Origin of the sequence: Paenibacillus harenae DSM 16969, assembly GCF_000422465.1 — a bacterium.
GTDB lineage: Bacteria > Bacillota > Bacilli > Paenibacillales > Paenibacillaceae > Pristimantibacillus > Pristimantibacillus harenae.
Genome location: NZ_AULV01000015.1, coordinates 1 through 230686, shown reverse-complemented (window position 1 = coordinate 230686; position 230686 = coordinate 1). Strand labels below are relative to the sequence as shown.

Below are 230686 nucleotides of genomic sequence, written 5' to 3'. Positions count from 1 at the left end.
GCTCCGTTGAAGCTTGCACATATGGGGGAATATAGGAAACGCGCTCAAGAGACAGGCCATTCGCCTGCTCTTTTTTTTGCTGCGCGCGGCAGAAACGGAATATTCTCCCCCCTACCCGAAAGATGTCTCCTACTGCCGAAGCCGGAAGACGATTATGATAGAACGATAAGAAAGAGATAATCAAGTGGTGAGGGGGGAACTGCGATGGCCGAATTTGTTCTTGAACTTAACGGCATCACCAAAATATTCCCGGGCGTTAAAGCGCTCGACAATGTGTACTTCAAGCTGAAACCGGGAGAGGTTCACGCGCTCATGGGCGAGAACGGCGCGGGAAAATCGACCTTTATCAAGGTCATCACCGGTGTCTACCAGCCTGATGAGGGTGAAATATATCTCGATGGCCGGAAGGTGGAGTTCAAAACCCCGAATGAATCGAAGAAAGCGGGGATCGCCGCTATTTATCAGCATGTTACCTGCTATCCGGATCTTAGCGTTACGGAAAATATTTTTATGGGTCATGAGAAAATCGGGCGCTTAACGAAACGGATCCTGTGGAACAACATGCACGCGGAAGCCGGAAGCCTCTTGCGGGAGCTCGGCGCTTCCTTCAGTCCAAAGACGCAAATGGGCGCGCTTAGCGTAGCGGAGCAGCAAATCGTCGAAATCGCGAAAGCGCTTTCTCTTGATGCGAAAATTATCATTATGGATGAGCCGACGGCCGCGTTGACCAAAAACGAAAGCGAAGAATTGTACCGGATTGTCGATAAGCTGAGGGAGCAAGGGAAATCCGTTATTTTTATATCGCACCGTTTCGAGGACATGTACCGACTGGCAAGCAAGGTGACGGTGTTCAGAGATTCCAAATATATCGGCACATGGGATGTGGATGAAATAGCGAACCCTGACCTGATCGTAGCGATGGTCGGACGCGAAATTACGCAGCTGTTCCCGAAGAAGGAATCGGTTGTCGGCGAAGAGCTGCTGGCGGTGGAGGGGCTCGGGCAAACGGGATATTTCGCGGATGTCACCTTCACGCTCCGGCGCGGCGAAATTATGGGGCTGACCGGATTGGTCGGAGCCGGCCGCACGGAGGTATGCCAAGCTTTGTTCGGCATTTCGGCTTACGATAAAGGCAGAGTGCTGCTTAAAGGGAAAGTATTGCGCGTGAAGAGCCCGCTCGACGCGATGAAGCATGGCATTGGATATTTGCCGGAAGACCGGCAAAAGCAAGGCCTCGTGCTGCAGTGGGGGATCGGCCGTAATATTACGCTTCCTTCTTTGCGGAAATGGTCCAAAAGAGGAATGCTGAATCCGGCGGCAGAAGCGGAAACGACCAAGCGGCTGGCGGAGAAAGTGAATGTAAAAGCAGGCAGCATATTCGATCTGGTAAGTTCTCTTTCCGGCGGAAACCAGCAAAAGGTCGTATTCGCCAAGCTGTTGACCGCCGATCTTGACATTCTCATTCTCGACGAACCGACCAAAGGCGTGGATGTGGGAGCGAAATCGGCGATTTATGAAATGATCAGCGAGCTCGCCTGCAGCGGTTACGGTATTATTATGGTCTCCTCCGAAATGCCGGAAATCATCGGGATGTGCGACCGGGTTGCCGTGATGCGGGAAGGCAGGGTGGCGGCTACGCTGGAGCGGGACGAAATTACGCAGGAGGCCATTCTTCAGGCATCCATGGTCGATGAAGCGCCGCTGGCGGAACAACTTTAAAGGTGGGCAACGATATGAACGAGAGAGGCTTGGCGAACGCTGCTTTGGAACCTGCGCCGCATAATGCCGGATTTCCCAAAAAATCGTTTAGTGCAAACATAGGAAAATTCAGAGAGCTGGGACTGCTTGGGTTTATCGTCTTGCTTTCCTTAGGCGTACAGCTTCGCAATCCGAGCTTCCTGTCATGGGAGAACATCAATGACATTGCGACGAATACGGCCATCTTAAGTATACTGACGATCGGAATGATGCTCGTTATCGTCACCCGCGGGATCGATCTGTCGATCGGCGCAACCTTGGCTTTGTCGGGGATGATTGCGGCCTTAACGGTATATGAATACCCGGATTTGAATCCTATGATAGCCCTGCTGCTGGGCGTGGCGGTCGGTCTTGTATGCGGAATGGCGCTTGGCTTTCTCGTCTCCAGGATGGGAATACTGCCGATTATCGCTACGCTCGGCATGATGAACGTGTTTCGCGGATTAACTTATCAGGCAAGCGGAGGGAAATGGGTCAGCGCCCATCAAATGCCGGACAGCTTCAAACAAATCGCCACGGGCTCCGTTCTGGGCATCAATAACCTGGTTTTTATCGCCATCGTCATTTATGTCGCCGCGTATTTCTTTGTCAATCATACCCGGACAGGGAGACAAATCTACGCGGTTGGGAGCAATCCCGATTCGGCTCAAATCAGCGGGATCAAAACAGGGAAAATATTATGGCTCGTATACAGCATCATGGGCGGCCTTTCCGGTCTGGCCGGCGTATTGTGGGTTTCCAAATTCGCATCCGCCCAAGGCGATACCGCAGCGGGCTATGAGCTGAACGTCATTGCGGCCTGCGTGCTCGGAGGCGTCAGCATCGCCGGAGGATCGGGCAAGATATCCGGCATTATTCTGGGCACCGTGCTGCTTGGCATTCTGAACAATGCGCTGCCGATGATCAATGTCTCGCCGTTCTGGCAAATGTGGATTCAAGGGACGATTATTCTTGTCGCCGTCATCATCAATGCCGTGGTGAAGCGCGGAATCGACCGGAACAATCTGATGAGGAGGAAAATATAAGCGATGGAACCGAGAATGATTGCAAACAAGAAACCTTTCTCTCTTAAAGGCTTTTTCCTCCAATGGGAATGGATGCTGGTCGTTTTGTTTATTGCCGTCACCGTGATGAATATCAATCTGTCGGAGTACTACTGGAATTACGACAGCCTGCGCGATGCCACGATGAGCTTTTTGGATAAGGCGTTTATCGTACTGCCGATGGTATTCGTCATTATTTTGGCGGATATCGATATTTCCGTAGGCTCCATTGTCGCCTTGTCTTCGGTTGTCATGGCGGATCTGTACAGTCAAGGCGTCCCGATGCCGCTTGCTATGGCGATCTGCCTTGCGGTCGGTCTGCTGAGCGGATTGATCAACGGCATTCTGATTGTGAAGTTCAAGGAGCTTTCGTCCGTTATCGTGACGCTCGCTACCATGATCATATACCGCGGCATCGCCTATATCATTCTGGAGGATCAGGCCGCGGGGAAGTTTCCGGAATGGTTCAGCTACTTGGGTTGGGGTTATGTCGGAGACATTCCGTTTATATTAATCGTCTTTGCGGTATTCGCCGTCTTGTTCGGTCTGCTTCTCCATAAGACGACGTTCGGAAGAAGAGTGTATGCCATGGGCAGCAATCCGACGGCAAGCCGGTACTCCGGCGTGCAGGTGGATAAAATCAAGATTATCATCTTCATGCTCGCAGGCTTGATGGCCGCCGTAACCGCTTTGTTCCTGACTTCAAGAATGGGCAGCACAAGGCCAAATATCGCAACAGGCTATGAGCTGGATGTGATTGCGATGGCCGTTCTCGGCGGAGTGAGCACAGCCGGAGGAAAAGGAAGAATGATCGGCGCCGTACTTGCCGTCTTCCTGATCGGATATCTCCGCTACGGTTTAGGTCTTATTAATGTATCCGCCCAAACGCTGCTCATTATTATCGGCTTGCTGCTAATCTTTGCCGTGATGATTCCGAATTTGAAACGGAAGCGGGCAAGCAGCCGAAACGCCTGATTCCCATTGCCGCATCGCAGGGATACGGTCCTGAATTCCGTGCAAAACAGCCTTATCGCTGTCTTGTATATAGACCATTCTTTCTCACACAAAAAGGGAGGAAATAAGAAAATGAAAAAGAAGATGCTTGCGTTAGGCCTAACCGCGGTTATGTCCATCTCCATACTGGCCGGCTGCGGAGGAACCGGCGGGAACAAGGCTTCCGAAGGCGGAAGCAGCAATCCGGCAGCAACCGAGAATACGGGCTCAAGCTCGGACAAGAAGAAATTCGCCATTATTTTCAAAAGCACGGGCAATCCGTACGGCGAGAAGGAAATGGAAGGCTTCAAAAATGCGATTGAAGAAAACGGCCACGAGGCGATTCTGAAAGCGCCGGATCAACCGACCGCGGAAGCGCAAATTCAAATGGTCGAAGAACTGATTTCCCAGAAGGTTGATTCGATTGCCGTTGTCGGCAACGATCCGGACGCGCTTCAGCCCGCTTTGAAAAAAGCGATGAACGCCGGGATCAAAATAATATCGCTCGACTCCGCGGTTAACGCTCAAAGCCGATCAACGCACGTGAACCAGGCGGATCCGGAGCGGATTGGGCGCACGCTGATTCAAGGTGCTTACGATATGATCGGCGGCGAAGGGGAAATCGCGATTCTGAGCGCCACCTCTCAAGCGACGAACCAGAACACCTGGATCGAATGGATGAAGAAAGAGCTGGAAGATCCGAAGTACGCGAATGTGAAGCTCGTCAAAGTGGCTTACGGCGACGACCTGCGCGATAAGAGCGTATCCGAAACCGAAGCGCTGCTCAAATCGTACCCGAACCTGAAAGCGATCATCTCCCCGACAACGGTGGGCATCGCGGCAGCGGGGAAAGTACTGACGGACAAAGGTCTTAAAGGCAAAGTGCAATTGACCGGTCTCGGTCTTCCAAGCGAAATGGCCGAATATATTGAAAGCGGCATCTGCCAATGGATGTATCTGTGGAACCCGCTTGATGTCGGCTATCTGGCTGGTTATACGGCGGAAGCGCTGGTTAAAGGCGATATTACCGGGGCGGTCGGCGAGAAATTCACGGCAGGAACGCTGGGTGAAAAGGAAATTATCGCGGATGGCGACGGAACGCAGATCATGCTGGGCGATCCGTTCAAATTCGACGCAAGCAACATTGCGGAGTGGAAATCGGTTTATTAATTCACGGGCTAGGAGGACAGAGGCTTTGAGCACCAAGTTTGCGTGGTCATGGCGTGTCAAGGAAGAGTGCCTGGCGGAATACGTTCAGATGCATGCGGATCCTTGGCCGGAAGTATTGGAGGAGCACCGTAAAGCGGGCATTCGCAATTATTCCATATTCCAGGAAGGAACCACGTTCTTTTACTGCTTCGAATGCGACGACGTTGAAGGCGCCTTCGCTTATATCGCGCAGAGCGAGGTTTGCGGCCGGTGGAATGCGCTGACTTCGGGAATGATGCAGGTCTCTTTCGATATGGCTGAAGCAGAGCCTATCCGCCCGATGCGTGAAATCTTTTATTTGCGGTAATGCTAATTAAAAACAAGGAGTCCCGCAGCTTTCCGGCTGCGGGGCTCTTTGTCGTTGCCTATGAGCAAAGAAATAAAGAAGAACCACCTATTGCCGGTGGTTTTTCGTTGAAGCAGCAAACAGGCATTTTGTTTTAAAAATGGTAAACTGTCGGAATTTTCAACATTCAGCACTGTTTTTTCTATTTAATGCCGCATCAAAAATGCATAAGGTGGAATTAGGTGGGCGCTTATGCCATCCATTTGTGACGATATCGTTGAAAGGAGGAAGAGATAAATAATAAATGATGGATGGACACATGAATTTTGAAATGGGAGGAATTAATCGTGAATAAAGGCCGATGGACGAAACCGATAAGCGCGATCCTGTTCGCCGCTCTTTTAATCGGATTCATGCCAAGTTTGAAAGCGGAAGCGGTAAATGACGAGCTCAAATTCGATTTTGGCGCTGGCAGCGTTGAGTCCGGCTATATTGGTCTGAGCGCTTCCGACGGCTACAGCGCGGAAAAAGGTTATGGCTTCCATACTCCGGGGAACATGCGGAATGTTTCAGCTTCCGGCATCGGTGCGGCAAGCGACGCTGTCCAGTTCCTTGCTTACGGCACGAAAAGCACCAATACGTTTAACATCGATCTTGCAAACGGACTTTACGAGATTAAGGTCGTACTGGGTAACACGACAAGATCGAGCGTGGCGGCGGAAGGGGTTTATCAAATCATCAACATGACGGGAAACTCCGCAACGGACAAATTTCAAATTCCGGTCACAGACGGGCAGCTAAACCTGCTCGTAACCGAAGGTAAAGCGGGGGCGGCATTTACGTTAAGCGCCTTGAAAATCAGGAAGCTGTCGAACGTTCCGGTTACGAATCGCACGATATATATAGGCGGAGACTCGACGGTGTGTAATTATTATCCGTTGGATAGCAGTACGCAGGCGGGATGGGGACAAATGCTGCCTCCATATGTAAATACGAAAACATTCCAGGTGAGAAATATGGCCTCAGGCGGACAAATTGCAAGAGGCTTCAGAGGTGACGGTCAACTCGAAGCCATTCTGAAGTACATTAAGCCGGGCGACTATTTTATCCTGCAGTTAGGCATTAACGATACCAATCCGAAAAATAACACGACCGAAGCCGAGTTTAAGGAGATTATGCGCGATATGGTGCGCCAAGTAAAGGCTACCGGTGCCACCGTTATTCTATCTACGCCGCAAGGCAGAGCGACCGACTTTAATGCTCAAGGCGTACACTCTTCCGTTAACAGGTGGTACAGACACTCAACTGTGGCTTTGGCGCAGGAAGAAAACGTACCCTTAGTCGACCTGAATGTTTTAAGCTCGGCCTATTTCACGTCAATCGGGCCTGAGGCGACGCTTGCGCTTTATATGCCTGGGGACACCTTGCATCCCAATCGCACAGGGGCTGCGGAACTTGCCCGAATATTGTTCGAGGATTTAGTGAGACAAGGTTTGGATGGCTTCGCATTCGACGATTAAGCCAGTCCGCTCATGAGAGCGTCATGGTTTAAGGAGCCGAATTTCTCCGTCTAATATGTAGTGACATAGCAATATCGATCATCTAACGGGATTGTCTCCCGTAGTTTCAGCTAGTTTTCTTCTTTCGAATAAATTTGTGACGGCCCCTTTATTGTTTGTGAACTGAAAATTCAGGAACACATCGAGCGGTATACGATCTGTTTTTGACTCTACCCTCTTCCTTATATTACCATAGAGTGGAAGGGAGTGATTATATCCATGGGAAAAGTACTGTTTATTAACTTCCCCGCTGAGGGACATGTGAATCCGACGGTAGGCCTGGTGAAGGAGCTGACGAGCAGAGGTGAAGAAGTCACTTATTATTGTGTGGAAAAGTTCAGAGAGCGATTGGAAGGAGTCGGAGCTGAGGTAAGGACTTACGAAGATTTTGTGGAAGAGGAACTTATGAAGAGAGTGGGCACGGGGGGACCAGGACCGAACATGAATATCTTCATGTTCATGGAAATCATGCTGCGGAAATCGTATGAGCTGTACCTGAAGATCCTGCCTGAAGTTCAAAATGAGAAGTACGATTATGTGATCAATGACCACATGTGTCTGGCGGGTTGGATGGTCGCGGAAAAGCTAGGGCTGCCGAAAATCGCCTCGTGCACATCGTTCGCCTTACATCCCGATTTCGAATTCCCGATCAAAAAAATGATTTCCCCGGATGCCGAAGTAACCCGCAAGATGGAAGAATGGATCGGGCTCATGAAATCGGAGCATGATCTTGACTTAAGCTTCCTGAAGAAGCCGGCTGGTTTCTTCTGTCACCCTGTCGACATGACCGTCGTCTACACCTCGGCACATTTCCAACCGAATTCTGAGTCCTTCGACGGATCGTATCATTTCGTCGGCCCCTCCATTGCGCCGCGTAAAGATGCTCCCGAGTTTCCTGTAGAGGATTTGAAAGGGCGGAAAGTCGTTTATATCTCCATGGGCACGGTATTTAATCAGCAGAAACATTTCTATGATATGTGTTTTGAAGCGTTCAGAGACTTCGACGCGACCATCGTCATGTCGGTCGGAAAAAATACGAATTTGAGTGAGTTCTCATACATTCCTGATAACTTCATCGTGAAAAACTATGTGCCGCAACTGGAAGTACTCCAGCATGCTGACGTATTCTTTACCCACGGGGGAATGAACAGTACAAGCGAAGGGCTTTATTACGGCACGCCGCTTGCTGTCATCCCGGTCTCCGCGGACCAGCCTATGGTAGCCCGGAGAGTATCCGAGCTGAGGGCGGGATTAGCGCTCGATCTCGGCGAACTTTCTCCGGTCCTTCTGCACGAAACGGCCGAAACGCTGCTTGCCGTTCCTTCCTTCAAGCAGCAGGCCGAGGCGATCGGTACATCCTTCCGCGAAGCGGGCGGAGCCTCCAAAGCGGCGGAAGTGATTTTACAATGGAGACACGCTTCAGTCTGATAAATACTAAGTTTACACCTCGGAATTATAAGTATATACTGATCACATCAGCACCAACAATTTAAAGGACGACCGGATATGCGGAGGTCTCCACCATTTCCGATAACACGGAACAGTGGAAGGCCTCATTTTTTTTTTTTTTTTTGAAAGAGGCGATCACACGAATCCAATCACAGTAGGCGAAGTTAAGAAATGACAAGCAACCAAGAGTTTATTAGCTGCGGTATTCATGATCATTCTTGCGGCAAAGCAACATTAGGAAATGGAGGATCCTTCAGTAGGAAAGCGAATATTTTACAGGGAAGCCATATTAGGCTAAAGCGATTGACCCTTACTCTCGCCAACAAATTGAAACGGACATCCACAAAGCTTTTGTGATATTACCGGAAGGAGAGAAATATGCCTCCAAAAATCCTGTACATTGAAGATGACTTGGAGATTGGTTCCTGGCTCACGGATTATCTGTCCCAGAACGGTTATCTTGTTGAATGGCTAAAATCAGAGCATGAGCTTACAGATGACCTGCCACGGGTTGATCTTGTGATTCTTGACGTTATGCTACCCGGATTGGATGGCTATTCGGTCGGTCTTCGTATCAAGAAGAGGCATCCGAGTACGCCGATATTAATGCTGACGGCCAGAACGTCCATCGAGGATAAGCTTCAAGGACTGGCATTCGCTGACGACTATATGACCAAACCGTTTCATCCAGATGAGTTATGTGCTCGCATCAAAATATTAATACGCCGCAAGGGAGACGCCTCGACGGATCGCATCCAATTGGGCCATATCCAAATCGACAAAGAGTCAAACCGAATTATGAATTCCCAGACGGGAACCGATATCGTCCTGACCGGGAAACAATACCATATTTTCATGGAGCTGTTCCAGAATGCCAACCGCATTCTCACCAAGAAGAGGCTGTATGAATCGGTCTGGGGAGAACCTTATATGGAAGGCGACAAAACACTGATGGTGCATATTCGCCACCTTCGAGAGAAACTTGAGATCGATCCCGGCCATCCGATCCTTATTGAAACGATACGTGGCGTTGGCTACCGGGTCAAGTTATGATGAAGGGGAGATCATTACTTGTTCGATATCTGCTTCTGATTTTGCTTGCATTGATTATTTTTCCGCTTATACCTGCTTTATTTTATTTGCCGAATTATATTTCAAATAGTAATAGCTTGCTCGATCCTGTTGAAATTGAACGCGAGTGGCGACTCGAAGCCGGATTATTAAAGGATGTGCCCCCCGAACGCGTGAAAGCGCGATTGCAAATTCTTGTCGATCGGTACCCCGGAACGGAGGCATTCTGGGTAGACAGTGATCGATTGACCTGGTCGATTGGCGAACATCCAGTCGATATACCTGAGCGATGGACATATTCCGACGTAATTGCTTTCGCGAGCCAGACGGGACAGAAGGATCAACTGACGTTCACGGCTCTGCTTAGCGGCGACGTGCGAAACGGATTTATGACGATTCGTTTTCCACGTGCGCTAACTTCCATAGCCGATATTCCACCCTATCGGAATGCCGCATTGATTTCCTTGATGATAGCGGTATATGCGCTGCTATTGCTTGTCTCATTCTTATTCTTCTATCGTATCCGTATAAGACTGGTCCGGTTGGAAGCGGCAATGACCGTGAAAGGGGAAAGCGGCATCCCTAGTGGTATTATCCCCGGTAAGAATGATGAAATCGGAAGGTTGGAACTAGCCTTCAACACGATGAGCAGTCAACTGAAGTCGATGAGGGAGAGCGAAAAACAGGAGGAGGAGTTGCGCAAGCAGCTGGTTGCTAATTTGTCTCATGATCTGCGAACGCCGTTAACGGTAATAAGGCAGCATGTGCATACCCTCCTCAAAAGGCCTTCTGATCCGTCTCACGGTTCGTTACGTATCATAAATAGAAAACTGGACGATATCGGAAAGCTGATGGACAATCTTCTGTCGTACACTTTATTATCCGCAGGTAAATATCCGATGGAAATAAAGGACACCGACATACTGGAAGAGCTTCGCAATGCGGCCGCCGACTGGTATCCGGTCTTTGAAGAGGAAGGTCTGGAAGTCGAAATTGATCTGCCGGAGCAACCCGTAACATGGCGCATTGACCCATTCTGGTTCCGCGTCATAGTCGATAATTTGTTTCAGAATGTGATCAGACACGCCAAGACGGGGCGATATATCGGCATCTTCTGCTGCGAGCAGGAGGGTGAAATGGTAGTAGCAATCCGAGACCATGGTCCCGGCATTGCGTACCGCTCAGGTGCGAAAGGAGCGGAAATCGGTCTGTCCATTGTGTCATTAATGATTAAAGATATGAATTTGCAGTGGAAGATCGACTCCGAGAACATCGGAACGACTGTATATATCCGTACTTAAAATTAAACAAAGCTTAAACTTGAGGTCACCTAAAAGCCAATCTTAGGATGTTAAGATAGCTGCTGAGGTGATGAGAATGAACGTTAAGAAAAGAAATTGGGCAGGCTATATTGCGTGCATATGCGGGCTGTTATATGCGCTTCCGCACTTTTGGTGGGGCTTGGGGTTTTCATTCGGTTTCCCGGGAGACTTTGCAAAGGTGCCAGACGAATTATTATCGCGAGTAATCGGTTATTGGTTTATGGGAGCGATGGCCGTGCTTGCCGCCCTATTCAGCCTGTCGTTCGTGTATAAGTGGGGAGATAAGCTGCCGAGGAGGTTGAAGATCATTCCCGCATGGATCGGATGTATTGGATTATCCGCATGGGGCTTTAGCTACTTTGTTCTGAAGTTTCAATTTGCAATCGGACGTGTCGTGTCCGCTCCCTCTTTCGTAGAACAAGATGCAAGCCCGATGGCAGCATGGGGATACGTATGGTATGCACTGTTCCTTGGCTGGGGAATCTCGCTTGGCTTTGCTGCATTTTTCGAACATCGCAAAGGGGAATGAGATTGAGGTCTGAACCCAACTTGGTTACAACTGAATTAGGAGATGTATTGAACGGAATTTGGCTTGGTATGACTACGGGTGAACAATTAGGAACGCTTTCTAAGAGTGATAAGAAAATTCTGCATCATTTGTATTCTAAATTAAACCAATATCCTAATAACGATTTGTATAGTTTCGTTGTTTTAACCGAAGCGGATAAAATGAATTTTGAAGAGCTGCGAGAAATACTTCGTGGCGCAGGATTAGGGTTAAATATTTCAATAAGTGTAAGTATGGATTCTTTTATGAAGCAAGCAGATGAATTAGCTAATAAATTAGAATCGCGGTCTGGTCAATGAAGCGAATGAAGGAATGATAAATCCCCTCGGTACGATATCGGTATCTTTTTCCAAAATGGTTACCGTTTTCTCGGCATTTAACGAATTTTTTTAAAAAATTTGTGAAAAAATATATCAGAATAGTAGGTCTTACAACGAGGGAGGGCTAAATATGATGATTGAAAACGGTGAAGTTCTCACGTTGGTGGACGATGAGGGAGCTGAACAAGAGGTCGAGGTGTTGGGTTCTCTGGATTTGGAGAACCAACATTATGTAGCAGTTGCATACTTGGATGAGCTTGAGGAAGGGGAGAATGAAAAAGAGGATCTAGATGTATTCTTTCTGCAGGTCAACGAGAATGAGGAGCTTTCGGTGATCGAGAATGATGAGGTATTTGAAAAAGTTTCATCGGCTTTTGAAGCAGCTTTAGAGGAAAGATAAGGGGAAGAATTTTTTCTGATATCAATCCCAATAAACAGCGCCATCAACTGTTGTGGGCTTTAAATGCATTGTTTTTACCAACGATTGACAGGTAACAAAAACCTGTGCTAAGATACGATTAATTCATTTTGGACGGAGGGTTGCGTGTGGCAAACTAATTTTTCGATCTACATTTGCACAGTTAGAAGAGTAATTCTGATTGGCTATATTGTGCGCATAGTAATCGAAGAATGGTCTGCCTCCACGGTACCCGGTTTAAAGATGATCGCTTACATTCCCAATTAGTGATCGACTGAGATCAAGATACATGTTGTTTGTTTTTTGACATGTATTCGGTTCGTCAACGAGGTATTCGTAACACCATCACTCCATTCTTTTTCGATTACTTGAACACAGGCAGCCGGCCTGTGTTTTTTATTTTTATAACAGTGGGGAGAGATCTTGCAATGAGCGAACAATTATTTGAAGTAAATGGAATCGAACTTTGTGCCGAAAGCTTCGGCAACCCGGAACACCCGGCTATATTACTGATCATGGGTGCTCAAGCGTCCATGGTTTGGTGGGAAGAAGACTTCTGCCGGCGCCTAGCCGCCAAAGGATACTTTAACATTCGCTACGATAATCGTGACGTCGGTCGGTCCGTCACCTATGAACCCGGCAATCCCGAATACACCTTTGAAGATATGGCTGACGATGCGACCCGTATCCTCGATCATTTTGGAATCGCACAAGCCCATATTGTAGGCATCTCTATGGGCGGCATGCTGACTCAAATTCTGGCTTTGCGTCATCCAGAAAGAGTTTTGACCGTTTCGCTGCTCTCTACTTCGAATTTCGCCCCAGGCCTCCCGCCGATGGAAGATAAGATAATGGATTATTTCTCCAAGGCGGCGGCCACAGATTGGAGGAATGTTGCAGCGGTCATTACTTTTACGGTAGGCAAATGGGAAATTCTCGCGGGTTCTAAGCATCCGTTCGATGAGAAAAGAATATATGATTTAGCTGCAGAAGAAGTCAAAAGAAGCCGCAATATGGCGAGCATGAACAATCACGGCATGGTGACGGGGGGAGAAACCTATTTGGTACGAACAGGCGACATCGATGTCCCCGCTCTGGTTATTCACGGCACGGAGGATCCGATTATACCTTATGAACATGGAGTCGCTCTTGCCCGCGCTATTCCCAAAGCGGTTTTACTGACTCTGGAGGGGACCGGTCATGAGCTTCACCATAAAGACTGGGATACGATCATAGACGCGATTTCCAATCATACCACGTTATCTTATCGTACCCGCTAACAAAGGAACTAATTATTCATTCGGAGTGAGAGCGCGCTGGACTTATCCAAAAGAAACGCAGAGCCAATAACGGTTCTGCGTTTTTCCGCTGTTCCTCTGAAACCTTTGCCGCTTATGCTGCGTCTTACCCTTCAAAGGAGCTGAGATGCATGGGGAAACGGAAGGGGTCGCTTTTACTCGTTTTGCTTTGTATGGCGTCGTTATTGGCGGCATGCGGGCAGGGCAACGGTTCAGCTAATCCGGGGGAGGAGCCGACTGCGGTCAAGATCATTGACAAGGGGCGCCTGATACAGAAAGAAGCGGGCAGCTGGTTAATTACGGCTTACGTCGAGAAGGAAGAGAATGCATATATCGATGCGTATTGGTTCACGATGAACGAACAAACGGTGCTGGAGAACAGCAGCGGTCAAAGCGTGTCTCCCGACAATATTCCGGTCGGCGCGCAGCTGGATGCATGGCATACCGGAGAAGTCCGGGAATCGTATCCTGCGCAAACCGATGCCGCTAAAATCGTCGTATTTGAAGAAACGCAGGCTGTGCAAGACGATATGATTAGCGAATCGGAAGCGGTGCAGGCCGCTTTGCATTCGAGCAGCGGATCCACGTTCGCGAGGGCGGTCAAGAATGCCGCGCTGGATGCGGATAAAGGGATTTGGAGCGTGGAGCTCGCGGAGCACGAGACCGCCGATCAGCCTGCGGTCGTACAGATTGACGCCCGCACCGGCAAGCTTATCACGGCTCCTGTTGCAGTGAACGAAGCGTTTCGCGTATTCTCACCTGAGCCTGGGACAGAGTCCGGCCCTTCCTTCACGGTCGAAGGCGAGGCGCGTGTATTCGAAGCCGCTTTTAGCTGGACGCTTGAAGACGGGCATAACATCTTGGCCGAAGGGCATGAAATGGCCGATATGGGCGCGCCCGAATGGGGCCGTTTTCAATTTGAAGTCAGCTACGAGAAGGCTTCACAGCCCAATATGATGCTCATTCTGTTCGTTCACAGCGCCAAGGACGGAAGCACCGAGAATGAGCTGATCATTCCGCTGAAAGTGCCCGAGGAGCTTATTCAATATTCGACGGACACAGTCTTACAGTGAATCCCAGCCTAATCCGACCTAATGTCTCACAGACGCTGCTAGATAAAAAATGTGCTGAAGAACGAGCGGAAAGTCTCTGTAAATTTGCTGTAATGGGACAAATATACGATTTCTTAACGAAATTGACATTTTTTCAAGGTAAGAAGGTATTGCCCTCGCTTATGGATAATAGTAGAATGTTCCTATTCGTTGTAAAAGTTTACTAATTATAATCGCCTACTCTTCAAAACTTCATATCGCAAACCCACCGAAAGGTGGTGACGCAAAGCTATAGGGACTACTTCTTGTCAAAGAAATGTCAGCCAGTTGCAAAGAGTAATGCAAAGGTATGCCTGTGGTCGCAAATAGGTATGCCTTTTTTGCTCTAATTTTGTTTGTCTAAAAAAGAGAGAAAGAGAAATCTATGGTGGAGAGAGGAATATAATTGAACAATAACCGAACTGATGTTAGTGCTTTATTCCCAAGTGATGACGGCAACGCAGAGCAAAGAAACCATTTCATTGATTTAATTGGACAGATTGTTACAGGCGTAGACGAGCTGAAGGACCCAGAGTCCGTGTATTTGAAGGGTCACAAAGAAAGAGGGCCCCACTTTTATCAAGAACTTGCGGGCAATAGCCGAATTCCCGTCAGCGGCAGCCCTTTGCATGAAGTGAACGAGGAGCTTCTCCAATTGCTTCAAGCCCATCCCTATCACACGAAGTACTTTTTGACGAATATTTTGCCAATGGCCAGTATTCCCGGCGTACTTGGCATGATTGCCGCCTTTATGGTGAACGGCAATAATCTATGGGATGTCTACGGTCCAGCCGGTGCGGAGGCCGAAGTGAAAGTGGTTGCCATGATGTCGGATCTCGTGGGCTACAATCCTGCCGAAAGCGGCGGTTATACGACTTGGGGCGGCCAGGGAGCGATCTTTACGGGATTGCGGTTAGCAATCAATAAAATCGATGGATCTGCAGCCAAGAAAGGCGTTCCGCATAATTTGTATGCCTTTTGCTCGGAAGCCGCCCATTACAGCCTGTATAAATCGATGGAGGCCGCGGGAATAGGCAGCAATAACTTGATCAAAATCAGGACCTACGAAGACAGCTCGATGGATGTCGACGATCTGAGGGAACAAATGGAGAACGTCATTGCAAACGGAGGCGTTCCGGTTTACATCGTAGCGACGACAGGCACTACGGATGCGATGGGAATCGATAATCTTGAACACATACATAAGATGGCCGAGTCCCTATCGCAAAAGCATGGCATTCATAGACCTCATATTCATGCAGATTCAGCGTTAGGCGGATTTTTTGCGTTTTTCAACAACTATAATTTTGCGAGCAACCCGTTAGACATCGAGTCCGATGCATTAACAGGTCTTCAGGCGATTCAGGACAAAATCAGGCATCTTCATTTTGCCGATTCGTTATGCTTCGATTTTCAAAAGCTGGGACAAACCCCTTATTCCACAAGCTTATTTCTGGTGAAGCGAGCTTCCGATCTTAAGCTAGTCGATCTAGACCCGGATGAAACGCCTTACGTTGGGCATCGCGGGTACGGTCAGTATCATACCAGCTATACGCTTGAATGCTCGAGAATGGCAAGCTCGATCAGCATTTACAGCGCGTTATTGGCGTTCGGGATCGAAGGTTATCAAAGGCTGCTCGCGCAATTCGTAGAGGTGAATACGGCGATCAGAGCTCTCTTGATCAAAGAGATTCCTGAGGCTGTCATCGTGAACCGGCTTAATCCGGGCATTATTACGCTGTTTCGGTTATATTCCGATCGCCGCAACGGCTTTCCGGACGAATATGAAGGCTCGAGGACGCTTGCCGAAATCGAAGCGGACAATAAGCTGAACGAATTGCTTTTCGAAATATTGGGAAGAGATCGCGGGAAAATGTTTTTCGGCGATACGAAGAAGCATCTGTACGTACCTACGGCCGACGGCAAACGAATCGCGCTTTATGCGAGCAAGCTGTTCGTCATATCGCCCCATACGAAAGTGACGGCTGCCGGCGAGATCGTCGGTTACTTAAAGCAAAAGATTGCGGAAACATACGAGGAGTACAATCGAATAATAGCAGAGGAGTCCAGTCATGAAAAAATCTATATTTAATCTTAACTGGTATAAAGAGCATTTATCCGTCAAAATTGCGATCAGCATCTTGCTCTTGCAGGTCGTTACTTGCGCTGCCTTCGCAGCTTCAGGATACTGGTCCCAACAAAATCTATCGGAGAAGCTGATCGAGCAATTCGATAAACGGCTAACGACCGACATCCAGATCGCGAGCAATACGCTGGAGACCATTCCGGGGAGCGGCAAAGAGTTAACGGGTACCGACGATCCTAACTACGCCCTAATCAAATCTGAGCTCGAAAAAGTACAACAGATTCACAGTCTGGAGAATATTTATATTCTGTCGAACTCGCAGAACAACGAACGCATATTAATTCTTTCTGGCGTTGCGGACGACTTTGGTACGCCCTACCCGTTTACGGAAGAGATGAAAGAAGCCGTTACGGCAAAGAAAATGGTCATCAGCCCTATTTATGATGACGAGTATGGCACGCATAAATCGATTTTTGTTCCACTGACCAATGAGTCCGGCGAGGCTTACGGTATTCTCGGCATTGATTTGGACGCTTCCGTTGTCCCGGACACTGCTGCAAGCTCCAATACGACCACGATCATTATTTCACTGATCGTGTTTGCCGTCGGCAGCGCAGTTGCGGTTATTATCGGTAGAGTTGTTACGAATCCGCTTCGCAATTTAATGGTGGCTGCCGATAAAATCGCCGCGGGTGATATGAAGACGACGATCGCTATAAGAAGCAAAGACGAAATCGGCAAGCTTGCCGTTTCTTTCGAATCCATGATCTTCAGTCTGAAGGGTTTAATACAGCAGGTGACGGCTTCGTCGGCACTCATATCGAATACAAGCCTGCATCTGAAGCAGTCCGTGGATGAGTCGACGAGCAGTGCGCAGCAGGTAGCCGATTCGACGAGCCGGATGGCGGACGGCATTAACGAAATCGTTCAAAGTGTCTCGTATAGCCATACGACTATGCATCACATCGATACCGAAATTAAGGAAGTTTCAAGCGGGATGAATGAAATTCAAAGCATAGCAACAGAGGTGCATGCGCAATCCGAGCAGGGCCAAAGTCTCGTTGACCGCACGCTGGAGCAGATGAACGTGATTAAGCAGGCGATGCGGCAATCGCAAGAAGCCGCTGCCGCGCTTGGTGAACGTTCGAATGAAATCAGTGAAATCATCAGCATTATTTCGGAAATCTCCAATCAAACGAATTTGCTCGCGTTGAACGCGTCAATCGAAGCGGCTCGCGTAGGCGAGCTCGGCAGAGGTTTTGCAGTTGTCGCAGGGGAAGTCAAGAAGCTTGCTTCGCAATCGGCCCAAGCCGCGTTATCCGTAACAGAGCTTGTATCCAGTACGCAATTGAACACCGAGTTAGTCATGAAAAGCATCGAAGAAGGAAGCAAGGCGGTTGAACAAGGGCATTCTTGGATTATCGGTACGCATGCGAACTTCAAACAAATTTACGGAGGCGTATCGGAGTTTACCGAGCATACGAATCATATGTTCGGCGCTTTGGATAAAGTAGACCAATCGTTCGGTCAAATCTCGGGGGCGATGGAATCCATCTCCGCTATAACCCAAGAGCAAGCAGCCGGGACGGTAGAGGTTGCCGCATCGGCGCAACAGCAGAGCTCATCCATGCAGGAAATATCTGCGGTTAGCACACAGCTGTCAGCATTATCTGTCGATTTGAACGACTCGGTTAAGCAATTTAAGATTTAGTTGCTGCGGGTCGCTCAAGTAAAAATGAAATTTTTATTGGATACCGACTGCCATTCAAACAAAAAACCATCCCGCCGCGGTTCGCGTTTAAGGATGGTTGTTTGTTTTTTTTTTGGAATCGGAGTAGCGGGATTCGAACCCACGGCCTCACCCACCCCAAGGGTGCGCGCTACCAGACTGCGCCATACCCCGACGAAGAAAAAACATGCTGTTAGCCCATATTATAAGGAGGGCCCGGCATCTTGTAAAGGCTTTTACAACGGTTAAAATCAAGTTCCTCCGTCTTCCGGCGTAGGCTCCCCAAGCCTTATGTACGGGAGGCGAATAGACGTCAGTCGGTGTCGCTCCCTCGTTAGGCCGCCTACAATAAGATTAGTGAAAAATGGAAGAAAGCGGCTGCGCGGCTTCTGTCTTCCTATTCGGCAGGACAAACATGGGGAGGGCATGGAATCATGTGGGCTGGGACTCGTAAGACGATCATAAGATCGCTTTGGATGACGTGGGAGAAGGGCTTCGGCTATGCGCTGCGCTGGCGCAGCCCCTGCACCTTGCAGTATGGCATTTGCAAATTGATGCTGAAGAGGCACAGCGGAGACCGTATCGAATGCCAAGACGGCACTCGAATCCGCAGCGGGGATTGGGTCGGGGAGCTCCATCTGGATAACGGGAAGGTGCTGCAGCTGCTCCAATCCGGCGGATCGGACCGCGCGGCGCTCCACGTGGCGCGGATGGCGCGCGATTCGCTGCGGCAGATAAGCGATGCGCTCGAAACAAAGCCGGAGCTCTCGCAGGTGAAAGCGTTGATCGGCGTTACGCTGCTTCACCGCGGAATTACGCATGGGCTCGGCTTTGAACGCCATCCGCTGCGGCCGGGAGCCTTCAGGCGGTTGTCCACTTCTTACCTCCGGCTGCTGCTGTCGGCCATGCATCCGGACGGCACGCGGCGCATAGGCCTGCGTAAAGAGCAGTTAGTGCCGATAATGCTGGTTCATACGCGGGCTTCTCTTAAGGAGCGTTTTGCCCCGGCTCCGGGGTGAAGGGTATAATAGACAAGGTAAGCCGAAACGGACTTGAGAGGAGTGTTCATGGTGAAGTACAGGAGACTGGGCAGCACGGAATTACACGTATCGGTCATCGGGATCGGAACCTGGCAATTTGGAGGCGAATGGGGCAGGGAGTACGCGCAAGAGGAAGCGGATGCGATTCTCGACAAGGGGCAGGAGCTTGGCATTAATCTAATGGATACCGCGGAATGCTACGGCGATCATCTCTCCGAATCTCTCATTGGCGATTACATAAGCCGCCGCAAACGCGAGGATTGGATCATAGCGACGAAATTCGGCCATCATTTTCATGAGCGCTTCACTCGAACGGACGCTTTTGACGCGAAGGGGGTAATCGCTCAACTGGATGCTTCCCTGCGGGCGCTGAAGACGGATTACATTGATTTGTACCAATTTCATTCCGGTCCGGATCAGGCGTTCGATAACGACGAACTGTGGACCGCGCTGGATAAGCAGATCGAAGCGGGCAAAATCCGCTTTCTAGGCACTTCCATCGGGAGCAATGATAATTTGCACCAGACGGATGCATCCGCGAGAGTAAACTCCCGGGCCATTCAAGTGGTATACAACAGGCTCGACCGCATGCCGGAGGAACGGGTATTCCCTTCCTGCGAGCGTCAGGACCTGGGCGTGCTCGCCCGCGTGCCGTTAGCCAGCGGCTACTTGAGCGGTAAATACAAGCCGGGCGCAGTGTTCGGCAGTACGGATGTGCGTCACCGCCATGATGCCGAGAATACCCGGCTGAAGCTATTGGAGGTCGAGCGGATTCAACGCGAAGAGGTGCCGCAAGGCGTCGAAATGGCAAGCTGGGCGCTTGCCTGGTGTCTCAAGCACCCTGCCGTAACTGCAGTCATACCCGGCTGCAAGGACCCTGAGCAGGTTGCGGCAAACGCAAGGGCGGCCGGGCTTGTTACGGGGCCTCATCCGCAGGATGTTCGGCTGTAGTGTTACCAATATATCTCGCAAAATCCTGACCTTTAGCGGTCGGGTTTTTGTTTTTTTCATGTTAAATTCTGGTTATATAGTTTGGGGAATGATTTAGAGGGCGGATTTCCGGAATAAAAAAAGGCAGCGGTCTTCGTTAAAAGCAGGTTGGAACATGTTGAATGCATTGACCCCCCCGGTGCCGGGAAGTAAGATTAAGGTAACGATGAATCCACTGGAGGAGATCAACACATGATTTCATTCATAAGACCCCCCTGCTAAGATGTAAAAACCCGGGCACCAAGAGCGCCCCCCTGATCCGATTGAGCCATGTCAGCCCAATTCGATCATGGAAGGGAGCTCCTTATGAATTTCACAGTCAACCTGAGGGTGCTTTATGTTTTTCGATTCTTTTCCAGCCTCATCCCGGCTTACGTCATTGAAAGGCTTTACTGGGAGGAGAGAGGCATGACCATCCAAATGGTCGTGTATGCGGAGATTATATATGCGGTAACGATCGTCCTCCTGGAGGTTCCGACAGGCATGATCGCAGACAGATGGAGCCGGAAAAGAATGCTGGTCATAAGCGCCCTGCTCGGATGCGCCGAATTTCTGATTCTGCTGTTCGCGACGGAATTTTGGCATTTTGCGCTCGTTGTCTTCCTGGCCGGAATCAGCCGTTCAGCGAGCAGCGGCTCGGAGAACGCCTTGCTCTACGATACTTTAATGCTGCAAGGGAAGGCTTCTTTTTTCGAGAAGCAGCTCGGCCGTCTGAACGCCGTTGATTTGGCAGGCGCTATCTTGGCTGCGCTAAGCGGCAGCTTGCTTGCCAACCGGTTCGGCCTTGAGCTGAACTACGCGCTGTCGCTCTGCAGCGCGCTGATCGCGCTGCTCCTCACGTTCCTGCTTGTTGATCCGCCTGCCGCCGCCGGAGGCGCTCCGGAAGAGGAAGCGGTTCCGGTTAGGCAATATGTAACGGAATCCTTGCGCTTTTTCCGGAGGAATCCGGGAGTCTGCCTTGTCGTTTTATCGGGTATGGTGACGGGTACGGCGATCGGGTTTGTGGACGAATTTTGGCAGCTGCATGTTGACCGGTTGGGAGTGCCAATTATTTACTTTGGCCTCATGTCCTCGGTGATCATGCTTCTGAGGCTTCCAGGCAGCCTGTTGGCTCACGCGCTTCTTGGCCGCTTCAGCTACAGGTCGCTGATCTTGAGCATAACGGCGATATTCGCGATCGGCTTCGCCATTGCCGCAGCTAGCAGGAGCTATGCCGGTCTATCGGCGATCCTGCTCGTCTGTTTGTTTTCCGGCGTAATGGAGCCTCTCGTCACCGGCTATCTGCACCGCCGAATCGACTCTGCGATACGGGCGACAATCGATTCCTTTCAGTCGTTAGGCTTGAACTTGGTGCATATTCTGGGAGGTTTGGGCTTCGGCTACTTTGCGTCCCGGTATGACGTGTTCGGCGGTTACGGCTTTATCGCGGTTCTATGCTTTGCTTTCCTCGTCTGGTTTTTCGCCGCATCGCGAATCATTGAACGATAGGAATGGCACAGCTTCATGTAACGTCTATCTGAGGCCTGCAGATTAATAGTCAGCAGGCTTTTTTCTATTGAGTAATTATCTTCGCCGCACGTGAATAACTAAGATTTCGTCTGGCCTTCGAACTGAGGCTCAGGGATTTTCACGGAAATAAACCCCATTAAGCCTTCACGCATATCATCGCCGCGAAACATAATGATAGTATCAAAATTTGAAATTATTACTGACTAAAAAGGAGCATGCAGTTAATGAGTTTCGTGAACTGAAATTAATTACTCCATACTCTTGAAAAATCTCCGGATTTCGTTCATAAGTTTCAAAATTTGAAATTAAACTCTAATTTTGCGCAAACTCCAACTGTTTAGTTTCAAATTTGGCAACTACGCAGGCTTTCGTAAGTTCATACAACAATCTGTGCTGATGAGAGGCAGGTTTTTTAAGAATTTTCATTTGATTTTCATATTGACAACCCATCTTGAACACGGTATATTATTGTCACAAAGCTGAAATCGCTTACAGATCAATGATGCTTTTTTTATTTTCATCGAACTGGGAACGTTCCCAAAATCATGCGATGAGGCTGGTAAATAACATAAAGCACAACAAAGTTGGTAACTGGCTCTACCAATAAGGCCGACTAAAAACGCACAAAAGGCTGTCAACGTCACACAAAAGGCTACTTGCATTGGACCAAAGGCTGCCAACATGCAAATAATACCAACATCGAAAATAAGTATAAGCCGTTTATCGACGCTTCTTTTTTAGCCAACAATGGGAACGTTCCCAAAATTGCAAAAGGAGCATGAGCGTTCAAACAGCCCGTCGTTCAATTCATTTTTGGGAACGTTCCCGAAATTGGATGATATCGTATATAATAGGTCATAAAATCATCCGATTTTGGAAAGGCAGTGAGAGAGATGGGACCAACGATACATGATGTCGCCAAATTAGCAAATACTTCTAAAAGCACGGTGTCCAGGTACTTGAACGGGCAGCAAGTAAAGAAAGCAACGCAGGAGGCGCTGGAGAAAGCGATCAAGGAATTGAACTTTCACCGCAACGCGAACGCCCGCCGGCTCGTGATGGATAAAACCTACACGATTGGCATTGTCATCGACGATATTTCCAACATCTTCTATTCCGGCATTATTAAAGGGATTGAAGAGATTGCGGGAATGAACGGATATAACTGTATCTTTCTCAGTTGGACATCCAATTATGACAATGAAATTTCTTTCTTGAACTTGTTATACGAGGGGCAGGTCGACGGCGTTATTATGGTCAGCTTCCGCAAGAGAAACCGGGAGGATCTGGTTCAGATTAGGGAAGCCGGTTATCCGATTGCGCTGATTGGGGATCACGGAGAAATGGAGGGGATTTTTTCAGTAGATGTCGATAATGCCGCCGGGATTGCTGACGTCGTCACTTATTTAAATCAAATCGGGCATCGCAATATCGCGTACATCTCCGGTCCCGATACCGTCTCGGCCAGCAAGTACCGGTTTAAAGGCTATAGGCAGACGCTGAATGCTTTGCAACTGGAATACAATCCGGATTGGGTCGTTTCTTCGGATTGGACGAATCAGGGCGGTTATGCCGCTATCGAGAAAATCCTTGATAAGCCCGAAGTGACAGCGGTCGTCGCATCAAGCGACGAGGCGGCGATCGGGGCGCTCCGGCGAATTCAAGAATCCGGGAGGAACGTTCCGAAGGATATGTCGATTGTCGGATTTGACGATATAACGGTATCGAGCTGGGTTTATCCTTCCTTGACGACGGTCCGCCAGCCGTTTCGCGAGATTGGAAAAATGGCTGCTGAAGGACTGTTCCGGAAAATCGCCGGCGAAGAAGAAGCACCTGGAAGCCACTTGTTGAAGCCTGAGCTGATTATTCGCGATTCCTGCGGAAAACTCTTCTGAAAAGGGTTGTGTGAAATGAATAGCAAAATTAACAAATCGTATTTCGGTTACCTTTTTATCGCTCCGTTTTTTATCGGATTTGCCGTATTCGGCCTCACTCCGATCCTGTATACGTTCTACTTAAGCCTGACGAAGTGGGACGGATTCAGCGATCCGGTGTTTACCGGCTGGGATAACTACGTCAGAATCGTGCAGGATGCCTTCTTCTACCAAGCGGTTCTGAACACGCTTATCATATGGGTCATTTCGATTGTTCCGCAGCTGATAATTGCGCTGGTGCTCGCATTGATTCTGAATGAGAAGTTTATTAAGGGAAAGCACTTTTTCCGGGCGGTCTATTACTTCCCGCATATTATTACTCCCATTACGCTCGGCGTTATGTTCAGTCTGATGTTCGATTGGCAGACCGGCAGCGTCAATAAGCTCCTGATGGAATTTGGCTGGGTATCGGAGCCGATCAACTGGTTTAACAGTCCTTGGTGGTCAAGGGCAATCGTAGGTCTGGTCATCTGCTGGCAGTATTTCGGATTCAATCTGATCGTCTTTATCGCCGGCCTGCAATCCATTCCGAGCGAAGTATACGAGGCCGCTGAGGTAGACGGCGCTTCCAAGCTGCAGACGGCATGGTGGATTACGCTGCCGATGCTCCGTCCGGTATTCCTGTTCACCTTCATAACATCCGTTATCGGCGGATTGCAGCTGTTCGATGCTCCGCTAATGCTCGGCAACGGACCGGACAATGCAACAAGAACGATGGTTATGTATTTGTATGAAACTGCTTTCAAAAACTTTGATTACAGCTACGGATCTGCGATCGCCTACGCCATATTCATTGTAGTGATGTTCTTTACGCTCGTCACGGCGAAAGCTTCTAAGCTGAAGGAATAGGAGGCCTATCGACATGAACGAAGCGAGGAAAGAGCCGATGCGCCTGGGATTGATCGTTTCAAAAACGGTGTTATATCTATTTCTGATTTTGGTTGCGGTCACATGTCTTGTTCCTTTCTACAGCATGTTTATCACATCGACGCATGCGAATTCGGATATTGCCCGCAGCCTGCTGTTCTGGCCGGGCGACCAATTCATGGTGAACTACAACCGGCTTATCTCGACGGTTAATATTTGGCGTGGATTTCTGAACACCATCTTCATTACGGTGACGTTCACGGCTCTCAATCTTTATTTCGCCGCGCTTGCGGGTTACGGATTCTCGAAATACAACTTCAAGTACCGGAACGGACTGTTCCTGTTTGTACTGGGCACGATGATGATTCCCGGTCAGCTTGGCATCATCGGCTTCTATAAGCTGATGAATGTCTTCCACATGCTGAATACGTACTGGCCGCTAATTCTGACGGGGATCCGTGATGCTTTCGGAATCTTCCTGATGAAGCAAATTGCGGATTCCTCCGTGCCGAATGAAATTATTGAATCGGGAAGAATCGACGGCTGCGGGGAGCTGAACATCTTTCACAAGCTCGTTCTTCCGTTAATGGCGCCGGGACTTGCGACGCTCGGCATCTTCTCGTTTATCGGGAAGTGGAACGACTTCCTGACGCCGATGATTATTTTGTTCAACAACGACCTTCAGACGCTTCCCGTCATGATCGCCAGCGTCAAATCGCAGTTCTCATCGGATTTCGGCGCGCAGTACGTAGGGATTGTCATCTCGGTTGTGCCGATTCTGATCTTCTTCTCCATTATGTCCAAACGCATAATCAGCGGTGTTGCCGCCGGTGCCGTGAAGGGCTGATTCGAATAACGGACTCTATTGAAAGAGGTGATGCTCGGACCGTAAGCGTGCCAGTAATGCTGCAATAGGACGATGGGTTACAACGGTATTCATAACGATTGAAGGGGAGATTAGCTTGAAAAAGTCAAAATGGTTTTCCATGATGTTAGCACTTGTAATGGTACTTACCATTGCGGCAGGATGCGGTAACAATTCCGGCAGCAATACGGGCAACGAGCCGTCTCCGGCAGGGAACGATCCGGCACAAACAGATACGCCGGCAGGTGAACCGAAGGCGCTTGAAGGAAAGCTGGTTGTATGGACATTCTTTGATCAAGTGAAGGAAATGGGTCTGAAATTTGAGGAGAAAAACCCGGGCGTCGAGGTTGAAGTTAATATTTTCCCCGGCGACCAATACCAGACGAAGCTGCTCTCCGCTATGCAATCCGGAGATAATGTGCCGGACGTATTCGACCTGGAAAGAGGATATATCGGCAAGTTCATCGACGCCAACTTCATTGCGGATCTGTCGGCAATGGGGATCGAAGACCTCTTGAAGGACTACATTCCTTATGTTCGCGAGCTGGGCAGAGCGGCAGACGGTACGATCCGCGCCGTATCCGACCACTCGTCCCCTGGAGCGTTCTGGTATTTGCGCGAGAATGCGAAGAAATACCTGGGTACGGACGATCCGGAGAAAATCGGCGAAATGGTAAACAGCTGGGACAAAATCATCGAGCTAGGCAAGAAAGTAAACGCAGACAGCGGCGGCAAAGTATTTTTGATGCAAAATGCCGGCGACCTGTTCGATATCGGAGCTTACAATACCGAGCCTTGGGTGAAGGAAGGCAAGCTGAACATTGATCCGAAATGGAAAACGTATTATGAGACACAGCAGCAGATCCGCGCGAACAACGTCGATGCGAAGCTGGGCTTCATGTCCGCAGGCTGGGGCAATGCTCTGAACGACGGTACGGCCATTCTTAGCGCGATGCCTGCTTGGGCAACGTTCATGATCGACAACAAGGATGACAAAGCGGTAGGCAAATTCGGCATGGCGAAATCGCCGGAAGGCTTCTACACAGGCGGAACTTATCGCGGCATTTACGAGAAGTCGCCGAACAAAGAGCTTGCCTATGAATTTATCAAGTATATCGCAAGTCCGGAATGGCAGGAGTACAACCTTGGCAAAACCGGAAATATGCCGGGCAGCGGCAAGGTGTACCAGGACAATATGGATACGTTCAAAGTAAATCTTCTTGGCGACCAAAATCCGATGAAGGTATACTACGAGCTGGTTAACGCCATGCCGGGCATTGCGCCGGACAAGTACGGCGAAGAAGTGCTCAGCAAATGGAGAAAAGTCGCGGGCCAAGGCATTACGAACAATACGAGCTACGACGATGTGGTAGCCGATTTCAAGAAAGAAGTGAAAAACGCGTTCCCTGACATTCAAGTCGATTAGTCGATTAATAGAGAGAAGCGGCTGCTTCCCATCCGGAAGCAGTCGCGATTTATAAATAAGAAGTTCTGAATTTTATTGCGAGCTTTTTAAAGCGAAACGGTCTCGCCGCAAAAGATGGGGAGAGACAGCCGTTTACGCTTGCCCTGGAAGGAGTAGGCCGATGAGCAGCATTCGTGATTACATTAGAGATCTTCGCGTTATAGACGGACATGAGCATCTGGCGACAAGGCAGATGAGGGAGAAGGACCGGACGGACCTATTCGGACTTCTGCATTATTTGGATTCGGATATGATTACCGCCGGCATGCCGCGAGGTATCTTATCCAAGCAAAGCGGCCTGAACATCGAACAGAAAGCAGCCGTATTCCAGAAGTATTGGGAGAGTTCCAGAAACACGACATATGCAAGAATGTTCCGAACGGCGATGGAAGACTTGTACGGCATGAAGGATTGGAGCCTAAAGGGCTTATTGGATTTGAACGAGAAGGTTGCATCCGCTTCATTGGATAAGGATTGGTACCGGAAAGTGATGACGGAGAAATCCCGAATCGATCTCGCTTTTACGCTGATTCAAACGACGAAAGTTGATTTCGAGATGTTCCGCCCGATCATGTTTTTGGATTTCACCTTTAAACTGCGAACGCTTAAAGATATTCAAGCCGTTGAACGAGCCTCGGAGCACCATGTCAATTCGCTTCAGCATTATTTGACGGCTGTGGATGCTTTATTAAATAAATATGTCAATGAAGGCATGGTGGCCACCAAGCTCGGACATGCGTACTGGCGCACGTTAGCGTGCGAGAAACCGACCTTTCACGAGGCGGAGCTTGTTTTTAACCGCTTGATGGCCTGCTCGCTGGAAGAAGGCTTGTCGCAAGCCGAAACCCGGCCGCTTCAGGATTACTTAATTCATTTCATCATTCAGCGCTCAACGGCTTACAAGCTGCCGATCCAAATTCATACCGGCCATCATGAAACGAGCGTTTCCGGCAACGGCAACATCATTACGAATTCCAAGGTATCTTCGCTGCTGCCGCTCTTATTGGAATATTCGAGAACGAAATTCGTCCTGCTGCACTGCGGTTTTCCATACAGTCATGAGTACTTGACGATCGCCAAAAATTTTCCGAACGTTTATACGGATTTCACATGGGTGTATATCATGTCTCCGACGGCGGCCAAGCATATCCTTCATCAAATGATCGAAATGGTGCCGCAATCGAAGATTCACGGCTTCGGAGGCGATTATAACTTTATCGAAGGAACCTATGCGCACCTGAAGCTTGCCAAAAAAATCGTCGGCGACGTGCTGATGGAGAAGGTCGAGGACGGCGCGCTGGATGAATCCGAAGCGATCGACTTTGCGAAAGCCGTCTTCCGGAACAACTTGATCGATTTTTACGGCTTGGATGAAAAGCCGGTGTAACGGACTTGAGAGGAGAATCGGAGGAGGAATGACGGATGAATTCAGAATGGTCGCTCGTACCGCGGCATGAAGCGGATGATGAGGGATTTAATATTCGGATCTATCGCGGCGGTGACCGGCGGAATGACTCTTCCTGCTTGCGATTCGCGTCACTGCTGCAGGCCATGAACCGGGAAGGCGGGAAGGAAACGGTATCGATAGATGCCGCCGTATCCGGCGAGGACGGATTCCGTGCCTCGGGAAAGTCGGAGAGCTTCCGGGCCGAGACGAGCTGGACGCGGGTGGACGATGAATGCTCGTATTACGATGTAACGGTCGATTTGGCCTATATCGGCGAACAACCGTCTGCATGGAATTTACAGATCGAAGCGGATCTGCTGGGGAAAGGCAAGCCGGATTGGATGATTCCGGGCGCATTTTATAAGGAAAACCGGTTCGAAAGCAATCTCAGGCAGTATCCCCGCTACGATTTCAAGGGAGGAGATCCCTCTCGGATGGTGTCGGACTATTGGTCTTTCCGCACGGACAGGGCGGCGCTTCCCGTCGTATTCGCATGGAATGACGAGATGTGCGGAGCGCTATGTACGGATGAAATGTCCGCGGCCGGACTTAACGGCCTCGGCTTTCGCGGAAATTCCGCGGGTACCCGGATCTGGCTGAACTTCCCTTACCGCGAGGAGCCGGTGACTTTCGTCGGCAGTGCCGTTCCGGCTCCTGCGGACATTTCAACGTACCATTTTCAGCCGGGAGAACGAATGACGCTGCATTTTAAAGTGTATGCCGCTTCGTCTGACCCGCATGCGTACGACCCGTTCGTCCGGCAAATGTATAAGCTTCACAAGAGCTCGCATGGCTTGAATCCATGGATGGGACTTGATGAAGCCGCGGAGCTTACGGCTCACGGCTTGTATACGTGGCATTATCATCCGGAGCATCGCATCCTGTACGAAACGGCGGCGTTCGACCGCGAGTTCAACAACAACGTGAAGGGAATGGGAGACCGTCCGCATATGCACGTCGGCTGGGTCAGCGGCGCTCCTTATGCCTATAGCCTTCTGACCTACGGGGTGAAGCGGCAGAATAAGGATTATATAAATGCGGGAACGGCAGTGCTCGATAAGATCGCTTCGGGTCTTGCGCCAAGCGGGACGTTCTGGGCCTCCTGGATTGTCGGTAAAGGCTGGACATCCGGCTGGAATCCGCGTAAGGACTGGCTGCAGGCAAGGACGATATCGGAAGCTACTCTCTTCATGACCAGAGCCCTGAAATTCGAGAAGGAGCGCGGGGTTTATCATCCGGAATGGGAGAAAGCGGTGCGGTCCAATTTAAATTTTGCGGCGAGCCGCCAGCGAGAAGACGGGAATTTCGGTTCCTACTACAACAGCGATAGCGGCGTAGTCGAGGAATGGGACGGCGCCGGAGGCTTGCTCTGGATCGCCGCTTTATTGGAGGGCGCGAACGTATTCAATGAATCTTCATTCTCGAACGCCGCGGTTCGAGCGGGAAGCTACTACGAGAAGTTTGTGAGAAACGAATACATTTACGGAGCGCCGGAGGACGTGCACCTGACGCCTACCTCCGAGGATGCTTACAACGCGGTCGCGGCTTATGTGGCGCTGTATGAGTTTGACCGGAAGGACGAATGGCTTGCCCTTGCGTCAAGCGCGGCCGATTGGATGATGACCTTCCGCTGGAGCTATAATCTGGAGTTCCCGCGCCATTCTCTGCTGAAGCAGTATGATTTCCGGTCACGCGGCGCTGATCAGGCATCCACCTCGAACCAGCATCTGCATAATTACGGTCTGTTCTGCGTGCCGGAGATGCTGCGGCTGTGGAAGTATACGGGCGACGACTATTATCTGGACCGCACAAGAGACCATATTTCTTGTTTCCTGCAGTTTATTGCGCGGGAGGACGGCGATTTTAATGCTTACAAAGGGATGGTGACGGAACGGTTCTATAATACGAACTGCTTCCAGCCGAAGGGCATGATGCTCACCTTGTCCCACTCCTGGTGCATCGGGCTGATCTTGTACGCTTCGCAGGAAGCGATGGCGTATGCGGCTGATTTGGATTTGCTTGACCGAGTTCAATAAGAGGGGGCGGACTTATATGTATGCTGCGGGTATCGATATCGGAACGACTTCGATTTGCTGCGTCATTGCGGATACGAACACCGGCGCCAAGGTAAATGTTCTGGAAAAGCCGAATGATGCTGCATTGCCGTCCCTGAACGGCTGGGACCGTACGCAGGACACGGACCGGATTGTCGAAGTGGTCGAAGGCATTATCGGCGAGCTGGCTGCCGGTTGGGGCAGCGTCGGCGCAATCGGCATTTCCTGCCAGATGCACGGCATGCTGTACGTTGACGTCCATGGCCGCGCTGTCAGCCCGCTCTTTACTTGGCAGGACCGGAGAGGAGACTTGTTATTCAACGAGTCCATGACATACGCCGCCTATATGCAGGAGAAGACGGGGTACGCTCTTGCTTCGGGATACGGCCTGGTCACGCATTTTTATCATATGCATCATCAGCTGGTTCCGCCGGAAGCGGTCTACCTGTGTACGATAGGGGATTACGTGGCGATGAGGCTGTGCGGTCTGAGCGTACCGCAAATCGATGCTTCGAACGCCGCAAGTTTCGGGCTGTTTGATCTGGCGGCCGGGCAGTTCGATTTGGCGAAGATCGAAGAGCTGGGGATGAATCCCGGGATGCTTCCTCCAGTTGCGGGAGCGGAAGCCGCTGCCGGAATGACGAAGGACGGCAAGCTTGTGGCTTGCGCCATCGGCGATAATCAGGCGAGTTTCCTCGGAAGCGTCCCGTCCCTTGAGCAATCCATGCTCGTGAATATCGGCACGGGAGCGCAAATTTCCGTCTATTCCGAAACGCCGGAAGCGGACCCGGGCGCAGAGATCAGGCCTTTCCCGGGCGGCGGTTATTTATTGGTCGGCGCGTCGCTGGGCGGCGGCAAGACCTATGCGCTGCTCGAAGCTTTGTTTAGAGAGATATGCGAATCATTCGCGGATGCCCCTCCTGCCTCCCGGTCCTTCTATGAGAGGATGAACGAGCTGGCGGAAGAAGCGCTGCGGGAAGACGAACCGCCGTTGCGGGTTTCTGCCCATTTCTTCGGATCGCGGCAAAATCCGGACTTAACGGGCGCCATTTCCGGCATCAATGATCGCAACTTCACGGCCAGGCAGCTTATTCTTGGTTTTCTTGCGGGAATGGCCGATGAGCTGCTGGGTTTCGCGGAATCGTTCCCGGAACGGCTGCGAAGCCGGATTACAACGGTTGCGGCCTCGGGCAACGGCGTCCGGAAAAACCGCGTCATGCAGCAGCTGCTGCATGCGAAGCTTGGGCATCCGGTTTACTTATCGGCTATAGAAGAGGAGGCGGCGCTTGGAGCCGCCCTATTCGCCGGCGTGATGGGCAGGCTGTTCCCTGACCGCAGCGCGGCGATTTCATGTTTCCAGAGGAGTGAAGCTAATGACGCGTAAATTGGCCATTATTCATACGACGCCTGTCACGATTGAACCTTTAAAGGCACTTGCCGCCGAGCTGATCCCGGGCTGCACGATCATCAATATCGTAGACGATTCGATCCTGCCGGAGCTGAATGCGAATGGCGGACAGATCGCAGTGGTACGGGACCGCTGGAGGCAGTACGCGGTGATTGCGGAGCGGCAGGGAGCGCACGGTATTCTGAATGCCTGCTCCTCCATCGGCGAGCTGGTCGGGCTGGTACAGCCTGACATTTCCATCCCTATTGTACGAATCGATCAGGCGATGGCCGAGCATGCGGTCCGTTCCGCTTCGGTTATCGGGGTTGCCGCGACACTCGCGACCACGCTGCAGCCGACGGAAAAGCTGCTTCGGGAGACGGCCGAGCAAGAAGAGCGGGAGGTTCGTCTGGTTCCTGCGCTTGTGTCCGCGGCCTATCAGAAGCTGCTGGCAGGGGATAAAGAAGGCCATGACAAGGAATTGGCTGTCGCGCTTCGGAAGCTTGCCGAAGAGACGGACATTGTCGTGCTGGCCCAAGCCTCCATGGCACGGGTTCTCGAAAGCTTCAGTGAAGAAGAACGGAACAAGTTCATCAGCAGTCCGCGGCTTGGCATGCAGAAGGCGGCGGCCGCGCTGTCTAACATAAAGGAGATTATATAGATGGTTAACCATACACGCTGCGAAAATGTAATCACATTAAAAAAAGCGCTGGAGGTCGCGGAAGCAAATCACTTTGCGATCGGTTCCTTCTCGCCGAGATATACCCCGATGATCAAGGCCGTGCTTCAAGCGGGGCAACAGGCATCGTCACCGTTAATCGTCCAGATCTCCCATAAGGAATTAGTCCGGTACGGCATAACGCCGGGCGAGTTCGCGGAGGAATTCTACCGCCAGATCACGGATTCCGGGATTACGGTGCCGGCCGTATTGCACTTGGATCATACGAAAGAGATGGGCACGATTCAGGAAGCGATCGACGCCGGCTTTACTTCCGTCATGATCGATGCTTCGGAGAAGCCGTTCGCGGAAAATGCGGCGATCAGCCGGGAGGTTGCGGAGTACGCGCATGCGAAAGGGGTATCGGTCGAGGCCGAGCTTGGCATGATCGGAACAACCGATTTCGTCGAGACGGATACGGATGAGGAGTTGTTCACGAATCCGGATGAAGCAGCCGAATTCGTTCGGATTACGGGAGTAGACGCGCTCGCCGTGTCATGCGGTACCGCCCATGGCGTATATAACGTCCGCAAGGCGCGGATCGAATACGACCGTTTGTCAGCGATTCGCGCTTTGACGCCGGTTCATCTCGTGCTGCACGGCGGCTCGGGCGTACCTTCCGAAATGATGCGGAAGGCGTTCCAGCTGCCGGAAGGCGGAGTCAGCAAGGTGAATATCGCCACGGATCTGGAATTATCCCTGCTGGCGGCGCTTGGAAGAGAAGAGCGGATGAGCAATGCGGAATGCAAATCGCTCTCTGCGGATAGGCTCCAAATCGGACGTCAAGCGGTAACGGATACGGTAATCGAGAAAATGAACCAATTTCTGCTGAGCAGCGGCAAAGCATCGTGCTTTCAATAACAATAACGGCAAGAGGAGGGTATGAACAATGAAGGATAAGCAGCTATATATGATCGGCAACGCGCATTTGGATCCCGTCTGGCTATGGCAGTGGCAGGAAGGCTTTCAGGAGACGAAAGCGACTTTCCGCTCCGCGCTGGACCGGATGGGCGAATCGGAGGATTTTATATTTACGTCGAGCTCGGCGGCTATGTATGAGTGGGTGGAAAATAACGACCCCGGCATGTTCGAGGAAATCAAGCAGCGCGTAAAGGAAGGCCGCTGGCACATTGTCGGCGGCTGGTGGATTCAACCGGACTGCAACATTCCGAGCGGGGAATCGTTCGTCCGCCAAGGCTTGTACGGACAGCGCTATTTCAAGGAAAAGCTGGGCGTAACGGCCAAGGTCGGCTATAACGTGGACAGCTTCGGCCATAACTCGATGCTGCCGCAGATATTGAAGAAAAGCGGCATGGACTACTACATCATGATGAGGCCGATGCCGAACGAGAAGGCGCTGCCCGGAAGGCTGTTCTGGTGGCAATCCGACGACGGCTCGAAGGTGCTTACGTTCCGGATCATGTATGAGTATTTGTCATGGGGCAAGGATCTGGAGAAGCACGTGAGAAGATGCCTCGGCGAGTTCAAGGAGCCGGTCAACGATCTGATGCTGTTCTACGGCGTGGGCAATCACGGCGGCGGACCGACGAAGGAGAACATCTCCAGCATCCGCAGGCTGAACGGCGAGCCGGATCTGCCGAAGCTCGTATTCGCCACGCCTGACCGGTATTTTCACGACATGGAGAACAAGGGCCTGGAATTCCCGGTTGTGCACGATGATCTTCAGCATCACGCGAGCGGCTGTTACGCCGCGCATTCCGGGGTGAAGCAGTGGAACCGCCAAGCGGAGAATAAACTGGCAGCCGCGGAGAAATATTCGGCGCTCGCCTCGTGGGTGACCGGTCAGCCTTATCCGAAGGAATTCGACCGCGCCTGGAAAAACGTGCTGTTCAACCAATTCCACGACATCTTGGCGGGCACAAGCCTGGAGCCGGCATATCAGGATGCGGCTTATCTGTACGGGGAAGCGATGGCGATTGCCGACCGTTCCTTGAACTACGCCGTCCAATCGATCTCGTGGAACATCGGCATCGAGCAGGATGAGCGGACGACGCCGATCGTCGTATTCAACCCGCATGCGTGGCAAAGCCGCGTCAACGTGGAGCTTGAAGTTGGCGGCATCAAGCCGAGCGCGGTGCTGCTGGATGATCAGGGCAATGCCATACCGTTCCAGACGGTGAAGTCGCAGGCGGCCGCAAGAGGCCGTTTCCGCTTAAGCATCATGGCCGATCTGCCTTCGATGGGCTACCGGGTATATAAGCTGCTGAAGGAATCGGATTCGGTGAAGGCGGTGGGCGAGCCGGTCAAGGCAGGCGACCATACGCTTGAGAACAGCCGCTTCCGGCTGAAATTTGATCCGGCTACCGGCTGTATCAAGAGCCTGTATGACAAAAAAGCGGAGCATGAGGTTTTCAAAGGCGAGGGCGCCCGTCCTGTCGTGCTGGAGGATACTTCGGACACCTGGAGCCATGATGTGCTTCATTTCAATAAAGCGGTCGGAAGCTTCCGCGCGAAGAAGGTTCACCGCGTCGAGCACGGGCCAGTGAAATCCGTCATCCGCGTTGTGAGCGAATACGGCAGCTCGAAGCTGATTCAGGATTTTGCCATGTACCCGGATAAGGATCAGATCGACGTGCAGGTGACCGTAGATTGGCGCGAAGAATTCAAGATGCTGAAGCTGGTATTCCCGATGAACGTCGTGTTCAGCAAGCAAACCTATGAGATCCCATACGGCACGATCGAGCGCGAACATAACGGCGAGGAAGAGCCGGGGCAGAGCTGGGTCGATTTTACAGGGCTGATTCCGGACAAAAACACGATCCACGGATTGAGCTTAATGAACGACGCGAAATACAGCTACAGCATTCATAACAAGGAGCTGGCGCTTACCGTGCTGCGCAGCCCGATTTACGCGCATCATGTTCCTTACGAGCCGGATCCGGACGGTCATTATTCGTTCATCGATCAAGGCATCCAGCGCTTCCAATATACGCTGCTGCCGCATGAAGGCACATGGGAGGACGCGGGGGTTGTCAGATGCGCCGCTGAAATCAACTGCAAGCCGACGGCGATCATCGAGTCGTACCATGAAGGGAAGCTGCCGCAATCGGATTCTTATGTGAACGTAGACAAGGACAATATCGTCATCAGCGCGATCAAGAAGGCGGAGGATAACGATGATCTGATCATCCGCTGCTACGAGACGTCCAAGAAAGCGACGACAGCTGAAATTCAGCTTCCGAAATGGGCGCGGTCGGTTCGGGCTTCATTCAAGCCTTCGGAAATCAAAACGTTCCGGATTCCGAGAAACGCGGATTTGCCGGTTAAAGAAACGAATATGCTCGAATGGGATGAGTCTTAATGATGAAGCCGAATCCGGAACAAGCGTTGTGGATGCAGCTGCGGGACACCGGCAGGTACATGCAAGGCAACGGTCTGGCATGGGGGAATGCAGGCAATATAAGCGCGCGGGTGGATGAGGATAACTATTTGATTACGGCAAGCGGGACGGACATGGGCGAGCTCGCCGAGAACGACTTCGCCCTTTGCTCCGTCGCAAGCGGAAGCGCCGTTCAGCCGGGCGGGCCTAAGCCGTCCAAGGAGGTGCCGATGCACCAGGCGGTCTACGAGCTTCGTCCGGAGATCAATGCCGTGCTGCACGCGTCGCCCTTCTACAGCACGATGGCGGCTTGCAGCGGCGAGCCGATTCCGGCGGATTGGTTCGTGGAAGCGATGTATTATTTGGAGAAAGTGGAGCGCGTTCCTTATTGCCACCCGGGCTCTCGCGAGCTCGGCGATGCGGTGAAGGCAAAGGTGAGCTCGGCGAACATTCTGCTGCTTCAGAACCACGGCGTGCTTGTGTACGACACCAGCTTGCGTGAGGCAAGAATGGCGCTGCATACGCTGGAAATGGTGTGCAGAATGATGGCGGCGGCGGGGAGTGCGGGGACGGAGATGCGTCCGCTCCCGCAGCCGACGGTCGCCAGCTTCCTGAATGAATCCGGCTACCGCCCGAGAAGGAAGTGGAGCGAATGATCGGCGTTGTTGCAGATGATATAACCGGAGCGGGCGATATCGGCATCATGTTTGCCAAAGCCCGATTGGAGACGCACGTCTACCCGCTGCAGGACTGGGAGGATTCGGGGCGCGCGGGCGCGCGCCCCGATGTGCTTATTATAGACACAAACTCCAGGCTGAATCGTCCGGAGGACGCCTACGAGAAGGTGTTTAGGGCGACAAAAGCTTTGCTCGGGGCGGGCTGCGGCACCTTTTACAACAAAACCTGCTCCGTGTTCAGGGGGAACATCGGTGCGGAGTTCGATGCGATGCTGGATGCGCTGGGCGCCTCTTTCGCCCTTGTCGCGCTCGGTTTCCCGAAGACGGGAAGAACGACGCTGGGGGGCATTCATTATGTTCGCGGCACAAGGCTGGAGGAATCGGAGTTCCGGCATGATCCGGTGCATCCCATGACCCGTTCGGATCTGGTGCAGATTCTGCAGGCGCAGACCAGCCGCAAAGTGGACCGCGTGGACATTCGTACGGTAGACGCGGGAAGCGAGCGGCTTCGCGAGGAAATCGCGCGGAAGAAGAAGGACTGCTGCTACTTGATCGTCGATGTTCGCGATCAAGCGTCGCTGCGCATCATTGCCGAAGCGGCAAAGGATGAGCCCGTGCTGTGCGGAAGCTCTGCGCTGGCGGAGGAATTAGCGTTGCTGGACAGATACGCTTCCTCTTCAACTCGTAGCGCAGGACAAGAGGAGAACGCTGTTACGCAACTGCCGGCAGAGCAAGCAAAGCGCTGCAATGTGCTGTGCGTCGCCGGGAGCTTAATGCCGCAAACCGCGGCCCAGACGCAATATATCCGGGAGAAGGGCATCCGCTCGGCGGAGCTGGATTCCCTGCTGCTGATCGATCCTCAGCTTAGCGGCGGGCATATGCGCATGGTTGCTTCTTACGCCGTGCAGCAGCTGGAAGCGGGGGAAGACGTCCTCGTCTACGCCTCCAACCAGAAGGAGAAGGTAGCGGAAACGAAACGGCGGGCGCTTCAGCAAGGGATGGACAACACGGAAGTCTCGCGGATCGTTTCGGATGCGCTCTCGGAAGTGGTTAAGGACATTTGCGGGAGAACCGGCCAGCGGCAGATCGTCGTGGCAGGCGGTGAAACCTCGGCGGCCGTCTGCGGCAAATTAGGCATCACAGGCTTTCGGATTTGGAAGGAGATCGAGCCCGGCCTGCCATCCTGCGAATCGCTTGAGCCGAGGCGCCGGTTATTTGTGCTTAAATCCGGCAGCTTCGGCGGCGAGGATTTTCTCTGGAAGGCTATAGAACACCTAAAAGCAGAAGGAGGGCGGACTTAAGATGAGTCATGCGCTTGAGAGATTAATTCTGAAATATCCGGAGCTGGAAAGCTGCCGCCCGGAGATAATGAAAGCATTTGAAGTGTTGAAATCTGCTTATGAGCAAGAAGGAAAGCTGCTGCTGGCCGGCAACGGCGGCAGCGCAGCCGATTGCGAGCATGTGGTCGGAGAGCTGATGAAAGGTTTTATGTCGAAGCGTCCGCTGCCCCAGGCAGCCAGAGAGAAGCTGCTTATCCACGGCGAGGAAGAGGGCGCTTATTTGGCGGACCATCTGCAGGGCGCGCTGCCGGCCATCTCGCTGGTCAGCCATTCCGCTCTCATGACGGCATTCATAAACGACGTGGCCGCCGATATGGTCTTCGCCCAGCAGGTGTACGGCTATGGACGGAAAGAGGATGCGCTTGCCGTATTCAGCACTTCCGGCAATTCTGCTAACGTCGTTCATGCCGTTCAAGTCGCGAAGTCGCTCGGCATGAAGACGATCGGCTTGACGGGCCGGAGCGGCGGCCGGCTCTATTCGTTATGCGATGTGACGATTCGCGTGCCCTTCGAGTCGACTCCCGATATCCAGGAGCGTCATCTGCCGGTTTATCATACGCTCTGCATCATGCTGGAGGAGGCATTCTTCGGATGACGATGCTGCTTGGCGGTGTAGATATCGGGGGGACCAAATGCGCGGTCGTCATCGGCAAGGAATCCGGAAATCAGATTGAAATATTGGCAAAGCGCAGCTTTCCGACTCCGGACAGTCCGCAGGAGACGATCGAAGCCTTATGCTCCGCCATGGAGCAATTAATGCTGGAGCATCATATTCCTGCTCTACAGGCCATTGGGATCAGCTGCGGCGGCCCGCTGGACAGCGCGGCGGGGCTTATCCTGTCGCCTCCGAATCTTCCGGGCTGGGACCGCATCGATGCGGTGACGCCCCTGAAGGAGCGCTTCGGCGTGCCGGTCGGTCTGCAGAACGATGCCAACGCCTGCGCTCTCGCCGAATGGAAGTGGGGAGCCGGAAAGGGAACCCGGAACATGATATTCCTGACCTTCGGAACGGGGATGGGAGCCGGACTGATCCTGGACGGCCGCTTGTATTCGGGAACGAACGACATGGCAGGCGAGGTCGGGCATATCCGGCTGGATCCGGACGGGCCGGAGGGCTATGGAAAGCCGGGCTCGTTCGAAGGTTATTGCAGCGGCGGAGGCATAGCGAAGCTGGCCCGTTCGATGGCGCGGCAATGGCTTCAGGAAGGACGTACAACCCTGCTCGGCGAGAATCCGGAGCAGCTGGAGCGGATTACCGCAAAGCTTGTAGGCGAGGCCGCGGGCGCAGGCGATGAGCTTGCCTTGGAAGTCATGAGGACGGTAGGCAGGCAGCTTGGCAGAGGTCTGTCGGTATTGGTCGATGTGCTGAATCCGGAGCGGATTGTCATCGGCAGCATCTATGCGCGCCAGCAAGCGCTGCTGGAGCCGTATATGCTGGAGCGGCTGCATGCCGAAGCATTGGCTCTATCGCTCAAGGCTTGCGCCGTTGTGCCGGCGGGGCTGGGCGAGCAGGTAGGCGATGCGGCGAGTCTGTCGGTCGCGCAATACGCGCTGTCTCGAGAACAAGAATAAGGGAGGCGAGGCCATTATGTTTATTTATAACGATTCATCTTCCCCGGCTATATTCGATGGCGAGCGCGCCGTCCTAAGCGGCTTCAACCTTACGGCTGCGCTGGACAGCGGAGAGAAGCGGCTTGACTTTATTTCCCTGGAGCAGAGGCAGGATGCCGACGGCTTGGGCGATTACCGGGAATACGCGCGCTTGTATCAGGATCGGGCGGAGCAGCCGGAGGTCGTCGTCAAGCTGAAGCTTCGCTTCTACAGCCGGTTCGTTCTAGCCTTCGTCGAAGGGGAAATCATCAGCGAGAACGATTTTGGGAATCACCGGGCTTTCGCCCCTGACAACGGGATTACCCTAAAGCTGGGCAAGCCGGAGCGGATCGAAGGCCTGCTGGCGAACTACCAGCATAAGGATTGGTGGACGCGTCCCCATTTCGACACGGATCTCAAGACGCTGCCAAGCCGGACGCTGTCGCTGTTATGGCGGACGGACGCGGCCTATTACCACTTGCTCCCGGTGTGCGGTCCCCAATACCGGACGGATCTCGAGGGCGGCAAGTCGGATGAAGAGGCTTTATCCGTTCGTATCTCTTCCCATCAAGGCGGTCTGACGCGGTGCGACACGTTAGCTTTTATCATCAGCTCCGGAGACGATCCGTATGAGCTGGCGGAAAATAACACGGAAACGGCGCTCCGCCAGCTTGGCTATCCCGTGCTCCCGCGCAGAAGGAAAGCTTACCCGGAAACATTGGATTATTTGGGCTGGTGCAGCTGGGATGCATTCTATCATCAGGTGGATGAGGAAGGGCTCCTCGCGAAGGCAAGTGAATTGCATCAAAGCGGTTTGCCGGTGAAATGGGTCATGATCGATGACGGATGGTCGGAAATCGTCGACCGCCAGCTGCAGGCCTTCGATGCGGATCCGGTCAAGTTCCCTCAAGGTCTCGCGAATACGGTTACCGCCTTGAAGGAGCGGTACGGAATCAACCGGGTTGGCGTCTGGCATACAATCGCCGGATATTGGAACGGGATACATCCGGAGAGCAAGCTTGCGGCGGAGTACGCCGATTATTTGTTCACGACGAACCGGGGCAATGTGATTCCTTATCCGGATGCGGCGAAGGGCTTCGGCTTCTGGCATGCGTGGCATGGCTATTTGAAGCGTCAAGGCGTCGATTTCGTGAAGGTGGACAGCCAGAGCGCCGTGAACAACTTCCTCCGCCACCACCGTCCGGTCGGCGCATCGGCAGCGGCAGCGCATACGGCGCTGGAAGCATCGGTTTCGTTGCATTTCGACAATACCATTATTAACTGCATGGGAATGTCATCGGAGAACATTTGGCACAGGCCCGTATCCGCCGTCTCCCGCAACAGCGACGACTTCGTCCCTCAGGAGAGGAACGGCTTCAAGGAGCATGCCCTGCAGAATGCGTACAACTCGTATTTTCACGGGCCTTTCTATTGGGGCGACTGGGATATGTTCTGGACAAAAAATCACGACGATGTCCAAAATGCGGTTCTGCGCGCGATCAGCGGAGGGCCGGTCTACTTCAGCGACGCCCTCGGCAAGACGGACCCCGCGAAGCTGTGGCCGCTCATCTATAAGGACGGCAGGGTCATCCGCTGCGACCGGACGGCGAATCCGACGCCGGATTGCTTAACCGCGCCTCCTGCCGCCGCACCGCTCAAGCTATGGAATACGTCGGCGGGAGCGGGCATCGTTGCGGCCTTCCATATCGGCGAGGGGACCGCGGCCGTGAAAGGAACGGTCTCGGCGGCGGATGTGCCGGGGCTTGCAGCCGGACCGGCGCTTCTGTACGATTTCTTCGGGCGGACCGTCCGGACGCTTCAAGCGGAGGAGAAGGCGGAGTTCGAGCTTCAGGAGGAGCAGTGCAAGCTGTATGTGCTAATTCCGGTAACCGGCGGCGTGACGCCGATCGGCCTTACGGACAAATATATAACGTCCCATGCCGTACGGGAGCATCGGACAACGGACGGAACAACGGTTGTGAAGCTGATCGAAGGCGGCGCTTTTGCCTTTGTTTCCGAACGCAAGCCTTCCTTCGTGCGGGTGAACGGAGCGTTAGCTCTATGTGAAGAGAAGGCGGGCGGTTTCTACGAGATAGATTGCGGCGCCATCGCCGGAGAGATCACAATTGAAATCGTCCAAGCGTAAGCTTGGGCGTTTTCCGCGTAATGGAGGGAGATTCGCCAAATGAATGCAATGCTTAAGGGTGGGGATAAAATGAATGGTATATTGCCGGCGGACAGTCTGCCTGTTCTTTATGAGGCCGACGCTGCTGTGATTGGAGGCTCCTTCGCCGGAATTGCTTGCGCGGTCCGGCTGGCGAAGCAGGGGATGAAAGTCGTCGTCCTCGAGCAGAGGACCTATCTTGGCCGTGAAATGACCGCTACGCTCCGGCCATGGCTTGCGCTTCCTGCCGGACTGGACATGGATCGGCTGCCTGCTCCGGTCCGCCAAGTCCTTAAGGATCAGGCGGTGGGAAATGGCGCGGCAACCGACCGCTATATTCCGCTGCATCCCGACAGGCTGAAGCGCAGTCTGGAGGATTTGCTTACCGACAATCAAATCGATTTGCTGTACGCGACGCTTCCGATCGCAATCCTTCGCGAGTCCGGGCATGCGGCGGGACTGGTCGTTGCCAATAAATCGGGCCGGCAGGCTATTCGTTGTTCTTGGATTATCGATGCGACCGAAACGGCGCTGACAGCCGGCTTATGCGGAGAGGATGTGTCGGCTTACGACGCGGGCGCCGAAGCCGTCTATACGAGGTCATTGGAGTTCACCGGCGTCGGTCCGGCCTTGGAAGAGCTGCTGGAGGTGCCGGAGGATTTCGGCATCTCCCGGCACAAGATCAAGCTTCGTCAAGGCTGCCTGGGGGATGGTCACCGGTTGGCGGAGTTTAGCTTCACGGCTGCCAGCGGCAACCACATCCATGCGGACAGAGACCGCGAGGTGGAGGCGCGGCACCTGGGGCTGCGGCTGGCGTCGTATTTGATCCGGCATGTCCCGGCCTTCCATCAAGCGACGTTCGTCGCTTCGTCGCATGAGCTGCTGGGTCCGTTTCCGGTTGCGGCAGCGAACGCGGCAGACCTTAGAGGCGGGCACGGACTTGACCGTATGGCTGCCTCCTTGTCCGGCGTCTATGCGCTAAGCAAAATGATATTCCGGCATGGCGATACGGCGCTGCTGGATCCGCTGCAAGCCGCTGTTATAGGGGAGCAGCTGGCAGCGGAATTGGGGAAAATGCCTGCGCGCGCCATAGAAACTTCCAGCGGAGAGTATGACGTGCTTCCGGCTTCAAGCATCGGAGCTTCCGGCCTGGATGAGCTGGAGCTTGCCGTTCCGGCTTTGGCCGGAAATGACGGGAACAGGCGAACCATTCGGGTGAAAGCCCAGCCGATCCCCGTGGTAAAGCAAGCGGATGTGGTGGTAGCCGGCGGCGGCACCAGCGGAGCTTGCGCTTCGATTACGGCGGCACAGGAAGGAATGAATACCCTGCTGCTTGACCTCAATCCCGGATTAGGCGGTACGGGCACTTTCGGCGGAGTCGACAGCTATTGGTTCGGCAAGAGAGGCGGCTACGCGGCGAAAATCACGGAGGATGTGCTCTCCGTACAGCGCGAGATCCGTTATAAAGGGCATAAATGGAACATAGAAGCAAAGATGTACGCCCTGCTGAAGCAGGCGGATCGAGCCGGCGTCGAAATGATATTTAACGCGATCACCTTCGGCGCGGTCAAAAACGGGAACCGCGTATGCGGCGCTGTTGCGGCAACGCGATGGGGGGCCTTCGCCTTCACGGGGCAGGCTGTTATCGATGCGACCGGAGACGGGGATATTGCGGCGATGGCCGGCGCGGAGTTTGTGTACGGCTCCGAGAAGGATCATACGGTCATGTGGTATTCGCTTGCCCAGTTTCAGACGCCGGGCAAGCTGCAAAATAATTTTACGAGCATGGTCGACGTATCGAATGTGCTGGACTATACCCGGGCCATTCTCGCAGGCCGCCGCCGCGGGAAGGATTGCCACGACCACGGCATCTATATCGCGACCAGGGAAAGCCGTCATATTATAGGCGATGTCGTGATGAGGCTTACCGATCAGCTGCTTCACCGCCGCTGGCCGGATGTCATCAACATTCATTTCAGCAATCATGACGTGAAGGGCGTCAGCGGCGCCGAATGGGTCAATGTCGGCTTGATTCCGCCGAATCTGGAGATCGAAATCCCTTACCGCATGCTGCTGCCGAGAGGGCTCGACGGTATTCTCGTCGTCGGCAAGGCGATATCGGCGACGCATGACGCCCTGCCTGCGATCCGGATGCAATCCGATCTGGAGAACCTGGGGGCCGCTGCCGCATTGGCTGCGGCGATGGCAGTCAGGACGAAGTCGGTGCCTAGGCGCATCGATGTTCGCGCCATGCAGAAGAGACTTGCTGAGGAGCGGCTCATTCCCGAGTCGGCCTTAACGAGAGAGCTTTCGCCGATTCGCTACAGCGACGGGGAGCTTCGCCAATTAGTCGACAACATCGAGGCGGAGCAGCCGCTTTACGATTATTCCAATATGCGGATGAATGAAATTTACCGCGCGGCGATGCCGTTCGTGGAAATTTGCTCGGCAGGCCCGAGAATGATTCCGTTCGCCGAGCAAGCTTTGGAGCGGGCGGACGGCGTGAAGAAGGTCCGGTTGGCGCAAGCGCTTGCTATGCTCGGCTCCAAGGCCGGCGTTCCCGTTCTAATCGAGGCGATTATGGCCGATCTGGGCGGCGAGGATCTGCCGGTCCGAACCGCCGATATTATGTACGTCCAGCTTCCGCCCGATCACGGGGCGATGCCGGACACCGCTTATCTGCTGTATTCGCTGGCGCAGACGGCGGATCCTCGCTCGATTCCGGTATGGCAGCGGGTGGCCGATTTGCTCCGCCCGAGCGAAGAGGATTTCAAGGATACGTGGAAAGGCGTCTTCTATTACGTCGATGCGGTATGCCGAGGCGCCGAGAGGCTCGGCGACAGGCGGATGATCCCGGTAATCGAGCAGCTTCATGCCATACCTTTGTTCCAGGGGCAGCAATGCTTAACCGGCCCGCAAGCCGATTATTTTCCGGAGCGGCGGTCGATGCTGGAATTAGCGATGGGAAGGGCGCTTGCGAGATGCGGAAGTCCGTCAGGGTACGCTATTCTAATCGGCTATCTCGATGACGTCAGGTCTCTGCTCGGGAAGAATGCTCTGCTAGAGCTGCAGAGATTAAGCGGCAGGAGCTATGGCAAGGAAGCGCAGCGCTGGCGGGAATGGCTGGAAGAGGCGAAGCCTTACGACGTGACGCATCCGCTGAAGCTGCAATTAGATATCGAACGGGACAGCGAATCGCTGCTGCGCCGGATCGAATAAAGAGGTGAGGCTGGAATGATGACGAATCCGATTAAGGTGAGATTGACCGGGGCGGACGATGAGCTGCTTAAGGGAGCCGCGGCAGTTGCCGAGCAGCTGGATGTGGAATTAACCGGGGACGGCGGGATTGAGATCATGGTCGTTCATGCGGAGGGGCCGCTTGAAGCGAGTTTGGCTGACGGAGCCGGCGTTATCCGGTATGACCGGAAAATTCATTTTTTCCGCGCGTTCGGGCTATGGGTGCAGTCGTACCGTTCGCGTTCGGGCCAATCCTTCCGTCAAATCGAGCAACCGAAGTTCGATTCGAACGGCGTTATGATCGATGCCTCGCGTGGCGCCGTCCCTACGGTGGAATCGATTCGCCGCACGCTGCGGATGATGGCCGTCATGGGCTTGAACACGCTTATGCTGTATACGGAGGATACGTTCGCCATAGAAGAGTACCCCTATTTCGGCTATATGAGGGGACGTTACACGCAGGAGGAACTGAAGCTCTGCGACGACTATGCCGATCAGTTCGGCATTGAAATCATTCCATGCATTCAGACGCTTGCCCATCTGACCGAGGCGCTCAAGTGGAACTACGCGGGCGGAATTCGCGATACGGAAGACATTCTGCTTGTCGGCAGCGAGGAAACGTATACGTTCATTGAACGGATGATCCGAGCGGCATCGGCGCCGTTCCGCAGCCGAAAAATCCATATCGGGATGGATGAAGCGCACCGGCTCGGACTGGGCAAATATTTGGAGCGGCACGGGTACCGCCAGCGCTTCGATATCATGAACGAGCATTTGCAGCGGGTCGTCGGCATCGCGGAATCGATGGGTCTCGCGCCGATGATCTGGAGCGACATGTATTTCCGGCTGGGCTCGAAGACAGGCGGTTATTACGATTTGGAAGCGGAAATTCCGGATCAGGTTATAAGCGGCATGCCGCAAAAATTGCAGTTCGTCTACTGGGATTATTACCATGAGGATCCGTCGTTCTACCGCGCGTTCATCCGGAAGCACAAAGCGTTCGGCTCTACGCCTGTATTCGCCGGCGGCATATGGACATGGAACGGAATTGTGCCCAATTACGGCAAAACATGGGTGACGACGAATGCGGCGCTCGGAGCCTGCAAGACCGAGGGCGTGCGCGAGGTTTTCGCCACGATGTGGGGGGACAACGGCGCGGAAACGAGCTTTTTCAGCGGGTTGGCGGGCCTGCAGCTATTTGCGGAGCACGGATATGCGGATGAAGTGGATCAGGCCGCGCTCGGGGAGCGCTTTGGCTTCTGCACGGGCGGCCGGATCGAGGATTTCCTGGCGCTGAGCGGGTTTGACGAAACGCTCGGCATAGCTCCGGGTAACCCGTATGAATCGAATCCGTCCAAGTTCCTGCTGTGGCAGGACGTATTGATCGGTTTGTACGACGATAACGTGAAGGGCTTGCCGATGAGCGGGCACTATTCGCAGCTGGCGAACACGATGAAGCAGGCTGCCGAACGGAACGGGGATTGGAATCGCCTGTTTGAATTTTACGAGCAGCTGGCCTGCGTGCTGAGCGGGAAGAGCGAGCTGGGCATTCGCCTCAAGGCGGCGTATGACCAAGGAGATAAGGATACGCTGCTGCAAATAAACGGCGAACTGGAAAATCTTCTGGAAGGGGCATCCGATCTGCGCAAGCTTCACCGTTCCAATTGGCATACGGAGAATAAGCCGTTCGGATGGGAAGCGATCGATATCCGCTACGGCGGCGTTCTCGCCAGACTGGATACAGCCCGGCAGCGCATCGGCGATTACGCTGCGGGCGTGATCCCCGCGCTGGAAGAGCTGGAAGCGGAACGGCTCTATTACGACGCGCCTTGGGTGATGTCCAAGGGGACGCTGGGGCGCGGCAGGTATGACCGGATTGTGACGGCCGGGGTCTTCTCGGGGTAGATGGAGGTGAGCGAAGGTGATTGTCAGCCTGGATATCGGAACGACCAACATAAAAGCCGGCTTCTATGATGAGAGCGGCAGCTTGCTCGCCGAGGCGCATCGGCCTAATGAAAGCCGAATGCATCCGGACGGGTTTGTTTATTACGAGCCAGAACTGCTGTGGGGACAGATCGCGGCGATGATGATCCAGCTTTCATCCGCCGCTGGAAAGCAATCGGCGGTACATGCGATAGGCATCACCAGCATGGCGGAGAGCGGTCTTCTCGTAGACAGGTCGACGGGCATGCCGAGGTCGCCGATCATCCCGTGGTTCGAGCAGTGCTCGCTCGGGCAGGCGAAGCGCATCGAGGATGAAACCGATGTATTCGAGCAATTCCGGGCTACCGGCCTGCGTCCGTCCTTCAAATACGGGCTGGCCAAATTGCTGTGGCTGAAAAGCCGGGACGAGGAGGCGCATCGCTCCTCCGTATGGCTGTCCGTCTCCTCATACGCCGCCTACCGCTTAACGGGGCATATGGCGGAGGACTATACGCTGGCGGCCAGAACCTATGCTTTCCGCATTACGGATAAGAACTGGGACGTCCCGTTGATCCGGCATTTCGGCTTGGAGGAGAGCTTGTTTCCTCCCGTTATTCCCGCAGGCATACCGGTTGGAACCGTGCCGCCTTCTACCGCGAAAGCGCTGGCGCTTCCCGCAGGCGCCTCCGTGTATCTTGCCGGTCATGATCACGTCTGCGCTTCGCTTGCCGTCGGCAGCGTACATGCCGGAGGGATTTATAACTCCATGGGGACGGCGGAGACGGTCGTCGGAGCTTTTGCCGCCAGAGAATTGACGCAGAATGACTTTTCTTCGGGACTGACGTACAGCTTGCATCCGTTCCCAGACCATTTGTTCTGGATGGGAGGGCATTCGTCCTCGGGAGGCTCCGTGGAATGGCTGAGGGGGCTGATCGGAGACGAGAAGGCCAGCTATGCAAGGATCATGGAGTTGTTGAATGAGGTTCCCCGCGAGCCGGGCGGCATCTTGTTCCTGCCCTATTTGTCCGGCAGCGGGGCTCCTTCCCCGGATCCGTATGCGAAAGCGGCGTTTATCGGCCTGACGGGCCGGCATGGCAAAGGAGATCTCTTAAGGTCGGTGCTCGAGGGCAATGCCTATCAAATAGAAGCGATCCGGAGATGCGCCGAAACGGTGTCCGGCAGCCGGATCGGACGGATGCGCGTCGTAGGAGGAGGCATTCGGAATCATCACTGGCTCCAAATCAAGGCGGATGTTTCCGGCATTACGCTGGAGGTTCCGGACGTTCCGGAGGCGGCCCTCGCGGGCGCGGCAATGACGGCCGGAGTCGGCTCGGGCTTATATGCGTCCTTCGAAGAGGCGGCATCCCTCGCTGCGGTTCGATTGCAGGCCGTATTTACGCCGGATCCGGAGCGTCATTTGGCGTACAGAAAGCTTTATGAAGAGCAGTTTTTAAGGTTTTGCCATACGCTGTCGCAAGTTTGAATTTAGGCTTTTAAATAACTATGAGTTGAAATGCAATTAGCTCTCATCTTGGTGACAAGGCGAGGGCTGTTTGCCGCTATTTCTCCCTATGCGACGTTTTCAAATCAATGCTTTAACGACTTGGCTCAGCGAACAAATCTCCAATAGAATGTGTGCCGTAGTCTCAGAAATCCTAAAATGTTATACTTCAATAATCTACTATGATGCTCTGCATTTTTAGCAACCAAAGGAGAGATCGGCATGCTGGTAGCTGAGCGGTATCTGACTTTATACGACCGTTTCGGAGGCGAAAGCTCGAATGGCGAACCTGTGGAAGCATCGCTGGAGGAACTTGCAGATGCGCTGCACTGCACGCCGAGGAACGCGAAGCTTGTGTTGAAGAAATTGGAGGAAGACGGTCTTGTAACCTGGCAACCGGGCCGCGGTCGTGGTAATCGCTCACACATCTCTTTCAAGGAGCATAAAGAAAGCTTCCTGCTCAACCTGGCTACATCCAAAGCCGCTCAGGGCGATTACCGTACCTCGTTCGAAGTGCTCAGCAGTTATGGTGAAGGGACCGAAGCCAAAATCAAGTTCATCGAATGGTTGAAAGGCAGATTCGGCTATCAGAGGGAAGTGAGAGATCATACCGAATGCGATACGCTCCGTTTTCCCGTCTACCGGAGCGTCCAAACGCTCGATCCTGCTAAAGTGAATTATGCCTTCGATTCAGAGATCATTCGGCAAATCTTCGATCGTCTCGTCACTTATGACGAGAAAGTCAATCGGATAGTTCCCGGAATTGCTCATGCTTGGAACGCGGATTCGAAGGCAATGGAATGGACTTTTCATTTGCGCAAAGGAGTCTTCTTCCATTCAGGGCGTGAACTGACCGCTCCGGATGTGGTCTATACCTTCGAACGGCTTCGCGATCAAAACATGCCGAACCGCTGGATGATGAGAAGGCTTTCGATTGTGGAAGCATTGGGACCGTATACTGTACGTTTTGTTCTCTCGCAACCGAATTGGATTTTTGATCGTTTTTTATGCGCGCCCGCTACTTCCATCTTGCCTCTGGATTTGAACGGACGCAATGAAGAAGACTATTGGCAACTTCCGACGGGTACAGGACCGTTCCAATTGATTTCCTTTTCTCCAAATCGCATTGAGTTAAAGGTCAATACCTCCTTTTATGCGGGAAGACCCTACCTGGATAGCGTCGATATCATCATCATGCCCGAGGATTGCCGACAGATGTCTACAATTGGCATGCCATCCGTGATGAAAACTCATGATGGGGGTAAGTCGGAGCAGGAAGAGAATCCGGAAGAAAAATGGCAAGCCCTCGTCCGATTGTACAATGGCAGCACGATGTTGACATGGAACGGGAATAAACAGGGGTGGACACAGAACGAGACCTTCCGTAAAGCCGTACGGCTCTTGATCGATCCCGCGGCCATGCAAGCTGAACTAGGTGGAGAACGCGTGCTGCCTGCTTATTCTTTACGCCCGGAAGACAGCCTTCAATATGAGCGCATAAACGCAACCGTTCCGGAAATCTATCATGCACTGTCCCAATCCGGTTACGACGGGACCGAGCTTCGGCTTGTCGTACACGAAAAGTATGAACGGGACGGACGATGGATCGCGGCGCGCATGAATAGCTTTGGCATTGCTGTCGACCTGTTTTTGGCGGATTGGTCGCAAGTATTAGATCCTGATGTTATATCCAGCGCCGATTTCACCATCTCAGGCATGATTCTGGCCGAAGATGAAGTCTGCGAGATCGATTTGTATGAGCATGAGGAATACATCACCAGTACGTATCTGGCGCCTTCACTCAAGAGCTGGATTCTTGCGCATATAGACTTGGCTCTGGGCTCCGACAGCGTTCAAGCCCGCAGAAGCTACATGCGGGGTATCGAGACACGGCTCCGGGAAGAGTGCCATATCATTTTTCTGCATCATCGGCAGCTGAATACTTATGTGCATCCTTCGGTTAAAGGCGCTTCATTCAACTCTAACGGCTGGATTGATTTTAAACAAATTTGGCTGGAAAAATGATCAAAAGAAGAATAACCGGCAGCGTCCTTAGATAAGGACGCCGATAGGCGTTTCTGCTTGATCATTTTTTGTCATTCATTTTTCTCATGAGCGGTACTTTGGTATACTGGGAACAAATCAACCAGGAATGGGTGTCGAGTAATGAAAAATGAAGCTATGCTTGCGATGCTGAAGGCTCTGTCTAATGAGACCCGTCTGAACATCCTTTGCTGGCTGCGGGAGCCGGAACAGATGATCGAGAGCCTGCCGAACCCCGTCAATGAAGAGTTTCCGGGCGGTGTATGCGTGGGAACTATTCAGGAAAAATCCGGTCTGGCGCAGTCGGTTATCTCCTCCTATCTGTCCTCCATGCAGAAGGCAGGACTGCTGGAGTCCCGCCGCTATGGCCAATGGACTTACTACAGGCGCAACGAGGAAGCGATCGCCGCCTTTTTGGAGGAACTGGCATCCGGGCTTCAGGCCAAGACGAAGTAACCCCAAAATATTAGCCAAAGGGTTTGCTTGCATTTTTGTCAGTTAATCTATATATTTAGATTTATAGATAAATAACTGTTTTTTATACGGGAGGAGAGAATAAGATGACCCTATCCAAAACAACTGCCCCGCTGTTCAGACCTTTTGAGGGCGGCCGGCTGAAGCTTGACAATCGTATTGTCATGGCTCCGATGACCCGATCCTATTCGCCAAACGGCGTTCCGGGTCCAGACGTGGCCGGTTATTACCGCAGAAGAGCGGAGAACGGCGTCGGCCTTATTATCACCGAAGGTACGGTCATTAACCATCCGGCTTCGGCTGCCGACCATAACGTGCCTCATTTCTACGGGGAGGAAGCGCTGGAAGGATGGGCGCGCGTCGTCCGCGAAGTTCATGAAGCCGGCGGCAAAATCGCTCCGCAGATCTGGCATACCGGCACTGCCCGCGAGAGAAAGAAATTCCCGGATTCGAACGCCGATCCGATCGGGCCTTCCGGCCTCAGCTTGACCGGCGAGCCGGTATCGGAGCCTATGACGGCCCTGGAAATTCGCGGAATCGTGCAGGCTTATGCCCAGGCAGCTGCCGACGCGAAGCGCATCGGCTTTGACGCGGTGGAGATCCACGGCGCGCACGGCTACCTGATCGACCAGTTCTTCTGGGACGTTACCAACAAGCGCACGGATGAATACGGAGGCGACCTGATTGGCCGCACCCGATTCGCGGTGGAGGTTATCGAAGCGGTGCGGGCCGCGGTCGGACCGGATTTCCCGGTTATCTTCCGCTACTCCCAGTGGAAGTCGGTTAATTACGATGCCAAGCTGGCAGCGAATCCGGAGGAGCTGGAGCGCTTCCTCAGCCGGTTGTCTGCGGCAGGCGTCGATATCTTCCATGCCTCCACAAGACGCTTCTGGGAGCCGGAGTTCGAGGGCTCGGACCTTAATCTGGCGGGCTGGACGCGCAAGTTGACCGGCAAGCCGGCTATAACCGTCGGCTCCGTCGGCCTGGACTCCGATGTCACCAGCCTGTTCACCGAGGGCAAGGGCGGGCAGCCTGCAAGCATCGACAGCCTGATCGAGCGTCTGGAGCGCGGAGAGTTCGACCTCGTCGCCGTCGGTCGTGCGCTTCTTAGCGACCCGGCCTGGGCAGCCAAAATCCGCGAAGACCGCTCCGAGGAGCTGAAGCCGTTCACGCGGGAAGCTCTTGCCACGCTAAGCTGATCTAACGAGGAGAACCAGGCAGTGCCGGCTTAACTCCGAAGCCTTATCATATCCAATCCATAAAACGTTTTCCGTCAAAAAAATCGGCTCTGTCTGTGTCATGCAGGCGGAGCCGATTTTTGAATGGATCAACTTCTATCGGATAGGCGAGGTGAAATCAATGAGCAACAATAACGACAATAATGAAAAGGAGCTGGCCTTCTTGCTAAGGGAGCTGGGGATCGTTAATCCTTCTCCGGATCAGCTGAAAAAAGCCTTGAAGGAACTGGCCTCCCGCAAGGTTATCTCGAAATTTTCCATAAAAAGTGATAAAGTTTAGCTTATTGTCGTTTTTTTTGAAATACAAGACCGTATAAGATCAGTACTTATAAATGGTCTTATATTTCACCGCGAAACGGTTGCGTCCTCAGACAAGGACACCGATGGGCGTTTCTGCTTGTATAAAACGACTCGTTTCCAATTTTGATAAAGTCTGTTATTCTACTGAAGGACGCACAATTAGGGGCGAGGAGTGAGCAACAATGAAACCGGTTACTGTATATGATATCGCAAGGGAAGCCAACGTCTCCGTTGCTACGGTATCGCGCGTTATTAACAACACGGCGCCGGTCAAGAAGTCGACGAGGGAAAAGGTGCTGGAGCTCATTCAGAAATATCAGTTTCAGCCGAATGCGCTTGCCAGAAGCTTGTTCAAGAAGGAGACCGGAATGATCGGCGTTATTTTGCCGGATATTACGAATCCGTTCTTCCCTGAGGTGCTGGCGGGACTCGATCAGGAGGCAAGAAGCAAAGGCTACACGTTCTTTCTTTGCGATACGGTATCGACGAACGGCAATTCTTACGAGCAATACGTCCGCGAATCGCAATATTTAAACATTCTCATCGAGAAGCAGGCGGACGGCATCATTATGATCGGCGGCCGGATCAATCTGGCGAGGCCGGGCAGCGACCTGGTGAATGAGGTTGTGGAGGCCGGCAAGCGCGTGCCGCTGCTGCTCATTAACGGTAATCTTCCAGGCGAGGGCCTGACGCGCATTTATGCGGATGAGCGCGAGGGAGCGGAGCTGGCTACGCAGCATCTAATCGACTTGGGACATCGGAACATTGCTTTCGTGGGCGGCTTCAGGAAAATGTCGAATACGCTGCAGCGCATCCAGGGCTTTGTCAGGACGATGGAGAAAAACGGCTTGCAAGCGAGGAAGGAATGGGTGCTCGACGGCGGTTTTTCCGTTGAAACGGGCAAATCATTCTTGAACCGGCTGCTGGATTTGCCCGAGCGTCCGACGGCGATTTTCTGCGCGAACGATCTGGTCGCGATCGGCGTGATGAAAGCGGCGAATAAAGCGGGCCTTCAAGTGCCGCAAGACCTGTCGTTAGTCGGTTTTGACGATATTCCTTATGCCTCCAACAGCATTCCCGAGCTGACGACGGTTTCGTTGAAATGCTATGACGTGGGCCGCGGGGCGGCTGAACTGCTGCATCAGATGATTACGAAGAATAAAGTCGGCAAAAATACGAAAATAAGACCCGAGCTGATTGTCCGGGAGTCCACAGCCCCACCCAAGTAAGAAGGGGAACCGGTAGAGGGGTCATAAATAATGGTTGACAACGCTTTCATTGTTGAATAAAATCAAATTGTCTAAACATTGCGTGTTGGCGGCGAACCAAATGTAACCCGTTTCATGAATGTAATATTTTACCGTATCCGTTATCCCACCATACGGATCTAAGTCCTAAATACACATCAATTTACCGTAAATAAAGCAAATGCTGTTTGCATCGGTCAATGAGTGTATTTATTTTTTTGCCAAAATGTAACGGGTTTCATGAAACGGGTTACAGTATTCGAGCTTATATGTCATTATTCGGAGGTTGCGGCATGAGCATGGAAACAAAACCTATGGCGACAGTGCAATTCGAATCGGATGCAGTACGAATAAACGGGAAGCCTCACATTCTGTTGTGCGCCTCGCTGTTCTATTTCCGGATTCCAAGAGCGGCGTGGAAGGAGCGGATGATTCAGCTTAAAGCGTTCGGCTACAACAGCATCGACGCGTACTTTCCTTGGAACTACCATGAACGGAAGGAAGGGGAATGGGATTTCAGCGGGGAGCGCGACGTTGCGGCCTTCCTGGCAGCGGCGGCGGAGACGGGACTTTGGGTAGTTGCAAGACCCGGCCCCTATATTTGCTCCGAGTGGGACGGAGGGGCGCTGCCGGCCTACCTGCTCGCCAAGGAAGGGATGAAGCTTCGCGATAACGACGAGCAATTTCTGAGCAGCGTCGAAGGCTGGTTTAACCGGATCATGCCGCTTCTGAAGGCGAATCAGGCAGGACAGGGCGGAACGGTAGTTGCCGTTCAGCTCGATAACGAGCTTGACTTCTACGGCTGCGAGGATCCGAAGGGGTATATGGCTGCGCTTCGCGACATGGCGCTGGGTCACGGGATTACCGTTCCGTTATTTGCATGCGCGGGTCAGGGCGGATTGCCGCAAGCCTCGGGACTTACGGACAACGTTGTGCCGACCTGCAACTTCTACCCGGATAACCGGGACCCGGAGTTCGAGGAGAAGGTGCTGCATTACCGGAAGACGACGGCGGAGCTTGGTTATCCGCTGCTTGTAACGGAGACGAACCGGTCGCATTATTTGCTGCGGAGGCTCTTATCCTGCGGAGCCAAGCTGCTGGGCCCTTACCTGCAAGTATCGGGAACGGATTTCGGATTTACGAACGCTACGAACAATTGGGGGAAACCGCTGGCGTTCATGACTTCCGATTATGATTTTGGCGGCATGATCTCGCCGGAGGGTCATATTCGGCAGGAAGCCTATGAAGGACGGCTGCTTGGGAGGCTTATCGGGGCTTACGGCGCTTCGCTTGCGGAATCCGCCCGGGCGGACGCTCCGCCCCAGGCATGGTCTCTAACCGGAGACAGCGCAAGGGTGGCCGGTCCGCATGTCCTGCAGCTGAAGGGAGGCGGGAGCCTCGTGTTCCTGACGAACCTGGACGATCGGGATAAAGTGCTGTCGATTGCTCAGGCCTCACAATCGGAGAACCCGAAGAGCGCTTTTACGCTGAAGGCAGGACGATCCCTTTCGCTTCCATTTCATGTGCCGCTCGGCCATTGGGGACTCGAGGGGATGCTTGAAAGCTCTACCGCCGAGCTTTATATGGCCGAGGCACAGGCAGACGGGGCTGCGTTCGCGCTGCATACCGAAGGCAAAGGCGAAATCGTTTTGCAAATCGGCACGCCGCTTGACGCGAGAACCGAGCATGCGACTGCCGACCTGAAGGGCGAGAGACTCATCATCTCATTTGATGGTGATAGCGATGCAAGATGTACGATCCAGCTTCCAGACGGACGATTGATGAAGCTTTTTATCCACGACCGAATGAAAGCGCTTCATATGGAGGGATTTGACGAGAATGGCGAAGCCCGATTCGGGGAGGCGCTTCGTTATTCGGATCAACCGGAGGAAGCGGCAGCCGAATGGAAGCTTAACCGCTTCGACGCCTCTGCGCCTATACCGGGTCCGGATAGGCGGACCAGACGGGATGACGCGGATTACCTCGAGCGATACGGCATCTACAGAGGCTACGCCTGGTACGAAGCAACCGCTCGAGTCCCGGCAGGCCAAGAGGTGAAAGGACTGTTGGTTCGTCAGGGCAGCGATGTCATATCGCTGTATGCAGGCGGCCAATATGCCGGGACGGTCACGCCTGGAGGCGCAAGCGCCTTCGTGCCGCTCAGCGCCTTCGTGCCGCTCAGCGGCGGCTTAGCCGATGACAGGCTGGTCGCGCGAACGGAAATATGGGGCCATTCGAATTTCGATGACATTCGTCTCCCCGGTCTGCGCCTGAATGCTATGAAAGGGTTAAAAGGGATAGCGGCGGTAACGGAGGTACGCGAGCTCAGCCGGAATTGGAGCGTCTGTCGCGCACCGGATCGGACGCTTAGAATGGAGCTTATTTCTCCAGAGGATGACGGTATGTGGCCCGTTATCGATTTTGGCGGATGGATGACATCGGATCATCCCGCTCTGGAGTATTACCGGAAATCGTTCACGGCATCGGATGAGGCCAGCTCTTGGACATTGCATTTTGAAGGCATTCAGTCACTTGCCAGGCTGTTCGTGGATGGTACGGAAATCGGAGCGGTCAACCCGTTTGATCCATACATCGATCTGTCGCCGTACATTACCGCCGGTCAAAAGGTGCAACTGACCGTATTCCTCGAGAGGGCGCTTGGCCTCCCGGCAGGAAAGGTGCTCTTGTACGAAGGAGTGGAAGCGGGAGGCTGGACGGTGAGCGCCGCCGAGGAAGAGGAACTGCATGAGCATGCCGAGACGATGAGGATGGAAGCGTCGCTGACAGCATTCCCCGTAAGTTTGGAACCGGGAGAGACGGCTTGGCTGCATGCCGCCGCCGTGAATTCGGCATCGGGAGCGGGCTGGCGCGCTAAGGTTGCCGGCACAGGTCTGAAGCTGACCGTGTTTCTGGAGGGGCGGATCGTCGGGCGGTTATGGCTGCCATGCGAATCGGACCGTCCCGTGCTGACGGGCGGCAGTCCGGATTCCTTCTACTTGCCGGGAAGCTGGTATACGGAAGGAAAGGGCAGTATCTCGATTCTCCTGGAATCGGTTGAACGGGGCAAGCCTGGACGGCTGGAATCCATTCAATTCATATCGGTCTAACACTTCATGACAAGGAGGGATGAGGGTGGCAGCCATTGTCGAACGAAAGCTTGAAAGTAAACCGGAGCGAGTCATTTCCGGCAGGAGCAGAAGATTTTGGAACAACAAGACGCTTCTGCTCATGTGTTTGCCGGCTATTGCGTTTTTTATCGTATTCGCCTATTTGCCAATGCCCGGGCTTTATTTAGCCTTCATTAATTACAATTATTCGGACGGTATCTTCAAAAGCGCGTTTGTAGCCTTCGATAATTTTCGTTTTCTCGTTATCAACGGTGATTTGTGGCGGCTTTCCTTTAATACCGTCGCTTATAATCTGGTCTTCATCGTATTAGGGAATGTGCTGCAAATCTTTGTCGCTATTCTGCTCAACGAAATCCGCAAGAAGTGGTTTAAAAAAGTGTCGCAGACGATTATGTTCCTGCCTCATTTTATATCCGCGGTGCTGATCGGTTTGATTGCCTACAATATATTGAGCTACGATTACGGATTTTTGAACGGCGTTCTCCAATCGCTTGGCATGGAACCGGTCAAAGCGTACTCCAACCCGAGCGTCTGGCCGTTCATTATCGTGCTGACTTATTTGTGGCAATCGACGGGCTACGGCTCGATCGTTTATTTTGCAGCGATTATGGGGCTCGACAATGAAATCATTGAAGCGTCGGAAATTGACGGGGCCAATGCCTTCCAGCGCATTATCTACATCATTATCCCTTGGCTGAAACCGACCTTCATTATTCTGATGCTCTTCTCGCTCGGTGGTATTCTGAAGGGGAATTTCGGGCTATTCTTCAACTTGGTAGGCGCCAATAATACCGCGTTATACGCGACAACGGACATTATCGAAACCTATGTGTTCCGCTCGCTGATGACGAATTTCAACTTCTCGCTCGGCAGCGCCGTGAGCCTTTACCAGTCGGTCTTCGGTTTTATCATCGTCATAACGGCGAACTGGCTTGTGAGAAAAGCTTCGCCTGAGAATTCGTTATTCTAGGAGGTGACAACACATGGAAAATACAGGAGAATCCCGCAGTATCCGGACGGATGTGAGCGGTATTGCGGTTAAAGCCATCGGTTATCTTTTTATTTCCGTTTTTGCGCTTTGCTGCCTGCTGCCCTTCCTGCTCATCCTCGGCACCTCGTTTACGGCGGAAGGGGCGATCAAGAAGTTCGGGTTTAATTTCTGGCCGCGCGAATTCAGTACCTTTGCTTATAAAATCGTATTTGAAAATCCGGATCTTATCATCGGTTCTTATATCGTTACCATGGGGATCACGATTGTCGGAACGGCTGCCGGGCTGTTCATTGTCGCCATGACCGGCTACGCGCTCCAGCGCCCGGATTTCGGTTACCGCAACGGCATTTCGTTCTTCATTTACTTCACTACTCTGTTCTCCGGCGGGCTTGTGCCGTTCTACCTGCTGATGACACAGTATTTGAGCCTAAAGGACAATTATTTGGCGGTATTGCTGCCGGGCTTGCTCAGTCCTTTTCTCATCATTATGATGAAAAGCTTCGTTCGCTCCATCCCGCATGCGATTACCGAATCCGCCAAAATTGACGGCGCAGGCGACTTCACGATCTTCATGAGGCTCATTCTCCCGATGACGACGCCTGCGCTTGCGACAATCGGACTGTTCATCGCACTTGGGTATTGGAACGAATGGTATAACTCGATGCTGTTCCTTTCCCCGGATATGGACTACCGGCCGCTGCAGCTGTTCTTGTATAACGTCGTAACCAGCGCCGATTTTGTCCGCAATTCCGCGGCCGCCTCAAACGTGGAGCTGAGAGACGTGCCGCTCGAATCGATGAAGATGGCCACAGCGGTTGTCGCCACAGGACCGGTCATTCTCTTCTACCCATTCGTGCAGCGGTATTTCATTAAGGGAATTACGGTGGGTGCCGTCAAAGGCTGATGTGCCGGAGGCTGCAGGATGGCCTCTTCACATAACGGGCAATGCCCGATTTATAAAACAAAGGGGAGACGCGCAAATGTCAACATTCAAACGGATTTCATCATTGCTGGTTGCGATCATCATGGTCATTGCATTAGCCGCTTGTTCAGGCAGTAATGGAGGGAACAACGGGAATGGCGGAACCGCCTCGAATGACGGGGGCGGCAATACGGGCGGCACGAATACGGAAGGAGACGGCGCGAAGGCGGATACGTCCAAGTTCGTCAAAATCAGCTATGTCGTGCTCGGCAACAAACCGACAAACGGCCAATTCGAGGCGGTATTGGCCGAAGTAAACAAAAAAATGAAAGAAAAAATCAATGCCGAGCTGGAATGGAAATGGGTGGAATGGGCGGATTGGACGACAAAATATAACCTCCTGCTGGCTTCCGGCGAACCGGTCGATCTGATCACGATCGGTACGGACTGGCTTGACACTTGGGGCAATGCGCAGCGCGGGGCTTTCATGCCGCTTGACGAGCTGCTGCCGAAATACGCGCCTCAGACGTGGGATTCGATTGCGGAAGAGGACTGGGCGGAAAGTAAATACAAAGGCGAAATTGTCCTCATTCCGGAAAATGACTATACGCAATGGGTTAACCACGGCTTCTTCTACCGCGGCGACTGGGCGAAGGAAGCGGGCATTACCGAGCCGATCAAGGACTGGGAAGGTATCGGCGCGTACCTCCAATATGTAAAAGACAATAAACCGGATGTCGTTCCATGGGATGCCGTTGCTCAAACGAGCACGTTCGGCGGCTTCGTGCAATCGTACACCGATAACCTGGAGCTTCCGATTTCGACCGGCTACCTGCCCGTATTCACGACCAAATCGTATGATGAGAAATATACGGTCACAAGCCAGGTATTCGAAGATACGTTCATTAAATTCGCAACGATGATGAAGGATTGGGCGGACAAAGGCTACTGGCGCGAGGACGTGCTGAACAATAAGAACGACAACCGCGCTTCGCTGCGCGCTGGCCTGTCGGGTCTCGACCAGCATCATACGCAGACGTTCGGCGGCCTTCGCGTAACGATGGACAAAGACCAGCCGGGCTCCGAGCTGCAAATGTTCCCGTTTAACCGCACCGGCGGCAACAACCTGCTGGAGCTGTCCATTACGCATGGCGGAACGTCCCTCGGCGCGCACAGCAAAAATCCGGAGCGCGCCCTGATGGCTTATGATTTGATCCGCAACGACGAAGAAATTTACCATCTGATCAATTACGGCATCGAAGGCGTTCAATACGAAATCAAAGACGGCAAGCGCGTACAGCCGGAAGGCTATGACGACGCGAAACACGCCTTCTACGCCGATTTCTGGGGCGGCCGCGTCGACAAATTCGAAATTCCGAGCGCGACGACATGGGATCAGCTTGAAGAGACGCTGTATGCCGAATACGATCAAATCAAAAAATCGTATCCGTACGGCCAGTTCGTATTCGACAAAACGCCGGTTGAGGCGGAGCTTACCGCCATTTCACAGGTTTCGGGCGAGATGGGCCCGGCGATCACGTTCGGCAAAGCAGGCGATCCGGCCGCGGCGGTCGAGGAATTCCGCAGCAAGCTGAAGAAGGCGGGCTATGACAAGGTGCTTGCCGAGCTGCAGCGCCAGATGGATGAGTATAAGAAGCTGATCGAGGGCTAAATCCGGCGATCGGATTAACGGGGCTGCCCCTAAGCCATGTTTTATGGCTTAGGGGCAGTTGTTGTTTGTTTATCAACTCCTGCGGGAGCCCGATCATAGGAAGGAACGTACCTTCCTCCACGTCAGAAAGCGCGGAATTAGGTGCAGAAATGCACCATAAATAGCCGCGGTCAGCGGAACGTGCGCGGAATAAGGGTGGGCTATCTAACGCATCTTAATAATCCAGAAGGCGTCCATTATCATGCCAGAGACCGTACATTTTATTTTCTTTCGTGTTTGTTATAAATTTGTCTAATCTACTCTTAAATAATTCCGGCTGATTTTTATTGCTTTGTATCGTGTCGATCCGAACTCTTTTATAAAGAGCTGGAAACGCCAAAAAATTCTCATATACTTGCCTTTCCTCTTTTAGCGTTTGCTCTATAACCCTATCTATTTTAAAAGAATCGTGGTCCATATCTATGGAGAGTATAGGAAGAAGGCCGATTTCTCTGTTCACAGAAATATCGACCTTTTGGACGAAATGGATTGCGTTGCAAGAGATTAAATGGATTCCGAAGGTTCCTGATACCAAAAAAGCGAGTAGTCGTTCATGGTGGATGCGTGACCGAGCTGACGCAGCATTGTTGAAACATTACCCCTGTGATAGGTCCCGTGATTGACCACTTGCAGCACAATTTCCGATAAGCGTGTTTGGCGGATTCCGGCGAACGGATTGTCAAGCAGAATAGTTTGCTCCAAATCGGCTTGGCTTCGGAACCATTCACTGTATTGTTCCGCTGACTGGGCAAAGAGACTAGCGTATTCATCCACAGAGTCCAAAATGCTCTCATTTAGCGGTATGCATGCTTGCAGCGCCTCTCGCATACCAGTGCCTGTTAAAACCAGATACCACATCTTATCAACCGCATAGATATGACTAAGAGCATGGGCGATGGTGGGAAACGAGCTTTTCACTTCTTGACTCAGCACAGAGGATGGGAGTTCCTTGATTCTCCCCAGGATCGTTTGGCCCGCCCATGTGTGGTATTTAAACATTTCTACCGGATAATTCGTCATTCGTATCGTCGTCTCCTTTTGACTTGTCGCGGATTTGTTTTTGCATCTGTTGTTCATTATAAAAAAACAAGTATGACAACAGTCTGTCATACTTGTTCATAAACTTTTAGAGCAGCCTGCTTCCTTTTGTTGAGGCGTGGGTTATTTGTCGCTTACGTCCAATCTCAATCAAATGCCCGGCCTATGTTCGATAATCTGAGTAAAGCAGCGCTTTCATTTCAGGTGCTACAATAGAAGCATAACAAGCATTACTTCTACTCATGCATTGAAATTTAGAACGAAGGCGGCGGGAACATGAATATATCCAATATTGCGGCGCAGCTTTATACGCTGCGGGACTTTTGCAGGAATGAAGCGGATTTGAGACAATCCCTGGGCAAGGTGAAGAACATCGGCTATCAGGCCGTTCAGGTGTCGGGAGTAGGCCCGATTGCGCCGGAAATCATTAAAAGCGCCGCTGATGAAGCGGGACTGCGGATTTGCGCGACCCATGTAGGCTTCGAGTCCTTGGAGAATAACTTCGAGGCAGAGGTTCAGAAGCATAAGCTGTGGGATTGCAAGTACGTCGGCGTAGGCTCCTTGCCTGGGGAATACCGTACCAGCGCGGAAGGTTACGCGAGCTTCGCAAAGAAGGCATCCGAGATTGGCCGGCGCCTGAAAGAGCATGGGCTGCAGTTCATCTATCACAATCATCAGTTCGAGTTCGAGAAGTTTGACGGCAGAACCGGCATGCAGATTCTTCAGGAAGAAAGCGACTCCGATTCCTTCGGCTTTGAGCTGGATACGTATTGGGTTCATGTGGGCGGAGTAAATCCGGTTGAAATGATTCATCGCGTGAACGGGTTGATGGGCGTCGTTCATTTGAAGGACCTTGCGATCGTGGACCAGAAACAGATGTTCGCGGAAATCGGGGAAGGCAATTTGAACTTCGAGGAGATCATCGGCGCTTGCCGGAAGACGGGAGTCGAGTGGTACGTCGTCGAGCAGGACGTCTGCCAGCGCGATCCGTTCGAAAGCTTGGCGATCAGCTTCAATTACTTGAAATCATTAGCCGAATAGGATGTTGCGGTTCCGGATAGAAGCCTTACCTCACGCTGTCATGGCGGGAGTAGGGCTTCTTTTTTGAGGCTGCACAGCTTTATTTCAATAGACGCATGCTGTGGTATGCCGCTGCTTTGATTATGGTGAATAAAGGTTATTCCCATTTTATACGGCAGACTTTAAAATAAGGGGTAGCTCTTTCAGTCAATGAGCAATAAATTTGAAGCGATCAGAGTCGCTTTGGGAGGTAAACAAATGCCGTTAGTGGATATGTCGTTGGAACAATTAAAGCAGTACGAGGGGAAAAGTCCCCGTCCGTCCGACTTCGATGCGTATTGGGAGCGGGCCGTTGCAGAAATGAAAGCCGTCGATCCGCAAATCGAGCTTGTGCCTAGCGCCTTTCAGGTGCCGTATGCGGAGTGCTTCGACTTGTATTTTACCGGCGTGCGCGGAGCCCGCATTCATGCGAAATACATAAAACCAAAAAATATATCGGAGCCTCATCCGGCTGTGCTGCAGTTTCACGGTTATACGGGCCACTCGGGCAGCTGGCACGATAAGCTTGGTTATGCCGCGCTCGGCTATTCCGTCTTCTCGCTGGATTGCCGGGGACAGGGCGGGCAGTCGGAGGATACGGGCGGCGTGAAAGGAAATACGCATCACGGCCATATTATCCGGGGGCTTGACGATCATCCGGATCAATTGCTGTTCCGGCATATCTTCCTGGACACGGCCCAGCTTGCGGGAATCGCCATGCAGATGCCGGAGGTCGACCCCGATCGGGTGATGGCCATGGGAGGCTCGCAGGGCGGCGCCTTGACGATTGCCTGCGCGGCGCTTGAGCCGCGAGTGAAGAAGCTTGCGCCGGTCTTCCCGTTTCTGAGCGATTACAAACGTGTATGGCAAATGGATTTGGCCAAGGATGCCTATGCGGAGCTGCGCGCCTTCTTCCGTCACTTCGATCCTCAGCATAAACGGGAAGAGGAGATTTTCACGAAGCTGGGCTATATTGACATTCAATTTCTGGCTCCCCGCATCCGGGGCGAGGTTCTCTTCGGAACCGGCCTGATGGACACGGTTTGTCCGCCATCCTCCCAGTTTGCCGCCTATAATAAAATTACGGCTCCGAAGCGGCTGGAAATTTATCCGGACTTCGGGCATGAGGATTTGCCCGGGTTTAACGATAAGACGATGCAATTTTTCCTGCAGATATAAGAAGGCACGACCGGGAGAGCTGTAGAGGATCTGATGCTCCCGGTGGATGATTTTCTTACAAAATATGTTTATAATAACTATGAATCTATCTATGAGATATTTGAAGGAGGCAGTGTAAAATGGGAACAGATCTTTCAAGAGTAACGGTAGAAGCAACAATTCAAGCACCCGTTGAAAAAGTATGGGAGTATTGGACAGAGCCGGAGCATATTAAAAAATGGAACAGTGCTTCAGATGAGTGGCACACGCCCATTGCCGAAAATGATCTGCGTGTTGGCGGGAAGTTTCTTTCCAGAATGGAAGCAAAAGACGGCAGCTTTGGATTTGATTTTGGCGGAGTGTATGACGAAGTAAAAATGAATGAGAGTATCGCTTATACGTTAGGCGATGAAAGAAAGGTTCATATTTCTTTTGTTAGCCAAGGTAACGCGACGAAGGTAATTGAAACATTTGATCCGGAAAGTTCGAATCCGGTTGAGATGCAAAAAGGCGGATGGCAGGCGATTTTGGACAACTTCAAAAAATATGCGGAAACCAACTGAAGACTTGGTTTCCAGGCAGGACAGGGATGGTGTCGCCAAGGCATCATCTCTTTTATTTTTGATAGGGTTTTAATAGAAGAGCCGCTATTTTCCTAACGGAAGATAGCGGTCTCTTTTTGTCTTTTAACGGTGTCGGAATATGGGGTATGGCCGGTTGTCTTCACGTAATCTCAACATGAGGATGACATGGGGATGACACAACCTCTTTATATTGATAGTGAACAAAAGAAAGCATACCCAAACAAAACTGAGCATATATGAACAGAAAAGGCGGGTAAACGGTTTCAAAACTGTACGATATGGAAGGCTGTGAAGGAAATTGACGGCACGAAGCCTGGATAGCAAAGAAAGCAAAACAAGCATAGAAGGATTCATTATTGATCTGGATGGAACGGTGTACAAAGGAAAGCAAGCCATTGAGGGAGCGGTCGAGGCCATTGCCGATTTGAAGCGGCTGGGCAAGCGGACCGTGTTCTTGAGCAATAGGGGGAATATCTCGCGCAAAATGTGTCAAGCCAAGCTCAGCGGTATGGGGCTCGATGTGCCGGAAGAGGAAATTCTGCTCAGCTCCACGGTGACGGCGAATTTCTTGCGCGCTTATTACAGACACTCGCCCGTTTGGGCGCTTGGCGATGCGGGTCTTAGGGAGGAGCTGCTCGCGGCAGGCTTAACGCTGGCGAGCAAGCCGGAGTCCGCGGAATGGCTCGTCATTACGCTGCATGAAACGCTCACCTATAAGGAGCTGAATGATGCCTTTCGCGCCGTGAGAAGCGGAGCCCGGATCATCGCGACGAATGCCGATAAGACGTTTCCCGGCGATGACGGCGACTCGATCGACGTGGCGGGAATGATCGGCGCGATCGTGGCGGCGACGGGCAAGGAGGTGGAGCTGGTCATTGGCAAGCCTTCCTCCCTTATGGCCGATGCGGCGCTACAAGCCCTGCGGCTGCCGCCGGAGAGATGCCTGATTATCGGCGACAGCCTGGCTTCGGATATTCAGCTGGGCAAGAAGGCCGGGATAAGGACGGCGCTCGTATTAACCGGTTCCGTGAGCCGTGAAGAAGCGGAGGCCAGCGAATTGCGGCCGGATTGGGTATGGAACACGCTGGAGGATGTCGTGCAGCTGCACACAGGCGCAGAAGATATCGAAACGGAGGCGGGGGAATGACAGGAATGGCAACGGTAGAAGACCGTATCAAGCAAGCGGCAGGGAAGCTCGATGAGCGGGCGCTTGAACGGATAGCCATGGACCGGATCGCGATTCGGCCGGGGGCAATCGATGAAATACCGGCTTACCTCGAGCGGAAGGGATACCGCAGAGTTGCTGTAGCGGCAGATGCGATAACGTACGAGGCGGCGGGAAAAAGGCTGCAAGCCGCGCTGGAAAACGCCGGAGCCGCCGTGCATGTCACGAGGTTGAAGCCGAATGCCGCAGGCGACGTCATAGCCGACGAGGCCTCGCTCATTCAGCTTATTCTGGACCTTCAGAAGCATGCCTCGGAGGCGGTTATCGCGGTAGGCGGAGGCACGATTCATGATATTGCCCGGTTCTCTGCTTATACGGCCGGCCTTCCGTTTATATCCGTACCGACGGCGCCCTCCGTTGACGGCTTTAATTCGAAGGGAGCACCGATCATTGTTCGGGGGGAGAAAAAAACGATTCTCTCGATCGGGCCGGATGCGGTCTTCGCGGATTTGGATGTGCTGATGCAGGCGCCCCCCGGGCTGGCGGCTGCCGGGTTCGGTGATATGCTCGGCAAGTATACGTCGCTGTTCGACTGGAAGTTTGGTTTCTTGACTGCCGGTGAGCCCTATATGCAGGCCGCTGAGGACGTGACGAGATCCGCCCTTCAGCGGTGCGTCGATCATGCCGGGCTTATTGCCGGCGGAGAGGAAGAAGGGATTCACACGCTGACCAGCTCCTTGATCGAGTCCGGGCTTGCGATGCTGCTGTTCGGACAATCGCACCCGGCATCCGGCGCGGAGCATCATTTGTCGCATTACTGGGAGATGGAGTATATCCGTCTCGGCCGGAGGCAGCTGCTTCATGGCGCGAAGGTAGGCGCAGCCTGCATCGAAATCAGCAGGCTTTATCATCGGCTTGCCAATGAGGATTTCGGCGTGCGGAACGGGGCCAGGCCGCAGGTCGCCGCGAATTGGGAGGCCGTCACGCGGGAGATCGGGCGGATTCCTTCCGAGGAGGAGCTCCGGGAGCTGCTTCGGACCGTCGGAGGACCATTGTCGGCAGCGGAGCTTGGCGTTGACGGGGAGCTGCTGGAGCGAAGCCTGCGCGAGGCGCATCTCATTCGGCCGGAGCGCAGAACGCTGCTGCATGCCCGCAATGAAATGATAGACGGCTTCCTATAATCGGAGTTGAACGGAATCGAGCAGATATGAAAAAAATAACAAGCAAAATTGTGCGATTTTGCGTGAATGGAGTGAATGCTTTTGCTACCAGCCGAAAGAAAGCGCCGGATCATGGATTATGTCAGGCAGCATCATACAGCTTCGATCAGCGTGCTTGCCCGGGAATTTCATGTGCATGAAGCGACGATCCGGCGGGACCTGTCAGAGATCGAGCAGGAAGGCATATTGAAGAGAACGCATGGCGGCGTCATTGTAGAGGCGTGGACGAACGACGAGCCCCCTTTCAACGAAAGGTCAAGTCAGAACCTGGATCAGAAAATGAGAATCGGGAGAATGGCTGCCAGCCTGGTGGAAGACGGGGACCATATCATTATAGACTCCGGCACGACGACGCTTCACATCGCCAAAAATTTGGTGCACCGCTCCAATATTACCGTTGTCACGAACGACATCAACGTCGCGGCGGAGCTGCGGGATGCGCCGAAGGTGAAGGTCATCCTGACGGGAGGGGAGCTGTATCCTTCCAGCTATATGTTAAACGGCATGCTGACGGATCACGCGCTGAAGTCGCTGCATGTCATCAAAGCCTTTATCGGAACGCCTGCCCTGCATCCCCAGCATGGCCTGATGCATCCGGAAGCGCAGCTCGTGCCGGCGAAGCAGGGCATGATCCGGGCGGCGCGCGAGATTATCGTCGTCACGGACGACCGGAAAATCGGGAAGCTTTCCCTGCATACGGTAGCGCCCAACAGCGACATTCATACGCTTATAACCGGCAGCGAAGCGGCGGAAGAGCTGTTGAAGCCGTTCCGGGACAGCGGCATCACGGTTTATACGGTATAGCGGCGCGTCAATCTGCACTAGAGGAGGAACAGCACATGGCATCCATCGAATTCGTGCGTGTGACGAAATCATTCGATAAACAAGAGGTCATTAAAGATTTGGATTTGAAAATCGAAGACGGCAAATTTACGGTTCTTGTCGGCCCGTCCGGCTGCGGGAAAACGACGCTGCTCCGCATGATTGCCGGGCTGGATCCCCAAACCTCGGGCTCCGTGCTGATAAACGGCAAGGATGTATCGCGAATTGCGCCCGGCCAGCGGGGAGTCGCGATGGTGTTCCAGAACTATGCGATCTATCCGACGATGTCGGTCAGGGAGAACATCGAGTTCGGCTTGAAAAACAACAAGGTAGGCAAGGCAGAGAGGACCGAGCTGGTGGAGAGCATCAGCAGGGCGGTCGGGCTCTACGACTATCTTGACCGGAAGCCGTCTACGTTATCCGGCGGCCAACGGCAGCGCGTCGCATTGGCCAGGGCAATGGTGAAGAAGCCGTCCGTCTTCCTGATGGATGAGCCGCTGTCCAACCTGGACGCCAAGCTTAGAGTGCAAATGCGCATTGAATTGATTGAGCTTCACAAGAAGCTTGGCACCACCTTTGTCTATGTGACTCACGACCAGGTGGAGGCGATGTCGATGGCCGATACGATCGTGCTCATGAACAAAGGGGTCATTCAACAGGAGGCTCCGCCCGACCGGATGTACCGGCAGCCCAGCAACTGCTTCACAGCCCAGTTCATCGGCGTGCCTCCGATGAATATCGCCGAGCTCGGTGCGAACGGAGTCAAATACGGTTTTCGTCCGGAGAGCGCCAACCTGTCGGCCGAACCGGGAGACGAGCTTTTCTCCTTACGGGGCAGGATCGCGACGCGCGAGATGCTGGGCTCGGAGACGATCTATCAGGTCAGAAGCGGCAGCGGTGCTTTTATGATCAAATGCAGGGAGGATTTATTCGCGGTCGATCAAGAGGCGTATGTCGGCGTTCCTGCGGATAAGCTGAATTTCTTTGGTCCGGACGAGCGCCGAATCGAAGCGCGGGACAGCTCCTACCGTGATTATCTCGAGGCGCTGAGAGGTCAACGCCATGGATAAAAAAAGACTGGGAGAGCTGTTTCGTCCCTATTTGATGATTGCTCCCGCGATGGCCGGCATATGCCTGTTTGTCTTATACCCGATTATTTTTCTGGGCTATCTGAGCTTATACGATTATAACCTGATGAACAAAGCGAAGAGCAAATTTATCGGCTTTGAGAATTTCGCGGAAATCTTCTCGCGTGGGGATTTCTATAAGTCGCTGTCGAACACGGTCATCTATACGGCCGGCGTTGTTGTGCTGACGCTGCTGCTGTCGCTCGTAATCGCGGTCTGGTTAAGCAAGAAGAGCAAGTTTAACGTGTTCGTGCAGGCCGGTATTTTCACCCCGCATGTCGTGTCGATCGTATCGATCGCGCTCGTATGGCTGTGGATGATGGAACCGAATCTGGGCTTCCTCAACTATGTGCTGAAGGCGCTCGGCCTGCCGCCCTCCCAGTGGCTGCAAAGCTCGGAATCGGCGCTCATGTCGGTCATTCTCGTCTCGGTCTGGCAGGGCATCGGATATTACGTGCTTATCATTGTTGCGGCGCTTCAGAGCATATCGCCAAGCATTTATGAAGCGGCGGCCTTGGACAACGCAAGCAAACTGAAGGTGTTCTGGAAAATTACGCTGCCGATGATATCGCCTCAGCTGTTCTTCATCCTCGTCATCATGACGATCGGCTCGTTCAAGGTATTCGATACGGTGAAGGTGATGACGGGAGGCGGACCGAATAACGCGACGAACACGCTGGTTTACTACATTTTCGAGAATCGGACGACAAATATCGGCTATGCGTCGGCTACGGGCGTCGTGCTGATGATGATCATCGCGCTGCTGACCTTCGTCTATTTCAGGCTGCTGTCGAGAAGGGTTCACTATCAATAAGGAGGCCAATATGTCCAAAGCATTTCAATACACGGGGTTGACATTGAGCTATCTATTGAAGACGGCCATTCTCATTATATTTGTATTCCCGTTCTTGTGGATGATTTCAACCTCTCTGCAGACGTACCGCGAGACGCTGTCGTATCCGCCGACGCTCATTCCGGCTCTGCCGCAATGGATCAACTTTGTCGACGCGATGAGTGCGGGTCCGTTCCCGACCTATGCCAAAAACTCGATTACGATCACGCTCTCGATTATCGCAATCCAGCTGCTTGTCATGATTCCTGCGGCGTATGCCTTCGCCAAGTATCGGTTTGCGGGCAAAAACGTGCTGTTCAGCCTGGTGCTGCTGGCATTTATGATACCGGGCCAGGTGACGTTCATTCCCGTCTACCTGATGATGGCGGACTGGGGCATCGCGAAGACGCTGCTGCCGCAGATTATTCCGTTCATGTCGAACGCATTCGGAATATTCCTGCTGCGCCAATATTTTATGCAAATTCCGGAGGAAATCGTGGAAGCGGCAAGGCTGGACAATGCCAGCGAATTCACCATCATGCGGAAGATCATGGTTCCGATGTCCATGCCGGCGCTCGCGACGATTGCGTTGTTCAGCTTCGTGAGCCACTGGAACGATTATTTCTGGCCGCTGATCATGACCGATTCCGCCGCGATCCGTCCGCTCACGCTCGGCATCGCGATGCTGAGGGAGACGGAGGGCATCAGCAACTGGCATATCATCATGGCCGGCAACGTCGTGCTGGTTATCCCGATTCTCGTCGTCTATCTGTTCTGCTCGAAGCAAATCGTAAAAGCATTTGTCTATTCAGGGATTAAATAAAGGTTTAATTCCTTTCAAATAAAATGAAAAAAAACGGAGGGTTTTGAAATGAAAAAGAAGCTTACGATGTTTTTAATGCTGACATTATTGATTGGGCTGCTGGCTGCATGCGGTAATTCGAATACCGGATCAACAGGCAACAACACGAGTGAGACGGATGCGGCATCGAATCAACCGTCAGCGCCGGCAGAGAAGGTCACGCTGCAATTCTGGCATTCGATGGGCGGCACGAACGGCGAACGTATCGATGCGATGATTAAGCGTTTTAACGAATCCCATGAAAATATTGAAGTCATCGGCACTTTCCAAGGCGGCTACGACGATACGGTGACAAAACTGCAGCAGGCGGTCGCTTCCGGCTCCGCTCCCGATGTCAGCATGCTGGAGCGCGCTTATGTAGAGATGTTCGCGGATTCCGAGGTGCTGGAGGATATGAAGCCGTATCTTGAACAATCGGGAATAAGCGAGGACGAGTTCACGGAAGGCCTGATGGGACATTCGTACTTCAACGATCAATTGGTATCCCTGCCCTTAAACCGTTCGACGCCGATCCTGCACGTGAACAAAACGCTGCTTGACGAGATGGGACTGACGATTCCTAAGACTTGGGAAGAGCTGGAGCAGACCGCCAATGCGCTGGTCGTCAAAGAGAACGGCGAGATTACGCGTTACGGTTTTTCCATGCCCTATGACACCTGGTATCCGATCGCGATGATCAGTCAGGCCGAAGGAAAATTCTTCAACGAAGACAGAACCTCTATCGGATTCTATGATAACGGCGTAGGGCTCAAGGTATTCAGTCAGCTGAAAAAGCTGCAGGAAACCGGCGCTTTATATTACCCGCCGGCTACGGACTCCGGCAATATCGTTAACGGGATGTTCAAAGAAGGAAAGGTCGCCATGATTTATCAGTCCACAGGCTCCATCGGCGGATTGACGGAAGCGGTAGACTTTGATTACGCAACGGCGTTCCTTCCGCAGGATAAGGTGTATGCGAATCCGACCGGAGGCGCTAACGTCGCCATGCTGGCTGCCTCCAAGAACAAAGAAGCGGCTTGGGAGTTCATCCGCTGGATGGAGACGGATCCTCAGGGCGCGCTTCCGTTCATTCTGGAATCCGGCTACCTGCCGTTCACGAAATCAATGGTAGAATCGCAGGAAATCAAAGACCTGTGGGCGAAGGAGCCTAACCGCAAAGTCGCATACGACCAGCTGCAATATGCGGTCGATACGAATAATGACGTCACTTGGCCGGAGGTTATGCATGAGTTCTTCTCCGCGATCGAAGCGATCATGTACGACAGCAAGGATATCCAGGCTACGCTGGACACCTTCAAGAAGGAAGCGGAACGCATTCTAGCCGACTAGGCGGGAGGAGATAAAGGATATGATTGAACGGCTGGAGGACAATCCGGCTATTATCGTAGCTGGACACAGAGGTTATAAATCCGAATATCCGGAGAATACGCTGCTTTCCTTCCGGCAGGCGCTGAATGCAGGCGTGGATATGATCGAATTCGATCTTCGCTTATCGAAGGACCGGGTTCTGATGGTCATTCATGACGAGACCGTGGACCGTACGACCGACGGATCAGGCAGGGTCGGCGATTTTACGAAGGATGAACTGAAAAGGCTGGATGCGGGAGGCTGGCTCGCCCCCGAGTTCGAGGGCTTGAAGATCCCGACCTTCGCTGAGCTTTGCGCGCTCCTTGCGGCATATCCCGACGTTCTTCTGAACGTGGAAGTGAAGAGAAGCCCGGATGCGAAGGAAGCCGCCGATCAAGCTGTCAGCCTCCTTGCGGAGCACGGCTATTTGTCCAGATGCGTGTTCACCTGCTTCGACGCAGCCATCATCGCCTATCTGCATGATGTTCACGGCGTTAAGACGCAGGGCTTCATGGGAGAGGCGATGTCGAACTTCGAGAGCGGAGAAGACGGGACCTATTCGAAGATGTGGGCGATCGGCGTCGAGATGTCGCTGCTTACGCCGCAGGTTGTGAAGAAGTACCGGGAAATGGGGCTGCAGGTTTGGTCCTACTGCCCCGACGACCGGCAGCAGGTCCTTTATTCGCTCGGCTGCGGGGCGACGCTGATGACCTGCAACGATCCGGCGCCCGCGATGGAAGTTCGGAAGAAAATGCAATCATAAACGTGAGGGTTAGTTGACGACATTCTGCGGCGTTTTGTGCATAAAGCAAGCAGGGAATGCCAAACGATTAATTCCGATAAAGACACCAAGAACCCCTGAGCCATAAGGCTCAGGGGTTCTTGATCTGCCTGTTACCAGGCTTTCAGAGATGATGCCTGTTACCAGGCTTTCAGAGATGAGCTGTCTGTCACGGCCGAAACGGCGGCGGATTCCTCAGCGGCTTCGGCGGCTGGGGCTTTGGCTGAAGCGGCCGCCTGCTCTTTGACCGCCATATGGCTGTTTCCTTGGAATACGCCGCCTGACTCTATAATGAGACTTTGCGCGGACAGGTTGCCGATTAGGATACCGGTAGGGCGGATCGTCAGTTTGCCTTGAATTTCCGCATTTCCGGTCAGCCTGCCTGCCAGAATGAGGTCACGGGAAGCAATATTCGATTGGGCGGAGCCGTTCTCTCCGATAATGACATCTCCGCCGGACTCGATGTCGCCAATGATTTGTCCTTCGATGCGGATGCTGGCTTCGGACTTGATTCTGCCTTCGAAAATCGTGCCCTCGCCGATCAGCGTATCGGTGGTATCAGGGTTGATCGCGGTGGTTTTGCGTTTAAACATGTCACGGTTCCTCTCTATCTGCTTTTATGTAAGGAATGGGATTCACGTGCCCGCCGTTAACGATGACCTCGTAATGGAGATGCGGCCCGGTGCTTCTGCCCGTACTCCCCATTTCGCCGATCAGCTGGCCCTTCGTTACCTTATCGCCGACGTCCGCTAATCGTTTGCTCAGGTGGGAATAGCGCGTGCGGATGCCCCGTCCATGATTAATCATGACGTTATTTCCGAGCGTGCCGTCCTTCTCCGATAGGATGATGACGCCCTCGGCGGCGGCATAGACCGGGTCTCCGGTACGTCCCCCGATATCGACGCCGTTGTGGTAAGTGGCCCTTCCGGTAAAAGGATCCTGTCGAATGCCGAACAAGGAGGTCACTTTCCGGGAGTCGGCAGGCCAGATTGTCGGAGTGACGTTCAGCATTTTCTGATAATCAAGGACGGCTTGCTTGGTTTCCTCCAGGTTGGGCTTCATGGCCTCCAGCCGTTCGCCGATGCTCGAATACTGCTTCATAGCTTCGGAAGCAAGGGAGTCCGATGCGCCATCGGGAAGCGGGAGCTCCTGACCGCCTTGTCCGCCCTCCTCGACAACGATTTTGGAGGAGGAGGCCGGGGAAGAGTCGGGATTAATTCCGACGATCTGCTTTAATTCAGCTTCCAGCTCATTGATTTCGGCCATCTTCCGCTCCATCGTCTCGGCCTGCTCCGATAATTGAACAAGATCGGTCTGCAGATCGGCGATGCTTCCCTCTTTCTCGGTCAGCTGCTGTTCATACTTGGCCGCGGAAGCCGACAGCTGGGCCTGCAAATCGTTATTGAAGCTGGAATGCTTGGAATATAGCGAGAAAAAAACAATAGCGCTGACAGCCAAAAGGGCAATAATAGCAGGTACTACTATCAGGATCATAATAGGCAACCGAAATTGCTGGACGGATTGGTTCGCATCCGGAATAACGACGAATGTGAACGTCTTGGACATCCATTTCATGACGTTCCTCCTAAATATAACAAAACTCATCGGATTGCATATTCGACATATAAACTCAAAATTCCTTCTTATTCGCAAATTAATGGAAATAAAGAAGAAATTAAAAGAGGATATTGTCAAAATAAGTCGAAATCATAAGCCTGAAGAACACTATTCGGAAACCGATATGGAGGTAGATGATGATTAGGCTTGCTGGAATTGATATTGGAAACGACAGCGTCAAATTGGTTATGGGCGGGGGGCATGAGCCCATCATCATTCCGAGCGTCGTTTCGCCCGGTTATGAACGGCATGTTCTGCAAGAGGAGGATTCCCCTCTTAAAGCGTTGGACGTCATGGTATACAGTCCCAAACTGAAGAAAAGAAACCAGCGATATTTTATCGGCATGCTGGCCTCGGAGGATCAGGATAACGTGGAGCTGGAAGAGACGGACAACAAAGCGACCAGCGACCAGTCGCTTATTGTCGCTCTGACGGCGCTTGCTTACGCGAGTATTGCCGGTTCAGCCGCACAGGCGCAGCAGCCGGGCCAGACACGGGATGAAGCGGAATACGTGATCGGCACAGGCCTGCCCGTTCGGACCTATGCCCGCTACCATCAGCAATTCGAGGAGCGCCTCGTCGGCGAGCATGAGGTGACGTTCCTGTCCACGCCGAAGCTGAAGGGCCGGACGGTTCGGCTCCTCATTCGTAAAGCGATTATTTCGATTGAAGGGGCCGCGGCTCTGTTCAACATGGCCACTCACGACAATTTGCAGGTGCGTGACGAGGAACTGTATAACGGCTGCATCGGGGTTTGCGAGATGGGCGCTCTTACGACCGATTTTCCCGTCATCAAAAGAATGAGCATCGATAACCAATTCAGCACCGGCGAGCAGCTTGGGTTGGCATCTTATCTGGATGCGATTATTCGCGACGTAGAGGATCAGCACGGCTATCGCTTTGCCAGCCGGACGAAGCTGGTTCAGCGCATCCGAAAAGGCGCCTATACCATTCAGCGTCCCGGCGAAGGTAAAGCGGATATTCGGTCCATCGTAGATAACTATTTCGGCCGGGCGGCGCAGAAGATCGTGGATCTTATCCGCAAACGCTGGAAGAAGTATCCCGATATTGAGTGCTTCTACGTACTCGGAGGCGGCGCCGCCGCGCTCAAGCCGTACATACACGAAGCCGCGGAAGGCATGCGTCTGCGTTTTGTCGAAGACAGCGAGCTTCAGAACGTCTACGGCTACCTCAAGCTGGCCAGAAACAAAATGAATCAGGCGGAAGTCGTATAAGAAACGCAGCAAACCCCCTGGCTTGAATTAACCCGGGGGTTTGCTGCGCAATGCCGTTATAACAGTAAATCCAGCCATTCCTCTCGGGTGACGGGACCGAATATAATAGGGCAGTTTGGGAATACAAAAGCTTATAGTTGAGGTGAGCATAGATGGAAGTGAATTTTTGCATGACATGCGGTCATAAATTGGAAACCCGGGATATCGACGGAACGATGAGAAGGGCTTGTACCAGCTGCAGCTTTGTCCATTGGGGCAGCTACAGCATAGGCGTTGGAGCGTTGGTACGGAAGGAAGATCGGATACTGCTCGTCCGAAGAGCACAAGAACCCGGCAAAGGCTACTGGACGAATCCAGGCGGTTATATCGAGCAGCAGGAGCCGATTCAGGAAACGATTGAGCGGGAGGTGCTGGAAGAGTGCGGAGTGAAAGCGGTCGTCAAGAGCGTCGCAGCGCTGCGCGACCAGCCGAGGACCATTCATAATGTCTATATCGCTTTCGAAATGGAATACGCCGGCGGCGAACCGGCGCCAGATAACGTGGAGGTGGATGCGGCCGGATTTTTCAGCCTGCGGGAGCTGGAGACGATGAACGTGGCTCCGTTTACGAAATGGCTTGTGGACGTAGCCTTTCACGGAGAGGCGCAAGGCTTGAAGTTGGACGAGAATCCGGTGATTCCGCTCAGCGGCTACGGATTGTTTCGCGTTTAATAGGTGCTAGGCCTTCCGGCGGAGGGCTATTTTTTTGCGAAATAAGTCTTTTGTCTTATTGAAAGTTTGTGGTAGAATGGTTGTGAACCTTGTATAAATCGGGACTTTATTCCTGATTACATAGATGACTATATACGATAACGGCAAACCTGCTGAAAAGTAGGGACGCAAAGCCTCGGGCCTACGGAATGATTTCTATGGCGGCCGGGTTACCGAAATGTAGCCTTTTCTTTTAGAAGAGGAACTGCTCTCATTTCGGGAGCAGTTTTTTTGTGCGTTCTCTGACGAGGATGCCGATAGGCGATTCGATTGCTAATACAAAGGGGGAATTGTAATGAAAGCAAGCTATATTAATCCGTTTATATCATCCTCGATTCATATTATCGAAACGTTCGTTCAAACGAAGCCTACTGTCGGAGATTTGAAATTAATAAACGTGGAGCTGCTCGACAACCACATTTGGCTCGAAATCGGGATCGTGGGAGAATTCGAAGGAAACGTGATGTTCGGCATCCCGGAACAGGTCGCTCTAAAGATCGTGGCGGCGATGATGGGCGGCTACGCCGTTACGGAAATGGATGAAATGTGCCAAAGCGCTATTTCCGAGCTGGGCAATATGATTAGCGGAAACGCCACGACGCTTCTGTACAACGAAGGAATTCAAGTCGATATTACCCCGCCGAGCATCCTGAAGGGCTGCGCGTCGGATGTTCCGCTTAAAGCGGTTTCGGTCCCGCTGCATATTCCGGACATCGGGGAGTTTTCCATTCATATGATCGTACCCGGCCAATAAAGATAAAGGCTGCGACCAGATTCAAGGCTTTTATTTCTGCAAGCCTTGCCGGCCGGCCGGATCAGCGATTTTGTTCATCGCGTGAATGGATTTCCTTCACGTTCCTGAAATATTGAGTCGGCGAGACGCCGACGTATTTCTTAAATACTTTGCTGAAATGGTAAGGATCGTTTAATCCGGTTAAATAACCGATCTCGCCGATGCTGAGCGGCGTCGTCTCGATCAGCTCTTTGGCTTGATTAATGCGGACGGTGTTGATATAGCGGCTGATCGATTGGCCCGTCGCTTTCTTGAAGGCGCGGTTTAAATAATCGAAATTGGTTTCGAACAACCGCTCGATGCCGCTGCCCGTTATTTTGCTCTGGTAGTTTTGGTGAATATAATCGAGCAGCGCGTTCACCTTCACGATCGCTTTGGAATGAAATCGGTCGTTTCTTTGCAGCTCGTCCGTAAAGTTCCCGCGAGACAGCTCGATGAGCAGCTGGGTAAATTTTAAGGCCGTTAAACTTCGGTTGTAGTGCTTGCGTTTGTAGAGGTGCAGCATCTCGTTCATGGCGTGCAGCGTCTGCTGAAATCTGGTTTTATCGGAAATCGTATGATATTTCGGGAAATAACAGTCAAACGGTCCGATCTCTGCAGGAGAAGGGACGGACAAGGCGAATGGCGGCTGTTCATGCCGTGCGATAAAGTAATGGGCGACTGCCTGCATGTCTTCGATATGCACCGTTTTCATATCCGGATGCTCGAAATGGATGTAATAGTAGTCGCAGACATGCTTCTCCGTGCCCTCATGCTCCATGTTTGGCTCCAGGATAAACATATCCCCCTTCCGGAGCACATAACGCTTATCCTCCTCTCTAATGTGCAGCTCGCCGCTTCGTATGAAATAGAGCACGTATTCGTTCACGCTGCGCTTGAAATGAAGCCAAGGACTCTTATACGCGATAAACCCCATAATTTTGACCCGTGGCACGATTTCCACATTAATGGCTAGCAAAGGCCTTCCTCCTGTTCAACGAAAAGTCGCTTTTGTACAAAAATAGTCTAGATCCGACATTCCCGTTCATTCTATCACAAACTATACTGAGGTTGTGAAATCAACTGAAGACAAGGATGGATGAGGCGCATGAAGAAGCTGAAAATCGGCGTTATCGGACTAGGCGGTATCGCGAATTTTCATATCGAAGGCATATTGGCAAGCGGGGACGCCGAGGTATGGTCGCTGTGCGATTGTAATGCGAAGGCGCTTTTGGCCAAAGGCGGGGAGCTGAACGTTCCGGCGTCGCGACGTTATACGAACCATCTGGATATGCTGAAGGATCCCGAATTGGATGCGGTGACGATAGGTACGCCGAACAGCAACCATTTTGCGATCGCTTATGATGCGATCAAGCTGAATAAGCCTTTTGCGCTTGAGAAGCCGATCGCGATGAATGCCGAGGAAGCGGCTGTACTAAAGCGGGAGCTGGAAGCGAATCCGCTTCCGCATATGGTGTGCTTCTCTTACCGCTACAAATCGGCTGTCCGATATGCGAAGAAGCTGATCGAACTAGGAAGCTTAGGGACGATCAACCATGTGTACAGCCAATATTTACAAAGCTGGGGGATCCGCGAAGATATTCCGCTCGTATGGCGGTTCCGCAAAGAGCTGTCGGGCTCAGGCGCGCTTGGCGATTTAGGCTCTCACATATTGGATCTTACCCGCATTCTTGTGGGGGAGACAGTCCGTGTCGTCGCCGACGCGGGAACGATTGTGAAGGAGCGCGACCTGCCCGGAGCCGAAGGCAAAGGCGAGGTCGATGTAGACGACTTCTGCCATGTGCTCTCCCGGTTCGAGAGCGGCGCTTCCGCATCGATGAGCATTTCGCGGTTTGCATACGGACGGGGCAATTACCAGCAGTTGGAGATCTACGGCACGAAGGGAGCGCTCGTCTATAACCTCGAGGAAGAGGACACGATTCATGTGAAGCTGGGAGAAGAGCGGGAGTTCCGCCGGGTGGACATTCCGGTTGAATTCCGCGCAGGACAGATGCAGTCCTTCTTCAACCTTCTAAATGAAAAGGGAGACGGATTGGACGCAACGATTGAAGACGGCTATATCAATCAATTGACGATCGACCGCATCATTCAATCTTTTACCGACGAACGATGGGTGACCGTTGAACAGGAGGCGGAACACGGATGACCACGATTAAAGTAACGGTATGGAATGAATACCGGCATGAGCGGCAGAACGAGCATGTCCGAAGCATTTACCCGGAAGGCATCCATAACGCGATTGGCGGCTACTTGAGGACGGACGGCGGCTTTGAGGTACGGACCGCCGTGCTGGACGATCCCGAGCACGGACTTAGCGATGACGTGCTGAACCATACGGACGTGCTCATCTGGTGGGGCCATCTGGCGCATGGCGAAGTCAGAGACGACATTGTAGAGAAGGTGCGTTTCCGCGTGCTGGACGGCATGGGGCTGATCGTTCTCCACTCCGGGCACGGCTCGAAAATTTTCGAATCGCTGCTCGGAACGAAGACAGGCGCGCTCAAGTGGCGAGACGACGGCGAGAAGGAACGGATCTGGGTCATCGAGCATGGACATCCGATCGCGGAGGGCCTGGACCAATACATTGAAATTCCGAAGGAAGAGATGTACGGGGAGCGCTTTGAAATTCCGGCGCCGGATGAGCTCGTCTTCATCTCCTGGTTCGAGGGCGGCGAAGTGTTCCGGAGCGGATGCTGCTACCGGAGGGGCAAGGGCAAGCTGTTCTATTTCCGGCCGGGACACGAGACGTTCCCGATCTACCATCAGCCGGAAATATTGAAGGTTATCGGAAACGGCGTGCGATGGGCCGCTCCGGCGAGAGGCGCGAACGTCGCCTACGGGCGGGTTGCTCCGCTTGAGCCGATCGGCAAATAACGGAATTGGCTAATGGTTCCCTTGTTATAGTCTGTGCCGCTGAAGTGCGGCACAGACTATGGCTGCATATACAGCTATCCGTGCGGCAAGCTTAAGCCGCTTTACGATTGCGGTAATGGGGACTTAATGCAGCAATGGAAATAGTGAGATTTGGCTCATAAAGATGAGGAAAGACAATCGTTTTATCGGCTCTATTTTCGCCGTACGTAAGTATACGACCAAACTGTAACGGACGTGAGAGACGCTAATTCAAAGAAAACCACGGATATCGAAATCTAACGGACGTGAGGGACGTTATTTCCAATAAATCTAAGGGAATAAGGCATGAATCGGCTCCATAAGGCTACTTATGTCCGTTAGATTTTTCAAATGCCCCATTTTGGGATGATAACGCCTCTGACGTCCGTTAAACCGTTAGCCCCGAAACCTGCGGAGCAAAAATGCGGGCTAGCCGATCATCCCGTAAGAACATGATTTCCGGAACATTCATTCTACTAGTTATCCTTGGGGATGAATGAGCTCGTCAAACGATTGCCGGCGAAGCGTACGGTCCCGATAAAGTGCGCACTCTTTTTTCGTTCATTTTTCGCTATCCTTTCTATCCGATTTAAAAATACCGTTATGCTCGATGACCTGTTTGTTACAAAGCTCCCGTCTCCGCGGTCACAATCGCAGGCACCTTAATCGTCTTATTTATATCAAACCAAGAGAGAGGTGTTGTAGGATGACTGGCATAAACGAAACGAAATGGGATGTTATTGTCATTGGCTCCGGCTTTGCGGGACTGACGGCTTCCATTTTTTTAGCCAAGGCGGGGCATCGCGTATTGCTGCTGGAGAGAGCGGCGCGTCTTGGCGGCAGAGCCGGATCGACGGAGATGTCGGGGGCTCGGGTGAATCTCGGCCCGCACGCGATTTATAAGAGCGCAAGCGACATTTTGCAAGAGGTGGGCGTTGTTCCAACGGGCGGAATGCCGAAGCCAAACGCGCTGATCGTGTACAAACAAACAAATGGGGAAGCACAAGCCCTGCCGATTCTTCAACTGCTGCTCGGATCGCTCCTCAAATGGCCGGAGAAGACGCAGCTGATTCGATTTTACGCTCAAATGAGAAAGGAACAAACGTCAACCCTGCAAAGCATTAGCTTGCAGCATTATTTGGAAACTCGCCTTCCCAGTCCGCGCGTGCGTCATGCGATATTGGCGCTTGTACGGACAGGGACCTATTGTCAGGCTGCGGATTTGATCAGCGCGGGTGCTGCCCTCGCACAACTTCGGGAGCAAGTGCTGTACGCAGACGGAGGCTGGGAAAGCATCGTTCATCAGCTGCGGCAAAAAGCGCAGGACGCAGGGGTTATCCTTAAGTGTAATTCCTCGGTACGGTCTATTAAGGGAACAGCCCCCGAAATGGAAGTCCATGTGAAGGACGGTTCGACGCTCAAAACCCGGCGCGTCTTATCGACAGTCGGCCCGCAGGAATTGTTGTCTCTGCTCGATCCTGCTCTTCAGCCTGAGGAGGCCGAAATGTTCAAGCGGCTTATCCCCGTTCACGCGGCATGTCTGGATGTAGTCATGGACGGCATGCCGAAGCCCAAAACTACCTTTGCAATCGGAGCTGATTATCCGTGGTATTTCTCCAATCATTCTGCTGTCGCGAAATTAACCTGTGAACCGCAGCATTCGGTTGTTCACGTCATGAAATATTTACGTCCGGGAACAGATTCGAACGCCAAGCAGGACGAGCAGGAACTGGAACAATTTATGGAGTTGGTCCAGCCCGGCTGGACCCGGCATGTCATGCAGCGCCGGTTTCTTCCGCGCATCCTTGTTGCGCATGCGGTCGTAGCGGCGGCGAATGGCGGATACGCGGGCAGACCCGGCACCGAGGTCAAAGCCCGGAAAGGGCTTTACCTTGCGGGAGATTGGGTAGGACCGGAGGGGATGCTGGTTAAGGCGTCGCTGGCTAGCGCCAAGAGCGCGGCATTAAGTATAATGAAAGAAAAAGGGTAAACGCGGGAAGGGACGCTAATGAAACTTGAGGCTGCTTATTTAAGCTACCGGCCATCGCTGCTGTCTATTGCGTACAGAATGCTCGGATCGGTTTCCGATGCCGAGGACTTGGTTCAGGACGTGTTTGTCATTGCGCGGAATCGGGAGATGGATAGGGAAGGAGACCCCATACGTAATCCGAAAGCTTTTCTATGCAAAATGGTCATTAACCGCTGTCTTGATTTCCTGAAATCCGCCCGCAAGAAAAGAGAGGTATACGTCGGTCCATGGCTGCCCGAACCTCTCGTCCGGCAGGATTCACACGAATCGGGCAACGTTCCGCTGCAATCGATTATTCTGGAGGATACGATCTCATACGCTTTTCTTATTCTGCTCGACCGGCTGACACCGGTAGAACGGGCGGTATTCATTCTTCGCGAAGCGTTCGATTACGATTACCGCCATATCGCGGATACGATCGGCAAGACGGAGCTTGGATGCCGCAAAATTTACAGCCGTCTGAAGAAGAAGATTCAAGCAGAGCCGGATGTGCCGCTAACCGACGAAGGACAGTCAAAAGAACTCGTGTATCGTTTTCTCCAAGCCGCTTCTACAGGAAATATGCAGGCGCTCGTATCGCTGCTTACAGAAGATATTACGATCTACTCCGACGGCGGCGGCAAAGTGCTGGCCGCGACCCGTCCGATTCGATCGCCGCAAAGCGCGGCGGCATTCATACTAGGACTCGTCTCGAAAGCAGACGTGCAAACCCGCGTCCTTCTTGCTCAAATTAACGGCGCTGCGGGGCTGGTCATCAGCAGCCCGGACGGAAGTTATAATGCCGTGATCAGCTTTCAGCCCAAGGCAGGGCGCATTCAAAACATTTACATTTTACGAAATCCGGACAAACTTAGACACCTGAATCTGTAGGTGTTGATTTCCCTTAAAAAGGTGCATTATCTTACTGCAATCGCAGCAAGATAATGCACCTTATTCGTTTGTCTTTATTTTTGCAATCGCTATCACAGTAAAAAGAGACACCACGAGCGTAATGAAAACGGTTTCGTGCAAATCGCTTTCAAAGCATAATGAGAAGGCATCGCACATTAGAAGGAGGGGCTCATTCATGAAAGGGTACAAATCGATAGCTTACGGGGTACTGGCGGCGGTAATGGCTTTCACCGTTACGGCTTGCAGCGGCGGCAATAACGCGCCAGCCAATAACGGCGGCAATGCGCAAGCGAATGAAAACGGCAGCGCGGGTGCATCGGACGGCAAAAAAGTAACGATCGAATATTGGCACACGTACAGCGACCAGGAGGAGAAGGTGCTTACCGAGGAGATTAAGCCGCTCTTCGAAGAGCAGAACCCGAACATCGAGCTGAAGCTGACAAGAATGCCGTACGAAGGGCTGAAGGAGCAGGTCATCGCGGGCGTAGCGGGCGACGCGGCGCCCGACCTGATGCGGATGGACATTATTTGGGTGCCGGAGTTCGCGAAGATGGGCGCGCTTCAGGATGTAAGCCAAATGGACGGCTTCGACGAGATTAAAGCGAACGTATTCGAAGCGCCGATGGAGACGAACGCTTACAACGGCGGCTACTACGGCGTACCGGTCAATACGAATACGAAAATCGCGATTTACAATAAAGCGGTTATGGACGAAATCGGCGTAACGAAAGCGCCGGAGACGGTAGAGGAGCTGGAGGCTGCGGCGAAGCTGGCGGTTGCGAAAGGCAAGCCGGGCGCGATCGGCATCGGAGGCGCGAACGTATGGGCGGCGGCGCCTTACTTCTGGAGCCTTGGCGGCAAGCTGACGAACGACGATTATACGAAGGCGGAAGGCTTCCTGAACAGCCCGGAAAGCGTGAAGGCGCTGGAGACGATCGTGCGCTGGACCAAGGAAGGGCTCGTGACGCCTACGATTCTCGGCGGCGAGCCGGGCGCGTGGGACGGCATGAAAAACAACGAGTACATGATGATCGACGACGGCCCTTGGTTCTACAGCATCTTGATGAACGAGGCGGAATCCGCGTTCAAGCCGCTTGAGCAGACGATCCGCGGCCTGATTCCGGCAGGAACGGCAGGCAGCCATTCGGTCGTCGGCGGCGAGGATCTGGTCATCTTCGCGAATTCCAAGCACCCGCAGGAAGCGTGGACGTTCGCGAAATGGATGCTTGGCGAAGAGCCGCAGAAAATCATGAGCAAACTGGGCATGATCCCGACAAACAAAACGGCGGCGAACGATCCGGCGTTCATGGAAACGCCATTCGTTGCCGAGTACGTCAAGCAGCTGGAAACGGCATTGCCGCGTACGCCGATCCCGCAATACGGCGAGATGGAAGGGATCGTCAACCTGGCCTTCGAGAAAGCGGTGCGCGGAGAGCTTGAGCCGAAAGCGGCGCTTGACGAAGCGGCCAAAAACATCGAAGCCATCTTGGCGCAATAGCCAAGCGGCGGCACAAATAGAACGAAGAGGCCTTCACCCGCCGCCCGCCGGCCGGGGAAGGCCTCCCCATCGAACGATAGGAAAGGAGCTGCAGCATGTCTATTCCAATGACGGGACAGCCGTTACCCGGGCCAAATCACCGGGCAGGCTCGAAGATGACAAAAGGCTTGAAGCAATGGATGATGGTTCTGCCGTTTATTTTTCTCGGCGTCGCGGGTACGGCCGTATTCGTCATCTACCCGATGATCCGAAACATCTTGATCAGCTTCCAGGATTACAGCGTTATGCCGGGAGCGGCAAATCCGTTCGTCGGCTTCGACAATTACGTATCGGCCTTTACGGATCCGAACAATAAAGTGCTGATGGCCATACGGAACACCTTCCTGAACGTGGCGGTAACCGTCCCGATCAACTGGCTTCTGGCGATCGTGTTCGCCGTCTTGATCAACCTGCATTTCGTGAAGCACAAAATCATGTTCCGGACGGTGTATTACTTGCCGATCATTACATCATGGATCGTCGTTGCGTTCTTGTTCCGCTTCTTGTTCGCGGGCGGCGAATACGGCTTGATCAACTACATTTTCTACAAGCAGCTGGGCTTGTTTGGCGAACCGATCAATTTCTTGTCCAATTACTGGTCGGCGATGGTCGTCATTTGGCTGTTTCATATTTGGAAAACGGTCGGCTGGGGCGTTGTCATCTATTTGGCGGCGCTGCAGGGCATTTCGAAGGAATATTACGAAGCGGCGGCCATCGACGGCGCGAACGGCATAAAGCAATTTTGGAGCATTACGGTTCCGATGCTGGGGCCGGTAACGGCTTTCGTCCTGATCAACCTGATCAACGGGGCGTTTAACTTTTTTCCGCAGGTTTACTTTATTACGCGCGGCGGTCCGATGGACCAGACGCAGACGCTTCCGAGCCTTATGTATATGCAGGCGTTCAAAAACTTTAACTTTGGTTATGCATCTGCTGTCGCCGTTATGATGGGTATCGCCGTGTTCCTGCTCACGTACACCCAGATGAAGAAATTCGGCAACCAGCGGTTCTTGTAGGAGGGGACGGCAATGAAAACAAAATGGTACATTCAGCTCCCGGTATACGCGGTTATCGTGCTGGGAGCGCTCGCGTTCTTATTCCCCTTCGTCTATATGATCATGACCAGCTTCATCAAGGGCGCTTATTCGCTGCCGCGTCCGAAGGAAGTGTTCTCCGTCATTCCCGATCTGTACAATTACAAGCTGGTCTGGGGCAAAAATAATTTCGCGAGGTATTTCCTGAACAGCAGCGTCGTCACCCTGGTCGCGATGACGTGCAGCTTGTTCCTCGGTTGTCTAACCGCCTACGGCTTTGCCCGATTTGCATTTCCGGGAAAAGAATTTCTGTTCCGCACGTTTCTGCTGACGATGATGATCCCGGGCGTTATCAACATCATCCCGCAATTCCTGATTATCAAGTCGCTGGGCCTCGTCAATACGTACTGGGGGCTGTGGCTGATTTATATCGGAGGCGGAGTCGTCGGCAGCACCTTCTTCCTGCGCGGCTTCTTCCAAAGCATTCCGAAGGAATACGAAGAATCGGTGCTGATCGATGGAGGCGGCAACTGGCGCATCTTCTGGAACATTTACCTCCCGCAGTCGATGCCGGCGATCGCGACGCTTGCCGTTCTATCGTTCCAAGGGACTTGGGAGGAGTACTTTACAGCGCTCGTCATCATTAAGGATGAGGCGATGCGCACGCTGCCGATCGCTCTTCTTATGTTCAACGACAAGTACGCGACGAATTATTCATGGATTTTTGCGGCCTCGATTATCGCGCTTCTGCCGACCGTGCTCCTGTATATCATCTTTCAGAAACGGTTCGTGCAGAGCGGGTTTAACGAAGGCGGCGTGAAAGGTTAATATAGCGAATAGGAGACAAACGATGCTACGGAATCGCAGTAAAATAAAATCGGCGGCCGTTCTGCTCGCCGGCTGCCTCATCGCAGCCTCGGCGGCCGGCTGCAGCAGCGATAAGGAGATCAAAGCCGAAACGGCGCAAAGCGAAGGCGTCATGGAGAAGCTGTCGACCGACAAGGCGGCTTACAAGCCGGGCGAGGCCGTGAAGTTTACGCTCGAGCTGGCCAAGGCCGAGCCGAAATCGACAATCGTCGTGCAGTACCGCCATCTCGGCGAGACGGTCGGCAGGCAAGAGCTGAAAGCGGAAAGCGAGCAAATGGCGTGGGAATGGACGGCGCCGAAGGAGGACGGCTTAGGCTACATGGCCGAGGTGTTCGTAACGGCGGGTGGCGAAGTAAAGGATCATTCGAATATCGCCGTCGACGTTTCTTCCGACTGGAGCAAGTTTCCTCGCTACGGCTATCTGGCGGATTTCCACGGCATGAAGGAAGAGGAGAGGGCTGCCGTCATTGAGCGGCTGAACCGGTTCCATATTAACGGCATCCAGTTCTACGATTGGCAGTATAAGCACCATCAGCCGCTGAAGATGGAGGGCGGCCAGCCCGCCGCAGAATGGCCGGACATTGCGAACCGTCCCGTCGCCTTCGAAACGGTCAAAGGGTATATCGACCTTGCGCACAGCAAGAACATGAAAGCGATGAATTACAATCTGCTGTTCGGCGCTTACGAGGGCGCGGAAGCGGACGGCGTTAAGAAGGGATGGGGGCTGTTCCGCGATCCGTCGCTGACGAATCAGGATAAGCATCCGCTGCCGGACAGCTGGGCGAGCGATATTATGCTCTACGATCCGATGAATGCCGGGTGGCAAACGTATCTGATCGGCAAGGAGGCCGAAACCTTCGAGCATCTCGCCTTCGACGGCTGGCATGTCGACCAGCTGGGAGACCGCGGCTCGCTCTGGAACGGCGAGGGACGGTCCGTCAAGCTGCCCCAAGGCTACGTCTCGTTCCTGAAGGCGGCGAAGGAGAAGCTGGACGTCGACTACGTCATGAACGCGGTCGGCCAGTACGGTCAAGCGTTCCTGGCGACGCAGGCGCCTCTCGAATTCCTCTATACGGAAGTATGGGACGCGCATCCGAAATACGCCAATCTGAAGGACATTATCGACCAGAACGGCAAGTATGGCAGAAATAAATTAAACACCGTGCTCGCCGCATACATGAACTATGACTTGGCGGACGCGGCGGGCGAGTTCAATACGCCCGGCGTGCTGCTGACCGACGCGGTCATCTTCGCCTCCGGCGGCTCCCACCTGGAGCTCGGGGAAAGCATGCTTGCAAAGGAATATTTTCCGAACAGGAACCTCCGGATTCCGGCTGAGCTGGAGGAGCAGCTCGTCCGGTACTACGACTTCCTTGTCGCGTACCAGAACATTCTCCGCGACGGGCTGGAGGAGTCCGGGCTCGCGGCCGAAGGGGCGGGAGAAATCGGGGTTTCCGGGGAGCCGGAGACCGGAAAGGTGTGGTCCTTCGCCAAACGGAAGAACGGCAGCGATATCGTTCACTTCATTAACTTTACCGATGCGACGACGCTGGACTGGCGGGACGACGAGGGCAAGCAGGCGGTTCCTGTTGAGCGCAAGGACGTCGCCGTTTCGTTCAAGTCCGAGCGGGAGGTCGGCGAAATTCTGTTCGCTTCGCCGGACTATTACAACGGCTCGCCCGTGCAGCTGGCCTTCGAGCAGAAGAACGGCGCCGTTGCCGTCAAGCTGCCCGGATTGAAATATTGGGATTTGCTCCAGGTGACTTACAAGTAATAGGCGCGTCAGACGGAACAGTCAAAGCGAACGATGGATAAGGTTCGGCGCTTTGGTTGTTTTTGAAATATAAGATTTTATAAGTTCTGGACTTATAATTTAGCTTATATTTCTCGCGAAACGGTTGCGTCCCAGGAGGGGCGCCGACAGGCGTTTCTGCTTGTCTTTTAACCTTCGGCACCGGTTGAGGTAAACTAGTAGTATTCCGCAAAGATAAGGTGGCCGTCCCATGCTGCGATTCGAAAAGCTGACCAACCGCTACGCTTCTAAAGTGATCGTAGCTTTTCTATTTATAATCCTTATCCCGACGGCGTTATCGGGATTCTCTTTTTATTTGGAATCGTCCGCCTTGATCAAAAAGAACGTAAGAGCCTCGACCGTACAGCTGACGAAGCAAACCGCGGACGCGCTGTCCTCCATGTTCAATGCGGGCAGCGATACGTCCGATTTCATATACAGCGATTTAGAGGTGCAGAATGCGGCCATGAACTATACCGGAAGCCCGTTGAATGCGCAAATTGAAATGTCGCAGTCGTTAAATACGCTGCTCAATAACATCGTGTACTCCAGCTCCTTCGTCCGGATCGTCTATATTTTGAAGGAGGACGGCATCGGGTGGGGAAGCGGGACATTCTCCACGCCGAAGCTGAGGAAAACGGATCTTGCCGGGCTGGACTGGGTGGGGCAATCCAGGAAGAAGGACGGGGAGCTCGTGTGGCAGCCGCTCCGCAAGGATCCATTCAGCGGAGCCGGAGAGAACACCGATCTCGTATTGCCTGTAAGCAGAGCGATGAAAGACTTTCAGACGCTGGAGCAGATCGGCCTGCTGGTCGTCAATCTGAATGGAAGAGCGATCATTAACACTATTCATCAGGTCAAGCTTGGGGAAACCGGGAGGTACACGGTCGTCGATTCGGAAGGGCAAGTAATGATCGATGCCGATTTGTCGCGAATTGGCAAGCCGGTAGCCGAGCGTGCTTTGCATGAAGAGATCGCAGGAAGCGATGCGGTCGAATTTGAATACGCGAGCGACGGCATTCATTATTACGGCGTGAAGCAGCTGCTCAGCAACGGCTGGCTGCTGGTCGGCACCGTTCCGACGGCGGAAATTACGGGCGCTCTTGATAAGCTGCATGCCCGGATTTGGATTCTGTCGGCCTGCTTTGCGCTCGTGGCGGTGCTGATCGGGCTCTTGATCGCCAAGCGGGTGACGAAGCCGATCAAGCAGCTGACGCAGGAGATGAGACGGGTGCAGCAGGGCGATTTGACCGTGCGGACGGAAGTGAAATCCTCCGATGAAATCGGCCTCATGAGCAAGCATTTCAATAAGATGCTGGATGAAATCGGGCAGCTGATGGAGCGGGTCGAGGAGGAGCAGCGGGAGAAGCTGGAAGCCGAGGTGCGCGCCGTTACATATCGCATTCATCCGCATTTCTTGTACAATACGTTAAGCACGCTGAGATGGCTGATCCGCTCGGGCGAGCGGGAGAGGGCCGACCAAGGGCTTGCCGCGTTAACCCGGCTGCTTCAGGCGAATATGGGCAAGAACGGGCAGATGATCCTGCTCGGCGAAGAGCTGGAAATTATCCGGAAATATATGGTCATTCTTGAAATGCGGTACGAGCATAAGTATACGTTGACGCTGAATATAGCCCCTGGGCTGGATGAAAAGAAGATTCCGCGGATGCTGCTGCAGCCGCTTGTCGAGAACGCGGTATTCCACGGCTTCGTGCCGCTGAACCGCGGAGGAGATATTGCCATTTCCGCATCGGAACGTCACGGCGAGCTGCATATCGTCATAACGGATAACGGAGCCGGCGTCGACCCGGGCAAGCTGGAGAAGCTGAATGCCCCGGCGGCAGGAGCGGCGCCGGGCATCGGGCTGCAGCATGTGCGCGATTCGCTGCGGCTGTATTACGGAGCAGGTTCCGGCTTGACCGTGAGGAGCGAAGCGGAAGAAGGAACGACCATTCAAATTACGATGCGCCTGCAAGGCTGACGGAATGACAGAGGAGGAACCGCAATGAAGGATCAGGTTCTGATCGTGGACGACGAGCCGATTATCCGCAACGGGCTCAAAAACTTCATCGACTGGGAACGGCTCGGGCTTGCCGTCGAGGCTGACTGCGCGAATGGCTTGGCCGCGCTGGATATCTTGCGCTCCCGCCCGGTCGATATCCTGATCACCGACATCAAGATGCCGGTCATGGACGGTCTCGAGCTGACGCGCGAAGCGCTGAAGGTGAACCCGGATATGAAAATCGTGCTGATCAGCAGCTACAACGAATTCGAATACGTCCGCGAGGGAATGAAGCACGGAGCGGTCGATTATTTGCTGAAGCCGACGCTGGAGGCGGAGGAGCTGATCGCCGTGCTGCTCCGGTGCAAGGAAATGCTGGCTGGCCGCCGCAAGCAGGCCGATGAGAAGAACCGGCTTGCGGAGCATACGTCCTTGCTCGAACGAAAGCGGATCGAACAAGACATTATCCGGCTGCTCGTATCCAGCGGGGGCGGCCGGTTCTTCGTTGATATTTTCGGCAAGCAGGGCGGCTCCTGCGTATGCGCTTACGTCGCGGCGGACGGGTTGAACGAGCAGCGGGAGCGGTACGGGAATTTGCATGCGGGCATCGTGTACGAGGATTTGCAGGCGCTGTTCTACGAGCAGTTCCGGAAGGGAGGCGCGCCGATTCTGCCGGGCGAGGGATTGCTGCTTATTTATCCATGCGATGAAGAGGCAGGGCTATCGATCGCGCGCTTCAAGGCGCGGGCGGAAGCCGAGCTTGGGATTTCGCTTTCGATCGGTTACTGTGTATTGGAAGAGACGGAACGGATCGAGACGGGACTTCGAAGATGCCGCTCCGCCGCGGCCCGCCGGTTCTTCGAAGGGAACGGCCGCATATTCGTTTCAGAGGAGACGAAAGAGCTGTACGGCGAAGAGAACGAGGGCTATACGGAGATGAATTGGCATGCCATGCTTGATCAAATCCGCGCGGAGAAGGATAATGAGGCCGTCATCGATCGTTTTGTCACACGATGGATGAGGAAGAGACCCGCGCCGGAGCAGGTCAAGCGGGAGGCCTATGAGCTGCTGTCTGCCTTCGCCTATGCGAACGGCGACTCCAAGACGCTCGCCGATTTCCGTGACAACGTCTGGCGATGCGACACGATCCGTCAGCTCGAAGAGCAGGTTCGCGTCCTCGCCCGGGAGATGGAGCATCCGAATCATCTGCGGCTTAACGACAAAGGACACGGCGGCCAGCTGATTACGAAAGCAATCGAATACATCAAGCAGCATTACCGCGAAGACGTGACGCTGCAGGATGTCGCGGATTCGGTCCACGTGAGCAAGAGCTATTTTTCGAATCTGTTCAAGAAGCAGGCCGGCCAAAACTTTATCGATTATTTGATCGATTTGAGGCTTCACGAAGCGAAGCGGCTGCTCGTGCAGGACGAATGCAAAATTTACGAGGTCGCGGAGAAATCCGGCTTTAACGACGTGAAATATTTCAGCAAGCTGTTCAAAAAAATGACCCGGATGACGCCTGTCGAGTACAGGGAGAAGCATCAGCAGTAGGTAGAGGGGGATTTGAATGCACGCGGCAAAGTGGATAGCGTTTGTCTGTATGATGCTCCTTGCTGCGGGCTGCGGAGGGCAGTCGATCATATCGGATGAAAGCAGCGTGGAGAGCCTAAATCAAGAGGAACATGCTGAAATCGAATTTTGGCATACGTACAGCGATGAGGAAACCCGGATATTGGAGGATCAAATCATACCTGCGTTCGAGACGGCTTATCCGGATATTCGCGTTCGTCCGATCCGGCAGTATAATAACGCGGAGCTCAAATATACGCTCATTTCCAAAGCTTCCTCGAACCGGTCGCCGGATGTCGTACGGATGGATATTGCTTGGGTGCCTGAATTTGCGCAAAGCGGGCTTCTGCTTCCGCTCAGCGATTACGAGGATTTCCGTGAGGTGACGGAATCTTTGCAAAGCAATACGGGCTCGGCCGGCTATTTTGCGGGGGCGCATTACTCGCTGCCGGTCAACATGAATACGAAGGTTATGATCTTTAACCGGATGCTGCTGACGAAGTCGGGGTTGACCAAGCCGCCCGCAACCTTACAAGAGGCAATCGAACTTGCGAGGACGGAACGCTATCGGATCGGTATGAGCGGATTGGAAGCGTGGAAGAGCTTGCCCTATGTTTATGCGCTTGGAGGCCGAATGACCGATGAGGACTACACGAAGGCAAGCGGCTATCTCAACGGAGATGAAACGGTTAATGCGGTCGAGCAGCTGTTGTCGCTCTATAAGGAGCGGCTCATTGACGATACCCTTATTAATGGCGGCGCCGACCTTTGGGAAGACATCAAGACAGGGAATCTGTTAGTGACGGACGACGGGCCGTGGTTCTACAGCGTGTTCCAGGGCGAAGAGCTCGAGCGGGCTATTCGATCTACAGTTGCAGTCCCTTTCTCTCCCGCCTTCGGCCCTGCCTCCATTCTGGGCGGAGAAGATCTTGTTGTCATGAAGGGCTCGAAATACCCGAGACATGCGTGGGAGTTCATGAAGTGGATGATCCGCAAGGACTCGCAAATCGCCATGTCGCAGACCGGTCTTATACCGACCACTCTGGAGGCGAAGGACATGAAAGCAAGGGACGAGTCGTTCATCCCTCCTTATACGGAGGCGCTTGAGCATACGTTTCTTCGTCCGCCGGTCAAGGAGTGGAGCGCGATGGATAAGATTTATTCGGAATACATGACCAGCATTTTTCAAGGAGAACTATCGGTCAAGGAGGGGCTGACGAGGGCTGCGGCTGAGATTGATCTGCTGCTCCAACGGGATTAGTAGAATGTTCCGGAAATCGTGTTCTTACCGGACGATCGGCTAGCCCCTGTTTTGCTCCGTAGGTCTTGGGGCTAACGGTTTAACGGACGCCAGAGGCGTTATCATCCCAAAATGAGGCATTTGAAAAATCTAACGGACATGAGAAGCCTTATGGGGCCGATTTTTGCCATATTCCCTTGATTTATTGGAAATAACGTCCCTCACGTCCGTTAGATTTCGATATCCGTGGTTTTCTTTGAATTAGTGTCTCTCATGTCTGTTACAGTTTAGGCGTATACTTGCGTTAGAATCGGTCTGCTAGTTTAATTGCGGAGAGACGGGGGACATATATGATTCGTATAAAAAAGGATTCTGATCATGCCATTATCGTTGTTCACGAAATATACGGGATAAATAAACACATGGAATATGTTTGCAAATCCCTTTCGAAATACGGCTTCGACGTCTTCTGTCCGAATTTGCTGACACGGAGCACCCCTTTTGATTATTTACAGGAAGAGGATGCTTATTTGAATTTTATGGAGAACGTTGGTTTCGAGAATGCAGCGGTTACCGTGAAAAGGTTGCTAACGAATATTAGGGATGACTATAAAAAAATAGTTGTCGTCGGGTTCAGCGCAGGAGCAACGGTTGCTTGGCTGTGCAGCGAAGAACGGCTTGTGGATGGAGTCATTGGATATTACGGTTCCCGTATCCGAAGCTATATGGAAACTTCGCCTCGATGCCCTGTATTGTTGTTTTTTCCGCAAGAAGAAAAATCATTTCATGTTGATGAACTATTACCGGCATTAAATAACATAAACAACGTCGAGGCACATCAAATGAGCGGGCATCATGGATTCAGTGATCCTTATTCTCCGCATTATAACGAGGATTCAGCTAACAGGGCCCTTAATCGAATGCTTGTTTTCCTTCGGGAAAAATAAAGCCGGCTGCGCAGCGAGTGATGAAAAGAAACTTGCCCGGAAATGGTATTTCGGCTGGAATGAATGATTGTGATAAGAGCATTCTTAATTGCCGGATCAATTTTCTTGTTATGCGGGACTTTGCTATTCGGAATGGTGTATTTGGGACTTGCCGATTACGCACCGCAAATGACGGGTTGGAGTACTCCTCCCGGTAAATTTACGCTGGCGCTGAATGCGGCAATGCTGAGAGCGCCCTTTATATTAAGCATTTTATTTATGAGCCTTGGTTCAGTGTTACTTGCGGTTGTATTAGGGATTACAATAAATAACGAGCTGATGAATAGGAAATCGGAGAACTAACCTGCGAAAGCTCCTTCCTCACCTACAGAAGCACCTGGACAGTTTCCATGTAGAGTCGGCTGCGGTATAATTGACATGTTTCAAAAAAATCGAGACTCTATGCGGTTGAAAATCATCCGGCTATCGAAACGTGTGTATGCCTCTCGGCGATGCGTTAGTATCGGACAAGATAGCTCCGTTGCCTCTTGAGCTGGAGAAAAACAGCGAGGTACCGTTGGAACAATTTGCGAAGTAAGGAGCCTTACGAAGATGCCCAAGATAATCGCCCCGACTTTTTATTTTATCGGCAACCACCCGGTATTGGATTTCACCAACACGCAGATTGCCGTCAACGGTAAACCCGTCGATTTGTTGGGAAACTTTACGGATGTTCTGGAATGGCTCGTTATAGCGGGTTTCCTTAGTAAAGATACAGCCAACGATTATGGTCGGCAATGGGGAAACGGCATAGAAGCGGAAATGGTTTTGACGGCTGCCAGAGCATTGCGAAGCGGGTTGTTGGCGATGGTTGAACCAAAAAACGAGGGGCGCGACCTTACGGTGCACTTGGAGCAGATCAACAGCTTGCTCAGGGAACGTGTTATTACAACGGAGCTCGTTCGTAAGGAGAACGGATTCGCCGTAGAAAGGGAAGTAAGGATTAAGAAGCCGACTGACCTTCTTTCCCCGGTCGCGGAGGCGGCCATCGATTTTTTCAGTCATTGCGACCTGCGACTCGTCAAGAAATGCGAAAATCCGGATTGCGTCCTCCACTTTTATGATAACAGCAGAAACGCCACCCGCCGCTGGTGCAGCCAAAAGACATGCGGCAACCGAATGAAAGTGGCGGCTTTCCTGGAACGGCGCAAAAATCAACAAATAAACTCGATCGAGCCCTAGAATCCACTTCTAGGGCTTTTTTGTTCCTTTATTTTTTTAATACCCATAAATAGTGTTTACAGGTTAATAAATAATATGTATAATACCCATATAACCTTTATAGGAGTTAAAAAGGGAGGTGATTATAAGTGAGCGGCGTGTACCATGCAGGGGAGTTGAAGGTACAAGAGATGGCTGGTGCAGCGATCGTTGCGCAGCAAAACGGAACGAGCATAAAGCCAACGATCAACAAAGGGGCAATCGCGTTTCTTAGAACGCAATCTATCACCATCATGTCTTCCGTTGACGGGGCAGGGAGAGTATGGGGCTCTTTTCTGACGGGTGAACCGGGCTTTATCGATGCTACGTCCGAAACGACGCTAACGATTACATCCAGACCTGTCGCGAGCGATCCTCTGGTCGGGAATGTAGCTATAAACCCTGAGATTGGCTTGTTGGCTATCGACTTCAACAGAAGAATCCGAATGAGAATAAACGGAAAAGGACATTTCGATGAAGATCTGCGGTTGACCGTCTCAACGGAGCAAGTCTATGGAAACTGCCCGAAGTACATACAAAAACGATCGTTGCAGCCGAGCGGCGGGTTTCATAGAAGTCTGAAGTCCCTGCATCGAAGCTTCCGCGTAAATCCGGAACAACAACAATGGATTCGCAATAGCGACACGTTTTTCATTGGCAGCGTCAGCTTGGAAGGGAAAACGGATGCCTCCCATCGAGGGGGCAATGTCGGATTTGTAAAGGTTATCGATGCTAACACGCTGATTTTTCCCGATTACTTTGGCAATTCGATGTTTAACACCCTCGGCAATATTCATAGTAACCCTGGTACCGGGCTGTTGTTCATTGATTTCGATAACGGTCATTCCCTGCAACTTACCGGGCGGTCGCACATTATTTGGGATGAAAATGAGATCTCCCGATTTTCGGGGGCGGAAAGGTTAGTTCGGTTCGAGATCGACGAAGTACTGTATACGGAGAACGGATCCCCGATGCGCTGGGATTTCGTCGAGTATTCTCCGGCAAATCCAACGCTGTAATTATTCATTTATTAGGAGGATGGATTCAAGTGACAAATGCCAATAAATATGTGATTATTATCCAAGCAAACCAACAGGATGTAGGCAAAGCGGTTCATGGACTATTGTACGGGCAAGAGCTGCATGATGAGGGTTTTCAAGTAGAAATCCTTTTCGATGGGGCAGGTACCGAATGGCCGAACGAACTCAGTAAGGCGGATCACCCGTTTCATGCGCTGTATAAACAAGTGATGAAATCGGGGATCGTCAAAGGCGGTTGTCAAGCTTGTTCCGGATTCCACAATATTGAAGAGGAAATGCAAGGAGCAGGGGTCTCGCTGATCGGGAACGCTAAGACCGGGGGACATATTCCGTTTGCTCAATACATGAAGGACGGATTCATTCCGATCGTTCTTTAAAGCAGTACCGGAAACGTGAGAAAAAGCGGGCCGCCTTGGCGGTTCGCTTTTTCTTCTGCGGCTGCCCCGTCGAAACAAAGCTTGTGGCGCAGCTTCAGCTTCCATGCAGATTCGTACTCCGCGAAGTCGTGGACGGCTTTAAGTGGTGCAGCTTCATCTCCGAGAAGCTGTGGACGGCTTTAAGTGATGCAGCTTCATCTCCTAGAAGTTGTGGACGGTCTATAGTGGATTACAGCAGTAACTTTGACCTGTTCCGGGCTTATCTGCGGCCTATACTGGATTTCGTACATGCGAATTCGCGCGTTAAGCCGAAAAAGAGACCCGAAGGCCGGCTACGTTGGATCAAATCCAACATAGCCGGCCTTCGAAGCCAGTACGCAGGCTCTATACGGGACGAATTCCTTTATAGCTCCTGCGTTTAAGGGAGATGGCCGAATAACCGCCGTTCCCGCACAGCTTCCGCATAGCATCCGCACGACCTCAGCAGAACCACCGCACAATCTCCGCACAAACCCTCTATTTAAAGCATCAATATCTCCCGAATGTCCTGCTCGGACAACGAGGACAACGCCTCCTGACCAGGCTGGATGACCTCATCAATCAAGCTTTTCTTCCGCTGCTGAAGCTCATACATCTTGTCTTCCACCGTTCCTTGCGCGACTAGCCGGATGACCTGTACGACGTTCTTCTGGCCGATGCGATGCGCGCGGTCGGCGGCCTGCTGTTCGACGGCGGGGTTCCACCATAGATCGTAGAGGATAACCGTATCGGCGCCGGTCAGGTTAAGTCCGGTACCGCCGGCTTTCATGGAGAGAAGGAACAGGTCTCTCTCGCCCTCGTTGAACCGGCTGCACAGCTCGACCCGCTCGGAGGCCGGCGTCTGGCCGTCCAGATAGAAATAGGACACGCCTTGATTGGCGAGCTCGCGACCGATCAGACCGAGCATCTCGGTGAACTGCGAGAAGATGAGCGGCCTTCTGCCAGAGCTCCGGCATTCCTCAATCATCTCAAGCAGCAGCTCGAACTTGGCGGAGCTGCCTGCGTATCCGTCGACGAATAACGCAGGGTGGCAGCACAGCTGGCGAAGCCGGGTAATGCCGGCCAAAATCTTGATTCGATGCTTCTGGAAGCTTTCCTCGTTCAGATGCTTTACCGTATCCTGCTGCAGCTTCGCAAGCAGGCCGATATACAGCTTCTTCTGCTCCGGAAGCAGCTCGGTCGCTTGAATCATTTCAATCTTCTCCGGCAGCTCCTGCAGCACGTCCGTCTTCAGCCGGCGGAGCAGAAATGGGCGAATGCGCTTGGCCACCGTCTCCCGCGTCAGCTCGCCGAATGCATTCCGGCTCGGGAACAGCTCGGGAAACACGGCGCCGAAGATCGACCACAGCTCCTCAAGCCCGTTCTCGACCGGAGTCCCGGTAAGCGCGAACCGGTATTTTGCCTGAACCGCCTTCACCGACTGTGCCGTCTGAGTCGTATAGTTCTTGAAATATTGCGCTTCATCCAGGATTAGCGTATGGAACGACTCCTTCGCATAGATCGCGATATCCCGGCGAAGCAGCGGATAGGAGGTAATAATGACGTCGACGCCGGCGGCATTCTTCAATACCCCGCTGCGCTCCGATTTGCTGCCGTCCGCGATGGCGGCGCGAATCTCGGGCGCGAATTTCTTCAGCTCATTCAGCCAGTTGTAGACAAGCGACGCCGGCGAGACAATAAGCGCCGGCTGCTCCTGCTCCCGGATTTCCGGCAGCACGGAGACGATGAACGCGATGCTCTGAAGCGTCTTTCCCAGTCCCATATCGTCGGCAAGGATGCCGCCAAAATGATAGCGGGCCAGCGTTTTCATCCACTGGAAGCCATACTTCTGGTAATCGCGCAGAATGGGATCAAGCAAATCCGGCACGGGAAAATCCAGATTGTCCGGATTGCGCATATTATCGAGCAGCCGGCGGAAGGCTTTGCCGAGCTTGACGGCCTTGCCTTGCTCATGATCCATCAGGTGCAGGCCGCGCACGGCCGGAATGCGGAATTCGGTACCGTTCAAGTCGCTCTGCCGCAAACCGACATCGTTCAAGAAGCGGATGATCTCTTGGAAGGCCTCGCCCTCCAGCGGAAGAAGCGAGCCGTCAGGCAGCCGATGGTATTTGCGTTTGAACTCCAGCGACTGGAGCAGGCTTCGCACCTCCGATTCCGGAATGCCGTCCATGGTAAATTTAAACGCCAGCCAGTCGGTCCGCTCGTCAACATCAACCGATATTTTCGGCGGAGCATGCTTGGTCACGACTCTTACCTTGACGGCACTCGTGGCGTACACGGTCAGCAGCTTCTCTAGCTGAGGCACAACGTGATGAAGGAAGTGGTACTCGGCCTCTTCCTCTTCCATGAAATAGCCGCCTTCGGTTTTGGCGAACGGACATTGCTCCATCAGCTCGAGGATGCGCTGCTCGCGTTCTCCGTCCCGCATGAGAATGCGGTCGGTCTGGCGTTTCTTATCGCTGCCCTCCAGCGGATTAATGACGATGTCGCCGTATTGAAACTCCAGACTGGCGAGCAGCCGATCCCGTACGCGGTCCAAATACAGCTTGGCCTTCAGCTCGGTCTGCAGCACACGGTCGGCAATCGTCTCCGCAATGCGGACGCTGCCGAGCTTCATTAAACCCGGAATGACCCTGTCCATGATAGGCTCCATTTGCTCGGACGCGATCGGGATCCGAGGCTGGCGGGAAGCATCCAGCAAATGCTTCAATTCAGCGAGGCGCCTGCAGTCTTCCGGCGGAAGCTCGATCAGCCTTCTGCCTTCCAGCGCCAGCTCGTAATCCTCCATAATCGTCACCTTGTTCAGCCCTTGAATGTCCAGCATGAAGCTGCCGCCCTGCGCCTGATCGAAGGCGAAATGGAGCGGGAGCTGCTCGTCCGACATTTCGATGCCGCTGAAGCTGGCGTCACCGTGCTGAAGCAGAACGGAGGGAGCCTGCAGAAGCAGCGGCTGAAGCGTCTTCCATGAGAATGGAGGAATGAGCAGCATCCGCTCGCCGCTGGCCGGCGCTTCTTTCATGAAAGAACGGGTGGATGAATCCCGATACAACGTCTCGTTGCGATAAATTTGAATGAGCTGCCTGACGGTGGCATCATTCTCCGGCGAGAAGCGGTGCAGAGCCGGATCGTAAGTGAAATGCTTGGAAAAAACAAATGGCGTTCGGTGATCGACGGTATGAAGAAAATCCCTGATTTTCTGCACGATGTACAGGCGTTTGGGACCGATCTTCAGCTCGATCCCGAACATCTTCTTCCGGTAGCCGTACGAATAGAGCTTGCACGTGAACTCGACGTCAAGAGATTCCCGAGCGTCAAGAAGCAGTCCGGTTCCAGATGAAGGCACGGATTTGCGGGTAAATAGACCGAGCAGCTCGCCGGCCAGCCTCGCATCTGCGGAGGTCTGTACCTTATGCCGGGCAACCCGGGAATGAATAGATGAATTCTCCTCATCCTCCTCTTCCCCGGAAGGCTGATCCTCCGGATGCAGCAGGGAGGGGAACTTGCGGACCGTCCGGTCACTTTCCGCTTTCAGCTCCTGATACTGCAGCAGCGCGGCGGCGACATGCTTGCAGTACTTCTCATAAGTGCTGAAGGCGAGACAAGTGCAGTGCGCGTGCACATCCCCGTTATCATCGAAATCGATGGCAACGTCATATCGCTTGCTTCCATGGACGACCGCGTCGCAGCTTGCATCGTCCGACGCCGTAATCGTTACCTTGCCATCTATATAATAGGCTTCGCCTCTTGCGTAGAAAAGGTCGCCGCACAGTAATTTGATGAGTCGTTTAGTTAAAAGAGCGTGCATGGATGGGACCTGCCTTCCTTTCAGAATGTTTGCTGGCGTGCGCCGCGCTAGCGGACGCTTCTGACGGTCGTGCCGTGATGCAGATCGCCCTGAAGCACGATATGCTCATAGCGACGACGGATTGGCGATTCGCCACAGCATCCGTTCGGCCGCGCGGTATCCGATCCAGCCGGTGGGCAAGCTCCTGGACGCTGCTCCGCGTGCTTTCGGACATGCCGGGAAGTCCGCGAAGCGCCTTGGACACGGTATGCACCGTTAATCCAAGCCTGGAAGCGATATGCTGAAGCGTCACTTTTTTTCATGGGCATGAGGTTATCCTCCATTAAGTGAAACTAAAATGAAACTATACATGATTATATAATGAAAGGGATCAAACCGAAAACCGGAGGGGAATTTATGGCGACAATTACGCTGCCGGCACAAGAGCTGCCGCTAAGCCGGGAAGCGGATGTGCTGGTTGTAGGGGTGACCCTTCCGGCATCGCAGCCGCGATGGGGCAAGCGGCCGGAACGGCGGCCTGCCTGGCGAATCAGGCCGGGCACACCTCACGCCAGGTGCCGACCGTACAGCTTCAGACGCTGCTCGTTCAGCAGGGAGCCTGGCTTGGCGAGGACGTTCATCAGCGGCTGGGCGTGGCGTGGAAGCGCTAACGGTTCATTAAGCCAGCATGGAGTACCACCAGCAAAACGCTGATTTACACCGCTAATGAGCTTTTGTATGATTCCTCTTCACACGCATCGTAAGCTATTTATCATCATTTGATATATAAATAATTTCCCTCCGCAGAATAGAGCTTTATGGTACCGTTAGGCGATTTTTGATGCGTTCGATGCTTACTGAAAGACCACGGCCGGGTAGTATCCGGCGAAACATCAGGTTTATAATAGTAGCAATCGCACAACCATTAGAGGGTAAAAGGGAGCTGAATGAACATGTTATATCGCCGTCTTGGAAACAGCGGTCTCAAAGTATCCGCGCTGGGTCTTGGCACGAATGCTTTCGGCAAGCGGGCCGACTTTGAAGCGTCGAAGCGGATTATTCATTACGCCATGGATAACGGCATCAACTTCATCGATACGGCTAACATTTACGCGGGAACGGAGTCGGAGAAAATCATCGGCCAAGCGCTTGAGGGGAAGCGGCATGACGCGGTGCTGGCAACCAAAGCGGGGCTGGTGAGAGGAGGGGGAGCGAACGAGCGCGGCTCCTCGCGGTTTCATCTGCAGACGGAGCTGGAGAGCAGTCTGAAGCGGCTGAGGACGGACTATGTCGACCTCTACCAGATTCATACCTTCGATCCCGAGACGCCGCTTGAGGAAACGCTCCGCGCGCTGGAAGACATGATCCGCTCCGGCAAGGTGCGCTATATCGGCGCTTCGAACTATTGGGCATGGGAACTCATGAAGGCAGTCGGCATCAGCGACCGGCTGGGGCTGAACCGCTTCGTCTCGACGCAGGCGTGCTACTCGCTCGCGGACCGTACGCCCGAGAATGAGCTTGTTCCGATGTGCCTCGATCAAGGCATCGGCATCATCCCGTACTTCCCGCTTGCGGGCGGCATCTTGACCGGGAAGTACAGCGCCGGGGACAGGGAGCCGGCCGGCTCCAGAGCGCAGACCGATCCGAATTTCGGCCGGTTCATTCACGACAAGACGATCGGGCTCGGCGACAACGTCCAGACGCTGGCGAGCAAACTGGGCTGCAGCTCGAGCGTATTATCCCTTTCCTGGCTTATGCATCAGCCGGTTGTATCGACGGTCATTGTCGGAGCCACCCGAGTGGAGCAGCTGGAGGAAAATCTAAACAGCGTGTCGCTTACGCTAAGCGCCGGAGATTTGGACGAGCTCGACGTCATGAGCCGTCCTTTCCGCAGCGGCGAGCCGTTTGCCTTTTACAGACTGCAGTAAGAAAGCCGTGCCACGCAGGGCTAGTTCCGTTCGAAAGCAACAATCCAATCGCCTTGCGTGGCGGCGTATCCGGCGTCTCCTTCGGCAACGAGGCCGTACAGATTCTTAACGTCCAGAAATTCCTTCCGCTGACCGTTATCAAATTCAAGCGTAATATAGTAATACGTTCTTGAAGAATTAGACAAATGCATGCCGCCGTTCTGATGGTGATGATGGTTCGTGCTGCGCCTCACGTCCATCCGCTTGGAAACGATGCGGGCGTAGCTGCTTTCCTTGGGCGCGTTCGCATTTTTGAAATGGGTAACGACGCTGTACAGAATGCCTCCAATAATAAGCACAAATACGATAACGATAAAAAAAGGGCCGATCGTGAACAGAAAATTGAAGCCTCCGCCAACAGGCGGTCCAAAACCATTCATGCTTCATTCCTCCAATATGTTCTATTTTTGCGGGACGATAAAATAAATGTACGCGTGATCGGGGACAGAGTTGCACAATCCATGGCAATAAGATAGGAGACTTGCGCTGAACGCGGGATCAGAGAAGGATATCGACGGCTTAACATCGTAACGAGGGAGTTCAATGCCGATAGGCAGGATAATGCAATAGGGATTCGGGGAAACTTGGATATATTACAACCAAGGATGGGATACTATTGCACATTGCAATTGCAATATGGGCATTATTGGCAGCTTTGAAATGGGCGGACTGGAAACGGTGGAACGAGTTTTTACCAACTATATATTTCATGGTAAGCATGAATCTTTTGTATCAATACATCGCACATAGTCGTTACCATCTTTGGACCTTTGAACAAAACTTGCCGAATGAATTGGTAACAGACACACTTTACGGCTTCCTCGTATTCCCGTGCACGGTGATGCTTTTTCTTTCCAACTATCCGAATGAAAAAGGATCAATCATATTTCATTATTTAAAATGGATATTAATCTATTGCACGTTAGAATGGATTGGCAAAGAGTATGGGTTTATGTCGTATAGTCATGGCTGGTCTTTGAAATGGTCTGTCTTTTTTAATTGCATTATGTTTCCAATGCTCCGTTTACATCATGTAAAACCTCTATGGGCATTGGGGATTTCACCCCTAATTATATTCATACTATTAACGCTTTTTTATTGATGCCTTCGACACGACAAGTTTCTAAAGCTAACGAGGTACCCGCTTCACCGGTTGCAGTCGAACACTCGGAATAATAGTTCTGTTCATATGACATAATATGGATAGGTGATGCGAAAGTGAACGATTTCATGGCCAAACTGGTTATGCTCCAAAGTAAAAACGCCGATTTTTTCATTAAGGAACTCCATCTAGGCGGAATGGATGTTACGATTTGCGGGTTCGGAACGTTGATGGATTTGCCCAAAACCTTATTCCAGCTACAGGGTATGTCGCAAGGAACAGCGGCGTCCGCAAATCTCGACGATTTGGCGGCACGCATCGGGGGAAAAGCCGGACTGAGCGCAAATGATGCAGAGAAAGCCATCACGAACGGAAAGTTGATCGCATTCAGCTCAGACGGCAGTTCAAGGATGATGCTCGAACCGGTACCCGCAAGTATTCATCGTTCCGTATCGGAACCGAAGCAGGAAACCGTACTTATGGGGCCGTATGATGCGTTCCAAGAGGATATTAATACGAACAGCGGCATGCTGCGGGATAAGTTGAAGAGCGACAAGCTCCTCCATTTGAGGTTCACTTTCGGAAAACAGCACAGGCGCGAAGTCTCGGTCTTTTATTTAGAAGACCAGATAGATAAGCATTCGCTGGAAGCCGTAATCGCTCATCTCCGATTACATGAGCACATGGAATTGGATAACCTTCAAGATTTGGCGCAAATCATGGGACACCGATGGTGGAATCCGATTCCGACTTACTTATCGACCGAATTGCCGATCCAAGGGGTTAACTTTTTAAAGAGAGGCCGGCTCGTTCTGTTCGTCGACGGTTTTCCGTATGCGTTCGTTTTCCCGAAAGTTTGGTACGATATGTTTTCCTCCGCAGCCGACAGGCAATTTCCGCACGTAATCATGTATTTCATACGCTGCATCCGTATCATTTCATTCATAGTCTCCTTGATACTCCCGGGATTGTATGTGGCGCTCGTCTCGGTTAATCCGGACATATTAAAACTCAGTTTGGCTTTGTCCGTCGCCCAGAGCCGTGTCGGCATACCGTACCCGGCATTCTTGGAGGTTATTTTGATCTTTCTGGTTATTGAAATGGTGGTTGAAGCGATACAGCGGCTCCCGCAAAATATAGGCACGACGATAACTATGGTCGGCGGCATCATACTAGGCGAAGCAGTGGTCCAGGCTAAGCTCATCAGCAATTTGCTGATCATCATTTTAGCAGCCACGACGATCGCCAGTTTTGCGCTCATCACCATACACGCTTCCTTCTTCGTGCGTTTGGCTAAATATTTTATACTTGTGATGGCCGCTCTCTACGGTGTTCTAGGAGTAGTCGCGGGAATGCTGGTTGTCACGATTTTCATTTCTCACATCACATCGGTTGGACAACCCTATGTAGAACCGTGGAGAGGGAGGCGATAGACATGATTAAGCCTCTATCACTGGCCGTAACTTTCATTTATATTCATCTCAGCATGTCGTTCTTCCTGTTTCCCGAATTCTTGCTGACCAGCACGGACGCAGGGTTTTGGCAGCCTTTGGTGATTAACGCATTGCTCCAGCTTGCGTTCCTTCTTCTTCTTCTTATCGGGCTTCGCAAATTTCCGAACCGTGACGCGATCGAAATTGTGAACCCGATGGGCAAGCTTTGGAGTTTAATTCTTTTTGTTCCGTTGGCGATTCAATTTTTCTTTTGTGCCCTCATTATGGTCCGGGGCCATTCCGAGCTGGTTTCGATGATTTTTTTACCTCTGACTCCCGTATGGCTTATTACGCTGTTGTTCGTCATTATTGCGTTATACGGGGCTTTGTGCGGTTTGAAAACGATACTTCGCACGAGTTTGGTTATATCGGCTTTTTGTCTCCCCATTATTTGCTTCTCGCTGCTGACGACGGCGAAGTTATTCGACATAGACAATTTTTTTCCGCTGTCGGACGGCTTTTCATTCGTATTCAATCGTTCGTACTACCGGACTTTCACATTGTACACGGGTTTTTTGTTCCTGTGCTTCGTTCCGACGGTGACGCACGTCCGGATAAGGTGGATCGCCGTGGCGTGGGGGGGGTTCGTCGTTGTTTTGTTATTTTCGGTCTATATGCCGGTCTTGATCTACGGATCCGAGTCGGCTGCGACGCTCCGATTTCCGGTTATTGCAGCGATGGATTCCGTCGAGTTGCCCTGGCTTATATTCGACAGGATCACAATGATATATTCCATTTGCACGATGATTTTCGTATTTTTGTATATATCCGTTATGGTTTGGGCCGTCGGATATATCTCCGATAAGCTGGCTCCCCGGATTCCGAAACGGATGATGATTATTTTGACGTCGGCTGCTCTTTTCATCGGAGCGCACTTCGTAAAAACCTGGCACAATGTGGAGCAGTTAATCGATTGGACGCAACCTCTGCGGCTGTATAGCATGACTGCGATTCCGTTAGGGATATTTATCATCGCCACGCTGAGAAAGGGCAATGAAACATGAGACGACTGCGCATATCTCGAAGCTTCCGAACGCGATGCTTGCCTGTCATGCTAGTCACCTTAATTTTTGCGGTTACGGGCTGCGGAGAGATAAAAGACATCAACCATCGGGCTCTTCCCATTGTGATGGGGATTGCCCCGGGAGATGAGAAGGAATTTAGAGTCGCGTTGCAAATCCCTTTGCCCGGACAGCAGCAATACACCGTCAGGACGGTGTCCGCGGAAGGAGAGACGGTAAGCCAGGCGATCCAGCGGGTTCAAACGAATGTAGAAAACCATTTGGATTTACTCCACTTGAAACTGATTATCTTCCATTTGGATTTAATCAAAGACGGCATCAACGAAGAGCTTGAATATGCAATCCGCTCCCGGCAAATCGCCCCGAAATCTTATATCGCCGCAACGGAGTCGGACATTGTAAAGTTGTTGAACTCAACGAAGGAACGTGTAGAACAAGACGGTACTACTTTTTACAACTTTTTCAGCCAAACAGCCGGATGGACGCCGGATATATCGAACACACAGCTATGGGAAGCTTATCGCGCGGTTCATTCATCCAGCCAAGATTACATGGCCGCGATTGTAGGAATCGGGGACGATGAAATGCTGGAATCGAGAGGTTCGGCGGTGATCGCAGGCGGCAAGATGGTCGATCGGCTCGATTCAGAGGAGATGCTGCTTGTCAATATATTTAATAACAAGTTTCAAGGAGCGGTCATCCAAGTGCTGGAGAAAGCAAGCGTCATGGTCATCGGGGCGAAAGTGCGAAACGTCGTCTCCATTAAAAGCGGAGTTCCGAAGCTGCACTCCAAGTTAACGCTAACTGTCAGCATAGAGGAGACGAAAGGGGAACCGTCTCCCGGCGAGATTCGTCACCAATTAAATGAAGAGATGGAAGGCCGGTTCATGATGATTCTTAATCGTATGAAGAAACACGAGGCCGATTTGTTCCATATCGGGCAGCACTTCCGCCGTATTCTTACGCCTGACGAGATGAAGAAATGGCGAAGCGAATATTATCCTCAGCTGGAAGCAAGTATAGAAGTGGAAACGTTGATCCGTAATACAGGAGATTTAATCGATCAATGATGAATTGACAAGATGATTATCACCAAGGATAAACCGATATTTTGACTGCAGCTTAAGCGGTCCGCCTCGCCGCAAAATGGTATATGCCGGTGAAACGCGGGTCATACTGGTTATAAAAGTCAGGTTATGGAAACCAGGTGAATGACAGGTGACTAACAACTCAACCGGAACACCTCAATCGGAAACGAATAAAGCGATCGGGACGATGTCGACGGAGACCGTCTCTTCCGGTCAGAATACGCAGCTTCCTATATCGGAACAACTTTCTGATAACATTGAATATTTAGAAAAAACATTTGCGGGCAGCTCGGATATCGTGTTCAAGCATTGGAATTACGGTCCCGAGCTGCAGTATACGGCTTGTTCCGTGTATTATGAATCGCTTGTTCAAGAAGATACCGAGAACTATATGAAGATCACGCTGCAGGACCTTGTCATGCATGAAGTCGGTCCCGGCATGGAGGCAACGCCTCAAGATATACGCGGTTTTTTCGAGCATGACGGCGTCTCGGGGAAAAAAGCATCGGTTATTACCGATTTGCTGCAATTAGTTGATCATATATCGAACGGGCGCCTGATCATCGTATTCGAAGGTTGGAACAAAGGCCTATCCTATAAGGCGCAGTCCGTCGAGACCAGACAGGTAAGCGAATCGGTAAATGAGTCGGTTGTGCAGGGTCCCCGGGAAAGCACGGTCGAAAATTTACAGAAAAATTTAGGGCTCCTCCGGCTAAGGCTCAAAACGCCCAAATTTAAAATCGAAATGATCACTGCGGGCGGCGAAACCAAAACCGCCGTCGCTTACGGCTATATCGAGGATGTCGTTGATAAGGAGATGCTTGCCGAATTCAAGAATAGGATCGCGCAAATCGCCGATCTGGAGGTGCTGGAAACCTCCTATATCGAACAAATCATCGAGGATTCAACGTATTCGCCGTTCCCGCAGCACCGGTATACGGAGAGGACGGATATGGCTGTGGCGGGTATGCTGGAAGGGAAAATCGCGGTCCTTGTGCAGGGCACGGGCGGTATCTTATTATGTCCGGGGCTCTTCACCGAGTTTTTCCAATCCAGTGAAGATTATTACCAACGGACGGTCAATTCGACGCTGATTCGATGGCTCCGCATTGTTGCTTTTCTTATTGCATTGACGCTGCCCAGCGTTTATATCGCGCTGTCGACGTTCCATCCGGAGCTCATTCCGACGGTGCTGCTGCTTGCCGTCCTCAATGCGCGGGAAGGCATACCGCTGCCTGCTTTTTTTGAAGCGCTGCTCATGGAATTTTTCTTCGAGCTGATGCGCGAAGCGGGGGTCCGGCTGCCGAGGCCGGTCGGCTCGGCCGTCAGTATCGTCGGCGCGCTCGTTATTGGAGACGCGGCGATCAGCGCGGGCATTGCGTCTCCGATCATGGTTATCGTCGTAGCGCTGACGGGGATCGCCTCTTTCTCTATCCCGCAGTATAATATCGCGATCTCTTTAAGGATACTGCGCTTTCCGTTGATGATCAGCGCGGCGGTCATGGGCGGGTTCGGGATGATGATTTGCTTTCTGTTCATCCTGCTTCACCTGTGCAAGCTTCGTACGCTCGGGCAGCCTTATCTGGCGCCGCTCGCTCCGCTGCGCTTGTCAGAGCTCAGGGATGTCCTTATACGGGTTCCCCTCAAGACGCTGCTCCGGTCTCCGCGGGATTTGCATAAGCATAAGCATAAGCCGGTAAAGTGAAGGGCTGCTCCGACATCGACATCAAGAGGGTGGAATGATGAGAAAAATAATGCTCCTTCTATACCTGACGGCCGTATTTCTGATTCTCCCCGGCTGCTGGAGCAAGCATGAGCTGACGGAGCTCGGCTTTGTCATGGGGGTGGCGCTGGATAAAGGCAAGAACGGTAAAATCGAAATGGTGACGCAAATTTACCGCCCTTCCTCTGTAGAGACGGGTAAATCAACTGCTGGGGGTGTCTCCAGTATTAATATTAAGACGAGTGACGATACCGTTAACGAAGCGATCCGCGATATTCCGATTCATCTGGGCAGGAAGGCGCAATGGAGTCATTTGCGGGTCATTATCGTCAGCGATCAGCTTGCGAAATCGGTTCATTTGGGGAAGCTTCTTGACCTGTTTTACCGGGATCACGAACCGAGAAGCAGCGTATCCCTTATGATCTCGAAGGGACCGGCGGCTAAGCTGCTGGAGAAAAAGCCATTAATTGAGCAGACGTCCGCGCAGCAATTCCTGAGAACGGCAGAGTCCGGCCATAGGGATTCCGCGAAGACGGCGCATACCACTTTGCTGGATTTCGTGCTTCAACTGAAGAGTGCCAACAACGATGCGATTGTGTCTTATGTGTATGAAACCAAAAAGGAAAAGGATGTCATATCCTCAGCGGGCCTGGCTCTGCTCAAGAATGGCCGAATGAAAACGGCTATGCCCGCAAACAAGGTGGAAGGGCTTAACATGCTCAGGAATGAATACAAGTCGGGCATCGTCGAATTTCCGTGTAAGGAAGGTCGAAAGGAGATGGAGACAACCGAAATCCTTGATTTACATACGAAAGTAAAGCCGGCTCTGAAGGATGGCAAGGTAACGGCGGTAAGCGTCGCGGTTCAAGGCGATATCTCGATCGGCGAGCTCAAATGCACCGACATAAAGACGGTGGAGGATGAGGCCGCGTTTTTACGCAAAGCGGAGAAACGAATGAAAGAGCAAATACAGGAAGCCGTAACCTTTGTTCAAACCAATAAAATCGACGTCATCGGAATCGGAAACGGCATTTATCGGAAGCATCCGGGAGCATGGGCGAAAATGAAAAAGTCTTGGGATAAACAATTTTCGGAAATTCCCTTTCAGATCCAGGTTAAGCTTCGGCTTATTACAACCGGAACGAATATCGGCAAACCTGCAATGTAGAAGAACGCGAGGGAAGTTTACATATGGCGGAACGAGTGATTGTCTTTTTTCTCGCCTTAGGCGGGATGCTGTTATATGACGGGTTTCAATGGAGAAGCAAATTAAGCAAACGGGATAAGCTGATCTATACGATTATGCTGCTGATCGCCTTATATATGGGGGCGGATTATGTGCTGCATCGAAATTGGCCCGATTTTTATGTCTTGATCGACCCGATATTCGGAGGCATGGCAAAAGCGATCGATGACTACTTGAATGTCCGTAAGTGATAAGAAACGCGAAGGAAGGAGGAACCGGCATCGAAAAGCAAACCGTAAGTCATACCCAGATGGGCGTGCTGTTTTTTGTATTTATGACCGGGTCCTCCATTATCAATATTCCCGGTCCGCTTATCGGCAAAGCGGGAAACAGCGCGTGGATTTCCCTATTGATCTCCGGGGGACTCGGCATGTGTCTTCTATGGTGCATGCTTTCTATGAATCGCAAGTTTCCGGGCATGACCTTCGTCGAATACAGCCGTAAGCTGATGGGCACGGCGCTTACTGCAGTTTTCTCCGCCATTACGATCTCGTTCCTGTTTCATATGCTATCAGGCATCGTAGTGGACGTCGGTCTATTCATGATCAGTTCGATGCTTAGGGAAACGCCGATGTATGCCTTCACGTTCCCGGTCTTTATGGTTGCAGCCTTAACCGCGCGCGCAGGACTTGAAGTCATGGTAAGAATGTTTACGCTTATCATGTTCCTGACCGCTTTCTTTCTCGCGTTTGTTTTATTGCTCGGGATTCCCGATTACGATCCGTCCCTGCTGCTTCCTATCTTTCCTGAAGGCATTAAGCCGACGCTGCACGGGGCGTATATCACGTTCGGTTTTCCGTATGTCGAGGTGTTCCTGTTCACGATGCTGCTTCCGTTCGTAAACAAGAGCTTGTCGGGGAAATTGCCCGCTACCATGATAGGGGTCTTAATTCTGAATATACTGACGCTATCCGTGTCAACGATTTGTTCGATTATGATATACGGGCCATTTGCAGGCGAGAAGCAGTACGTGCTGTTCGCCTTGGCACGCATCATCGAGTTCCAGGAAATTATCCAACGGATCGAGTCGATCATCGGGATGTCGCTCATTCTGGGCTCTTATATGAAGGCGACGATTACTTTGTTTGTGCTCAGCCTTTATATAAGTCAGCTTATTGGCATAAAGGATTACCGGATATTGGTTATGCCGCTGGCTTTACTCGGCTTTCTGACGGGGCTTGTCAATTTTGACGGAGCTTTGGATTGGGCCGGCAGAATCTCGGTTGTGCACACCGTATGGGGGGCAGCCGGATTTGCTGTCCCGCTGATTATCCTGTACATCATTTCATTGTTCAAAAAAAAGGGGCAAACAAAAGAACAACAAACGTAGGCGCTTCGCGCTTCCGTTCGTTGTTCTTTCAAGGACGCCGACAAGCGTTCATGCTTGGCCGAAGCCTGGGGAGACTTATGCTTCTCGCAGCGGAAACTCGCCGATTACCTCATACATAGGCGAGGCGTGCATATGGGTGCGCATCAGGACGAAACGGTCGGCTTCCCATTGCATACCGCTCGGTGCGTCCGCCGTCGCTCCTTCGGGCATCGGCGCAGACGCATTGCCGCTCGAGAAGGTTCTGGCGAGCGTAATGTGCGGCGCGTAAGGACGCTCCTCCAAGGCGAAGCCAAGAGGGCCCGTCGCATTTGCAACCGCTGAGTGAAGCGCGATTAACCTCTCCAGCTCGCCCGCTACCCCCGCCCACAGCACGCGGGGAGCATTGGGAGAGCCGAAGGTGCCGGCCCCGTTCAAGCTGAGACGGAAGGCCCCGCCCCGAACCCCGCCAAGAGCGGTCTGCAGCGCGGCCGTCTTTGAAGCAGGCGTATCGCCCAGAAATTGAAGCGTAATGTGATAGTCCTGCGGATGGACCCATTTGCGGAAGGAAAGCCTGCTTTTCTGCTTGCGGGCCCATTCTTCCAATTCCCCTGCGATAGTTCCCGGTAACGGCACGGCTGCGAATAAGCGCATGGTTTGTTCCTTTGAAGCTGGCTGCCGCATCTCTTATCCTCCTCTCGCTATCCTTTCAATATGGCCCTTAAGTAAACCAAATATCCCGAAACCGGACCCACCCGAGCGACTCCAGGGAAATGCCGCGGACAGACGGATGGAAGGCGGTCTTGAGATGCTTGCGGTACAAGAACAGCAGGCTGTGCCGTTCTTTGAGCTCCGTCTCGATCCGGCTGAAAATCGCGCTCCGCCGCGCCGGATCCGGTTCAGTTAAAATTAGCCGGATGCGCTTCTCAAGCATCTCGCAGGTATCCGGCATGGCGTGCTGCTGCATGCTCTTGAACAGGTCGATCAGCCGCAGCTCGCGGTGCTCGTCCAGCATGACGGCAAAGAGCAATAAGTCCGCTGACATGCGTTCCGGGCCTTTGAACTGCTCCGCGTCGATCAGCCTGATCTTGATCGGCACGCCGTTCTTCGCGCATACCTGCCGGATAATCCGGGCATCGGCCTCGTACTGCGGTATCGTCGCCAGCGTAAGCGTCTCGCCGTTATAGCCGGAGTCCGAGAGCAGCTTCTTAACGGCCCCGGTATCCAGCGAGGGCTCCGTCTGATCCCCCGCCTCCGATTGCGTCGTCCAGAAGCTGTCTACTCCCTCGATGACATCCCCGGACAGCAGATGAAGCAGCTCCGCCCGTTCGATCGCTTGATCGATTGCCGCCCGTACTGCCGGATTGGCGAGCGGGCTGTCATGGTGTTCGTTCACGGTTATAAATTTGCAGGTCATGCCCGACTGCCTGACCTGCTGCCAGCGCTGCGCCGCCGTATCCGATAACCTCGCGTTATGCATGACCTGAAACTCCTGCAGCACCGCCCCGTTATCCAACTGAAGGCCCTCCGTAAGCGTCCAAACTTCAACCCGGTCCAGAAACGCTCTCCCTCGGAAATAAGGCGCGAACGCTTCCAGGATCCATACGCCCTGTTCATTTCCGGCAAGCCGAAACGGACCCGTACCGACCGGATTGGCGCCGAACCTCTCTCCCGCGGCCACGCACGCGTCCTGCGGCACGATCGATGCCCGGTTCGTCGTCAGGAAAGAAAGGAAGGCCTCGTTGCGTTCCGCTAATTGAATGCGTATGGTCGTATCGTCCGGCGTATCCATGGAGACGATGTCGGAATAAGCCCAGCTGTACAGACCGAGCGGAGCCAAAGCTTGCAGCCGCTCCAGCGAATATTTGACATCGGACGAATCGAGCTCCCGGCCGTGATGGAACAGCACTCCCTTGCGCAAATAGAAGGTCCACAGCGTGCGCGATTCATCGGCTTCCCAGGCATGGGCGAGCTGCGGCAATATTTGTCCGCCCTTCGGGTCGATTCGCACCAGGCCGTCAAATAACTGATTAACGAGATGCGATTCCCCCGTGTAATGGATGGCTGCCGGGTCCAGGGAGTAGATCGTCTGCGGCAGCGGAAACCGCAAAATATCGGTGCGCCGCTTGCCCTGCACCTTGGAATGAAAGCCGAATTGGCCGGTCAGCCACTCCTGGAATTGCCCGCGCAGCCGCGCCGATTCATCCAGCTGACCGAGCAGCTCGAGCGCCGAAGACAGATCCTGCTTCTGCATCATCTCCTGCGCCTCTTGGAGGGCGATTTGCTCCTTGGCCGCCAGGAAGGTGAGAGTGGAGCGATTGCCGCGGCCTCGCTTAGGCGCCCAGGCTAACCATTTCTCCTGCTGCATCCGTTTGAGCAGCAATACCATGTTGCGGTGTGTGCAATCCAGCAAATCTGCGAGCTCCTGCGTAGTCGCTTCGAATGGAGCATCCTCATGAATATGGGGGTATGCGAGCCTGATCGCCAAGTAATGTCTGCGTATTTTCATAAAAAAACCACCCGCCGTAAAATATGAAATTTTCCAGTTAGAAGTTACACTTTTTGTTCTTGTTTTCTAGGTTACAATAAAAGGAGGAAATTAACAAACGACGGTAAGAAAGCGGTGAATGGAATGAGAGATCCGGCGCCTTGGCAGAAAAAGTACGAAAGAATGCTTTTGCTCGCCTTATTGTTCGGTCTGCTTAGTCAATATTTGTTCGTGGGGGCAGCGGTTGGCGTCTCCGCTATTGTATTCGTCCTCGGTTTCTATGGACTGTTTTTCTATTCCGTGCAGGGGAGGTTCGGCGGATTCGAGAAGTGGCAGGGGCAGACAAGCTCGGGCTGGCTGCTGTGTATTCCGATCTTTCTGCTGACCTTAACGTATGCGCTATATGCAAACCCTTTCTTCCGGGCGATGAATCTGTTTGCGGTCTTTGCGCTGGTCGTTGCCCAGACGGTGCTTCTTACGCGCAGCAGCGTGCAGCCGTGGTACCGGGGCGTTTTCTATACCGAGCTTCTGTATCTCAGTCTCATTAAACCATTGACGGCAATTGCCGTGCCGTTCGCTCTGTTCATTGACCGATTCAGGGAGAATCGAAAGGAAGGCCCGGCGAAAGGCAGCGCGGGCAAGGTCGTTCTTGGACTTGTGCTCGCGGCTCCGATTCTGATTGTCGTCGTCTCCCTTCTGGCTTCGGCGGACCAGATTTTTCTATCGTGGATGAATGAAATTCCGCAGCTGTTCGAACGATTCTCCGTGGGTGACGGGTTCTATCGGATTCTCGTTGCCGCCTTTTTCGCGCTGTATGCTTTCTGCTACATATGGGGCTTGCTGTTCCGCAAAGCGGCGGATTATAAAGCTGCGGTCCCGAGTAGTACGGAAGCTGCTGCGGCCCAAAAAGCCGAGCCGGTCGCAATCGACCCGATTACGGCGGGCACATTGCTGATCAGCATCAATATGGTTTATGTGCTGTTCGTCTTCATCCAGTTTTCGTACTTATTCGGCGCGGCGAACGGGCTTCTTCCGGGCGGAGCGGCTTATGCCGAATATGCGCGCAGAGGCTTCGCGGAATTGATCATGGTCGCAATGATCAACATCGGCTTGCTCATGGGCGGACTTCATTTGATCAAGCGCACAGGCGCAAAGGCTGAGCTGGTGCGGAAGGTGTCGCTGAGCGTCCTGATCGGCTGCACCCTCGTGATGCTCGTATCCGCCTACAGTCGGCTAGCCCTGTACGAGGACGCTTACGGCTTTACGCATACGAGACTGCTTGTCCATGGATTTATGATTTATCTGGGCGTGCTGCTGATTATCGCCATACTCCGTATTTGGAAGGAACGCTTCTCGATGGCGAAGGCGTATATCGGCGTATCCATCATTGCTTATGTGCTGATAAACTATACGAATTTGGATGCGCGCATTGCGGACCGGAACATGGAACGATTCGAACGGACGGGCAAAATCGACGTTGCCTATCTCGGCAGCCTGTCGACCGACGCGGCGCCGGCGCTGCTGAAGCTGCAGAAGAACCATCCCGGGCTGGCGGGGCTGAATGAGGTGATCGAAGACCTGCGGGAGAAGGCCCGCTCAAGCGATAAGTGGCAATCCTGGAGCTTGTCGAAGCAGAGGGTGAGATAATCGTTTAATGGTTTTCGGACTATTATGAAAGGAATTCCAGCGTATTTAGCTGGATGTTCCAAAGGGGGGCTGCCTGAGGTGAGTAAGAGGGCCAAGAGGATTATACTTTATATTTGTCTGGCGGTTATTGCTCTCGTCGCGTTTTCTTATTATGAGAATAACACTCTTAGCGTCACGAGGTATCAAGTAAGCTCGGCCAAGCTGCCGGACGGCTTTGACACTTATCGAATCGTACATCTGACGGACTTGCACAATAAGTCGTTCGGAAAAGGGCAGCGGCGGCTGGTCGGCAAGGTGAGCAAGCTGCGTCCCGATCTTATCGTGTTCACGGGCGATCTGGTCGACAGAAGAAGGTACTATGAAGAGGCAAGCCTGATTCTGATGGGCGAGCTTACGAAATTGGCGCCCGTCTATTACGTGACGGGGAACCACGAATTCGACTCGAAGAAATTCAAGCCGCTTAAGGATGACCTTGAGCGTGCAGGCGTGCATGTGCTGCGCAATAAGAGCGAGATGATCTCGGTGGGACAAGGCGAGATTCGAATTGCAGGAGTTGACGATCCGGTCTTTAACCGGCAGGCGGACGGAAACGCCGACAAGATAAACGAGCATATCGATGCGGCGCTTGAAGAGAGAGATGACGATGAGGAAGCCTATACGATCCTGCTGTCGCATCGTCCGGAGCTGTTCTCCGTCTATGTGCGGCGCAAGATCGATTTAACCTTCTCCGGCCATGCGCACGGCGGACAAGTCAGACTTCCCTTCGTTGGCGGATTAGTGTCGCCGGGACAAGGCTTCCTGCCGAAATACGATGGCGGCCGGTACACGGAGAGCGGCTCGACGATGATTGTAAGCAGGGGGCTCGGCAACAGCATCATTCCGCAGCGGCTGTTCAACCGTCCGGAGATCGTTCTGGTCGAGCTGTCGCGTTCAAACGAATAGACCCAAGTAGAAACGCCTATCGGCGTCCTTGTCAGAGGACGCAACCGTTTCGCGGAGAAATATAAGCCCATTTATTCGTGCTAAACTTATAAAGTCTTATATTTTAAAAAAGAGACCCGCAGCATCGGTGCTGCGGGTCTTAGAATATCTATATTACAAAAGGGGGTTGTTTTCATTATAGGCGCTTTGTGTTAAAGCGAGATGAAGAATAGATTTCAAGTTTGTTACAAAAAATAGAGATTTCTCCTCTATCATAACAAACCGTCCCCGCGAATAAACTTGTCAGTAAAACAACTTGTCCGCGTTGAAAATAGAGGGGATGGATGAAAGCATATGGAGCATGCGAAATCGGGCTTGGCTATATTAGGAATCGGCACCGCTTTGCCTCCGTATCGGCTTGATCAAGCGGATACGGGGCGCAGGCTGGTCGAGGCGCTTGGCGATAAGCCGGACGCCGCGCGCTGGGCGAGACGGATTTTCAAGCAATGCGGCGTGGAGAGCCGCTATACATGCGAGCCGAACCTGCTGGCCGAGGCATCGGAATGCGTCTATTTCCCCCTCGGAACAGGCGGAGAAGCTCCTTCGACGGAGGAGCGTATGGCGGTCTACAAACGGGAAGCCGTTCCGCTGGGATTACGGGCGGCGAGACAAGCCTTGGCGGATGCGGGAACGGATGCCGCAAGCATTACGCATCTGATTACGGTCAGCTGCACGGGTCAATTTCTTCCCGGCATGGATGCCGCAATCATCCGTCAGCTGGAATTAGCCCCGAACGTGACGCGGATTCCGCTGACGTTTATTGGCTGCGCCGCGGGCTTAAAGGCGATCTGCCTGGCGAAGCGGCTCCTGGCAGGCAATCCGGACACGAAGGCGCTAATCGTCTGCGTGGAGCTATGCACGCTGCATATCCAGCCTGCCGGCGACAGGGATTCGCTGTTTGGGGCGTCGTTCTTCGGAGACGGCGCCTCGGCTTGCGTGGTCGGGGAGGCTCGAGAGACGCGGCAGTCCGTTTTTTACTTAGGCGATGATCATTCCGTGCTGTTAGCCGAAGGTGCCGGCGAGATGGTGTGGGAGGTCGGCAATTACGGCTTTGACCTGTATTTGTCACCGGTCATACCGCGGCTGATCGGAGAGTCGATTCCGGCCGAGGTCGAGCGGCTATGCGGAAGCGGCAAGCCGGAGCTGTGGGCGATTCACCCGGGAGGAAAAGGAATCATCGAGGTTCTGCAGCTGAAGTACGGCCTGACGGACGGACAAATCGCCCCAAGCCTCGACGTGCTTCGGGAGATCGGAAACGTATCCTCCGCGACCATCTTGTTCGTGCTTCAGCGGATGAGAGAGCGGCTGGAAGACGAGGGCTCGGAAGGCGCCGGCGGCATCGCGCTTGCTTTCGGTCCCGGCTTGACGGCGGAGATAATCAAGATTGCTTACGCCCCGCCTGCTGTCAGGAAGCCACAGCCGGCGGACAACGCCTATGCTTAGAGCGTTACGGGAACGGGCTGCGGAGGAAGAGCTGATGGACGACTTCACGAGCGGCGGCTCCGAGCTTCGCGAAGCCTTGCGGCAGCTTCGCCGGCTCAACCGGGTGTTTGCCGCGGCAGCTCCGACGCTTCATGGCATGAAGCGTCTATGGGAGGCGGCCGGGAAGCCGGACCGGCTGTCGGTCCTGGATGTCGGCGCCGGCTCGGGCGACATCAATCGCCGTGTGCTGCAGTGGGCCGATGACAACGGGATTCAATTATCGATTACGTTAGTAGACATCACGGAAGAGGCTTGCGAGGAGGCGAGACTGTTGTTTCGTTCCGAGCCTCGCGTCATGGTGAGGCGGGGAGATTTGTTCGAGCTGCCCGAGAGAAGCGCGGATATCGTTACGGGGACGCAGTTTTTGCATCATTTTGACCGGGATAAGCTTCCCGCGGTTGTAGGCAGCATGCTGAGAACGGCTCGATTCGGCGTTGTCATCAACGACATCCATCGTCACTGGTTGGCTTGGGCGGCGGTGTGGCTGGCAACCAGAACTACGTCTAACCGGTATATTCGGCACGACGGACCGTTATCGGTAGCAAAAGGCTTTCGCGCGGCTGACTGGCGGGAGCTCGAGCAATCGCTCGGCTTGACGGGGGTGTACCGGTCGTGGAGGCCTTTATTTCGTTATGCGGTCGTGATCGATCGGCAAGCCGCCGGACCTAAATCAATCGGGCGGAGTTGGTTAACATGACGCGAACGGTGGATGTTGCGGTGCTCGGCGCAGGCGTTGCCGGCAGCAGCATGGCCAAAGCGCTTGCGGACCGCGGATGGGAGACGGCGCTGATCGACCGCCAGTCGTTCCCTCGCCATAAGGTGTGCGGAGAATTTCTATCGCCGGAATCGCGGAGCACGCTGCATGCGCTTGGTCTTGCTGAAAAGGTCGAAAATCTTCTCCCAAGCAAGATCACTCGGGTGAGGCTTATTTTCGAGAACGGCGCTGATGTGGAGCTTCCGCTGCCTGGCGAAGCTTGGGGAGTCAGCCGTTACTCGCTGGATAGCGCCCTGCTCCTTGCGGCACGGCAGGCCGGGGCGGAGCTGCACGCAGCCTCGTCGGTCGCGGCCTTGAAGCCCCTCCCGAAGGGCTTCGCGGTGGAGATGAAGCGCGGCGGCGAAGCGTGTGTGCTGCAAGCCCGGACGGTCATTGCAGCCTGGGGCGCGAACCGCCGGTCCGGGCTGCCGGGGTATCGTCCGGACGGTCCGGCAAGCTCGGCCTATATCGGCGTGAAATCCCATTTTGTCGGCGTGGATATGGAACCGGTTATTGAAATGTATATGTTTCGCGGAGGATACATGGGCCTATGCAAGGTCGAACGCGGACTCGTGAATGCGGCGGCGCTGCTGGAACGGGATAGCTTCGCGCAAGCGGGCAAATCGGTGCCGGATTTTCTGAAGGAAGCGGCGAGGAGAAATCCGAGGCTGGCGGGGAGGCTCGCGTTTGCTGAGCCGGTTGCCGGATCGCAAGCTGCAGTGGCTCCGGTGTTTTTGCGCCGCAAGCCGCAAGCGTGGGACGGGATGCCGCTTCTGGGAGACGCGGCGTCCATGCTGCCTCCGCTGTGCGGAGACGGCATGTCGATGGCGCTTCGCTCGGCTGCGCTTTGCGCTCCGCTTGCCGACCTCTATTTGCGAGGCGGTCTATCGCTTGCCGATTGGGAGCAGGAGTATACGCGCTCGATCCGAAAGGAATTTGCCGGACCTTTGCGATGGGGGAGCCTGCTGCAATGGGCAGTCGGCATGCCGTCAGCCGGCAAATGGCTGGCGGCCATTTCGAAGCTGAACCCGGGGCTTGCCGAGGGCCTGATTCGGGCGACCAGGCTGAAGCCGGACCAGACGTAGCTTGTTGGCAGAAGCTTGGCCAGATGCAGCTTGTTGGCTGCAGTCAGCTTTAGCTAAATCATGGTCAGACATAGCATGCTGGCAGAAGCTTGGCCAGATGCAGCATGCTGGCTGCAGCCGGCTTGTAGCTGAATCATAGTCAGATGCAGCTGATTAGCTGACGCTGAGGCTCTTGTCGCTGACATAAGAGGCTTCCATCCTGTCGCATGACAAGAAAGCAGCCTCCTTTTTCGCTTAAGCTTGGGTCAGAACGCGTTGAACCCGAATTTATTTTCGTCCAATTTAGGCTTGTTCCGGAACAGTTGATTGGGATCTCGCAAGCTCGCGAATCGCTTTCCACTCCGCAAGCTGCCGCTCCAGACTGCCGATGAGCGATTCGACATCCTGGATAAAGCTTTCTTGCCCGGCTGCAGGAACGGACGCGGCAGACTCGAGCGCCGCCGCCGGCAGCGGATGGAAGGCGGACAGCGAATCTGCAAGCTTCTTCAATCTAAGCTCGATTGGAGAAACAGTCGACGAGTCGGACGGCACCGCTTCCGTCTGCATGTTCGTCTCCGGTTGCTGCGCTTTCTTGTCTGCTTTTGCAGCCGGCTTCGGCTCGGCTGAGGGCTTCGCCCGTTCGGCTTTATTCTGTTCATGCGTCGACCAGGTCTCGATCAGGCCGCTTCCTGTTTTGAAGAGAAGCTTGTCCTTCGTGCTGCCCGATATCGTCTTATCCTTGAACAGCTTGGCGATCTTCTTCACGTCGCTTACCGGAAGCTCGTCCCTTGCGACGATCAACGCCAGCGGATCGCGGTGTTCAAGCGGCAAATCCTTGAGCGGGAGCAGCTGATCCTCCGTCAGCTTGTCCTTGCGGATCTCGGTGCCGCTGACGATCAGCTTCTTAACCGCATTGCCGAACTTAAGCAGCTCGCATTTGTTCTTGATATAGCTCTCCGGCTTGCCGAGCTTGCCCGACAAAAATTTCGTAGAGCTTCGGAATTTCGGATCATTCAGCAGCTTATTGAACGCCTCCGCCTCTTCAATCGGCGAGAAGCCTTCACGCGTCAAATTTTCTGCGATCTGCTCCAAATAAATTTCCATCTCGTCCGTAACGTTCGAGACAATACATGGAATGGTTGCGCGGCCGAGCATTTTACTTGCTTTGTAGCGGCGGTTTCCGTAAATGATTTTGTACCGGCCGTTGCCCGTCGTCCGAACCTTGATCGGCGAGAGCAGCCCGAGCTCCTCGATGCTCTTCATTAACTCCTCCAGTGCTTCCCCGTCGAACTGGTATCTGGGCTGATCCGTATCCTCGTCGATTAATTCCGTTAAAATCTCAATAATATCCATTTTTTGATTCTCCTTAAAGTTTTGCGAAGCAAAACTGGCATCGAAAGCATAGACTTAAGTTTTGCGCAGCAAAACTGGTGTCGAAAGCATAGACTTAAGTTTTGCGCAGCAAAACTGGTGTCGAAAGTATAGACTTACGTTTGCTGCGGCAAAACCGGCATCGTAATCGTAAGCATCGTCTTAAGTGTTGCGCTGCAACACTGGCATCAAAAGCATAGACTTAAGTTTTCGCAGCAACATTGGCTTCGCAAGCATCGTCTTAAGTAATGAGCAGCAAAATTGGCATCGAAAGCATAGACTTAAGTTTTGCGCAGCAAACTGGCGTCGAAAGTATACTCTTAGGTGTTGAGCAGCAATACTGGCATCGTAAGCATAATCTACAGGTTTTACGCAATAAAACTATCGAAACGCAATCAGCTAACCGAAAAATATCCCCAAAATTGCTTCAGAAATCGAACAAGGATCGGCTAACCGGATTTCCTCCCACTAATGTGGCCATAAAAGCCGGTGAGACGCGAAAATCATATTAGTTCCAGGTTTTCCCGTTAGGTGTAGCATACATCATATCCAAGCAAAAATAACAGGAGCTTTTCCCGCTCACTCTGCAAAAGTAGAAGATTATTAGATCTCGTTCTATTATATAACACGACCGCAGATGAGGAAATGAGTGAACGGAAGGCAAGCCGTACATAAGCAATCCAAAAAGCAATCCAAAAGCAATCCAAAGCAATCCAAAAGCAATCCAAAAGCTATATATAATCTATAAATAATCTGTACTCATAGAATTGTTGTTCGTATATGCCGGAAGGAGGTGGGAGCGAATGGGGAGATTCTCATTTTTTATTCTGATGGTCGTATCCGTCTGCTCAATCTTCTCTGCTTGCTCAGGCAAGCCATACGGGCAATATCGTGACGATCAGATGATCGGCTTCGTCAGTTCATTAGATGAAGCGGAGCAAACAGTCACTTTTGACGTATCGGAATGGATGAAGCGGGATGAACCGGGCCCGGCGATAGAGGACTGGGGAGCCGAATATACGGCGCAAGTGCTGCCGGGCACCAAGCTGACGAACGAGGCCGGTGCTCAGCTGAAGTGGGACGATCTGAAGCTCGGCCAGAAAGTGGAAATAAAGCAGCCCAAGGACAAGGACTTGGCGAACGCGCCGGATGAACTGATATTGCTGACGATGGGCAATGAGGAGGTGTTAAAGCGTCTCGGCATGCTTGCGAGGGCGGAAGGCAGCTATCGCACGATCATCATGTATGAACAAGGAACCGAACTGCCCTACGACAGCGATTATTTTGAGAGAGAGGCTCCGTCCGTGTTCCAAGGAGGGCTGGGCTGGGTCGAATACAATCCCGATTATGTGCTGGATCTGAAAAAGGCTCTCGATATCGGGGCGCTCCCGGTCTTCCTGGTGTTTGATAACGAGAAGCTGGTTGTCAAAACCGTGAGGCTGGAGAACGTGGTCGCGTTTATGGACGCCATACAGGAGAAGTAACAGCGGCAGATTAGGAGATGACCATAATGTCTTAATCTGCCGCAATTTTGTTGTGCCCGAAAAAATCAGGATTCAGCGCAGCATCAAGCAGTTGCTTAACGAATGATCGTTTCACCGTCTGCAGGGACGAATATATGGGCGGCGAGGCCCTTCTCTTCAATAAACCCCGTCAACTCCCGCCGGGACAAAATGCAGTGATTGACCGCCTCCATATGAGATACGATAATCGTCGCTTGCGGGGCAGCCGAGTACGTCCGGCAGATATCTTCCTTGCCCATCGTAATGGGATCTCCTTGCAGGAATTGCGCAGCCCCTCCGTTGACAACAATCACTTCCGGCCGATGAATGCGGATTGCCTCTTCCACATCATCGCACCAAATCGTATCGCCCGCGATATATAATGTTTTTTCATCCGGATGGCTCAAGACTACGCCGGAGACATTCCCCATTAATTTCCCGATTTTACCTGTGCCATGCTTGCCTCTTGTCCGGGTCAGACGAACGTCATGCAATTGGGCAACGCGGTCTAGGGCCTGGACGTTACGAAATCCTGCATTTCGGATGGCTTCGGCGTCTTCGTCGGATTGCGCAATCATGTTCGCGTCTTTGGGAAGCGCCTTGACCGCCGCCGCATCGAAGTGGTCAGGGTGCAGGTGAGTGACGATGACGGCATCAGCCTGAATAATATCCTCAACGGAAATCGGTAAATCGGCTGTCGGATTATTCACTTGATTAGCCGTATTCGTTACGGGCGGATAGGCCCCTTTTGCCCCCAAGTACGGATCGATCAAAAAAGTTAAGCCGCCGTAGTTCAGTACGATCGTTGCATTTCGTATTTGTCTGATTTGCATGCCGTTCATGCCTCCCTTTCACAATTTCTTCTTTTAGGTTAGCATTTAGGTAAGAGCGAATACATAATGAAAATCACGTATAAAGACAGAAATACTTGAATTGTGAAAGAGGTTGGATGTGATGCTGGATCATACGGATAAGCGTATCCTTGAAGAACTGGTCGCGGACGGCAGAATTTCGATGAAGAAGCTGGGCGAGAAGGTTCACCTCACCGGTCAGGCGACGGCCAACCGGGTAATGAAGCTGGAGGAAGAAGGCGTAATTGAAGGCTATACCGTTTGTTTGGATCACCAAAAAACGGGTTACCCGGTTCACGCGTTTATAACGATTTTTACGAAGAGCTTCGATCACCAGCCGTTCTTGTCGTTTGTAGAAACGAAGAGTCTATACGTCGTCCATAATTACAAGATCAGCGGAGAGGGCTGCTACCTCATGGATTGCAGATTCCCTTCCAACGAGGAGCTCGACAGGTTTTTGAGCGAAATAAACCGCTATGTGAACTATAAATTATCCATTGTTATTAGTAAGAGTTAAGCCGATAGGAGCCGTCCCTTATGTGCTGGTCATGTAGTAACGCCAAACAATTGACGGTAAAATTCAGCTATAATCGAAATTTATTCCCATAATGAAAAGGATCGCAGTATGATTGAAGCATAGGAAATTCAGAGTTCGAGGTGAGTCTTCACAATGCAAATAGAACAAATCATAGAATTGTGCAGCCGGGAAGCGGATATTCCGTTCTCCGGCGCGGTACTTGTCGGGAACGACCGCGGCCCGCTCTTCGAGCAGGGCTACGGATTTGCCAATCGAAGCGAGAAGTTAAGGAATCGGACGGATACGCGGTTCGGCATGGCGTCCGGCTGCAAGATTTTTACCGCGGTGGCGGTATGCCAGTTGGTCGACCAAGGACTGTTGAGCTTTGATACGTTGCTACGCGACTGCCTTTCTGTGTCGTTTCCGCACTTCGACCCGGGCATTACCGTACATCATCTGCTGACTCACAGCTCAGGAATATCCGATTATTTTGACGAAGAGACCATGAACGATTATGCGGATCTGTGGAAAAACTTGCCGACTTACGCCATGATAGAACCGGCGAGCTTTTTGCCTATGTTTCAGAATAACGTGATGAAATTTGCTCCCGGCGACCGATTTTCATATAGCAATGCGGGTTTTATCGTACTCGGGCTGATCGTGGAGCAGCTGACAGGGACGGCCTTTCAGGCCTATGTCGAGGAACGGATTTTCCGGGCTTGCGGTATGGAAGATACGGGCTACTTCCGGATGGATCAACTGCCGGAGCGGACAGCAGCCGGTTATATAGATAGCGGTTCTACTTGGAAAACGAATATATACGCCGTTCCTGTCGTCGGCGGGCCGGATGGCGGAGCCTTCACGACGGTCTATGATATTGACAGGTTCTGGCAGGCTCTGATGGGCAACCAGTTGTTATCGAAGCGTATGACGGAAAAAATGCTGTCGCCCCACACAAGTTATAACGAACATATCCATTACGGGTATGGTGTTTGGATCTCGATCATAGACGACGAAATTTTCAAATATTACGTGACGGGCAGCGATCCGGGTGTGTCGATGCGATCCTCGGTATACGTAAAATCAAACCTGCGCGCTCATCTGCTGGCCAATATCGATAACGGCACCGGCGCGATAGCGAGGAAAATGGATGAGGTTATGTATAACGCGATATAAATGTTTGCACGGGCAATTGACGAGGAGGATATGTGTTGCGAATACTGATCACCGGAATGTCCGGAACGGGGAAAACGACAGCTTTAGAGAAACTTGGTGAACGAGGCCACCGCGTTGTGGATACGGACAGCGGCATGTGGAGCCATTGGATTCAACTCCCAGACGGTTCCAACGACTGGATTTAGCGAGAAGATGCGATGATGGGGCTTCTAACCTCTCACCGGGAGGGTATGCTCTTTGTTGCCGGCTGCAAGTCAAATCAGGGGAAATTTTACCCGTTTTTCGACCATGTGGTTTTGTTTAGTGCGCCTGCTGATGTCATACTGGCGAGGATTGCCGACCGGGACAATAACAACTATGGGAAAAGTCCGGAAGAGCGGGAACTTATCCTCTGCCATCTCACTGAAGTCGAACCCTTATTACGGGCCACAGCAACCATGGAGATCGACGCCTCTGCACCGATCGACGAAGTTGTTCGGCAGCTCGAGCTGCTGGAACTCGAATTATAGCTTTGTTGAAATGGAATGAATAGGGTGGAATAGAAACCCCATCGCCGATCCCGCTAAAAGGACCGTCTGTGATCTTTCGGACGGTTTTTCTTATGTCCCGGGACACTACTATGGTTTTTGTAGTAACAACTAAGCTTTTTTGGGTGTTGCTGGAAATGCGATTATATTAACATGAAAGAGCTTTCATATTTTAACATTTCATTAAGGGGGTTAAATGTGTGCTAAGAAAGCTCAGTTTAGTAACCGCTTTCATAATGATGGTCAGCGTGCTGTTTCCTGTAAGTCAGTTTGCCGGTAAGGCGCAGGCGGCGAGCGGAGCACCAGCGGTGCTGGAGCAAGGTTTCGAGAACGGCCTCACAGGCGGCTGGGAACGCTTGTCTTGGGGCGGCGCAGGCGAAGTTGCGGTCTCGCCGGATCAGGCGTCCGAAGGAAGCCATTCCTTGCAGTTTAAAAACCGCAGCGCGAGAAACAGCAGTCCCAGCATGGATCTGACGAGTTATGTACAGCCGGGACATACGTATGACGTATCGCTTAAAGTCAAATTGGGTGAAGGGACGGACACGCTTCACGTAGCGTCCAAGGTCGTATCGGACGGGACGGCAGCTTATCCCTGGATAATCGGCAACAAAGAAGCGAATGCGTCCGAGTGGACAATCTTAGAAAAACTGGGATATCCGGTGCCGGACAATACTACGGAATTCCGCATTTGGGTGGAATCTGTTGAAGCATCCAGCTCAACGGCGGATATTTTTATCGATGAGGTTGTCATCATTGACGTGACGCCAGGTACGGATCCAGACCCCGGCAACCTGGATCAATCAGGCGTCCGGTCGGATTTTGAAGACGGCCAGCAAGGTTGGAAGGCAAGAAACGGCAAAGACCCGGTAAGCGTATCGGCAGAGGATGCTCACGGCGGTGATCAAAGCTTGCTGACAGGCGCGTCTCAGCGGTATCAGGGACCGCTGCTGGACGTAATCGGGAAGATGCACTTGGGTCATAAGTATAATTTTTCCGTTTGGGTCAAAATGGCGCCAGGGCAGGCAGATACGACGATACGCATGAGCGTGCAGTCAGGCGAAAATTCGTTTACCAACGTCTCCGCCAATACAACGGTTACAGACGATGAATGGGTACAGTTAACAGGTACGTTCACCGTATCATCTGCGGCAACCATTCTAAACGCGTATGTAGAAGTGGCCGAGGAATATGGCGAGACAAGGTCATTTTATATCGACGATTTCGAGCTCTCCTGGGTGCCGACGCAGCCGCAGCCCGATATCGAAACGGATATCGCGAATTTGAAGGATGTATTTGCGGATTATTTCTCCATAGGGGCAGCCGTCGAACCGGCTCAGACGGGAGGCAAGCATCAGGAGTTACTGAAGAAGCATTACAATACGATCGTTGCGGAAAACTCCATGAAGCCGGGCAGCGTTCAGCCGCAGGAAGGCGTGTTTAACTGGACGGATCCCGATAAGCTGATTGCTTTTGCCAAAGAGAATCAGTTGAATATGAGGTATCATACGCTCGTCTGGCATTCGCAGGTGGCGGATTGGATGTTCGAGGATGAAAATGGAAAGCTCATGATCGAAGAGACCGATCCGGCCAAACGCGAAGCGAACAAAAAGCTGCTGCTCGATCGGATGAGAGAGCATATTACGGCGGTAGTGGAGCATGTGAAAGCAACCGGCGTGCAGGTTGAAGGCTGGGATGTAGTGAACGAGGTAATCGATCCGGGTGGACCGAACGGCATGCGCAACAGCGCGTGGTATCAGATTACCGGTCTCGATTATATTCGCGAAGCGTTCAGAACGGTGCATGCGCTAGATCCGGACGCGAAGCTGTACATTAACGATTACGGCACGAATGATCCGGGCAAACGCGACATTTTATACGACCTGGTCATGCAGTTGAGAGAAGAAGACGCAGAGGACGGCACCGTCGATTATCCAATTCACGGCGTTGGACATCAGACCCATATTAACATCCAGAATCCGTCCATTTCTTCGATCGTGAACTCGATCAAGAAGTTCGGGGATGCCGGATTCGACAACCAAATTACGGAGCTGGATATCAGCTTGTATACGGCGGATAACGCTCCGAGCTACGGTGAAATTCCGGAAAGCGTTCTGCTGGAGCTTGCGTACCGGTATCAGGATTTGTTCGATGGGCTCAAGGGGCTGGAGGACAGCGGCGATAAGGACTATATCAGCAATGTCACCTTCTGGGGGCTTGGCGATGACCGTACCTGGCTGACGACGTTCCCTGAGGGAACCAATCGCGTCCAAGCTCCGTTCTTATTCGATAAAAACTTGCAATCCAAATTGGCTTACTGGGCTGTTGCAGATCCATCCAAGGTGCCAGTTCAAACGAAGAAGCTGAACGTTACGCAGGGAACGCCCATCGTGGACGGAAACCCGGAATTGGCATGGGATGTCCTCAGAGGCGTACAGCTCCAGTCCTCAGATGGACTTGCCGCAGCGATGAAGGTACTGTGGGACACTGACCGTCTATATGTATGGGTTGATGTCGAGGACGCTGCAGTTCATGCCGACGATACGGTTGAATGGTTTGTTAACGGCCGGACGTATGCCTTCTCCCGAAGCGCTGCGACTGCGGTCGAGAGAACCGGCGGTTACCGGTTGGAGATGAGCGTGCCATGGCAGGCTCCCGTTCAGATGGACGACACGATTGCATTCGATCTGCGCGTAACAGACGCGGACGGCACAGCTAACGCTTCCTGGAGCGACCGCATGCATAATCAGGATCAATCCGCCGAAGGAATTGGCGAGCTGACGTTAAAGCAGCCGCTGCATGTCGCTGAGTCTGTCAAAGGCACGCCTGGGATCGATGGCGAGAGAGACGCGCTATGGGACCAGGCGGAAGAAATTGAAACCGGCGTATGGGTTCAAGGAACATCGGGCGCAACGGCAAAAGCCAGAACGATGTGGGATGACGACTACTTGTATGTCTACGCGCACGTTACGGACGAGATATTGTCTAAGCAAAGCACCGCTGTTCATGAGCAGGATTCCGTGGAAATCTTCGTCGATCAGAATAACGCCAAAACAGTCGACTATCAAGCGGACGACGGGCAATACCGAGTCAATTACTTGAATGAACGAAGCACCAACCCCGCCTCTCTCGCCGGCAGCTTCTACACGGCCGCCAAGCTTGTGGACGGCGGATATGTCATTGAGGCAAAAATCAATCTGGATGCGGTTACCCCTGTTGACGGACAGCTGATCGGCTTCGATTTCCAGGTGAATAATGATCAGGATGGAGCAGGCGGAAGAGACAGCGTCGCCATATGGAACGACGCCTCCGGCCGGTCCTGGCAGGACACCTCCGGTTACGGTGTCTTGAAGCTTGTGACGACGAGGACGCCGTCCACTCCGGATCCTGGCAATCCGTCCAATCCTCCGGGCACAGGCTCCCCTGGCGGAACACCGGCTGCGCCAAGTGCAGCTGACGGGAAGGTTACCTTTAACGTGAAGCCGAATTCTGCCGGCAAAGCGGAAGTTAACGTGTCATCGAGCGATGTGTTGAGAGCGCTGGAAACCGCGCAAGGCAGTACGCTTGCGATTACGGTTAATTCCAAAGCGGGGGCTTTGAAGAGCACGAGAGTGACTGTTCCTGTACAGGGCTTTTTCGACCATGAAACAATCGATACGCTTGCGATTCAAGCAGGCAAAGTAACGGTCTTCATCTCAGCCGAAGAAGCGGCTGGGGTTCTGGATGAGAATGCAGGCGAGCTGGTGCTTGAAATAACGGAGGTTGACGTCACCAGGCTTCCGGAGGATGTGAAGATACGGGTTGACGGTTATCCTGTCTATGATTTCACGCTTCTAGTGGATGACAAGAACATTAGCGAACTGAAACGCCATTCGGTCACCGTCGAAATGGATTACGAGCTGAAGCCGGGCGAGAAGCCGCATCAAATCGCGGTCTATTATATTGGAGAAGACGGTAAGCTGGAAGTGGTGAAAAACGTGAAGTACGACCGTGAGGCGGGCAAAATCACATTTAGTCCGAAGCACTTCAGCCCGTACGGCGCGGCGCTTGCGACGGTTTCATTCTCTGATCTTAACCAGGCCGCCTGGTCGCAGACGATCGTTGAAACGTTGGCTTCCCGTGAAGTTGTCCATGGAACAGGCGACGGCAAGTTTGAGCCTAATGGCGGCATCACGCGGGCAGCATTCGTCCACATGCTTATAACCGCGCTTGAGCTATCGGCGGAAGACGCGGTCAGCACGATGGGCGATGTGCAGGGCGGCGGGCGGTATTCCGATTCGATCGCTGCTGCCGAGAAGCTTGGCATTGTTTTGGGCAGAGAGGACGGTACTTTCGGGGTGAACGACACGATCACCCGCCAGGACATGGCCGTTATCGCTTACCGCGCGATGAAGGCGGCTGGCCTTACGAATGCGCCAGGCGAAGCGGTATCGTTCCGGGATGCCGGCCAAATCAGCCCTTACGCGGCAGAAGCCGTACAAGAGCTGAGCCATGCAGGCATTATTAATGGCAGGGGTAACGGTAGGTTTCAGCCAAAGGGAACCGCTGCTCGCGCTGAAGCGGCAGCTATTATTTACAAGCTCTTGGGCTTCAAGTAAGGAAGGTAACAAGGCGACTGAAGGAATCGGTGAATGAAGAGACGGTGCATGAATGCGCCGTCTTTTTCATTAATAAAAAGCAGATGCGGCTAACGAACTGATCGGTGAAACAAGCCTTTAATCTTACTATATTTGGAATTCTGTGAAAACGTTAATCCTGTAAACGCTTAAAGCTGTGCTATAATTTTGCGGAAGACCTTGGATATCGGATTTTTAAAATATAAGCATTCATAAATTATGCACTTATACGGAAGCTTATATTTCAATGTGAAACGAGCTTTACGCCAATGGAAGGCACAGAGCCGGGCTGCATGAGGTTGCAGCTAACGGTTTATGCGAAGCGGCAGTCGTTATGCATGTGATCTGAACTTTTCTGGGAGGTATTTATGAACAGAAGAAACAAGCCGACAGGCATACGTATGTTGATAACGATATGGGCGATGCTCCTGATCTGCGCCGTGCCGATTCCGGCTTTTGCCGCGCAGGATGAACAAGCGGCAGTGGCGGAAGGCGTCACGATAAAGGTGAATGGAGAAGTCGTGAAGCTGTCCGAACCGGTACGCGGGCTGGATGGAAGGCTATTTATCCCCGTGGCGCTCGTAGCCGGAATGTTTGACGCTAAAATAAGCTGGGATAAAGATAATGAAGAAGCAACGATACAAACGGCTCACGGAGACAAGATCGTGCTGGGTAACGGAGTTCCCGTCGTTTATTTTAATGAAGGCCGCTACCGGATGGATGAGGCGCCATTCGTTGCGGAAGGCAGAATGTACATTCCGCTTCGCCATGTGGCGGAACTGCTGCATGCTGAGGTGAACTGGCATGCAAAAGAGCTCACGGCTGAGCTGATCATGGTGAAACCGGCCGTCGTGGCGGAAAATTACGGATTAGCCCAGATCAGCGAGGAGTACGGCAGCAGCAAGACGGAGCTTCTGAAGCGGAACGGCCTAGACAGCGCGGACGGGATTGTGGAAGGCACCGAGCTCAGGGTCGTCGTGCCGTCGATTCTTGCGAATAAAGCGGAGCCGTTCACGGAGAAGGACCTGCAGCTGCTGGCCAGGATTACAGAGGTAGAATCGGGCCACGAGTCGTACGAGGGACAGCTTGGAGTAGCGAATGTAATATTGAACAGGGTGAAAAACTCTAAATTTCCGGACACTGTACGAGAAGTTATTTATTCAGGTAAGCAGTTCCCGCCGGCACATAACGGCCAACTGGACAAAGCCAAGTCGGATGCCATTTCGCTTCGCGCCGCCAAGGATGCCTTGAACGGCAAAAACAACGTAGAAGACGCCGTTTATTTCTTTAACCCTGCGATATCTAAAGGTTCGTTCTGGTCCGGTCTGACGGTGATCACGACGATCGGCCATCATAGCTTCGCTAAATAGCTCTATAAGAGCATCCTATACAAATAAAGCCTGCTAACCAGACACGGTAAGCAGGCTTTACTTATAAGGGGGTGTATAGACTGGCGAGTAAAAGATGGGCGGCCGTGTGGACAACAGATCTAAATTTTAGATCAGATTGCGACTATTGTGCTTGATTTGGCGGATTAGATCTAAATTATAGATCTGATCCCATGGAATTGGCGTCATGATAGCCGATACGCCGGAACCATTACTCCTTACGGTCAAACATTTGCTGCATGAATGAAATACTGCTTTGCACGCCATCCACCGTATCCGGCCATTTGCATTCCGCGGATACCATTCCCTCGTAACCGATTTCCCGCAGTATCCCGGCGAACTGTTCGTAAGGATACGTTCCCGTCCCCGGCGCCAGCCTGCCTGTGTCCGCAACGTGAATATGGGCGATCCATTCCTTATGTGCGGCAAGCGTTTCGAGCGGCTCGTCTTCTTCATCCATATGGTAAAGATCGGCCAAAATCCGGACCGCTGGGCTGTTAACCTGCTTCGCTAAGGATGCCGCTTCCGCAACGCTGTTGATCAGATTCGATTCCTTGTGGTTCAGCGGCTCGATCGCCAGCGTAACCCCGGAACCGCGCCATTCGTCGGCAATCCGGCCCAGGCACTCCAGCATTTCCGCTTCTGCCCGCCGGCGTTCCCAGCCATCCGGCACCATACGGGCTCTGCCGCTGCCCAGCACGACGATCCCGGCGCCGATTCGTGCTGCCGCTTCGCCGGACAAGCTTACATATTTCCGGATGCGCTCCCCATCACGCTGCGGGCCGATCAGCATCATATCGGCGGGAGCGAACAGGTTCATGGCTCGCACCTTTACCGGTGAACTCAAGTAGAGCGCAAGCTTTCCGGCGAATGCTTCTTCCTCCTCCAATTGCAGGGAAGACAAAGCGCATTCGATATAATCCAAGCCTATGTCCGCGAGCAGTCCGGCTTGTTCAATTCCGGCGCACCAGCCGATTTTATTCATAAGAAACTCCTCCCGAATGTGGATCTATCTGCCTTCAACTTTCATTGTAGGGGGAGAGAGAAGGGAAAGGAATGGCTGAAGGTATCACTTGATGGCCGAGAGTATGATTTGAGGATTAGCCAAAAACAAGATTGTTCATGAATTCTTAAATTTGTATACTAACAGTAACCGTTTAATAGGGGGGCCGCCGATGATGAACCGCATGATTATGGACAATCTGAGCGAGCACGCAGAGCTGCGGCTCGGCAGCATCGGACAATCCTGTCATGAGAGAGGCTGGTCGGAGGGAAAGCGGCATCCGGATTATGATTTGTGGCTGGTGACGGGGGGCGAGGTGACGATAGAAGCACGGGGCAGGAAGTCAGCCGCGAATGAAGGTGATATCGTGTTTTTTAATCCCGGCGTCCCTTATTTCGCAGCATGCGGCAGCGGACCGTGCAGCCACATTTATGTCCATTTTGATTTTTCCTTGGGCGAGCGGTTCAACTTCTTGAATGAATTCGATTTAATGGGCGTTATTCCGAAGCGGCATTTTGCAGCCGAGGGAGAGCAGCTTCGCAGAGCCTTCGATGCCTACAGGAACAAAGAGCCGATGGCTTCCTTAACGTTGAAGGGATATTTCCTTACGCTTCTGGCCAAGCTTCTGGCGGTTCCGAAGGAGAACGCTTCGGGATTCAAGGAAGCCGTGCAGCCTTCCAAGCATTTCGCCAAGCTGGCCCCGGTTCTTCGTTATATCGAGGAGCATATCGGGGAACCGATTCCGGCAGAACGGTTAGCGGAAGTGATGGGCATGTCGCCGAAATACTTTTATGCTTTCTTTAAAGCAAACATCGGTTTAACGCCGCAAAATTACGTGAACAGGATCAAGATGAACCGTGCCAGGGACCTGCTGTTGTCCGGGAAGCGGACGGTTAAGGAAGTCGCCGGCCAGCTGGGGTATTCCGACCCGTATACGTTCTCGAAAATCTTTAAGCGGTACCACCATACATCGCCATCCAGGCTTAATGACCATACCTAGCTTGAGGTGAAGCCGGGATGAGAACGCCAATAGAAACCGTAGCATTTTCGGCGCGGCTGAAGGATAACGATAGACGATAACGATTGGAGTGAGTTCGTTGGAACATTACTTATTTGTACAGCTGGCTTTCGTGAGAGGGCAAACCTTGAAAGCGGCTAACGGTATTACGGAGGAGAACGCGGACCGCATTCCTGACGGTTTTAGAAATTCATTGCGATGGCAGCTGGGGCATATCTATGTCGTGTTGGAGCGGTTCGCCTTTCAAGCTGCGGGACTCCCGCAGCAGTTGCCAGGCGGCTTCAAGGAGCGGTTCGAATACGGTACGTCGCCGTTAACAACGCCGGCCGCTGTTCCCGTGCCGACTCTTGATGAGTTGAAGCTGCTGCTCGGCGAGCAGCCGGCAAGAATTCAAGGGGCGCTGGCTGACCGGCTTCAACAAAAGGTAGAGCCTTATACGACATCTGCCGGATTGACCTTGGGAACGCCGGAGCAGTTCCTGAGCTTCGCTCTCTACCATGAGGGGATGCATAATAGCGCCATTAAGCTATACAAGGTGTTGTTATGAACGCGGAGGGATAAATAGTGACTTTTATAAATGGAATAGAATTATGCCGCCGTTTCCATACGGAAGTCGTTGAGCCGACCCTGAAGGAAACCTATCCTTTCTTGTCCTATTCGTCCGCTCTGCTTGGCCCCGGCAGCGAAGTGTTAGGCTATGATACGGAAATGTCAACGGACCATGATTGGGGCCCGCGAGTATATCTATTTCTAAACGAACAATGGACCGGTTATGCCGAACAAATTAAAGCATCTTTACACGAGAAGGCTCCAGATTGTTTTTATGGCGTTCCGGTTGATACCGGCATGAGCGTGATTACAACCGTGCCGGCTTTCCTTGAAAGCCGCTTGGCCTTAAATAGCGATAAACCTCCGGAATTAGCGGATTGGCTGACGTTTCCTTCACAATCGCTTCTGGAAATAACAAGAGGAGCCGTGTATAGGGACGATCGCGGTCAACTGAGCGCGTTACGCAAGCAGTTCGAATATTACCCATACGATATATGGTTGTATCTTATGGCTTCCACCTGGCAGCGGATCGGCCAAGAAGAACATCTGATGCTCCGTTCGGGTTTTATCGGCGACGAGCTGGGCTCCGCCATTATGGCTTCGCGTCTTGTCCGCGATTGTCTGAATCTTTGTTTTCTGATGGAACGTCAATATGCGCCTTATCCGAAATGGTTTGGAACCGCTTTTAAGCAGCTGAGTTGCTCCGGAGCTTTAATGCCTTATTTGTGGACGGCTCAAACGGCCGCGGTCTGGAGAGAACGCGAGCAAGCCTTTATTCGGGTCTACGCGCATCTATCCCGCATGCACAACGAGCTAAGGATCACGGAAGGGATTCCCGGCGAGTCTGCGTATTTCTACGACCGTCCCTTCAAAGTGATGAATGGCGGAGGAATTGCCAGCCTGCTTGCCGGTCGAATTGAAGACGATGCCGTTCGCCGGATAGCCGAAAAAAGCTTGATAGGCGGCATCGATCAGATTACCGATAATACGGATTTCAGAAAACCGCATGTGCTTAGAGATTCGAATATATGGAATATATGAGGTGTTTCGGAATGGAAGAATTGCAAGGAGATATGTTTACCACTGAAACGTTAAAAGCGGACTTTAAGGATTTGGGCGTTACGGCGGATATGACGGTCATGCTGCACTCGTCCGTGAAGGCGCTGGGCGGCTGGGTTGTCGGCGGTCCTGTTGCCGTAATATTAGCGCTGGAGGAATGCCTCGGCCGGACGGGTACGCTGGTTATGCCGACGCATTCGGGTGATTTATCCGATCCGTCCAATTGGAGATATCCTCCGGTCAAGGAGTCGTGGTGGGAGACCATTAGAGAGACGATGCCCGCTTATGAGCCGGACCTCACGCCCACAAGGATGATGGGCCAAATTCCGGAGAGCTTCCGGAAGCAGAACGGCGTGATCAGAAGCGGTCACCCGCAGGTTTCTTTTGCCGCATGGGGCGCGAAGAAGACGGCAATCGTTAACGGACACGGCTTGGCGAACAGCCTGGGCGAAGGCTCGCCGCTGGCCAGGCTGTATGAGCAGGAGGGCTGGGTGCTGCTCCTTGGCGTCGATCATGGCAATAATACGTCGATCCATCTAGCGGAGTACCGGGCAAATTTCATCGGAAAAAAGGCAATCACGAACAAAGCGCCCATATGGGTTGACGGTATCAAGAAGTGGACGGAGTTTGAGGATATCGAACTGAATTCGGATGATTTCGACCGGATTGGCGAAGCCTTCGAGCAAGTGACAGGCGTCGTTCGAAGAGGGAAAATCGCAAACGCGGACGCGCGTCTGATGCCGGTCAAGCCGTTGGTTGATTTTGCGGTTGCTTGGATGGAAGAGAACCGGTGCCGTTAAGCGGCGAGACGCGAGATTGCAGGCCGTTAGAGGCGCCGTAAGGGAGGCGGCTCTAATGGTCTAGTTCCACGTGCAGCCTCATCCAACCTTTATTTTTGCAGACGGAAGCTGGAGGGGCTGCAGCCTGCATTCGCTTTGAATGCGCGGCTGAACGCGTGGATGTTCGAATACCCGAGCTGCTCGGCGATATCCTGCAAGGATAAGTAAGTATACCGGATCAGAATTTTGGCTTTTTCCATCCGGATCTGCTGGTGATATTGGATAGGCGTCATTTTAAACATGTTCTTGAACAGATGAATCAAGTAAAACTTGCTGATATGGAACCGCTCGGCTAGCTCGTCCAGCTTGACGCTGCGGTGTACGTTATGATCGAAATAGGCCCGGATTTTCGTAAGCAGCTCCATATGCCCGTCACTTTTCATTTTGCTTCCCCAATACTGCTCTCTCATGATTTGGGACAAAATCGCGAGCAGGCAGCCTTTCATACGGAGCTCGTAAAAGGGTGGCTTCGTTTCGAATTCGCGAATCAGTTCGAATAACGCTTGTTCCAAGGGAATCGGGTCGCCCGGACGAAAATAACAGGGCATGAAATAAGGCGGGACGGACAGCTCGTCCTCCCGGATCCATCCCCGTTCCTTTGCATTCATCCGGTCGAGGGATTTAAAGGATACGCCGATTTCTTTGCTGTCAGGCTGGGCATACAAATCGAAATGAACATGAGGCTGCCGAATGCGCGAGCCGCCGGCAATTTGAATGGAGTGTCTTTGCCCCGGTTTAAAGAAGAAGAAGTCTCCTGCCTTCCCATAGTATACCTCGTCCTCCACGGTCACCTTTATCTGGCCTTCCATCAGGTAAAGCAGCTCATAATCCCATATGACCCGCTCGTCCAGCTTCCAGCCGGATTCCAGCACGCTGTCGATCGCCACCCGAATAAACGGGGACATATTTTCGAGACTCATTCCAGTCACCTCAGCAATATTTGATAAACAACTTCACAATATCAGGTAAGGGTTTATCGCAACTATCATTATATAATAGGTTCGTATAAACACAATATATGATACGCGAGGTGATGGATGATGCTGCAGCAGCATGGGCTTGGACATGATTTATTCTCCGCTCCGCTCGTCACGAAAGCGCGCACCCGCTCGATTTCGGCAGAGAATCCGAATGGCGAAAAGGGACAAGGCGGCAAGGAATCGAGTAATTTAGGCGTCGGACGAAAAGGAAGACCCGCCATTACGCTTAATCAAGGCGAAGAGGCAACGCTTGCCCAAATTCAGGGGACCGGCGTCATCCAGCATTTCTGGATCACGGTTGCCGATAAAACAGGCAAAGGGCATGCGGCGCAATTCGTCCTCCGAGACCTTGTTCTCCGCATGTACTGGGATGATGAAACGACCCCTTCGGTCGAAGCTCCCCTCGGCGATTTTTTCTGCAATGGCTTCGGCGTGCGCACCAACGTCAATTCGCTTCCGATTTCCGTCGTTCCGACGGGCGGCATGAACTGTTATATTCCGATGCCGTTTCGGCAATCGGCGAAGATCACGATCGAGAATCAGCATACGGCCGACATTGACGGATTTTTCTATACGATTAATTATACGCTTGTCGACCAGCTGCCGGAAAATGCAGCGTACTTCCACGCGCAGTGGCGCCGCGAAAGGGTCACCGAAACCGGCAAAGACTATACGATACTGGACAATGTCAAAGGTACGGGGCAATATATCGGCACATATCTCGCATGGGCGGCATTGGAGAGAAACTGGTGGGGCGAAGGCGAGATCAAGTTCTACATGGATGGCGACCAGGATTGGCCGACCATATGCGGCACGGGTACGGAGGATTACGTGGGAGGCGCGTGGTGCTTCAACAATAGGAAGACGAATGAGCCTGAATCGTATTCCACGCCGTATTTGGGCTATAAGTTTTACAAGGAGTCGACCGAAATCGACCCCTGGTATGGACATAATGTCCCTATGCACGGCATGTACCGCTGGCATCTGCCCGATCCGATCCGTTTCGGAAGCGATCTGCGCGTAACGATTCAGCAAATCGGGCATGACCATACCAAGCTGTTCGAGCGCTCCGACGATATCTCTTCCGTAGCCTATTGGTATCAGATGGAGCCTCATGCACCATTCCCCGCGCTGCTTCCGGCTAATCGGAGATGGCCGAGGTAATATCGTCGAAGAAGAAGGCTGCCGATTGCGAAATGTCGGCAGCCTTCTCCGTTACCGGGCAGACAGATTTAACCGCAGCTTTTTATCCAAATATTTCATCGCTTTCTCCGTACAAACGCCCTCAAGCTCCTCTTTCACTGCAGCTTTCGCCAAAGCAAGATCATCAGCCTGCTTCTTCTTCCGGCCCAGCGTCTCGTTCAGCCAGTGGTCCGCGCTTTCGAAGCACATGCTGCTCCAGCCGCCCTCGAAGTCGCTTTCCTGCGCCCCGGTAATGACGATGTCGCCGAAATTTTGCAGCTCGACAAGCGCGCGTTCGTAATCCTTCTTCTGTTCCTTGGCGGTCAGGCCGGACGCCTTCCGCAATTGGCGCGAGTCCATGCTGCCTGCTTCCCGGACGATGCCGTATAAAGCTTTGGCGTCTTGCGACATCAATCCGCCGCTGTATCGCTCCTCTACGCTTTTCCCTTGAGAGAGCAGAACCCGTACTTGCGGAAACAGATCGACATGAATGAAGGACGCCTTCGTGCCGAAGAACTTCCCGTAAGCCGCGTGCTCGTCCTTTACGATACGGACCCGCCACTGCCAAGGGTCGTTCTCTGAGCCGTCATGCCATACGTTGTCCGCCGCCGCGGCCGTGAGCGAAGGATGCTCGGGAATCAAATCGGAGAACGGGAAAATTTTGAACTGCTCAACGAGCTGTACGAACTCCGGATAAGTCGACGTTTTCATAGGTTCACTCCCACGCAAAATTTGGTAGACTATTATTCTAGTATTATCCACAATTTCCTTCGGATAGACAAACGTCAATTGCAAGAGGGCAGGAAAGAATAGGAGAAACACCTGTCTGGAAATCGCTCAGATAAATGGAAGGGGCAAGGGAATGCAGATGCGGGAAGAAAGCGTGAAAGAGCTGCTGCAGCAATATGGCATAAATCAGCCGACAGTCGTATGGCTGAAGCATAGCGGGAATAGGACCTATAAAGTGACGGATTCCGCTGACGGCAAGGATTATCTGTTTCGTATCCATCAGCCGGTAACGGCAAATATGGAAGGCGTGCAGCATACGCGTTCCGGCCTTCAGGCAGAGCTTCAGCTGTTGAAGGATATCGCCGCGGAGACCCTGCTTACCGTTCAAATGCCTGTTCGTAACCGTTCCGGCTCCGTCCTTACGGAAATAACGGAAGGAAGCCGTCCATTGATCTGCTCGCTGCTGACGTGGATCGATGGAAGAGAGCTCAAGAAGGAGGATCTTGAAGACAGACAGCTTGCATGCATGTTAGGCATGAGGACTGCGGAGCTGCACCGGTTTACGCGCGGTTACGGCGGCGTGCGGCCGGGGGACCGCCCAAGCTATGGCCGTGAGCGAAGCGAGCTGATGATCAGACAGATTTCGAGGGGAATCGAAAAAGGATTGTTTAGTCGGAAGGAGCAAGACATCTTGGAGAACTGCATGCGGCTAATGAACGAGAAACTCTCGGATACGCTGGCTGGACCAGGTGCTTGGGGCATGATTCATGCCGATCTGAATAGGAGCAATATACTCGTTACGGAAGCGGGGGAGCTCGCAATTATCGATTATGGATTATCCGGATACGGTTATTACATGCTTGATCTGGCGATGGCGGCATTGAATGCTCCGTCTGCTTATCGCGATCATGTGCTGAAGGGGTATTTTGGCGAGAAACGTATACCGGATTGGGCAGAGACCGTCCTGGGCGGCTTCATGCTGATGGCGGTGCTCGGCTACTATGCTTTCCACATGGAGAACGAGAAGGTTCATCCATGGATTCGCGAAAGGATGCCTAAACTGTGCGAAGACCGCTGTCTTCCCTTTCTTGACGGAGAGAGTATTTTCAAGGCTTTCTGACGCGGTACAAAGTTTCATGGAAAACATTTACATAGGAACGTATGTGCGGTAAAATAAACGTTGTGTCATTTTCCTTTGAGGGAGAGATCGATGTGGAAGCGATTCAAAGCCCGATTCAAAATGTGGTAGGCAGCGTATTTGTTCATGTAAAGGACCTTAGACGTTCAGCGGAGTGGTACAGCATGGCAATGGGTTTGCCTCTTCTGGAGGAAAGGTTGAACGGCGGTCCTGTCTACTGGCTGGCGCTGGAAGGCGGAACCGGCTTAATTCTGGATGACAACCGGAATAACGATCCGGGAGCGAAGCATGTGCTGTACAGCTACAAAACGGACGATATCGAAGCGGCATACCGTTTTCTGTCGGAAATGGGGGCCGATCTGTTGTTCCCGATTGAGCGTCCGCATCCGGGGCTTGCTTATTTTAATTTTGCCGACCCCGACGGCAATGCGGTGATGGTGACGCAATCGGATTACGAGTCCGCCGTTGTAGAGCGGCTCGAGCACTCGGCAAGTCCGATTATGAACAAAATTGCTTCTATCTTCATTAATGTGACGGATATGAACCGAGCCATTGCATTTCACAGCAAGGCACTCGCCCTCCCTTATGAAGAGGTTAATGCCGGCCAATCGATTTATGAACTGCATATGAGAAGCGGCAGCGGAGTGCTGTTAGACGATAACCGGTTCAGGCAAGGCGATTCTTATAAGACGTTGTTTATGTTCGTCACGAGAGACGCGGAAGGCTCGAAGGCCTATCTGGAAGCAAACGGCGTTCAAGTGTTCACCGACATGGAGCGGCATGGCGATATGGCTTTCTTCACGGTTCAAGATCCGGACGGCAACGTCGTCATGGTCTGCTCGGAATAATCGTTGTATTCAAATTTACGTGCTCGCTCCAGCGGAAGGCGAGAGGGATTGATAGAAGGTTATGATTGATCCCGCCAGAATCCGGCAAGAAAAATAGCGCCAATTCAGGCGCTATTTTTCTTGCCGGACAATAATCTCATCTAATTCCGAGCTGTGCTCGCGGGCCGCAGCCTGAATTTCCTGATCAAGCTTGCTTGTGCCCTGGATATCTTCGGCAGCCTCGATTTGCTGCTCCAGCTGCTCCTCGATCTGTCCGATTCCGTGCGCTTCCTGATGCTGTCTGCTAGTCGTCATATTCAACCTCCGCATTCGATGTATGCCCCCTGGGTTACCCCTCTAACATGCGCGGCGCGGAGGAAAATTATGCATGTGAAACCGGAATCTTCGTCATATACAAGACCAATTCGTCATCCACCCGTATGCTGCTCCCCGGTGCAACGACCTCATTATTATACGTAATCCCCCTGCCGTCCGGGATATAACCTCTCTTCGCATACATCCGCTGCGCGCTGCCGTAACTCGCATACAGGCCCACGCCGATTCCGACGATGCCGTGCTTCTCGAAGGCCATTCGTTCGACTTCGTCCATTAACGCGTTCCCGATTCCCTGCCGGCGCAGCGGCGGAATAACGTCGAAGTTATTAATTTCGGGAATTCCCCGTTCCGCGAAGTATGGATAGTACGACTCGGACAGAAGGTGCAGCCAACCGGCAAATTGCCCGTCCCGATAAGCAGTAAGCGTGATACGCCCGCCGGATTCGTTCTCTTCCCGGCACCTGGCGATATAATCCAAAGGCTTTGGAATGGCGTTCTGAGCAAGGGTTTGATGAATGACCGTCACATCGCTGCGCTCCATTTGCCTGATTAGCAGTTTATGATCCATATTGCCCTCCCGTCGACTGGATTGAAGGTTTCTTCCTCCATAATAGGGCGGTTGGATGCACGCAGGCAAGGGAACGATCGATTATAATTGAACTGTAATGGAAAGATGAGTTTCAGAGCGCGCGCTTGTATAATAAAAAGGAAGCAATAAACGATTCTTTCCCAGGAAAGCGAGGAATCTCAAGTGGAAGACAGCTTGTACGGGGACGCTTCCCCGACGGCCGGCTTGACGGCAGCGCAAATACAGGCTCTTCAATGCGTGACGTCGGCGGCTTCGGCAGCTCGGAGCAGCGATCTGGAGAAAGCGGAACGTATTCTCGCACGCAGAGGGATGTCCCATACAACGTCGGTTCAAACCATTATTTCCACTATTCGCAAAAACGCTGCAGTCACGCTGAACTTTCATCCGGACCGGATACTGCCTGCCGGGATGACGGTAGCGGAAGGCTTTCTGGCTCATGGCGCCTACCTCAGCCAATTCGAGACCGGCGTATCGAACGGCAGCCGGACGGCTTATTCCGGCGGGGACCGGGACCGTTGGGAGGAGCGATTGTTCGGCGGCGCTTACCAACTGCCCGGCGCTCTGCCCTCCGAACGTCCGAAGTACGGGGCGTTCAATGTGATGAAATATGCAGACGGGGCTTCGCCGCGGTTCGGATCCTGTCATTTCCGCTTGCGGTCCGCTGTTAGCGAGCGGTGCACGTTCACCTTCGGCGACAGCCATGCCGGCCCGGAGCATAAGGGAACGATCGGAAGCTTCGAGCCGCTGCTGGCGGCGCTGCTCGAGGCTGTCGAGAATACGGGAGAAGCGTTAGGCATGCCTAATCTCGATATTCCATTGCTCATTGACTTTCTTCTCAAACCGGGACATGGAGCTGGGAACGGTCCTTCCGGAAAGCTGGGACGGGCGCTTGACGATTACATAGAGGCTCAAGTGCACGGGGACATCGCCTTGGGGCGGGACGTGGAAGCGTTGGTTGCGGACCCGTCCTTTCAGGGAACCAAGACGGGGGAGCAGCTTAGCTTGTTGTGCAGCAAGCATCGGATCAAGCTTTGCTGGCATGCCGGCTACCGGCTCGCGGCCGATCAGGTGCCCGAACATTTCCGCGGGCCGGCGATTCCCCCGTTTGCGCGGCATATCGCGGACAGGTTCGCAGAGACACCGGGACAAGTGGATGCAGCCGTAATTGGCAAAGCGGCAGCTTCTTATCATGCTAACTCCGATGATTGGAGCAGTTGGGGCACGCAGGATGAGGTGCTGCAATATATCAAGCAGCTGTGGCATGTGCTCGTCAAATTCGGAGAGCCCGCTAGGCAGGGATGAGCGATGGTTCGCGATAAAAAAGGAGGGTAATCGATCTTGGAACATAAATTATTTACTTTGAGCGAAGCGAATGCGCTGCTGCCGCAGCTTAGGGAGGATCTTCGCAGGCTTCAGGATACAACCGCGCAGTTCGAACGCTTGTATGTGGAGTATCAGAAGGCGAGAGAAAACTACAAGCATGACTCCGCTCCGGTCAACGGAAGCGATGACCCGTTCTTCGAGCTGGAGAGCAAGCTGGATTTTATGAAAATGGAAACCGACCTCCTCATCGAAAATTTCACGCGCAAAGGCGTCCTTCTAAAGATGATCAATCCCGGGCTGATAGATTTTCCGGCGGAGTTGAACGGGGAGGAGATTCTGATCTGCTGGAAGGAAGGCGAAGAGAGCGTCTCCCATTATCATGGCTGGCAAGACGGTTTCGCCGGGCGTAAGCCGTTTCCGTGAGCCGTCTTGCCATTGTGTCGCCTATGTAGGTTGCCCAAATCGTGCCGGTTTCGGTGGATGTTAGACGTATTCCCTGGCTATTTTTTTATGGGTAATAAAAGGATAGGCCGGCAATTCCATCTAAGGAAATTAGGAGCTGGAGGTTGAGGGACATTGATGAAGCATGAAGGCTTGCATCATATCAGCATCATTGTAAGCGACCTGGAGCGCGCGAAAGCATTCTATGAGAATGTGATCGGTCTGCAGGAAATCCAACGTCCGCCGTTTGACTTTCCCGGCGCATGGTATGCCGTTGGCGGGGGCGGGCAGCAGCTGCACCTGATCGTGCATCACGGGGAGACCAAGCGTACCGGAGGAATCGACACGAGAGACGGCCACTTCGCGATCCGCGTCAGCGACTATGCATGCACGATAGATTGGCTGGAGCGGCATCACGTTGGGTACAAAGCGAATCCGAACAGCATCACCGGTTTCGCTCAAATCTTCGTGCTGGATCCCGACCGTAACGTCATTGAGCTAAATGCGGTGCTAATTTAAGGAAGAAGTCATTAGGTAAGGGGGCGCCGGAATGAAGAAAAACCGGCTGGGATATTCGGAGCTGGAGGTCAGCGAGATTGGGCTTGGCTGCATGTCGTTGGGTACGGATAAGCAAATGGCGGTCAGGCTCGTTCATGAAGCGCTTGACCGCGGCATTCAGTTTCTGGATACCGCCGATCTGTACGATGACGGGCGGAATGAGGAGATTGTCGGCGAAGCGCTGAAGGGGCGCCGCTCCGATGTTATTCTGGCAACGAAGGTAGGCAATCGAAAGGAGCCGGGCAAGCAGGGCTGGACATGGGACCCTTCCAAGGCCTATATCAAATCGGCGGTGAAGGACAGCTTAAGAAGACTGCAAACCGACTATATCGATTTATACCAGCTGCACGGCGGCACGCTGGATGATCCGGTTGCAGAGACGATCGAAGCGTTCGAGGAGTTGAAGCGGGAAGGAGCGATCCGTTATTACGGCATTTCCTCTATTCGCCCGAACGTTATACGGGAATACGCAAAGCTCTCGGATATGGTAAGCGTTATGAGCCAGTACAGCATTTTGGACCGGAGGCCGGAGGAGACGGTGCTGCCCCTTCTGGCAGAGAAAGGCGTAAGCGTGATCGCCCGCGGGCCGGTAGCGAAGGGCATATTGACAAGCGGCGGAGACGGGAAAGCGGAGAAGGGATATTTGGACTACAGCGGCGCCGAAGCGGCGTCATTGCGCGGGGAGCTGCTGCGGCTTAGCCGGAGCGGAGGGTTCACCGATCTTGCTCACCTTGCAATTCGCTATGCCTTAGCGAATCCAGCGGTTGCGACGGTTATCCCTGGCGCGAGTACGCTGAAACAGCTGCTGGTCAATGCGGAAGCGGGGAGCGCAAGGCCGCTGGCACGCGAGGAATGGGATGCGATTCGGGCAATCAGCAAGGCTGGCGTATATGAGCAGCACCGGTAACGAATGCGGTCGCCAAAAATTGATTTACAGAACAAACGTTCCGGGTTATCATCTTCATGCAGACTAAATTTTCCATGGAAAATGCGGGCATAAATGATTAACTTTAGTCGAGAGGGATGATAGCTATGGCTTTGACAGACAAGAGAATGTTCGATCGCAAGGGCGGCTTCGAGCTTGAAGATTTGCGGGGGGAGAAGCTGCACATGGCATGCCTGAAGGGCGCCGAGCTGCATGGCGTCGATGCCAGGGATACGTCGCTGGCGCATGTGAATTTTGTTCATTCGAAGTGGGAGCACATCTTTTTCTCGAACGTTCATGTGAATGAAGCGCAGATGGGCGGAACCCTGTTTGAGAATATCCGGCGACCGGATGCGGAGTTCAGCCGTCTGGAGGAAGAGGCAGGCACGGATGGCTGGATTAATGTCGAACCTGTCCGCTTTCTGACTAGCGACTTGAGCAATGCGATATTTGAATCATGCAATCTTAGCGGCGTGGATTTGATCGACTGCAAGGTTGAAGGAATGCGGATTAACGGAATCCCTGTAGAGGAGCTTCTGCGCAGCTATACGGAGAATAAAGAGACGGCAGCGGCGATTGAGGAAGAGCATGCCTCCGTCGCCCCGTCCGTGCCGACGGTTGTGACGAAGCCGGGCTTCACGATCGCCGGTATTACGTTTGATGCGAATTTGCAGGAAATTGAGGAGCAGCAGCTTGGCAAAGCCGCCTTGGAGAAGGTCCGGGCAGCGCGTGAGCAATTGGCGGAGCGTCTATCCGACGATGTATATCTGGTTCAGGTATATCCGATGAAGCCTGGCTTTAATCCTCATGCAGATGCATTTACGCAGTTGGTCGGTTACGTGGTTCCGGAAGGGACATTCGTTCCCGACGGATTCGTGCTTCGTTCTTTTCCGGAGCGGGAGTATGTGAAGATGACCCATATCGGACGCGAGTCCGAGCTTGGCCGCACGTACGATTTGCTTTACGGGCGCTGGCTGCAGGAGAACGGGCGTCAACCAGCCGGATACGATTTCGAGGTGTGGGACGATCGTTATAAGCCGGAGCAGGACGACAATGAAATTGACGTTCATGTCGCGCTCGCGCCATAGAGAGGAGACGTTACATATGATCAAAAATTTAAATTGTGCTTATGTTCCCGTATCCGATGCAGTGAAATCGGCCGAATGGTATGCACAGGTGCTGGGAATGAAATTGCGTGCCCCCGTAGAGCCCGGGCGCGGCGCGATTATGATCATGGATGAAGGGCAGTGGCTGTTTCTGCTTCCAAGCCCGGATGGGAAACCGCTCACCTTCTCCACGACGGCATGGGCGGAGAACGGCGAGTCGTTTGAGATGTTTCCGATCTGCTTTACGACAACCAGGATGCAGTCTCTGTACGCATCGTTGAGGGAATCGGGCACATGGGTTGAGACGGATATTCGAGATGAAGGCAGCTGCGGCCTGCAGTTAACCTTCAAAGATCCGGACGGCAACAAATTTCAAGTATTTCAGGAGCCGGCATCCTAATTGCCATGAAGAAAGGCGTGAAGCGCGATGAGCCGTGAATTTGCGTTTACCCGAGTCGGTTACGTGTACGTCCCGACAACAAACATTGCACAATCGGTCGAGTGGTACACCAGTAACCTCTCTTTCAAGCTGATTGACAAATTTCAAGACCGAGGCTCCTATTTGGCCGTCTTGCACCACCCGCATCAGCATGCCATTGCGTTACTGCTTATCGAGACGGAGGACAGCAAGCCGCTCGAGATATCAAGAAACGGCGTACCGTTTCCGATTATGGCGTTAAATTGTCCGAATATCGAGTTTACGCACAGCGTCTTATTAGGCAATGGCGTAGCCGTGGAGAATATCCGAACGCTTGGCGCAGGCGAAGCCAAATATTTTTATTTCAGGGACGATCAAGGGAATTTATTAGAGGCAGCATGGTCGATCTGGGATCCCAAGGATATGATAAAGGATGGTTACGAACCGTAAGGGCTGCAGTCTTCATATTCAAGACGCCTGAAGGAAGGAGAAGGTTCTGTACGGAGCCTTCTCCAACTTGCTGTAAAACAGGTTTGACTTTCTCAACTGTATGAAATAATATTACAGTAACCTTCCGGAGAGGGAGTGCAACGATGAATAGTGAATTTACAGTGGCGGTTCACAGCTTGGTTCTGCTTGCTTACTTGCCTGAACATATGGCCAGCAGCGAGACAATCGCCCGCAATGTATCCACGAATCCGACGCGTATCCGCAAAATCATGAGTACCTTGCGCAAGCATGGATATGTAATGACGAAGGAAGGCATCGGCGGGGGGTATATATTGAGCTGCGACCCGGAAGAGGTTACGCTGGCTGAAATATACCGTACGCTGTCCGGCGGTACGTTGAAGCCGCATTGGTGCTCCGGGAATCCGGAGGAGGAATGCCTGGTTTCCGCGAACATACAAGTTGTCATGGATCATTTCTTCTACGAGGCAGAGCTTCACTACGAAGCCTATCTGGAGCAAAATACGCTTCAGACCGTGTTAGATAAGATCCGGCAATGCCAGCAGATGAGCAATGCGACGCAGGGGTGAAACAGTTCTCATCTGCTGTCTGGTGGCCTGTTCCGCCTATTACGCATAGTAAATGAGATTTAATGTATACTGTTTAATATGTATCTATCATTCATACAGTTTAAAGGAAGTCCTTTTTGTTAGCGGCTTTTGAATTATGTAGAAGAAGGTGAATGTTGTGTCTGAAATTCATGGGGCTTATCAGATCCCGCTGTCCGTCCTTGATGTTTCTCCGATTGTCGAAGGAGGAACGGTCTCCGAATCGCTTAGCCATACACTCGATCTGGCACGCCATACGGAGAAGTGGGGATATCATCGTTATTGGCTGGCGGAGCATCACAATGCGCCGAGCATTGCGAGCTCGGCGACTTCGATTGTTATCGGCCATGTCGCGGCCGGCACCTCGACGATCCGGGTCGGCTCGGGCGGCATTATGCTGCCGAACCATGCGCCGCTTGTCATTGCCGAGCAATTCGGTACGCTGGAATCGCTGTTTCCCGGCCGGATCGACCTCGGGCTTGGACGTGCGCCCGGGACGGACGGCTTGACCGCGGCCGCGCTGAGAGGCAGCCGCAGAAGCAACGGGCATGATTTTCCCGAGCAGCTGGCGGAGCTGCGGGCATTTCTTGATCCTGCCGGATCGGAGGTCGGCATGCCGGTCAGAGCCATCCCCGGAGAAGGGCTGAACATTCCAATCTGGCTGCTCGGTTCCAGTGATTTTAGCGCCATGCTGGCTGCGGAACTGGGCCTGCCGTTCGCTTTTGCCGGACACTTCTCGCCGAACTTTACGATCCCGGCCATGAATCTGTACCGCAGCAACTTTAAGCCTTCCGAGGTGCTGGATAAGCCGTACGGCATGGTGGCGGTCAATGTTATTGCAGCCGATTCGGATGAGGAAGCGGAGTACTTGGCTACGTCAATGCAGCAGCTTTTCCTTTCGTTCATTCGTAATACGAGAGGTCCTCTTCCGGCGCCGGTCCGCAATATGGATACAATGTGGAGCGAGCAGGAGAAGGCGGCACTTCAGCAGCAGCTTGGTTCATCGATTATAGGAGGGCCGGAGACGGTCCGCAATAAGCTGAAGCAGTATATTGAAGCTACGCAAGCGGATGAAATTATGGTGGCCGCACACATTTATGATCACCGGGCACGCTTGCGTTCTTATGAAATTATAGCAAGTCCATAATAGAGATACGGGATAGGTACTGCTCATCAGCTTGTACCTGTCGATGAGACGCGGCGGGAGAGCGAAGACGCCGGCCGTTAGGCGGAAGCGAATATATATGAGCAAAGAGCACAGGCTAATGATGATATGCCCTCTTACGGTAGACAGGTGAAATAATAAAACCTGCAACTGAAAGGGGATTATCATGACAGCGCTGCGCTCTTTTTTTGAGAATTTCATTCTATGTTGGACGATAGAAACATACTCGCGAGGCGGAGAGAGCGAATCGTTCCGTAGAAACTTTATTATTCCACAGGTGGCCGCAAGCCCCGCTTGAGTTGGCGGATCGTATAACCGAAGTCCATTTGAAGATGCGGATAATCCGGGAAGTTGTCCCAATCGCCGCCCCAACTGAAGCCCAGCCGTTTCGCCGCGGCTACAACCTCCATCCAGTCGGCCTCCCCGTTACGGTTTCCGTCGTATTTCATATCCCACACGACCTCCCCTTCCTTCGTACGAAGGGCAAAATCGATGGCGAGACCGTAATTATGATAGGAATTGCCTCCTTGTACCTGAGTGACCACAGCGCCATCTGCCGTACGCCCTTGCGCATAAAGCGAATCCTGCTCTTCGCTTGAGCGGAAGCCGTCGGTTATAAGTACCGAGATGCCGATTTTTGCCGTCTCCGCTAACAGCTCTTTCTGCTTGGCGAGAACGACCGGATGAAGCTCAGCGACAGGGGGAGCCGGAACGATGTCGTTACCTGGTTCGGAGCGTTCGAATTGCCAAATGGATCTCCATAATAAAAATGCCGTAAGCGCTAAAATAATCAATATGAGAAACCGGTTGCGATTCCGCCTGTTTCTTTTTACCGTGTCCAGCGTTGTTCGTCCAGCCGGCTGAAGGGGCTGTGAATAAGGATTTCGTTCGAGCATGCCTGTTCTCCTTAAATGAATGATGAAAAATAATGGTAATGACTTTAGTTGATATAGAGTATTCGCTTATCTTAACACACTGGTGACGGTGATGCGCTAGTCTGAGGTAGGGGATTGACTTTTATTCAGTTTACAACTAAACTGATGCTTGTAGAAAGGGCTTGAGGTGATGATGTGACGGAGAGTCATACAGATGATTCCCACTTATCGAAGCGCGATGAGCGGCTTGGTTTAATGATATGGTTTCGTTTGTCTCGGGTTTATAACCAAAGTCTGAAGGAAACCCATCAGCATTTGAAAAAATGGGACTTAACCGCTGCCCAGTTCGACATCCTGGCTCAAGTCGGCGCTCATAACCGGCTGACGCAGAAGCAGCTGGCGGATAAGCTTTTTGTCACGAAAGGCAATATTACTCAGTTGCTTGGCAAGCTTGAGGAACTTGGTCTCGTGAAGCGCGAGCAGGAGTGGAAGACGAAATATGTCTCTTTAACGAAAAGAGGCAAGTCGCTGTTCGATAAGGTCGTTCCGGTTCAAGAGCAGTTTCAAGCCTCGCAATATGACGGATTGGACCGGGAAGAGAAGAAGCAGCTGCTCGGGCTGCTCAAGAAAATACAGAAATAACGCATTCACATATCACAGGAGGTTGATCGCGCATGCAGCTTAAAGGCATTCACCACGTATCCGCCATGACCGGCAAGGCATCTGAGAACTTTACCTTTTACACGCAGCTGCTGGGACTCCGGTTAGTCAAAAAGACGGTTAACCAGGATGAGACCTCGGTCTATCATTTGTTCTACGGGGACGAAAAGGGAAATCCGGGAACGGAATTGACGTTCTTCGAGTTTCCGATGATCGGCAAAAACCGTGCGGGAACAAGCAGCATTTCCTCCTTGTCGCTTCGCGTAGCAAGTGATGCGGCACTGCTTTATTGGAAGGAACGGCTTAGTCAGTTCAAAGTCGATCATGACGAGATCATTGAGCGAGCCGGGCGCCAGACGCTTGCGTTCCGCGATTATGAGGGGCAGCGGCTTATCTTGGTTTCGGATGAGCGGAACGAAGGCGTTGCCGGCGGTGTTCCTTGGGAGAGAAGCACGGTGCCTGCCGAATACGGCATTCTGGGGCTGGGGCCGGTTCAATTGACGGTGCGGAACCCGGAGCCGACCGTTGCTGTGTTGACGAAGCTGATGGGCTTCCGGGAGAAGGGCAAGTATCCGTCTACTGTTGCGGGGCAGTCGGACATTATCGTATTAGAAACGGGAGAAGGCGGCAGCGGAGCGGAGGTTCATGTGGAAGAGCGCAGCGACCTGCCGCGTGAGCAGCTGGGATATGGCGGCGTACACCATGTCGCTTTCCGCGTCGATAACGACGACGAGCTGCGGGAATGGATCGGGCATATTCGCGGCGTACGCATGCCGAACTCCGGCTTTGTCGACCGCTACTATTTTCGCTCGTTGTACTTCCGCGAGCCGAACGGCATTCTTTTTGAATTGGCGACGGACGGTCCCGGCTTCGATACGGATGAGGATATTAACCATCTGGGCGAATCGCTCGCTTTGCCTCCATTCCTCGAGCCTCAACGCGAACAAATCGAATCGAGACTGAAGCCTCTGGTGACAAAGCCGTTGTAAGCGGGATGAGGAGCGATTGACAGATGTAATCGACTGGCCTTATACTTTGATCAGATAAGGACGAAGAACGTCCCGTATTCCGCGATCGCTGCGGGGTGCGGGATTTTTTGCGTCCTGACAGGAGGATGAGAGCATTGGGATATAAGGAAGTGCATGCAAAATGGTTGGAGGCTCATATGCGCCGCAGAACGGGAGAACGCCGCAGCAGGCTGGAGAGGGGGCATGGGCACGGGGAACGTATGTTTTTGGAGCAGGTATGGTGGTCGATTTTTGGTCATATGGACAATTTGCATCCTGAATACGAGGTCTCGGATTGGCGAGGCAGACCGTACTTTGTCGACTTTGTCTGGGTGCTTGGGCGTTATAAATTCGCGATAGAGGTTAAGGGTTATGGCCCCCATGTGCAAAATATGGACCGAATCCGTTACCGCCAGGAGCTGAACCGGGAAACCTATCTGCAGATAGCGGGCTATCGTGTGGTAGCTGTACCGTATGACGAGATTGAGGAGAAGCCGGAATTAGTGATTTCTTTGTTAAAATCATTGTTTGCGCCATACATGGCCTCCAGTCTCGAGGAAGGGAAGTACAAGCGGCTGGAGCTGGATGTGTTACGAGCAGCAAAAAGACGGAACAAGCACATTCGTCCAATCGATTTGGTGGATGAATTAAAGATAAATCTTCGCACAGCGAGGCGTTGTTTGCAATCTCTCTGCGATAAAGAGAAGTTATTGCCGATTCGTTCAGGGAAAAGTGGAAGAGTCTGTCGCTATGAATTTGTACATTCTTTCGAGGATGATCATCTGTGGTGATAAGTAGGTAATTTACTATGGATCAGACCGCGCGAATGAGCGGCAGAAATGCCGTTGAATCGGCATGCGAGGCGGAGATCGCGCGAATGAGCGGCAGAAATGCCGTAGAATCGGCATGCGAGGCGGAGACCGCGCGAATGAGCGGCAGAAATGCCGTTGAATCGGCATGCGAGGCGGAGATCGCGCGAATGAGCGGCAGAAATGCCGTAGAATCGGCATGCGAGGCGGAGACCGCGCGAATATACAATCCGTGAATCGCAAAACACAACGCAAAAAAGTTTTGTATTTTCCGAAATGGTAATTGCGTGGTATTAATAGTTAAAATATGGGTGCGGAAAGGTGGGGTGAAGCGTCTGTCGATAACGAATAAACACTAACACTATCTATCATTAAAGGAGAGAATGACTGGATGAAAAAAATCACAGCACTACTAGTGTCCATTGCCCTCTTATTTACTTTTGCAGCGAGCGTTCAAGCGGAAGCTAAGCCGGTAACGGTTTGGATCGGAGACGAACAGCTGCAGCTGGAAGAGTCGCAGCAGCCGATCATTGAGAAGGGAACAACGCTCGTTCCGGCAGAGCCGCTGCTGGAAGAGCTGGATTTCTCGTTTAGCTGGGACCAACAGGAGCAAGTCGTTACCGGCACCAAGGAAGGCTTAAACCTTTCGATTCAAATGGACAACCCGGTTGCGCTCGTGAATGAAGAAGAGCAGCAACTGCTTGCCGTCCCGCGGCTGGTCAAGGGTAACGCCTATATTCCATTACGATTTGTAAGCGAAGCGGCAGGCTACGAGGTATCGTGGAGCAGCGAGAACCGCGCGGTTTCCCTTGAAGTTAAGGAGCCGAGCCAAGGATTCCTATGGAAAGCGGAGAACGCCGGGAATACGGTTTATTTGCTGGGATCGATCCACGTAGCGAACGAAGCCATGTATCCGCTGCGTCCTGAAATACTGGAGGCCTATGAAGCATCCGATTATCTGGTCGTCGAGGCGGATATTACGAATGGCAATGTCGAGACGAATCAGAAGCTCGTCGCGGAAATCAGCACCTACAAGGACGGCACGACGCTGAAGGATCACGTCTCCGAAGAGGCCTATAAGAAAGTGGAAGAGATTTTGAAGGAAAACGGCCTGGAGCCGAATGTTTTGGATAGCTTTGAGCCGTGGAGCGTATCTTCGACCCTGGATTATTTTACGATGCTGAAATCAGGTTACGACACAAGCATTGGAATCGACGCTTATTTCTTGAAGCAGGCGGGTGAGAGCGGGCTGCCGGTTCTGGAACTGGAGTCGATCGAATCGCAGCTGCAAATATTCGACAATTTCTCGGAGGACCTGCAGGAAGAGATGCTCCTTACATCCATCGAAAGCTACTATGCTGAGGATTCCAGTCTCGATCAGCTTACGGAAACGTGGGTGACCGGGAATGAGGAGGAGCTGCTTGCGCTGACTAGCGAAACGACCATGAACGAGGAGCTCTATAAAACGCTGCTTAAGGACCGGAACATTCAGATGGTTGAAAAAATAAACGGTTACTTGAACGGCCAAGAAAAGAAAGCTTATTTCGTTGTCGTTGGAGCCGCCCATATGCTTGGCGAGGATGGCCTCGTAAAGCTGCTGGAGCAGAAAGGCTTTACGGTTACTCGGCTATAGCTGTCATGCAGGGACCGCCGATGTTCTATCGTTCCCGTTAACCGACAAGGCGGCCGACTATCCAGTCGGCCACCTAAAATGGCAATTGACTCCAATCTAAGTACCGCAAAAGAGTTGATCCGCAATCCCACTCCATCGTATTTACTTTTTCTCCGTTGCAGCAAAGTCATTTTCTTCATGATCTGCAAAGTTAAATGCTCTCCCGGAATCAATTACGCGTGTTATAGCTTCGCTCCCGCTACAGCCCCCAATCTCCTGCTTTCGCTCCCGCTACAGCCCCCAATCTCCTGCTTTCGCTCCCGCTACAGCCCCGCAACCTCCTGCTTCCGCTTCAGCTCCACTAGCAGCGCATGAAGCTGCTCCGTCGCCAGCCCGTGCAGCACGAGCCGGAAGCCCGCGCCCAGCGTTGTCAGCGGAACCATCGGGTGCTTGTTGTTGATGAGCGCGAGGCGTTCGTTGCTGCCGATGATTTTGGAGGCGAGGATGCCGATCGTTTCGTCCAGCTGCAAAGAGTTGGTCGCCCGCCAGAAATCATTGTCCGTCAGGAACAGCTGATAGACGGGAGTGAAGCATTCGATGGCCGTCGTCAAATCCATGAAGTTGGTCCATCGCTTCGGCATCTGCTCGATCGGCAGCGGTCCGGACGTGACGGCATCGAAACAAAGCCGTTCCTGCTTCGTCACTTCGATTCCTTTGGCCTTCAGCTCGCGATTCAGATTGATGACGAAGTTATAGAGATTCAAATCGTGTATGAGAAACAAATCATCCTTCACCGGCTCCAGATTTGTCGGCTTCAGCGGGTTCATCTCGACCTGCACGCCCGGCACGTTATCCCGGATGAACGCCAGCACCTCGGAGCCCAGATAGAAATGCCGCAATATCATATAGTTTGCGCTTGGGCTGACAAACGTCTTCATGCCCCAATATAATACGCGATGAAGCATCAATGACGACGTGAAAGCCTTCGGAACTACGATCTTGTAGATTTGCAGCAAGACGATCATAAGCCGCGCGAACGGCCGCAGCACCGGCAGCAGAAACTGTCGCGATTTGCTGGAGCAGTCCTTCAGATAGGCGGCCTTCGCTTCCTCGTTGAACGGGATGCTCTGATCCATGAAGACGGCTAAGAACGGATTAGGATCGTTTTTGTCATGCGGCATGCTTTTAAAATAATCGGCTTCGCTCATACATTCCCCAGCTCCTCCAGCTGCAGCAGGTACAGCCTCGCGGTTGTCTTGGCCGTCTTCACGATACGGGCCGCAATGTCCGCTGTCAGCAACTCATGCTGCACGACCTTCTCCAGCCGTTCAAAATGCTTCTCATCCGACTCGCTGTGATACAGCAGGAACGAGACCTGTTCGTCGCTGAGCGAAAGCTGATCGCGGATCATCTCGCCCCAGTACCTGGCCATCCGGCAGCCCAGCCCCTCGATAATCCACATCGCCCCGATGAGATCGAACGGATTAACGCGGCTCGCCCGCTGGAACAGGAACGAGGACAGCGCCTCGCTGCCGATATTTTTGTCCCCGGCTTGAATATCCGCCAAAGCGCCTCCGACGGCAGCATAGTTTCGCTCCAAAATCTGAAAGTCGCGATGCTCGTCGCTGGCATGAGCGATGAACGTCGAGCGCAGATCGATATGCTCAATAGCGATATACGAGGCGGCTCGAGCGATCCATTGCGAGCCGTCGATGACCTGCTGGCGGATATTTACCATCAGCGCTTTGTAATCGTCAAGCGTGAACCTTTGACGGTACAGCTTATCAATGACCGGTACCCGGGCGAGCTTTTGCTCAAAATCGATCCACACCTGAACCAGCTGACGAACTAACTGCGCCTGCACGTCATTGGCAGCGTCATAAGCAAGCTTCGGCGCCTCAGGCTGCCGCTCCAAGAACGCTTCGGCGTTACAGTCCGCAGCGGAACCGACAACGGTCAGCAGCATGTAAGAGGTCTGGAACCGTCCGCTTTCCGGCACCATGCACAACACCCGCTCGCCCGGCTTCAGATGTCCTTCGTTCAGCAGCTCCTCCAGCATGATGTAGATCGAAGCCGCACCGGTATTGCCTTTCGTATACAAATTCGTGAACCATTTGTCCTCCGGGATCGTCATGCCGCCAAGCTGCAGCAGCCGGAATATCTCATCGCGGAAAAAATGGGACGAATAATGGCATACCATCCAATCGATTCCCGCCGGATCGATCTTTCCTTCCTCCACGAGCTCGAAGAAGCGCTTCACGCCGACCTTCGGCATTTCGCCGACGAGCCGGATGTCCTGCTTCAAATTAATGGCGCCGTCATCCGCCGCCGCATGAATCGAGGCATAGTCGAGCCAGCACGCATCGTCTGCATTCTCCTTATTCATTCCGGCGTACATACAGACGTCGTAATGATTCGCATACGATTTGTTGTCGATCCACTCGATGCGAAGCGACAGACCGCTTTCGGCCGGCTTGTGCTGCAGGACGGCGGCACCGGCTCCATCGGACAGCATGAAACGGAGAAAGTCGGTATCGAATGCGATAGGTCGGCCTTCTAAGCCTGCCTGCGTCTCGAATCGGGAATGCTTGAACGCGCGGCTCGGGAACTCGCTGGCGCAGGAAATCGCGGTATTCTGCCCGCCGGAGCGAATATGCAGGTACGCGTTCATGAACGCCTGCATGCCGCTTGCGCAGACGCCGTGATGGGTCGCGACCTCCATGACGGGCAGCTTCGTCTCCGCATGCACCATGCTGGCGAAGCCGGGCACCAACAGGTCGCCTTGCGTCGTGCCGGCGGCAAGAAAGTCAATCCGATCCGCGAGGTCCTCCCCATTCCGGCCGAGCGCGTCACGAATGGCAAGCGCAGCCATCCCGGCGTTCGAATATAAGCTTTTCTGTTGTTTATCGATGGCATAATGCCGGTAACGAATTTGATTTTGGTCTAGAATGCGGCGCATCGACTTGGAGCTTTTGCCGCCTATTTTGCCGAGATAATCCTCGATTTCCGTGTTGCCGATTGGCGGTCCGGGCAGAAATTTTCCTATGCTCGTTATATATACCGGCTGCACATAGGCACCTCCAAATGGAATATTTGATAGGGTTAATCATCAAGGATGACGCGCCTCGCGCATAGTACCAACTTTATTTGGTACCTTCCCGGTTCCGCGAAATCCCGCTTGAAATTCAATCCGGCCGTCCCTTATAATAGATGCATATCCAATCTGATGACTGACGGAGGACCCCCTTACAATGAAGTAAATACACGTTTTCTGCTAACAACTTGTTTAAGTACAAGCGGCGTTCTCGAAATAAGCGAGAAACGGTTAGGGATACGTGTGTCATTTAGGGGACTTGCGAGCATGATTCAGGTACGGCGGATACGAGATGTTCACGGGCTGAATAGGCGTTGTGGCGCATCCGTTATTTCCGTTTAACCGAACATCCCCATACGTATTCGACCGTGTGCCGCTGGCCGCGGTTTTTTTCAATTCCAAATGAAAATGGGGGATGTTTCTTGATGCTGTTAAAAGTAAAAAACGTGAATAAAGAATGGGACGGCGTAAAGCTGTTTGAAAACGTCGCTTTTGAAGTGAAGCAAGGCGAGCGACTGGCGTTGTTCGGACGCAACGGCGCCGGGAAGACGACGCTGCTTCACGGGCTCACCGGCAGGCTGCCGTTCGACGGCGGAGACGTCCAGCGGCTGCTGCCGCTGAACGAATGGGGCTGGCTTGACCAGCAGGCACAGACGGATTCGTCCTTGTCGCTGCTTGAATTCGTGCAGGCGGGATCTGCGGAGCAGTTCGGAATAAAGCGCGAAATGGCGAATGTGATGCAGCAGATGCAGGCTGAACCGGCAAGCGAGGAGCTGATTAACCGCTACAGCGAGCTGTTCGAGAGATACTTGCAGCTTGACGGCTACGGATGGGAGACGAAGGCCGAACGGTGCTTAAGGCAGTTAAGCTTTGACTCTGCGCTGTGGGAAGCGCCGTTCGCGAGTCTGAGCGGCGGACAGAAGACAAAGGCGCAGCTCGCGGCGCTGATGGTGAGGGAGCCGAAGCTGGTTCTGCTCGATGAGCCGACGAATCATTTGGACGCGGCGGCGATCGATTGGCTGGAGCATTGGGTGAACGCTTACCCGGGAACGGTGATCTATGTATCGCATGACCGGACCTTCATCGACCGTACCGCTACGGCCGTTCTGGAGCTGGAAGCGGCAGGCTGCCGGCGGTATCCGGGCGGTTATACCGCCTATAAAGCCCAGAAGGAAATTGAACTTCGGACGCAGGAGACGCTGTATAAGAAGCAGGAGCAGGAGCGCGAGAAGCTTCTCGAGAGCATACGGATGTATGCGGAATGGTTCCAGCAGGCGCATAAGGCTGCGGGGCAAAATGATTTTCTTCGTTCCAAATCGAAGAAAAACGTCTCGCGGCTGCATGCGAAGGAATCCGCGCTCGAGCGGCTGGATCAGGGCAAGGTGCAGAAGCCCCGCGAGGAAGCGCAGCTTCGCATGCAGCTGGAAGCGGAAGGCTTTGCGGCGTCAACGCTTTTGCGGATGGACGAGGTCGGTTTTGCATACGAAGGCCGGGGAAAGCTGTTTGAGCGGTTAAGCCTTACGATCGACCGGGGAGACCGGCTTGCGGTACTCGGCCCGAACGGGGCGGGCAAGTCGACGCTGCTTAAGCTGGCGACGGGCAGCTTGACCCCGATAGCCGGCTCGGTAACCCTCCATCCGCGGACGCGGATCGGGTATTTCGAGCAGGAGCTCGGTAAGCTGGACAATGACGCCACGATACTCGACAGCTTGCTGACACTCCCGGATATGACGCAATCGCATGCGCGGACGATACTGGGCTGCTTTCTTTTCTCCAGGGAGGATGTATTTAAGCGGATCGGCGGTTTGAGCATGGGGGAGAAGTGCAGGGTAGCTTTCCTGAAGCTGTTCTTCGGCAAATCTAATTTGCTTGTGCTTGATGAACCGACGAATTATTTGGACATTCGGACGAGGGAGCGGGTGGAGGAGGCGATCAAGCATTATCCCGGCGCCGTGCTGCTTGTTACGCATGACCGTTATTTAATCCGCGAGACGGCGAATCGGCTTATTGTGTTGGAGGGCAAGAGCGAGCCGGCGCAATTTCCCGGAACCTATGACGAATACTTGTCTAAGGATCGAAGCCGGACGCTGTCGGCGGAGGAGCAGCTAAGCCAGAACGAACGGGAAAAGCTGGAGCTTCGCCTGGCGCAATTAATGAGCAGCGAGCAGCCGGATGATCCGACGGAGCAGCAGCTGCTCATGCGGGAAATTCGCGAGCTGCGCGCGCGAATTCAAAAGAACGAACCGGGTTAATGCAATGCCGCGGCCGTTTAATCCTACTTCAGCAGCAGATAGACGTAATCGACTGATTTCATCGCATATTCCTTCCGGACCGGCTTGCCGTCCTGCAGCAGCACCAGACAGGGTACGCTCGTAATTTGCCAGGCGTCGCGCAGTCGCGGCGCATAGTTGATATTTAGCTTTGCGATAGGGGTGGAGATGCCTGCGTCTTCAGCGATCTCGAGCATTCGCTCGCCAAGCTTGCATGTGCCGCACAGCGGGGTGAAGAAGTAGACGGCCGCCTTGCCGCTTGCTTCAAGCGCAAGGCTTTCCGCTGCGGCCTCATCGATCTCGCGTATCGTCATTATTTGTTGGCGAGCAGAACGGACAACAGAAACAGCCCGTTAATGAGGAGCAGAACTCCGAAAATAAGGCCGGTTTTGTTCTTTCTTATGAATTCCATGAGACCACCCCGCGCGTAAGGATTTACTGCTTTTAATTATCGCGTTATTTCACTCCTTTTTCCACCTTTTTTTCACAACGCAGGGGAAACTTGCATTTTGCTATTTTGTAGGAATTTGTAATCCGTGGCAGGGTTGATATAGTATTATAGTAAGAGACGTCACGCTTATATTTTTGGAACTTTAGGGCGTATATGGGCGTATTGCTTGTTATTGAATCGAAACCTAAGGAAAGGGGGTGCACACACAATGGCAATTTCTCTCGTAAAAGGTCAGAAGGTGGATTTGACCAAAGGAAACGCCGGCCTAACGAAGGTGATCGTCGGATTAGGATGGGACCCTGCGGAAGTGAAAGGCGGCTTCTTCGGCATGAAGAAGGCGGCTAATGTCGACTGCGACGCTTCGGCGCTGCTCCTGGACGCTAACGGCAAGCTGAGCGGCGAACGAAATCTCGTTTGCTTCTACAACAAAGAAAGCGGCGACGGTTCCGTCATTCATTCCGGCGATAACATTACAGGCGATGGCGACGGCGATGATGAACAAATTATCGTCCAGCTGGACCGCGTGCCTGCCGGCATTCACAAAATTCTATGCGTCGTTAACATTTACGAATGCGAATCGCGCCGTCAAGACTTCGGTATGATCAAGTCCGCTTTTATCCGTATTGTCAACCCGTCTAACAACCAGGAGCTCATTCGTTTTAACTTGACGGATAACTATTCCGGCAAGACCGCTCTTGTCGTCGGGGAGCTGTATCGCCACAACGGCGAATGGAAATTCAGCGCAATCGGCGAAGGCACTCATGCAGCCCATGTCGATATACTTGCTCGTCAATACAAATAATTTGATAGAGAAAAGAGGGCATTGAACCATGGCAATCAGCTTATCCAAAGGTCAGAAAATCGATCTGACGAAAACGAATCCCGGTCTTACGAAAATTACGGTAGGTCTCGGCTGGGATACGAATAAATATGACGGCGGCAAGGATTTTGACTTGGACGCTTCCGTATTCTGCTTGAATGCGCAGAGCAAAGCCAATTCCGAATCCGATTTTATTTTCTACAACAATCCGAAGAACGCGAACGGTTCCGTCGTTCACACGGGCGACAACCGTACTGGCGCGGGCGACGGCGACGATGAGCAGATCGCGGTTGATCTGGCGGCTGTTCCTGCTGATACAGAAAAAATCGCGTTCTGCATTACGATCTATGATGGCCAAGAGCGCAGCCAAAATTTTGGACAAGTCTCCAATGCCTTCGTACGTATCGTCGATGAGCTAAGCGGCACGGAGCTGATCCGTTACGATCTGGGAGAAGATTTCTCCGTTGAGACGGCGGTTATCGTCGGCGAGCTTTATCGTCATTCCGGCGAGTGGAAATTCAGCGCAGTCGGAAGCGGCTTCCAGGACGGCCTTGCCGGTCTGGCCCGCAACTACGGCCTGTCCACGCATTAATCTTCCCTGTTTCCGTCGAGAAGGGTCGCCTTTGGCGGCCCTTTTTACAAACAGCAGGACGGAACTATTTCATGAGGAGGCGTTCGCATGGCGGTTAATTTATCCAAGGGACAGAAGGTCGATCTGACCAAATCCAACCCGGGCATGACCAGGATTAGAGTCGGATTGGGCTGGGACGTCAACAAATATGACGGCGGCAGCCAGTTTGACTTGGACGCTACGGCATTTTGTCTGAATTCGTCGGGCAAAACAAACAGCGAGAAGGACTTTATTTTCTACAATAATAAATCCAACGCGAACGGCTCGATCGTTTCTTCGGGCGATAATCAAAGCGGCGAGGGCGCGGGCGACGACGAGACGCTCAGCATTAATCTGGCAGCCGTGCCCGCCGATACGCACAAGGTGGCTTTCTGCATTACGATTCATGATGCCGGAGCGCGGAATCAAAATTTCGGCCAGGTTGCGAATGCTTATGTACGGGTAATCAATGAGGATTCGGGCGTCGAATTGATCCGTTATGATCTGGGCGAGGATTTCTCGGTCGAGACGGCCGTTGTCGTAGGCGAGCTATATCGTCACAACGGCGAATGGAAATTCAGCGCGGTCGGCAGCGGTTATCAGAACGGGTTGTCGGGCTTGTGCATTGATTTCGGAATTCAAACCTAATTGAGCAGGAGTGTAGCAATGTCCATTAATCTTTCCAAAGGGCAGCGTATCGATCTTACCAAAACGAATCCGGGCATGACGAAGGCCGTTCTCGGTTTAGGCTGGGATACGAACAAGTATACCGGCGGCGGAGAAATCGACATGGATGCAAGCGCATTTCTGCTGCATCAGGACGGCAAGGCGAAGGACGAGAAGGATATCGTGTATTACAACTCGCTTATCGCATACGGCGGAGCGGTGGAACATACGGGCGATAACCGCACAGGAGAAGGCGCCGGCGACGACGAGCAGATCAGGATTGATTTTACGAAAATGCCGGCTCATATTCATCGCATCGGGATTAGCGTAACGATTCATGACGCGGACGCCAAGCATCAGAACTTCGGGCAAATCTCCAACGCATTCGTGCGTCTCGTAGACGAATCGACAGGAAGAGAAGTGCTCCGCTACGATCTGGGCGAGGAATTCTCGATTGAAACGGCAATCGTATTCTGTGAGCTGTACCGCCATGGCGCGGAATGGAAGTTTCAAGCCGTCGGATCCGGCTTCTCCGGAGGATTAGCGGCGGTATGCCGCAACTACGGGCTGTCGGTTTAAGGAAAAGCTCCAGCTAATGTTGCTCCAACTAAGCGGGGGATCATGGAGCTGGAATAACTCCAGCTCTTTCTAAGTTTGCTGTGATGAGCAAGATGCCTATGAACAACGCCAGATTAGGTTACGGTTACCAATTCAACTGCGCGCATGGGGGCAAAATTAGCGGGAGCTTTTCCCGTCCGTATCGAAGGCTGTCCATGTTAGGCGAATATAGGAACATCGTAGAACGGAAATTTATGCTGAAGTCCCTCATCTGAACATGAGGGATATTTTTAACCCTCGATTCGACACCGCTAGTTACTACTATGCGCTTGTGAAGCCCATCTTTATGGAGGAGGAATAACCTTTGAGGTATTTTAACTATCTTACCAGTGAAGAAGAACAGTCCTTCTTTTACTCCCTGCCAAGGCCGTTCGACAACGATGCCGATAAGGAAGTGCTGGCTCACGCGGTTGGCGCAGCTCTGTATATGCCTGCCACCAGGGATACGATCGCAAATGATTTAGCAGCCGGCAAACACGAGGGACTTGTCTCGATGGTGATAGACCTTGAGGATGCGGTGGGCGATAATCAAATCGATTACGCGGAGGATATGCTGAAACAAACCTTGGTCAAGCTTGGTCAATATATGTTGATCGGCAAGCTTCATTCGGATAACGTACCGCTTCTATTCATCCGGGTGCGTTCCGTGGATCAGCTGAAACGGCTGCTTTCCTTTTTTGGCGAAGAGATCGTATATATAACCGGCTTTGTTTTTCCTAAGTTTAATGTCGAGACCGGCGGGGAGTATTTCCGGATATTGGCCGAGTACAACCAAAGGAACAGAACGGCCCGGGGAGCGCTGTACGGCATGCCGATTCTGGAAAGCGCGGAGGTCATCTACCGCGAGAGAAGATTGGATACGCTGCTCGGCATATCCGAATTGCTGCGCTCCTACAAGGAATATGTGCTTAATGTCCGGATCGGAGCGACGGATTTCTCAAGTCTATTCGGGCTGCGAAGAAGTCCGGATCATACGATCTACGATATCGGCGTCATTAGGGATTGCATCGCGGACATCGTGAACGTATTCGGCCGGATGGACAACCATTATGTCATTTCGGGACCGGTCTGGGAATATTTCAAAAGCGAGCGCGTCTTCAAGCCGCAGCTGAGGCAGACGCCATTCGAGGAAAGCATGGGCAAGCATGGGCGGATCCTGCGGATGGATTATATTAACCGGTATGTGGACGGGCTTATACGCGAGGTTGCGATGGATAAGGAGAACGGCATTATCGGCAAAACGATCATTCACCCGACGCATATCAGGCCGGTGCAATCGATGTATGTCGTCACCCACGAAGAATACATGGACGCGGTGCACATTCTCGAGAACAGCCAAGGCGACTTGGGCGTTATGAAAAGCCGCTATTCGAACAAAATGAATGAATTCAAACCGCATTTGACATGGGCAAACCGCATTATGATAAGAGCAACTATTTATGGGGTGCTAAATGAAAACCAAAACTTCACCTGCTTACTCGCTCAAGAACGGGAACCGGCAATCGTTTAATATTATTGGAGATTTACGGATTACGATCGATCTTACGGACAATCCGTTTCATATTCAGCTGGAGCGGCTTTTTCAAATGGCAGCCAGAATCAATAAAAAACGCAGCTTTCTGTTCGTCAGCAAGGTGCTCGGCAAGCATATCCCCGTTCGGCCTCATGTATCGCTGCTGGCAGGCGCTTCGCTTGGCCTGCTCTATCGTCAGCACAAGGGCGGGACGCTGCCGGTGCAGATCGAGCAAATCGTAGATGCGTTCGAATCGCCGGAAGCCGCGCAGGACGTCTATGACACGATGAAGAGAAACAAGATGAATGTGGACGGGAAGACGTTGTTCATCGGCTTCGCGGAGACGGCGACGGCGCTCGGCCACAGCATGTTCGATATGTTCGAGGGGGATGCTTCCTATCTCCATACGACGAGGGAGAGCATTGCCTACATGGCTTCCTGCATCGATTTCGAAGAGGAGCATTCCCATGCGACAACGCATCGCTGTTATGCAGCGGATCCGTCGCTATTCCAGCGGGCCGAGACGATCATTCTCGTAGACGATGAGCTGACGACCGGCAAAACCGCGCTAAATATCATTCACGATCTGCATACGAGGTACGGCAAGAAAAATTATGTGGTCGCAAGCCTGCTCGATTGGCGCTCTCAATCGGATACGGAGCGCTTCGGCGCTGTGGAGCAAGAGCTCGGCATCGGCATCGAATGCTTATCGCTCGTATCCGGCGTTATTTCCATAGAAGGAGCACCAATCGAGAGTACAGGCCGGCTTGACGAGCGGGATGAGCAGCGTGATAAACCGCAGATTGAATTTCTTCATATGGGTAATTGCTTTGAGAATGTGCCCTCGGTTGATGGCGATGTGCCCTATCTGAAGCATACGGGGCGCTTCGGGCTTGCGGCGGAGGACAGCCTGCGGCTGGACCGGGAGATCGACCGCGCCGCGGATGTAATAATCAAGCGGAGCTTGGGCGGCAGGACGCTGTGCATGGGAACGGGAGAGTTCATGTACCTTCCGATGAGAATCGCGTCGAAGCTAAGCTCGCTCGGCCTGGACGCCTGGTACCAATCCAGCACGCGCAGCCCGATTCATCCTTATGAAGAGCCGCAGTACGCGGTACATTCCGCCTGCCGCTTCGCTTCGCCCGAGCAGCCGGACGTGACGAACTTTATGTATAACATCCCGCGCGGCCGCTATGACGAGATGTTCCTGTTCATGGAACGGGAGATGCCGGCCGGACGGCTGAACGAGCTGCTGGACGCGCTGTCGGCGCTTGGGATACCGCGTATCCATATTGTTTATTGCAGCACCAAAAGGATAGCGGCGCCGGCACCGATCGGGAGCTATTCGCGGGAGGACGTCGTGTTCCTGCTGAAGGATCTCAGCGGGATTTCGCTCGAGAGGCGCACCGAGGAGCGGGAGGCGGCCATGCAATCGGGCGGGCATTATTCCGAAAGCCTGCCGGTTGAATACCGGCCGACGCCCGAATATATTCAGCTGTTTCACGATACGCTGCGCGATTCGGCCTTAACGGTTGCCAGAGCCGTCGGGACGGCGGCGGAAATGATTGTGGACAAGAACGGCTTCGACGTTGTGCTGGCCTCTCTGGCCAGGGGCGGAACGCCGGTCGGCGTATTGATCAAACGATATATAAAGCAGGTTTACGGCATTTCGCTGCCGCATTACAGCCTGTCGATTATCCGGGGCAAAGGGATTGACGAGAACGCGCTGCTGTATATGCATCAGAACCATCCGGATAAGCGGGTGCAGTTCGTGGACGGATGGACGGGCAAAGGCGCCATTCGAAAGGTGCTTAACGCGGCATGCGCCAATATGAAGCGGAAGTACGGCCTTGCGTTCGACGATGATCTTGCCGTGCTGGCCGACCCCGGCTATTGCGCGGATACGTTCGGAACGAGGGAGGACTTTCTTATCCCGAGCGCCTGTCTGAACGCCACCGTATCCGGGCTTATCAGCCGGACGGTATTGCGGAGCGATCTTATCGGGCCGGAAGACTTCCACGGGGCCAAATACTATCGCGAATGGAGCAATGCCGATCTGTCCAATCGGTTTGTCGATACGATTTCATCGTGCTTCGATCAGGTTACAGAAAGCGCTAAGCGCGCGGCGGAGCAAATCGGCATGCATCCGGAGGAGCGCCTTGTAACCTGGCAGGGCATAAAGGATATTGAGCGCATTCAGAGCGAGTTCGGCATAGCCGACATCAATCTCATCAAGCCCGGGGTAGGCGAGACAACCCGGGTGCTGCTGCGCAGAGTGCCTTGGAAAATACTCGTCGACCGCTTGGACAACCCCAACCTGAAGCATATTCTTCTGCTGGCGAAAGAACGCGGCGTGCCTATTGAAGAATATCCGTCCATGGCTTATTCCTGCTGCGGGATCATTAAAGCCTTGAAGGGGGAGAGCGAATGATATTTGCAAGCGATCTGGACCAAACGCTGATCTATTCGGCGCGCTCCAAGGGGGACATCGAGCTGGAAGACATGCTTCCGGTCGAGCTGTATGAGGGCAGGCATATTTCGTATATGACGAAGCCCGCGGCCGAGAAGCTGCGCCAGCTGGCGGGGATGCTTCGTTTTGTGCCGGTTACGACCCGGATCCCGGCGCAGTACGACCGGATCTTCGGCATTAAGGAGCAGCTGCGGCCGGAGTATGCGATCGTCAGCAACGGCGGAACGATTTTTGCCGAAGGACGTATCGATCGGGAGTGGCACCAGTTGGTGCGGGAGTCCGTAAAGCATCATTGCGCGGAAAGCTCCGAAATCGCGGCTTTGTTTGGCAAAATCGCGTCCTCGCATTGGGTGAAGTCAACCGACCTTTGCGATGATTTGTTTTATTCGATCGTCGTGGAGCGGGATAACCTGCCGCTCGGCGCGCTGGAGGAGCTGAAGCGTCAGCTCGTATCGCTAGGCTGGAGCTACTCGCTTCAAGGCAGGAAGATTTATCTCGTTCCCGAGAAGGTCAGCAAGGGGGCCGCTCTTCAATACGTGAAGGAGAAGCTCGCTTCCGATTATGTCTATGCCGCGGGCGACAGTCTGCTGGACGAAAGCCTTCTCCTTGCGGCCGATTATGCGATCGCGCCGGTTCACGGCGAGCTTGGGCGCTCTTATTCTTCGCATCCGCATATCCGTTTTACAACGGCACAGGGGGCATATGCCTCGGAGGAGCTTCTGGAAGCCATTATCCGGGATGCCTCAGGGAAGCTCAGCCGGAACCGGTAAACCATTCTTAATGAGAAGGAAGAAGGTATTCAGCCATGACGCGAGTTTATATGAATCGATGGTTTTCGGTCGCTTATCATTACATTAATATGATCAGGGAAAATCCGGACGGTGAGAAATTCGAGTTTTTCGGAACGCATCCCGACATAAACCATATGTCGCTGGTGGCTTCCGATCATCCGGGAACGGAGCCGGCCGTTGTCGGGCGGGACTACGTCGATTTCTGCGTGGATTATTGCAGGGAGAATCGGATCGACCTGTTCATTCCGCGCCTTCATATGGAAGAAATATCGAGATATGCGCATTTGTTCGATGAGATTGGTACGAAGGTTATGGTATGCCGAGATATCGCGCTGCTCGATTCGATGGTCGAGAAGGATAAATTTTATGAGACGGTCGAGGGCAAAGGCTTGGTGGCCATTCCGGACTACCGCGTCGCGAATACGGCAGGGGAGTTCAAACGCGCCTATGAGGAGCTGACGGCCGCGGGCCATAGAGTCTGCTTTAAACCGACGAAATCGGAGGGCGGCATGGGCTTCCGGATCATCGATGACGAGCGGGATCCGCTGCGCGAGCTGTACGGTTACGTGACGCTGTCTACGTCGTTTCAACAGGCTTATGATACGCTGTCGAGCGTGGAACGCTTTGACAATCTGATGGTGATGGAGCTGCTTAGCGGCGTCGAATACAGCATCGATTGCGTGGCGACTGCGGAGGGCGACTTGATAACGGCGATTCCGCGACGCAAATCGACCGGCCGGACGTATTTGCTGGAGGCGGTGCCGGAGCTGCTCGAAATGGCGGAACGGATTGCAATATCGCTGCGGATTCCATATGCCTTTAACATTCAGGTACGCTACAGCAACGGCATTCCCAAATTGCTTGAGATCAACCCTCGCATGTCGGGCGGACTATATATTACTTGCCTATCCGGCGTAAATATGCCTTATTTGGCCGTGCAGGCGCTGCAGGGAAAGGCGATTGAGCCTCCGGCGCCGCGGTTCGGCATACAGGCCGGATATGTGGAGCAGCCGCTGATTATGAAGCAGCCTGATTTTGAAATTGACTTATTGGCCCAAAAAACGAGATAATTGATAGAGGTATACAGGCTTAGGCTTCAATTCCTGCATAGTCAGGCTGGAGGTGCGACATGAAAAGTACGACGAAGAAGACGGCAGGTATCGCGCTGGGAAGCTACGCGGTTGCGCTTGTCGTATATTGGGTAACCTCTTCTCCCTACATCGCAATAGCCATACCGGCGATCGGCTTATTCGGGGCTTTGGTTTGGAACGGGCGGAATGGGAAGCAAACCGCAGAAGGAACGCTTGCGAACGGGCAGCAGTCAAGGCCGCAGGAGCTTCAGCAGCAGACGAATGCTGCCGCATCGGTCCCGGGTCAGCAAGGCTCGCCTCAGCCGAGTGTTTCGCAATCGGCCGAGCAGGCGGCTTCGCCGGCGCCGGTTCAGGATCCCGAGCTTGCTTCCGCTCTGGAATATATCGGAATCATCGAAGATATGATTTTGCTGGAAGGCGAGCAGAATAATCTGGACGACGAGATCGTTCAGAAAACGCTTGCGCTGCTTGCGCGCCTCAACCGATTAATTCCGGACCTGGTCGCGCTTGGCGATTCAAGCATCAACCATAATATCGTCCGCCTGGTCAGGAAGGATTTGAATTCGACCATTAATCCGTTCCTGCGGCTCAGCGGCGAGGCCAAGCGGCAAAACCGCCGCCTGCTGCTTGACGGCATAAAGGATGTTGACTCGAAGCTGACCTTCTACACGAAGACCATCGAACAGTAGGACCTGATGGAGCTTCGCACGAAGGCTGAATTAATCCAGCAGCGATATCGATTGAACGACTAATAAAGGGGGAATAACCAATGGCAACACAGCTCGTATCGATTAAAAACGAGGATCTGAACAAGCTGGAGCAAGAAGTGCAAAGCACGATGCAGAAGGTAGCGACGACGGATCCCGCCAATCTGGATTCCTTGATGGATGAGATTACGAAGAAAGGCCAGAAGACGCTGGAGCGCTCCGGCCAGACGCTTACGATGCTGGAGAGGCCGCTGTCGGATCTTATGTCCGGCAAGCGCAACGAGGTGGCGAACAATATGCTGAAGCTGCGCAGCGAGGTCGAGGATCTTAGCCGGAGCAAGCAGCTTACGCTTGTTCAGAAGCTGCTTCGCAAGGCGCCGATGAAGAACTATATTTATAAATACCAATCGGCCAAAACAAACGTCCAGGTCATCGTGAAGTCGCTGCGCGACGGCCGGGATAACCTGGAAGAAAATGTCGTCCACATGAGAAACCTGAAGCGGAGCAGTCTGGACAATGTTTACGATCTGCAACTGCTGGTGGAATACGGCAATCGCCTGAAGCAAATGTTCGAGGAGGAAATCGCCAAGCCGGAGAACGAGCACCGCAAGACGTATCTGGAACGCGGGCTCCGGAAGGTCGTCACGAAGCTTCAAACGTATACGGAAATGATCATGCTGTACCAGCAAGCCATTGCCGCGACCGATATCATTAACGACACGAACGATAAGCTGATGGACGCGCTGGACAGCTCCATCGATAAGACGCAGCACTTGATGTCGGTATCCGTTCTGATTGCCAGCGCGATTGACGATCAGATGAAAGCGATCGAGGCCGTTAATTCGACGAACGAAATGCTGGGCAACCAGTTCGCCGAGAACGCCCGCCTTCTGAATGAGACAAGCGAGAAAGCGAATCAGGCGCTGACGAAGCCGGCCATGAGCATGGAGCTGGTAGAACGCGCGATGTCGGATCTGTTCTCGGCAATGGACAAGTACGAGAATTCGAACCGTCAAATTATTCAAACCGTATCTCAGCAGACGCAGAAGATGACGCAGATCAACCAGCAGGTTGGACAACGTCTCGGTATTCAAGCCGGATCCGGGGCGGCTCAAGCTGAAATTCCGGCGGCTGCGACAAAAGGTTTTTTAGAATAATTACCGGTAAGCGATATAAAAAAAGAAACCGTCTCTACCTCCATACGTATCAACTTGTATGCAACACCGCACAAATCAGTGTATCAGGTTAGCAATAGTAACAAAGGGGAGTAGCTGCCACAATAAAGTCGTCAATACGAGAATACACTTCTCCGGCTTTATTGGCAACGTTGCAACGTTGTTAGCGAGACCTTTGCCTATCCAAGGCAGAGGTCTCTTTTTTGTTGCCTGCTAACCGAAAAAACGAGGAGGAATCAGGATGGAGTTAGGTTTGTTGTTGGAGTATGGTTGGGTGCTGCTCGTTCTTATTGCCATTGAAGGGCTGCTTGCCGCAGATAACGCGCTAGTCCTCGCGATCATGGTCAAGCATTTGCCCGAGAAGGAACGGAAGAAGGCCTTATTCTACGGTCTGGCCGGAGCGTTCATATTCCGGTTCGGTTCCTTGTTCGCCATATCGTTTCTCGTGGATGTATGGCAAGTACAGGCGATCGGAGCTTTATATCTGTTGTTCGTCGCCATGAATCATCTATTCAGAAAAGCGATCGTTAAGAAAGCGGATCAGAATGTCGACGCGGCGGTGAAGAAAGAAGATACCGGGGCCAAGAAGGGAAGCAGCTTCTGGGTAACGGTCCTCAAGGTTGAAGTTGCGGATATCGCGTTCGCCGTCGATTCGATTCTGGCCGCAGTCGCGCTTGCGGTTGCGCTTCCTGTTACGAATCTTCCGAAAATCGGGGGGATGGACGGCGGTCATTTCATCGTTATTTTTATAGGCGGCTTTGTCGGACTTGTTATTATGCGTTTCGCGGCGACTGTATTCGTTAAGCTCCTTGAGCGCAGGCCGGGGCTAGAAACCGCCGCATTCGCAATCGTCGGCTGGGTAGGCGTGAAATTGGCGGTCGTGACGCTGTCTCATCCGTCGTTAGATGTCATTCCTCACGGCTTCGCCCATTCTACGGCCTGGAAAGCGACCTTCTACCTGGTGCTCATTCTCATTGCCCTAGGCGGCTGGTTCTTGTCTGGCGAAAAGGAAGAATCGAATAAAAATGCTGCAGAGGCAGCCAATTAATAATTATTGCTCCTGCTATTTTGGCACACGCCTTCTTCCTGTATAATAGGAATACTGAACGGGTAGTGGAGGAGATTGGATTGGCACAGTTGTATTACAAATACGGAACGATGAACAGCGGCAAGTCGTTTGAAATTATTAAGGTTGCCCACAATTATGAGGAGCAGGGCAAGCCGGTACTTATTTATTCGCCTTCAGTCGGCGCAAGGGGCAGCGAGGATCGGGTCGGTTCGCGCGTCGGCTTCGAACGGGCGGCGATTCCGGTATACGAGAACACGAATCTCTATGAAAGCGTGAAGGAATTCACCGCCGCCGCCGCGCCTTCGAAGATATATTGCGTACTAATCGACGAGGCGCAGTTTCTGAAGAAGCATCATATTCTTGAGCTTACTCAGGTTGTGGACGAGCTTAATATACCGGTGATGGCCTTCGGTCTGAAGAACGATTTTCAAAACCAGCTGTTCGAGGGAAGCTACAACTTGCTCGTGCAGGCGGATAAGATCGAGGAGATCAAGACGATTTGCTGGTATTGCGACCGTAAAGCAACGATGGTCATCCGCTTCAACGACGGACAGCCGATGAATGCGGGCGAACAGATTCAAATCGGCGGCAACGAGGATTATAAGCCGGTCTGCAGGCGCTGTTACAATGAAGCGTTCCGTAAGGAGTAGAGCCAGTCGGCTGTGTGAAAATGACAATTCCATAAGCGGGCCTGTGTGAGAGAGGTGTCAGAATGAAAAGCAGAACGACGGTGATGGTCAGCATCGTATTGGCGATGCTGGTCGCTTCCATTGATACGACGATTATGAACACGACGATGCCGATCATCGCCGAGGAGCTTGGCCGGTTCGACCTGTATGCCTGGTCGTTCGCGTCGTACATGATTTTTTGCACGGTGCTCTCCCCGGTGGCGGGAAGAATTTCGGATATTTTCGGCAGGAAGCATGTTTTTGGTTTCGGTATTTTATTTTTTCTGGCAGGCTCGCTGCTGTGCGGCATTTCGGAGAGCATGGTGCAGCTTGTCATCTTCCGGGCGGTGCAAGGGATCGGCGCCGGTATTATGATGCCGTTTCCGATGATTATTGCCGGCGATCTGTTTCCCGTGGAGAAGAGGGGCAAGATTCAAGCCTTGTTCACGGGCATGTGGGGGCTATCGGCGATTCTCGCTCCGTTATTGGGAGCTTTTTTCGTGGAATATATGAGCTGGAGATGGATTTTTTATGTGAATCTGCCGGTATGCCTGCTGGCGTTCGTGACGCTGCTGCCTTACAAAGAGGTATACACGCCGAAGAAAACAAGCATCGATTACATAGGTGCCGTGCTGTTCGCCATCGGCGTCACGCTAATTCTGCTGGTTACGGTGCTGGAGCAGTACCAGCTTCTTGTCGCCGCGCTCGGAGCTGCGGTTATGGTTATCTTCTATTATTATGAGAAAAAGCAGACCTCACCGATTGTTCCGTTATCGTTAATCCAGGATCCTACGATCCGATGGATTAATGTGAACGGCTTTGCGGCTTGCGCGGCACTGTTCGGAATCGGCAGCTTCATTCCGCTGTTCCTGCAGGATGTCGCCGGGCAAAGCTTGTTTATGAGCGGTCTGGCCCTGCTCGGGATGGCGGTCGGCTGGATGGTCGTATCGGTGCCGGCCGGAAAGTGGGTGCTGAAATACGGATACCGTAGGCTTCTGGTGATCGGGAATATTTTGCTCGTATTATCCGGTATTACCTTCTTCCTCATTAACGAGGACACGGGCTTCTGGTATGTACTCGGGGCGATGACCGTGATGGGGCTGGCATTCGGACTTACGTCCACGGTATCGATGATATCCGCCCAGCAGCTGGTAGAGCCTCATCAGAAGGGGATCGCGACCTCCTTTCTTATGTTCTGCCGCAACATCGGCACGGCCGTCGGGGTTACCGTGATGGGAGCTCTTCTCTACGGGCAAAGCGATGTGCTGGACGGCTTCCATTACTTATTCCTGTTCGGGCTTATTGGAAGCATCGTTGCTTTCCTTAGCTCATTATGGATCCGGAACCGGAAGCTGGAAGTGAAGGCTTCCTTGTCATATAAGTTTGATGAATAATGAAGAACAACAGCCGGTCAGGATAGATCTATCCTGGCCGGCTGTTTCGTTTATCCAGGCTAAAGAATCAACCTGATTGGGAGGTGAGCGTATCCTTTAACCCCTCCGGAACGGAATATTCGGGGGACCAATTTAACGCGGATATCGCTGCCCGGTTGTTTAGAACGCTATGAAGGATATCGCCGGGTAAGGCGGGTTTGTAAGCAGGCACTATCGTTTTGCCCGTTAGGACCGCAAGCAGCTGCAGCAATTCCAGGACAGAGGTGGCTTGATTACAGCTTACATTCAGAATTTGCCGGCTTCCTCTGGTTAATGCGGCAGCGTTAGCGCTGACGATATCTTTGACATAGATAAAATCCCGGGTCTGCTGGCCGTCACCGTATATAACCGGAGCCTCGCCCCGTTCTATTTTGTTTAGAAAAATAGAGATGACGCCGCCTTCGCCCGTAGGATCCTGTCTGGGCCCATAGACATTCGCATAGCGAAGAATCGTGTAATCCAGACCATACAGATTCGAGAAGGCTTCGATATAATGCTCGGGCGTATGCTTGGAAATGCCGTAACAGGAAAGCGGCTTGACGGGATGCTTCTCATCAATGGGCAAATACATTGGCGTTCCGTATACAGCGGCGGAAGACGCGTAGATGAATTTTTGCACCCCATAGTTTCTGCAGTGGAGCAAGAGCGCAAGCGTCCCCAGAATGTTCGTGCCTGCATCGGCTAACGGCTGCTTCATTGAGGTGACGACGTCGATTTGTGCTGCATGATGACAGACGATCTCAGGCTTGAGCGTCTTAAAGAGGTCTTCGACCTCCGGGCTTGCAAGCTCCGCCTGAAGAAAATGAACCCGCGGGGGGATATGCCGGATTTTCCCATGGCTTAAGTTATCCAGTACCGTCACTTGATGCCCGTCATGAACAAAACGTTCGGCTATATGCGAGGCGATGAAACCGGCGCCGCCGGTCACGAGGATCCGCATCGTTACATTTTGCTCCGATAATACGATTTTAAATTTCTTACTGTGCTTGCCCAGCTGAAGTTCGACACGACACGGGCTCTTCCGCCGCCGGCAAGACGTTTGGCCAAAGCCGGATTGTGCATGATTTGAGCCAGCGCTTTAGCGAAGGCGGCAGGACTCCGATAGGCCGAGACCAGAAGTCCGCTGCTCCCATGCCGGACGACCTCCAATATGCCGCCGCGAGCGGAAGCGACAAGCGGGATCCCGGAAGCCATCGCCTCGGAATTTACGCAGGCAAAGCCTTCTTTGAACTGTGTCGGACAAACGAATATATCGGCGAGATGGTACATTTCATGTATTTTGCTCGGGGAGATATATCCGGTGAACCGGATCGGGACATTCATTTTTTTGGCTAGCCGCCTTACTTTACGCATATACGGGGTTTCTCTCTTTGTCCCCGGCCAGGAGGCGCCGACGGCGACGATCGTGACCTTCTTATTCGTTTTTCGAAGCCGTGCGGCTGCTTGCACCAAGGTATGAAGTCCTTTTCTGGGAATGATTCGTCCAACAAAAAGAAGGTTGTAGGTATCGTTTAGTCCATATCTCTTCCGTATGGCGGTTTTATAGGCTTGAGATCTTGGCCGGAATTTGACGGTGTCGACGCCAAGCAGAATCGATCTGAATTTTGCGGCGTGTCTCGGATATCTGGCTTTAAACGTATTGGAGAGCGAGGAGACGACGCATGTCACCCCGTTCGCATGACGAAGCACGGCATTTCCTTGGCTGCGCGTTAATTGGGATAAGAAATGAAGAGAGTGGAGCGACAGAATAATAGGCGTTCTTGGGAATGCTCTTCGTATCGCGGGAAGAAAGGTCGGCCGGTTATCAATTTGAATGACATCGAATTTGCTTTTTCTTAATTTTCTCATAGCCGTATGGATGTATGTGCTGCCGCCGGGATAGGGGAAACGTATATATTTCAGCCTTCCGCTTGCAGCCGTATTCGTTTTGGGTAATCTCGCGTGCGTGCAGCTGACCAGAGTTACCTGTTCCGTCTTGGCCATTCTAGTAAAAATATTATGCATCACGGCTTCGACGGATCCTCCCTTGATTGGCGGGAGCGGCAGTTTATCTGGGGCAATGGCTAAAATCTTCATCGGATACTTCCTTTCAGCAATAAGGATTTTCCTGAGCGATGGATGTACGGGATAGTCTATGTGAAGATCGGAACCGGGAAACGGCGCAGGCCTAATCCATAAAAGAAATCCAAATCCGAAAATATGTTTACTTTATCTGAAGCCATAGGAAGCAATCAAACAGGGAAGCAATTACTATAGGAAATATGAAAATATCCTATGCGTATTCGGAGGGAATGCAAATGCCAACTGTAAACCTGTCAACCGCGGAGGTCGAGCATTACGAAAGGTACGGATACACCCTGTACAAAAAGCAGCTATTCAGCCAGGATAAAATGACGGAGCTGTCGAATATTTTTGAAGAGCAGTGGGAGCAGGTCGGAAGAAGGCTGAACAGCGAGCTGGATACGCCGCATTTTCGCGATGAGCGGTTATTGAAATTTTTGCTGAGCGATGAGGTGCTTGATCTGGTTGAGCCGATTATCGGGGCGAATATCGGACTGTGGTCCAGCCACTTTATTTGCAAGGAGCCGCTCATCGGCAAGCAGACGCCTTGGCATGAGGATTCCGCGTATTGGAACGGGCGACTGGACCGCTTCGACAAAATCGTAACCGTCTGGCTGGCGATTGACCGCAGCTCAAAGGAAAACGGGTGCATGCGCGTCATACCGGGAACGCATAACAACGGCTTCTCCGAGTATGATCAGGTGGACGGCAACGAGAACATTTTTGAAACGGAAATCCGCAAGGTTGATGATTCGAAGGCCGTCTATTTCGAGCTCGAGCCCGGCGAATGCTCGCTGCATGATTCCAGAATCATTCATGGGGCCGCGCCGAACAAAAGTCCTCTTCGCCGCTGTGGCTATACGATGCGTTATTTCTCGACGGAAGCTAAGGTGATTGAAGAAAAAAATGCGAATCATAAAATTTGGCTGGCCAGAGGCAAGGATCTTGCCGGGAACCGTTTCGTGAATGCGTAAGCAAACTTACCCTAGGAGGTTCAGTATGAAGCTTAATCTGATCAAAGCATTGTGGGGATTGGAAGGCACGTACGAGGAGCAATTGTCGAGAATAGCGGCAGCAGGCTATAATGGCATTGAAGGGCCTATGCCGTCGCCGGAGAATGAGTCCTTATTCAGATCGCTGCTGGAACGGTATGAGTTCGCTTACATTCCGCAAATTTTTACGCAAAACGATCATATAAGCAGCTTTGCCGAACAGGCGGAACGCGCGGCAGCATTCGAGCCTTTACTCATCGTATCGCACTCTGCGCGTGACTGCATGACGGAGCAGGAGCAGGACCGTTTCTTCGAAGAGGCGCTCGCCGTCGAGCAGCGCCTCGGCATTCCGGTCGGTCACGAGACGCACCGGCAGAGGGCGATGTTCACGCCATGGACGACCGCGCGATTGCTGAGGAAATTCCCTTCGCTCCACATCACGGCGGATTTCAGCCATTGGATGAATGTATGCGAATCGCATCTTGATGACCAGGAGGATGCCATCGCGCTAGCGATCTCGCGAACCATTCATATTCACGGGCGGGTCGGATACCCGGAAGGCCCTCAAGTCTCTCACCCGGCAGCGCCTGAATATAAGACGGAGCTATCCTTGTTTATGGGCTGGTGGAGACGCATGCTGGAGCATCAGCAAAGCCAGGGAAAAACGGAAGCGACATTTACGGCGGAATTCGGGCCTCCGGGCTATATGCCGACCATTCCTTATACGAATGAGCCCGTCGCTGATTTGTGGGAAGTGAATCAATGGATGACCGATCATTTTGCGCAACATGCAAAGTCGGTACTTATTAAATAACAGGGGAACGAGGGGGCGGCAACTTGCAGGGAAATAGGACGCCTGAGCGGCTGCTCAGTAAAAATTTCTTAAGTTTGCCGTCCCCTTACCAAATGTTCAAGCATCAGATTGGCCGTACGATATCGACGCATTGGCATGATTTTTTCGAGATGGCCTTCGTTCAATCGGGGACGGGCAAGCATATTGTGAACGGTGTCCCCATGCCGATGGCCAGAGGCATGACGTTCCTGCTGTCGACGGCGGATTTTCACGAGATCATTCCGGATGACGGACAGACGATTCATTTATACAATTTTATTTTCCATGAACATATGATAAAAGACGGTTTGCTAAGTCGGCTGCTGGAGCGCTCGACGAATCTGATTCATACGTTTGAAGGCGAGTCGGCCGCTGATATGGAACGCGAGTTTGCCCGGATCTGGACGGAAACCCGCCATCGCGATCGCGAGAGCGAAGCCGTCATTCAAGGCTGCGTGGAGCGGCTGCTCATCGATCTATCCCGAAATAACGATAGCCGAAAGACAAGCAGTCCGGTTAGAGCGGCAGGCTCGCTTCATGCTTCGATAGAGAAGGCGCTGTCGTACCTTCAGCACCACTTCCGCGAGCCGGTGACCTTAGAGCATATCGCTGATCTGTCGGGACTGTCGGCGAATTACTTTAGTGAAATGTTTAAAAAGCAAGTCGGTCTTACGTATCAAAGCTGCCTGCAGGAGCTGCGATTGAACTTCGCCAGATCGCTGCTGCTGAGCTCCGAGCTGCCGGTGACGGAAGTGTGCTTCGGCTCCGGCTTCAATACGCTGCAGCATTTTGAACGTACGTTCAGGCTCAAGTACGGCTGCTCCCCCCGCCAATTACGGCAGGTGAATGCCGCTGCACGCTCCATATTATAGTACAACTGGCCGCGGCCGCTATCCGATAAAGGATGGCGGTTTTTTTTGTCCGGAAAGAGGCTATTATATTCACTGGGGTATAATAATTTATAAAAAATCTTATTGGTCTATGTACAATAGTGTGTTACATACAGTATAATAAAAACAGGAGTTGATGATATGACGGACATCAAAGAAACAATCAATGGTCTTACGCAAGAGCTGCGGCGCGGAACGATTATCATCGGTGTGCTCAGCCAGTTATCCGAACCCCAATACGGCTACTCATTAGTCACAATATTAGAACAGAAGGGCATTAATATTGATCCCGGCACCTTATATCCGCTCCTTCGCAGATTAGAGAAGCAAGAACTACTGGAGAGCAAATGGGATACCAATGAGGCCCGTCCTCGAAAGTACTATTTGCTAAGTCCAAAGGGAAAAGAAGCTTATGAGCAGCTTTGTCGGGAGTGGAAGAGCATGGTCGTTAGTCTTGATAGCTTAATTCAAGGAGGAAATGACAATGGAGCTGGTTAAAAGGTATATCTATGCGGTGACACAGAGGCTGCCTGAACGGCAGAGAGCGGATATTGAGAAAGAGCTGCAGGGATTGATCGAGGATATGCTGGAGGATCGTGTCCAAGGAGGAGCAGCGACTTCGGAGGATGTAGAGGCGGTGCTGCTTGAGCTTGGAAATCCAAGAGAGCTGGCGGAGAAATATCGGGGAACAAAAAGATATTTGATCAGCCCCGAGCTCTTTACGACTTATCTGTCTGTTCTTAAAATCGTACTCCTGTCCGTTGGCATCGCTATGACCGTCACGTTCCTGATCGAAACCATTATAAATCCCGTCCAGATCCTTGAACATTTTGTAAGCAATCTGGTTTCTCTCCTGATGGGCTGCTTCCAAGCATTCGCATGGGTGACGATCATCTTTGGCCTGGTTGAGTATGCGGGAGTTAAGAAGGAGAATTTGGGGATCATGACTTCAGATAGGTGGAAGCCGTCCGAGTTAGCTCCCCTGCCCGATCAACGGAACCGTATAAAACGGAGCGATCCTATTGCCGGCATCCTCTTTACTGTATTGTTCTTAGTCCTCTTTACCTTCTCAATCGATTTATTCGGAGTTTGGAGATTTCAGAGTAATTCCCCGACGATAGCGCCATTTTTCAATGAAGAGGTATTCAGCGGGTTCCTGCCGTTCATCTGGGCTGTGTTTGGTTTAAGCGTTCTGAAGGATACGATGAAGTTGATCGCGGGCAGATGGACGATAAAGCTAATCGGCTTTGATATCCTGGTCAATGCTGCCCACTTCATCCTGGCACTGATCATGTTCTCGAACTTAACCATATGGAATCCCGATTTTATGCTGCAATTGGCCGCTGCAGGATTGACGCCGGAAGGGAGCGAAGCGTTTCAAACGGTTAGCCGGATTTGGGATCGTTCCACGGCAGGCCTAATCTATATCATCGGACTTATCGTGGCTATTCAAATTCTTATTCTTGTTGAAAAAGCATTCCGAATCAGCAGAGGCCGCTAAAATCTCAGCCCTTTGACTTAATACGGAAATACGACAATGTACGGACGCTTTCGTAAAATAAATCAGCTATGCTTGATAAAACAAGTTGAGGTGATAGCTGATGGATATTAAAGAGACCGGAATTATTCTGTTCTGCGAGGATTACGAATCAGCGTTAACGTTCTATTCGGAACGGCTTGGCATGAATGTCCGCCAACGAGGTGAAAGTCTATCTATTTTGGACTTCGGCGGCAGTTATCTCATGTTAGAAGATAACGGAGTGGCTTCGGATAAAGAGAAGACAAGAGCACAAAATCCAATTGTCATTCGGTTCAACGTTAATCATTTTGCTTCAGCCGTTTTAGAACTGGAGACACGCGGAGTACCCGTCGAAGTGAAGACCTTTGATTGGGGAACGATAGGCGTTATTATTGATCCCGAAGGTAATCGTATTGAACTAAAGGATTAGAGCCATTTATATGGAGCCAGCTTTAGAACTACCGAGAGGAACTGCTTCGGAGCAGCTCCTCTTTTTTTTGACATATTTAAAATGTATACACTTTATAATGACCATTATCCGATGAGAATTTCAAAATGTTCCCGTCTTCCGGTATGCCCTCAAAATAAGCGCCGATACAACCGGTTGTACATCTGTGTCCAGATAATAAAATGTTTATATCTCTCGAACCATATTCATTTTTAAGTTCCTGCATAAATTCAAAAACCCGTTTAATGAAGCTATGGATTTCTTCGACTCCTTTATAAATACTAGAATCAGGGACTCCCCCAACCATTTGAACTTCGCCTTTTTTTAGGCTGTCGGCTTCACCTAAATCAAAGACATCCAGTCTCGGATCAACTTTTGCTTTTACGCCCGTTGCTAATTCTGCCGTTTGAACAGCTCTCTCTTGCGGGGAGGAAAATACATAGTCAAACTTTATATTTTGAAGGGATTCTCTTAACGACCTGGCTTGCTCGATGCCATATTCATTTAGCGGCAGCCCTTGTCTTCCTTGAAGTCTTCCTTCTTTGTTCAAATCGGTTTGTCCATGTCTAACCACATAAATCACGTCATAACCTCCTAATAATAAGATGCAATCATAGACCTTCTTTTTCATGCTGCAGCAGCCAGCGTTTGCGGGATAATCCTCCGCCGTAACCGCCGAATTCGCCATTTGAGTTGATGACGCGGTGACAAGGAATGACAATCGCAAGCTGATTGGCGCCATTTGCTTGAGCTGCGGCACGATAAGCGCTGGGTCTTCCAATCGCTGCTGCGACATCGGCATAGGTTGAAGTTTGTCCGGGCGGGATTTTTTTCAGCTGTTCCCAGACCTCTTTTTGAAAAGAAGATCCCAGCAAATACAAAGGCGTTTTGAATTCAAAGCGTTTGCCGTTAAAATAATCTTCCAATTCACTCTGAATCGAAATTATGGGCGCAGTGTGACCCGGAATAATTGCTGATTTTGTTCTTAATCGAAGTCGTTCGACCTCGCGCTCTAAGCCTCGGCGGTCAACGAACTCGAGCAAATAAAGGGCTTCTTCATCCGCGATGGCAATCATCGGCCCAAGTTGCGTATCCAACCATGATGCCTTTAAAATATGATGATCGCCAAGAAGAGTTGGCGCCGCCCCCATAATGCGTGAGAACGCGTCCCTGAAACCGCTGCTGGACTCGTAGCCGGCGGTTAGTTGCGCTTCAATTACAGCGTTACCCGCTTTGATCTGCTTCATTGCGATGCCCATGCGTCTGGCCCTGGCATATTCTACAAAAGTCATGCCAAAACGCTTTTTGAACTGGCGGCGCGCGGTTGCTGCATCTACGGACAGTTTCCGAAAGTCGTTCTCCGTCCATCGTTGTTCTGGATTTTCTTCCACGGCATTAACAAGCAGTTGAACAAGCTCTGAGACATGATTTGGATGCGAGAGCGGGCGGCAGCGTTGACAGGGCCGGAATGAAGCGAGAAGCGCTTGCTTAGCCGTATCGTAAAATTCGCAATTTTCGAATTTTGGTTTTCTTGCCGGACATGTGGGTCGGCAGAATACGCCGGTTGTCTTGACTCCTACGTAGAAAACACCTTCATATTCTGATTTTTTATGGATTAATGCCTGATAATACTCCAATTTAAGTTCGGTCGTTATCATTCCGCTCCTCCTTACTTTATCGCTGGTTTAATTATATCGTTTCCATAAAAGGATGCCGCCGAAATTCGTACATTGATTTTTTAATAAAATGGGCCTTTTCTATAATAACGATTATTCTGGTGAAACTTACCATGCGGGGTTGCGTCTAAATAACGAGGATAGCTATATACAGAATTGCGAGAAGGAGGAGGATTTGTGAACTCGAATAGATTAGGATTAAGCTATTTATTAATAGCTGCTCTTATTTTTTTGGTTTCCGGATGTTCAGGTAACGAGCAGAAAAATGCGGAAATTATTTTTTATGCGGAAGGCGAAAATTGGGATGCTCAATATAAAACAAATGTTACTCCAACAGAGAAAGAAAACGTGGAAATCAACTTTTTCTACAAAGGCAGCATTTCTGAATTATTAGCAGCCCAAGAAATTGTATTTTCATACGGCACGAGAAATGGGAACATAGCGGAAACACTTCGTTACGATAAAATAGATAAAACTCATTTTCCAATACAATTTGAGGGGGACTTGATACAAGATATTGTCGGGAATCATAATGAAAAAATGATGGTCATTATAAAATGGAATAATAAGAGTGAGACTTTACATTTAAGTCAATTTGAAAAAAAAGGGACGGAGGTCGATCCGAATAATGAATAAGCATTATAATTTCAGTCAAAAAGAAATGGAAAATATCATAAATCGATTCGGTAAAGCTTTTTATGAAAAGGTTCTGAGGGATATTGAAGCCTATGCCGCTAAATGGGCGTTGACCTCATTCCAATTGATTCCTTCCTATTCCGCAAACTTAGTTTTTAAATGCCATTCAGAAAGCTTTGGAAGCGCAGTGCTTAAAATAGGTAATCCTTCTTCAGGTGAAATAGAAACGGAATGTAAAGCTTTACGCCAATATAACGGCAGACGATTTTGCAAGGTTTTTGATGCTGATATTGAAAACGGCGTCATTCTTGAAGAGTGTGTACAGCCCGGGACTCCTTTAAGAGACGAGAGCTCTCTCGATAAAAGATTATCCGTATTTTGTTCCCTGTATCAGGGCTTGCATGTAACGCCCGATCATTCAGAAATATATCCGACGTATACAGGGTGGGTTGGCCGGATAACGGAATACATGAGCAAGCGGCAGGATTGCAAACCATTATATGAATATATGAAAAAAGCAAATGAGATTTGCTTATCGGTTTCTGCTCTATATTCGAAAAAGATGCTGCTTCATGGCGATTTTCACCATGATAATATTTTGCTGGGTACGAATGGAGAGTATAAAATTATAGACCCTAAAGGCGTAATAGGAGATCCCGTATTTGATGTTCCGCGTTTTATATTAAATGAATTTGGCGATGAAATAACGACGGAATTAGCTAGCAAAATAAACGATATCATTGACCGCTTTGAAGAAATTCTTCATATTCCAAACGATATATTGAGGCAATGTCTATTTGTGGAAACGGCAATGGGAATATGCTGGTGCGTAGAAGATGGCGCAACCCCTGAGGAATATCCGAATCTCATTAAGCATGTTGCTTTCGCGGAATCGATGATGTCTCCATAAATAAACTAGAACGATTCCCGCTTGATCATCATATAGTGAATGATGACAAGCATAGGGGAGGTTCTTATATCATGCCTAGCTTTTTAGTTCAAATTGCTCTGCTGGTTATTTTCGTATGGTCGGTCGTGATGTTGATTCAAGATTTCAAGGTGCCCCGAAAGGTTTGGATGACGATTTTACTTCACGCTGCAGTTGCTGTTGTTTCGCTTGATTTTTTACTGGTCTTTTTTTAACTCGGAATCCGAGTGCGATTCGATCAAGGAGCAGTATGCGATGGTGGCTGCTCCTTTGTTTTGTTAATGGGGCAGCTTCTAGTACTTCGATTAGATAGAGCAACGGAAGGAGATAGGCAATGAATTTTATCCAATTAGAAGGTGAAAGAGTAACATTAATCCCACTTGAATTGGAGCATGCGGATTCCTTGCACCAGTGTTCGCAATCTCCGCTAATCTGGGAAAACCTTCCGACTAAAATACAAAATATGAATGAAATGCAGAGCTTCATACGTACAGCGATAATAGCAAGGGAACGCGGAGAGGAATTTCCTTATGCCGTATACGATAAAACGCTAAACAAAATGGTCGGGATGACCCGCTATTTGAGAATATCTTCCGTACATAAGAATTTGAATATCGGTTGGACATGGTATTCTCCTGAAGTGTGGCGAACTTTGGTAAATTCAGAGTGCAAGTATTTGTTATATATGCTTTTGAAGAATGGAAAGCTGTTCGTGTTGAAATGATTACAACGGCGACCCATACCCGTTCTCAGAAAGCGATCGAACGATTGGGAGCCCAAAAAGAAGGAATACTTAGGAAAAAATATAATGGATTAGATTATGTAGTTTACAGTGTTATTGATGAAGAGTGGAATGATGTTAAGCATCGGCTTAGGTCTCGTGGCTAACGGTTTAACGGACGTCAGAGGCGTTATCATCCCTAAAATGAGGCATTTAAAAATCTAACGGATATGAGAAGCCTTATAGGGCGGATTTTTGCCATATTCCCTTTGATTTATTAGAAATAACGTCTCTCACGTCCGTTACATTTCGATATTAATGGTTTTTTTGAATTAGTGTCTCTCATATCCGTTAAATGCTGGTAAGCAGCAGCCTCCGGAGAATCGATAAATGGCGACAAGCCGTTCATTGAGCCGTTTTCGTTTAACTCGGAATTTAATTCTTCGAATAGTCTCCATTCGGACATGGAGGTTGCGGAAGGCGCTAAGACGCAGGTGGATTTGTCTTTAGAGGGCGATGATTTCGAAACGGGTTCGTTTATTCATATGGGGCAGAAACTGCCTTGGTAAATTCTCAAAGTTCCAAACCAGCGGCTAAGATTGGATTCCGCCTTAGATGAACAACCCGTCAAATTATGATAGCCTTAGTTCGGTGAAATACCAAACTAAGGCTGTTTTGTGCGAGGTTTGAATCATACAGACCGAATCAGCGCAGCGGAGCGAAGCCTTCTACGCTTTTCAAAATTCGCTCGATTTCGTTCAAGACATCGTTCGTGAGCGCAACTTCGACGGCTTTTACATTCTCCTGAATCTGGGAGGGACGGGAAGCGCCGATCAAAGCGGAGCAGACTCCAGGATGCCGAAGTACCCAAGCCAGCGACAACTGTGCCAAGGTTATTCCCGCATCCTGTGCCAAACGGTCCAACTGGGACACGCATTCAAGGACATCATTGCGAAGATAGCTCTTCAACACGCCGTTCACGGATTCGTTCGCCCCCCGGCTGTCCGCTGGAAGCTCCGCTCCCGGCTTGTATTTGCCGGTCAGAATCCCTTGCGCAAGAGGCGAGAACAGAACTTGCCCGATGCCGGCTCTATCGCTGACCGGCAAGACTTCCCGCTCAATATAACGCTCAAACATGTTGTAAATCGGTTGGTTGGCGACAAGCGGACGCAGATTCAAACGTTCGGAAATACCCGATGCTTCGGCAATCTGTGCAGCGCTCCATTCACTGACAGCTGCGTACAGAATTTTCCCTTGCGCCGTCAGGTCGTCGAGCGCGCGCAGCGTTTCTTCTATCGGTGACTCCTGATCAAAGCGGTGGCAGAAATAAATATCGATATATTCGACACCTAACCGCTTTAAGCTGGCGTTGCACTGCTCCATGATATGCTTGCGGGAAAGACCGCGATCATTAGGGCCTTTTCCCATCGGAAAAAAGACTTTCGTTGAAAGCACATAACTGGAGCGCGGGTACGGCTTCAAAGCGGCTCCCATCGCTTCCTCGCCGGCTCCTCGATTATATGCGTTAGCCGTGTCAAAGAAATTAATACCGCTATCGAATGCTTGCCGGATGCAAGCATCGGCCGCTTCCTTCTCGGTAGCTGTTCCATACGTCAGCCAACTGCCGAGCCCGATTTCACTGACCTTGATTCCACTTTTCCCTACGCGCCTATACTTCATTTTATCCATTCTCCTGTTTTCAAATTTGAATAATGTCAATCATAGCTTAAAAGAAGCGCATTAGAAAAGTACGCACTTTAGCTTTAATTAGTAACCTTAAGGTTACTAACTTTCCAAACGTAACCCCCGCTGAGGATACATTACACGAATCAATTTTTATCATGGTAGCGCTGCAATTGCTGTTTATATTATATTGGGGAACAGTTTTTCTAAGAGCGCATACTTATCGCCAACTTCAACTAGAGGTCGTTGTCATTTACGGCGTCGGAGTGCCGCTTGGTGCGAAGATCCTTCTACGAAACGTTGATTGAAGAAAAAAAGAAGGAATACTCAGGAAAAAATATAAAATGTGGTTTATAGTGTTATTGATGAAGAGTGGAATGAGGCGGTGAAAAATGAAAAAGTCGTTACCTTATTTATTTTTTTTGGCTGGGGCTATACTCTGTACCTATGTTTTTCAAGCAGTTGTTTTTATGTGGATAAGCTTGTCTCGGTTTACAGCAGCAGATGGACCGCCAGGAGATATTGGATTAACTGAAAAGCTTGTTTACAGCATTGGGTTCCCGATGTTTTATTTCATTTTTTTAAGCGTAGTTTTTCTTATGTATCGTTCTTTTTTAAAGAAATATAAATTCGATCTTAAAATGGTTACGCCGGTTATTTTCAATAGTTTACTGGCTTTGTACCTCATATGTCATATCGCTTTAGTTGTATTTGACCTTTATTAAAATTGGAAAGAAGCTGAACTGTAATGGACAAGAAGAAGGCTATAAAAATGGCTTTGGTTCAAATGAATTGTGAAAAAGCGGCGATCGACCGTAATGTAAATGTAATGAGGGACTACGTAGCCGCAGCTAAAACGAACGAAGCGGATATCGTCTGTTTTCCCGAAATGAATGTGACCGGATATATCGATCCCGGCAAGTATCCCCATGCAGTTATAACTATAGATCACAGTGCGATCGGCCAAATCATTCAATTAAGCGGTCTCTACTCGATTTGTGTAATAGCCGGATTTGTTGAATATAACCCGGAGGGCAAGCCGTATATTAGTCAATTTGTTGCTTATAACGGGAGGCTGCTTGGTTGCTATCGTAAAAAAACGATAAAAGATGGAGAAGCGGAATGGTTTGCTCCCGGCGACCAACAGCCGGTATTTCACATTCCCGGATTAACCTTCGGCGTATCCGTCTGCGCTGACATCGACGATCCGGGCATCTTTAGCGAATATGCTCAAAAAGGCGCCAAAATCGTTCTTGAAAGCGCCGCTCCCGGATTATACGGGGAACAGGAATCCCGGAATTGGTCATCCGGATATAACTGGTGGAGAACGAACTGTATAGAGAAATTAGGGAAGTATGCCGCCGAAGAAGCTATTTATATCGGTGTTGCCACGCAAGCAGGGCGTACGATTGATGAAGACTTTCCAGGCGGCGGGTATCTATTTAATCCGCGAGGGGAATGTACGGCCGAATCGGGGAATTGGGATGAAGGTGTTCTTTATGTTCAAATTCAAATGTAAGGATACAGCGGAATCAGCTTATCCATTCTGTTAACCAATGCCAGCGCGGTAATATTTAATCATAACTATTCTCTACCGATTATGGATGCGATGGTTTATGTAAAATGAAATTAAGCTTACAAAGCGGTATTCACATAGGAGGTCATATCATGAAAAACAAGATGATTCAACCCAAATATGCCAATGAGGGTGGAACACTAGGACGCCGATAGGCGTTTCTGCTTGATAGAATGAAGTGTACCCTTGTCGTGTTCAGCAAATAACACCTAAAGGGGTTAATCATGCATTTTCCGGTAAAGAAATTTTTCTCTTACTATAAACCGTATTTATTGTTGTTTATTTTGATATTGTCCTGCGCCTTTCTCGTATCTGCCCTGACTTTGGTATTTCCGCTGCTCGTTCGTTATATTACGAAGGATGTTCTCGAAGGAAACTTGTCCGTCGCCCTGAAGGAAGTGTATAAGATTGGCGGGCTGATGCTCGTTTTAGTTGCGATTCAGAACATCGGGAACTATTTTGTGGATTACAAAGGTCATGAAATCGGGGCGCGTATGGAAAGCGATATGCGCAGCGAGCTGTTCGCACACATGCAGAAGCTTTCCTTCAGCTTTTTCGATAAGGAAAAGACAGGCCAGCTCATGTCCCGGATAACAAACGATCTGCTGCTGCTTTCCGAGCTGTACCATCATGGTCCGGAAGACTACATGAAATATTTTGTCCGGTTTACCGGCGCATTTGTTATTTTATTCTCGATTAACGCTCCCTTGACGATTGCCGTATTTTGTTTTTTACCCGTCCTGGCTGTTTTTAGTTTCTATTTCAATAAGATGTTGAACAAGGCTTTACGAAGAAACAAAGAGCGGATCGGGGATGTAAACGTACAGGTAGAGGACAGTCTTTCGGGAATCCGCGTAGTCAAATCGTTTGCCAACGAGCAGCTGGAGATCGAGAAATTTAATCGGGAAAATAATCGTTTCCTCGACAGCCGAAAGAAGACGTATAAGGCAGAAGCGCTCTTCTATAATAGCTTTGAATCGATTATCCAAATGATTACGATCACGGTAGTCGTATTTGGCAGTGCCAATATCGTCAACCAGACGTTAGATCTAGCGGATTTGCTCACTTTTTTATTGTATATCGGCTTTATGCTTGAGCCCGTTCAAAGACTGACTCATATGAGCATGCAGCTGCAAGAAGGGCTTACGGGCTTTCAGCGGTTTATGGAAATCATGAATTTGAAGCCGGCAATTGAAAACAAACCGGATGCGCTGACCTTGTCCAAGGTGCAGGGGGAAATTGAATTCAAGCAGGTTTCCTTCCGTTACGAGGACCACTTGGTCCATGTCTTGTCAGACCTGTCGTTTCGTATACAGCCGGGAGAGTATGTAGCGTTAGTGGGACCGTCCGGAGCGGGAAAAACGACGTTATGCTCGCTTATCCCGCGATTCTACGATGTAACGGCAGGCGGAGTGCTGCTGGACGGGATCGACGTTCGCCATATTGAACTGCATTCGCTGAGGCAGAGCATTGGCATTGTGCAGCAGGATGTTTACCTTTTTGCAGGCACTGTGATGGATAATATCCGCTACGGGAATCCCAAAGCAACCGAAGAAGAAGTAATGACGGCAGCCAAGCATGCCAATGCGCATCACTTTATCGCGAGTCTGCCCAACGGCTACAACTCCGAGATCGGGCAGCGAGGCGTTAAGCTGTCGGGCGGTCAAAAGCAGCGCCTAAGCATCGCCCGCGTATTCCTGAAGAATCCGCCGGTTCTAATCCTGGATGAAGCGACAAGCGCGCTGGATAACGAAAGCGAGAGCATGATCAAGGAGTCTCTGGAATCGTTAGCGAAGGGGCGCACAACGATCGTCATTGCACATCGCCTGTCCACCATCCGCAATGCCGGACGGATTATCGTATTAACAGAGGACGGTATTGCGGAACAAGGGACGCACGATGGGTTGCTTGCCGAAGACGGAGTGTATGCGCGCCTGTATGCGAAGCAGGTAGGTGGATAGCGGATATTTACGAAGTGAAAAAGCATTTTAGTTAAACCCGGAATGCCAAGGTCATCTCAACAGGGATGACCTTGGCATTCTGTCTATGGAATGATGGCTTAGGTGACCCGCCAACTTTATGGAGTGATCCATTTTGTTATAAATTCAATCAGCTTTTTTGCCGCTGGAGAGACATTTTTAGAAGATGTGGCCGCAATGCCGATGGAGCGATAATACCCACCTTCCAATGGACGGCAGCATGCATTGTCCGGGAGTTGCGACAAAATCATTTCAGGGAGAATACTTAACCCTAAACCGTTTTGTACCATGGCGATTATGGCATAGTCGTCTTCTAATTCATATTTGGTGTTCGGTATGAGTTTATTTTGCGTAAAAATACGCTTTACATCGGTGTCACAACCCGCAACAGGCATGATAAAGGGCTCATCGATCAATTGTTCTATCCGTATGGCGGTTTGACGGCTGAGGGGATGGTCCGCACACATAATACACATCATCCTGTCTTCATGAAGCGGCACCACATCAAACGCTCCGGCAGCAGGCAGGTTCACAAAACCAAAATCAGCGGTTCCGTTTGCAATCCATTCTTCTATTTCGTAGTAATTGCCATCAAGTAATTTTATTTCGATATGAGGAAATTGCTTCTGAAAATCTTTCATAATCCGGGGTAACCATTGAATAGATACACTTGAGAAAGTACCGATTCGTACCGTACCGATTTCTATTCCCTTTATCGCGGCGATCTCTTGATTAAGTTTTTCATTAAGCTGCAGGATTTCCCTAATGTGCGGGATCAAATGTTCCCCATTGTTGGTGAGGCGGATACCCGACCTGTTCCTTATGAGCAGACTGAGTCCGAATTCTAGTTCCAAACTGGAGATCGCGTGGCTGATTGCTGATTGTGTTAGATTCAACTTCTCTCCTGCTTTCGTTAGACTTCCAAGTTCAACTACCTTATTGAAGATCTGGTATTTAACTAGATTCATGTTTACCCTCCAATAGTGCATAAGAAATATTCATTTAATCTATTATAAACATTCATTTTTTTTATTTAAATGATAATAGTATAGTCTAATATATACAAAGACTTTTTTATGGAAGGACTTGATGGAATGGTTCATGAGTCAAACGGATCGTATTATGCAGTCATATTTTCAAGTCAACGTACGGAAGGGGATAACGGTTATAACATCATGGCTGAAAAAATGGAACTGCTTGCAGCCGAGCAACCCGGATTCTTAGGAGTGGAAGGCGTAAGGGATGCGTCAGGTGCCGGCATTACCGTCTCCTATTGGGATAGTCTGGAGGCAATAAGCAATTGGAAGCAGAATCAATTTCACAAAGTTGCCCAGGAGAAAGGTAAGCAAGTCTGGTACCGGAATTATAAAATCAAAATTTGTAAAGTTGAACGAGAGTATTCTTTTTAACACGAAGTAAAAGTCAAGAAGATTGCCTGCCATTTGGCCTAACAAATGGATAGGACAATCTTCTTTGTTTTTTGAAGCTAATCTTTCGGTACGGATATGTGCGGACAGAAACACTGATTTTTCATCATTTCAAACTGTTTTTTAATTGGTTACGCTATAGAAACTGCCTATAATGGAAATGAAAGCATTGAAAGTAAGTGGAGGAAAACCGGTAATTCAGAAAAATGATCCGGCGATTTGGAAGCGCTTTATTGCCGGAGGGAGGAAGGAGATTGAACCGGGACAAGCTTATCGGAGACGAACGCAATCATTTAAGGAGGTCATTTATTCACAATGCCAACAGTAAAGCAAAAACCATTTTATGCTCTGGTGTCCAAACTGCTTGTCTGCGTTTTGCTGGCATCGCTTGTTGCTCCTTGGGGCCCGCTGCCTGCTTATGCGGCTGACGCCGTGCTCGTTGATGACGACTTTGGCAGCTATGAATCTGGCGAGCTTACGATCGGCAGCGGCAACACATGGACGAAGGAAGGCGCAGCGCCTATGGTCAATATCGTACCGGCGACGGTCACCGAGTCCACTTATGCGGAGATTGTCAACAAATCAACGGGCTCCTCTTATTTTGGTCAGAGGTTCGCTGCGCAGAGCGGGGGCCTTATCGTGGAATTCGACGTGAACCTGCCTGCAAGCTCGGGCGGTACGCTGTGGGTCATGGACGGCAAAGTAAATGCGACAAATGCGGCGGTGCTGCGCTATCAGCTTGACGGCGGTGTGATCAAGCGCCATAACGCGGCCGCAGAGAACCAAATAAAATACGATTCAACGCATTGGTACCGATTCAAGATGGTGTTCAATGTACCGCAGAAGAAATCCGAGGTCTACATCAAGGATTTGACGACCGGAACCGAGGTGTTGTGGGCTGACGGCTTCTACAGCGGCAGGTCGAGAATCAGCAGCTTCGGGTTTTACGTGAACCCGAATGGAGGCCAGATTAACCTTGCCAATGTACGTGTCACATCACTTGACACCAACTTGAGCAGCCTTGCGCTCAGCGCAGGAAGCTATATGCCGGGCTTATCGCCGGCCTTTACTCCGTCCGTCAGCAATTATACGGTAGACGTGCCGTATTGGGCAGAGACCCTTTCGGTTGTTCCAACAGCCAGCTATGAGGAAGGAGTCAGCCTGAAAGTAGGGCAGGAGCCCGCAATTAGCGGGGAGGCTGTCCAGATAAGCTTGGGCGGGAGCGGTACGGACATTGATGTGACGGTCACTTCCAATGTCTATACGAATGTCGCAAAGACATACACGGTTTCCGTCAACCGGCTGGAGAAAGCGCCGAACGTCAACTTCGTTGCGACGGAAGGGCATGACGGCAAGGTGCTGATCGGCTGGGAGAAGACCGTCGATCCGGCTTTCATAAAGACGAATGTCTACCTCGTTCAGAACGATCAAAGTCTGATGCTTGCCGATACGGTTGAGAAAGGACATTATATGGCCGCCGTTGACGGACTGGATAACGATAAGACCTATCAATTCGTGGTAAAAGGCGTCTATCGATACGAAGGGGAAGAGCCGGTCGAATCGATTGGTGTGACGGTAAGCGAAACGCCGAAGAAGCTCCCGGCCCGTCAGATGGAATATCTGAACCGCGGCCTGGTAGCGATTAAGGAGTCCAATAGTGTCTTCGTAAGCTGGCGTTTGCTGGGAACGGACCCTGCCGATATCGCCTTCAATCTGTACCGTGACGGGAAGCGCGTGAACGCCCGGCCCATAACGGACAGCACGAATTACGTGGACAGTGAAGGGACTGCGGATTCCGCTTATACGGTGCGTGCCGTCATTGGCGGCTCCGAGAAGATGGAGACTAAGCTTGTGAGCGTATGGGATACGGAGTACCTGACGATTCCGCTTCGGAAGCCGGAAGGCGGGGTTACGTTAACGGGCGAGGAGTATTCTTACAGGGCGAATGACGCCAGTGTGGGCGATTTGGACGGGGACGGCGAATATGAAATCGTATTGAAGTGGGATCCGACCAACTCGAAGGATAACTCGCAATCCGGCTATACGGGCAACACGCTGGTGGATGCGTATAAGCTGGACGGAACCTTCCTGTGGCGGATAGATCTCGGCAGAAACATCCGCGCCGGCGCCCACTATCTGGACGTTATGGTCTACGATCTGGACGGGGACGGCAAAGCCGAGGTCACCTTCCGCACAGCGGACGGCACGGTGGACGGCCAAGGGAACGTGATCGGCGACGAGAATGCCGATTACCGCAATTCAAACGGATATATTCTGAGCGGCCCTGAATACCATACGGTCTTCGAAGGGGCGACAGGGAAGGCGCTCGCTACGGAAGATTACGAGCCGGCGCGGGGCAATGTGAACGATTGGGGGGATAACTACGGCAACCGCGTTGACCGCTTCCTGGCTGCGATCGCCTACTTGGACGGAGTTCATCCGAGCGTTGTCATGCAGCGAGGCTATTATACAAGAATGGTGCTGGTTGCCTATGACTGGCGGGACGGCAAGCTGACGAAGCGCTGGACCTTCGATTCCAATACGCCGGGCAATGAAGGCTTTGCCGGACAAGGGAATCATCAGCTCAGCGTAGCCGACGTGGACAACGACGGCAAGGACGAGATTATAACCGGTGCCGCTGCAATCGACGACGACGGCACCGCGCTCTGGAATTCCAGACTCGGTCATGGGGATGCCATGCACCTCGGCGATCTTGACCCCAATCGCTTAGGCCTTGAATTGTTTGCCGTGCAGGAGGATACATCTGTGAAGTATTCCGCAGACATGAAGGATGCCCGTTCAGGACGGGTGCTGTGGGGACAGCTTCAGACCGGCGTGGATACGGGCCGCGGCTTAACGGCCGACATCGATCCCCGTTCAGAAGGGGAGGAGGCCTGGGCGATCGACGGGGCATGGAACAGTACGACAGGAGGCCTGTTCTCCGCTGCAGGCGAGCGAATCGCGCAGAGCATCCCGTCCTCCAACTTTGCGATCTGGTGGGATGGCGATTTGAGCCGTGAGCTGTTCGATCATGAATGGCTGGGCGACCCGCTGCGGGCAGGTATTCCGAAGATCGACAAGTGGGATTATAACAACAATAAGTTGGTTAATATCGAGAGATTTACGGGCACCTATTCGAACAACGATACGAAGGGCAATCCCGTTCTGCAGGCGGACCTGCTAGGCGATTGGAGAGAAGAGCTTGTCCTGCGTACCGAAGACAGCCAAGCGCTCCGAATTTACGCTACAACCCGTTTAACGGATAAGAGGATCTATACGCTTATGCAAGATCCGATATACAGACTGGGCGTCGCTTGGCAGAACACGGGTTACAACCAGCCGCCGCATACCGGATTCTACCTGGGAACGGGGATGGATGAGCCGGCCGCTCCGAATATTTATACCGTGTCCGATTCGCCAGACGATGACGGCGGAAGCGAAGAAGGAGGGAAAGGCGGCATAACCGTGCCGGATACGGGCGATAAAAAGGTGGTAAGTTTTAAGGCATCGGAAATCCAACAACTGATCGCAGCCGCCAAAGATCATAGGCTGGTGATCGATGTAACTTCGCATACCGCTGCTGAAGTGCAGGTAAAACTCCCGGCACAAGAACTGAGAGGCGAGGCAATCAGTACAATCGGTACAGTCGAAATCCGATTCGGCTCCGTTATCTATACGGTAGATGCAAAATGGCTCCAACAGAAAATCGGGGCTCCCTCTTCCGAGATCGTCTTCTCCATGAAGCTGGCGGATCTTGCTGCGCTTTCCGATAAGGCGAAGCAAAAGCTGAATGGAAGTGCTGCATACGACCTGCAATTCTTGATTGACGGTAAGAGCGTGGAAAACTTCGGGAATGCGCTTACCGTCAAGTTGGCCTATGCGCTGAAGGCCGGAGAGAATCCGAATCAGATCGTCGTCTATCATATCAGCGAAAAGGGCGAGCTTTCGATTGTGAAGAACGGCAAGTACGATGCAGCTGCAGGGATGGCAACCTTCAAACCGGGCCATTTCAGTATTTTTGCAGCGGCTCAGTCGAAAGCCGACTTCACGGACATCGCATCCGTCGCGTGGGCCAAGGACAGTATTGAATCGCTTGCGGCCAAAGGCATTGTAAACGGCATGGGCAGCGGCAGCTTCGAGCCGAACGGCAAAGTGACGCGAGCCGAATTTGTTAAAATGCTGATGTACGCATTCGATTTATCGTCGGAAGCTGCGGAATCTTCCTTCACGGACGCGGTGGAAGGGGCTTGGTATTACAGCTCAATCGCAGCCGCCCAGGAGCTCGGAATCGTGCAGGGCAATCCGGATGGCAGCTTCGGCGCTGGCGATCAAATAACAAGAGAGGAAATGGCCGTTATCACGTACCGGACATCCCAGTATTTGAAGCTGTCGCTAGAGACCGGTACGGACGCGGAAGGTTTTGTCGACCAATCAGCGATTGCCGCGTATGCGGCCGAAGCCATCCGTTCCATGCAGGCGAACGGCGTTATCGAAGGACTCGGCGAAGGCATCTTCGGGCCGAAAGGGCTTTCGACACGCGCTCAGGCGGCGGTTGTTATCGACCGTCTACTCCATTTGAATTAGTCCAATAGGGAACCATACAAAGCACCTTTCGTCTAAATGGCGGGAGGTGTTTTTGTCAATATTCAACCGGAACGGCGACAGGTGAGTTTCCACTTTCGTAGTATACATGTGCGTAAAAACAATATGCAAAGTAAGAGTAGTGTCAAAAACTGAAATTAATTACGAAAACATCGATTTCATTGCAGTTTAGTTTCGAGAACTGAAACTATACTACTCAATCCTTAAATAGACTACCGACTTCCGTTGTTTAGGCTCGAAATTTGAAATTAATTCCTTAATTCAGGGATAAAAAATCATTTAGTTTCAAAATTTTCAACTAAGCTGGCATTCGTTAACCTTATCTCAACACCCCGCCTTTACAAAAACTACTCACCTATTTAACGATCAAACAATACTCGGCCTGTACCATAGATAGGGAAGGAAAAAAGATAGCCGGGAGGAATGCAATAATGCGTTTAGTTCTTATGGGAGATTTGCATTACCACGAAATTGATGAGTCGGTACCGGGTTTGCGGGAGGCGCATACGGCTTTTTATGAAACCTTTCTTGGACAATTTCTGGATGTAGAGGCCGATTATCATATCTCGCTCGGAGATTTGACGAATTATGGATTCCCCGTGGAGATGCAGGGGGTATATGATATTATTCTGCGCAAGGAGAGAGAGTTCATTCACGTGCTTGGCAATCATGATCTTTATGGGCAGACAAAAAAGGACGTTCTGGAGATGACCGGCCAGAAGGATTACTATGCCATCGATAGAGGTGATGTCTTAATGGCATTCCTGAATACGGCGAAGGAAATGGACTTCGAGGATTGGGGCGGATGGATCGACAACGATCAGCTGCGGTGGTTCGAAGAGACCGTGAAGGCTTCCGGGACGAAGCCGCTTCTCGTCTTCGCCCATCATCCGGTATATAACACGACCGCCAGGTCGGAGAGGGATAAGTGTTCGATTCATCCGGACATCGATATGTGGTCGATTTTAAGCCAGAAGAAAGGGCTGGGTCTCTTCTTCAACGGCCATACGCACGTGGATTCGATCGTCAGCAGGCATAATTGGACATTTGTGCAATTATCCGCCTGCCTGGACCAGCATGGCTTTCGGATCGTGGACGTTACCGAGGAGGAAATCAGGATCTCTGCCGTCGACATTACGGATGCGGACGTTGTAGACCATGCGCCCCTGCTTCATCGGCATATGAAGCATTTCCGGCATAATCCCGATGCGCGCGGCCAAGAAACGGATCGCGGGTTAATCGTCCCTTTGCTGACGACGGCGCAAGGAGGATAAGTCATGAAGAGCATCACTCCTCATGACCAGTTCTTCAAAGGCTTGGCCGCGCATCGAATGATCGCTTCCATCAAGGAGCCGAAGCATATCGAGACAGCCTTGGCGCTGCGCAACCAATTAAGCGGCGTATTTCTGTTAACCGGCCATATCGGGGTATTGAAGGGCTACGTGGACGTGTTCAAGGAGCATCAAATACCGGTCTTCCTCCATCTGGAGAAAATCGGAGGCTTGAACACCGATATCTACGGTCTCGATTATTTGGCAAAGGTCATCAAGCCTGCCGGCATCATTTCGACCAAAACCAATGTCGTAAAGACCGCCAAGAAGATGGGGCTGATTACGATTCAGCGTTTTTTCCTTGTCGATACGGAAGGGCTGGATAATATCGCGAAGAGCCTCTGCCAGACCGAGCCGGACATTATCGAGGTGATGCCGGCCCGCATTCCCGAAATGATCGGTATGGTGAAGGCTTTCACCTCGCTCCCGATTATTACCGGAGGTTTATTGTTCGACGAAAGCCAGGCGCAAGAATGCCTGCGGAACGGGGCGGCGGCGATCTCGTCATCCAAGCCCGAGCTTTGGAAGGGGTCTTATTCTTTCCAAGAGCAGAAGAAGCTCCGGAAATTTATATAATCTTAGCAAAGCGATAACATAGATTTAATAGTCGTCCCTTATGATCAATATGAAAAGTAAATAGCAATGGGTTGGAGCAATGGAGAAACCTTAATCAGCCGCGGACGCTAAAGTCTGCGGCCGGATTAAGGTTTCTTTGTTGTTACGACCTCACATTTAATCAAAGAAAAGGTGGAGAAAAGGACAATGATTAAAAAGCTAACGGCACTGACGCTTGCGGTCTTCATGGTAGTTGTATTGGCGGCTTGCGGAACAAACGGTGCGGGTGGAAATGCCGGCGCGACGAATGCTGCGGGTAATACGGGAGGCGCGAATTCAGGTTCTTCCGAGAAAATGGTCATTAAGTATTGGTACGCTTTCGGAGATAAGATCGAGAAAGCCAAGCTGCATATGGTCGATGAATTTAACAAGTCGCAGGACCGCATTGAAGTGGTAGCTGAGTTTCAAGGCAACTACAACGATCTGCATGCCAAAGTGCAAGCAGCGTTCGCAGCAGGCAACGCGCCGGCGGTAACGGATCTTGAAATCGCGTCGACCGGCGTATTTGCCCGCTCGGGCATGCTGGAGGAGCTGACAACTTACGCGGAAAGAGATGCGGAGCAGCTCCAGCTGGATGACTTTAATCCCGGCTTGATGGGGAACGCCTATGTGGACGAGAAGCTGTACGGGCTTCCTTTCATGCGCAGCACGCCGATTTTGTATAAAAACGTTACGATGCTGAAGGACGCCGGCCTTGATCCGGAAGGTCCGAAGTCGTGGGATGAGCTCGAGGAATATTCCCGCGTACTGAAGGAAAAAGGCAAGATCGGCATGACGATGCCTGCAGATATTTGGTATTACGAAGCGCTGGTTGCGCAAAGCGGCGGCCAAATGCTGAGCGAAGACGGGAAGACGGCTGCATTCAATTCGCCTGAAGGCGTGGCTCCGGTAGAATTCTGGAAGCGTATGGCTAGCGAAGGGCTTATTAAAATACCGGTAGGCGATGAAGCGGGAGCTACAGCGGATAAGGATTGGTCGAACCAAATGTCGGCGTTCAAATTCGGCTCCACCGCAGGCGTGAACGGAAGCCTGGAAATTGCAAAAGGCAACAATTTCGAATTGGTTACGGCGTTCATGCCGGCTAACAAAGATTACGGCGTGCCGACAGGCGGCTGCCAGCTCGTCATGACATCCAAAGGCAGCACGGAACAGAAGGAAGCCGCTTGGGAATTTTTGAAATGGATGACATCCAAGGAAAACACGATCTACCAGCACAAAAATACCGGTTACTTGCCGACTCGTATGTCCGCTCTCGAAACGGAAGAGCTGCAGACGCATTTCAAAGAGTTCCCTCAGTACAAGGTAGCCGTCGATCAATTGGAGTATGCAAGACCGCGTCCGATGGAGAGCGCTTATCCTGAGGTTGCGAATTTTATCAAGGAAGCGATCGAAAAGGCGATTCTCGATCCGAACACAAGCCCGCAGGATGCTTTAAACGCGGCGGCGGAGAAGGCGAATAAGCAGCTCGGCAAATAATCGAAGCGAGAGAGGGTTAACGGAATATGTCCAACATGAAGTGGTTGTCCGGGATTAAAGTCGTTATTTTCGATATGGACGGCACGCTCTATCAGGAGGATACATTCCTCGACCGTTACATCCGCTATCAGCTGGAAGGTTCGGAGCATGAGCACGAGACCGAGTCGGCGATCAGGGCGGGAAGAGCTATTCTAACCGGTGAGCATCCTTTTCAAATCGGTCATTTCTATCATAAGCGGGACGATGTGGCATTGATTCGGAAGGAGCAAAGCTTCGTTCAGGGCTATCAATGGGATGGCGCCGCAATCGGCGATCGGGCCGGCGAGTATGGGCAATTGCCGACACAGGCGGAGCATTTGATACCTATCGGCGATCCTTGGGGGATTGCTGCCATCATCGGCCGTAAATACCGGATACCTGACGAGAAGACGAAGGCCGCCTTTGAACGGGTGCGCCGGGAGATGGTGCAGGAGCCTCACCGCTTCGCTTTCAGCAGCAGCTTGTTCCAAGCGATCGGCGAGCTGACGGCTGTCGACAGACGGGTACTCATGACCAACACGTATCTGGAGTCCGGCATCGAATTTCTGAATTATATGCAGATTCGCCACCTGTTCGAAGAAGTGTACTGCGGGGCGGAGAAGCCGCTTGGTATTCGGACCTACTTCGCTTCCCTGCTGGAGCAGGGTTATGAGGCGCATGAAATTTTATCGGTTGGCGATAACCCGTGGAACGATCTGCACCCGGTCAAGCGGCTGGGCGGCAGAACCTGCTTTATTTCCCCTTACCCGAGCAGCGATGCGGAAGCATGGGATTTGCGGCTAACCGGGCTGGATGAGCTGGAGCGGCTCATGCGATCGATTCAGGAAGAAATAACAAGGAGGAGATTGCCGGATGGCGAAGATCGAGCTGAAAAATATAAGCAAGAAGTTCAAGGATGACACGGTTATTCAGAACCTGAATCTGACGATCAAGGACGGTTCGTTCACGGTTCTCGTCGGCCCGTCCGGCTGCGGGAAATCAACGACGCTGCGCATGGTGGCGGGGCTCGAGAAGCAGTCCGACGGGGAGATCTGGATCGATGACACCTGCGTGAACGATACGCCGCCGGGCATGCGGGATGTGGCCATGGTGTTCCAGAACTACGCGCTCTATCCGACGATGAGCGTGCGGGGCAATATCGAATTCGGGCTGAAGAACCGCGGCGTTGCCAGAGGCGAGCGCGATAAGCTGGTGAAGGATATTTCGGAAATCGTCGGATTAACGCCCCATTTGGACAAGAAGCCGCAGAACCTCTCCGGAGGGCAGCGCCAGCGCGTTGCCTTGGCGCGCGCGATGGTGAAGCAGCCGAAGGTATTTATTCTTGACGAGCCGCTCTCCAATCTGGACGCGAAGCTGCGCAACCAAATGCGGACGGAGCTGATTCAGCTCCATAAGCGGCTCGGCACGACCTTTGTTTATGTCACGCATGATCAAGTGGAAGCGATGTCCATGGGCGACGAGATCGTCGTCATGAACAAAGGAGTCATCCAGCAAGCCGATTCTCCGATGAAGCTCTATCACGATCCGGAGAACTTGTTTACGGCGGAGTTTATTGGGACGCCGGCTATGAATACGATGCAAATGCGGGATGCTCAGGGACTGGATATTCAGGCGAGCGTCGGCATCGGCTATGTCGGCTTCCGTCCGGAGCAAGCGCTCATTAACGCGGGCCCGGATAGCGAAGGCTATACCGTAGAAGGCGAAATTCTGACCCGCGAAAGTCTGGGAGCGGAGCAAATTTATCAGATCCAATCGCGAAGCGGCGTGTTCTTCGTCAAGACCTTCCTTGCGCCCGTCGTCACTGCCGACCACGTGAAGGTCACAATCCCTTACGAGCATCTTTATTATTTCGGCCTTAGCGGGGAGAGATTGCGCTCGGGCGTCCAGGCGAACCGGAAGCAGCTGGCAACCGTCGGGGGGATCTGACATGACCTTATGGCATAAGCTTCGTCCCTACGGGATGGTTGCACCGGCAATTATTATCTTTTCATTATTTTTTATTTACCCGATTTTCTACATGATGTATTTGAGTTTATTTGACTGGAACTTTGTCAGTCCGACCAAGACATATGTGGGGTTGCAAAATTTCGCGGATCTATTGGCAGATGAGGATTTCCGCAAGGTGCTTTCCAATACGACGATCTATACGGTGCTGACCGTAACGCTGACGACCGGCCTTGCCCTGCTGCTTGCGCTGTGGCTTAACCGGAAGAGCTTCTTCCACGGCTTCGTGCAGGGCGCCATCTTCAGTCCGCATATTATTTCGCTCGTGTCGATTTCGCTGCTGTGGAGCTGGCTGATGGACCCCGAGTACGGGCTGCTTAATTGGGTAATCGGGCTTGCAGGCTTCGAGAAGCTGCAGTGGCTGTCCCATCCGGGCACGTCGCTTGTCTCGCTTGTCATGGTTGCGGTCTGGAAGGGGCTCGGGTACAACGCGCTTGTCTTTATCGCGGGTCTGCAGAGCATCCCTGCGGACATTTATGAGGCGGCTTCGCTGGACCGTTCCAAGCCTTGGACAACGTTCTCGAAGCTGATTCTGCCGATGCTGTCGCCGACGATCTTCTTCCTCGTCATCATCAACATGATCGGCTCGTTCCAGGTGTTCGAGACGATCGCGATTATGACGCAGGGCGGACCGGTCAATTCCACCAGTACGCTCGTGTATTACATCTATGAATACGGCTTCCGCTTCTTCAAGATCGGCTATGCCTCCGCGTCCGGCGTTATCCTGCTGGTCATTGTGGGAATCTTGACGATCATCTATTTCAAGCTGTTGTCGAATCGCGTTCATTACCGTTAGAAAGTGGTGAAAATGTTGAAAGCCGTAAACCGTACGATCGGCAGCGCTTCGATCGGAACCGCAGCCGAGGGCAAGCGGGCCGATGTCCGCAGCGGCAAAGCGGTGCTTCGCAAAGCACTGCGGGCTGTGCTGCAGGTCATTAATGTTGCCGGTATGCTGGGGCTGGTGCTTGTCTTCGCTATGCCTTTTGTCTGGATGATTTCCACATCGCTGAAGACGCTGCCGGAGACGATGATATTCCCGCCGGTATGGATACCGGAAAATTTCGTCTGGCAGAATTATGCCGACGCTTGGAACACGGGGCCTTTTCTCAGCTATTTCGTGAACAGCGTGGTCATTGCAGTCGGCATTCTGATTCTTCAAATGCTGACGATTATTCCGGCTTCATTCGCCTTCGCCCGCTATAAGTTCAAAGGCTCAGGCTTTCTGTTCGGGATCGTCATGGTCACGCTGATGATTCCGGCTCAGCTTATTTTCCTGCCGGTCTACTTGGAACTGAGCGCCTTCAAACTGTTAAACACGCATCTTGGTCTCATTCTTCCGTTCGCTTCGAGCGCTTTCGGCATCTTCCTGCTTCGGCAGGCGTTCATGCAAATCTCGGATGAGCTGATTGAAGCGGCTCGCCTCGATCAGGCGGCCGAGTGGAAAATCATTGTTCAAATTATGGTGCCGATGGTTAAACCGGTGCTCGTTACCTTTGCCTTATTCAGCTTCATTGCTCATTGGAACGACTACTTCTGGCCGCTCGTCATGACGACGAATGAGACGGCGAGAACGCTGCCGCTCGGCATCGCAAAGATCAGGGATGTGGAAGGCGTCGCGACCTGGAATACGCTGATGGCCGGCAATTTGATTCTGGTGGCGCCCATTCTGGTCGTATTCTTCTTATCGCAGCGGCAAATTATTAAAGCATTCGTGTATAACGGCGTCAAATAAAGAAATGAAAGGATGGAAAGGATAATGATAACAATCGTTGCCCATCGCGGATGGTCGGGAGAAGCGCCCGAGAATACGATGGCGGCTTTCAGGCTGGCATTGTCCGAGCCGGACATTACGAACATAGAGCTGGATGTGCATCTTTCCAAGGACGGAGTGCCTGTCGTTATGCATGACCATACGCTGAACCGGACATCCAGCGGAACGGGGCCGATCAAGGCCCATACGCTGGAGGAGCTGCGCCGATTGGATGCAGGCAGCTGGTTCTCGCCGGAATTTGCAGAGGAGCGGATTCCGACGCTTGACGAAGTGCTCGAGCTGGCGAAAGGACGCTGCAAGCTGCATGTGGAGCTCAAAGCATTGGGCGGTGAATACGAAGGCATCGAGGAAGCGGTCATCGCGTGTTTCCGCCGGCACGGCATGGAGGAAGAGGTCGTTCTTATTTCCTTCAATCATGATTCGATGAAGCTGGTAAAGGTGCTTGAGCCCGCCATCCAGACGGGCTTGATTTTCATGGGCAAGCCGACTCTTCTGCTCGATCAGCTTCGCTACACGGGGGCAGCCAGCGTATCCATGCATCATGCTTTCGTCACGCCCGCATTGGTCGATGAAATGGCGATGAACGGAATCGATATGGGAGTATGGACGGTCGATGAGCCGGAGATGCTGGCCCGAATCGTACACGATTACCCGAATATGCGAATCACGACCAACTGCCCGGACCGCTTGCTGCGTATTGTCAGACAAGATGCCCTTTCCTCCTAAGCCGGCGGAATGAGGACAGGAGGAGGAAGAGCGATGGCTGGACGTAAAATCTCCTTAGTATGGCTCAAGGCCGGATTGCTGCTGCTGCTGCTATGCAGTTCAGCGTTAATCCTCTCCGCTTATATTCCTAACCCGGCGAAAGGGCCGCTGATTGTCGCGCACCGCGGTGCCTCCGGCTTAGCCCCCGAGAATACAATGGCTTCCTTCGAGCTGGCTGAGCTTCTTGGCGCCGACTACATCGAGCTTGATGTGCGGATGAGCAAGGACGGGGAGCTTGTCGTTATCCATGACGCGAAGCTTGACCGGACGACGAACGTATCGGGCTTCGTCCATCATTTTGCGCTGAAGGAGCTTCAGCGCATGGATGCGGGGAGCTTCTATGACCCCGGTTACTCGAAAGAAACGATTTCGACGCTCGGGGAAGTACTTGACCGCTTCGGCGGCAGAATCGGAATTCTGATCGAAACCAAGGAGCCGTACCTGTACCCCGGACTTGAACAAAAGCTTGCGGAGGAATTAAAGCGGCATGGACGCTTGGAAGGCTTGATGCTGCAATCCTTTGATTTCGATTCCACGCGGCGCATGCATGAACTGATGCCGGATATCCCGATTGGCGTGCTCATCCACAAGGATAAACATCCGCTTTCGGACGAAACGCTGGACGAGCTTGCTTCTTACGCTGATTATATTAACTATAATTTCGAGCTGATCGACAAGAAGCTTATAGCCAGAATCCACGCCAGGGACCGGAAGGTCATGGCTTGGACGATACGCAGCGAGAAAGATGAGAGATGGATGAAGAAGCTGGGGGTAGACGGGATTATTACGGATTATCCGGCTTAAATGGAAGGAAAGAACCGGTTCCCCTGATTGATCAGGGGAGTCGGTTTTTTGTTTTAACTCATCCCGAACGAACGGGTATCGACTTATACAGCTTCAAAGTTGCCTTTTCGCAGGAAACGTTGACACTTTATCGTATTACCTGCATAATACACCTTAGATGTATGAACTACTTAGTACACACACTTGGCTAGAAATGAGAGGTATCGCGATGAACACAAGCGGTGGGTGGAAAGAAATTTTGTTCAACAATAGAGATCCCGTCTATTTGCAGGTCGTACGGCATTTCAAAGAACGGATAGCTACGGGGCAGCTGCTGCCGGGTCAGGTCATTCCCTCCCGAAGAGAGCTGGGCGGCCTGATGAAGATTAACCCGAACACGGTACAGAAAGCGTACAAGGAAATGGAGGAGCAGCGGTTGATTATAACGGAAGGCAATTCGCCCAGCAAGGTCACGAACGATACGGAGCTGCTTAATCAAATCAGGTCGGAATTACTCGGCGAAGCCGTGCATGCGTTCGTGGCGTCCGTACGTAAAATCGACGTCCCGATCGACGAGCTGCTGCTGCTGGTCAAACGGACATACGAGGAGGCGCCGGAAGCATGATTGAAGTACAAGATATACGTAAACGTTACCGTCGCCGGGATGTGCTGAACGGTGTTTCTTTCAATGCCGATAAAGGGGAAATCACCTGCCTCATCGGCGTGAACGGCGCAGGCAAGTCGACGATTCTGAAGGCTGTCATGGGACTGACCCCGATCGCGGGAGGCTCGATCCGCATTGACGGACAAGCCCCGGGACCTAAGCTGTATGAGAGAATCGCATTCGTTCCCGACCGTTTGACGATGCCTACCGGCATGAAGCTGGCCGAGGCGCTCCGGTTTATGGAAGATTTCTATGAAAGCTGGAACAGCGAACGCGCAAGCGAGCTTATGCGCTTCTTCGGGCTATCGTATTCGGATAGGGTCGGCAGCCTGTCGAAGGGCACCGCGGCCAAATTCAACCTGCTGCTCGGACTTGGCCAAGATTCGGATTATCTCTTGATGGACGAACCGTTCTCCGGCATCGACCTGTTCAGCCGGGAAGCGATCATGGAAGTGTTCACGAGCGAACTGATCGAAGGCCGGGGCGTATTGTTCACGACGCATGAAATCGGAGAAATCGAGCATCTCATCGATAAAGCGGTTCTGCTGCAGGACGGAAAGGTAAGCCGGGCGTTTGATTGCGAAGAGATGCGCAGCGGGGAAGGCAAATCGGTGATTGACGTCATGAGAGAGGTGTACCGGGCATGAATCGTTATTTGAAGCTGGTTCACATGGAAGTGCATCGTTTCCGCTGGGTGCTTGCCGCATTGATGGCGATTACGGCGATCTGCCAGATAAGCGCCCTGATCGTGACGGTTTTAACGGAATTGTCCAGACGGGAAGAGCGGCTGTCGCAAAATATCGGAAACAGCTCTGCCCCTGTCCCTGCAAAGGATCCGCTTACGTTCGAGTGGGTGATGATGATTACGCAGCAATGGTTCAGTCTGCCGATCCTTCTCAGTATTGCCGTGCTTGGCTTATATGCTTTTATTATATGGTACCGCGACTGGATCGGCCGCAGCACGTTTATTTACCGACTGCTTATGCTTCCGGCGGCAAGAAGCAACATTTATTTTGCCAAAATAACCGCGTTTCTTCTGTTCGTCTTCGGGCTTGTTTCGTTTCAATTGGTACTGCTGCCGATCGAGCAGCTCATATTCAAGCTCGTCCTTCCTGCGGACCTCAGAGCAGACTCCCATATCGTGGAGGTTATCAGCATAAATCAGGCGCTAGCAATGCTTATACCTCGCGGGTTTGAACAATTTTTATACTCCTATGGCTTAGGAACAATCGCGATATTGACGATTTTTACCGCTGTTTTGCTGGAAAGAAGCTATCGCCGCTTGGGGATATTGTACGGCTTGCTGTATTTGGGCGCATGCGGATTGGCGGTCGTGTTCCCGATTCTTTTTCTGGGAGTTGGAACGCCGGGCTCTTCCTTTTTTCCCGAGGAAATATTCGTCATTGTGCTGGTCATGTGCGCTTTGGTAAGCTGCGTGTCGGTGTGGCTTGGTATGAGACTGCTTGCCGGAAAGATAACGGTGTAGGGTCATGTTTTCAATGCAAGCTGTATCACCAAACGTAGAAGGAGGATGTATATGTGGCGTTATGGTTTAACCATTCTAATCGCTGTGCTCGCAATTAGCGGAATTGGCGCATATTATGCAATCGGCAGACTGAACCATTTGCCCGAATATAAGCTTGAGACCGTTCAAGGGGAACCGGAAGAGGGCGCTGCTGTCAGTCTTTCCGGCTCTTATTTAGGAGATATGCGTTCGGAGCCTTTGAATGTGAATATCGAAGGAAGTATATATAGAAGTGAAGATAAAGTTTTTCGCAAAAGGATGATGGATGCGCGTTCCTGGTTCTATAACCAGCCAGACATTCAGAAGCTTCTGAAAGATCATAAATCCTTCATGCGGGGAAAAGGATACGAAACCGGCTTTTATCGGGATGAAGAACTGGTGATTTACGCCGACGTCACAACGAAAGGATTGAACTCAGATGCCCAGAAATCCGTCTTGCGGCTTTCTCTCCTGTCTGAAGATTCAGGCAAAGTAACGGATTTCGAACAGACCATCCTTGAGATGCCGGATAACGGTCAATTGTCTATACAAGATGTACAGCGTGTGGACGATGAGGCGCATCTTCTATTTCGAAAATATATCGACCGAGGCATCACGGAGGAACTGGTTGTATACGTGTTTGATATCGGCACCGGCGAACAGCTTCGTCATTCAACGCTCGCAAGCTGGAGTGATAAGAACAAATATAAGAGTGATGCGCAAACGGCGAGGGTCATCGCTTCCGATTACATTAGCGCACCGCAGGACATGATTTTTGTCATTTTGAACGGCAAGGAATATACCTATTCCTACCGGTCAGGGTTATTAACTGAGTTGACAGATCCTTTGTGGCACAAGGCTCTTGGCACGGGTATGGCGCATAGCCTGCAGCAGGATAATTTTTATTATTCTGAAGTCAGACAGGACCGTATCGTATTATCGAGGTATAATTTCATAACGAAAGAGCAAGAGACTTCCTACGTTACATTAACGGCCGAGCAGTTGGGGGTGGGCGTTATTAAATCTGCACTGATCAGATCGAACCGGGTATATCTTCTAGCAGATGATAAAGCCGGCATTCCGGGAGCCGCGGTGCTTGATCTTGCCAATGGCGAGCTGCTGTATGCCGGCCGTGCAGTCGAAGTTGGAGACGAAGGGAAAACGGGAGCGGAGTTGAGTGAGAATCTTCGTCTGCTGAATATTAATATTGTCGAAAAGCTTGCAGACTGAACGGATGGAGACAAGTGATGAAAGCGGCGATTCACTCCAGTCCGGTCGTTCAAATCTTGAGAAGGCTAGAGCCTTATGCCTATCAGGTTGCCTATTTTATTTTGCAGGACGGGACACGCGCGGAAGAGGCGGCTAAAGCGGCATTAATTGAATTAAGCCGGAGCGGCAAGCTGTCAGAGCTAACGCGGGAGGAATTGCGCAGCCGGACAAAAAAATTAACGATCAGCGCTTCGCTTGCATTAGCCGGCTCGGCTTCCAAAATCCGCTAAACCATTGAAAAGAACCAGCGTTATTTTATATACTATACCTATCCATGCATCAAAGGAGTTGGTAATGATGGCAATTCCGGATTGCCGGATTGGCAAGTCTCATGCAAAGCCTATTTTAGGGGCGATACTTTGCATGGGCGGATGAATCAACAGTAATATCGCCCACAACATCGTTTCTAATATTTGGCTTTGCGCCTTATTTCAGTATGAATACAAATAAGGAGCTGAACCGATATGTGTGAACCATTTATTAGAAACCACCAATATAATTTTATCAAGAAGCAGGCGGGTATCCTCGAGCAGGCTCTCAGAACGATTGCCGATCCGAAAGTTCTGGAATCGGTCAGATCCGGCACGGAAGCAAAAATTGTCGGACTGTTCCCGAATGCTGAAGACGCCCGGAAACAAATGCTGGAAGAGGTTTCTGCGTTAAAAACAGCGGAAGATTTCCAAAAGTATATGAGAACGCTAGAGCCGTATATGGCGGAATTTCCGCAAATTACAAAAAATCAGATTCAGAAGTTGTTCCCGAAGAACAAGAAGCTGAAAATTCCTGATTTAACGATGATCGACCATCGTTATGTCACTTATCTCGGTTGGAACGACGCAGCTACGAATAAATTGTTTATCGTTTATCCGTTAAACGGACAATTCATTGGTTTGGAAGGAAGATTCACGCCCACAAACAAGAAGAGCTTTTGCTTTTTGTGCAACAGGTATGAAGAGCTTGCCTTGTTCTCGGCGGTATCCAAAAAAAGGCCGGCTAACGCTTCGCCTGATTACTACAAAGCGGTTGGCAATTACTTGTGCATGAATAGCCATGAATGCAACAAGAACCTGACTGACACGTCCGCTTTAGAAAAATTTATCGAATCGGTTATCGGATTGACGGGCTATTCGTATCCTGTTTAAACCTTCAAAAAAAGGGGCTGTCCCAAAAGTCGTTGGCTTAGGGGCGGCCTCTTCCTTGTTTTAAAAGTTGTAAAAAAGAGTGAAACCATCCTTTGGCAACAAAAGATTTTAAAGAGGGAATCACGCAGCCATAAAGAATTAATAGGGTAAGCTAAACCAACATCGCGTCGCAGCGGCAGCCAAGTGCAGAGATAACACTTACAATCAGCTATTCTGATTAATTATTTAATAAGGAGTCTGCGCTAGGTTATGTTACTAGAAAAACTATTTCTTAACGTCCTTATCGTCTTAGCTCCCGTATTAGTCTTTACAGCGTTCGGCGACCGTTGGCGTCACTTCGAATCTCCTTATACGGTGGGACTTTTACATGGCATTTCATCCTCATTATGTTTGATTTTCTCATACTACGCCCTGGATTTATACTGGGATCTCAGGTATGTCCCTCTTGTGATTTCTACGGTGTACGGTGGACCGATAGCCGGTTTTATTAACTACCTAATGATATTGGCTACCAGGACTTATCTAGGCGGGGATGCATTATGGTTTGGATTTATAAGCATTACGTTGGCGTTTCTGGGGCCTTTATTATTTACCAAGAAAATCGCCCGCTTAGCCGGACGCCGGAGAATAAGAGCAGTGATCCTCATTTCCGTAATCCCCTCCGTTGTTATGCTGCTTATTCTAATTTCCTATACAATGCTCAAACAGGTTGAAAAGCCCTTGGATTTTGAGCCCATTCGAGCCGTTTTATTTTTTGGATTGGTTCAAACATTAGGGACATGGTTATCTTCTACACTTCAGGAATTCAACTGCGAACGAGCAATAATGAAAGCGGAAATTCAACGTGCGGAAAAGCTGAAGACATTAGGTGAAGTTGCCGCTTCCATCGCACATGAGGTCCGCAATCCATTGACCGTTGTTCAAGGCTTTTTACAACTCATGAGTAAAACGATCGTTGAGGGTAAAAATCGAGATTATTTACAATTTGCGTTAAATGAGCTTGCAAGAGCAGAGGTCATCATTAATGATTATCTGAACTTTTCGAAGCCGAAATTGACAAAATACGAAAAAATTTCATTAGCAGATTTAATTGAAAACATTACTATACTGTTAACGCCGTTAGCAAGTTTAAAAGGAATACAGTTCGATAGCCAACTGGAACAGCAAATTTATGTACATACCGATCGCGATCAACTTCAACAGGCGTTAGTCAACGTTATTAAAAACGCAGTAGAAGCATCAAAGGAAAAGGCAGCGGTACAAATCAAATTGGCGGTAAAAGGCGATCGGGTTGAACTGAAAATAATTGACAAAGGCAAAGGGATGACCCCCGAAGAGATCCGGCGAATCGGGACACTGTTCTACACAACAAAAGAAAGCGGGACAGGGCTCGGCACCTCTGTTGCAGTACGGATCATTGAGGCGATGAAAGGCAGCATTATTTATGAAAGTGAAAAAGGCAAAGGCACGGTCTGTACCATTTCATTGCCATTAACTACAAGCTAGCCAAAGGGAGGAGTCATGATGTTACAAACGACGAAACGAGCGCTCCGGCGTTTTTTGCTGGAGAAGCAGTTCTTACTTCAACCGCCGGAGGAATGCGCAAGCTCTGCGGAAGCGATGCGCCAGCGGGTGCTGGACATGATCCGGCATTTGGAATGCGTTCAGATCGACCCGGTCTCTGCCGTTCGTCCGAATCAGCATCTGACGCTGGCGGCAAGAATTGACGGTTACGAGCCGGCGATTCTGAATGAGCTGCTCCGAAAAAACGAAGTGTTTGAATATTTAGCAAACGCAGCATGTGTCATTCCGATGGAAGACTATCCTATTTTCGAACCGACCCGTCGGCGACTGCAGCAGCGTGTTCAGCCCCATATCGATATGATTTCGACCATCGCCGAACAAGTGCTGCATAAGCTGGAAAACGAAGGTCCGCTGCCGGCAAAGTCGTTTGAATCCAATCAAAGGGTACACGGCTACTGGGATAATGTAAACGCCAAGACAAAAGCTACATCTCATGCGCTGAATTTATTGACGGACGCCGCGCAAATTAGAATAGTCGGCAGAGAAGGAAACCAACGCCTGTTTGATGTCACCAGGCGCAGCGTTCCCGTCGAACTGCTTCAACAAGCGGAGCGAATCGACAAGGCCAAAGCGCTTGAAGCGATGATGCAAAAGTTTTTTCGGGCGTACAGGGTATTTGAACCGAGCGACCCCCGTTTCGGTTGGCAGTCATTAAGCGCAAAAGAACGACGGGAGGCTATTGATCAGCACGTCAAATCGGGAGAAATCGTACAAGTCTTAGTCGAAGGATTAAACAAGCATTATTACATATTAGCTTCGGATATGGAGCGGCTTTCCGCACAGGAAGACGAGGGCCGGGCCCGCGCTATCGAGAATGAAGCGGAATTACCGGTTCACTTCCTCCCGCCTCTGGACAACTTATTATGGAGCCGCCAACGGTTAGCGGACTTGTTCGATTTCAATTATCGATGGGAAATTTACACGCCTGCTGTCAAGCGTAAGTATGGTTATTATGCGATGCCGATTTTAGCCGGCGACCGTTTGATCGGCCGCATGGACCCGCGTCTGGATACAAAACTAGGCCGCTTGACGGTACAATTGCTGCAAATCGAGCCTGAAATCGACTACACGGATGGTCTTCGCGAAAGTGTGCAGAGAGCGCTTGAATCATTTGCTTATTTACACGGGGCAAAAACGGTATCGGTCGAGCAATGTACGTACCGGTAAGGAAATGCTTGCCAACGATGCGGATTTTGTAATTAATACAGCTCGGGAGTATTGTATTTTCTTTTAAAAGCAGCTTGACATTAAAAATTAGGATATGTTATATAAAAGGAAGTATTAGCACTCTGGCAATTTGAGTGCTAACCAATGTTCTAAATTGAAAGGAGACCCGTTCATGACCAAGAAGCAGTTCCAAGCAGAATCGAAACGATTGCTGGAAATGATGATCAACTCCATCTATACGCAGAAGGAAATTTTCCTGAGGGAGCTTATTTCCAATGCCAGCGATGCGATTGACAAAATCTATTACAAAGCGTTAACCGACGATTCATTGGTGTTTAATAAAGAGGACTATTACATCAAGGTAACGGCAGACCAGGAAAGCAGAACGTTAACGATTACCGACACGGGTATCGGCATGACGCAGGAGGATCTGGAGAATAACCTCGGCGTAATCGCGAAGAGCGGATCGTTCGCATTCAAGAAAGAAAATGAGCTGAAGGACGGCCACAACATTATCGGTCAATTCGGCGTCGGCTTCTATTCCGCTTTTATGGTGGCGGACGAGGTTACCGTGATTTCCAAAGCATTGGGCAGCGATGAAGCCTACAAGTGGGTATCCGAAGGCGCGGACGGCTACACGATCGTGCCGTGCGAGAAGGAAACGGTAGGTACGGAAATTACGCTCAAAATCAAAGAAAACAACGAAGATGAGCAATACGATGAATATTTGCAGGAGTACCGTCTGAGAGCCATCATTAAGAAATACTCCGATTTTATCCGTTACCCGATTAAGATGGATGTGAAGGGGCAGCGGCCGAAGGAAGGCAGCGAGGACAACGAGCTCGAGGACTATCAGGAAGAGCAAACCGTGAACAGCATGGTGCCGATCTGGCGCAAAAATAAAAATGAGCTCACGCAAGAGGATTACGAGAACTTCTACTTCGAGAAAAGATACGGCTTCGATAAGCCGCTGAAGCATGTTCATATCAGCGCGGACGGCGCTGTGGTCTATAACGCGATTCTGTTCATTCCGGAGAATACGCCGTTCGATTATTACACGAAGGAGTATGAGAAGGGACTCGAGCTTTATTCCAACGGCGTGCTGATTATGGAAAAATGCGCGGATCTGCTGCCGGACTATTTCAGCTTCGTGAAAGGTATGGTCGATTCGGAGGATCTGTCGCTGAACATTTCCAGGGAGCTGCTGCAGCATGACCGGCAGTTGAAGCTCATCGCGAAGAATATTAAGAACAAAATCAAAGGCCAGCTGCAAAGCCTTCTGAAGGAAGAAAGAGAGAAGTACGAGAAGTTCTACCAGTCGTTCGGCCGTCAGCTCAAGTTCGGCGTCTATAACGATTACGGCATGAATAAGGAAGACCTGCAGGATCTGCTGATGTTCTACTCCTCGAAGGAGAAGAAGCTGGTTACGCTGGACGAGTATGTATCCAGAATGCCTGAAGACCAGAAATACATTTACTACGCATCCGGCGAGTCGATTGAACGGATCGAGAAGCTGCCGCAGACGGAGCTGGTAGCCGATAAGGGCTATGAGATTCTTTACTTTACCGACGATATCGACGAGTTCGCGATCAAGATCGTCATGAAATACAAGGATAAAGAGTTCAAATCGGTATCGAGCGGCGACCTGGGCATCGAATCGGACGCGTCCGATAAGCAAGCCGACGAGGAAGCAAGTGAGAATAAGGATCTCTTCGAGCATATGACCGGCCTGCTGTCCGGCAAAGTGAAGAGCGTCAAAGCGTCGAAGAGACTGAAGAGCCATCCGGTCTGCCTGTCCGCCGAAGGCGAATTGACGATCGAGATGGAGAAAATATTGAAGGCAATGCCGAACAGCCAGGACGTCAAAGCGGACAAGGTACTGGAGATTAACATCAATCATGAGGTGTACCAATCGCTCAAGGCTGCCTTCGACACCGACAAAGAAAAGCTGAATCTCTATACGCAGCTGCTCTACAACCAAGCGCTTCTGATAGAAGGCCTGCCGATCAACGATCCGGTCGAGTTTACGAACGATATTTGCAAAATCATGGTGTAGCATACGGCGAAAATAATTGAAATAACCCGATTCCGGCTAAGGCCGGTTCGGGTTATTTGGCGTTTGCCGCGGGCATGCTCCCGACATCATTTTACATCGGATTTACACGAGCATTATCGAAAGGTGAAGATCCTCTGCTAGAGTGGGACCAAAGGCTTCCCTAAGGGCTGCTCTTACATGTCGAGGAGGATTGTTTGTCTATGCACACCAGGAGTAACGCAATGATGGGGGGAAGGCTGCTCGTCCTGCTTGCCGTATTATTTATATTTGCCGGGGCAGGGGCCGCCGACAGGGCTTCGGCGCATTTTGCGTCTACGGGCTTCTCGGATATCCGGGTTGAAACGCAGGATCTGTACTATTCCCTATACTTGTCCGAACATGATCTCGACCAGGCGCTTTCGATCGACGGAGACGGGGACGGTGTTTTGTCTGAAGAGGAGCTGGACGCGGCCGGCGAAGCGCTTGAAACGTTTGTCAGCAATTATTTGATCGTGACGGGAGACGGCAAGCTGTCGGATGGCGCGCTTGAGAAGATAGAGCTGACGGAACGTTCGGGAACCCCCGTCGTGGGCATGACCGTCCGCTATCGCTTCGAGCAACCGATCGATCGGTACATGGTGCAATATGGCGTATTCGCCGACGGAACGGATCCGAATCACCGCAATCTTGCGACCGTCCATCTCGGCGGGCAGTCGATTGAGCAGGTGCTCAGCCCGACGAATAATCTGATACAAATCAAGCAGGGAGGCGATACGGTAGGCGCCGGTGATGGAAAGGCATCTTGGGTCAAGACGTTAAAGGACTATACCGCGCTTGGCATTCATCACATTTGGACCGGTTTTGACCATCTGCTATTTCTGTTTGGCCTGCTGATCGCGGCACGCAGCTTTAAGGCGATTCTGGCGATCGTGACCGCCTTCACCATAGGCCATAGCGTTACGCTGGCGCTTGCTTCGCTTGGCATCTTCTCCCTGCCGGCTTCAATTGTTGAGCCGCTCATTGCGCTAAGCATTATCTATATCGCGGTGGAGAATGTGATAGGGAAATCGACCGCTCGGCGCTGGCTAACCGCGCTGCTGTTCGGTCTGCTGCACGGCTTCGGCTTTGCCGGCATGCTGGCGGATCAGTTGTCGGATCGCGTCGCTCTTCCCTTGTTTGCCTTCAACCTTGGCGTCGAGATCGGTCAGGTTGCCGTGCTGGCGGTTGCGGTTCCGCTGCTGTGGCTCATTCGCACCCGGCTGCTTGCGCCTGAAGGCAGGCAGCATCATAAGCAGAGACTCCAGCTCGGAGCTTCCGTCCTGATCGGCGGTTTTGGCGTTTTTTGGTTTATCGAGCGAATATTGTAGAAACATGAAATCTTAAAATCGCCATAACATTCCATTTACAAACCATCGATAGAATGAAGTAGCTTGGTTCATACCAATTTATTGGCGGAGGGGAATGGAATTGAAACGTCGAAGATTAAAAAGGTGGTTGCCGCTGCTGTTAGCTTTCAGCATGCTGGCAACCTCTGTTATTTTACCGGCTTCACCGCGGCCTGCTTACGCGGAAGGAGAGGCCGGCGCATACGCGCAGATGGAATTATTCGTGACAGAGATCCTGCCGGACAATACCGGCACAGATCTTTATGAGTATTTCGAGATTTACAATAACTCGAACAAAGCGCTCGCCGTCGGTTCGGAGGACGCGGCCAATGCGGACTATCAGCTGCTCTACCGTTATACGTCAGGCTCTAGTGCGGATTTCAAATACACGCTGCCTACGGTAACGATTGAACCGGGGGAGCTGCATGTTTTTTGGTATAATCCTAATTCCGGCAAGACGCTTGTTGATTTTAATGACCATTACAAGACAAGCATCGCCGATAATCAGCTGACGCAGGTCGCCGGGTTCCCGGGTTTCGCCAATGGCGGATCGCGGGCGGTCGTCATCAAGAACAAGAAGACGAATGCGGAGATCGCTCAGGCGAGCTACCTCGGAACCGATGTCGGCGCAGGTCTAAGCGTGCAATTCACGGTGCCGGCAAGCGGCAAGGAACAAGACAAGTTCGGGCTGAAGGCAACGCCGACGCCCGGTTCGTATGAAGCGGCGCAAATTCCGCCGGAGCAGGTCGTGCTGCCGGACGTAACGAACGAGCCTCCGGTTATCGTACATACGCCGCTTGCGACCGTAAGCAATGATAATGATGCATGGATTCAAGCCGAAATCACAGACGCGAATAACGATACTGTGACGGCGTCCGTATACTATAAGCCGCGCTCCCAAGCGGGGTATGCGCAAGCTCCATTAACGAAAGGGACGGGCAATGCATATGAGGGCGCGATTCCGAAGGCTGCGCTTACCGAACCCGTCATGGAATATTATATTGAGGCTTCCGACGGGACGTTGACCAAATCGACGCCGGTGAACAGCTTCAACATAACCCTCACGAACGTGAACTTCGACGGCATGCCTCCGTTTCTCATTACCGAGCTGGTCCCCGACTCGACCAACGTCGGCACCGCGGACGGCTATGAGTTTGTCGAAATCTACAATAATACTGACCGCGATTTGAACTTCGACGACTACAAGCTCGTCTATCGTTACCCGGCTTCCGGTCCGGACGCGGACGTCATCTGGCCCGGCATCAAGGAAGACATCATCATTCCTTCAAAAGAAACATTGGTATTCTGGGTTATTAACGGACAGAACGGCGATCTGACGGTCGATGATTTTAATGCTTTCTATCAGACGAGTCTGGTCGGCAATGTCGACATTGTCAAGGTGAATACCGGCGGAATGGCAAATGGGGATCCTCGCGGACTTATCGTGAAGACCAACGCGGGCGAGGAATTGGCGGTCGCGATCTACAATGAAAACGGCGACGATACCGTTGCCGATAAAAGTATTCTTTACAGCTATCCGACGAACGGAACGGCGAATCTGATTAAGCTTAGCGCCGGAACGGAAGCTCCGACGCCGGGGAGCGTCAAGCCTTTACAGGTTCCGGAGATAACCGTGACGGTTCCGGACGATACGGTTCCGCCGCAGCTGGCGAACCTGACAAGCAAGTCGGAAGCTATCCCAAGCAGCAATGTCGAGCTGAAATTTGACGCGGAGGATGACGTCTCGGTGAAATCCGTCGCGTTATTTTACAAAAACAATTTGCAATCGGGTTACACGAAGCGCTATCTGCAACAAAGCTTTGCCGATTCGATGTACCACCACATGATCTATTCGCCGGAAATGATCGGCAAGGAATATATCGATTATTATTTGGAAGTTTCGGACGGCTTTAATAAAACGACAACCGACACCTATCGTCTAACCGTTATCGGCGGCCTACCTCAGGATGGCCTTCGCCTGAACGCTGCTGACGGCGACGTGCTTACCGGCCAGACGGTCATTAAGGGTACGGCCAATGCTGCAGAAGCTGACGCCATAGGGCTGTCGATTAATGACGAGGCGATTTCCCAGGAAATGACGTATCATGCGATCGAATCCGACGCTTACTTTGCTTTTGAAGTGAAGAGCGTAAACCTGTATTTTAAAAATGCGGTGACGATCGGTGCCGAAATTTTGCGTACATTCGATGACACGATTAATGCATACGAGACTCTGACGATTCCAATCGATTCGAAGCGGCTGACGGCTGGCCCGAGCAATACGGTTTCGATCCGTGCGGGCTCCAAATCGTCACCGTTCGACGATCGTCCTGAAGAGAACAAGGATGATTTTGAAATCCGGAACGTCAGGCTCGTGTTGGCGGATGGAACCGAGTATTATGATTTACGGTATGCGAATCCGAACACCGAGATAAAGATGGGCGACAGCGCCGGGAAAAATCCGTTCATCGACTTTACGTTCAACATTCCTGCCGATAAGTTTACATCGAAAGCGTATAGCTGGGACACGACAACTGTCGACGACGGCTCCTACACTGTGAAGGCGGCCATCGGAGGAGACGCCGTTACGGCGCAGGTTAAGGTTGACAATACGGCGCCGGCCATTACGGCGACTGTGGAAGACGGCCAGACGTACAAAGGCAGCTTCGTCATTAACGCCGAGGCGACCGACGAGATCGCCGGAGTCGGGAACGTAGCAGCCAAGCTGGACGGGGAGGAAGTCGCACTTCCGCATACCGTCTCCTCCGTTTCCTTGAATGCCGGCGAGCATACGCTGACGATTGAAGCGTCCGATAAGGTCGACAATAAGACGATGAAGACCATCAAGTTCACGACGCCGGTGGAAGCGCCTGACAAGCCCGTGTTCGTATCGCAAGGAATCATTGGCCCGATGCAGGACGCTGTGGCCGATCTCATCGTCAAAGTAACGGACCCGACGGATGACGCGATGAAGGTTTCCTTCTATAGAGGTTATTTGTACGACGCGATGAAGCGCGGCAGCTTCACGGGCTTCCGCAACGCCGCCGACACCGAGCCTCCGCGCGAGCAGGCGCCTGCCGGCGAGACGGCAATGACCGACGGCGATTATGCCCGAATCGCAAAAGCGGACAGCGACTACCTGACCGATGATTCGGACGAGCAGTTCCCTTATCACCGCTTCGAAGTGAAGCTGGACGAATCGGTTAAGGCAACCGACCTGGCGGATATCGAATGGAAGGGCAAATCGCTCGAAGGCCGTAAAGTTACGCTGTATGTGTGGAACCATACGCTTGCGAAGTGGGATGCACAGGACGTAAAAATCGCGGGGGCTGGAGATTTCACGCTTTCGGGCCGTATTGAGGTCGGCGATTACGCGAAGGACCATACGGTTAACGTATTGGTGCAGGACGAAGTGCCGAGTTCGCCGGAATCGGTCGATTATTCATTCGTCTGGATGTCCGACACGCAATATTATTCAGAGAGCTATCCGCATATTTACGAAAGCATCGTGAATTGGATTGCAGACAACAAGGAAGCGTATAAGATCAAATATGTATTCCACACGGGTGATCTTGTCGACGAAGCGGATAAGCCGGAGCAATGGGTGGTCGCTTCGAAGAACATGAAGGTGCTGGAAAACGCGAATATTCCTTATGGCGTACTAGCCGGCAACCATGACGTTGATCATAAGCTCGGCGCCTATGATCAATACTGGGCCAACTTCGGGGCGGACCGATACAAGGACGAGCCGACCTACGGCGGTTCTTATGACAACAACCGCGGTCATTATGACCTGATCTCGTCGAACGGCAACGACTATATCATGATGTATATGGGCTGGGGCCTTGGTGACGAGGAAATCAAATGGATGGACGAGGTGCTGAAGAAGTTCCCCGAGCGGAAAGCGATTCTGAACTTCCATGAATATTTGCTCGTATCCGGCAACCGGAGCCCGATCGCGGAGAAGATTTATGAGAAAGTCGTTCTGACCAATCCGAACGTCATTGCGGTGCTGTCCGGCCACTATCATGATGCCGAGCTGCTGACTGATGCAATCGACGATGACGGGGACGGCACTCCTGACCGCAACGTCTATCAGATGCTTGCGGATTATCAAGGCGGTCCCAATGGAGGAGACGGTTACATCCGCCTTATGCAGTTCGATGTCGACAGTAATAAGCTGCATATCGTGACTTATTCGCCATCTAAAAACAATGGCGAAGGCGATCTCCATTTTTACGATCCGGAGGAGTATCCAGGCAAAGACGAATTCACGCTTGATCTGGATCTCGCGCCGAAAGCGAAGCGAGTCGCAACCGACTACCTCGGCGTGAAGGTGTATACCGATCATCTGATCGGCAGCGGCGAGAACGTGCAAAGCGATACGCTTGTAGCGGTCCGTTGGAGCGATTTTTCCGCTAATGCGGTAAATGAATGGTTTGCGGTAGCAGAGGATGCATTCGGCGGGAAGACGTATTCCGACGTATGGACGCTTACGAACAATCCGAACAATCCGCAGCAGCCGGTTGCGGCGGGCACACCGTATACGGCGGATGGAAAATATGACGTAACGGTTCCCCATATCATCATTAACCAGGTGTATGGCGGCGGCTTGAAGACAGCAGCCGATACGTATGCGTCCAACGGATTTGTCGAATTGTACAACCCGACGAATTCGGACATCGATTTGAGCGGCTGGTCGCTGCAATATGCGGACCGGGGCTCGAATGCAACGACTGGTCCGACGCAGCCATGGAGCAAGCTGGATCTGACGGGAACGATCAAAGCCCGCTCGTCGTATCTGATCGCGGGGGCTGCGACAGGCGCTTCACCGGACAATTTGAAAATCGATCTATCGGCCAAAGCCGATCAGAACTGGAATCGATTCATTAACAACAAAGGCTTGAAGGTCGCTTTGATGAGCAATCAGACGCTCCTGACCGACGCCAATCCGTTTGTTGCGAAGCCGGCAGGTTATGTCGATCTGCTTGGAACGGGCAGCAATGACTCGGGCAGCGATATCGACGGCTTTGAAACGGCATACCCGAGCGGTTCAGCGGAAGGAACGTCCAAGAAAAAAGCGATTAGACGAGTTGATCTGACCGACACGGACAATAACAAGGCCAACTTTGAGCAAATCGATTACAGCGAAGCTTCCACCGATACGGTCGCTCTGTACGGACCTCGCAGCGGCTCCGACGGCGAATGGGGCGTTGTCCGGCAGCCGCTGGCTTTCGAGACAACGAGTTTGCCGAATGCTGCAGCGGGAATGCCGTATGCCGCAGCAATCACTGTGAGCGGCGGCACGCCTCCGTACACTTTCGCGGCTAGTGGCCTGCCGGAAGGATTGAGCCTGAATGCGTCGACCGGTGTTATTGCCGGAACGCCGGCGAACCCATCGCAAGGAACGTACAACGTAACCTTGACCGTCACGGACGGCGCGTCGGCAGCCGGGCAAGTCACCTTGGCTCTGACGGTTAACGAAGCGATCAAGGACAGGCTCTCCGTCACGAAAATCGGCAGTTATCGCGCGGGCTCCCCGAACAGCGACGGCGGCGTGGCGGAAATCGTGAAGTACAACAAGGATAACGGCAAATTTTATTTGGTGAACGGAGGGGGCAATCCGCCTACCCTGGATATTGTCGTGCTTGGGAATGCAGCCGGACCCGTGAAGGAGAAGTCAGTCCTGATCAAGGAGCTGGTTGAAAAGGGCGGATTCGTATACGGTGACTTAACGAGCGTCGATGTGAATACGGCGACCAAACGCGTATTCGTTGCGGTGCAGGAAGCCGATCCGCTGAAAACCGGTAAAATCCTTATGCTTGATTATGCCGGAAACCTTCTCAAATCCTATGATGCAGGCGTTCAGCCGGACATGATCAAGGTAACGGCCGACGGCAGGTATGTATTAACGGCAGATGAAGCCGAGCCGCGCACGGAAGCGGGAGATCCGGAAGGCAGCGTTACGATCGTCGATACGGAGACCGATTCAGTCGTGCAGTTGAAATTCGACGATCCGTCCATCATCGGTGACGGTGTGCATATCCGCGGCGCTTCCGATCCGGACAGCGGACTCATCACAGGCAAAGGGGCCAAAGCGGATGCCATCTTCGACTTGGAACCGGAATATATCGCGCTGTCCGACGACCAAACGAAGGCTTATGTCTCCCTGCAGGAGAATAACGCGGTAGCGGCGGTTGACCTGACTACGAAAAAGATCGTATCGGTCAAAGGATTCGGATTCAAGGATTACAGTCTCCCGGCCAATTCGCTTGACTTGGTGAAGGACGGCGAAATAAATCTGGAGAACGTGCCGTTCTACGGCATGTATATGCCTGACGGCGTAGCCGCTTATACAATGAACGGCAAGACGTATCTGTTCTCGGCTAACGAGGGCGATGTGACCGAATGGCCCGGAAGAGAGAACGGCAGCAAGGTAGCAGACATGAAGAAGAAGCTGGACCCGGCTTCGGCAGCTGCGCTGTTCCTCCAAGGCAAATCGCAGTATGACAAACTGGAAGTGGCGAGCGACATGGGGACCGATGGCATCTATGCTTACGGCGCCCGCTCCTTCTCGGTATGGGATACCGAAGATATGAAGCTGATCTATGACAGCGGCAATAGCTTCGAGCAAATTACGGCGCAGCGTTTGCCTGGAAATTTCAATGCCGGAAATAACAAGACGGCTTTGGACGACCGAAGCGCGAAGAAAGGTCCGGAACCGGAGGATATCAAAATCGGCAAAGTCGGCGATAAGATTTTCGCTTTTATTGGCCTGGAGCGTATCGGCGGCATTATGATTTACGATGTGACGGACCCGACGAAGCCTGTATTCGTCAACTATACAAACACGCGCGAATTTACGCCGGACAACAATCTGGAGACCGACACGGCACCGGAAGGGATTGAATTCATTCCGGCAGCGGATAGTCCGACCGGAAAGCCGCTGCTGCTGGTGGCGAATGAGGTTGGCGGTACGGTCGCGGTTCTGCAGTTGAATGTACAAGATACATCGTCGCCTAATCCGGGAACGCCTGGTCAGACGCCTGGACCTGAGCTTGAACCGAAAACGGAGAAAGGTCCCAATGGGCGGCCGTTGGCTGTAACGGAAATAAATGCCGGGACTTTCAACGCTTTGGTGAACAAGCTGGCGGCGGGTGATAACAAAATCAAGCTTTCTGCTGATCTTGCGCCGAATGGCGGCTTGAAGGCCAAACTGCCTTTGTCGGCCTTGAACGATGCGGCAGCGAAACGTCCGGATGCGGTCATCGTCGTAACCGGCGGCAAAGTAAGCTTCTCGGTACCGGTAAGCGTGTTGGCTGACGGAGCGGCGGGGCAACTCGACGGTGAGGTTACGGTGAGCATCATCATCGAACCTGCTAGCGATGAGGTGCGGGCAGCCGTACAGCAAGCGGCAAGTTCTGAGGGCGCAGCCGTACACGGAGACGTCTATGACTTTATCGTGTTCGCCGAAGCTGGAGAGGAATCGGTCGAGCTTCATTCGTTCGGCGGCGTATTCGCTGAACGCACGATATGGCTCGGCCAATCTATCGATACGGAGAACGCGACAGCGGTTCGATACGATACGACGGCGGGTAAGCTGATGTTTGTTCCGTCCACATTCGCTGCTGCGGCAGACGGACAAACGCAGGTGACCATGAAGCGGAACGGCAACAGTTATTATACGGTGGTGTCCGTCCGGAAATCGTTCGAAGACGTGAAGCCGGATCACTGGGCGAAGCAATCGGTTGAATCGCTTGCCTCCAAGCTTATCGTCAATGGCGTAAGCGAGCGGCAGTTCAAACCTTCGCAGTCGGTTACGCGTGCCGAATTTACGGCACTAGTCGTGCGCGCCCTCGGTTTGAATCTGGGGAACGGCTCCTCCTCTTCCTTCTCGGATGTAGGCGGCAGCAGCTGGTACGCGGCCTTCATAGAGGCGGCCGTGAGATCGGAGCTGATCAGCGGTTATGAAGACGGTACGTTCAAGCCGGACCGGACGATCACCCGCCAAGAGATGGCCGTTATTCTCTCGAAAGCGATGGCCTTTGCAGGCTCTGCCGCAGCGGGAGACGCTTCATCTCTGAGCGGCTTCGCCGATCAAGGCAGCATTGCGGCTTGGGCGCAGCAAGCGGCGGCCGACGTTGCAGCCGCGGGAATCATCAAGGGCAACCCGGATGGAACGTTCGCTCCGGCCAAGAAGACGACGCGCGCCGAAGCGGTCGTCATGCTGGAAAGCCTGCTCAAGCACTTGAAATTCATTAACTGATTTTGTTACAGAGAAGCCGCTCCCGGCAATCGGGAGCGGCTTTTCATGTTTTTGAAAGAAAAAAGCTTTTAAACTTATAAACAAAGCAGGGAAATCGCTCATCCATCCAGAAGAAGCACACGATGCTATTCAATGAGAGGGGTATCTGATGGCTGATTCTCCGGGCAAAAATACTCATAACTTTCTTCCAATTCTGCATGCAAGAAGCAATAATTACTTTTGGAAGGGAACAGGGGCATTGTCCATAAAAACATTCATGAATGGACGTGCATATTATCATGCAGGCCATGGACATTTCGCTGTTAATGAAGGTAACTATCTTTTGCTCAATAACGGTCAAGAGTACTCGATAACTATCGAATCAGAAGTTCCCGTAGAATCATTTTGTATCTTTTTCCCGGAAAGAATGGTCGGAGAGGTTTATCATAGTTTGGTAACATCTAATGAGAAGCTCCTGGATGATCCGTTCTCATCAAGGCCAAGGTCAATCGATTTTGTTGAAAAAACTTACTGCAATGATGATTTACTGGCCCCCGCCTTGTTTCAAATAAAGGCTGAATATAAAAATAAGCAGAGTGATCATAACTGGATAGATGAAAAATTGCTTGAATTATCTCAAAGGCTCTTACAGGTCCACCGTCAAGTCCATAAGGATATGATGAAACTGCAGTCGCTGAAAGCCGCAACCCGGGAGGAATTGTTCAAAAGGGTACATCTTGGTCATGATTATATCTCAGCATACTATTATCAACCTATAACGTTGAAGGAAATCGCAAATGCGGCATGTCTATCTCCAAACCATTTTCTTAGAAGCTACAAACAATTGTTTGGGATGACTCCCCGCCAGTTTCTATCGGAAGTAAGGCTTCGGGAGGCAAAGAAGCTGCTTGTTGCTACGGATAAGTCCATTACAGATATTTGTTTGGAAGTAGGGCTTCAAAGTCCCAGTTCGTTCAGCGGTTTATTTTCCAAACGTTTTGCATGGTCTCCCTCTCAATTTCGTCAAAAAAGGTGATTTTGAAGAAGTCAATTCCATTGCAATTGTTATAATTTAAATGCATGACAGTTGACAATGATTCAAAAATACGAAACGGAGGTATTTAATATGGAAACGAGTTCAATCATAAACGATCTGTTTCAGGCGGCACAATCGGGGGATCTGTCTCGGTTAATAACCATTTTGGACGCTCATCCGGACCTGGCGGACACGGAGAATAACGACGGTCTTACGCCTCTGGGATTCGCGGCGCATTACGGGAACAAGGATGCCGTGCAGCTATTGTTAGACCATGGAGCTGACGTTAACGCCATCTCTCATTCCAGAATATCATTTATTCCCTCCAATACGGCTCTGCATGCCGCGATAGCGGGGGAGAGAAATACGGAGGTCATTCGGCTGTTATTAGCGCGTAATGCCGGGACCGATCTGTTCGACAGCAACGGCCACACTTGCCTGCATACCGCTGCCTTTCACGATGACAACATCGAGTTGATCCGCTTGTTGCTTGAGCATGGGGCAGATGTCAACGCGAAGGCGGAGGGCGGAGAAACGCCTCTTGCTCTTGCCGTTAAGCAGGGGAACCACCGAGTCGCAGAGTTCCTGCGGCAGAATGGCGCGTTAAATCCGCAGAACGCCTGAACGATCGGAACAGATGCCCTTTCCGAGCATAGTTTGTATAAGACAACAGCGCGGAAAGGGTGAATTTCTTTTGCATTATTATTGTAGGCAATGTCCGGGGGATCAATATTCGGCCAGGCGATCTGTATCCCGGCTTGTCCGCCGAACCATACGTCGGCGGCGACACGCTGTATCATATTGCGCAAGCCTATCGCGTTACGATTGAGAGTATAAGCAGCAAATGAGCTGCAAGCGAAGTTTCCGGCTCTTATGGCCGGAGGCTGTTTTTCTTTTGGCTCAACCAAATAGATGGTACTATAAAAACAAAAAGAATTCGCAGGTGACAACATGTTCTTAAAGAGAATTGCACTTCTGCATGAACAGATTCCGTCTTTTAAGGAGTATCCGTTCTCGATTCCATCGATTAAGAACCTTCAACAACTGGATTTGAAAAACAAAGTTACCTTTTTTGTCGGGGAAAACGGATCAGGCAAGTCCACGCTGCTGGAGGCTATTGCCGAGAAATGCGAATTTAATACGGCAGGCGGAGGACGTAATAACTACTATGACGTACATGCTTCCGAATCGGCGCTTGGCGAATATATCAGGCTTTCGTGGCTGCCTAAAGTTGCAAAAGGTTTTTTTCTCCGGGCAGAGTCTTTTTACAATTTTGCGTCCCATATCGATGATGTAGGAGCTTATGACGCATACGGCGGACGCTCTTTGCACCAACAATCGCATGGCGAGTCTTTTTTATCTCTCTTTTCCAACCGCTTTAAGGGGAAAGCCATCTATTTATTGGACGAGCCGGAGGCGGCTTTATCCCCTCAACGGCAGCTGTCGTTTTTGAGAATCCTGCATGATTTAGTCTCATCGGGCGACAGCCAATTTATAATTGCAACCCATTCTCCGATTCTTCTAGGTTATCCTGACGCCACTATCTACAGCTTCGATAACGAAGCCATTGAAGAGATCAATTACGAGATGACGGACCATTATCAAATAACGAAGTATTTTTTACTGAACAGGGACAAGTTTTTGCAAGAGATTTTGGATGATTAGCCTCGTAGATGATGATCGTGTCACATAGCCATAATTCGAGCGGTCATCCATCTTAGCAAGAAAACGGCGACGGGCATTCAGGTGCCGGACGAGGTCGTTGAGAGCTTAGGGGCGGGAAAGAAGCCGGCGGTCAAAATAACAATCGGTGATTATTCCTACCGCAGCACGGTCGCGTCAATGGGAGGAGTGTTCATAATTCCTGTCAGCGCGGAACATCGTTCAGGAGCGGGCGTCTCGGCGGGCGGCGAAGTCGACGTGGACATCGAGCTATGTGGTATGTGGTATGGATCGAGCTTAATGGGAAAAAGCACCTTTAATTCTACCTCAACACGGAGCACGCTTGATCTAGTCGGAATTTCTCCCGCTAATTTGATCCGCTTTCCGAGTTTGAGCGGATAACCGTGCGAATAATGCCGGTTTTTCCCTTTAATTGCTTAAAACTAATCGTTCTCGCCCAAAATAAAGGGAGGTTTTCCCCTTATGCGTAAAAAAAGCCCCAATAGCGCCCCAATAGCGCCCCAATAGCGCCCCAATCCGGCGCTTCAACTAAAACCGCCCAAATGAGGTGTCCAAGCAGGTTTTCGAGCCTCCAGGAGACATCTTTTTTGCGTAAAAATCGTTATATCGACGTCGTTAATAGATCCGCCCCATAGCCGCAATGCGGCTCTTAAGCTCGGCGATTAACCAAGGCGGATGTTGTACCCTCGCATGCTCGCCGTAGCTGAGAATATGCCGCACGGCGGTTTCCATCGAAGAGTAACGGCCCGTTACCTGAATGCCGTTATCCGGCAAGACCGTCAGTTCCTCCGCTTGGAACTCATCCCTGACTCTCGTCTCGGCTTCACGGCAGAACAGCAGCGCAACATCCAGCTTCGCCGAGCGTCCGACCTGTTGAAACTGCTGATCCACATCATGAAGCGTAATGCTTCGTGGACAGAAGGTCTCCATGCTGCTGTCCAGCCGGCAGATCCGGGACAGCTTGAATATCCTCGTATCCGAGCGAAAGCGGCAGTAGCCGTACATGTACCAGCTGCCGTATTTCATAAATAGGCCATGCGGCTCTACAGTCCTCTTCGTTTCCGATCCGCTGCTGTCCCTATAGTCAATACTGACGATGCGCAGCCCATGAGCTGCCCTTATTAACGCCCGGATATCCTCCTGCGAGATCCCGGAGGAAGCGGCGATTAAATCTTCGATTTCTTCGCTTTCCGCAGACAGCGGCGTACCGTGCAGAGCTGAGCAAACGGATACGAAATGATGGAGGGACAGCAGTTTTTTTTCGGCCCGGTAACCGGACTCAATCTCATATCCGCCATCTGCGCCGGGGAACGAGACGATGGGTATGCCGGCTCGAAGGATCGTCTCCATATCCCGATAGACGGTGCGCAAGGAAACCCCTAGCCTCCCGGACAGCCCGGTTGCGCTGATCCTCGTCTCATTAAATAGACACATCATAATGGCCAGCAGTCGGTCCAGTCTCAAATCGTCTCCTCCTCCCGTATGCTTCTTTCATTATAGTAAAGCAATCCTGACAGCGTGGTGTCAGCAGTTTATATTTGAACTGTGCATCGGTTAAGTTATTTTATAAAAGGAAATGCGCGTAACTTGTAAAAAATAATAAAGAAGCAAATTTAAAATCTTGATGACCGAAATGGTGGTTATACAGGATTTGGGTCGGCGCATCTTTTAAGAAACCTATATCTGCAGACTATAGCTCTTTCGAGTCATGACATATCGGGCTCCTATAGATAATAATAGGAAATAGCACAAGACATGACGAGAGCGAGGGATTGAACTGGATATCCAGGAGGAGAGGGAGAAGAAGGAGAAAAAGGAGAAAAAGGTATCGTTTTGGCTGTTTCTAGCGTGGGCGGCTGCGGTGCTGGCGACGGCAGGAAGCCTGTATTTGAGCGAGGTCATGCATTTTCTTCCATGCAGCCTATGTTGGTTTCAAAGGATCTTTATGTACCCGCTGGCGCTTCTGCTCGGCATTGCGTATGCGAAGGGCGATGCCGGCTGTATCGCATATGCGATACCGATTGCCGCGATTGGTTGCGGATTCTCGCTTTATCATACCGTGCTTCAGAAGCTTCCTCATGACTCGGCGCTGGCTGCCTGCGGTCCCGTCTCCTGTCAGGGCGACTACTTGAACTGGTTCGGCTTCATTACGATTCCGATGCTGGCGATGGCGGCTTTTTCGATTATATTGACGGCGCTGCTGCGCATCCGAAAATTGGACATGGAAGACTCTCCGTGATATACGTAGAAGATTCGCACGGCACGGAGAATAGTCCCGTATAGCACAAAGGGCCTTATTCATGCCGGCCTTCCAAATTATATTTACTGCGTCCTCACTTGTACACCATCCGAATAACTCACTGTCAGCCTCGTTCCCGAGAAACTGTCCAGGCATCTTCTCCTTTTATCGTAGCAGTGATTAGGTTGTCTTATTTTAGCTTTATCATGATTTCCATGCGGTTATCACAATGCTTCCCATGACTTTGGCAAACCTGTTCATCAAGCGTTCATTATTGGTCATCATGCGTATTGTGTCTTGATTTAAGAGCAGATTATGTTCGATAACCCGAAAGGGATCGATATCGGTTAACGGTTGTTTCATCGGGGAGAATCGGGACACGGTCAATTTTTGAAAACGTGATTGCCGCACCAGCTTCAGCCACTCCGGAACGGTGCGCAGATGAAGGAGCCCATAAAATGATTGAAGTTCCCGCAAATGTGCCGCAGGTATTTTTCTGGTAAGCGCCATTTCACGATCGTACAGGATTCCTCCTGGTTTCAGCACCCTCCAGAACTCCCGCAAAGCCGAGCTCCCTTTCGTAAATGCCGTAACCGACTCCACAAAAACCACATCAAACGATGCATCCGGAAATGGCATGGAAGCGGCATCTGCCTTAACAATCCGTAAGGGAGCTCCGCTCAACCTCGCACGGCGTTTCGCTTTTTCGACCATTGCTTCATTCCGGTCCATCGCCGTTACGTCACAGCCCATACTGGCTAAATAACAGGCGGTCCGGCCCGTTCCGCACCCAACCTCGAGCACTTTGGTGCCAGTAGGCAGCTTGATTCGTTCAATCAGTTCCTTGGTCGCTTGGAAACCTCCGGGATGTGCGCTTCCTTCGCCGAGTCGGGCTAATAACGTAGGATAGTCCATAATCTTATCACCTCTCTAAATATCCTATGCCGTTTCACGTCGATGACTGCACCCATTTTTGTGGACAAAAGGCGAAAGTACAGACGGAGCTGGGGTAACAGTCATAGTCTACGATGTATACTACGGCGATTGTCACTTTACTTTTTGGAAGGAGAGAGGTTATGCAACCGATTTATCCGGTTTGCTATGAGACTGTCAATCCGCTTATCGGACGGAAGGTCTGTGCGGTCACCCATGACGGTACGCATTACTATGGAACGGTTAGTGAAGTAAGTGGAGGAAGAGTATTGTTGACCGAGTGCGAGATTGGTGACGGAACATTGACACTTGCGTCAGCAAAAACCGGAGGGAAAATAAAAAAAACGAATTCTAAGAAGAATGCAAAACTATCCGGCTTCTATGGTGGTTACGGCTACGGTGGCTATGGCTACGGAGGTTATTGGCTTGATTTAGCTCTCATCACCACACTTTTTTTACTTCCATTTTTCTTTATTTGATTTCTACCGTATGGGAACCGGCAGGACATTCTGCCGGTTTTAACTCATTTTCGGAAAGAGGGATGATTTATGACTCCCAAGCGAGGTCCAAAGTACAAGAGAATCACGTCCCAAAATGGGGGATTGGGAATCCGCTTCGCCCTTCCGCTCTCGTTATAAGATTTCTGAAAAACTCTCAGTTGTAATTGTAACTGAAGTTTTTTTTGTTTTTACCGCGAAACCCGGCCGCAAGCGCAATGGAGCCGATCATCAGGTTCGCTCTCGTTCCGCTCTCCTTCGCCTCGCTGCTAACTGGGCTTACCATGCAGCAGAAGAAGCGTAAGGGAGTGCAGCTGTAAAGTTACGACTTTGCTCACGGCAAAAGTCCGTAATTGGATTTGAGTTTAGTATGCTTAACGTAGTAAGCTAGACAGAGAGTCAATAGGGGAGACGTGCGTTTGAAAGTTTACAAATGGATGGTTGCATCTCTTAGCGTCGCAATTATGTTAATCGTTTTTTTGAATGCGGATGTATTCATTAATTGGATTAATGAGGATAAGGATGGAGACTTCATCATTGTCTTTGTACTTATCGTAATATTAGCCGCTGTTCCTGGCATTCCGTTCGGATTAGTTGGCGGAGTTATTGGAGCGATGTATGGTCTATTGTGGGGTAGTCTGATGAACATCGCTGCCTCGACGCTAGCTGCCGTATTAATTTACTTTTTATTCCGCTATTTGCTAATTAACCAGGGAAAAGTATGGGTGGAGAGAAGCGCCTCTTTTCGAAAAATGAATACGTTTATTAACAACCATTCATTCTGGTCGCTGTTAATTGCACGTATGATCCCTATCATGCCTGCGTCACTTATCAATATGTATGCTGGCGTATTTGGTTTACCTTTCCCAATATTTATATTAACGACCCTCATTGGCAAAATTCCGATCATGCTTGTATTTGCTTATGTCGGAGTCAATATGCGCTCTGGTTCCGGGGAATGGATGATCGTCCTTGTCATTTATTCTCTATTTTTACTTATCATTTATGGGTTGTATCGATTGCTCAACAATAAAAGACGATAAAAAGGTTATCGGTCCTAAGATCATTTTAGATAACACGAAGAACTTCCTTAAATCGACCTGTTCAGGTCGAGTTTTTTATTATACACCCTCATTGCAAAGAAATAGGCTGCGAGCATAATCCCGACGCACCTCGCAAGAGCGACCCAAATATCATGGCCCACCGGCTGCCCTGACAGCAGCGCACGAATAGCTTCCACGATCGAGGTCACCGGCTGGTTGTCTGCAAAGACGCGAACGACAGTCGGCATCGACTCGGTCGGCACAAACGCCGCAGACTGATCGCCTGCCGCACATTGTCGGGTTTCGACGCAACATCGAATCCGTTTACGGTGGCGGTTCCGCTGTCTGGTTTGAGCAGCGTGGTGAGGATTTTGACAACCGTTGTCTTGCCCGCCCCGTTGGAGCCGAGCAGGGCGAAAATACTGCCCTTTTCCACCTCGAAATCCACGCCCTTTAAGACGTGATGCTGCTTGTAGGATTTTTGCAGTCCTTTTACTTCGATTGCTTTTTCCATCCCGATATCCCCCCTTTTACTTTGGTTTATCCGTAACCTTTTTTATGGCCTTGTTAGCTTCT

At 51.9% G+C, this 230686-nt stretch carries 205 protein-coding genes, 1 tRNA gene, 5 pseudogenes and 2 riboswitches (1 of these 213 cut by a window edge); of the genes and pseudogenes, 179 read left to right on the top strand and 32 right to left on the bottom strand.

The window, feature by feature from the left end; all coding sequences use genetic code 11:
* The 17 genes from H581_RS0103880 to H581_RS0103795 all read left to right on the top strand — a co-directional run.
* A protein-coding gene (locus H581_RS0103880) for a response regulator (RefSeq protein ID WP_028608878.1) crosses the window boundary here: on the top strand, nucleotides 1-10 show its end. The gene continues 1622 nt to the left of window position 1, outside the view; only the last 10 of its 1632 coding nucleotides appear in the window; its start codon lies beyond the left edge, outside the window; it ends in the stop codon at nucleotides 8-10.
* Nucleotides 11-204: 194 nt separating this feature from the next.
* A complete protein-coding gene (locus H581_RS0103875) occupies nucleotides 205-1719 on the top strand; it encodes a sugar ABC transporter ATP-binding protein (RefSeq protein ID WP_028608877.1) in 1515 nt (504 codons plus the stop codon).
* A gap of 14 nt (nucleotides 1720-1733) precedes the next feature.
* Nucleotides 1734-2783 carry an ABC transporter permease gene (locus H581_RS0103870; RefSeq protein ID WP_036717586.1) on the top strand — a complete coding sequence of 350 codons (1050 nt, stop codon included), beginning with the start codon at nucleotides 1734-1736 and terminating at the stop codon, nucleotides 2781-2783.
* Nucleotides 2784-2786: 3 nt separating this feature from the next.
* Nucleotides 2787-3776, top strand: coding sequence for an ABC transporter permease (locus tag H581_RS0103865; RefSeq protein ID WP_028608875.1), 990 nt, complete (start codon nucleotides 2787-2789; stop codon nucleotides 3774-3776).
* A gap of 111 nt (nucleotides 3777-3887) precedes the next feature.
* The gene (gene rhaS / locus H581_RS0103860; RefSeq protein ID WP_028608874.1) at nucleotides 3888-4964 is read left to right on the top strand and encodes a rhamnose ABC transporter substrate-binding protein; all 1077 of its coding nucleotides are present in this window, start codon (nucleotides 3888-3890) and stop codon (nucleotides 4962-4964) included.
* A 25-nt stretch (nucleotides 4965-4989) separates the two neighbouring features.
* The gene (locus H581_RS0103855; protein WP_028608873.1) at nucleotides 4990-5310 is read left to right on the top strand and encodes an L-rhamnose mutarotase; all 321 of its coding nucleotides are present in this window, start codon (nucleotides 4990-4992) and stop codon (nucleotides 5308-5310) included.
* A gap of 392 nt (nucleotides 5311-5702) precedes the next feature.
* Nucleotides 5703-6809, top strand: a complete 1107-nt coding sequence (locus H581_RS0103850; RefSeq protein ID WP_051250436.1) for a rhamnogalacturonan acetylesterase — start codon at nucleotides 5703-5705, stop codon at nucleotides 6807-6809.
* A gap of 258 nt (nucleotides 6810-7067) precedes the next feature.
* The gene (locus tag H581_RS0103845) at nucleotides 7068-8276 is read left to right on the top strand and encodes a macrolide family glycosyltransferase (RefSeq protein ID WP_028608871.1); all 1209 of its coding nucleotides are present in this window, start codon (nucleotides 7068-7070) and stop codon (nucleotides 8274-8276) included.
* Between the two features lie 399 nt (nucleotides 8277-8675).
* Nucleotides 8676-9350 (top strand): response regulator transcription factor, encoded by a 675-nt coding sequence (locus H581_RS0103840; RefSeq protein WP_028608870.1) that lies wholly within the window; start codon nucleotides 8676-8678, stop codon nucleotides 9348-9350.
* Nucleotides 9351-9541: 191 nt separating this feature from the next.
* Nucleotides 9542-10669, top strand: coding sequence for a sensor histidine kinase (locus H581_RS0103835; protein WP_169507423.1), 1128 nt, complete (start codon nucleotides 9542-9544; stop codon nucleotides 10667-10669).
* 76 nt (nucleotides 10670-10745) lie between these two features.
* Nucleotides 10746-11219 (top strand): DUF3995 domain-containing protein, encoded by a 474-nt coding sequence (locus H581_RS0103830; RefSeq protein ID WP_028608868.1) that lies wholly within the window; start codon nucleotides 10746-10748, stop codon nucleotides 11217-11219.
* Nucleotides 11220-11266: 47 nt separating this feature from the next.
* On the top strand, nucleotides 11267-11557 hold the full coding sequence (locus tag H581_RS32930; RefSeq protein ID WP_245599897.1) for a hypothetical protein: 291 nt from the start codon (nucleotides 11267-11269) through the stop codon (nucleotides 11555-11557).
* A 151-nt stretch (nucleotides 11558-11708) separates the two neighbouring features.
* Nucleotides 11709-11978 (top strand): DUF1292 domain-containing protein, encoded by a 270-nt coding sequence (locus H581_RS0103820; protein ID WP_028608867.1) that lies wholly within the window; start codon nucleotides 11709-11711, stop codon nucleotides 11976-11978.
* A 446-nt stretch (nucleotides 11979-12424) separates the two neighbouring features.
* Nucleotides 12425-13276, top strand: coding sequence for an alpha/beta fold macrolide esterase (gene mle, locus H581_RS0103815; RefSeq protein ID WP_028608866.1), 852 nt, complete (start codon nucleotides 12425-12427; stop codon nucleotides 13274-13276).
* A gap of 149 nt (nucleotides 13277-13425) precedes the next feature.
* Nucleotides 13426-14367: a Gmad2 immunoglobulin-like domain-containing protein gene (locus H581_RS36230; RefSeq protein ID WP_051250422.1), complete on the top strand. Its 942-nt coding sequence runs from the start codon at nucleotides 13426-13428 to the stop codon at nucleotides 14365-14367.
* Between the two features lie 227 nt (nucleotides 14368-14594).
* A riboswitch (cyclic di-GMP riboswitch) is annotated at nucleotides 14595-14681 on the top strand.
* Nucleotides 14682-14791: 110 nt separating this feature from the next.
* Nucleotides 14792-16477: a pyridoxal phosphate-dependent decarboxylase family protein gene (locus H581_RS0103800; RefSeq protein WP_028608864.1), complete on the top strand. Its 1686-nt coding sequence runs from the start codon at nucleotides 14792-14794 to the stop codon at nucleotides 16475-16477.
* On the top strand, nucleotides 16458-18182 hold the full coding sequence (locus H581_RS0103795; protein ID WP_051250421.1) for a methyl-accepting chemotaxis protein: 1725 nt from the start codon (nucleotides 16458-16460) through the stop codon (nucleotides 18180-18182). Before H581_RS0103800 ends, H581_RS0103795 begins: the two co-directional genes overlap by 20 nt.
* A gap of 118 nt (nucleotides 18183-18300) precedes the next feature.
* Here H581_RS0103795 and H581_RS0103790 read toward each other — a convergent pair.
* A tRNA-Pro gene (locus H581_RS0103790) sits at nucleotides 18301-18374 on the bottom strand.
* A 260-nt stretch (nucleotides 18375-18634) separates the two neighbouring features.
* On the opposite strand from H581_RS0103790, the gene H581_RS0103785 reads away from it, so the two are divergent.
* The 3 genes from H581_RS0103785 (at nucleotide 18635) to H581_RS0103775 (ending at nucleotide 21718) form a co-directional block, all read left to right on the top strand.
* Nucleotides 18635-19219 carry a YkoP family protein gene (locus tag H581_RS0103785; RefSeq protein ID WP_028608862.1) on the top strand — a complete coding sequence of 195 codons (585 nt, stop codon included), beginning with the start codon at nucleotides 18635-18637 and terminating at the stop codon, nucleotides 19217-19219.
* 51 nt (nucleotides 19220-19270) lie between these two features.
* Nucleotides 19271-20191, top strand: coding sequence for an aldo/keto reductase (locus H581_RS0103780; protein WP_028608861.1), 921 nt, complete (start codon nucleotides 19271-19273; stop codon nucleotides 20189-20191).
* 309 nt (nucleotides 20192-20500) lie between these two features.
* Entirely contained in the window at nucleotides 20501-21718 is a 1218-nt protein-coding gene (locus tag H581_RS0103775; RefSeq protein ID WP_342663385.1) for an MFS transporter, read from the top strand.
* A gap of 101 nt (nucleotides 21719-21819) precedes the next feature.
* Here H581_RS0103775 and H581_RS39230 read toward each other — a convergent pair.
* A pseudogene (locus H581_RS39230) lies at nucleotides 21820-21900 on the bottom strand (hypothetical protein); the annotation flags it as partial.
* Nucleotides 21901-22632: 732 nt separating this feature from the next.
* Here H581_RS39230 and H581_RS0103770 point away from each other — a divergent pair.
* The 27 genes from H581_RS0103770 (at nucleotide 22633) to H581_RS0103640 (ending at nucleotide 60263) form a co-directional block, all read left to right on the top strand.
* Nucleotides 22633-23634 (top strand): LacI family DNA-binding transcriptional regulator, encoded by a 1002-nt coding sequence (locus H581_RS0103770; protein WP_028608859.1) that lies wholly within the window; start codon nucleotides 22633-22635, stop codon nucleotides 23632-23634.
* Nucleotides 23635-23649: 15 nt separating this feature from the next.
* Nucleotides 23650-24522 carry a carbohydrate ABC transporter permease gene (locus H581_RS0103765; RefSeq protein ID WP_028608858.1) on the top strand — a complete coding sequence of 291 codons (873 nt, stop codon included), beginning with the start codon at nucleotides 23650-23652 and terminating at the stop codon, nucleotides 24520-24522.
* A 13-nt stretch (nucleotides 24523-24535) separates the two neighbouring features.
* Nucleotides 24536-25387 carry a carbohydrate ABC transporter permease gene (locus tag H581_RS0103760; RefSeq protein WP_211231442.1) on the top strand — a complete coding sequence of 284 codons (852 nt, stop codon included), beginning with the start codon at nucleotides 24536-24538 and terminating at the stop codon, nucleotides 25385-25387.
* Nucleotides 25388-25502: 115 nt separating this feature from the next.
* Nucleotides 25503-26831, top strand: coding sequence for an ABC transporter substrate-binding protein (locus tag H581_RS0103755; protein WP_028608856.1), 1329 nt, complete (start codon nucleotides 25503-25505; stop codon nucleotides 26829-26831).
* A gap of 160 nt (nucleotides 26832-26991) precedes the next feature.
* Entirely contained in the window at nucleotides 26992-28257 is a 1266-nt protein-coding gene (locus H581_RS0103750; protein ID WP_028608855.1) for an amidohydrolase family protein, read from the top strand.
* Nucleotides 28258-28292: 35 nt separating this feature from the next.
* Nucleotides 28293-30353, top strand: coding sequence for a hypothetical protein (locus H581_RS32920; RefSeq protein ID WP_051250420.1), 2061 nt, complete (start codon nucleotides 28293-28295; stop codon nucleotides 30351-30353).
* Entirely contained in the window at nucleotides 30316-31755 is a 1440-nt protein-coding gene (locus H581_RS32915) for a sedoheptulokinase (protein WP_084134441.1), read from the top strand. The genes H581_RS32920 and H581_RS32915 overlap by 38 nt, the downstream gene beginning before the upstream one ends.
* Nucleotides 31745-32419, top strand: a complete 675-nt coding sequence (locus H581_RS0103735; protein WP_028608854.1) for an aspartate/glutamate racemase family protein — start codon at nucleotides 31745-31747, stop codon at nucleotides 32417-32419. The genes H581_RS32915 and H581_RS0103735 overlap by 11 nt, the downstream gene beginning before the upstream one ends.
* A complete protein-coding gene (locus H581_RS0103730; RefSeq protein WP_036717578.1) occupies nucleotides 32420-33337 on the top strand; it encodes a class II fructose-bisphosphate aldolase in 918 nt (305 codons plus the stop codon).
* Nucleotides 33338-33365: 28 nt separating this feature from the next.
* Nucleotides 33366-35798, top strand: a complete 2433-nt coding sequence (locus H581_RS0103725; protein WP_028608852.1) for an alpha-mannosidase — start codon at nucleotides 33366-33368, stop codon at nucleotides 35796-35798.
* On the top strand, nucleotides 35798-36472 hold the full coding sequence (locus H581_RS0103720) for a class II aldolase/adducin family protein (RefSeq protein ID WP_245599896.1): 675 nt from the start codon (nucleotides 35798-35800) through the stop codon (nucleotides 36470-36472). The genes H581_RS0103725 and H581_RS0103720 overlap by 1 nt, the downstream gene beginning before the upstream one ends.
* Nucleotides 36469-37794: a four-carbon acid sugar kinase family protein gene (locus H581_RS0103715; protein ID WP_028608850.1), complete on the top strand. Its 1326-nt coding sequence runs from the start codon at nucleotides 36469-36471 to the stop codon at nucleotides 37792-37794. Before H581_RS0103720 ends, H581_RS0103715 begins: the two co-directional genes overlap by 4 nt.
* A 1-nt stretch (nucleotide 37795) precedes the next feature.
* Nucleotides 37796-38428: a D-sedoheptulose-7-phosphate isomerase gene (locus tag H581_RS0103710; RefSeq protein WP_028608849.1), complete on the top strand. Its 633-nt coding sequence runs from the start codon at nucleotides 37796-37798 to the stop codon at nucleotides 38426-38428.
* A complete protein-coding gene (locus H581_RS0103705) occupies nucleotides 38425-39405 on the top strand; it encodes an ROK family protein (RefSeq protein ID WP_028608848.1) in 981 nt (326 codons plus the stop codon). The genes H581_RS0103710 and H581_RS0103705 overlap by 4 nt, the downstream gene beginning before the upstream one ends.
* 16 nt (nucleotides 39406-39421) lie before the next feature.
* Nucleotides 39422-41569, top strand: a complete 2148-nt coding sequence (locus tag H581_RS36225) for a Sip1-related alpha-galactosidase (protein ID WP_051250418.1) — start codon at nucleotides 39422-39424, stop codon at nucleotides 41567-41569.
* 39 nt (nucleotides 41570-41608) lie between these two features.
* A complete protein-coding gene (locus H581_RS0103695; protein ID WP_028608847.1) occupies nucleotides 41609-44806 on the top strand; it encodes an FAD-dependent oxidoreductase in 3198 nt (1065 codons plus the stop codon).
* Nucleotides 44807-44821: 15 nt separating this feature from the next.
* Nucleotides 44822-46729: a beta-N-acetylhexosaminidase gene (locus tag H581_RS0103690; RefSeq protein ID WP_245599895.1), complete on the top strand. Its 1908-nt coding sequence runs from the start codon at nucleotides 44822-44824 to the stop codon at nucleotides 46727-46729.
* A gap of 16 nt (nucleotides 46730-46745) precedes the next feature.
* On the top strand, nucleotides 46746-48230 hold the full coding sequence (locus H581_RS0103685) for an FGGY-family carbohydrate kinase (RefSeq protein ID WP_028608845.1): 1485 nt from the start codon (nucleotides 46746-46748) through the stop codon (nucleotides 48228-48230).
* 240 nt (nucleotides 48231-48470) lie between these two features.
* Nucleotides 48471-50273, top strand: coding sequence for an ABC transporter substrate-binding protein (locus H581_RS0103680; protein ID WP_028608844.1), 1803 nt, complete (start codon nucleotides 48471-48473; stop codon nucleotides 50271-50273).
* A 141-nt stretch (nucleotides 50274-50414) separates the two neighbouring features.
* The gene (locus H581_RS0103675) at nucleotides 50415-50747 is read left to right on the top strand and encodes an ArsR/SmtB family transcription factor (RefSeq protein ID WP_211231441.1); all 333 of its coding nucleotides are present in this window, start codon (nucleotides 50415-50417) and stop codon (nucleotides 50745-50747) included.
* 104 nt (nucleotides 50748-50851) lie between these two features.
* On the top strand, nucleotides 50852-51964 hold the full coding sequence (locus H581_RS0103670) for an NADH:flavin oxidoreductase (RefSeq protein WP_028608842.1): 1113 nt from the start codon (nucleotides 50852-50854) through the stop codon (nucleotides 51962-51964).
* A gap of 160 nt (nucleotides 51965-52124) precedes the next feature.
* Complete coding sequence (locus H581_RS0103665; RefSeq protein ID WP_156889491.1) at nucleotides 52125-52283, top strand: hypothetical protein; 159 nt, start codon at nucleotides 52125-52127, stop codon at nucleotides 52281-52283.
* A gap of 202 nt (nucleotides 52284-52485) precedes the next feature.
* Nucleotides 52486-53532 (top strand): LacI family DNA-binding transcriptional regulator, encoded by a 1047-nt coding sequence (locus H581_RS0103660; protein ID WP_028608840.1) that lies wholly within the window; start codon nucleotides 52486-52488, stop codon nucleotides 53530-53532.
* Between the two features lie 311 nt (nucleotides 53533-53843).
* On the top strand, nucleotides 53844-56657 hold the full coding sequence (locus H581_RS32905) for a beta-galactosidase (RefSeq protein ID WP_051250417.1): 2814 nt from the start codon (nucleotides 53844-53846) through the stop codon (nucleotides 56655-56657).
* A 121-nt stretch (nucleotides 56658-56778) separates the two neighbouring features.
* Complete coding sequence (locus H581_RS0103650) at nucleotides 56779-57648, top strand: ABC transporter permease (RefSeq protein WP_245599908.1); 870 nt, start codon at nucleotides 56779-56781, stop codon at nucleotides 57646-57648.
* 13 nt (nucleotides 57649-57661) lie between these two features.
* The gene (locus H581_RS0103645) at nucleotides 57662-58573 is read left to right on the top strand and encodes a carbohydrate ABC transporter permease (RefSeq protein ID WP_028608838.1); all 912 of its coding nucleotides are present in this window, start codon (nucleotides 57662-57664) and stop codon (nucleotides 58571-58573) included.
* A gap of 76 nt (nucleotides 58574-58649) precedes the next feature.
* Nucleotides 58650-60263 carry an ABC transporter substrate-binding protein gene (locus H581_RS0103640; protein WP_028608837.1) on the top strand — a complete coding sequence of 538 codons (1614 nt, stop codon included), beginning with the start codon at nucleotides 58650-58652 and terminating at the stop codon, nucleotides 60261-60263.
* A gap of 214 nt (nucleotides 60264-60477) precedes the next feature.
* Here H581_RS0103640 and H581_RS32900 read toward each other — a convergent pair.
* Nucleotides 60478-60723, bottom strand: a pseudogene (locus tag H581_RS32900) (YdeI/OmpD-associated family protein); the annotation flags it as partial.
* Between the two features lie 83 nt (nucleotides 60724-60806).
* On the bottom strand, nucleotides 60807-61322 hold the full coding sequence (locus tag H581_RS0103630) for a DinB family protein (RefSeq protein ID WP_028608836.1): 516 nt from the start codon (nucleotides 61320-61322) through the stop codon (nucleotides 60807-60809).
* A 294-nt stretch (nucleotides 61323-61616) separates the two neighbouring features.
* On the opposite strand from H581_RS0103630, the gene H581_RS0103625 reads away from it, so the two are divergent.
* From H581_RS0103625 to H581_RS0103575, 11 genes are all read left to right on the top strand, one after another.
* Nucleotides 61617-62381, top strand: a complete 765-nt coding sequence (locus tag H581_RS0103625) for a sugar phosphate isomerase/epimerase family protein (protein ID WP_028608835.1) — start codon at nucleotides 61617-61619, stop codon at nucleotides 62379-62381.
* Between the two features lie 237 nt (nucleotides 62382-62618).
* Entirely contained in the window at nucleotides 62619-63578 is a 960-nt protein-coding gene (locus tag H581_RS0103620; RefSeq protein ID WP_028608834.1) for an alpha/beta fold hydrolase, read from the top strand.
* A gap of 119 nt (nucleotides 63579-63697) precedes the next feature.
* Complete coding sequence (locus tag H581_RS0103615; protein ID WP_028608833.1) at nucleotides 63698-64120, top strand: SRPBCC family protein; 423 nt, start codon at nucleotides 63698-63700, stop codon at nucleotides 64118-64120.
* Nucleotides 64121-64439: 319 nt separating this feature from the next.
* Nucleotides 64440-65288: an HAD-IIA family hydrolase gene (locus tag H581_RS0103610; protein ID WP_245599893.1), complete on the top strand. Its 849-nt coding sequence runs from the start codon at nucleotides 64440-64442 to the stop codon at nucleotides 65286-65288.
* Nucleotides 65285-66487, top strand: coding sequence for a sn-glycerol-1-phosphate dehydrogenase (locus H581_RS0103605; RefSeq protein WP_245599892.1), 1203 nt, complete (start codon nucleotides 65285-65287; stop codon nucleotides 66485-66487). The genes H581_RS0103610 and H581_RS0103605 overlap by 4 nt, the downstream gene beginning before the upstream one ends.
* Before the next feature lie 81 nt (nucleotides 66488-66568).
* Nucleotides 66569-67330, top strand: a complete 762-nt coding sequence (locus H581_RS0103600; RefSeq protein ID WP_028608830.1) for a DeoR/GlpR family DNA-binding transcription regulator — start codon at nucleotides 66569-66571, stop codon at nucleotides 67328-67330.
* Nucleotides 67331-67365: 35 nt separating this feature from the next.
* Complete coding sequence (locus H581_RS0103595) at nucleotides 67366-68418, top strand: ABC transporter ATP-binding protein (RefSeq protein WP_028608829.1); 1053 nt, start codon at nucleotides 67366-67368, stop codon at nucleotides 68416-68418.
* Nucleotides 68411-69289, top strand: a complete 879-nt coding sequence (locus tag H581_RS0103590) for a carbohydrate ABC transporter permease (protein ID WP_028608828.1) — start codon at nucleotides 68411-68413, stop codon at nucleotides 69287-69289. The genes H581_RS0103595 and H581_RS0103590 overlap by 8 nt, the downstream gene beginning before the upstream one ends.
* A 10-nt stretch (nucleotides 69290-69299) precedes the next feature.
* Nucleotides 69300-70130 carry a carbohydrate ABC transporter permease gene (locus H581_RS0103585; RefSeq protein WP_028608827.1) on the top strand — a complete coding sequence of 277 codons (831 nt, stop codon included), beginning with the start codon at nucleotides 69300-69302 and terminating at the stop codon, nucleotides 70128-70130.
* A 48-nt stretch (nucleotides 70131-70178) separates the two neighbouring features.
* Nucleotides 70179-71498 carry an ABC transporter substrate-binding protein gene (locus tag H581_RS0103580; protein ID WP_028608826.1) on the top strand — a complete coding sequence of 440 codons (1320 nt, stop codon included), beginning with the start codon at nucleotides 70179-70181 and terminating at the stop codon, nucleotides 71496-71498.
* Nucleotides 71499-71517: 19 nt separating this feature from the next.
* Nucleotides 71518-72279: a glycerophosphodiester phosphodiesterase family protein gene (locus tag H581_RS0103575; protein ID WP_028608825.1), complete on the top strand. Its 762-nt coding sequence runs from the start codon at nucleotides 71518-71520 to the stop codon at nucleotides 72277-72279.
* A 158-nt stretch (nucleotides 72280-72437) separates the two neighbouring features.
* Here the strand turns inward: H581_RS0103575 and H581_RS0103570 are convergent, their stop codons facing one another.
* Both H581_RS0103570 and H581_RS0103565 read right to left on the bottom strand, forming a co-directional pair.
* A complete protein-coding gene (locus tag H581_RS0103570; protein WP_028608824.1) occupies nucleotides 72438-72890 on the bottom strand; it encodes a bactofilin family protein in 453 nt (150 codons plus the stop codon).
* A 1-nt stretch (nucleotide 72891) separates the two neighbouring features.
* A complete protein-coding gene (locus H581_RS0103565; RefSeq protein ID WP_028608823.1) occupies nucleotides 72892-73872 on the bottom strand; it encodes a peptidoglycan DD-metalloendopeptidase family protein in 981 nt (326 codons plus the stop codon).
* 179 nt (nucleotides 73873-74051) lie between these two features.
* Between H581_RS0103565 and H581_RS0103555 the strand changes: the two genes are divergently transcribed.
* From H581_RS0103555 to H581_RS0103545, 3 genes are all read left to right on the top strand, one after another.
* Entirely contained in the window at nucleotides 74052-75149 is a 1098-nt protein-coding gene (locus H581_RS0103555) for a ParM/StbA family protein (RefSeq protein WP_028608821.1), read from the top strand.
* Between the two features lie 152 nt (nucleotides 75150-75301).
* Nucleotides 75302-75859 (top strand): NUDIX hydrolase, encoded by a 558-nt coding sequence (locus H581_RS0103550; RefSeq protein ID WP_028608820.1) that lies wholly within the window; start codon nucleotides 75302-75304, stop codon nucleotides 75857-75859.
* 132 nt (nucleotides 75860-75991) lie between these two features.
* Nucleotides 75992-76076: riboswitch (cyclic di-GMP riboswitch) on the top strand.
* 117 nt (nucleotides 76077-76193) lie between these two features.
* Nucleotides 76194-76652 carry a chemotaxis protein CheX gene (locus H581_RS0103545; RefSeq protein WP_028608819.1) on the top strand — a complete coding sequence of 153 codons (459 nt, stop codon included), beginning with the start codon at nucleotides 76194-76196 and terminating at the stop codon, nucleotides 76650-76652.
* 61 nt (nucleotides 76653-76713) lie between these two features.
* Here the strand turns inward: H581_RS0103545 and H581_RS0103540 are convergent, their stop codons facing one another.
* Nucleotides 76714-77649, bottom strand: coding sequence for a helix-turn-helix domain-containing protein (locus H581_RS0103540; RefSeq protein WP_028608818.1), 936 nt, complete (start codon nucleotides 77647-77649; stop codon nucleotides 76714-76716).
* Between the two features lie 129 nt (nucleotides 77650-77778).
* Here H581_RS0103540 and H581_RS0103535 point away from each other — a divergent pair, with 129 nt between their 5' ends.
* From H581_RS0103535 to H581_RS0103460, 15 genes are all read left to right on the top strand, one after another.
* Nucleotides 77779-78837, top strand: coding sequence for a Gfo/Idh/MocA family protein (locus tag H581_RS0103535; protein ID WP_028608817.1), 1059 nt, complete (start codon nucleotides 77779-77781; stop codon nucleotides 78835-78837).
* Entirely contained in the window at nucleotides 78834-79565 is a 732-nt protein-coding gene (locus H581_RS0103530; protein WP_028608816.1) for a ThuA domain-containing protein, read from the top strand. Before H581_RS0103535 ends, H581_RS0103530 begins: the two co-directional genes overlap by 4 nt.
* Nucleotides 79566-80289: 724 nt before the next feature.
* Entirely contained in the window at nucleotides 80290-81573 is a 1284-nt protein-coding gene (locus H581_RS0103525) for a phytoene desaturase family protein (protein ID WP_028608815.1), read from the top strand.
* 18 nt (nucleotides 81574-81591) lie between these two features.
* Nucleotides 81592-82482 (top strand): RNA polymerase sigma factor SigJ, encoded by an 891-nt coding sequence (gene sigJ, locus H581_RS0103520; RefSeq protein WP_028608814.1) that lies wholly within the window; start codon nucleotides 81592-81594, stop codon nucleotides 82480-82482.
* 196 nt (nucleotides 82483-82678) lie between these two features.
* Nucleotides 82679-84001, top strand: coding sequence for an extracellular solute-binding protein (locus H581_RS0103515; RefSeq protein WP_028608813.1), 1323 nt, complete (start codon nucleotides 82679-82681; stop codon nucleotides 83999-84001).
* A 95-nt stretch (nucleotides 84002-84096) separates the two neighbouring features.
* Entirely contained in the window at nucleotides 84097-85056 is a 960-nt protein-coding gene (locus H581_RS0103510; protein WP_245599891.1) for a carbohydrate ABC transporter permease, read from the top strand.
* 12 nt (nucleotides 85057-85068) lie between these two features.
* On the top strand, nucleotides 85069-85902 hold the full coding sequence (locus H581_RS0103505; protein ID WP_028608811.1) for a carbohydrate ABC transporter permease: 834 nt from the start codon (nucleotides 85069-85071) through the stop codon (nucleotides 85900-85902).
* A gap of 22 nt (nucleotides 85903-85924) precedes the next feature.
* The gene (locus H581_RS32895) at nucleotides 85925-87715 is read left to right on the top strand and encodes a glycoside hydrolase family 66 protein (RefSeq protein ID WP_036717569.1); all 1791 of its coding nucleotides are present in this window, start codon (nucleotides 85925-85927) and stop codon (nucleotides 87713-87715) included.
* A gap of 229 nt (nucleotides 87716-87944) precedes the next feature.
* Nucleotides 87945-89714: a cache domain-containing sensor histidine kinase gene (locus H581_RS0103495; RefSeq protein WP_028608810.1), complete on the top strand. Its 1770-nt coding sequence runs from the start codon at nucleotides 87945-87947 to the stop codon at nucleotides 89712-89714.
* Between the two features lie 24 nt (nucleotides 89715-89738).
* A complete protein-coding gene (locus H581_RS0103490; RefSeq protein ID WP_028608809.1) occupies nucleotides 89739-91289 on the top strand; it encodes a response regulator in 1551 nt (516 codons plus the stop codon).
* Nucleotides 91290-91305: 16 nt separating this feature from the next.
* Nucleotides 91306-92568 (top strand): extracellular solute-binding protein, encoded by a 1263-nt coding sequence (locus H581_RS32890; protein ID WP_051250416.1) that lies wholly within the window; start codon nucleotides 91306-91308, stop codon nucleotides 92566-92568.
* Nucleotides 92569-92897: 329 nt separating this feature from the next.
* Nucleotides 92898-93494, top strand: coding sequence for a dienelactone hydrolase family protein (locus tag H581_RS0103480; RefSeq protein ID WP_028608808.1), 597 nt, complete (start codon nucleotides 92898-92900; stop codon nucleotides 93492-93494).
* A 591-nt stretch (nucleotides 93495-94085) separates the two neighbouring features.
* Complete coding sequence (locus tag H581_RS0103470) at nucleotides 94086-94715, top strand: CGNR zinc finger domain-containing protein (RefSeq protein ID WP_028608807.1); 630 nt, start codon at nucleotides 94086-94088, stop codon at nucleotides 94713-94715.
* A 128-nt stretch (nucleotides 94716-94843) separates the two neighbouring features.
* On the top strand, nucleotides 94844-95752 hold the full coding sequence (locus H581_RS0103465; protein WP_028608806.1) for a pyridoxamine 5'-phosphate oxidase family protein: 909 nt from the start codon (nucleotides 94844-94846) through the stop codon (nucleotides 95750-95752).
* 29 nt (nucleotides 95753-95781) lie between these two features.
* Nucleotides 95782-96150: a DsrE family protein gene (locus H581_RS0103460; protein WP_028608805.1), complete on the top strand. Its 369-nt coding sequence runs from the start codon at nucleotides 95782-95784 to the stop codon at nucleotides 96148-96150.
* A 520-nt stretch (nucleotides 96151-96670) separates the two neighbouring features.
* Here the strand turns inward: H581_RS0103460 and H581_RS0103455 are convergent.
* Complete coding sequence (locus tag H581_RS0103455) at nucleotides 96671-99994, bottom strand: DEAD/DEAH box helicase (RefSeq protein ID WP_028608804.1); 3324 nt, start codon at nucleotides 99992-99994, stop codon at nucleotides 96671-96673.
* Nucleotides 99995-99996: 2 nt separating this feature from the next.
* On the opposite strand from H581_RS0103455, the gene H581_RS39450 reads away from it, so the two are divergent.
* The 3 genes from H581_RS39450 to H581_RS0103440 all read left to right on the top strand — a co-directional run bounded on the left by H581_RS39450 (nucleotide 99997) and on the right by H581_RS0103440 (nucleotide 101901).
* Nucleotides 99997-100278, top strand: a complete 282-nt coding sequence (locus H581_RS39450; protein WP_028608803.1) for a hypothetical protein — start codon at nucleotides 99997-99999, stop codon at nucleotides 100276-100278.
* A gap of 112 nt (nucleotides 100279-100390) precedes the next feature.
* Nucleotides 100391-100687 (top strand): hypothetical protein, encoded by a 297-nt coding sequence (locus H581_RS37635; RefSeq protein WP_156889489.1) that lies wholly within the window; start codon nucleotides 100391-100393, stop codon nucleotides 100685-100687.
* A 239-nt stretch (nucleotides 100688-100926) separates the two neighbouring features.
* Entirely contained in the window at nucleotides 100927-101901 is a 975-nt protein-coding gene (locus tag H581_RS0103440; RefSeq protein ID WP_028608802.1) for an aldo/keto reductase, read from the top strand.
* Between the two features lie 20 nt (nucleotides 101902-101921).
* On the opposite strand, the gene H581_RS0103435 is transcribed toward H581_RS0103440, so the two are convergent.
* Nucleotides 101922-102320, bottom strand: a complete 399-nt coding sequence (locus tag H581_RS0103435; RefSeq protein WP_028608801.1) for a DUF2500 domain-containing protein — start codon at nucleotides 102318-102320, stop codon at nucleotides 101922-101924.
* A 236-nt stretch (nucleotides 102321-102556) separates the two neighbouring features.
* Here H581_RS0103435 and H581_RS39560 point away from each other — a divergent pair, with 236 nt between their 5' ends.
* The 8 genes from H581_RS39560 to H581_RS0103395 all read left to right on the top strand — a co-directional run bounded on the left by H581_RS39560 (nucleotide 102557) and on the right by H581_RS0103395 (nucleotide 110944).
* The gene (locus tag H581_RS39560) at nucleotides 102557-103042 is read left to right on the top strand and encodes a CBO0543 family protein (RefSeq protein ID WP_028608800.1); all 486 of its coding nucleotides are present in this window, start codon (nucleotides 102557-102559) and stop codon (nucleotides 103040-103042) included.
* A gap of 116 nt (nucleotides 103043-103158) precedes the next feature.
* Entirely contained in the window at nucleotides 103159-104475 is a 1317-nt protein-coding gene (locus H581_RS0103425; protein WP_028608799.1) for a spore germination protein, read from the top strand.
* A 2-nt stretch (nucleotides 104476-104477) separates the two neighbouring features.
* Complete coding sequence (locus tag H581_RS0103420) at nucleotides 104478-105539, top strand: GerAB/ArcD/ProY family transporter (protein WP_028608798.1); 1062 nt, start codon at nucleotides 104478-104480, stop codon at nucleotides 105537-105539.
* A gap of 47 nt (nucleotides 105540-105586) precedes the next feature.
* Nucleotides 105587-106627 (top strand): Ger(x)C family spore germination protein, encoded by a 1041-nt coding sequence (locus H581_RS0103415; protein ID WP_028608797.1) that lies wholly within the window; start codon nucleotides 105587-105589, stop codon nucleotides 106625-106627.
* 148 nt (nucleotides 106628-106775) lie between these two features.
* The gene (locus H581_RS0103410; protein WP_342663381.1) at nucleotides 106776-108350 is read left to right on the top strand and encodes a spore germination protein; all 1575 of its coding nucleotides are present in this window, start codon (nucleotides 106776-106778) and stop codon (nucleotides 108348-108350) included.
* Nucleotides 108351-108384: 34 nt separating this feature from the next.
* Nucleotides 108385-109536, top strand: coding sequence for a Ger(x)C family spore germination protein (locus tag H581_RS0103405; RefSeq protein ID WP_084134434.1), 1152 nt, complete (start codon nucleotides 108385-108387; stop codon nucleotides 109534-109536).
* Between the two features lie 23 nt (nucleotides 109537-109559).
* A complete protein-coding gene (locus H581_RS0103400; protein WP_028608794.1) occupies nucleotides 109560-109805 on the top strand; it encodes a hypothetical protein in 246 nt (81 codons plus the stop codon).
* A complete protein-coding gene (locus H581_RS0103395; RefSeq protein WP_051250414.1) occupies nucleotides 109802-110944 on the top strand; it encodes a GerAB/ArcD/ProY family transporter in 1143 nt (380 codons plus the stop codon). The genes H581_RS0103400 and H581_RS0103395 overlap by 4 nt, the downstream gene beginning before the upstream one ends.
* Before the next feature lie 75 nt (nucleotides 110945-111019).
* On the opposite strand, the gene thpR is transcribed toward H581_RS0103395, so the two are convergent.
* A complete protein-coding gene (gene thpR / locus H581_RS0103390; protein WP_028608792.1) occupies nucleotides 111020-111604 on the bottom strand; it encodes an RNA 2',3'-cyclic phosphodiesterase in 585 nt (194 codons plus the stop codon).
* A gap of 37 nt (nucleotides 111605-111641) precedes the next feature.
* Complete coding sequence (locus H581_RS0103385; protein ID WP_028608791.1) at nucleotides 111642-113429, bottom strand: ABC transporter substrate-binding protein; 1788 nt, start codon at nucleotides 113427-113429, stop codon at nucleotides 111642-111644.
* A gap of 123 nt (nucleotides 113430-113552) precedes the next feature.
* Between H581_RS0103385 and H581_RS0103380 the strand changes: the two genes are divergently transcribed.
* The 5 genes from H581_RS0103380 to H581_RS0103360 all read left to right on the top strand — a co-directional run bounded on the left by H581_RS0103380 (nucleotide 113553) and on the right by H581_RS0103360 (nucleotide 119357).
* The gene (locus H581_RS0103380; RefSeq protein ID WP_156889488.1) at nucleotides 113553-115055 is read left to right on the top strand and encodes a DUF4153 domain-containing protein; all 1503 of its coding nucleotides are present in this window, start codon (nucleotides 113553-113555) and stop codon (nucleotides 115053-115055) included.
* Nucleotides 115056-115133: 78 nt separating this feature from the next.
* Nucleotides 115134-115997, top strand: coding sequence for a metallophosphoesterase (locus tag H581_RS0103375; protein WP_028608789.1), 864 nt, complete (start codon nucleotides 115134-115136; stop codon nucleotides 115995-115997).
* 333 nt (nucleotides 115998-116330) lie between these two features.
* Nucleotides 116331-117479 (top strand): type III polyketide synthase, encoded by a 1149-nt coding sequence (locus H581_RS0103370; RefSeq protein WP_028608788.1) that lies wholly within the window; start codon nucleotides 116331-116333, stop codon nucleotides 117477-117479.
* Nucleotides 117472-118215, top strand: a complete 744-nt coding sequence (locus tag H581_RS0103365; protein WP_028608787.1) for a methyltransferase domain-containing protein — start codon at nucleotides 117472-117474, stop codon at nucleotides 118213-118215. The genes H581_RS0103370 and H581_RS0103365 overlap by 8 nt, the downstream gene beginning before the upstream one ends.
* Nucleotides 118212-119357, top strand: coding sequence for an NAD(P)/FAD-dependent oxidoreductase (locus H581_RS0103360; protein ID WP_028608786.1), 1146 nt, complete (start codon nucleotides 118212-118214; stop codon nucleotides 119355-119357). Before H581_RS0103365 ends, H581_RS0103360 begins: the two co-directional genes overlap by 4 nt.
* 282 nt (nucleotides 119358-119639) lie before the next feature.
* On the opposite strand, the gene H581_RS32880 is transcribed toward H581_RS0103360, so the two are convergent.
* Complete coding sequence (locus H581_RS32880; RefSeq protein WP_036717563.1) at nucleotides 119640-120689, bottom strand: ParB/RepB/Spo0J family partition protein; 1050 nt, start codon at nucleotides 120687-120689, stop codon at nucleotides 119640-119642.
* An 821-nt stretch (nucleotides 120690-121510) separates the two neighbouring features.
* Here H581_RS32880 and H581_RS0103350 point away from each other — a divergent pair.
* The gene (locus H581_RS0103350; RefSeq protein WP_028608785.1) at nucleotides 121511-122191 is read left to right on the top strand and encodes a hypothetical protein; all 681 of its coding nucleotides are present in this window, start codon (nucleotides 121511-121513) and stop codon (nucleotides 122189-122191) included.
* A 95-nt stretch (nucleotides 122192-122286) separates the two neighbouring features.
* On the opposite strand, the gene H581_RS0103345 is transcribed toward H581_RS0103350, so the two are convergent.
* Complete coding sequence (locus H581_RS0103345) at nucleotides 122287-123042, bottom strand: MBL fold metallo-hydrolase (RefSeq protein ID WP_028608784.1); 756 nt, start codon at nucleotides 123040-123042, stop codon at nucleotides 122287-122289.
* Nucleotides 123043-123163: 121 nt separating this feature from the next.
* Between H581_RS0103345 and H581_RS0103340 the strand changes: the two genes are divergently transcribed.
* The 6 genes from H581_RS0103340 (at nucleotide 123164) to H581_RS0103320 (ending at nucleotide 131263) form a co-directional block, all read left to right on the top strand.
* Nucleotides 123164-123577: an Lrp/AsnC family transcriptional regulator gene (locus H581_RS0103340; RefSeq protein WP_028608783.1), complete on the top strand. Its 414-nt coding sequence runs from the start codon at nucleotides 123164-123166 to the stop codon at nucleotides 123575-123577.
* A 153-nt stretch (nucleotides 123578-123730) separates the two neighbouring features.
* On the top strand, nucleotides 123731-124753 hold the full coding sequence (locus tag H581_RS0103335; protein ID WP_036717557.1) for a serine hydrolase domain-containing protein: 1023 nt from the start codon (nucleotides 123731-123733) through the stop codon (nucleotides 124751-124753).
* A gap of 35 nt (nucleotides 124754-124788) precedes the next feature.
* A complete protein-coding gene (locus tag H581_RS38570; RefSeq protein ID WP_211231440.1) occupies nucleotides 124789-124938 on the top strand; it encodes a hypothetical protein in 150 nt (49 codons plus the stop codon).
* A 12-nt stretch (nucleotides 124939-124950) separates the two neighbouring features.
* On the top strand, nucleotides 124951-125262 hold the full coding sequence (locus H581_RS32875) for a nucleoside/nucleotide kinase family protein (RefSeq protein WP_211231439.1): 312 nt from the start codon (nucleotides 124951-124953) through the stop codon (nucleotides 125260-125262).
* Between the two features lie 218 nt (nucleotides 125263-125480).
* Nucleotides 125481-129875, top strand: coding sequence for an endo-1,4-beta-xylanase (locus H581_RS36220; protein WP_051250413.1), 4395 nt, complete (start codon nucleotides 125481-125483; stop codon nucleotides 129873-129875).
* Nucleotides 129876-130261: 386 nt separating this feature from the next.
* Complete coding sequence (locus H581_RS0103320; protein ID WP_036717556.1) at nucleotides 130262-131263, top strand: cell wall hydrolase; 1002 nt, start codon at nucleotides 130262-130264, stop codon at nucleotides 131261-131263.
* A gap of 229 nt (nucleotides 131264-131492) precedes the next feature.
* Here the strand turns inward: H581_RS0103320 and H581_RS0103315 are convergent, their stop codons facing one another.
* Nucleotides 131493-132266: a sugar phosphate isomerase/epimerase family protein gene (locus tag H581_RS0103315; RefSeq protein WP_036717549.1), complete on the bottom strand. Its 774-nt coding sequence runs from the start codon at nucleotides 132264-132266 to the stop codon at nucleotides 131493-131495.
* A 190-nt stretch (nucleotides 132267-132456) separates the two neighbouring features.
* On the opposite strand from H581_RS0103315, the gene H581_RS0103310 reads away from it, so the two are divergent.
* From H581_RS0103310 to H581_RS0103295, 4 genes are all read left to right on the top strand, one after another.
* Nucleotides 132457-133284, top strand: coding sequence for an AraC family transcriptional regulator (locus H581_RS0103310; RefSeq protein WP_036717543.1), 828 nt, complete (start codon nucleotides 132457-132459; stop codon nucleotides 133282-133284).
* Nucleotides 133285-133381: 97 nt separating this feature from the next.
* Complete coding sequence (locus tag H581_RS0103305; RefSeq protein WP_028608778.1) at nucleotides 133382-133849, top strand: DinB family protein; 468 nt, start codon at nucleotides 133382-133384, stop codon at nucleotides 133847-133849.
* A gap of 17 nt (nucleotides 133850-133866) precedes the next feature.
* Nucleotides 133867-134892 (top strand): DUF4037 domain-containing protein, encoded by a 1026-nt coding sequence (locus tag H581_RS32865; RefSeq protein ID WP_051250412.1) that lies wholly within the window; start codon nucleotides 133867-133869, stop codon nucleotides 134890-134892.
* Nucleotides 134893-134903: 11 nt separating this feature from the next.
* Nucleotides 134904-135710, top strand: a complete 807-nt coding sequence (locus H581_RS0103295; RefSeq protein ID WP_028608777.1) for an AAC(3) family N-acetyltransferase — start codon at nucleotides 134904-134906, stop codon at nucleotides 135708-135710.
* 89 nt (nucleotides 135711-135799) lie between these two features.
* Here H581_RS0103295 and H581_RS0103290 read toward each other — a convergent pair whose 3' ends face one another.
* Entirely contained in the window at nucleotides 135800-136669 is an 870-nt protein-coding gene (locus tag H581_RS0103290) for a helix-turn-helix transcriptional regulator (protein ID WP_028608776.1), read from the bottom strand.
* Between the two features lie 117 nt (nucleotides 136670-136786).
* On the opposite strand from H581_RS0103290, the gene H581_RS0103285 reads away from it, so the two are divergent.
* Nucleotides 136787-137893 (top strand): DUF2961 domain-containing protein, encoded by a 1107-nt coding sequence (locus H581_RS0103285; protein WP_028608775.1) that lies wholly within the window; start codon nucleotides 136787-136789, stop codon nucleotides 137891-137893.
* A 51-nt stretch (nucleotides 137894-137944) separates the two neighbouring features.
* On the opposite strand, the gene H581_RS32860 is transcribed toward H581_RS0103285, so the two are convergent.
* Nucleotides 137945-138622: an AlkZ-related protein gene (locus H581_RS32860; protein ID WP_036717538.1), complete on the bottom strand. Its 678-nt coding sequence runs from the start codon at nucleotides 138620-138622 to the stop codon at nucleotides 137945-137947.
* Between the two features lie 151 nt (nucleotides 138623-138773).
* On the opposite strand from H581_RS32860, the gene H581_RS0103275 reads away from it, so the two are divergent.
* Entirely contained in the window at nucleotides 138774-139760 is a 987-nt protein-coding gene (locus H581_RS0103275; protein WP_245599890.1) for a phosphotransferase enzyme family protein, read from the top strand.
* A 92-nt stretch (nucleotides 139761-139852) separates the two neighbouring features.
* Nucleotides 139853-140626 carry a VOC family protein gene (locus tag H581_RS36215; protein WP_051250411.1) on the top strand — a complete coding sequence of 258 codons (774 nt, stop codon included), beginning with the start codon at nucleotides 139853-139855 and terminating at the stop codon, nucleotides 140624-140626.
* Between the two features lie 111 nt (nucleotides 140627-140737).
* On the opposite strand, the gene H581_RS0103265 is transcribed toward H581_RS36215, so the two are convergent.
* Nucleotides 140738-140920, bottom strand: a complete 183-nt coding sequence (locus H581_RS0103265; RefSeq protein WP_028608773.1) for a hypothetical protein — start codon at nucleotides 140918-140920, stop codon at nucleotides 140738-140740.
* A gap of 67 nt (nucleotides 140921-140987) precedes the next feature.
* Nucleotides 140988-141509, bottom strand: coding sequence for a GNAT family N-acetyltransferase (locus tag H581_RS0103260; protein WP_028608772.1), 522 nt, complete (start codon nucleotides 141507-141509; stop codon nucleotides 140988-140990).
* Between the two features lie 183 nt (nucleotides 141510-141692).
* Between H581_RS0103260 and H581_RS0103255 the strand changes: the two genes are divergently transcribed.
* The 9 genes from H581_RS0103255 (at nucleotide 141693) to H581_RS0103215 (ending at nucleotide 148503) form a co-directional block, all read left to right on the top strand.
* A complete protein-coding gene (locus tag H581_RS0103255) occupies nucleotides 141693-142832 on the top strand; it encodes a DUF3626 domain-containing protein (RefSeq protein WP_245599889.1) in 1140 nt (379 codons plus the stop codon).
* A gap of 36 nt (nucleotides 142833-142868) precedes the next feature.
* Entirely contained in the window at nucleotides 142869-143276 is a 408-nt protein-coding gene (locus H581_RS0103250) for a DUF2203 domain-containing protein (RefSeq protein ID WP_028608770.1), read from the top strand.
* Nucleotides 143277-143429: 153 nt separating this feature from the next.
* Nucleotides 143430-143813, top strand: a complete 384-nt coding sequence (locus H581_RS0103245; protein WP_028608769.1) for a VOC family protein — start codon at nucleotides 143430-143432, stop codon at nucleotides 143811-143813.
* Between the two features lie 31 nt (nucleotides 143814-143844).
* Nucleotides 143845-144759: an aldo/keto reductase gene (locus H581_RS0103240; protein WP_028608768.1), complete on the top strand. Its 915-nt coding sequence runs from the start codon at nucleotides 143845-143847 to the stop codon at nucleotides 144757-144759.
* Nucleotides 144760-144884: 125 nt separating this feature from the next.
* The gene (locus H581_RS38285) at nucleotides 144885-145865 is read left to right on the top strand and encodes an effector binding domain-containing protein (protein ID WP_169507418.1); all 981 of its coding nucleotides are present in this window, start codon (nucleotides 144885-144887) and stop codon (nucleotides 145863-145865) included.
* 16 nt (nucleotides 145866-145881) lie between these two features.
* Entirely contained in the window at nucleotides 145882-146283 is a 402-nt protein-coding gene (locus tag H581_RS0103230; RefSeq protein ID WP_156889487.1) for a VOC family protein, read from the top strand.
* Between the two features lie 27 nt (nucleotides 146284-146310).
* Entirely contained in the window at nucleotides 146311-146751 is a 441-nt protein-coding gene (locus H581_RS0103225; protein WP_028608765.1) for a VOC family protein, read from the top strand.
* A 143-nt stretch (nucleotides 146752-146894) separates the two neighbouring features.
* A complete protein-coding gene (locus H581_RS0103220; RefSeq protein WP_028608764.1) occupies nucleotides 146895-147338 on the top strand; it encodes an Rrf2 family transcriptional regulator in 444 nt (147 codons plus the stop codon).
* A gap of 157 nt (nucleotides 147339-147495) precedes the next feature.
* The gene (locus H581_RS0103215) at nucleotides 147496-148503 is read left to right on the top strand and encodes an LLM class flavin-dependent oxidoreductase (RefSeq protein WP_036717529.1); all 1008 of its coding nucleotides are present in this window, start codon (nucleotides 147496-147498) and stop codon (nucleotides 148501-148503) included.
* Nucleotides 148504-148787: 284 nt separating this feature from the next.
* Here H581_RS0103215 and H581_RS39225 read toward each other — a convergent pair whose 3' ends face one another.
* Nucleotides 148788-149417, bottom strand: a complete 630-nt coding sequence (locus tag H581_RS39225; RefSeq protein WP_084134432.1) for a M15 family metallopeptidase — start codon at nucleotides 149415-149417, stop codon at nucleotides 148788-148790.
* A 234-nt stretch (nucleotides 149418-149651) separates the two neighbouring features.
* Here H581_RS39225 and H581_RS0103205 point away from each other — a divergent pair, with 234 nt between their 5' ends.
* The 5 genes from H581_RS0103205 to H581_RS0103185 all read left to right on the top strand — a co-directional run bounded on the left by H581_RS0103205 (nucleotide 149652) and on the right by H581_RS0103185 (nucleotide 153505).
* The gene (locus tag H581_RS0103205; protein WP_028608761.1) at nucleotides 149652-150038 is read left to right on the top strand and encodes a MarR family winged helix-turn-helix transcriptional regulator; all 387 of its coding nucleotides are present in this window, start codon (nucleotides 149652-149654) and stop codon (nucleotides 150036-150038) included.
* Nucleotides 150039-150070: 32 nt separating this feature from the next.
* Nucleotides 150071-151045 carry a ring-cleaving dioxygenase gene (locus tag H581_RS0103200; RefSeq protein ID WP_028608760.1) on the top strand — a complete coding sequence of 325 codons (975 nt, stop codon included), beginning with the start codon at nucleotides 150071-150073 and terminating at the stop codon, nucleotides 151043-151045.
* 134 nt (nucleotides 151046-151179) lie between these two features.
* On the top strand, nucleotides 151180-151854 hold the full coding sequence (locus H581_RS0103195) for a hypothetical protein (protein ID WP_028608759.1): 675 nt from the start codon (nucleotides 151180-151182) through the stop codon (nucleotides 151852-151854).
* A 17-nt stretch (nucleotides 151855-151871) separates the two neighbouring features.
* Nucleotides 151872-152108 (top strand): hypothetical protein, encoded by a 237-nt coding sequence (locus H581_RS0103190; RefSeq protein WP_028608758.1) that lies wholly within the window; start codon nucleotides 151872-151874, stop codon nucleotides 152106-152108.
* A 155-nt stretch (nucleotides 152109-152263) separates the two neighbouring features.
* Nucleotides 152264-153505 (top strand): TraB/GumN family protein, encoded by a 1242-nt coding sequence (locus tag H581_RS0103185; RefSeq protein WP_036717526.1) that lies wholly within the window; start codon nucleotides 152264-152266, stop codon nucleotides 153503-153505.
* A gap of 302 nt (nucleotides 153506-153807) precedes the next feature.
* Here the strand turns inward: H581_RS0103185 and H581_RS0103180 are convergent, their stop codons facing one another.
* Both H581_RS0103180 and H581_RS0103175 read right to left on the bottom strand, forming a co-directional pair.
* Entirely contained in the window at nucleotides 153808-154692 is an 885-nt protein-coding gene (locus H581_RS0103180) for a DUF6999 family protein (RefSeq protein WP_028608756.1), read from the bottom strand.
* On the bottom strand, nucleotides 154689-156554 hold the full coding sequence (locus H581_RS0103175; RefSeq protein ID WP_028608755.1) for a StlD/DarB family beta-ketosynthase: 1866 nt from the start codon (nucleotides 156552-156554) through the stop codon (nucleotides 154689-154691). The genes H581_RS0103180 and H581_RS0103175 overlap by 4 nt, the downstream gene beginning before the upstream one ends.
* 449 nt (nucleotides 156555-157003) lie before the next feature.
* Here H581_RS0103175 and abc-f point away from each other — a divergent pair, with 449 nt between their 5' ends.
* Entirely contained in the window at nucleotides 157004-158830 is a 1827-nt protein-coding gene (gene abc-f, locus H581_RS0103170; RefSeq protein WP_036717524.1) for a ribosomal protection-like ABC-F family protein, read from the top strand.
* A 23-nt stretch (nucleotides 158831-158853) separates the two neighbouring features.
* Here the strand turns inward: abc-f and H581_RS32845 are convergent, their stop codons facing one another.
* On the bottom strand, nucleotides 158854-159162 hold the full coding sequence (locus H581_RS32845) for a thioredoxin family protein (RefSeq protein ID WP_036717521.1): 309 nt from the start codon (nucleotides 159160-159162) through the stop codon (nucleotides 158854-158856).
* Nucleotides 159163-159507: 345 nt separating this feature from the next.
* Here H581_RS32845 and H581_RS0103155 point away from each other — a divergent pair, with 345 nt between their 5' ends.
* From H581_RS0103155 to H581_RS0103095, 14 genes and pseudogenes are all read left to right on the top strand, one after another.
* Entirely contained in the window at nucleotides 159508-160101 is a 594-nt protein-coding gene (locus H581_RS0103155) for a TerD family protein (RefSeq protein WP_028608753.1), read from the top strand.
* A 28-nt stretch (nucleotides 160102-160129) separates the two neighbouring features.
* On the top strand, nucleotides 160130-160711 hold the full coding sequence (locus H581_RS0103150; protein ID WP_028608752.1) for a TerD family protein: 582 nt from the start codon (nucleotides 160130-160132) through the stop codon (nucleotides 160709-160711).
* 87 nt (nucleotides 160712-160798) lie between these two features.
* Nucleotides 160799-161377, top strand: coding sequence for a TerD family protein (locus H581_RS0103145; protein WP_028608751.1), 579 nt, complete (start codon nucleotides 160799-160801; stop codon nucleotides 161375-161377).
* Nucleotides 161378-161395: 18 nt separating this feature from the next.
* Nucleotides 161396-161974, top strand: a complete 579-nt coding sequence (locus H581_RS0103140; RefSeq protein WP_028608750.1) for a TerD family protein — start codon at nucleotides 161396-161398, stop codon at nucleotides 161972-161974.
* A gap of 343 nt (nucleotides 161975-162317) precedes the next feature.
* On the top strand, nucleotides 162318-163523 hold the full coding sequence (locus H581_RS0103135; protein ID WP_028608749.1) for an HpcH/HpaI aldolase/citrate lyase family protein: 1206 nt from the start codon (nucleotides 162318-162320) through the stop codon (nucleotides 163521-163523).
* Nucleotides 163465-164778: pseudogene (locus tag H581_RS38565) on the top strand (phosphoribosyltransferase family protein); the annotation flags it as partial. The gene H581_RS0103135 and the pseudogene H581_RS38565, both read left to right, overlap by 59 nt.
* A 24-nt stretch (nucleotides 164779-164802) precedes the next feature.
* On the top strand, nucleotides 164803-165957 hold the full coding sequence (locus H581_RS38755; protein ID WP_425414577.1) for a cysteine protease StiP family protein: 1155 nt from the start codon (nucleotides 164803-164805) through the stop codon (nucleotides 165955-165957).
* Nucleotides 165954-166766, top strand: a complete 813-nt coding sequence (locus H581_RS0103125; RefSeq protein ID WP_028608747.1) for an HAD family hydrolase — start codon at nucleotides 165954-165956, stop codon at nucleotides 166764-166766. The genes H581_RS38755 and H581_RS0103125 overlap by 4 nt, the downstream gene beginning before the upstream one ends.
* Before the next feature lie 35 nt (nucleotides 166767-166801).
* On the top strand, nucleotides 166802-167857 hold the full coding sequence (locus H581_RS0103120; RefSeq protein ID WP_028608746.1) for an ATP-grasp domain-containing protein: 1056 nt from the start codon (nucleotides 166802-166804) through the stop codon (nucleotides 167855-167857).
* Nucleotides 167858-167916: 59 nt separating this feature from the next.
* A complete protein-coding gene (locus H581_RS32840; RefSeq protein WP_051250410.1) occupies nucleotides 167917-168567 on the top strand; it encodes a hypothetical protein in 651 nt (216 codons plus the stop codon).
* An 80-nt stretch (nucleotides 168568-168647) separates the two neighbouring features.
* Entirely contained in the window at nucleotides 168648-169742 is a 1095-nt protein-coding gene (locus H581_RS0103110) for a toxic anion resistance protein (protein ID WP_028608745.1), read from the top strand.
* Nucleotides 169743-170001: 259 nt separating this feature from the next.
* Nucleotides 170002-170808 carry a TerC family protein gene (locus H581_RS0103105; protein WP_028608744.1) on the top strand — a complete coding sequence of 269 codons (807 nt, stop codon included), beginning with the start codon at nucleotides 170002-170004 and terminating at the stop codon, nucleotides 170806-170808.
* 80 nt (nucleotides 170809-170888) lie between these two features.
* Nucleotides 170889-171479: a thymidine kinase gene (locus tag H581_RS0103100; RefSeq protein WP_028608743.1), complete on the top strand. Its 591-nt coding sequence runs from the start codon at nucleotides 170889-170891 to the stop codon at nucleotides 171477-171479.
* Between the two features lie 62 nt (nucleotides 171480-171541).
* Nucleotides 171542-172891 carry an MDR family MFS transporter gene (locus tag H581_RS0103095; protein WP_028608742.1) on the top strand — a complete coding sequence of 450 codons (1350 nt, stop codon included), beginning with the start codon at nucleotides 171542-171544 and terminating at the stop codon, nucleotides 172889-172891.
* A 67-nt stretch (nucleotides 172892-172958) separates the two neighbouring features.
* Here the strand turns inward: H581_RS0103095 and H581_RS0103090 are convergent, their stop codons facing one another.
* Together H581_RS0103090 and H581_RS0103085 are read right to left on the bottom strand one after the other, a co-directional pair.
* Complete coding sequence (locus H581_RS0103090) at nucleotides 172959-173870, bottom strand: NAD-dependent epimerase/dehydratase family protein (protein ID WP_028608741.1); 912 nt, start codon at nucleotides 173868-173870, stop codon at nucleotides 172959-172961.
* A 2-nt stretch (nucleotides 173871-173872) separates the two neighbouring features.
* Complete coding sequence (locus H581_RS0103085; protein ID WP_028608740.1) at nucleotides 173873-175006, bottom strand: glycosyltransferase family 4 protein; 1134 nt, start codon at nucleotides 175004-175006, stop codon at nucleotides 173873-173875.
* Nucleotides 175007-175227: 221 nt separating this feature from the next.
* Here H581_RS0103085 and H581_RS0103080 point away from each other — a divergent pair, with 221 nt between their 5' ends.
* The 6 genes from H581_RS0103080 to H581_RS0103055 all read left to right on the top strand — a co-directional run bounded on the left by H581_RS0103080 (nucleotide 175228) and on the right by H581_RS0103055 (nucleotide 179654).
* Nucleotides 175228-175965, top strand: coding sequence for a phytanoyl-CoA dioxygenase family protein (locus H581_RS0103080; RefSeq protein WP_245599888.1), 738 nt, complete (start codon nucleotides 175228-175230; stop codon nucleotides 175963-175965).
* A gap of 25 nt (nucleotides 175966-175990) precedes the next feature.
* Nucleotides 175991-176797, top strand: a complete 807-nt coding sequence (locus H581_RS0103075) for a sugar phosphate isomerase/epimerase family protein (protein ID WP_028608738.1) — start codon at nucleotides 175991-175993, stop codon at nucleotides 176795-176797.
* A gap of 23 nt (nucleotides 176798-176820) precedes the next feature.
* Complete coding sequence (locus tag H581_RS0103070; protein WP_036717518.1) at nucleotides 176821-177687, top strand: helix-turn-helix domain-containing protein; 867 nt, start codon at nucleotides 176821-176823, stop codon at nucleotides 177685-177687.
* Between the two features lie 159 nt (nucleotides 177688-177846).
* The gene (locus tag H581_RS0103065) at nucleotides 177847-178203 is read left to right on the top strand and encodes a PadR family transcriptional regulator (RefSeq protein WP_028608736.1); all 357 of its coding nucleotides are present in this window, start codon (nucleotides 177847-177849) and stop codon (nucleotides 178201-178203) included.
* Nucleotides 178190-179206, top strand: coding sequence for a permease prefix domain 1-containing protein (locus H581_RS0103060; RefSeq protein WP_028608735.1), 1017 nt, complete (start codon nucleotides 178190-178192; stop codon nucleotides 179204-179206). The genes H581_RS0103065 and H581_RS0103060 overlap by 14 nt, the downstream gene beginning before the upstream one ends.
* Nucleotides 179207-179306: 100 nt before the next feature.
* Nucleotides 179307-179654 carry a VOC family protein gene (locus H581_RS0103055; protein WP_028608734.1) on the top strand — a complete coding sequence of 116 codons (348 nt, stop codon included), beginning with the start codon at nucleotides 179307-179309 and terminating at the stop codon, nucleotides 179652-179654.
* 76 nt (nucleotides 179655-179730) lie between these two features.
* Here H581_RS0103055 and H581_RS0103050 read toward each other — a convergent pair whose 3' ends face one another.
* Complete coding sequence (locus H581_RS0103050) at nucleotides 179731-180255, bottom strand: histidine phosphatase family protein (RefSeq protein WP_028608733.1); 525 nt, start codon at nucleotides 180253-180255, stop codon at nucleotides 179731-179733.
* Between the two features lie 28 nt (nucleotides 180256-180283).
* Nucleotides 180284-181330 carry a bifunctional transcriptional activator/DNA repair enzyme AdaA gene (locus tag H581_RS0103045; protein WP_028608732.1) on the bottom strand — a complete coding sequence of 349 codons (1047 nt, stop codon included), beginning with the start codon at nucleotides 181328-181330 and terminating at the stop codon, nucleotides 180284-180286.
* Nucleotides 181331-181525: 195 nt separating this feature from the next.
* Here H581_RS0103045 and H581_RS0103040 point away from each other — a divergent pair, with 195 nt between their 5' ends.
* The 4 genes from H581_RS0103040 to H581_RS32835 all read left to right on the top strand — a co-directional run bounded on the left by H581_RS0103040 (nucleotide 181526) and on the right by H581_RS32835 (nucleotide 183636).
* Nucleotides 181526-181984, top strand: a complete 459-nt coding sequence (locus tag H581_RS0103040; protein ID WP_028608731.1) for a hypothetical protein — start codon at nucleotides 181526-181528, stop codon at nucleotides 181982-181984.
* A complete protein-coding gene (locus H581_RS0103035) occupies nucleotides 181977-182894 on the top strand; it encodes an aminoglycoside phosphotransferase family protein (protein WP_028608730.1) in 918 nt (305 codons plus the stop codon). The genes H581_RS0103040 and H581_RS0103035 overlap by 8 nt, the downstream gene beginning before the upstream one ends.
* Nucleotides 182895-182965: 71 nt before the next feature.
* Entirely contained in the window at nucleotides 182966-183127 is a 162-nt protein-coding gene (locus H581_RS37630; protein WP_156889486.1) for a hypothetical protein, read from the top strand.
* A 119-nt stretch (nucleotides 183128-183246) separates the two neighbouring features.
* Nucleotides 183247-183636, top strand: a complete 390-nt coding sequence (locus tag H581_RS32835) for a GNAT family N-acetyltransferase (RefSeq protein WP_051250409.1) — start codon at nucleotides 183247-183249, stop codon at nucleotides 183634-183636.
* 702 nt (nucleotides 183637-184338) lie between these two features.
* Here H581_RS32835 and H581_RS0103020 read toward each other — a convergent pair.
* On the bottom strand, nucleotides 184339-185313 hold the full coding sequence (locus tag H581_RS0103020; protein WP_028608729.1) for an aldo/keto reductase family protein: 975 nt from the start codon (nucleotides 185311-185313) through the stop codon (nucleotides 184339-184341).
* Nucleotides 185314-185708: 395 nt separating this feature from the next.
* On the opposite strand from H581_RS0103020, the gene H581_RS0103015 reads away from it, so the two are divergent.
* The 3 genes from H581_RS0103015 to H581_RS0103005 all read left to right on the top strand — a co-directional run bounded on the left by H581_RS0103015 (nucleotide 185709) and on the right by H581_RS0103005 (nucleotide 188853).
* On the top strand, nucleotides 185709-186041 hold the full coding sequence (locus tag H581_RS0103015) for a hypothetical protein (protein WP_028608728.1): 333 nt from the start codon (nucleotides 185709-185711) through the stop codon (nucleotides 186039-186041).
* A gap of 47 nt (nucleotides 186042-186088) precedes the next feature.
* Nucleotides 186089-186835 carry a carbon-nitrogen hydrolase family protein gene (locus H581_RS0103010; RefSeq protein ID WP_245599887.1) on the top strand — a complete coding sequence of 249 codons (747 nt, stop codon included), beginning with the start codon at nucleotides 186089-186091 and terminating at the stop codon, nucleotides 186833-186835.
* Nucleotides 186836-187116: 281 nt separating this feature from the next.
* Nucleotides 187117-188853: an ABC transporter ATP-binding protein gene (locus tag H581_RS0103005; protein ID WP_028608726.1), complete on the top strand. Its 1737-nt coding sequence runs from the start codon at nucleotides 187117-187119 to the stop codon at nucleotides 188851-188853.
* A gap of 116 nt (nucleotides 188854-188969) precedes the next feature.
* Here the strand turns inward: H581_RS0103005 and H581_RS0103000 are convergent, their stop codons facing one another.
* Nucleotides 188970-189839 carry a LysR family transcriptional regulator gene (locus H581_RS0103000; RefSeq protein WP_028608725.1) on the bottom strand — a complete coding sequence of 290 codons (870 nt, stop codon included), beginning with the start codon at nucleotides 189837-189839 and terminating at the stop codon, nucleotides 188970-188972.
* 108 nt (nucleotides 189840-189947) lie between these two features.
* Between H581_RS0103000 and H581_RS0102995 the strand changes: the two genes are divergently transcribed.
* The 27 genes from H581_RS0102995 (at nucleotide 189948) to H581_RS32810 (ending at nucleotide 225779) form a co-directional block, all read left to right on the top strand.
* On the top strand, nucleotides 189948-190280 hold the full coding sequence (locus tag H581_RS0102995) for an antibiotic biosynthesis monooxygenase family protein (protein ID WP_245599886.1): 333 nt from the start codon (nucleotides 189948-189950) through the stop codon (nucleotides 190278-190280).
* A 333-nt stretch (nucleotides 190281-190613) separates the two neighbouring features.
* Nucleotides 190614-194882: a rhamnogalacturonan lyase family protein gene (locus tag H581_RS39220; RefSeq protein WP_084134430.1), complete on the top strand. Its 4269-nt coding sequence runs from the start codon at nucleotides 190614-190616 to the stop codon at nucleotides 194880-194882.
* A 449-nt stretch (nucleotides 194883-195331) separates the two neighbouring features.
* Nucleotides 195332-196174 carry a metallophosphoesterase family protein gene (locus H581_RS32825; RefSeq protein WP_036717513.1) on the top strand — a complete coding sequence of 281 codons (843 nt, stop codon included), beginning with the start codon at nucleotides 195332-195334 and terminating at the stop codon, nucleotides 196172-196174.
* A 3-nt stretch (nucleotides 196175-196177) separates the two neighbouring features.
* A complete protein-coding gene (locus tag H581_RS0102975) occupies nucleotides 196178-196807 on the top strand; it encodes a glycerol-3-phosphate responsive antiterminator (protein ID WP_028608723.1) in 630 nt (209 codons plus the stop codon).
* Nucleotides 196808-196993: 186 nt separating this feature from the next.
* Nucleotides 196994-198322 carry an ABC transporter substrate-binding protein gene (locus H581_RS0102970; protein ID WP_028608722.1) on the top strand — a complete coding sequence of 443 codons (1329 nt, stop codon included), beginning with the start codon at nucleotides 196994-196996 and terminating at the stop codon, nucleotides 198320-198322.
* A 26-nt stretch (nucleotides 198323-198348) separates the two neighbouring features.
* On the top strand, nucleotides 198349-199260 hold the full coding sequence (locus tag H581_RS0102965) for an HAD family hydrolase (RefSeq protein WP_028608721.1): 912 nt from the start codon (nucleotides 198349-198351) through the stop codon (nucleotides 199258-199260).
* On the top strand, nucleotides 199214-200287 hold the full coding sequence (locus H581_RS0102960; RefSeq protein WP_028608720.1) for an ABC transporter ATP-binding protein: 1074 nt from the start codon (nucleotides 199214-199216) through the stop codon (nucleotides 200285-200287). The genes H581_RS0102965 and H581_RS0102960 overlap by 47 nt, the downstream gene beginning before the upstream one ends.
* Nucleotide 200288: 1 nt before the next feature.
* Entirely contained in the window at nucleotides 200289-201161 is an 873-nt protein-coding gene (locus tag H581_RS0102955) for a carbohydrate ABC transporter permease (protein WP_028608719.1), read from the top strand.
* 153 nt (nucleotides 201162-201314) lie between these two features.
* Nucleotides 201315-202097: a carbohydrate ABC transporter permease gene (locus H581_RS0102950; protein ID WP_051250428.1), complete on the top strand. Its 783-nt coding sequence runs from the start codon at nucleotides 201315-201317 to the stop codon at nucleotides 202095-202097.
* A 24-nt stretch (nucleotides 202098-202121) separates the two neighbouring features.
* A complete protein-coding gene (locus H581_RS0102945) occupies nucleotides 202122-202862 on the top strand; it encodes a glycerophosphodiester phosphodiesterase (RefSeq protein WP_028608717.1) in 741 nt (246 codons plus the stop codon).
* A 33-nt stretch (nucleotides 202863-202895) separates the two neighbouring features.
* Nucleotides 202896-203705, top strand: coding sequence for a glycerophosphodiester phosphodiesterase (locus H581_RS0102940; protein WP_051250408.1), 810 nt, complete (start codon nucleotides 202896-202898; stop codon nucleotides 203703-203705).
* A gap of 208 nt (nucleotides 203706-203913) precedes the next feature.
* A complete protein-coding gene (locus H581_RS0102935) occupies nucleotides 203914-204309 on the top strand; it encodes a GntR family transcriptional regulator (RefSeq protein ID WP_036717511.1) in 396 nt (131 codons plus the stop codon).
* A complete protein-coding gene (locus H581_RS0102930; RefSeq protein WP_028608714.1) occupies nucleotides 204306-204995 on the top strand; it encodes an ATP-binding cassette domain-containing protein in 690 nt (229 codons plus the stop codon). The genes H581_RS0102935 and H581_RS0102930 overlap by 4 nt, the downstream gene beginning before the upstream one ends.
* Nucleotides 204992-205834 carry a hypothetical protein gene (locus H581_RS0102925; RefSeq protein WP_028608713.1) on the top strand — a complete coding sequence of 281 codons (843 nt, stop codon included), beginning with the start codon at nucleotides 204992-204994 and terminating at the stop codon, nucleotides 205832-205834. Before H581_RS0102930 ends, H581_RS0102925 begins: the two co-directional genes overlap by 4 nt.
* Before the next feature lie 51 nt (nucleotides 205835-205885).
* Complete coding sequence (locus H581_RS0102920; RefSeq protein WP_028608712.1) at nucleotides 205886-207082, top strand: hypothetical protein; 1197 nt, start codon at nucleotides 205886-205888, stop codon at nucleotides 207080-207082.
* A gap of 17 nt (nucleotides 207083-207099) precedes the next feature.
* A complete protein-coding gene (locus tag H581_RS0102915; protein ID WP_028608711.1) occupies nucleotides 207100-207351 on the top strand; it encodes a hypothetical protein in 252 nt (83 codons plus the stop codon).
* Between the two features lie 234 nt (nucleotides 207352-207585).
* On the top strand, nucleotides 207586-208263 hold the full coding sequence (locus tag H581_RS0102910; protein ID WP_028608710.1) for a FusB/FusC family EF-G-binding protein: 678 nt from the start codon (nucleotides 207586-207588) through the stop codon (nucleotides 208261-208263).
* A gap of 249 nt (nucleotides 208264-208512) precedes the next feature.
* Nucleotides 208513-209769, top strand: a complete 1257-nt coding sequence (locus tag H581_RS0102905; protein ID WP_028608709.1) for a sensor histidine kinase — start codon at nucleotides 208513-208515, stop codon at nucleotides 209767-209769.
* A 15-nt stretch (nucleotides 209770-209784) separates the two neighbouring features.
* The gene (locus H581_RS0102900) at nucleotides 209785-211014 is read left to right on the top strand and encodes a winged helix-turn-helix domain-containing protein (protein WP_245599885.1); all 1230 of its coding nucleotides are present in this window, start codon (nucleotides 209785-209787) and stop codon (nucleotides 211012-211014) included.
* 172 nt (nucleotides 211015-211186) lie between these two features.
* Nucleotides 211187-213070 (top strand): molecular chaperone HtpG, encoded by a 1884-nt coding sequence (gene htpG / locus H581_RS0102895; RefSeq protein WP_028608707.1) that lies wholly within the window; start codon nucleotides 211187-211189, stop codon nucleotides 213068-213070.
* A 200-nt stretch (nucleotides 213071-213270) separates the two neighbouring features.
* Nucleotides 213271-214416: a HupE/UreJ family protein gene (locus tag H581_RS36210; protein WP_084134428.1), complete on the top strand. Its 1146-nt coding sequence runs from the start codon at nucleotides 213271-213273 to the stop codon at nucleotides 214414-214416.
* Between the two features lie 100 nt (nucleotides 214417-214516).
* Complete coding sequence (locus H581_RS36205) at nucleotides 214517-222700, top strand: choice-of-anchor I family protein (RefSeq protein WP_169507413.1); 8184 nt, start codon at nucleotides 214517-214519, stop codon at nucleotides 222698-222700.
* Between the two features lie 148 nt (nucleotides 222701-222848).
* Nucleotides 222849-223715: a helix-turn-helix transcriptional regulator gene (locus H581_RS0102880; RefSeq protein WP_028608706.1), complete on the top strand. Its 867-nt coding sequence runs from the start codon at nucleotides 222849-222851 to the stop codon at nucleotides 223713-223715.
* Between the two features lie 90 nt (nucleotides 223716-223805).
* Nucleotides 223806-224339: an ankyrin repeat domain-containing protein gene (locus H581_RS0102875; protein ID WP_028608705.1), complete on the top strand. Its 534-nt coding sequence runs from the start codon at nucleotides 223806-223808 to the stop codon at nucleotides 224337-224339.
* Nucleotides 224340-224398: 59 nt separating this feature from the next.
* Complete coding sequence (locus H581_RS37625; protein ID WP_156889485.1) at nucleotides 224399-224563, top strand: LysM peptidoglycan-binding domain-containing protein; 165 nt, start codon at nucleotides 224399-224401, stop codon at nucleotides 224561-224563.
* Nucleotides 224564-224666: 103 nt separating this feature from the next.
* A complete protein-coding gene (locus tag H581_RS0102865) occupies nucleotides 224667-225380 on the top strand; it encodes an AAA family ATPase (RefSeq protein WP_028608704.1) in 714 nt (237 codons plus the stop codon).
* A 24-nt stretch (nucleotides 225381-225404) separates the two neighbouring features.
* The gene (locus H581_RS32810; protein WP_342663388.1) at nucleotides 225405-225779 is read left to right on the top strand and encodes a DUF1905 domain-containing protein; all 375 of its coding nucleotides are present in this window, start codon (nucleotides 225405-225407) and stop codon (nucleotides 225777-225779) included.
* 234 nt (nucleotides 225780-226013) lie between these two features.
* Here H581_RS32810 and H581_RS0102855 read toward each other — a convergent pair whose 3' ends face one another.
* Nucleotides 226014-226862 (bottom strand): helix-turn-helix transcriptional regulator, encoded by an 849-nt coding sequence (locus H581_RS0102855; protein ID WP_028608703.1) that lies wholly within the window; start codon nucleotides 226860-226862, stop codon nucleotides 226014-226016.
* A gap of 319 nt (nucleotides 226863-227181) precedes the next feature.
* Between H581_RS0102855 and H581_RS0102850 the strand changes: the two genes are divergently transcribed.
* Nucleotides 227182-227637, top strand: a complete 456-nt coding sequence (locus H581_RS0102850) for a disulfide oxidoreductase (protein WP_051250405.1) — start codon at nucleotides 227182-227184, stop codon at nucleotides 227635-227637.
* A gap of 204 nt (nucleotides 227638-227841) precedes the next feature.
* Here H581_RS0102850 and H581_RS0102845 read toward each other — a convergent pair whose 3' ends face one another.
* Nucleotides 227842-228552, bottom strand: coding sequence for a class I SAM-dependent methyltransferase (locus H581_RS0102845; protein ID WP_028608701.1), 711 nt, complete (start codon nucleotides 228550-228552; stop codon nucleotides 227842-227844).
* Nucleotides 228553-228713: 161 nt separating this feature from the next.
* On the opposite strand from H581_RS0102845, the gene H581_RS0102840 reads away from it, so the two are divergent.
* The 3 genes from H581_RS0102840 (at nucleotide 228714) to H581_RS36200 (ending at nucleotide 230110) form a co-directional block, all read left to right on the top strand.
* A complete protein-coding gene (locus tag H581_RS0102840; protein WP_028608700.1) occupies nucleotides 228714-229049 on the top strand; it encodes a hypothetical protein in 336 nt (111 codons plus the stop codon).
* A gap of 115 nt (nucleotides 229050-229164) precedes the next feature.
* On the top strand, nucleotides 229165-229371 hold the full coding sequence (locus H581_RS37620; protein WP_156889484.1) for a hypothetical protein: 207 nt from the start codon (nucleotides 229165-229167) through the stop codon (nucleotides 229369-229371).
* Nucleotides 229372-229486: 115 nt separating this feature from the next.
* Complete coding sequence (locus tag H581_RS36200; protein ID WP_051250404.1) at nucleotides 229487-230110, top strand: TVP38/TMEM64 family protein; 624 nt, start codon at nucleotides 229487-229489, stop codon at nucleotides 230108-230110.
* A 47-nt stretch (nucleotides 230111-230157) separates the two neighbouring features.
* Here the strand turns inward: H581_RS36200 and H581_RS36880 are convergent.
* Together H581_RS36880 and H581_RS0102830 are read right to left on the bottom strand one after the other, a co-directional pair.
* Nucleotides 230158-230385: pseudogene (locus H581_RS36880) on the bottom strand (ABC transporter permease); the annotation flags it as partial.
* Nucleotides 230382-230624: pseudogene (locus tag H581_RS0102830) on the bottom strand (ATP-binding cassette domain-containing protein); the annotation flags it as partial. The pseudogenes H581_RS36880 and H581_RS0102830, both read right to left, overlap by 4 nt.
* Nucleotides 230625-230686 lie beyond the last annotated feature (62 nt).

Bases quoted from the DNA above. Each gene is read 5' to 3' on its own strand.
- H581_RS0103875 (WP_028608877.1), top strand. From the start codon at position 205: ATGGCCGAATTTGTTCTTGAACTTAACGGCATCACCAAAATATTCCCG.
- H581_RS0103870 (WP_036717586.1), top strand. From the start codon at position 1,734: ATGAACGAGAGAGGCTTGGCGAACGCTGCTTTGGAACCTGCGCCGCAT.
- H581_RS0103865 (WP_028608875.1), top strand. From the start codon at position 2,787: ATGGAACCGAGAATGATTGCAAACAAGAAACCTTTCTCTCTTAAAGGC.
- rhaS (WP_028608874.1), top strand. From the start codon at position 3,888: ATGAAAAAGAAGATGCTTGCGTTAGGCCTAACCGCGGTTATGTCCATC.
- H581_RS0103850 (WP_051250436.1), top strand. From the start codon at position 5,703: ATGCCAAGTTTGAAAGCGGAAGCGGTAAATGACGAGCTCAAATTCGAT.
- H581_RS0103845 (WP_028608871.1), top strand. From the start codon at position 7,068: ATGGGAAAAGTACTGTTTATTAACTTCCCCGCTGAGGGACATGTGAAT.
- H581_RS0103840 (WP_028608870.1), top strand. From the start codon at position 8,676: ATGCCTCCAAAAATCCTGTACATTGAAGATGACTTGGAGATTGGTTCC.
- H581_RS0103830 (WP_028608868.1), top strand. From the start codon at position 10,746: ATGAACGTTAAGAAAAGAAATTGGGCAGGCTATATTGCGTGCATATGC.
- H581_RS0103820 (WP_028608867.1), top strand. From the start codon at position 11,709: ATGATGATTGAAAACGGTGAAGTTCTCACGTTGGTGGACGATGAGGGA.
- mle (WP_028608866.1), top strand. From the start codon at position 12,425: ATGAGCGAACAATTATTTGAAGTAAATGGAATCGAACTTTGTGCCGAA.
- H581_RS36230 (WP_051250422.1), top strand. From the start codon at position 13,426: ATGGGGAAACGGAAGGGGTCGCTTTTACTCGTTTTGCTTTGTATGGCG.
- H581_RS0103795 (WP_051250421.1), top strand. From the start codon at position 16,458: ATGAAAAAATCTATATTTAATCTTAACTGGTATAAAGAGCATTTATCC.
- H581_RS0103785 (WP_028608862.1), top strand. From the start codon at position 18,635: ATGTGGGCTGGGACTCGTAAGACGATCATAAGATCGCTTTGGATGACG.
- H581_RS0103775 (WP_342663385.1), top strand. From the start codon at position 20,501: ATGTCAGCCCAATTCGATCATGGAAGGGAGCTCCTTATGAATTTCACA.
- H581_RS0103770 (WP_028608859.1), top strand. From the start codon at position 22,633: ATGGGACCAACGATACATGATGTCGCCAAATTAGCAAATACTTCTAAA.
- H581_RS0103765 (WP_028608858.1), top strand. From the start codon at position 23,650: ATGAATAGCAAAATTAACAAATCGTATTTCGGTTACCTTTTTATCGCT.
- H581_RS0103760 (WP_211231442.1), top strand. From the start codon at position 24,536: ATGAACGAAGCGAGGAAAGAGCCGATGCGCCTGGGATTGATCGTTTCA.
- H581_RS0103750 (WP_028608855.1), top strand. From the start codon at position 26,992: ATGAGCAGCATTCGTGATTACATTAGAGATCTTCGCGTTATAGACGGA.
- H581_RS32920 (WP_051250420.1), top strand. From the start codon at position 28,293: ATGAATTCAGAATGGTCGCTCGTACCGCGGCATGAAGCGGATGATGAG.
- H581_RS32915 (WP_084134441.1), top strand. From the start codon at position 30,316: ATGCGGCTGATTTGGATTTGCTTGACCGAGTTCAATAAGAGGGGGCGG.
- H581_RS0103735 (WP_028608854.1), top strand. From the start codon at position 31,745: ATGACGCGTAAATTGGCCATTATTCATACGACGCCTGTCACGATTGAA.
- H581_RS0103730 (WP_036717578.1), top strand. From the start codon at position 32,420: ATGGTTAACCATACACGCTGCGAAAATGTAATCACATTAAAAAAAGCG.
- H581_RS0103725 (WP_028608852.1), top strand. From the start codon at position 33,366: ATGAAGGATAAGCAGCTATATATGATCGGCAACGCGCATTTGGATCCC.
- H581_RS0103720 (WP_245599896.1), top strand. From the start codon at position 35,798: ATGATGAAGCCGAATCCGGAACAAGCGTTGTGGATGCAGCTGCGGGAC.
- H581_RS0103715 (WP_028608850.1), top strand. From the start codon at position 36,469: ATGATCGGCGTTGTTGCAGATGATATAACCGGAGCGGGCGATATCGGC.
- H581_RS0103710 (WP_028608849.1), top strand. From the start codon at position 37,796: ATGAGTCATGCGCTTGAGAGATTAATTCTGAAATATCCGGAGCTGGAA.
- H581_RS0103705 (WP_028608848.1), top strand. From the start codon at position 38,425: ATGACGATGCTGCTTGGCGGTGTAGATATCGGGGGGACCAAATGCGCG.
- H581_RS36225 (WP_051250418.1), top strand. From the start codon at position 39,422: ATGTTTATTTATAACGATTCATCTTCCCCGGCTATATTCGATGGCGAG.
- H581_RS0103695 (WP_028608847.1), top strand. From the start codon at position 41,609: ATGAATGCAATGCTTAAGGGTGGGGATAAAATGAATGGTATATTGCCG.
- H581_RS0103690 (WP_245599895.1), top strand. From the start codon at position 44,822: ATGATGACGAATCCGATTAAGGTGAGATTGACCGGGGCGGACGATGAG.
- H581_RS0103680 (WP_028608844.1), top strand. From the start codon at position 48,471: ATGCTGGTAGCTGAGCGGTATCTGACTTTATACGACCGTTTCGGAGGC.
- H581_RS0103675 (WP_211231441.1), top strand. From the start codon at position 50,415: ATGAAAAATGAAGCTATGCTTGCGATGCTGAAGGCTCTGTCTAATGAG.
- H581_RS0103670 (WP_028608842.1), top strand. From the start codon at position 50,852: ATGACCCTATCCAAAACAACTGCCCCGCTGTTCAGACCTTTTGAGGGC.
- H581_RS0103665 (WP_156889491.1), top strand. From the start codon at position 52,125: ATGAGCAACAATAACGACAATAATGAAAAGGAGCTGGCCTTCTTGCTA.
- H581_RS0103660 (WP_028608840.1), top strand. From the start codon at position 52,486: ATGAAACCGGTTACTGTATATGATATCGCAAGGGAAGCCAACGTCTCC.
- H581_RS32905 (WP_051250417.1), top strand. From the start codon at position 53,844: ATGAGCATGGAAACAAAACCTATGGCGACAGTGCAATTCGAATCGGAT.
- H581_RS0103650 (WP_245599908.1), top strand. From the start codon at position 56,779: ATGTGTTTGCCGGCTATTGCGTTTTTTATCGTATTCGCCTATTTGCCA.
- H581_RS0103645 (WP_028608838.1), top strand. From the start codon at position 57,662: ATGGAAAATACAGGAGAATCCCGCAGTATCCGGACGGATGTGAGCGGT.
- H581_RS0103640 (WP_028608837.1), top strand. From the start codon at position 58,650: ATGTCAACATTCAAACGGATTTCATCATTGCTGGTTGCGATCATCATG.
- H581_RS0103630 (WP_028608836.1), bottom strand. From the start codon at position 61,322: ATGACGAATTATCCGGTAGAAATGTTTAAATACCACACATGGGCGGGC.
- H581_RS0103625 (WP_028608835.1), top strand. From the start codon at position 61,617: ATGAATATATCCAATATTGCGGCGCAGCTTTATACGCTGCGGGACTTT.
- H581_RS0103620 (WP_028608834.1), top strand. From the start codon at position 62,619: ATGCCGTTAGTGGATATGTCGTTGGAACAATTAAAGCAGTACGAGGGG.
- H581_RS0103615 (WP_028608833.1), top strand. From the start codon at position 63,698: ATGGGAACAGATCTTTCAAGAGTAACGGTAGAAGCAACAATTCAAGCA.
- H581_RS0103605 (WP_245599892.1), top strand. From the start codon at position 65,285: ATGACAGGAATGGCAACGGTAGAAGACCGTATCAAGCAAGCGGCAGGG.
- H581_RS0103595 (WP_028608829.1), top strand. From the start codon at position 67,366: ATGGCATCCATCGAATTCGTGCGTGTGACGAAATCATTCGATAAACAA.
- H581_RS0103590 (WP_028608828.1), top strand. From the start codon at position 68,411: ATGGATAAAAAAAGACTGGGAGAGCTGTTTCGTCCCTATTTGATGATT.
- H581_RS0103585 (WP_028608827.1), top strand. From the start codon at position 69,300: ATGTCCAAAGCATTTCAATACACGGGGTTGACATTGAGCTATCTATTG.
- H581_RS0103580 (WP_028608826.1), top strand. From the start codon at position 70,179: ATGAAAAAGAAGCTTACGATGTTTTTAATGCTGACATTATTGATTGGG.
- H581_RS0103575 (WP_028608825.1), top strand. From the start codon at position 71,518: ATGATTGAACGGCTGGAGGACAATCCGGCTATTATCGTAGCTGGACAC.
- H581_RS0103570 (WP_028608824.1), bottom strand. From the start codon at position 72,890: ATGTTTAAACGCAAAACCACCGCGATCAACCCTGATACCACCGATACG.
- H581_RS0103565 (WP_028608823.1), bottom strand. From the start codon at position 73,872: ATGAAATGGATGTCCAAGACGTTCACATTCGTCGTTATTCCGGATGCG.
- H581_RS0103555 (WP_028608821.1), top strand. From the start codon at position 74,052: ATGATTAGGCTTGCTGGAATTGATATTGGAAACGACAGCGTCAAATTG.
- H581_RS0103550 (WP_028608820.1), top strand. From the start codon at position 75,302: ATGGAAGTGAATTTTTGCATGACATGCGGTCATAAATTGGAAACCCGG.
- H581_RS0103545 (WP_028608819.1), top strand. From the start codon at position 76,194: ATGAAAGCAAGCTATATTAATCCGTTTATATCATCCTCGATTCATATT.
- H581_RS0103535 (WP_028608817.1), top strand. From the start codon at position 77,779: ATGAAGAAGCTGAAAATCGGCGTTATCGGACTAGGCGGTATCGCGAAT.
- H581_RS0103530 (WP_028608816.1), top strand. From the start codon at position 78,834: ATGACCACGATTAAAGTAACGGTATGGAATGAATACCGGCATGAGCGG.
- H581_RS0103525 (WP_028608815.1), top strand. From the start codon at position 80,290: ATGACTGGCATAAACGAAACGAAATGGGATGTTATTGTCATTGGCTCC.
- sigJ (WP_028608814.1), top strand. From the start codon at position 81,592: ATGAAACTTGAGGCTGCTTATTTAAGCTACCGGCCATCGCTGCTGTCT.
- H581_RS0103515 (WP_028608813.1), top strand. From the start codon at position 82,679: ATGAAAGGGTACAAATCGATAGCTTACGGGGTACTGGCGGCGGTAATG.
- H581_RS0103510 (WP_245599891.1), top strand. From the start codon at position 84,097: ATGTCTATTCCAATGACGGGACAGCCGTTACCCGGGCCAAATCACCGG.
- H581_RS0103505 (WP_028608811.1), top strand. From the start codon at position 85,069: ATGAAAACAAAATGGTACATTCAGCTCCCGGTATACGCGGTTATCGTG.
- H581_RS32895 (WP_036717569.1), top strand. From the start codon at position 85,925: ATGCTACGGAATCGCAGTAAAATAAAATCGGCGGCCGTTCTGCTCGCC.
- H581_RS0103495 (WP_028608810.1), top strand. From the start codon at position 87,945: ATGCTGCGATTCGAAAAGCTGACCAACCGCTACGCTTCTAAAGTGATC.
- H581_RS0103490 (WP_028608809.1), top strand. From the start codon at position 89,739: ATGAAGGATCAGGTTCTGATCGTGGACGACGAGCCGATTATCCGCAAC.
- H581_RS32890 (WP_051250416.1), top strand. From the start codon at position 91,306: ATGCACGCGGCAAAGTGGATAGCGTTTGTCTGTATGATGCTCCTTGCT.
- H581_RS0103480 (WP_028608808.1), top strand. From the start codon at position 92,898: ATGATTCGTATAAAAAAGGATTCTGATCATGCCATTATCGTTGTTCAC.
- H581_RS0103470 (WP_028608807.1), top strand. From the start codon at position 94,086: ATGCCCAAGATAATCGCCCCGACTTTTTATTTTATCGGCAACCACCCG.
- H581_RS0103455 (WP_028608804.1), bottom strand. From the start codon at position 99,994: ATGCACGCTCTTTTAACTAAACGACTCATCAAATTACTGTGCGGCGAC.
- H581_RS39450 (WP_028608803.1), top strand. From the start codon at position 99,997: ATGGGACCTGCCTTCCTTTCAGAATGTTTGCTGGCGTGCGCCGCGCTA.
- H581_RS37635 (WP_156889489.1), top strand. From the start codon at position 100,391: ATGGCGACAATTACGCTGCCGGCACAAGAGCTGCCGCTAAGCCGGGAA.
- H581_RS0103440 (WP_028608802.1), top strand. From the start codon at position 100,927: ATGTTATATCGCCGTCTTGGAAACAGCGGTCTCAAAGTATCCGCGCTG.
- H581_RS0103435 (WP_028608801.1), bottom strand. From the start codon at position 102,320: ATGAATGGTTTTGGACCGCCTGTTGGCGGAGGCTTCAATTTTCTGTTC.
- H581_RS0103420 (WP_028608798.1), top strand. From the start codon at position 104,478: ATGATTAAGCCTCTATCACTGGCCGTAACTTTCATTTATATTCATCTC.
- H581_RS0103415 (WP_028608797.1), top strand. From the start codon at position 105,587: ATGCTAGTCACCTTAATTTTTGCGGTTACGGGCTGCGGAGAGATAAAA.
- H581_RS0103405 (WP_084134434.1), top strand. From the start codon at position 108,385: ATGATGAGAAAAATAATGCTCCTTCTATACCTGACGGCCGTATTTCTG.
- H581_RS0103400 (WP_028608794.1), top strand. From the start codon at position 109,560: ATGGCGGAACGAGTGATTGTCTTTTTTCTCGCCTTAGGCGGGATGCTG.
- thpR (WP_028608792.1), bottom strand. From the start codon at position 111,604: ATGCGGCAGCCAGCTTCAAAGGAACAAACCATGCGCTTATTCGCAGCC.
- H581_RS0103385 (WP_028608791.1), bottom strand. From the start codon at position 113,429: ATGAAAATACGCAGACATTACTTGGCGATCAGGCTCGCATACCCCCAT.
- H581_RS0103380 (WP_156889488.1), top strand. From the start codon at position 113,553: ATGAGAGATCCGGCGCCTTGGCAGAAAAAGTACGAAAGAATGCTTTTG.
- H581_RS0103370 (WP_028608788.1), top strand. From the start codon at position 116,331: ATGGAGCATGCGAAATCGGGCTTGGCTATATTAGGAATCGGCACCGCT.
- H581_RS0103365 (WP_028608787.1), top strand. From the start codon at position 117,472: ATGCTTAGAGCGTTACGGGAACGGGCTGCGGAGGAAGAGCTGATGGAC.
- H581_RS0103360 (WP_028608786.1), top strand. From the start codon at position 118,212: ATGACGCGAACGGTGGATGTTGCGGTGCTCGGCGCAGGCGTTGCCGGC.
- H581_RS32880 (WP_036717563.1), bottom strand. From the start codon at position 120,689: ATGGATATTATTGAGATTTTAACGGAATTAATCGACGAGGATACGGAT.
- H581_RS0103350 (WP_028608785.1), top strand. From the start codon at position 121,511: ATGGGGAGATTCTCATTTTTTATTCTGATGGTCGTATCCGTCTGCTCA.
- H581_RS0103345 (WP_028608784.1), bottom strand. From the start codon at position 123,042: ATGCAAATCAGACAAATACGAAATGCAACGATCGTACTGAACTACGGC.
- H581_RS0103340 (WP_028608783.1), top strand. From the start codon at position 123,164: ATGCTGGATCATACGGATAAGCGTATCCTTGAAGAACTGGTCGCGGAC.
- H581_RS0103335 (WP_036717557.1), top strand. From the start codon at position 123,731: ATGCAAATAGAACAAATCATAGAATTGTGCAGCCGGGAAGCGGATATT.
- H581_RS32875 (WP_211231439.1), top strand. From the start codon at position 124,951: ATGATGGGGCTTCTAACCTCTCACCGGGAGGGTATGCTCTTTGTTGCC.
- H581_RS0103320 (WP_036717556.1), top strand. From the start codon at position 130,262: ATGAACAGAAGAAACAAGCCGACAGGCATACGTATGTTGATAACGATA.
- H581_RS0103315 (WP_036717549.1), bottom strand. From the start codon at position 132,266: ATGAATAAAATCGGCTGGTGCGCCGGAATTGAACAAGCCGGACTGCTC.
- H581_RS0103310 (WP_036717543.1), top strand. From the start codon at position 132,457: ATGATGAACCGCATGATTATGGACAATCTGAGCGAGCACGCAGAGCTG.
- H581_RS0103295 (WP_028608777.1), top strand. From the start codon at position 134,904: ATGGAAGAATTGCAAGGAGATATGTTTACCACTGAAACGTTAAAAGCG.
- H581_RS0103290 (WP_028608776.1), bottom strand. From the start codon at position 136,669: ATGAGTCTCGAAAATATGTCCCCGTTTATTCGGGTGGCGATCGACAGC.
- H581_RS0103285 (WP_028608775.1), top strand. From the start codon at position 136,787: ATGATGCTGCAGCAGCATGGGCTTGGACATGATTTATTCTCCGCTCCG.
- H581_RS32860 (WP_036717538.1), bottom strand. From the start codon at position 138,622: ATGAAAACGTCGACTTATCCGGAGTTCGTACAGCTCGTTGAGCAGTTC.
- H581_RS0103275 (WP_245599890.1), top strand. From the start codon at position 138,774: ATGCAGATGCGGGAAGAAAGCGTGAAAGAGCTGCTGCAGCAATATGGC.
- H581_RS0103265 (WP_028608773.1), bottom strand. From the start codon at position 140,920: ATGACGACTAGCAGACAGCATCAGGAAGCGCACGGAATCGGACAGATC.
- H581_RS0103260 (WP_028608772.1), bottom strand. From the start codon at position 141,509: ATGGATCATAAACTGCTAATCAGGCAAATGGAGCGCAGCGATGTGACG.
- H581_RS0103240 (WP_028608768.1), top strand. From the start codon at position 143,845: ATGAAGAAAAACCGGCTGGGATATTCGGAGCTGGAGGTCAGCGAGATT.
- H581_RS38285 (WP_169507418.1), top strand. From the start codon at position 144,885: ATGGCTTTGACAGACAAGAGAATGTTCGATCGCAAGGGCGGCTTCGAG.
- H581_RS0103230 (WP_156889487.1), top strand. From the start codon at position 145,882: ATGATCAAAAATTTAAATTGTGCTTATGTTCCCGTATCCGATGCAGTG.
- H581_RS0103225 (WP_028608765.1), top strand. From the start codon at position 146,311: ATGAGCCGTGAATTTGCGTTTACCCGAGTCGGTTACGTGTACGTCCCG.
- H581_RS0103220 (WP_028608764.1), top strand. From the start codon at position 146,895: ATGAATAGTGAATTTACAGTGGCGGTTCACAGCTTGGTTCTGCTTGCT.
- H581_RS39225 (WP_084134432.1), bottom strand. From the start codon at position 149,417: ATGCTCGAACGAAATCCTTATTCACAGCCCCTTCAGCCGGCTGGACGA.
- H581_RS0103205 (WP_028608761.1), top strand. From the start codon at position 149,652: ATGATATGGTTTCGTTTGTCTCGGGTTTATAACCAAAGTCTGAAGGAA.
- H581_RS0103200 (WP_028608760.1), top strand. From the start codon at position 150,071: ATGCAGCTTAAAGGCATTCACCACGTATCCGCCATGACCGGCAAGGCA.
- H581_RS0103190 (WP_028608758.1), top strand. From the start codon at position 151,872: ATGGATCAGACCGCGCGAATGAGCGGCAGAAATGCCGTTGAATCGGCA.
- H581_RS0103185 (WP_036717526.1), top strand. From the start codon at position 152,264: ATGAAAAAAATCACAGCACTACTAGTGTCCATTGCCCTCTTATTTACT.
- H581_RS0103180 (WP_028608756.1), bottom strand. From the start codon at position 154,692: ATGAGCGAAGCCGATTATTTTAAAAGCATGCCGCATGACAAAAACGAT.
- abc-f (WP_036717524.1), top strand. From the start codon at position 157,004: ATGCTGTTAAAAGTAAAAAACGTGAATAAAGAATGGGACGGCGTAAAG.
- H581_RS32845 (WP_036717521.1), bottom strand. From the start codon at position 159,162: ATGACGATACGCGAGATCGATGAGGCCGCAGCGGAAAGCCTTGCGCTT.
- H581_RS0103155 (WP_028608753.1), top strand. From the start codon at position 159,508: ATGGCAATTTCTCTCGTAAAAGGTCAGAAGGTGGATTTGACCAAAGGA.
- H581_RS0103150 (WP_028608752.1), top strand. From the start codon at position 160,130: ATGGCAATCAGCTTATCCAAAGGTCAGAAAATCGATCTGACGAAAACG.
- H581_RS0103145 (WP_028608751.1), top strand. From the start codon at position 160,799: ATGGCGGTTAATTTATCCAAGGGACAGAAGGTCGATCTGACCAAATCC.
- H581_RS0103140 (WP_028608750.1), top strand. From the start codon at position 161,396: ATGTCCATTAATCTTTCCAAAGGGCAGCGTATCGATCTTACCAAAACG.
- H581_RS0103125 (WP_028608747.1), top strand. From the start codon at position 165,954: ATGATATTTGCAAGCGATCTGGACCAAACGCTGATCTATTCGGCGCGC.
- H581_RS0103120 (WP_028608746.1), top strand. From the start codon at position 166,802: ATGACGCGAGTTTATATGAATCGATGGTTTTCGGTCGCTTATCATTAC.
- H581_RS32840 (WP_051250410.1), top strand. From the start codon at position 167,917: ATGAAAAGTACGACGAAGAAGACGGCAGGTATCGCGCTGGGAAGCTAC.
- H581_RS0103110 (WP_028608745.1), top strand. From the start codon at position 168,648: ATGGCAACACAGCTCGTATCGATTAAAAACGAGGATCTGAACAAGCTG.
- H581_RS0103105 (WP_028608744.1), top strand. From the start codon at position 170,002: ATGGAGTTAGGTTTGTTGTTGGAGTATGGTTGGGTGCTGCTCGTTCTT.
- H581_RS0103095 (WP_028608742.1), top strand. From the start codon at position 171,542: ATGAAAAGCAGAACGACGGTGATGGTCAGCATCGTATTGGCGATGCTG.
- H581_RS0103090 (WP_028608741.1), bottom strand. From the start codon at position 173,870: ATGCGGATCCTCGTGACCGGCGGCGCCGGTTTCATCGCCTCGCATATA.
- H581_RS0103085 (WP_028608740.1), bottom strand. From the start codon at position 175,006: ATGAAGATTTTAGCCATTGCCCCAGATAAACTGCCGCTCCCGCCAATC.
- H581_RS0103080 (WP_245599888.1), top strand. From the start codon at position 175,228: ATGCCAACTGTAAACCTGTCAACCGCGGAGGTCGAGCATTACGAAAGG.
- H581_RS0103075 (WP_028608738.1), top strand. From the start codon at position 175,991: ATGAAGCTTAATCTGATCAAAGCATTGTGGGGATTGGAAGGCACGTAC.
- H581_RS0103065 (WP_028608736.1), top strand. From the start codon at position 177,847: ATGACGGACATCAAAGAAACAATCAATGGTCTTACGCAAGAGCTGCGG.
- H581_RS0103060 (WP_028608735.1), top strand. From the start codon at position 178,190: ATGGAGCTGGTTAAAAGGTATATCTATGCGGTGACACAGAGGCTGCCT.
- H581_RS0103055 (WP_028608734.1), top strand. From the start codon at position 179,307: ATGGATATTAAAGAGACCGGAATTATTCTGTTCTGCGAGGATTACGAA.
- H581_RS0103045 (WP_028608732.1), bottom strand. From the start codon at position 181,330: ATGATAACGACCGAACTTAAATTGGAGTATTATCAGGCATTAATCCAT.
- H581_RS0103035 (WP_028608730.1), top strand. From the start codon at position 181,977: ATGAATAAGCATTATAATTTCAGTCAAAAAGAAATGGAAAATATCATA.
- H581_RS37630 (WP_156889486.1), top strand. From the start codon at position 182,966: ATGCCTAGCTTTTTAGTTCAAATTGCTCTGCTGGTTATTTTCGTATGG.
- H581_RS32835 (WP_051250409.1), top strand. From the start codon at position 183,247: ATGAATTTTATCCAATTAGAAGGTGAAAGAGTAACATTAATCCCACTT.
- H581_RS0103020 (WP_028608729.1), bottom strand. From the start codon at position 185,313: ATGAAGTATAGGCGCGTAGGGAAAAGTGGAATCAAGGTCAGTGAAATC.
- H581_RS0103015 (WP_028608728.1), top strand. From the start codon at position 185,709: ATGAAAAAGTCGTTACCTTATTTATTTTTTTTGGCTGGGGCTATACTC.
- H581_RS0103010 (WP_245599887.1), top strand. From the start codon at position 186,089: ATGGCTTTGGTTCAAATGAATTGTGAAAAAGCGGCGATCGACCGTAAT.
- H581_RS0103005 (WP_028608726.1), top strand. From the start codon at position 187,117: ATGCATTTTCCGGTAAAGAAATTTTTCTCTTACTATAAACCGTATTTA.
- H581_RS0103000 (WP_028608725.1), bottom strand. From the start codon at position 189,839: ATGAATCTAGTTAAATACCAGATCTTCAATAAGGTAGTTGAACTTGGA.
- H581_RS0102995 (WP_245599886.1), top strand. From the start codon at position 189,948: ATGGAAGGACTTGATGGAATGGTTCATGAGTCAAACGGATCGTATTAT.
- H581_RS39220 (WP_084134430.1), top strand. From the start codon at position 190,614: ATGCCAACAGTAAAGCAAAAACCATTTTATGCTCTGGTGTCCAAACTG.
- H581_RS32825 (WP_036717513.1), top strand. From the start codon at position 195,332: ATGCGTTTAGTTCTTATGGGAGATTTGCATTACCACGAAATTGATGAG.
- H581_RS0102975 (WP_028608723.1), top strand. From the start codon at position 196,178: ATGAAGAGCATCACTCCTCATGACCAGTTCTTCAAAGGCTTGGCCGCG.
- H581_RS0102970 (WP_028608722.1), top strand. From the start codon at position 196,994: ATGATTAAAAAGCTAACGGCACTGACGCTTGCGGTCTTCATGGTAGTT.
- H581_RS0102965 (WP_028608721.1), top strand. From the start codon at position 198,349: ATGTCCAACATGAAGTGGTTGTCCGGGATTAAAGTCGTTATTTTCGAT.
- H581_RS0102960 (WP_028608720.1), top strand. From the start codon at position 199,214: ATGGCGAAGATCGAGCTGAAAAATATAAGCAAGAAGTTCAAGGATGAC.
- H581_RS0102955 (WP_028608719.1), top strand. From the start codon at position 200,289: ATGACCTTATGGCATAAGCTTCGTCCCTACGGGATGGTTGCACCGGCA.
- H581_RS0102950 (WP_051250428.1), top strand. From the start codon at position 201,315: ATGCTGGGGCTGGTGCTTGTCTTCGCTATGCCTTTTGTCTGGATGATT.
- H581_RS0102945 (WP_028608717.1), top strand. From the start codon at position 202,122: ATGATAACAATCGTTGCCCATCGCGGATGGTCGGGAGAAGCGCCCGAG.
- H581_RS0102940 (WP_051250408.1), top strand. From the start codon at position 202,896: ATGGCTGGACGTAAAATCTCCTTAGTATGGCTCAAGGCCGGATTGCTG.
- H581_RS0102935 (WP_036717511.1), top strand. From the start codon at position 203,914: ATGAACACAAGCGGTGGGTGGAAAGAAATTTTGTTCAACAATAGAGAT.
- H581_RS0102930 (WP_028608714.1), top strand. From the start codon at position 204,306: ATGATTGAAGTACAAGATATACGTAAACGTTACCGTCGCCGGGATGTG.
- H581_RS0102925 (WP_028608713.1), top strand. From the start codon at position 204,992: ATGAATCGTTATTTGAAGCTGGTTCACATGGAAGTGCATCGTTTCCGC.
- H581_RS0102920 (WP_028608712.1), top strand. From the start codon at position 205,886: ATGTGGCGTTATGGTTTAACCATTCTAATCGCTGTGCTCGCAATTAGC.
- H581_RS0102915 (WP_028608711.1), top strand. From the start codon at position 207,100: ATGAAAGCGGCGATTCACTCCAGTCCGGTCGTTCAAATCTTGAGAAGG.
- H581_RS0102910 (WP_028608710.1), top strand. From the start codon at position 207,586: ATGTGTGAACCATTTATTAGAAACCACCAATATAATTTTATCAAGAAG.
- H581_RS0102905 (WP_028608709.1), top strand. From the start codon at position 208,513: ATGTTACTAGAAAAACTATTTCTTAACGTCCTTATCGTCTTAGCTCCC.
- H581_RS0102900 (WP_245599885.1), top strand. From the start codon at position 209,785: ATGATGTTACAAACGACGAAACGAGCGCTCCGGCGTTTTTTGCTGGAG.
- htpG (WP_028608707.1), top strand. From the start codon at position 211,187: ATGACCAAGAAGCAGTTCCAAGCAGAATCGAAACGATTGCTGGAAATG.
- H581_RS36210 (WP_084134428.1), top strand. From the start codon at position 213,271: ATGCACACCAGGAGTAACGCAATGATGGGGGGAAGGCTGCTCGTCCTG.
- H581_RS0102880 (WP_028608706.1), top strand. From the start codon at position 222,849: ATGGCTGATTCTCCGGGCAAAAATACTCATAACTTTCTTCCAATTCTG.
- H581_RS0102875 (WP_028608705.1), top strand. From the start codon at position 223,806: ATGGAAACGAGTTCAATCATAAACGATCTGTTTCAGGCGGCACAATCG.
- H581_RS0102865 (WP_028608704.1), top strand. From the start codon at position 224,667: ATGTTCTTAAAGAGAATTGCACTTCTGCATGAACAGATTCCGTCTTTT.
- H581_RS0102845 (WP_028608701.1), bottom strand. From the start codon at position 228,552: ATGGACTATCCTACGTTATTAGCCCGACTCGGCGAAGGAAGCGCACAT.
- H581_RS0102840 (WP_028608700.1), top strand. From the start codon at position 228,714: ATGCAACCGATTTATCCGGTTTGCTATGAGACTGTCAATCCGCTTATC.
- H581_RS37620 (WP_156889484.1), top strand. From the start codon at position 229,165: ATGGGGGATTGGGAATCCGCTTCGCCCTTCCGCTCTCGTTATAAGATT.